At 29.3% G+C, this 230686-nt stretch carries 202 protein-coding genes and 8 pseudogenes (2 of these 210 running past the window's edge); 37 read left to right on the top strand and 173 right to left on the bottom strand.

Features of this window, described 5'->3' with window-relative positions; genetic code table 11:
- Positions 1-125 carry the 3' portion of a hypothetical protein gene (locus CNEONATNEC86_RS04370; protein ID WP_058294042.1) on the top strand. 424 nt of this gene lie to the left of the window's left edge, so 125 of the gene's 549 nt are visible here — the last part of the coding sequence; the start codon falls outside the window, past its left edge; the stop codon is at positions 123-125.
- Positions 126-173: 48 nt separating this feature from the next.
- Here the strand turns inward: CNEONATNEC86_RS04370 and CNEONATNEC86_RS04365 are convergent, their stop codons facing one another.
- Complete coding sequence (locus tag CNEONATNEC86_RS04365) at positions 174-824, bottom strand: hypothetical protein (RefSeq protein ID WP_058294041.1); 651 nt, start codon at positions 822-824, stop codon at positions 174-176.
- A gap of 51 nt (positions 825-875) precedes the next feature.
- Complete coding sequence (locus CNEONATNEC86_RS04360; RefSeq protein WP_058294040.1) at positions 876-1754, bottom strand: YegS/Rv2252/BmrU family lipid kinase; 879 nt, start codon at positions 1752-1754, stop codon at positions 876-878.
- 239 nt (positions 1755-1993) lie between these two features.
- Here CNEONATNEC86_RS04360 and pssA point away from each other — a divergent pair, with 239 nt between their 5' ends.
- Positions 1994-2515: a CDP-diacylglycerol--serine O-phosphatidyltransferase gene (pssA, locus tag CNEONATNEC86_RS04355; protein ID WP_058294039.1), complete on the top strand. Its 522-nt coding sequence runs from the start codon at positions 1994-1996 to the stop codon at positions 2513-2515.
- A gap of 58 nt (positions 2516-2573) precedes the next feature.
- On the opposite strand, the gene CNEONATNEC86_RS04350 is transcribed toward pssA, so the two are convergent.
- From CNEONATNEC86_RS04350 to CNEONATNEC86_RS04320, 7 genes are all read right to left on the bottom strand, one after another.
- Positions 2574-2927, bottom strand: coding sequence for a hypothetical protein (locus tag CNEONATNEC86_RS04350; protein WP_058294038.1), 354 nt, complete (start codon positions 2925-2927; stop codon positions 2574-2576).
- A 257-nt stretch (positions 2928-3184) separates the two neighbouring features.
- Entirely contained in the window at positions 3185-3445 is a 261-nt protein-coding gene (locus tag CNEONATNEC86_RS04345; protein ID WP_058294037.1) for a hypothetical protein, read from the bottom strand.
- A 12-nt stretch (positions 3446-3457) separates the two neighbouring features.
- Complete coding sequence (locus CNEONATNEC86_RS04340; protein ID WP_058294036.1) at positions 3458-4000, bottom strand: rubrerythrin family protein; 543 nt, start codon at positions 3998-4000, stop codon at positions 3458-3460.
- A gap of 97 nt (positions 4001-4097) precedes the next feature.
- Positions 4098-4697 (bottom strand): class D sortase, encoded by a 600-nt coding sequence (locus tag CNEONATNEC86_RS04335; protein ID WP_125149337.1) that lies wholly within the window; start codon positions 4695-4697, stop codon positions 4098-4100.
- Positions 4698-4783: 86 nt separating this feature from the next.
- The gene (locus CNEONATNEC86_RS04330; RefSeq protein ID WP_159135580.1) at positions 4784-9973 is read right to left on the bottom strand and encodes a SpaA isopeptide-forming pilin-related protein; all 5190 of its coding nucleotides are present in this window, start codon (positions 9971-9973) and stop codon (positions 4784-4786) included.
- Between the two features lie 146 nt (positions 9974-10119).
- Positions 10120-11037 (bottom strand): sensor histidine kinase, encoded by a 918-nt coding sequence (locus CNEONATNEC86_RS04325; protein WP_159115696.1) that lies wholly within the window; start codon positions 11035-11037, stop codon positions 10120-10122.
- A gap of 407 nt (positions 11038-11444) precedes the next feature.
- Positions 11445-12167, bottom strand: coding sequence for a LytR/AlgR family response regulator transcription factor (locus tag CNEONATNEC86_RS04320; protein WP_058294032.1), 723 nt, complete (start codon positions 12165-12167; stop codon positions 11445-11447).
- A 447-nt stretch (positions 12168-12614) separates the two neighbouring features.
- On the opposite strand from CNEONATNEC86_RS04320, the gene CNEONATNEC86_RS04315 reads away from it, so the two are divergent.
- Entirely contained in the window at positions 12615-14324 is a 1710-nt protein-coding gene (locus CNEONATNEC86_RS04315; RefSeq protein ID WP_058294031.1) for a methyl-accepting chemotaxis protein, read from the top strand.
- A gap of 815 nt (positions 14325-15139) precedes the next feature.
- Here the strand turns inward: CNEONATNEC86_RS04315 and CNEONATNEC86_RS04310 are convergent.
- From CNEONATNEC86_RS04310 to CNEONATNEC86_RS04240, 15 genes and pseudogenes are all read right to left on the bottom strand, one after another.
- Positions 15140-15799: a GntR family transcriptional regulator gene (locus tag CNEONATNEC86_RS04310; protein WP_058294030.1), complete on the bottom strand. Its 660-nt coding sequence runs from the start codon at positions 15797-15799 to the stop codon at positions 15140-15142.
- Positions 15800-16138: 339 nt separating this feature from the next.
- The gene (locus CNEONATNEC86_RS04305; RefSeq protein WP_058294029.1) at positions 16139-17509 is read right to left on the bottom strand and encodes a SpoVR family protein; all 1371 of its coding nucleotides are present in this window, start codon (positions 17507-17509) and stop codon (positions 16139-16141) included.
- A gap of 1 nt (position 17510) precedes the next feature.
- Positions 17511-18686: a sporulation protein YhbH gene (yhbH, locus tag CNEONATNEC86_RS04300; protein WP_058294028.1), complete on the bottom strand. Its 1176-nt coding sequence runs from the start codon at positions 18684-18686 to the stop codon at positions 17511-17513.
- Between the two features lie 8 nt (positions 18687-18694).
- A pseudogene (locus tag CNEONATNEC86_RS04295) lies at positions 18695-19960 on the bottom strand (serine protein kinase); the annotation flags it as partial.
- A gap of 126 nt (positions 19961-20086) precedes the next feature.
- Positions 20087-20800 carry a response regulator gene (locus CNEONATNEC86_RS04290; protein WP_058294027.1) on the bottom strand — a complete coding sequence of 238 codons (714 nt, stop codon included), beginning with the start codon at positions 20798-20800 and terminating at the stop codon, positions 20087-20089.
- Positions 20793-23495: a sensor histidine kinase gene (locus CNEONATNEC86_RS04285; protein WP_159135579.1), complete on the bottom strand. Its 2703-nt coding sequence runs from the start codon at positions 23493-23495 to the stop codon at positions 20793-20795. The genes CNEONATNEC86_RS04290 and CNEONATNEC86_RS04285 overlap by 8 nt, the downstream gene beginning before the upstream one ends.
- 135 nt (positions 23496-23630) lie before the next feature.
- On the bottom strand, positions 23631-24236 hold the full coding sequence (gene kdpC, locus CNEONATNEC86_RS04280) for a potassium-transporting ATPase subunit KdpC (RefSeq protein WP_159135578.1): 606 nt from the start codon (positions 24234-24236) through the stop codon (positions 23631-23633).
- Between the two features lie 15 nt (positions 24237-24251).
- The gene (kdpB, locus tag CNEONATNEC86_RS04275) at positions 24252-26318 is read right to left on the bottom strand and encodes a potassium-transporting ATPase subunit KdpB (RefSeq protein WP_058294024.1); all 2067 of its coding nucleotides are present in this window, start codon (positions 26316-26318) and stop codon (positions 24252-24254) included.
- A 14-nt stretch (positions 26319-26332) separates the two neighbouring features.
- Positions 26333-28072, bottom strand: a complete 1740-nt coding sequence (gene kdpA, locus CNEONATNEC86_RS04270; RefSeq protein WP_058294023.1) for a potassium-transporting ATPase subunit KdpA — start codon at positions 28070-28072, stop codon at positions 26333-26335.
- A 325-nt stretch (positions 28073-28397) separates the two neighbouring features.
- Positions 28398-30416 carry a methyl-accepting chemotaxis protein gene (locus CNEONATNEC86_RS04265; protein WP_058294022.1) on the bottom strand — a complete coding sequence of 673 codons (2019 nt, stop codon included), beginning with the start codon at positions 30414-30416 and terminating at the stop codon, positions 28398-28400.
- 321 nt (positions 30417-30737) lie between these two features.
- Complete coding sequence (locus CNEONATNEC86_RS04260) at positions 30738-32246, bottom strand: recombinase family protein (RefSeq protein ID WP_058294021.1); 1509 nt, start codon at positions 32244-32246, stop codon at positions 30738-30740.
- A gap of 55 nt (positions 32247-32301) precedes the next feature.
- Entirely contained in the window at positions 32302-32523 is a 222-nt protein-coding gene (locus tag CNEONATNEC86_RS04255; protein ID WP_098021068.1) for a hypothetical protein, read from the bottom strand.
- Positions 32524-32588: 65 nt separating this feature from the next.
- Positions 32589-33254 (bottom strand): annotated as a pseudogene (locus tag CNEONATNEC86_RS04250) (P-loop NTPase family protein); the annotation flags it as partial.
- 234 nt (positions 33255-33488) lie between these two features.
- Positions 33489-34169, bottom strand: a complete 681-nt coding sequence (locus tag CNEONATNEC86_RS04245) for a peptidylprolyl isomerase (protein WP_159135577.1) — start codon at positions 34167-34169, stop codon at positions 33489-33491.
- A gap of 112 nt (positions 34170-34281) precedes the next feature.
- Entirely contained in the window at positions 34282-35649 is a 1368-nt protein-coding gene (locus CNEONATNEC86_RS04240) for an MATE family efflux transporter (protein WP_097919322.1), read from the bottom strand.
- 201 nt (positions 35650-35850) lie between these two features.
- Between CNEONATNEC86_RS04240 and CNEONATNEC86_RS04235 the strand changes: the two genes are divergently transcribed.
- A complete protein-coding gene (locus CNEONATNEC86_RS04235) occupies positions 35851-36318 on the top strand; it encodes a glycosyltransferase family protein (RefSeq protein WP_058294017.1) in 468 nt (155 codons plus the stop codon).
- A 21-nt stretch (positions 36319-36339) separates the two neighbouring features.
- Entirely contained in the window at positions 36340-36645 is a 306-nt protein-coding gene (locus CNEONATNEC86_RS04230; RefSeq protein WP_058294016.1) for a hypothetical protein, read from the top strand.
- 333 nt (positions 36646-36978) lie between these two features.
- Here the strand turns inward: CNEONATNEC86_RS04230 and CNEONATNEC86_RS04225 are convergent, their stop codons facing one another.
- The 6 genes from CNEONATNEC86_RS04225 to CNEONATNEC86_RS04200 all read right to left on the bottom strand — a co-directional run bounded on the left by CNEONATNEC86_RS04225 (position 36979) and on the right by CNEONATNEC86_RS04200 (position 44526).
- Positions 36979-37890: an ROK family protein gene (locus tag CNEONATNEC86_RS04225; RefSeq protein ID WP_159135576.1), complete on the bottom strand. Its 912-nt coding sequence runs from the start codon at positions 37888-37890 to the stop codon at positions 36979-36981.
- Positions 37891-38102: 212 nt separating this feature from the next.
- The gene (locus CNEONATNEC86_RS04220; protein ID WP_058294014.1) at positions 38103-39497 is read right to left on the bottom strand and encodes a glycoside hydrolase family 1 protein; all 1395 of its coding nucleotides are present in this window, start codon (positions 39495-39497) and stop codon (positions 38103-38105) included.
- Positions 39498-39584: 87 nt separating this feature from the next.
- Positions 39585-40463: an ROK family protein gene (locus CNEONATNEC86_RS04215; RefSeq protein ID WP_159135575.1), complete on the bottom strand. Its 879-nt coding sequence runs from the start codon at positions 40461-40463 to the stop codon at positions 39585-39587.
- Positions 40464-40495: 32 nt separating this feature from the next.
- Positions 40496-41476, bottom strand: coding sequence for a mannose-6-phosphate isomerase, class I (gene manA / locus CNEONATNEC86_RS04210; RefSeq protein ID WP_125149346.1), 981 nt, complete (start codon positions 41474-41476; stop codon positions 40496-40498).
- A gap of 556 nt (positions 41477-42032) precedes the next feature.
- Complete coding sequence (locus CNEONATNEC86_RS04205; RefSeq protein WP_125149347.1) at positions 42033-42842, bottom strand: DUF368 domain-containing protein; 810 nt, start codon at positions 42840-42842, stop codon at positions 42033-42035.
- Positions 42843-43239: 397 nt separating this feature from the next.
- The gene (locus CNEONATNEC86_RS04200; RefSeq protein WP_159135574.1) at positions 43240-44526 is read right to left on the bottom strand and encodes an SGNH/GDSL hydrolase family protein; all 1287 of its coding nucleotides are present in this window, start codon (positions 44524-44526) and stop codon (positions 43240-43242) included.
- 212 nt (positions 44527-44738) lie between these two features.
- On the opposite strand from CNEONATNEC86_RS04200, the gene CNEONATNEC86_RS04195 reads away from it, so the two are divergent.
- Together CNEONATNEC86_RS04195 and CNEONATNEC86_RS04190 are read left to right on the top strand one after the other, a co-directional pair.
- Positions 44739-45905: an FIST signal transduction protein gene (locus tag CNEONATNEC86_RS04195; RefSeq protein ID WP_058293994.1), complete on the top strand. Its 1167-nt coding sequence runs from the start codon at positions 44739-44741 to the stop codon at positions 45903-45905.
- A 58-nt stretch (positions 45906-45963) separates the two neighbouring features.
- Entirely contained in the window at positions 45964-47397 is a 1434-nt protein-coding gene (locus CNEONATNEC86_RS04190) for an aldehyde dehydrogenase family protein (protein ID WP_058293993.1), read from the top strand.
- Between the two features lie 95 nt (positions 47398-47492).
- Here CNEONATNEC86_RS04190 and CNEONATNEC86_RS04185 read toward each other — a convergent pair whose 3' ends face one another.
- Positions 47493-48254 (bottom strand): IclR family transcriptional regulator, encoded by a 762-nt coding sequence (locus tag CNEONATNEC86_RS04185; protein WP_058293992.1) that lies wholly within the window; start codon positions 48252-48254, stop codon positions 47493-47495.
- Positions 48255-48478: 224 nt separating this feature from the next.
- Positions 48479-49912: an NCS2 family permease gene (locus CNEONATNEC86_RS04180; RefSeq protein ID WP_058293991.1), complete on the bottom strand. Its 1434-nt coding sequence runs from the start codon at positions 49910-49912 to the stop codon at positions 48479-48481.
- 396 nt (positions 49913-50308) lie between these two features.
- Between CNEONATNEC86_RS04180 and aguA the strand changes: the two genes are divergently transcribed.
- Entirely contained in the window at positions 50309-51409 is a 1101-nt protein-coding gene (gene aguA / locus CNEONATNEC86_RS04175) for an agmatine deiminase (protein ID WP_058293990.1), read from the top strand.
- A gap of 1 nt (position 51410) precedes the next feature.
- Positions 51411-52316, top strand: coding sequence for an N-carbamoylputrescine amidase (gene aguB, locus CNEONATNEC86_RS04170; protein ID WP_058293989.1), 906 nt, complete (start codon positions 51411-51413; stop codon positions 52314-52316).
- A 113-nt stretch (positions 52317-52429) separates the two neighbouring features.
- On the opposite strand, the gene CNEONATNEC86_RS04165 is transcribed toward aguB, so the two are convergent.
- The 4 genes from CNEONATNEC86_RS04165 to CNEONATNEC86_RS04150 all read right to left on the bottom strand — a co-directional run bounded on the left by CNEONATNEC86_RS04165 (position 52430) and on the right by CNEONATNEC86_RS04150 (position 57853).
- Positions 52430-54220 carry a heme NO-binding domain-containing protein gene (locus CNEONATNEC86_RS04165; RefSeq protein WP_058293988.1) on the bottom strand — a complete coding sequence of 597 codons (1791 nt, stop codon included), beginning with the start codon at positions 54218-54220 and terminating at the stop codon, positions 52430-52432.
- Between the two features lie 294 nt (positions 54221-54514).
- Complete coding sequence (locus tag CNEONATNEC86_RS04160) at positions 54515-55678, bottom strand: FprA family A-type flavoprotein (RefSeq protein ID WP_058293987.1); 1164 nt, start codon at positions 55676-55678, stop codon at positions 54515-54517.
- 379 nt (positions 55679-56057) lie between these two features.
- A complete protein-coding gene (locus CNEONATNEC86_RS04155; protein ID WP_058293986.1) occupies positions 56058-57479 on the bottom strand; it encodes an N-acetylmuramoyl-L-alanine amidase family protein in 1422 nt (473 codons plus the stop codon).
- Between the two features lie 212 nt (positions 57480-57691).
- Positions 57692-57853: a nitroreductase family protein gene (locus CNEONATNEC86_RS04150; protein ID WP_159135573.1), complete on the bottom strand. Its 162-nt coding sequence runs from the start codon at positions 57851-57853 to the stop codon at positions 57692-57694.
- A gap of 316 nt (positions 57854-58169) precedes the next feature.
- On the opposite strand from CNEONATNEC86_RS04150, the gene CNEONATNEC86_RS04145 reads away from it, so the two are divergent.
- The 3 genes from CNEONATNEC86_RS04145 to CNEONATNEC86_RS04135 all read left to right on the top strand — a co-directional run bounded on the left by CNEONATNEC86_RS04145 (position 58170) and on the right by CNEONATNEC86_RS04135 (position 60155).
- Positions 58170-59219 (top strand): IS30 family transposase, encoded by a 1050-nt coding sequence (locus CNEONATNEC86_RS04145; protein ID WP_058293985.1) that lies wholly within the window; start codon positions 58170-58172, stop codon positions 59217-59219.
- 216 nt (positions 59220-59435) lie between these two features.
- Positions 59436-59660: a hypothetical protein gene (locus CNEONATNEC86_RS04140; protein WP_058293984.1), complete on the top strand. Its 225-nt coding sequence runs from the start codon at positions 59436-59438 to the stop codon at positions 59658-59660.
- Positions 59661-59783: 123 nt separating this feature from the next.
- Positions 59784-60155 (top strand): HD-GYP domain-containing protein, encoded by a 372-nt coding sequence (locus tag CNEONATNEC86_RS04135; protein ID WP_058293983.1) that lies wholly within the window; start codon positions 59784-59786, stop codon positions 60153-60155.
- A gap of 174 nt (positions 60156-60329) precedes the next feature.
- On the opposite strand, the gene CNEONATNEC86_RS04130 is transcribed toward CNEONATNEC86_RS04135, so the two are convergent.
- From CNEONATNEC86_RS04130 to CNEONATNEC86_RS04105, 7 genes are all read right to left on the bottom strand, one after another.
- Entirely contained in the window at positions 60330-61286 is a 957-nt protein-coding gene (locus tag CNEONATNEC86_RS04130; RefSeq protein ID WP_058293982.1) for an aromatic acid exporter family protein, read from the bottom strand.
- A 271-nt stretch (positions 61287-61557) separates the two neighbouring features.
- Positions 61558-62955 (bottom strand): prolyl oligopeptidase family serine peptidase, encoded by a 1398-nt coding sequence (locus tag CNEONATNEC86_RS04125; RefSeq protein ID WP_083498714.1) that lies wholly within the window; start codon positions 62953-62955, stop codon positions 61558-61560.
- A gap of 289 nt (positions 62956-63244) precedes the next feature.
- Positions 63245-65107 (bottom strand): beta-glucoside-specific PTS transporter subunit IIABC, encoded by a 1863-nt coding sequence (locus CNEONATNEC86_RS04120; protein WP_159115681.1) that lies wholly within the window; start codon positions 65105-65107, stop codon positions 63245-63247.
- Between the two features lie 311 nt (positions 65108-65418).
- Positions 65419-66249 carry a BglG family transcription antiterminator LicT gene (gene licT / locus CNEONATNEC86_RS04115; protein WP_058293980.1) on the bottom strand — a complete coding sequence of 277 codons (831 nt, stop codon included), beginning with the start codon at positions 66247-66249 and terminating at the stop codon, positions 65419-65421.
- Positions 66250-66726: 477 nt separating this feature from the next.
- Positions 66727-68160 carry a glycoside hydrolase family 1 protein gene (locus tag CNEONATNEC86_RS04110; protein WP_159135572.1) on the bottom strand — a complete coding sequence of 478 codons (1434 nt, stop codon included), beginning with the start codon at positions 68158-68160 and terminating at the stop codon, positions 66727-66729.
- 239 nt (positions 68161-68399) lie between these two features.
- On the bottom strand, positions 68400-68528 hold the full coding sequence (locus CNEONATNEC86_RS21735; protein ID WP_268259050.1) for a hypothetical protein: 129 nt from the start codon (positions 68526-68528) through the stop codon (positions 68400-68402).
- Positions 68529-68864: 336 nt separating this feature from the next.
- Entirely contained in the window at positions 68865-69278 is a 414-nt protein-coding gene (locus tag CNEONATNEC86_RS04105; protein WP_058293978.1) for a MerR family transcriptional regulator, read from the bottom strand.
- A 111-nt stretch (positions 69279-69389) separates the two neighbouring features.
- On the opposite strand from CNEONATNEC86_RS04105, the gene CNEONATNEC86_RS04100 reads away from it, so the two are divergent.
- Both CNEONATNEC86_RS04100 and CNEONATNEC86_RS04095 read left to right on the top strand, forming a co-directional pair.
- Entirely contained in the window at positions 69390-70235 is an 846-nt protein-coding gene (locus CNEONATNEC86_RS04100; RefSeq protein WP_058293977.1) for an aldo/keto reductase, read from the top strand.
- A gap of 173 nt (positions 70236-70408) precedes the next feature.
- Positions 70409-70990 (top strand): histidine phosphatase family protein, encoded by a 582-nt coding sequence (locus tag CNEONATNEC86_RS04095; protein ID WP_159135571.1) that lies wholly within the window; start codon positions 70409-70411, stop codon positions 70988-70990.
- A gap of 296 nt (positions 70991-71286) precedes the next feature.
- Here the strand turns inward: CNEONATNEC86_RS04095 and CNEONATNEC86_RS04090 are convergent, their stop codons facing one another.
- From CNEONATNEC86_RS04090 to CNEONATNEC86_RS04030, 13 genes and pseudogenes are all read right to left on the bottom strand, one after another.
- Positions 71287-73269, bottom strand: coding sequence for a KUP/HAK/KT family potassium transporter (locus CNEONATNEC86_RS04090; protein WP_159135570.1), 1983 nt, complete (start codon positions 73267-73269; stop codon positions 71287-71289).
- 365 nt (positions 73270-73634) lie between these two features.
- A pseudogene (locus CNEONATNEC86_RS04085) lies at positions 73635-73997 on the bottom strand (aldo/keto reductase); the annotation flags it as partial.
- Between the two features lie 245 nt (positions 73998-74242).
- Positions 74243-74437 (bottom strand): TetR/AcrR family transcriptional regulator, encoded by a 195-nt coding sequence (locus CNEONATNEC86_RS04080; protein WP_058293974.1) that lies wholly within the window; start codon positions 74435-74437, stop codon positions 74243-74245.
- 888 nt (positions 74438-75325) lie between these two features.
- Entirely contained in the window at positions 75326-75826 is a 501-nt protein-coding gene (locus tag CNEONATNEC86_RS04075; RefSeq protein WP_058293973.1) for a hypothetical protein, read from the bottom strand.
- 209 nt (positions 75827-76035) lie between these two features.
- Positions 76036-78051 carry a methyl-accepting chemotaxis protein gene (locus CNEONATNEC86_RS04070; RefSeq protein WP_058293972.1) on the bottom strand — a complete coding sequence of 672 codons (2016 nt, stop codon included), beginning with the start codon at positions 78049-78051 and terminating at the stop codon, positions 76036-76038.
- Positions 78052-78272: 221 nt separating this feature from the next.
- Entirely contained in the window at positions 78273-78719 is a 447-nt protein-coding gene (locus CNEONATNEC86_RS04065; protein ID WP_125149354.1) for a hypothetical protein, read from the bottom strand.
- 113 nt (positions 78720-78832) lie between these two features.
- Positions 78833-79819, bottom strand: a complete 987-nt coding sequence (locus CNEONATNEC86_RS04060; RefSeq protein WP_159135569.1) for a methyl-accepting chemotaxis protein — start codon at positions 79817-79819, stop codon at positions 78833-78835.
- Complete coding sequence (locus CNEONATNEC86_RS04055) at positions 79806-80216, bottom strand: hypothetical protein (protein WP_159135568.1); 411 nt, start codon at positions 80214-80216, stop codon at positions 79806-79808. The genes CNEONATNEC86_RS04060 and CNEONATNEC86_RS04055 overlap by 14 nt, the downstream gene beginning before the upstream one ends.
- Before the next feature lie 768 nt (positions 80217-80984).
- Positions 80985-82694 carry a methyl-accepting chemotaxis protein gene (locus tag CNEONATNEC86_RS04050; RefSeq protein WP_125149356.1) on the bottom strand — a complete coding sequence of 570 codons (1710 nt, stop codon included), beginning with the start codon at positions 82692-82694 and terminating at the stop codon, positions 80985-80987.
- Between the two features lie 730 nt (positions 82695-83424).
- Entirely contained in the window at positions 83425-83697 is a 273-nt protein-coding gene (locus CNEONATNEC86_RS04045) for an MATE family efflux transporter (protein WP_230143048.1), read from the bottom strand.
- A gap of 87 nt (positions 83698-83784) precedes the next feature.
- Positions 83785-84771: an aldo/keto reductase gene (locus CNEONATNEC86_RS04040; protein WP_159135567.1), complete on the bottom strand. Its 987-nt coding sequence runs from the start codon at positions 84769-84771 to the stop codon at positions 83785-83787.
- 65 nt (positions 84772-84836) lie between these two features.
- On the bottom strand, positions 84837-84974 hold the full coding sequence (locus tag CNEONATNEC86_RS04035) for a hypothetical protein (RefSeq protein ID WP_159115669.1): 138 nt from the start codon (positions 84972-84974) through the stop codon (positions 84837-84839).
- 106 nt (positions 84975-85080) lie between these two features.
- On the bottom strand, positions 85081-85656 hold the full coding sequence (locus tag CNEONATNEC86_RS04030) for a TetR/AcrR family transcriptional regulator C-terminal domain-containing protein (RefSeq protein WP_159115668.1): 576 nt from the start codon (positions 85654-85656) through the stop codon (positions 85081-85083).
- Between the two features lie 262 nt (positions 85657-85918).
- Here CNEONATNEC86_RS04030 and CNEONATNEC86_RS04025 point away from each other — a divergent pair.
- Positions 85919-86688: pseudogene (locus CNEONATNEC86_RS04025) on the top strand (ABC transporter ATP-binding protein).
- Between the two features lie 60 nt (positions 86689-86748).
- Positions 86749-87354, top strand: a complete 606-nt coding sequence (locus tag CNEONATNEC86_RS04020; protein ID WP_058293964.1) for an ABC transporter substrate-binding protein — start codon at positions 86749-86751, stop codon at positions 87352-87354.
- Between the two features lie 762 nt (positions 87355-88116).
- Here the strand turns inward: CNEONATNEC86_RS04020 and CNEONATNEC86_RS04015 are convergent.
- The 10 genes from CNEONATNEC86_RS04015 to CNEONATNEC86_RS03970 form a co-directional block, all read right to left on the bottom strand.
- On the bottom strand, positions 88117-89058 hold the full coding sequence (locus tag CNEONATNEC86_RS04015) for a 2-keto-3-deoxygluconate permease (RefSeq protein ID WP_058293963.1): 942 nt from the start codon (positions 89056-89058) through the stop codon (positions 88117-88119).
- A gap of 5 nt (positions 89059-89063) precedes the next feature.
- Positions 89064-90518, bottom strand: a complete 1455-nt coding sequence (locus CNEONATNEC86_RS04010; protein ID WP_058293962.1) for a glycoside hydrolase family 1 protein — start codon at positions 90516-90518, stop codon at positions 89064-89066.
- Between the two features lie 58 nt (positions 90519-90576).
- Positions 90577-92433, bottom strand: coding sequence for a beta-glucoside-specific PTS transporter subunit IIABC (locus CNEONATNEC86_RS04005; RefSeq protein WP_058293961.1), 1857 nt, complete (start codon positions 92431-92433; stop codon positions 90577-90579).
- 173 nt (positions 92434-92606) lie between these two features.
- Entirely contained in the window at positions 92607-93437 is an 831-nt protein-coding gene (gene licT / locus CNEONATNEC86_RS04000; protein ID WP_058293960.1) for a BglG family transcription antiterminator LicT, read from the bottom strand.
- A 1180-nt stretch (positions 93438-94617) separates the two neighbouring features.
- Positions 94618-95007, bottom strand: coding sequence for an HD-GYP domain-containing protein (locus CNEONATNEC86_RS03995; protein WP_268259047.1), 390 nt, complete (start codon positions 95005-95007; stop codon positions 94618-94620).
- Between the two features lie 903 nt (positions 95008-95910).
- Positions 95911-96132, bottom strand: coding sequence for a DUF4318 domain-containing protein (locus CNEONATNEC86_RS03990; RefSeq protein ID WP_159135566.1), 222 nt, complete (start codon positions 96130-96132; stop codon positions 95911-95913).
- Between the two features lie 648 nt (positions 96133-96780).
- Positions 96781-97932, bottom strand: a complete 1152-nt coding sequence (gene fucO, locus CNEONATNEC86_RS03985) for a lactaldehyde reductase (protein ID WP_125149363.1) — start codon at positions 97930-97932, stop codon at positions 96781-96783.
- A gap of 36 nt (positions 97933-97968) precedes the next feature.
- Positions 97969-98412, bottom strand: a complete 444-nt coding sequence (locus tag CNEONATNEC86_RS03980) for an RbsD/FucU family protein (RefSeq protein WP_125149364.1) — start codon at positions 98410-98412, stop codon at positions 97969-97971.
- Positions 98406-99878 carry a rhamnulokinase gene (locus tag CNEONATNEC86_RS03975; RefSeq protein ID WP_125149365.1) on the bottom strand — a complete coding sequence of 491 codons (1473 nt, stop codon included), beginning with the start codon at positions 99876-99878 and terminating at the stop codon, positions 98406-98408. Before CNEONATNEC86_RS03975 ends, CNEONATNEC86_RS03980 begins: the two co-directional genes overlap by 7 nt.
- A gap of 258 nt (positions 99879-100136) precedes the next feature.
- A complete protein-coding gene (locus CNEONATNEC86_RS03970) occupies positions 100137-101930 on the bottom strand; it encodes an L-fucose isomerase (protein ID WP_159135565.1) in 1794 nt (597 codons plus the stop codon).
- 252 nt (positions 101931-102182) lie between these two features.
- Between CNEONATNEC86_RS03970 and CNEONATNEC86_RS03965 the strand changes: the two genes are divergently transcribed.
- Positions 102183-103076 (top strand): AraC family transcriptional regulator, encoded by an 894-nt coding sequence (locus tag CNEONATNEC86_RS03965; RefSeq protein WP_125149367.1) that lies wholly within the window; start codon positions 102183-102185, stop codon positions 103074-103076.
- A 646-nt stretch (positions 103077-103722) separates the two neighbouring features.
- On the opposite strand, the gene CNEONATNEC86_RS03960 is transcribed toward CNEONATNEC86_RS03965, so the two are convergent.
- The 4 genes from CNEONATNEC86_RS03960 to CNEONATNEC86_RS21890 form a co-directional block, all read right to left on the bottom strand.
- Positions 103723-109467: an S-layer homology domain-containing protein gene (locus CNEONATNEC86_RS03960; protein ID WP_159135564.1), complete on the bottom strand. Its 5745-nt coding sequence runs from the start codon at positions 109465-109467 to the stop codon at positions 103723-103725.
- Between the two features lie 199 nt (positions 109468-109666).
- Positions 109667-110887 (bottom strand): cation:proton antiporter, encoded by a 1221-nt coding sequence (locus CNEONATNEC86_RS03955; protein ID WP_058293952.1) that lies wholly within the window; start codon positions 110885-110887, stop codon positions 109667-109669.
- A 14-nt stretch (positions 110888-110901) separates the two neighbouring features.
- Positions 110902-111507, bottom strand: a complete 606-nt coding sequence (locus CNEONATNEC86_RS03950) for a TetR/AcrR family transcriptional regulator (protein ID WP_058293951.1) — start codon at positions 111505-111507, stop codon at positions 110902-110904.
- Positions 111508-112171: 664 nt separating this feature from the next.
- On the bottom strand, positions 112172-112312 hold the full coding sequence (locus CNEONATNEC86_RS21890) for a MerR family DNA-binding transcriptional regulator (RefSeq protein WP_307993310.1): 141 nt from the start codon (positions 112310-112312) through the stop codon (positions 112172-112174).
- An 89-nt stretch (positions 112313-112401) separates the two neighbouring features.
- Here CNEONATNEC86_RS21890 and CNEONATNEC86_RS03940 point away from each other — a divergent pair.
- Positions 112402-113549, top strand: a protein-coding gene (locus tag CNEONATNEC86_RS03940; RefSeq protein WP_159135563.1) for an IS3 family transposase whose coding sequence is annotated in 2 segments (ribosomal slippage) — positions 112402-112645 and positions 112645-113549 — 1149 coding nt in all. Because the reading frame shifts where the segments join, the coding sequence is not laid out codon by codon here.
- On the opposite strand, the gene CNEONATNEC86_RS03935 is transcribed toward CNEONATNEC86_RS03940, so the two are convergent.
- From CNEONATNEC86_RS03935 to CNEONATNEC86_RS03900, 9 genes are all read right to left on the bottom strand, one after another.
- Complete coding sequence (locus tag CNEONATNEC86_RS03935) at positions 113529-114071, bottom strand: hypothetical protein (protein ID WP_230132143.1); 543 nt, start codon at positions 114069-114071, stop codon at positions 113529-113531. The genes CNEONATNEC86_RS03940 and CNEONATNEC86_RS03935 overlap by 21 nt on opposite strands.
- Positions 114072-114216: 145 nt before the next feature.
- Positions 114217-114882 (bottom strand): YczE/YyaS/YitT family protein, encoded by a 666-nt coding sequence (locus CNEONATNEC86_RS03930; protein ID WP_159135562.1) that lies wholly within the window; start codon positions 114880-114882, stop codon positions 114217-114219.
- The gene (locus CNEONATNEC86_RS03925; protein ID WP_159115654.1) at positions 114879-115211 is read right to left on the bottom strand and encodes a hypothetical protein; all 333 of its coding nucleotides are present in this window, start codon (positions 115209-115211) and stop codon (positions 114879-114881) included. The genes CNEONATNEC86_RS03930 and CNEONATNEC86_RS03925 overlap by 4 nt, the downstream gene beginning before the upstream one ends.
- Positions 115159-115524: a hypothetical protein gene (locus tag CNEONATNEC86_RS03920; protein ID WP_058293946.1), complete on the bottom strand. Its 366-nt coding sequence runs from the start codon at positions 115522-115524 to the stop codon at positions 115159-115161. Before CNEONATNEC86_RS03920 ends, CNEONATNEC86_RS03925 begins: the two co-directional genes overlap by 53 nt.
- Before the next feature lie 12 nt (positions 115525-115536).
- The gene (locus CNEONATNEC86_RS21180; RefSeq protein ID WP_198157481.1) at positions 115537-115692 is read right to left on the bottom strand and encodes a PTS sugar transporter subunit IIB; all 156 of its coding nucleotides are present in this window, start codon (positions 115690-115692) and stop codon (positions 115537-115539) included.
- A gap of 691 nt (positions 115693-116383) precedes the next feature.
- Positions 116384-117106 (bottom strand): energy-coupling factor ABC transporter ATP-binding protein, encoded by a 723-nt coding sequence (locus CNEONATNEC86_RS03915; protein WP_058293945.1) that lies wholly within the window; start codon positions 117104-117106, stop codon positions 116384-116386.
- Positions 117103-117906, bottom strand: a complete 804-nt coding sequence (locus CNEONATNEC86_RS03910; protein ID WP_058293944.1) for an energy-coupling factor transporter transmembrane component T — start codon at positions 117904-117906, stop codon at positions 117103-117105. The genes CNEONATNEC86_RS03915 and CNEONATNEC86_RS03910 overlap by 4 nt, the downstream gene beginning before the upstream one ends.
- Positions 117893-118894 carry a cobalt transporter CbiM gene (gene cbiM / locus CNEONATNEC86_RS03905; RefSeq protein WP_159135561.1) on the bottom strand — a complete coding sequence of 334 codons (1002 nt, stop codon included), beginning with the start codon at positions 118892-118894 and terminating at the stop codon, positions 117893-117895. Before cbiM ends, CNEONATNEC86_RS03910 begins: the two co-directional genes overlap by 14 nt.
- A 93-nt stretch (positions 118895-118987) precedes the next feature.
- On the bottom strand, positions 118988-119641 hold the full coding sequence (locus tag CNEONATNEC86_RS03900; RefSeq protein WP_125149399.1) for a Crp/Fnr family transcriptional regulator: 654 nt from the start codon (positions 119639-119641) through the stop codon (positions 118988-118990).
- Between the two features lie 172 nt (positions 119642-119813).
- On the opposite strand from CNEONATNEC86_RS03900, the gene larA reads away from it, so the two are divergent.
- The 6 genes and pseudogenes from larA (at position 119814) to larD (ending at position 124542) form a co-directional block, all read left to right on the top strand.
- A complete protein-coding gene (gene larA, locus CNEONATNEC86_RS03895) occupies positions 119814-121097 on the top strand; it encodes a nickel-dependent lactate racemase (RefSeq protein WP_058293941.1) in 1284 nt (427 codons plus the stop codon).
- 1 nt (position 121098) lies between these two features.
- A complete protein-coding gene (gene larE, locus CNEONATNEC86_RS03890) occupies positions 121099-121929 on the top strand; it encodes an ATP-dependent sacrificial sulfur transferase LarE (protein ID WP_058293940.1) in 831 nt (276 codons plus the stop codon).
- Positions 121922-122590 (top strand): annotated as a pseudogene (larB, locus tag CNEONATNEC86_RS03885) (nickel pincer cofactor biosynthesis protein LarB); the annotation flags it as partial. The gene larE and the pseudogene larB, both read left to right, overlap by 8 nt.
- A 9-nt stretch (positions 122591-122599) precedes the next feature.
- Entirely contained in the window at positions 122600-123379 is a 780-nt protein-coding gene (larC, locus tag CNEONATNEC86_RS21730) for a nickel pincer cofactor biosynthesis protein LarC (RefSeq protein ID WP_058293939.1), read from the top strand.
- Between the two features lie 14 nt (positions 123380-123393).
- Positions 123394-123816: a nickel pincer cofactor biosynthesis protein LarC2 gene (larC2, locus tag CNEONATNEC86_RS21725; RefSeq protein ID WP_058293938.1), complete on the top strand. Its 423-nt coding sequence runs from the start codon at positions 123394-123396 to the stop codon at positions 123814-123816.
- A 15-nt stretch (positions 123817-123831) separates the two neighbouring features.
- A complete protein-coding gene (gene larD / locus CNEONATNEC86_RS03870) occupies positions 123832-124542 on the top strand; it encodes a D/L-lactic acid transporter LarD (RefSeq protein ID WP_159135560.1) in 711 nt (236 codons plus the stop codon).
- A gap of 94 nt (positions 124543-124636) precedes the next feature.
- Here the strand turns inward: larD and CNEONATNEC86_RS21175 are convergent.
- From CNEONATNEC86_RS21175 to CNEONATNEC86_RS03760, 23 genes and pseudogenes are all read right to left on the bottom strand, one after another.
- Positions 124637-124783: pseudogene (locus CNEONATNEC86_RS21175) on the bottom strand (IS3 family transposase); the annotation flags it as partial.
- A gap of 24 nt (positions 124784-124807) precedes the next feature.
- The gene (locus CNEONATNEC86_RS03865) at positions 124808-125035 is read right to left on the bottom strand and encodes a hypothetical protein (protein ID WP_058293936.1); all 228 of its coding nucleotides are present in this window, start codon (positions 125033-125035) and stop codon (positions 124808-124810) included.
- Positions 125036-125476: 441 nt separating this feature from the next.
- Positions 125477-127936, bottom strand: coding sequence for a virulence-associated E family protein (locus tag CNEONATNEC86_RS03860; protein ID WP_159135559.1), 2460 nt, complete (start codon positions 127934-127936; stop codon positions 125477-125479).
- 184 nt (positions 127937-128120) lie between these two features.
- Positions 128121-130061 (bottom strand): DNA polymerase, encoded by a 1941-nt coding sequence (locus tag CNEONATNEC86_RS03855; protein WP_125149402.1) that lies wholly within the window; start codon positions 130059-130061, stop codon positions 128121-128123.
- 137 nt (positions 130062-130198) lie between these two features.
- On the bottom strand, positions 130199-130738 hold the full coding sequence (locus tag CNEONATNEC86_RS03850) for a DUF2815 family protein (protein WP_159115642.1): 540 nt from the start codon (positions 130736-130738) through the stop codon (positions 130199-130201).
- Positions 130739-131015: 277 nt separating this feature from the next.
- The gene (locus tag CNEONATNEC86_RS03845) at positions 131016-131312 is read right to left on the bottom strand and encodes an rRNA biogenesis protein rrp5 (protein ID WP_159115641.1); all 297 of its coding nucleotides are present in this window, start codon (positions 131310-131312) and stop codon (positions 131016-131018) included.
- Entirely contained in the window at positions 131284-131445 is a 162-nt protein-coding gene (locus tag CNEONATNEC86_RS03840; RefSeq protein WP_159115640.1) for a hypothetical protein, read from the bottom strand. Before CNEONATNEC86_RS03840 ends, CNEONATNEC86_RS03845 begins: the two co-directional genes overlap by 29 nt.
- Before the next feature lie 427 nt (positions 131446-131872).
- A complete protein-coding gene (locus tag CNEONATNEC86_RS03835) occupies positions 131873-132268 on the bottom strand; it encodes an RNA polymerase sigma factor (protein ID WP_159115639.1) in 396 nt (131 codons plus the stop codon).
- A 1164-nt stretch (positions 132269-133432) separates the two neighbouring features.
- Entirely contained in the window at positions 133433-134266 is an 834-nt protein-coding gene (locus CNEONATNEC86_RS03830) for an SDR family oxidoreductase (protein ID WP_159115638.1), read from the bottom strand.
- A 163-nt stretch (positions 134267-134429) separates the two neighbouring features.
- Positions 134430-134951, bottom strand: a complete 522-nt coding sequence (locus CNEONATNEC86_RS03825; protein ID WP_159115637.1) for a flavodoxin — start codon at positions 134949-134951, stop codon at positions 134430-134432.
- 395 nt (positions 134952-135346) lie between these two features.
- A complete protein-coding gene (locus tag CNEONATNEC86_RS03820; protein ID WP_159115636.1) occupies positions 135347-136819 on the bottom strand; it encodes an MFS transporter in 1473 nt (490 codons plus the stop codon).
- Positions 136820-137235: 416 nt separating this feature from the next.
- Complete coding sequence (locus CNEONATNEC86_RS03815; protein WP_159115635.1) at positions 137236-137625, bottom strand: MerR family transcriptional regulator; 390 nt, start codon at positions 137623-137625, stop codon at positions 137236-137238.
- 17 nt (positions 137626-137642) lie between these two features.
- Positions 137643-137732, bottom strand: coding sequence for an NAD(P)H-dependent oxidoreductase (locus CNEONATNEC86_RS03810; protein ID WP_230132142.1), 90 nt, complete (start codon positions 137730-137732; stop codon positions 137643-137645).
- 27 nt (positions 137733-137759) lie between these two features.
- Complete coding sequence (locus tag CNEONATNEC86_RS03805) at positions 137760-138725, bottom strand: aldo/keto reductase (RefSeq protein WP_159115634.1); 966 nt, start codon at positions 138723-138725, stop codon at positions 137760-137762.
- Between the two features lie 374 nt (positions 138726-139099).
- Positions 139100-140104 (bottom strand): aldo/keto reductase, encoded by a 1005-nt coding sequence (locus tag CNEONATNEC86_RS03800; RefSeq protein ID WP_159115633.1) that lies wholly within the window; start codon positions 140102-140104, stop codon positions 139100-139102.
- Positions 140105-140209: 105 nt separating this feature from the next.
- Positions 140210-140536 (bottom strand): DUF6262 family protein, encoded by a 327-nt coding sequence (locus tag CNEONATNEC86_RS03795; RefSeq protein ID WP_159116348.1) that lies wholly within the window; start codon positions 140534-140536, stop codon positions 140210-140212.
- A gap of 77 nt (positions 140537-140613) precedes the next feature.
- On the bottom strand, positions 140614-141786 hold the full coding sequence (locus CNEONATNEC86_RS03790; protein WP_159135558.1) for an iron-containing alcohol dehydrogenase: 1173 nt from the start codon (positions 141784-141786) through the stop codon (positions 140614-140616).
- Positions 141787-141863: 77 nt separating this feature from the next.
- Complete coding sequence (locus CNEONATNEC86_RS03785) at positions 141864-142358, bottom strand: flavodoxin (RefSeq protein WP_159135557.1); 495 nt, start codon at positions 142356-142358, stop codon at positions 141864-141866.
- A 647-nt stretch (positions 142359-143005) separates the two neighbouring features.
- Positions 143006-143704 (bottom strand): hypothetical protein, encoded by a 699-nt coding sequence (locus tag CNEONATNEC86_RS03780; RefSeq protein ID WP_159135556.1) that lies wholly within the window; start codon positions 143702-143704, stop codon positions 143006-143008.
- Between the two features lie 260 nt (positions 143705-143964).
- Positions 143965-144330, bottom strand: coding sequence for a hypothetical protein (locus CNEONATNEC86_RS03775; protein WP_159135555.1), 366 nt, complete (start codon positions 144328-144330; stop codon positions 143965-143967).
- 143 nt (positions 144331-144473) lie between these two features.
- Positions 144474-145262, bottom strand: a complete 789-nt coding sequence (locus CNEONATNEC86_RS03770) for an SDR family NAD(P)-dependent oxidoreductase (RefSeq protein WP_159115627.1) — start codon at positions 145260-145262, stop codon at positions 144474-144476.
- A gap of 127 nt (positions 145263-145389) precedes the next feature.
- Positions 145390-145962, bottom strand: coding sequence for a hypothetical protein (locus CNEONATNEC86_RS03765; RefSeq protein ID WP_159135554.1), 573 nt, complete (start codon positions 145960-145962; stop codon positions 145390-145392).
- Positions 145963-146382: 420 nt separating this feature from the next.
- Positions 146383-146895 (bottom strand): nitroreductase family protein, encoded by a 513-nt coding sequence (locus CNEONATNEC86_RS03760; RefSeq protein ID WP_159135553.1) that lies wholly within the window; start codon positions 146893-146895, stop codon positions 146383-146385.
- A gap of 544 nt (positions 146896-147439) precedes the next feature.
- Between CNEONATNEC86_RS03760 and CNEONATNEC86_RS03755 the strand changes: the two genes are divergently transcribed.
- The 3 genes from CNEONATNEC86_RS03755 to CNEONATNEC86_RS03745 all read left to right on the top strand — a co-directional run bounded on the left by CNEONATNEC86_RS03755 (position 147440) and on the right by CNEONATNEC86_RS03745 (position 150002).
- The gene (locus CNEONATNEC86_RS03755) at positions 147440-148012 is read left to right on the top strand and encodes a sigma-70 family RNA polymerase sigma factor (protein WP_159135552.1); all 573 of its coding nucleotides are present in this window, start codon (positions 147440-147442) and stop codon (positions 148010-148012) included.
- 305 nt (positions 148013-148317) lie between these two features.
- Positions 148318-149364 (top strand): IS1595 family transposase, encoded by a 1047-nt coding sequence (locus CNEONATNEC86_RS03750; protein ID WP_159135551.1) that lies wholly within the window; start codon positions 148318-148320, stop codon positions 149362-149364.
- A 77-nt stretch (positions 149365-149441) separates the two neighbouring features.
- The gene (locus tag CNEONATNEC86_RS03745; RefSeq protein ID WP_159135550.1) at positions 149442-150002 is read left to right on the top strand and encodes a GNAT family N-acetyltransferase; all 561 of its coding nucleotides are present in this window, start codon (positions 149442-149444) and stop codon (positions 150000-150002) included.
- Positions 150003-150169: 167 nt separating this feature from the next.
- On the opposite strand, the gene CNEONATNEC86_RS03740 is transcribed toward CNEONATNEC86_RS03745, so the two are convergent.
- Together CNEONATNEC86_RS03740 and CNEONATNEC86_RS03735 are read right to left on the bottom strand one after the other, a co-directional pair.
- Positions 150170-151096, bottom strand: coding sequence for a lysozyme (locus CNEONATNEC86_RS03740; RefSeq protein WP_159135549.1), 927 nt, complete (start codon positions 151094-151096; stop codon positions 150170-150172).
- A 12-nt stretch (positions 151097-151108) separates the two neighbouring features.
- Positions 151109-151420, bottom strand: coding sequence for a hypothetical protein (locus CNEONATNEC86_RS03735; protein ID WP_159135548.1), 312 nt, complete (start codon positions 151418-151420; stop codon positions 151109-151111).
- A gap of 476 nt (positions 151421-151896) precedes the next feature.
- Between CNEONATNEC86_RS03735 and CNEONATNEC86_RS03730 the strand changes: the two genes are divergently transcribed.
- Positions 151897-152454: a hypothetical protein gene (locus CNEONATNEC86_RS03730; RefSeq protein ID WP_159135547.1), complete on the top strand. Its 558-nt coding sequence runs from the start codon at positions 151897-151899 to the stop codon at positions 152452-152454.
- Positions 152455-152734: 280 nt separating this feature from the next.
- Positions 152735-152923, top strand: a complete 189-nt coding sequence (locus CNEONATNEC86_RS03725) for a YvrJ family protein (RefSeq protein WP_125149414.1) — start codon at positions 152735-152737, stop codon at positions 152921-152923.
- Positions 152924-153029: 106 nt separating this feature from the next.
- Here the strand turns inward: CNEONATNEC86_RS03725 and CNEONATNEC86_RS03720 are convergent, their stop codons facing one another.
- From CNEONATNEC86_RS03720 to CNEONATNEC86_RS03690, 7 genes are all read right to left on the bottom strand, one after another.
- Positions 153030-154361 (bottom strand): glycoside hydrolase family 5 protein, encoded by a 1332-nt coding sequence (locus tag CNEONATNEC86_RS03720; RefSeq protein ID WP_230131917.1) that lies wholly within the window; start codon positions 154359-154361, stop codon positions 153030-153032.
- A 468-nt stretch (positions 154362-154829) separates the two neighbouring features.
- A complete protein-coding gene (locus CNEONATNEC86_RS21985) occupies positions 154830-154970 on the bottom strand; it encodes a beta-xylosidase family glycoside hydrolase (protein WP_353797245.1) in 141 nt (46 codons plus the stop codon).
- Between the two features lie 136 nt (positions 154971-155106).
- On the bottom strand, positions 155107-157311 hold the full coding sequence (gene bglX, locus CNEONATNEC86_RS03710; protein WP_159135546.1) for a beta-glucosidase BglX: 2205 nt from the start codon (positions 157309-157311) through the stop codon (positions 155107-155109).
- Positions 157312-157329: 18 nt separating this feature from the next.
- On the bottom strand, positions 157330-157638 hold the full coding sequence (locus tag CNEONATNEC86_RS03705) for a PTS sugar transporter subunit IIA (protein WP_159115617.1): 309 nt from the start codon (positions 157636-157638) through the stop codon (positions 157330-157332).
- Positions 157639-157670: 32 nt separating this feature from the next.
- Positions 157671-158987, bottom strand: coding sequence for a PTS sugar transporter subunit IIC (locus tag CNEONATNEC86_RS03700; RefSeq protein WP_159115616.1), 1317 nt, complete (start codon positions 158985-158987; stop codon positions 157671-157673).
- A 30-nt stretch (positions 158988-159017) separates the two neighbouring features.
- Complete coding sequence (locus CNEONATNEC86_RS03695) at positions 159018-159323, bottom strand: PTS sugar transporter subunit IIB (protein WP_125149418.1); 306 nt, start codon at positions 159321-159323, stop codon at positions 159018-159020.
- A 266-nt stretch (positions 159324-159589) separates the two neighbouring features.
- Positions 159590-162373: a sigma-54-dependent transcriptional regulator gene (locus CNEONATNEC86_RS03690; protein ID WP_125149419.1), complete on the bottom strand. Its 2784-nt coding sequence runs from the start codon at positions 162371-162373 to the stop codon at positions 159590-159592.
- Between the two features lie 343 nt (positions 162374-162716).
- Between CNEONATNEC86_RS03690 and CNEONATNEC86_RS03685 the strand changes: the two genes are divergently transcribed.
- Positions 162717-162941, top strand: coding sequence for a YvrJ family protein (locus CNEONATNEC86_RS03685; protein ID WP_125149420.1), 225 nt, complete (start codon positions 162717-162719; stop codon positions 162939-162941).
- Between the two features lie 750 nt (positions 162942-163691).
- Here the strand turns inward: CNEONATNEC86_RS03685 and CNEONATNEC86_RS03680 are convergent.
- Positions 163692-164039, bottom strand: coding sequence for a TIGR04076 family protein (locus CNEONATNEC86_RS03680; protein WP_125149421.1), 348 nt, complete (start codon positions 164037-164039; stop codon positions 163692-163694).
- A gap of 321 nt (positions 164040-164360) precedes the next feature.
- Between CNEONATNEC86_RS03680 and CNEONATNEC86_RS03675 the strand changes: the two genes are divergently transcribed.
- From CNEONATNEC86_RS03675 to CNEONATNEC86_RS03665, 3 genes are all read left to right on the top strand, one after another.
- The gene (locus tag CNEONATNEC86_RS03675; protein ID WP_125149422.1) at positions 164361-164585 is read left to right on the top strand and encodes a DUF1659 domain-containing protein; all 225 of its coding nucleotides are present in this window, start codon (positions 164361-164363) and stop codon (positions 164583-164585) included.
- Positions 164586-164627: 42 nt separating this feature from the next.
- Complete coding sequence (locus CNEONATNEC86_RS03670; protein WP_058293916.1) at positions 164628-164846, top strand: DUF2922 domain-containing protein; 219 nt, start codon at positions 164628-164630, stop codon at positions 164844-164846.
- Positions 164847-164960: 114 nt separating this feature from the next.
- Positions 164961-165362: a helix-turn-helix domain-containing protein gene (locus CNEONATNEC86_RS03665; RefSeq protein WP_159115610.1), complete on the top strand. Its 402-nt coding sequence runs from the start codon at positions 164961-164963 to the stop codon at positions 165360-165362.
- A gap of 288 nt (positions 165363-165650) precedes the next feature.
- Here CNEONATNEC86_RS03665 and CNEONATNEC86_RS21170 read toward each other — a convergent pair whose 3' ends face one another.
- The 8 genes from CNEONATNEC86_RS21170 to CNEONATNEC86_RS03630 form a co-directional block, all read right to left on the bottom strand.
- Positions 165651-165803, bottom strand: a complete 153-nt coding sequence (locus CNEONATNEC86_RS21170; RefSeq protein WP_185738765.1) for a hypothetical protein — start codon at positions 165801-165803, stop codon at positions 165651-165653.
- A 32-nt stretch (positions 165804-165835) separates the two neighbouring features.
- Entirely contained in the window at positions 165836-166006 is a 171-nt protein-coding gene (locus CNEONATNEC86_RS03660; RefSeq protein WP_159115609.1) for a hypothetical protein, read from the bottom strand.
- Between the two features lie 148 nt (positions 166007-166154).
- The gene (locus CNEONATNEC86_RS03655; RefSeq protein WP_125149424.1) at positions 166155-166337 is read right to left on the bottom strand and encodes a hypothetical protein; all 183 of its coding nucleotides are present in this window, start codon (positions 166335-166337) and stop codon (positions 166155-166157) included.
- A gap of 977 nt (positions 166338-167314) precedes the next feature.
- Complete coding sequence (locus CNEONATNEC86_RS03650; protein WP_125149425.1) at positions 167315-167953, bottom strand: flavodoxin; 639 nt, start codon at positions 167951-167953, stop codon at positions 167315-167317.
- Position 167954: 1 nt separating this feature from the next.
- On the bottom strand, positions 167955-169115 hold the full coding sequence (locus CNEONATNEC86_RS03645; RefSeq protein ID WP_125149426.1) for an iron-containing alcohol dehydrogenase: 1161 nt from the start codon (positions 169113-169115) through the stop codon (positions 167955-167957).
- A gap of 12 nt (positions 169116-169127) precedes the next feature.
- Positions 169128-169580: a flavodoxin family protein gene (locus tag CNEONATNEC86_RS03640; RefSeq protein WP_125149427.1), complete on the bottom strand. Its 453-nt coding sequence runs from the start codon at positions 169578-169580 to the stop codon at positions 169128-169130.
- A gap of 12 nt (positions 169581-169592) precedes the next feature.
- Entirely contained in the window at positions 169593-170345 is a 753-nt protein-coding gene (locus CNEONATNEC86_RS03635) for a carboxymuconolactone decarboxylase family protein (protein WP_125149428.1), read from the bottom strand.
- Between the two features lie 19 nt (positions 170346-170364).
- A complete protein-coding gene (locus CNEONATNEC86_RS03630; RefSeq protein WP_125149429.1) occupies positions 170365-171132 on the bottom strand; it encodes an EFR1 family ferrodoxin in 768 nt (255 codons plus the stop codon).
- Between the two features lie 129 nt (positions 171133-171261).
- Between CNEONATNEC86_RS03630 and CNEONATNEC86_RS03625 the strand changes: the two genes are divergently transcribed.
- The gene (locus CNEONATNEC86_RS03625) at positions 171262-171648 is read left to right on the top strand and encodes a MerR family transcriptional regulator (RefSeq protein ID WP_125149430.1); all 387 of its coding nucleotides are present in this window, start codon (positions 171262-171264) and stop codon (positions 171646-171648) included.
- A 10-nt stretch (positions 171649-171658) separates the two neighbouring features.
- Here CNEONATNEC86_RS03625 and CNEONATNEC86_RS21410 read toward each other — a convergent pair whose 3' ends face one another.
- From CNEONATNEC86_RS21410 to CNEONATNEC86_RS03470, 32 genes and pseudogenes are all read right to left on the bottom strand, one after another.
- Positions 171659-171829: a MerR family DNA-binding transcriptional regulator gene (locus CNEONATNEC86_RS21410; RefSeq protein WP_243145112.1), complete on the bottom strand. Its 171-nt coding sequence runs from the start codon at positions 171827-171829 to the stop codon at positions 171659-171661.
- A 329-nt stretch (positions 171830-172158) separates the two neighbouring features.
- Entirely contained in the window at positions 172159-173604 is a 1446-nt protein-coding gene (locus CNEONATNEC86_RS03615; protein WP_125149431.1) for a family 43 glycosylhydrolase, read from the bottom strand.
- A 414-nt stretch (positions 173605-174018) separates the two neighbouring features.
- The gene (locus tag CNEONATNEC86_RS03610; protein WP_159115604.1) at positions 174019-175311 is read right to left on the bottom strand and encodes a PTS sugar transporter subunit IIC; all 1293 of its coding nucleotides are present in this window, start codon (positions 175309-175311) and stop codon (positions 174019-174021) included.
- 39 nt (positions 175312-175350) lie between these two features.
- A pseudogene (locus CNEONATNEC86_RS03605) lies at positions 175351-175660 on the bottom strand (PTS sugar transporter subunit IIB).
- Between the two features lie 69 nt (positions 175661-175729).
- The gene (locus CNEONATNEC86_RS03600) at positions 175730-177139 is read right to left on the bottom strand and encodes a glycoside hydrolase family 1 protein (RefSeq protein ID WP_125149434.1); all 1410 of its coding nucleotides are present in this window, start codon (positions 177137-177139) and stop codon (positions 175730-175732) included.
- Positions 177140-177303: 164 nt separating this feature from the next.
- Entirely contained in the window at positions 177304-178101 is a 798-nt protein-coding gene (locus tag CNEONATNEC86_RS03595; protein ID WP_125149435.1) for a MurR/RpiR family transcriptional regulator, read from the bottom strand.
- A gap of 444 nt (positions 178102-178545) precedes the next feature.
- Positions 178546-178802 (bottom strand): annotated as a pseudogene (locus CNEONATNEC86_RS21980) (transposase); the annotation flags it as partial.
- A gap of 614 nt (positions 178803-179416) precedes the next feature.
- Positions 179417-179854: a MarR family winged helix-turn-helix transcriptional regulator gene (locus CNEONATNEC86_RS03585; RefSeq protein WP_058293906.1), complete on the bottom strand. Its 438-nt coding sequence runs from the start codon at positions 179852-179854 to the stop codon at positions 179417-179419.
- Between the two features lie 178 nt (positions 179855-180032).
- The gene (locus tag CNEONATNEC86_RS03580) at positions 180033-181358 is read right to left on the bottom strand and encodes an MATE family efflux transporter (protein ID WP_159135545.1); all 1326 of its coding nucleotides are present in this window, start codon (positions 181356-181358) and stop codon (positions 180033-180035) included.
- Positions 181359-181452: 94 nt separating this feature from the next.
- Complete coding sequence (locus tag CNEONATNEC86_RS03575) at positions 181453-181656, bottom strand: hypothetical protein (protein WP_159115603.1); 204 nt, start codon at positions 181654-181656, stop codon at positions 181453-181455.
- A 103-nt stretch (positions 181657-181759) separates the two neighbouring features.
- A complete protein-coding gene (arsB, locus tag CNEONATNEC86_RS03570) occupies positions 181760-182809 on the bottom strand; it encodes an ACR3 family arsenite efflux transporter (RefSeq protein ID WP_159135544.1) in 1050 nt (349 codons plus the stop codon).
- 80 nt (positions 182810-182889) lie between these two features.
- The gene (locus CNEONATNEC86_RS03565) at positions 182890-183294 is read right to left on the bottom strand and encodes an arsenate reductase ArsC (RefSeq protein ID WP_159135543.1); all 405 of its coding nucleotides are present in this window, start codon (positions 183292-183294) and stop codon (positions 182890-182892) included.
- Positions 183295-183349: 55 nt separating this feature from the next.
- Positions 183350-185098, bottom strand: coding sequence for an arsenical pump-driving ATPase (arsA, locus tag CNEONATNEC86_RS03560; protein ID WP_159135542.1), 1749 nt, complete (start codon positions 185096-185098; stop codon positions 183350-183352).
- Between the two features lie 75 nt (positions 185099-185173).
- Positions 185174-185575, bottom strand: coding sequence for an arsenite efflux transporter metallochaperone ArsD (arsD, locus tag CNEONATNEC86_RS03555; RefSeq protein ID WP_058293900.1), 402 nt, complete (start codon positions 185573-185575; stop codon positions 185174-185176).
- A 111-nt stretch (positions 185576-185686) separates the two neighbouring features.
- Positions 185687-186004 (bottom strand): ArsR/SmtB family transcription factor, encoded by a 318-nt coding sequence (locus tag CNEONATNEC86_RS03550; RefSeq protein ID WP_058293899.1) that lies wholly within the window; start codon positions 186002-186004, stop codon positions 185687-185689.
- Positions 186005-186124: 120 nt separating this feature from the next.
- Positions 186125-186286, bottom strand: coding sequence for a hypothetical protein (locus tag CNEONATNEC86_RS03545; protein ID WP_157065758.1), 162 nt, complete (start codon positions 186284-186286; stop codon positions 186125-186127).
- Entirely contained in the window at positions 186283-186411 is a 129-nt protein-coding gene (locus tag CNEONATNEC86_RS21720) for a hypothetical protein (protein WP_268259041.1), read from the bottom strand. Before CNEONATNEC86_RS21720 ends, CNEONATNEC86_RS03545 begins: the two co-directional genes overlap by 4 nt.
- A gap of 12 nt (positions 186412-186423) precedes the next feature.
- Positions 186424-186633: a phage holin family protein gene (locus CNEONATNEC86_RS03540; protein ID WP_317079238.1), complete on the bottom strand. Its 210-nt coding sequence runs from the start codon at positions 186631-186633 to the stop codon at positions 186424-186426.
- A 1280-nt stretch (positions 186634-187913) separates the two neighbouring features.
- Positions 187914-189008, bottom strand: coding sequence for a hypothetical protein (locus CNEONATNEC86_RS03535; RefSeq protein ID WP_159135541.1), 1095 nt, complete (start codon positions 189006-189008; stop codon positions 187914-187916).
- Positions 189009-189027: 19 nt separating this feature from the next.
- Complete coding sequence (locus CNEONATNEC86_RS03530) at positions 189028-189999, bottom strand: hypothetical protein (RefSeq protein WP_159135540.1); 972 nt, start codon at positions 189997-189999, stop codon at positions 189028-189030.
- Positions 189986-191647, bottom strand: a complete 1662-nt coding sequence (locus tag CNEONATNEC86_RS03525) for a hypothetical protein (protein WP_159135539.1) — start codon at positions 191645-191647, stop codon at positions 189986-189988. The genes CNEONATNEC86_RS03530 and CNEONATNEC86_RS03525 overlap by 14 nt, the downstream gene beginning before the upstream one ends.
- 324 nt (positions 191648-191971) lie before the next feature.
- Positions 191972-192823: a GIY-YIG nuclease family protein gene (locus CNEONATNEC86_RS03520; protein ID WP_159135538.1), complete on the bottom strand. Its 852-nt coding sequence runs from the start codon at positions 192821-192823 to the stop codon at positions 191972-191974.
- A gap of 165 nt (positions 192824-192988) precedes the next feature.
- Positions 192989-194578, bottom strand: a complete 1590-nt coding sequence (locus CNEONATNEC86_RS03515; protein WP_159135537.1) for a type I restriction-modification system subunit M — start codon at positions 194576-194578, stop codon at positions 192989-192991.
- Between the two features lie 31 nt (positions 194579-194609).
- Positions 194610-195824 (bottom strand): restriction endonuclease subunit S, encoded by a 1215-nt coding sequence (locus CNEONATNEC86_RS03510; protein WP_159135536.1) that lies wholly within the window; start codon positions 195822-195824, stop codon positions 194610-194612.
- A 104-nt stretch (positions 195825-195928) separates the two neighbouring features.
- Positions 195929-199138 carry a type I restriction endonuclease subunit R gene (locus CNEONATNEC86_RS03505; protein ID WP_159135535.1) on the bottom strand — a complete coding sequence of 1070 codons (3210 nt, stop codon included), beginning with the start codon at positions 199136-199138 and terminating at the stop codon, positions 195929-195931.
- Positions 199138-199710, bottom strand: coding sequence for a restriction endonuclease subunit S (locus CNEONATNEC86_RS03500; RefSeq protein WP_159135534.1), 573 nt, complete (start codon positions 199708-199710; stop codon positions 199138-199140). The genes CNEONATNEC86_RS03505 and CNEONATNEC86_RS03500 overlap by 1 nt, the downstream gene beginning before the upstream one ends.
- Before the next feature lie 287 nt (positions 199711-199997).
- A complete protein-coding gene (locus tag CNEONATNEC86_RS03495) occupies positions 199998-200516 on the bottom strand; it encodes a hypothetical protein (RefSeq protein ID WP_159135533.1) in 519 nt (172 codons plus the stop codon).
- A gap of 2 nt (positions 200517-200518) precedes the next feature.
- Complete coding sequence (locus tag CNEONATNEC86_RS03490; protein WP_159135532.1) at positions 200519-201691, bottom strand: AAA family ATPase; 1173 nt, start codon at positions 201689-201691, stop codon at positions 200519-200521.
- A 573-nt stretch (positions 201692-202264) separates the two neighbouring features.
- Positions 202265-203617, bottom strand: a complete 1353-nt coding sequence (gene rlmD, locus CNEONATNEC86_RS03485; protein WP_159135531.1) for a 23S rRNA (uracil(1939)-C(5))-methyltransferase RlmD — start codon at positions 203615-203617, stop codon at positions 202265-202267.
- Positions 203618-203894: 277 nt separating this feature from the next.
- Positions 203895-204299, bottom strand: coding sequence for a hypothetical protein (locus CNEONATNEC86_RS03480; protein WP_058293848.1), 405 nt, complete (start codon positions 204297-204299; stop codon positions 203895-203897).
- 19 nt (positions 204300-204318) lie between these two features.
- Positions 204319-205023: a hypothetical protein gene (locus CNEONATNEC86_RS03475; protein ID WP_058293847.1), complete on the bottom strand. Its 705-nt coding sequence runs from the start codon at positions 205021-205023 to the stop codon at positions 204319-204321.
- 429 nt (positions 205024-205452) lie between these two features.
- Positions 205453-206130, bottom strand: a complete 678-nt coding sequence (locus CNEONATNEC86_RS03470; RefSeq protein WP_159135530.1) for a ComEA family DNA-binding protein — start codon at positions 206128-206130, stop codon at positions 205453-205455.
- Positions 206131-206288: 158 nt separating this feature from the next.
- Between CNEONATNEC86_RS03470 and CNEONATNEC86_RS03465 the strand changes: the two genes are divergently transcribed.
- On the top strand, positions 206289-207524 hold the full coding sequence (locus CNEONATNEC86_RS03465) for a D-alanyl-D-alanine carboxypeptidase family protein (protein WP_159135529.1): 1236 nt from the start codon (positions 206289-206291) through the stop codon (positions 207522-207524).
- A 55-nt stretch (positions 207525-207579) separates the two neighbouring features.
- Here CNEONATNEC86_RS03465 and asd read toward each other — a convergent pair whose 3' ends face one another.
- A complete protein-coding gene (gene asd, locus CNEONATNEC86_RS03460) occupies positions 207580-208665 on the bottom strand; it encodes an aspartate-semialdehyde dehydrogenase (protein ID WP_159135528.1) in 1086 nt (361 codons plus the stop codon).
- Positions 208666-208873: 208 nt separating this feature from the next.
- On the opposite strand from asd, the gene CNEONATNEC86_RS03455 reads away from it, so the two are divergent.
- Together CNEONATNEC86_RS03455 and CNEONATNEC86_RS03450 are read left to right on the top strand one after the other, a co-directional pair.
- A complete protein-coding gene (locus tag CNEONATNEC86_RS03455; protein WP_058293843.1) occupies positions 208874-209761 on the top strand; it encodes a LysR family transcriptional regulator in 888 nt (295 codons plus the stop codon).
- A 36-nt stretch (positions 209762-209797) separates the two neighbouring features.
- Entirely contained in the window at positions 209798-210076 is a 279-nt protein-coding gene (locus CNEONATNEC86_RS03450; protein WP_230131918.1) for a GNAT family N-acetyltransferase, read from the top strand.
- A gap of 102 nt (positions 210077-210178) precedes the next feature.
- On the opposite strand, the gene CNEONATNEC86_RS03445 is transcribed toward CNEONATNEC86_RS03450, so the two are convergent.
- The 20 genes from CNEONATNEC86_RS03445 to CNEONATNEC86_RS03350 form a co-directional block, all read right to left on the bottom strand.
- Positions 210179-211081 (bottom strand): RluA family pseudouridine synthase, encoded by a 903-nt coding sequence (locus CNEONATNEC86_RS03445; RefSeq protein ID WP_159135526.1) that lies wholly within the window; start codon positions 211079-211081, stop codon positions 210179-210181.
- A 14-nt stretch (positions 211082-211095) separates the two neighbouring features.
- A complete protein-coding gene (locus CNEONATNEC86_RS03440; protein WP_058293836.1) occupies positions 211096-212346 on the bottom strand; it encodes an LCP family protein in 1251 nt (416 codons plus the stop codon).
- A 77-nt stretch (positions 212347-212423) separates the two neighbouring features.
- Positions 212424-212996 (bottom strand): bis(5'-nucleosyl)-tetraphosphatase (symmetrical) YqeK, encoded by a 573-nt coding sequence (gene yqeK, locus CNEONATNEC86_RS03435; protein ID WP_058293835.1) that lies wholly within the window; start codon positions 212994-212996, stop codon positions 212424-212426.
- 50 nt (positions 212997-213046) lie between these two features.
- A complete protein-coding gene (gene nadD, locus CNEONATNEC86_RS03430; RefSeq protein ID WP_159135525.1) occupies positions 213047-213655 on the bottom strand; it encodes a nicotinate-nucleotide adenylyltransferase in 609 nt (202 codons plus the stop codon).
- Between the two features lie 688 nt (positions 213656-214343).
- Positions 214344-214646: a ribosome assembly RNA-binding protein YhbY gene (yhbY, locus tag CNEONATNEC86_RS03425; protein ID WP_058293833.1), complete on the bottom strand. Its 303-nt coding sequence runs from the start codon at positions 214644-214646 to the stop codon at positions 214344-214346.
- Between the two features lie 120 nt (positions 214647-214766).
- On the bottom strand, positions 214767-216056 hold the full coding sequence (obgE, locus tag CNEONATNEC86_RS03420; protein WP_159135524.1) for a GTPase ObgE: 1290 nt from the start codon (positions 216054-216056) through the stop codon (positions 214767-214769).
- A 715-nt stretch (positions 216057-216771) separates the two neighbouring features.
- Positions 216772-217071 carry a 50S ribosomal protein L27 gene (gene rpmA / locus CNEONATNEC86_RS03415; RefSeq protein WP_058293832.1) on the bottom strand — a complete coding sequence of 100 codons (300 nt, stop codon included), beginning with the start codon at positions 217069-217071 and terminating at the stop codon, positions 216772-216774.
- Between the two features lie 4 nt (positions 217072-217075).
- Positions 217076-217462: a ribosomal-processing cysteine protease Prp gene (locus CNEONATNEC86_RS03410; protein WP_058293831.1), complete on the bottom strand. Its 387-nt coding sequence runs from the start codon at positions 217460-217462 to the stop codon at positions 217076-217078.
- 4 nt (positions 217463-217466) lie between these two features.
- Complete coding sequence (rplU, locus tag CNEONATNEC86_RS03405; RefSeq protein ID WP_058293830.1) at positions 217467-217778, bottom strand: 50S ribosomal protein L21; 312 nt, start codon at positions 217776-217778, stop codon at positions 217467-217469.
- Between the two features lie 133 nt (positions 217779-217911).
- Positions 217912-219360: an Rne/Rng family ribonuclease gene (locus CNEONATNEC86_RS03400; protein WP_159115591.1), complete on the bottom strand. Its 1449-nt coding sequence runs from the start codon at positions 219358-219360 to the stop codon at positions 217912-217914.
- A gap of 101 nt (positions 219361-219461) precedes the next feature.
- A complete protein-coding gene (locus CNEONATNEC86_RS03395; protein ID WP_058293828.1) occupies positions 219462-220169 on the bottom strand; it encodes a TIGR03936 family radical SAM-associated protein in 708 nt (235 codons plus the stop codon).
- Positions 220153-222009, bottom strand: coding sequence for a TIGR03960 family B12-binding radical SAM protein (locus CNEONATNEC86_RS03390; protein WP_159135523.1), 1857 nt, complete (start codon positions 222007-222009; stop codon positions 220153-220155). Before CNEONATNEC86_RS03390 ends, CNEONATNEC86_RS03395 begins: the two co-directional genes overlap by 17 nt.
- Positions 222010-222693: 684 nt before the next feature.
- Positions 222694-223542: a site-2 protease family protein gene (locus CNEONATNEC86_RS03385; RefSeq protein ID WP_058293826.1), complete on the bottom strand. Its 849-nt coding sequence runs from the start codon at positions 223540-223542 to the stop codon at positions 222694-222696.
- Between the two features lie 38 nt (positions 223543-223580).
- Positions 223581-224057, bottom strand: a complete 477-nt coding sequence (locus tag CNEONATNEC86_RS03380; RefSeq protein ID WP_058293825.1) for a hypothetical protein — start codon at positions 224055-224057, stop codon at positions 223581-223583.
- Between the two features lie 327 nt (positions 224058-224384).
- Complete coding sequence (rodA, locus tag CNEONATNEC86_RS03375) at positions 224385-225512, bottom strand: rod shape-determining protein RodA (RefSeq protein ID WP_083498705.1); 1128 nt, start codon at positions 225510-225512, stop codon at positions 224385-224387.
- Between the two features lie 233 nt (positions 225513-225745).
- A complete protein-coding gene (gene minE, locus CNEONATNEC86_RS03370; protein WP_058293824.1) occupies positions 225746-226015 on the bottom strand; it encodes a cell division topological specificity factor MinE in 270 nt (89 codons plus the stop codon).
- Between the two features lie 12 nt (positions 226016-226027).
- Positions 226028-226825 (bottom strand): septum site-determining protein MinD, encoded by a 798-nt coding sequence (minD, locus tag CNEONATNEC86_RS03365; protein WP_058293823.1) that lies wholly within the window; start codon positions 226823-226825, stop codon positions 226028-226030.
- A gap of 21 nt (positions 226826-226846) precedes the next feature.
- Entirely contained in the window at positions 226847-227503 is a 657-nt protein-coding gene (gene minC / locus CNEONATNEC86_RS03360; protein ID WP_159135522.1) for a septum site-determining protein MinC, read from the bottom strand.
- Between the two features lie 155 nt (positions 227504-227658).
- Positions 227659-228342, bottom strand: coding sequence for a DNA/RNA nuclease SfsA (gene sfsA, locus CNEONATNEC86_RS03355; RefSeq protein WP_058293821.1), 684 nt, complete (start codon positions 228340-228342; stop codon positions 227659-227661).
- A gap of 129 nt (positions 228343-228471) precedes the next feature.
- Positions 228472-230686 carry the 3' portion of a penicillin-binding transpeptidase domain-containing protein gene (locus CNEONATNEC86_RS03350; RefSeq protein ID WP_058293820.1) on the bottom strand. Its footprint extends 773 nt past the window's final position, so the window shows 2215 of its 2988 coding nt (coding positions 774-2988); its start codon lies beyond the right edge, outside the window — the gene reads right to left on this strand; it ends in the stop codon at positions 228472-228474.

Genomic DNA, 230686 nt, shown 5'->3' with positions numbered 1-230686 from the left:
CTGTAAAATTTAATAAACATTTTACTTTAATAAGACCATATGACTTTTGTGATTTAGCCGAATCATCAGATGTTGATTTAGTATATTCAGGGAAATTAGCTGATTATAATACTGCATTTGCATAAAAAGTCACCATACAGATTTATTTGTTATAAATCTGTATGGTGACTTTTTTACTTATTAATTTTTTTGAATCCGTTAATAACAAAATTCATAATTATTAAAAATATTAATTCTCCACTAACTGAATAAGGAAATACTTTAATTCCTCCAAGTATTGTTACTTCCTCAGCCATAACTAGCACTATGGCTAATATAACAAACCATATTCCTTTTTTATTAACAAATGGTTTATCAAGTATTACTACATTTATAATCATTAATACTCCAAGTAATATTAATGAAAGCATGGATATTGTAACCTCATTATCTAATCTTATTATAAAACCATAAATATAACTTACTTCCATTGTCACTTTTGATAAGTGCAATATAATTGCATATATTATCCCTACTATAACTGCTATAATATAGCTACCAGTAAATTTTAATTTTTCCGCTCTTAAATAAACATAAGATATAGGTATTATCATAAGTGGTATTGTTATATAATCTAAAAATACTAGTAGTTTTAAATAATATAAAAAGTTACTATTTTTAATTAAACATAAACATAATAAAGCTATATTTCTTAATAAAAATAATGTTATTACAATAGTTAAATAAATTTTTATTTTTTTAGGTGAATAATCTATATTCTTTTTTATCATTAAAAAGGATAAAAAAATTATAAGTAACAAAAATATATAATACGCAAGACTCACACTTTACACTCCCGTCTAATATTTCGTTACTTATATTTATTATTGTTTATATTAATTTATTCCTAAAACTTTAATTCCTTTTTCAATACATTGAATCCTTAAAGGAAAATCAGGGCCTCTCTCTCCATCTATATCAGTAACTATATCTTCGCTAGATTCTATATACAAATCATCAGTCTTAAAATATACAACCTTATCAGAGTCTAAATGTTCTCCTCTTAGTACCTTTATAAACAGAGGTATTAATTCTATTATTTGAATTGCCTTAAATATTATTACATCAAGTTTTCCATCTGTAACATCAGCCTCAGTTGCTAAATTAAAGTTGCCTGCAGTTTTTCCATTAAATACTAGCAGTAAATACATTTCTCCATCAAAAGTGCATTCCTTAGATGTAAGTTTTAGCTTTAATCTTCTGAAATTAGGAAGTTCCTCTAACCCTTTTAAATAGTATGCTAATTTCCCTATTGTATTTTTTAAATTAACATCAGTCTTTTGAGAAACATCTGTAAACAGTCCTGTGCTCGCAACATTAACGAAGTATTTTTCATTAATTTTACCAATATCTATAAGCTTTGGTTTTGAGCTTAAGATCTGCTTACACGCAGTTTCTACATCACTTGGTATTCCAAGAAAGCTACCAAAATCATTTGCCGTTCCAACAGGAAGAATTCCTATGGGAAGATTTATATTTCTCTGTTCCATAGCATTAACAACTGAATCTACAGTTCCATCTCCTCCAGCAATTAATATATATGCATAAGTGTCATCTACAATATCAAGAGCTTCACTTAAATCCTTTCCTTTTTTTATTCTGTATGGAACAATAATCATTCCTACGTCTTGATGTATTCTTATTACATTATCTATTTCGTCTATTATTCCATTTTCACCCGAATAAGGATTATAAATAAATCTAACCTTCTTCATAAAAGAATTTCTCCTCTCTAAAGTTATTAATTTACATCTTTTTCCTATCACATAAAGATTATTATACCATTTTAAAATTGTAGTGTCGAGAATAAAAAAGCATTACTTGCAATATATTATATATAATAATATGAGTATTACATTAATAATATCTTAAAGTTATTTAATGTCTTATATTATTTGCATTTATATGGTATAATATTTTTTTGTAAGTAGTTTTTAATTTCTAGGAGGATTTTATGAGGAAAAGTTGTATTCCAAACGTTTTTACCTTTCTCAATCTATCTTGCGGAGTTATATCTATCTTATCAACAATGAACTTTAATTACATTCTTGCATGTATTTTTATTTTATTAGCTGGTTTAGTAGATAGATACGATGGTAGGATTGCTCGTTTTTTAGATGTGTCTAGTGATTTAGGTAAAGAATTAGACTCCCTAGCTGATTTGGTTTCATTTGGTGTTGCACCATCAATATTAACATATATATTATTTGATTTTCAAAACTTTGGTCCAAAAGGACTATTAGGTCTTATTTTACTTTTATTATTCCCTATTTGTGGAGCGTACAGACTTGCAAGATTTAATGCTGTTCAGTTTGATGGGTGCTTTACTGGAGTACCAATAACAGTTGTAGGATGTTTTATGGCTTTATATAATTTGCTTACTTTAAATATATTTCTTCCTAAAATCATTCCTATGTTTTTAATGATTTTAGGTTCATATTTAATGATCAGTAAAATTCGTTTGAAAAAATTTTAATATTTAAAAAGAACTCTAATTTCATAAATGAAATAGAGTTCTTTTTAAATATATTCCTTCATTCTTCCTCTTCCCTGTTTGATGAATTTTCAAAATTCAATTCATTATCTATTTCTGTAAATATACCATCTTTTTCTGTATTTGCTGAAATATAGCTGTTTTTAACTTTACAATATTTTAAGTACCCTGTTCCACATCTGTCTAATGTATTTATTAATTTATCTATTAATTCCCCTAATTCATCTGCTCTTTCTATTGCTTTCCTTACTTCACTTTTCTTTGCTATGTTTATACTGTATAGATCAGCAGCTCCAGCTATTAATAATCTATAAGCATTCACATAATTCCCCAATAAGTTACTCAAATTTTGTATATCTACATATTGCTTATCCAACAGATCATTATAATTCATATTTCCTCTCCCAAAATTAATCTACTAATTATTTTATATTTTATTTGTTTTAATAAAATACCATTATTATATTATTTTATTTACTAGACTTGTGCAGTGATTTGGATATATATACCAAAAGGCCAATATTTTATTCTTTGATATTTAATCCCCCTTGCTTTTAAGCCATTTTGGAAAATTGCTCAATTTAGTGCGCAAGTCAAGTTATTTATATAAATAAATGAGAATCACTAATAAGTAATTCTCATTAAAATCATTTATATATCCAACTTTATTTCATTATTTATATATTCTTCATCTGATTCTTCAAAAATATTTTCTCTTCTTTTGCAATCTGATTTTTCTAGATTATTCTCTTTAGATTCCACCTTCTCTGAAAAGGGATCACATTCTCTTAATAAGCTTTTTTCCACCTCAATTTCTGTGTCAATTCCTTCCGATTCTTTATTATTTTTCTCAATTAAGTTATCAGAATAGCTCACTTGAACATTATACTCATCTGGATAATTAAAAAACATTTATATTCACTCCTATTTACAATCTATATTTTCTATTTTTTCAAAAAATGATTTTGGATATTTGCACAAAGGACATCTATCTGGTGCTTCTTTACCTTCATATATATATCCACAATTTAAACATTTAAAGTAACAAACTTCTTCACATTTAAATATAGTTTCACCTTTTACTTCTTTTGCTAATTTTGAGAATATTTCTTTATGGCTTTCCTCTACTTCCTGCAATTCTTTATAAAAATCTGCAATTTCTTTAAAACCTTCTTCTCTTGCAACTTTTTCAAATTCTTTATATATAAATTGACTTTCTTCAGCTTCTCCAAGGGCTGAATCTATTAAATTATTTTCTGTATCGCAGACTTTTTTTAAGTATCTTTTATATGCTTCTCTTGCATGAGCATATTCATTTCCTGCTATCATATTAAAAATTTCTGATATCCAAACATATCCGTCTGCTCTTGCTTTTTCAGAATAAAGGTTATATTTCGTTCTAGCTCTGCATTCTCCTGCATAAGTCTTATATAGATTCTTTTCTGTTCTGCTTCCTTCCAAGTCCATAAAAATCTCCAACTATTATTACATATAAATAAAATATTCACTTTATTTAATTCTGCTACTAAAGCTTTTATTTAATTTTCTATCCATTGCCTATAATCTATTGTTCTCTGATTCCTTTAATAATTAGTCTATGAGATCCTACTCTAATTGGAGTGCATGTTATTAGTGTTATTTCTTCTTCCTCACTTTGGTTTAATACAGATACTTCTTCTGGCTTTACTACTTTAATTTCTGTAACTTTGTATTTAAACTCTTTTCCGTTATATTCAACAATAATTTCATCATTTTCTTCAATTTCATCTAATCTATTAAAAAATTCTCCATAGGTATAACTTCTATGTCCAATTACGCAGAAATTACCCTTCTGACCTGGCATAGCCGTATCTGAGAAATGTCCAACAGAATATTTTAATGTTTCATTATCTACCCCTTCACCAATGCCAACATTCAAATCTAATTTGGGGATACTTAAGATCCCTATTATATTGCTTGATTGTTCTTGAGAAGTATATGTTTCAAACGCTTTCTTATTCTCGTTAAAAGATTTGTCTTCATTTTGCATATTTGAAATATAATTTCTATAATTATCTACTATCTTTTTTTGTTTATAATCAGTAATTATTTTTAATGAAATTGCTACAATAATAATGATGCAGCCCAAAGCTATAAGCATTTTGCCTAAATATTTCTTTATCATTTTATTGACTTCTCCCTTTATATAAATAGATATTTATTAAAAAACTGCCTTAAAAGTCTTAGTCTTTTAAGGCAGTCTTTTCTAAATTAGAATTTTACTGATTTCTTCCTTTTTAAATTATATGCAAAGCCTAATATAATTAATATTAAACCTGAAATAATTAATACTGTAGAATCAATGAATCTTCCTGCTTGTGGTAATTTTTCCTTTTTACTCTTAGCTTTTATTTTTTCTTCTCCACTGGTATAATTGGTACCATTAGTACCATTGGTATCTACACCAGCAGAAATTTCATTTCCATTCTTATCATACAAAGTATATTGAGAACCACTTGGTGAACCCTCAGTTGCATTTAAAAAATTATTTCCTGTGTTTTGATTATTTTCTTGTTCAACTTTTGTGTTATTATCTATTTCAGTTTTTTCCTCAGGATCCGTAGTTATGATTTCTTCCTCATCTTTATCATCCTTGTGCTTCTTTGAACTTGAAGATGAGCCACCACCTCCTCCTGATCCACCTCCATTTGTTGGAATTAATTTATTTATGAATTCATATGGTGATGTTCTTATAACATCATCTGTCCCATTAAATTCATCAATTGTTATATTAATTACTTCTTCTGATAATTTATATCCTTCTGGAGCCTTTGTTTCTTTAATCTTATAATTTCCGGCTTTAACATTTATAAATTTTACTATTCCATTATCATCACTTACTGCTGACGAAATAGGATTTTCAAAATTAACGTCTTCCAACTTATATAATGAGAAAATCGCATCTTTCAATGGATTACCATTTATATCTTGTTTATAAAGCTCTATTGTCTTAATTATCTCTTTATTAACAATCTTATATGGATTAGTCTTTATAACTTCTCCAGCCACTTCAAAGTCACTTTCTTTTATACTAATTACTGTATCAGAAAGTTCATATCCTTTTGGAGCTTTTGTTTCTTTAATTTTGTAATCCCCTGCTTTAATATTTGTAAAGCTAACTAAGCCAGTAGAATCACTTCCTGTAATAGATACAGGGCTTTTAAAATCAGTATCCGTTTCTTTATAAATAGAAAATATAGCATCTTTTAATGTTGTTCCACCATCAGATTCTTTATAAAATTCAATAATTTTCTGTGGTTTTGTCTTTGTATTAACTACTGTTCCCTTATCAAAGAAAGCATCTGCTGTCTCAAAGTCTGACTTGTTTACAACAATTGAATCTGCTGATGGATCAAAACCATTTGGTGCCTGAGTTTCTTTAATTACATAATCTCCATAGTCAACATCTTTAAATTCCACTATTCCATTTTCATCACTATACGCTGGGTCGCCTACTGGAATAGTTTCATCTCCATTTTTATATAACATAAAAGTTGCACCTTTTAGCTTAGCCCCATCTGCTGAAGTTTTTAATAACTTTATATTCTTTTGAATAAATTTATTTACAACTTCAGAAGGTGTAACATTCACTACATAGTCATTATTTCCATCTGGTGCAATTGTAGCAGTAATTTTATCTGCATAAGTAACATATCCAGTTGGAGTCTTTGTTTCTTTAATCTCATACTCAACACTCTTGCTTGGATCTACAGCTATATCTTTAAATAATACAAAACCATTTTCATCACTTACTGCTGTTCCCTTAGGATCTGAAAAGAATGTATCACTTGCTAAGTAAAGCTTAAATTCTGTTCCTTTAATTGGTTGTCCATCAGAATCTTCTTTTTTAAACTTAATATCTTTCTTTATTTTTTCATTAATAATATTGATTTTCTTAACATTATTTGCTGGTATCGTTGTGTCTTTTTTTATATTTACTAATGTATCTTTAGTGCCATCTAAAACATATCCTTTTGGAACTTTTATTTCTTTTATATGGTAGTCAACATCAAATTTCAGTCTAGTAAATTTAGTAACTCCATTTACAGTTGGTTCTGAGGTTTGAACTACTTTTTCATCTTTAATAAGCTCAAAGACAGCTCCATCAAGCTTTTTATTATTATCATCCTTATCTACTTTTGTTATTATAACAGAGCCTGAAGTTCCAGATGCACCACCACCATATATATCATCTGAGAAAGCTACAACAACACCATTTTTTTCTGAACTATATACTGTAGCAGTTCCATTTAATTCTACAGTATTAGAAAAAGTTCCTGATTCCTTTGCAATTGTATCAAATTCTAATAAAAATGAGTTACTAGTTGGATCTGTATAATTCACCTCTAAATTTCTAGTATCTGATGAATATTTAGTAGTATACTTAGAAGCAGAAACTTCAGCTTGATTTGTAACTCCAGTAAGATCATTCCTATCTAAGTCAACTGTATATAATTTTATAGAATCCATATCTACTTGTAAGCCATCTTTTATATTGTCTACTATTGTAAAACCATTTAAAGGAATATTATTTTTATTTATATATACATCCCAAGTAATAAAATCAGTTTGTGATGTATATTTTGCTTCCTTATGAATAAGGTAGTTTTTAATTGTAACACTGTCTGAAGATTTAATATCTATTCCTGTTTCTGAAGTTGTAAGCTTAGCTTCATTCTTAGCTACTATGTCCTCATTTTTTTGTGAAAATTCATCATCATAGGCTATTTTAGTATCAAAAGTTATTTGATAAGAGTCACTAATATCTCCAAAATCATAAGTAATATTACCACCTTTACCTGGCTCTGATGAGTCTTTAGGTGTATATGTCAACTTTGAGTCTTTAATAGTATCTGCTATATTATCAGCAGTACCAGCTGTACGTTTAACATTAAAAGTACCTGGAATGAATTCTTGTCCTTCTAATATATCATCTAATATTTTTACTCCCTTTATAGGTGTTTGAGAAGCATTAACATCTATTGTCCAAGTTAAATGACGAGTAGCATAATCGTAAGTTCCTGATTTTCTAATCAGAGTACTTTCAACATTTTGTGGAACATTATTTACTGTATAAGTTGCTATATTAGTTCCTGTTAAGTTACATGAATTGTAAACACTTGCGTTTCCATTTCCATATATGATATGTTCATTTGTAACCTTAGTCTTTAAAGTAATAATTTTGCTTCCAGTAATATTTGTTCCTAATGAAATTTTATATTCATTTTTCTTAATAGAATCTTGAATAGCTGTTAATTTATTTCCGTTTTCACCTTCTGCTGAACCATCAACATAAATTTGATCGGCTCCTATTATTTCAGTAACTATAGGGTCGTCTATACTAAGACCAATTGTATTAACAGTTATTTTCCAAGTGATCTCCTTGCTGCTTTTGTCATAGCCGCCAATGGCTTGTTTACTTATAGCTTCTCCTCCACTATTTGCTCCAATTCCAATTTCATCTGCGCTATTAAAATACTGTTTACCATTAACGTCTAACTTTATTGTATTATTAACTTTAGAATTAATTCCTTTATATGCATCCTGAAGTCTAGATTCATCTATTTTGGTCACAAATGTTAATGTGTGAGCACTATCATCTTCTGGTGAATTATTAAAAGTAAACAATCTGCTACTCGAATCATAAGTAAAGTCTGTATTAATAACACTATTTATATTATCTAGTTTTACACTAGCTGTATTTAGTGATAAGCCTTCTTGCAAAGTATCTGTAATTATAGGATTATTAAAATTAACTTTGCTATTATTAATATTAACGGTCCATAAGATGTCTTTTGTTTCTGGTCTATAAGTTCCAGATTTCTTAATGAAATCATTAATAACACCTACAGTCTTATTATTAGAATTTATAGTTTCTGGCGTTCCATCTTTCTTAATAAAATCTAAAGATGCCTCATTTGATATATTTGTTGTTTTACCTTGACTCTCAAGAATAGATTGAACAGGTATAGTTTGAAATTCAATTGTCCTTTCTGGTGATGGATTTCCTGCTGTAATATTATCTAAAGTATATTCTAAAGTTGAAGTATTAGCAGTTACATCTTCTGTGATTGTAGGATCACCTACTGAATTTCCATCCACCTTAAAGCTTCGACTCTTAAATGTATGTTTGGTTGTATCTAACACATCTTTAATTAAAACATCTGTTTTATCCAAATTTCCTGCTTTAACTGTTAATTTCCAATTTATAACTTGATCTTGTGCTGAGTAAGAACCATCCTTAGTAATCTCTGGGTTTGCCTCTACAAATGGTGGTTGTTTAAAATCAAGATTAAAATCTTTTTTTCCAAATGTAGGTATATCAAAGGTTATTTTTACTGGATTTTCATTTCCAATATTATCTTTATTAAAACTTCTCCCAAACGAGAAGTATCCGCCAACATCAGATTTACCAGTTGATGCTCCAGTAAAGGTAATTATAATCTGATTATCATTTTTATAGGTTATATTTGCTATTGTGTCACCATCATTATCCTTAAGAGAAAGTGTTTTTTCATCTAATAATTTAGAAAACTCGTTTGGTATGTTCATAACAAATTGATCGCCATTATTTATATTGGTACCATCAGGAATCTTAAATTTATAGCCTACATACATTTGCGAACTTTTTTCTAATTCTTTATTTTTTAATGTATCATTATAGTAAGTATTATAATTTGCTTCAAAGTCTGTTCCACTTAAGTCAAAATCTCCCCTAAAGTCTTTATCACTCAAATAAACTCCTGTAATAAATGGAAAATTTACAGTTGCATCTAATAATGCCTGCTGTTTCATAAGATTAGAATTTTCAAATTCTAGTCCATCTTCCGTTAATCTAACGATTTTAGAAGTTAGACCTTCTAATTTCTCTGCATTGAATCCCATTTCTAATTTTAATTTACCCTTTATTTTTTTATCTTCATTTACTGTAACCCCATCTGAAGTTGTCACTTCATCTGCAGTTGTATCATACTGTGAATTTTCCATTAAAGAAATGATAGTTTTGTTTTTTTCATTACTAGTTGTCCCAATATATCTATCACTCTCTACCTCAATATTACTTTTTTCTACTTCTAATTCTTCTGGTAATTCTAATATTAACTTTCCATTAGAAATATCCGAACTAGAAATAGTAAAATTATATTCTGCTTTAATTTTATCACTCGTGGAAATTGTACTGCCATCTGAAATTTCATTATTATCACCATCATAAAAGTTCATACTAGTAACATATTTACTAAAATCATTTTTATCTTCAGCAAATACATTTAAATCTAATGAAAATCCAATTATCAAAGATACAATTAAACAAATTGATATCATTCTCTTCATATATGCTTTTTTTATTGAGTCTTTCAATTGTAATCTTTTTGTTCTTAAAATCATTTTTTTATCTCCCATATTCTCTCCCCATTCTTTATTAATTAATCTTGAAACATTATTATTATTTCTAAAACATATATTATTTAATAATTATTATTCATAAAAAAATAAAAAACAACATATTTACCAAAATAGTTGTTTTTTTACTGAATTAAAATATATTATCAGTTAATCAATATTGAAACTTCAAATATGTTATTCTTATATTTAAAATTTGCAATGCCACAATGTTTTTTAGTAATGCTTTTTACAGATTCTATTCCTATTCCAGCCTCATTACGCTTTGAAGAAATAAATATGCCATTTCTACAATTAATTTTGCCTTCAAAACTATTTTCAATTAAAATGGCTATAATGTTCTCATCCTGCATTTTAATACTTAAATTAATGAATTTTTCTTCTTTTAATTGGCGTATACAAGCTTCAATGGCATTTTCTAATAAATTCCCTAGTATTATGCAAAGATCATTTTCTAATTTGTAGAGTTCTTTAGGAATATTTATAGCGATTTTTATTTTAATTAAGTTCTTTTTGGCAACCCTTAAGTAGTGTTGAATAATTGAATCAACCGCATAATTTTCGCATACAGGAATACCTTCATCCAATTCTGCATATCCACAATAACTAGACACACTATTCCTTATCCCTTCAATATCTCCATTATCAATAAATCCTTTTAGTGAAATCATGTACTGCTTTAGATCATGTCTCATCCTTTTTGATTCTTCAATATTGTTTTTAAGAATATCATATTGTTCTTTTTGTAATGAAACTTTAATTTTTGATATTTTCAACTCTTCTTCTATTTTTCTATTTTTAATAATATCTGGAAATGTATATAAGATAATAAAATATGATAAGAATAATCCTATTGGCCAAACATACACTAATAAAAAGCTTATCTGCATTAATTCGTTAATTTGGCTTTCATGGCTTGATGGCATAATAAAACGATATATAGCATAAAAAGAGGCTGGAATAATCCAAAAATATCTCCAAAATACTATTTGCTCTTCTTCATTAATTAATTTTCTTAATAGTTTTAATATAAACCTATTTAGAACTGGATATGATAAGATCAACAGAATTATCTTTAATAAGAAATAATATTTATAACTAAAGTCACCATAACTACAATTAAAAATGAGCACACTAAAATGTAGTGAAAATAAATTAACGCTATCCATATAACTTTTGGTTAAAAAGTAGACAAACAAAATTTGAAAAATTGATGCTTTTATCATTAACATTAAAGATACTAGTATTGGGAGAAAATATATAAGTGAACAAAATAAATTCTCCTTTGCATATAAATCATAATCATAAAATATAATTACAGATTTTATAATAAGAGCAGATACTGCAACTGTGATAATGGCAGTAGTCCAAATAGAAAACCGAAATTTTTTACTAAACACCATGAAAATTATGCAAAAACTTGGAAGCAATTTCAATATTATTTCAATTATCATGATTTTATTGCTCAATATTATAAGGCACCTCTCATCTTATCAAATATGTAATCTGCAAAATACTGTTTGATTTCTCCGCAATGTTTTTTAGATATTGGTATTATTTCTCCATTTTTCATTACAAAGTCTTTTTCCCTAATACCACTTACTTTGCTCATATTTATCATACAATTACGATAACAATATAAAAATTGCTTATATGGTTCAAGTAATTCCATGATCTCTTTAAACTTCATATAGCTTTTAATCATCCTATAGTTAGTATGTATTTGAATATAATGATTATAGTAGTCTATGTAAATAATGTCATCTAAGCATACTTTTATATTTATACGAGCTTCTTTAACTTCAATATATTTCACTTGATTTGGCAAGACTTTATGTGCTAAATTCATAACCTCCATAAACTGTTCATAGCTATATGGTTTCAGCAAATAATAAAAGGCTCTAACCTCATAACTTTCTATTGCAAATTCTTTACTTACAGTAGAAAATATTATTAAACATTTCTCATCTTTTTTACGTATATTTCTTGCTAATTCCATTCCATTTAAATTATCTATATAAATATCCAAAAATATTATGTCAAACTTATCTTTTTCAAATTCATCACAAAACTCTTTTTCGCATTTAAAACCATGTAAATTATATGATATATGCTTTTTTTTGTAATATTTATCTATAAAATTTGATATTATATCAAAATCATTTTTCATATCCTCAACTACTGCAATATTCAAAATATCCCCCCTATAATAATACTTATTCACTTGACTTGCAATTAATAAAATAATTTCTCTCAATAATTTTCATCTTATGTATCTTAATACAAAAAATATATTCTATAGCATTATTTACTATTATAGCATATAGCATAATGCTTGTAGATGTATTTTCTTTTCCATTTTTTAAAGTACTCTTAGAAATAAATTTTTTTCAGTCTAACTTCCTTCAATTCAATAATAGTCTTCAATAATTACTACACATAAACAAAACATTCATATCAATTAATTCTACTATATATTAAACTTAATTTATCTTAGTCAATCTTTTATTACATAATATGGTTTTATTTTAAATTTATCTAAATTCTTTTAATATTTCCTTTAATATATTTTTTATTCTGCTATAATAAAAAATGTAAATGTTTTAAATAGATTATTTTATTTTCTTAGGAGGTACTTATTATGCAATTAAAGCACAAAAATAATTTGATTAATGTAAAAAACAAAAAAATAAGTAAAAAAATAGATTTAATATTTATAAATATATTAAATCTAACTCTAATTACTATGATAATTTCTATAGGCGTACTATTATTTACATCTTCGAGAACTTCTGCTCTTTATGAAGGTCCATTTTTGCTTTCAAAAACTATATCAAATATTAGACTTAATTTACAAGAGAGTGATAAAAACATATATAGGGCAGTGGTCCAAACTGATACAATAAACAAAAATATATTCTTAAAAAATTCCGATAACTCTGCTAATGAACTAAAGGCAGATATTGAAATTCTCCGAAACATTTCTACAATAGACGGTAGTTTAATAAATGAGCTTACTACTAATATTGATTTAACAGAAAAACTAAGAGTTGAATTAATTGATTTAATAAAAAATAGTGATACTGAAAAAGAAATTGAAGAAAAACAAAATGAATATGGCTTTCAAATGGATATATGTGATAATTTCATAGACAAGCTATACGATTCATCACAAGAAAGTGCATTATCGTTTGTTAATAGCTCAGTATTTTATAGAAATATAGCTATATCTGCACTTATTATCTTAATGATTTTTCTTATTATCATTCCAAGATTAATGGGAAAAAGCCTAAAAAGCACATTAATTAGTGGAATTAATAATGTAACTACTATAGCTAATAATATTGTTAATGGAAATTTAGATGTAGAAAACAATTATATTTCTACCGATGAAATGGGACAAATGTCTGAGGCACTTATAAAATCTATTAATATGATTAAATCATATATAGCTGATATAACTGTTACTTTAGAAAACTTATCTTTAGGAAATTTAAATATATCTACTAATTCATCAGTTGAGTATATCGGTGATTTTATTCCAATACATACTGCTCTTAATAAAATAATCGAGCAATTAAATATAAGTTTTTCAGATATGCATAATTCAATTGACTTCACAGCTAATAGCGCTAAAGAAATTTCTTCAATAACAAAGGTTTTATCTGACGGTGCTTCTAATCAAGCTAGTGCAATCCAGCAGCTTCAGGCAAGCTTTAGTGAAATATCAGAAAAAGTCAATCTTAATTCTGGCAATTCAGAACAAGCTTATTGTTCTTATATTAGAACAAAAGAGATTATCGAAAATGGAAATAATCAAGTGAATATTTTATTACATTCAATTTTAGATATAAGTATTTCATCTAAGCAAATATCACAAATTATCAGCACAATAGAAGATATTGCTGAGCAAACAAATCTCCTTTCTTTAAATGCAGCTATAGAAGCAGCTAAAGCTGGAGAATCAGGAAAAAGCTTTGCTATAGTTGCTGATGAAATTAAAGGGTTATCCGAACAATCTTCAAATGCTGTAAACAAAATAACCAAAATTATAGAAAGTTCATTAAAATTAATTAATAATGTTGAAATTTTGGCTAAAGATACTAATATTACATTAAATGATGTTGTAAAAAATGTTGATTCAACTTCTGCTTTAATAAATGAAATAACTGCTGCATCTAAAGACCAGGCTGATGCAATATCACAAATGACTTCTGGAATAGATGTCATTTCTGATATAATTCAAAATAATTTAGCAACTGCTGAAGAAACTGCTGCCTCTACTGAAACACTATCTGAGCAATCGCAAATTATACGTGATAAAATTTCTTTATATAAGTTAAAATTTTAGATTCATTTTAAATAAATTTCAAAAACACACCATGTAAAATTTAACTTTTACATGGTGTGTTTTAATTTATATATTTTTATAATACTTTAGAAAGAAAATCTAGAGTTCTTGGATTTTTAGGATTGTCAAAAAATTCTTCTAAAAAAATCCCTTCTATACCGCATAAAATAAGCAAATTCTTAAGCAGAGAGCCCCAATCTTGTATTTGGTGCGAATCGCTTACACCTACAAATGCACATGAGTAGGTGTTTCCTTGGCATATAATGCTTGGTGAGATACGAGCCTGGCAGTATAGCCCATCTTCATCTGCTGATGAAGATGGTTCATTAAGTAATTCCTTCTAATTCCCATGAAATAAGCATATTCTTAAATTCTTAAATTCTTAAATTCTTAAATTCTTAAATTCTGGGTATTTTACCTTATTCTAAATATTTATACAATAGTTTTTTCTTCATTTTCCTAATATTTTTTTAATTATAAATTATAACATATAAGCTCTTTTTAATTATTAAGATACCTTTCTTGCTATTTCCAATTGAATTTCTTTTTTATCTACGTTATCTAATAGACGATTTTAAAAAGATGATTACAGCCATTCAATTATTCTTTTTAGCCTTACCCCCTTCATATTATATATACTTACTCCTTGGTTCTATATCTTTTATATTCTGTATACAACACATTGATATAAAAAAATAATAAAGTCAAAAATTTAAAATCTTTGACTTTATTGCCTTTAATTGTATATTAATCATTAATTATTTTACTTTCAGTATTTTATTGATAAGACACTAATAATTTAGATTATCAGACATTTATGCATTTTTTCTTAATATTTTTTCTTTTACATTCTTCAAATGTCTAAGCATTGATTCACTTGCTTCTTCAAATTGTCCTCGTTCTATATAATCAATTATTTCTTTATGTTCCTTATTAGCTATAATACTATATTGTGGTACAGTACCAGACAATATTAAAAAACGTTTTGTTACTAGAGTTGCCTTTTTTATTGTTTCATTCAAAAATGAATTTCCTGTATATTCTGAAATAGTATTATGAAAATCATAATCTAATTCTATAAAGCTATATCCATCAAATTGTTCTATGGTATGTAATTGTTCTATATACTTATTTTTTAAATCTTCTATCTGACTTTTTGTTATTTTATCTTTTAGCAAAGACACTGCCAATGGCTCTAGGGATTCACGTATAAAAAATATATCATCAATATCTTTTTGAGTAATATCAGACACTATTACATTTTTATTTTTGTTTATAAATGCAATTTCTTCAAACACAAGTTTAGATAATGCAGATCTTATTTGTGTTCTGCTAATATTTAATTCTTCTGCCAGCTTTTCTTCTGCTAATATTTCTCCTGGCTTTAATTTATTATAAATTATTGCTTCTTTTATTGTATCATATGCTTTATCAGCTAATGATTTACTTTTTTTTATTGAGCCAAGTTTTTCCACAGTTGACTTACCTCCCATTTATGAATACTGTATACATATTCTATTCAAATACATCCTAATTTTATATGAATAAATAAAATCTATATTCACATAAAATTATATAATCATTTTTATTTAATGCATATTATTATTTCTCTCTATGCTTAGAATACGTCTATCAACATAAACTGTCAATTATATGTTTATATGATTTTTATGCTTAATTATTCAATATTAAATTATCATTTTTCAATGCCCAATTATCAATTTAAGTTGAAATTCTTTTAGAATTTCTTAAAATATATTTAAAATTTTCCTTAACTGATTATTGAGCATTGATATTTGATAATTATATATGCCTTATAATATATTTATTTGTTTTTCTGAATTACATAACATAACTACGCTTTGCTTATCACTTCCTTTAGTAATTAATTTAACATCATATCCCCAAAGCTCTTGTATATATTGTAAGGTTGCTTTTGCATATGATAAATCCAAAGTTCGACCATCATATACATTTTCTAAAGTCAGAGTTCTATCATTTTTATTAAGATCAATGATTCTTACATATGGTATTCCTCCCATACCACATGTATAACTTAATGTATCACGTATAGTTTTCCAGCCATCTTCATCTGATATTTCTTCAATAATTGTATCGAATGTTCTTTGATTGTACTCAAAAAGATTTAACTCTTCACACAATTCTTGTGTTAAATATCTACGTAAAAATGAAGAATCTCTTTCGATAGCTCTAACTTCAAAAATTTTTTCTTTTCCATATTTTTTTTCTATATCTTCAAACATTTTAAATCCTATATAGTATGGATTTAAGCCACCTATAGCTGGTGCTATTACATCATTGTGCCTCTTAATAAACTCTAAATATAGCTCTTGTGGTAAATCTAGCTGCTTTAATATATTATAATGAGTATAACTTGCCCATCCTTCATTCATTATCTTAGTCTCTATTTGAGGAAGAAAATATTCAGCTTCTCTTTTTACAATACTTAAAATTGTTTTTTCCCATTCCTTAAGAGAACCATACTCTATTATAAATCCCATAATATCATCTACTGGCTCTAATGGTATTTTATCTAAATTAGGCAATTTAATTTCTTCATAAGAATCTAAAAAACTTCGATTTTCTTTTTTACTCTCATAATCCTTTATTATGCTTTCTTTTATTTCATTATCTGATAACTCTTTAACTCCAATTGTTCTTCCAACTTGATATTTTATAGCATGAGCTGCATCTAATATTCTTTCAACTTTTTCATATCCAATACTTGGATCATCTATATATTCTCTTATAATCTTTGAATTCAAATTGAACATTTCTAAAGTATATTTAGCTTTAGTTCCTTGTTTAAATAATCTATTATTCTTAAAAAAATCATTATGACCATATACATGAGCCATTGTTAATATTTGAAGCAACACTGTATTGTCTTTCATCAAATATGCTAAACAAGGATCAGAGTTAATAACCATTTCGTAAGGAAGCCCTGTAAGATTTAAAGAATATAACATTTTATTTTTCTCATATGATTTTCCAAAGCTCCAGTGGGGATATCTTGATGGCATACCCACATAAGACTCATATCCAATCATATCATTAAATCCTATCATTTCAAATTCCTGTGGATAAAAATCTAATCCATATTCTTCAACCTTTTTTTCTATCTTTTCATTCCATATTTTTAAATCCTCTACTGTATAATCCAAACTAACCTTCCTCCTTTAGCTCCTTCCTAAGCATAACTTTTAGTGCTTCCCATAAATCTTTCTTTTCCTTTATTATTACAGGAACAAATTTTTCATTTGTTATTTCTTTCTTGAATTTATGATACATGGTTGTTGTATATGTTGACGGTAAAAGTTCTGCATACCCAAACATATTACTTATTTCACAAATTTTCTTAACAGCTTTAACAGCTCTCTCATTGTCTTCAGACCAATTATCGCCATCACTAGCATATATAGGATAAATATTCCATGCAGCAATTGGATATTTTTCTTCTATTAATGCTAATGCTTCATTAATTCCACTTGATATATAAGTTCCTCCTGATTCAGATCTATGAAAAAATTCATATTCATCTACTCTTTTAGCCACTGTTGTATGGTATATAAATTCAAAAGCAATGTTGTTATATTTTCTTTTTAAAAAAGTAGCCAATACGAAAAAGTAAGAACGTGCCAAATATTTCTTTGTAACATCCATAGAACCTGATGCATCCATTATGAAAATCATAACAGCATTACTAACCTTTTTAGGCTTTACTTTTACCCTGTAATATCTTAAATCATCATCAATAAATGGAAATCTTTCAAGCTCTTCTTCATTGCCTAATTCACTTAAAGCTCTCTTTTTACATTGCTTTCTAGCAATCTTGGTTGCTACTGTTTTTTTCTTAGCCAAACGTGGTCTTATTCCATGTGTTTGATAACCTTTTTTCTTACCACTAGTTTCATTTATTATTTCTGAATACTTCTTTTCATCTAAATTAGGTAAGTTCAAATCTTCAGCAATATAGTCAAGTAGCTCTTCCAAGGTTATTTCAGTTTCATATACATCATCTCCCTCAGAATTTCCCGCTCCTTTGTTTCCTTGACCTGGAGCATTTTCACCACTTCCTATCTTTTGTCCACGTTTTTCATTTCCAACTCCAGTAGCTACCCCTTTAGAATTTTTTCCATAAACAAACTGATATTCTTTTATCCCCTTTATAGGTATTTTAAATTTTTTATTCTTACTCTCTCCAACTATACTTTCTTCTGATAATATATCACCTAGATTTTCTTTTATTGATTTTTCTACAAGCTGCCTATGCCTTCTTCTATCTTCTATGGATCTGTCATGATCAATTGGATTGTTAGTATAATCCCTAAAAATAGCCATATACTACTTTAATCCCTCCATAAGTTATTAGCTGCATATTTTAATATTACATCGCAGCAGTGAAGGCAATATCCATTTCTTTTCATCTCTTCAACCATAGAATCATATTTTTCCGCTTGTTCTTTATCTCTAACTTTTGATTTTGTTATTATTCTTGATAAATCCTTAACTGAAGCTGTTAATTTCTTTTCTATAGCTTCTTTTAATGGCTCATAAGATGTATAATCAAGCTTTCCGCCATTTCTAACAATATAAAACATATAAGAAGTTACATCAGATCTAAATCCTTTGCTTGATGCTGCATATACACCTATTTGTTCTTCTATGCTTCTCATGAAATCTTCATCTGGATTTAATTCTTCTCCTGTAGAATCATCTTTAATTTTTGTTTTGTTTACATATGCTTCAGCATTATCTATATAGTTATTAAATAGACTTTCTGCCTGTTCTCTAAATGAATGTATAAATGCCTTAGTAATTTCTTTTTCAAGAACTTTATTATATTCTTTTCTAATACTATCTTGAATAAATGCAAGATATTTCTTCTTATCATCAGCACCAATGTCCATTTCTTTAACAGACTTGATCATGCTTTCCATTATACTAAGAGGATTTATGCAGTCATATTCAGATTCTGAGAGTGCATTATCAATAGCTTTTATTATAAATCTTGTACTTATTCCTTTCATTCCTTCATATTGCCCTGCTTCTTCTCTAAGTTCACCTATATCAATCTTCTTTGTAGTTCCTTTTTCAACTATTTCTTCACCATTATAAATCTTAAGCTTTGTCATAGTATCTACCTTGGATGAAGGTATAAGCCTTGAAAGTATTGCAAACATAGCAGCAATTTCAATTGTATGTGGTGCTATATGTGCTTTAAAAGTACTCTTCTTTAATATTTTTTCATATATTTTCACTTCTTCATCAAGCTCTAAACAGTAAGGAACTTCAACTTTTACTATTCTATCTAAAATAGCTTCATTAGTATGATCTGATTTAAACTTATTCCATTCAGCTTCATTTGAATGAGCTACGATAACACCATCAAAATAAATCATTGATCCTTTTCCAGGTGATGGAACAGATTTTTCTTGTGTTGCTGTAATTATTGTATGAAGATACTCAACATCATTTTTGAATACTTCAATAAATTCAACTAAACCTCTATTACCAACGTTAAATGCACCATTTAATGAGAATATTCTTGGGTCATCTTCTGAATATAAATCCATTTTTGATATATCTATAGATCCTGTTAATATTGAAGTATCTTAATTTACTGTTTAGGGACAAGCCTGAAGATACTATACACCTACAAAGTTTAATTTGAATTTATAATGCATAAAAAAGAGGTATCGCAGATTTTTTATGCGATACCCCTTATATATACAGTAATTTCATTCTATATTATCATTAATTCTTATCATTCTATATCCAACACCTATATGAGTTTGAATATATTTGGGAGCTGATGGCTTTTCTTCGATTTTCTTTCTAAGAGTTGCCATAAAAACTCTTAATGAAGGTGTATCATTAGGTAAAACATTGCCCCATATTTCTTTTAAAATAAAGTTATGAGTTAGAACTTTACCAACATTTTTTGCTAATAGACATAATAATTTATATTCTATAGGTGTTAGGTGAATTTCGTTATCTTTCATAAAAACGCACCTTGCTGCATAATCTATTTTTAGTTCTCCATTAATAAATAAACTGCTATTTTTATCTTTTATATCATTACTATAATTAATCCTTCTTAATGTAACTCTTAATCTGGCTAATAATTCATCTACACTAAATGGCTTTGTTAAATAGTCATCAGCGCCAGAATCAAGCGCCTCAATTTTATCTTTATCTTCACTTCTAGCACTAACTACTATAATTGGTACATTAGACCACGTTCTTATCTTTCTTATAATATCTATACCCTCAATATCTGGAAGTCCTAAGTCTAGAATTATTATATCAGGTTTTGATGTTACAGCTTCCATAATAGCTGATTCACCATTCTCTGCAATATGATATCTATAATTTTGAGTCTCTAATGTAGTTATAATTAAATTTCTAATAGCTTTATCATCTTCTACTACTAAAATATGTGGTTTATTCATCTAGTTTAACCTCCTCTTCCTGTAAAGTAAATCCAAAAGTACTTCCCTTAGGTATATTATCTTTTACGTAAATTTCTCCGCCATGAGCATTTATTATTGACTTACATAGTGACAATCCCAATCCAAGGCCTCTTCTGCCATCTCCATGCTTATCATTTATTGTAAAAAACATATCAAATATCTTGTCTTTAACCGAATCACTAATTCCATATCCATTATCAGAAATTTCAACTACAATCATTTTTTCTTTTCTAGCTGCAGAAATTCTTATATTTGAACCTTTTGGCGTATATTTTATAGCATTATTCACAATATTTATTATTACTTGAATTATTAGTCTGGAATCCATTTTAGCCATCATCAAATCATCTTCTACCAATACTTCTATATTGTATTCTGATTTCTTTCTATTAACATGAAGTAAAGCTTCCTGTATAACTTCATCAATTAACTCAGGTTCTATTTTTATATTCATTGAACCATTTTCAATACGTGTTATAGATAATATATTTTCAACCAAGTTTATTAGCCACATTGAATCATCATAAATATCTGAATACAGCTCCTGCTTTTTTTCATCATTCAATATATTAGAGTTTTTCATCAAAATTCCTGCATTTCCTGATATACTAGTAAGTGGAGTACGTAAATCATGTGAAATAGCTCTTAACAAATTTGCCCTTAGTTTTTCCTGATCTGCTTTCATCTTTATCTTATTTTTACTTATATTAATCTCCTCTTTTTCTAAGGATATTGCACTTTCACCTAAAACTGCAATTAATAAATTCTTTTCAAATGGATCTAAAATTTCATTTTTATCTATAGGAATTGCAATTACTGCAAATGATTTTTCATAATTTCTTATTGCTAAATAAAGACACTTAGCCCCTGGTAATGTATCAGTTGTTGCTCCTGCATGTTTTTTATTTTTAAACACCCATTCTGCAACTGCATGCTCTTCTTCTGTTATATATTGTTTAATATCCGTATCATTATCTTTTTTAAATATAATTGGTTCTAAATTTCCTTTATCATTTTGTATATATAATATTATGGGTTTATCCAATAATTTCTTTGTTTGATATGCTGTTTCATTAAATATCTCTTCTTTACTCTTTGCAAGTTGCAATTTCTGACTGGTTTCTAACAACACTTCGGTTCTATAAGCTTTTTTTGCTGAATTTTGAGCTTCTATCTTTACTCTTGTTGCTAATTTGCTAGATAAAACAGAAGATACAAGCATAACTAAAAATGTAACTGGATAGCTAGCATCATATGCCTTTAATGTAAGCCTAGGTTCAGTAAACATAAAATCGTATGTTAAAACTCCCAGTATTGATATTAATATTCCATAAGTCTTACCACTTGTGATAATAGAAGTAATTAAAACTCCCAAAAGATACATAATAATAATATTCGATTCCCCATATCCTAAATTATAAAATATTAATCCAGTTATTGTAGTAATTAATAATACTCCTAATGTTTTTGCAATATCTATTACTGTAAATTTAGGTATTTCTATTCTTTTAATATTTATTTTATTATACTTTTTTGAATTATCTGGAATAATGTAGATATCTATATTAGGTGCAAGCTCAGTCAGCTTATCTACTAGAGTTTTCTTATTTATAAGTAATCCTTTCCTCGTATTTGATCTACCAAGTACAATTTTAGATACTCCACTTATTTTTGCATATTCTGATATTTGGCTCGCAATATCTTCTCCATATACAGTCGCAATTCTTGCTCCAAGCTGTTCAGCTAATTTTAGATTCTTCTCCAGGCTGATTCTATTATCTTTTTCGAATTCTTTAGTATTTGGAGTTTCAACAAATAATGCTGTAAATAGTCCATCAAATGCCGATGCCATTCTAGCTGCAGTTCTAATCACTTTAGCATTGCTTGGTGCACTTGAAAGACATATTAAAATATGTTCTTCAGTATAATAGCCACTCTTGTTATTTTCTCTTTCCTTATCTATTTTCTTATTTACAGCATCAGCCGTACGTCTTAATGCAATTTCCCTCAATGCAACTAATTTTTCCTTTGTAAAAAAGTTTACTAGCGCTCTTTTTACTTGATTTTCTTTATATATTTTTCCTTGATTTAATCGTGCAATTAAATCTTCTGGTTCAATATCTACTAATTCAACTTGGTCAGCATCATCAAAAACACTATCTGGAACCCTTTCACGTACAATTACACCTGTTATTGATGCTACAATATCATTTAAACTTTCAATATGCTGAACATTTACTGTTGTATAAACATCTATTCCATTTTCCAGCAATTCTTTTATATCTTGATATCTCTTTATATGCCTGCATTGTTCTGCATTACTGTGAGCTAACTCATCTACTAAAATTAGTTGTGGCTTTCTTTTGATTGCTCCATCAAGATCAAATTCATTTAATGTAATTCCTTTATACTGTATTTTTAAATTAGGAAGCATCTCAAGACCTTCTAAAAGTGCAAGTGTTTCAACTCTTGTATGCGGTTCTATATATCCTGCTACTATATCAATTCCACTCTTCTTTGCTTCATGTGCAGCTTCAAGCATAGCAAATGTTTTTCCAACTCCTGCTGCATATCCAAAAAATATTTTTAGTCTTCCTTTCCTCTTCACATTTTCTTCTTTTTCATCTAAGATTTGTTTTAAGACTGCATCTGGATTAGGTCGCTCCTCTATCATATATTCCACCTCCAAAATCAATTTTAATTTTATAAAATCTTCTTGTAAATAAATTATACTATAGCCAAAATAATTATTTTATAAATATTTTAGCTATAGTATAAAGATTGTGTTAATATTATTATTTTCTTTATATTATTTCAAAATTCCATCAAGTGCAAGATTTACCTCTAATACATTAACTGTTTTTTCTCCAAGCACTCCTAGCAATTTATTATCTGTATATTTATCAATTATTGATTGTACTTCTTCTTTTGACATATTATTATTTTTTGCAATCCGATCCACTTGATACTCAGCTGCTGCTACTGAAATATGTGGATCTAATCCACTTCCTGAACATGTTACTAAATCAACTGGAATAGGAGTGTCCCCTTTTTCTGGATGTGCTTCTTTAATTTTTTTAATGCGTTCATTAATTACTGACTGTAACTGATCACTTGTTGGAGTTAAATTTGATGCCCACGCATATGCGACCTTATTCCCTTTATCATCTGTAAAAGTGTCTGTATCAATATTCATTATTCTTCCCCATAAATGTTTTTCATCAGTATATTGCTGTGCTAATAATGCACTTCCATATTTCTTACCATCAATCTCTATAATACTTCCATTAGCCTGTTTGGGAAATAATATTTGAGAGATACCTGTTATGACCAATGTATATACTGCTCCACATAAAACTGTAAATATTAAAAATATTATTAAAGCTTTTGGAAATACTGCTTTAAAATCTTTCATTAAAATCATCCTTTCTTAAATAATACCTATTGAAGTAATAATCACATCAATTATTTTTATAGCTATAAATGGTACCACTATACCACCTAAACCATATACAAGAAGATTTCTTGATAATAATTTTCCTGCTGAAACTTCACGATATTTTACACCTCTAAGGGCTAATGGAATTAATGCTATTATTATTAATGCATTATATATTATTGCTGAAAAAATTGCACTTTCTGCACTATGCAAATTCATGATATTTAATGCTGATAGTCCTGGATACAGCCCAATGAATAAAGCTGGTATTATTGCAAAATATTTAGCAAGGTCATTAGCAATACTGAATGTTGTTAAACTACCACGAGTCATTAATAATTGTTTTCCTATTCTAACTATATCTATTAATTTTGTTGGTGATGAATCTAAATCAACCATGTTTCCTGCCTCTTTTGCAGCTTGTGTACCAGTATTCATTGCTACTGCAACATCAGCTTGTGCAAGTGCTGGTGCATCATTGGTTCCATCACCTGTCATAGCAACTAAATGTCCTTTAGCTTGAAAATCACGAATCATAGTTAATTTTCCTTCTGGAGTAGCTTCTGCTAAGAAATCATCAACACCAGCTTCTGCCGCAATTGCTGCTGCTGTTAATGGGTTATCTCCAGTTATCATAATAGTTTTAATACCCATTTTTCTTAAATCAGCAAATTTCTCTTGCACACCTTGTTTAATAATATCTTTTAAATAAACTACTCCAAGTATTTTATCATTTTTAGCAACAACTAAAGGAGTTCCACCCTTATTTGCTATTTGAGTAACAGCATCATCACACTCTTTACTGTATTTTCCACCTTTTGATATTACATACGCTCTTACTGAATCTGCCGCACCTTTACGAATTTCATTTCCATTAAAATTAACACCACTCATACGAGTCTTTGCTGTGAATGGTACAAATTCCATATTAAGCTCACTTATATTTCTTTCTCTAATTCCAAACCTTTCCTTAGCAAGAACTACTATGCTACGTCCTTCTGGTGTTTCATCTACTAATGATGAAAGCTGAGCTGCATCTGCTAATTCTTTTTCTGATGCACCATCTACTGGTATAAATTCACAAGCTTGACGATTACCAAGAGTAATAGTTCCTGTTTTATCTAACATTAATATATCTACATCACCCGCTGCTTCAATGGCACGTCCACTCATTGCCAAAACATTAGCTTGATTTAAACGACTCATACCAGCAATACCAATAGCTGAAAGTAATGCACCTATTGTTGTTGGTGCTAAACATACAAGTAACGCAACTAAAGAAGTTACTGAGATTGGATTTACTTTTCCTGCTTGATTAGCTGAAAAAATTGAATATGAATATAATGAAACTGTAACTAATAAGAATATAATTGTTAATGCAACCAATAAAATTTGTAATGCTATTTCATTAGGAGTCTTTTTACGAGAAGCTCCTTCAACCATTGCAATCATTTTGTCAAGAAAGCTTTCTCCAGCTTCACTTGTAATCTCAATAACCAACCAATCTGAAGTAACTGTAGTACCACCAGTAACAGCACTTCTATCTCCGCCGCTTTCTCTTATAACAGGTGCTGATTCTCCTGTTATTGCACTTTCATCAACTGATGCTGCACCATCAATTACTTCACCATCTGCTGGTATTTGTTCGCCAGCTTTTACAATCACTATATCACCTTTTTTAAGTAATGCTGATGAAACTTTTATTATTTCATCTTTTTTATCTACTGAAGGTATTTTATGAGCTTCTACATCCTTTTTACTAGCTCTTAGCGCATCTGCTTGTGCTTTACCACGCCCTTGTGCTATTGCTTCTGCAAAGTTTGCAAATAATACTGTAAGCCATAGAATTATTGTAATTCCCAGTATAAAACCTGGCTTTGCATCTCTAATACCAACTAGTGAAACTACATATAAAATAGTTGTTAATATAGATGAAATGTATACAAGAAACATAACTGGATTTTCCATTTGAGTTTTAGGTGATAATTTTATAAAAGAATCCTTAATGGCTCTTATTATCATTTTTTTATCAGCAAAACTACTCTTATTTTCATTCATATTCGTCACCTCATTTAACCTAACATTTGAAAGAATTCAGCAATAGGTCCAAGTGCTAATGCTGGAAAGAAGCTTAATGCTCCAATAAGTAATACTACAAATATTAAAAGACATACAAACATAGCATTATGTGTTGGTAATGTTCCTTCACTTTCTGCAACCTTTTTCTTTTTAACTAAGCTTCCTGCTATTGCAAGAGTACATACCATAGGAACAAAACGTGCAAATAACATAACAAAACCTAAACTTACATTTAAAAATGGTGTATTTGCATTTAATCCAGCAAATGCAGAACCATTGTTACCACCTGCTGAAGAGTACGCATAAAGTATTTCTGAAAATCCATGAGCTCCACTATTTTTTAAACTATCAACCATTGAAGGTAATAATGTAGCTATTCCACTACCTATTAATATTGCTATAGGTGTTGCCAAACATACTAATACGGCCATTTTCATTTCAAATGGTTCTATTTTCTTTCCTAAATATTCAGGCGTTCTGCCAACCATAAGCCCTGCCATAAATACTGTTAATATTGCAAAACTTAACATTCCATAAAGTCCGCAGCCGACTCCTCCAAATATAACTTCACCTAACTGCATTTGAATCATTGTAATCATACCACCAATTGGTGTATAACTATCATGCATTGCATTTACTGAACCATTAGATGCAGCTGTAGTAAATGCTGACCATGTAGTGGATGTTGCTATACCGAATCTTGATTCTTTCCCTTCCATATTTCCACCTGCCTGGTCAACTGCTGATAGGTCAACTTGTCCATTCATTGCTAATTGTGGGGTTGCATTTTGTTCATTTACTCCTATTATTCCAAGTGTTGCAACTAGCATAATACCCATTGCTAAAAATAATGCTATTCCTTGTTTCTTATCTTTTACATTTCTACCAAATGTAAAGCATAATGCTGCTGGTATTAATAATATTGATATCATTTCAAATAAATTAGATAATGCATTTGGATTTTCAAGGGGGTGGGCTGAGTTAGCTCCAAAGAATCCTCCACCATTTGTTCCTAATTGTTTTATAGCCACTTGGCTTGCTGCTGGTCCAAGTGGAACCACTTCTTCTGTAACTACAGTTCCATCGTCAAGTGTTATAGGTTCCAGTAAAGAAACTGTTTCATATGGCTTAAAGTTTTGAACAACTCCTTGTGATACTAGAACTACTGATACTACTATTGAAAGTGGAATTAATATATAAAGAAGTGTTCTAGTAATATCAGCCCAAAAATTTCCTATTCCATTTTCTTTAGCTCTTATAAATCCTCTAATTAATGCAAATAATACCGATATACCAACTGCAGCTGAAACAAAATTTTGTACTGTTAATCCCATCATCTGTGTGAAATAACTTAATGAACTTTCACCTGAATATGATTGCCAGTTAGTATTTGTTACAAAACTTACTGCATTGTTAAATGCTAAATCCCAAGTTGTTCCTGGCAACTTTTCTGGATTTAATGGTAAAAACCCTTGACACATGTGTAGTAAAAATAATACTACAAAGCTAATAATAGAAAACGCTAAAGCTGAAATTGAATATTTTTTCCATCCCATGTCTTCTTCTTTATCTATACGTAAAGCTTTATATATAGCATTTTCGCATGGAACTAATAGTTTAGATAAAAATACTTTTTCTCCATTCATTACTTTACCTATATAATTTCCAAGCGGTATTGCTAGTACTATTAGAATTAAAAGATACAGTCCATACTGTAATAATACATTTGTCATTACTTATCACCTCTTAATAAAATATTTGTTAAATAAATGAAATATATAAATGCAACTAATCCTATAATACTTACTAATATATTCATTTAAATTCCCCCTTCCTTTTGATAGCATTAGTTTAGCACCAAAGAAATTAGTATGGTGTTAGGGTTTTTATTTTTGAATTAAGATTGTGTTAAGATAGTATTTGAATATTTATATAAAAAATAAAAGATAACTATCCAGTATAAAAATGGCCTTATATAGTAGATAGACTCTTTTTATGAGTATCTGCTATAATAAGGCCATTTTAGTATTCTATAGCTCTCTTTTATTAAAAATATATTTATAATTTAAATTTATTTACTAATTTAGATAATTTTAAAGACTTGTTTTTATTATCAGCTGAATTAGATATTATGGATTCCTTCTTTGTATTAATATTGTTCATATTTTCTGCAATTGTTACAGACGATTCAGATACTACTGAAATTGCTTCTGTAAGTTCTTTAATGCTCATTGTTATAGTATTTATTGAATCTGAAATTTCATCTGATATACTCGAGAACTCTGATGCCATACCTTTAACATTAGTTCCAGCCTGTTGATATGATAATGCTACTTCAATTAATTTCTTATAATCATTCAGTATATCTTTTTCAACTACAGATAATAATTCTGATGAAGTATTAGATAAATCTTTAACCGCATTTAATGCCTTATCAACATTAGATTGTATATTACTAACTGTTGATGCTGACTGTTCTGCTAATTTTCTTACTTCTTCTGCAACTACAGCAAACCCATTACCATGTTCACCAGCTCTTGCAGCTTCTATTGAAGCATTGAGAGAAAGTAAATTAGTTTGCTCTGAAATATCTAATATACTATTTGACATTTGTGAAATAGTTTCAACAACAGATATTTTTTCTAATGCTTCCTTCAATTTCACACTACATTTTTTATAAATTTCTTCAATATTTTCTTTTGATTCGATAGTTGCAATATGAACAGCACTTGCATCTTTCTCAATCTTATCTGCCAATTCTAAACTTTCACGTGCTTTATTCACAGACGCTTGCGTATTATTATTTATAGATTGTGAAATCGAATTAACTTCCTGCAAAGATGCATTACATTCTTCCATGCTAGCTGAAATTTCCTCCGTTGTTGCTGCCGCCTGTTCTAATTCAAATGACATTTCTGATAACATAGAATCTATTTGTTCACTGCTTGCACTTATTTCACTACTATTTAATTTTACTTCCTTCATTGTTGAATCAAGAGTATCTACACCTGAGTTTAATGCTTCTATAACTTGTCCGAACTCATCCTGCCTTTTTGCTTTTCCTCTATATCCTAAATTATATGCAGATAATTCAGATGAATATTTCTTTATATAATTTATTTCTACTGATAAATATTTTCTAATTAATAATGATATTACTCCCCCTATTATTATAGCTACTATAGTTAAAATAACTTGTTTAACTGCAATCTGATTAATTCCACTTAACACATCCTCTGAAGCAACAACTGTACAAATAGACCAAGGTGTATTTTTCACTTCAGTATATGACATAAAAATATCTGTACTTTTACTCTTAATTTCATCTATAGATGTTTCTTTTGATTTTATTTTATTAAGAACTTCTTCTAATTTTTCATTAACTTGTTCATCGGAATCGTTATTAAAAGCATCTATAAAATTAGTTTCATTAAATACTAAATCCATATTTTTATGTGCCACAAAATTTCCTGAATCATTTAATAAAAATGCATAACCAGTATTTCCGATCTTAACAGATTGAACAATATTATTTACATCATCTAATTTAATTGTACCACATAAATAGCCTACTATTGTTCCATTTTCACTATTTATTGGTGTTACAATAGTCGTTATTGATTCTTTTTCTTCCTGTCTTATGTATGGTTCAGTAATAAAAGAGCCTTTTTCTTGCATTGTTTTAAAAAATTCATCATTCGATTGATCTTTAATTTCTTCTTCTGAATCCAATGCGTAATACCCATATCCATTAGTATCCATAATAAACATTCCATCATAATTCCATTTTTCTATTTCTTCTAAAAGAACTGGCTTTTGTATCTTCCAATCCATTGATTGTATTTCTGGTAATGATGAAATATAGTTAAGTTGTTCTTGCCTATAATAAAACTCTCTTTCAATTGATGTAGCACTGTCTTTTGTTCTTTCTGCTAAAGTATTATATGTAGTTTCTAAAATATTACTCTTTGTTTTATAATACGATAAGAACGATAAGGAACAACATATTCCTATAACCAATACTATTATTTGAAACATTATTTTGTTTCCAATACTATAAAACGTATTTTTCTTCATGTTTTTACCTCCTAAGAATAAAGCTTCGCAATCGTTTGTAAAAGTGCGCATATTAAATTTTTAATACATTGTTATTTATAATATATATGCTTTTATCGTTTTCATGTATCTTATAAAATAATTATTTATATTAATATATTATTTTTATTTAATCATATTATCGACATTTTTTGCTTAAACATTATATATTTTTTCAAAATATTATTCATTTCAACATTTACTTTATTTTAAAACACCATAGAAAATTGTTTTCTATGGTGTTTTAGATTTAAAAACTCTACTATATTAAAGCTGTATTAATTCTCATATTAAAATATTATTTCATTTATCATTTAAATACTTGAAATATATCTCAATAGTTCCATCGATATAAACTACAATATTATCTATTATTGATTTTATCATTGCATTATTCCAGTCTTCTGTTTTAGTTTCAAGCAAATCATTTATTCCACCTATCAATAATTTTTCTTCTTGCTTTATTTTTCTTCCGCTATTTGCGAAAGAATTTAATTCTTCTTTTCTATTGACTAAATGCTTGAGTATCTTTTCTATCTTCTCATTTTGTAATTTATAATTCATTTCACCAACATTTCCTTTAGTATATTCGCATAATAATCTAGTCGAAATATTTATCTGATCTTTTATTTTATTTTCTATACACTTCAATTCTTTTTCATATTTTATATTACATGTATTTTTTTGTTTTATCTTATTTTTTAATTCCTTATAATTATTTTTCACTATACTATCCAGCTTTTCTTTTATATAATTTATTAATATATCTTCCCAAATAAAATTAGATCTATGTCCACATACCTTTATTCCTCTTAACTCATAATTTATACAATTATAAAAAGGTTTATAATTATTTAACTTTTTCTTTCTTTTAATAGATAATCTAGAGTTACATTCTCCACATATAAGTAAATTACTGAATAATGAAGAATTGCTTTGTTTTATACTTGTCTCATTATAAAATTCCTTAATTCTTTTTGACCTTTTCTTAATATTATATTGAACACTTTCAAAACATTCTTTAGAAATTATTGCTTCATGATTATTAATATGCTTAATCCATTCTTCTTTAGGAATTTTCTTTTTAGTATCCATTGTAACATCAATAGTTTTTGTTTTGCCCTGTGTAAGCACACCTAAATAAAAATCATTTTTCAGCATATTACCAACTGTAGTTCCGGCCCATTTTCCATTTCTCTTAGTAGGTATATTATTTTCTGTTAATAATTTTGCTATCTTATTGTATCCATTTCCTTTTATATATAATGAAAATATTTTTCTAACTATATCAGCTTCAATATCATTTACTACAAAATTCTTTATTTCTTTATTATAATCATAACCATAAGGAGCCAGAGTTACATGAACCTTTCCCTCTGAATTGTAATTTTCCCATACTATCTTAATTCTTTCACTTGTTTTTTGAGCTTCCTGCTCTGCAAGCCATGCAAATAATCCAAATTTATTAGAATCCTGCTCACTATCCAAATTATCTTCTAGGAATATAATTCGTATTCCATTATTTCTTAGCATTGCAATGGCATCTAATGTTTCTCTTTGATTTCTCCCAAATCTAGAATAAGATTTAGATATTAGTATATCAAATTTTTTCTTTTTTCCATCCTCCAGCATATTAAGCCATTGCTTTCTTTTATATCCTTTTGCACCGCTTATCCCTTCATCTGTATAGATCTTATATAAAATACATCCGCTATTTCTTTTTAACCAATTTTTAAATACTTCTTCTTGATTATCTATTGATGAATGCTGATCTAATGTTGATACTCTTGATAAGAATGCTACTTTCCGCATAAGATTTTTCCCCTTTTAAAGTTATATAATTGTTGATTTAAAATTATAATAATCTTTATATTATAATTTTATCTTTTTTTAAATACATATCTTCTAGGCATTCATTCAAACTACATTCACCATAGTCAGCTATAAATTTATATATTTTTTTTCCACTTCTCTTAATGTCTATTTCTATATTTTTACTCTTATATATATTAATGGTTTGTCCATCATCTATTTCTTCACAAACCCTATAATATTCTTCTTCTGATATATACATAAATATATCCCTCATATTCTCACACCCCAAAATAATATTATATTGATAACAGTTCAAATTACATCCTAAATAATAAATTATGAAGTATCTTGATTGTTAGGATCCACTGGAGGCACAACACCAATACCTTTCCTTGAGCGAATAGAAAAACCTACTCTTTCTACTGGAAAATCTTCATATTTACCATCTAATTCATGTAGCAATTTATATTTACATACTGGACATAAATCACCTTCTATTTTTATACTTAGCATATCCTCAAATTTGCTTCTTAAATGTTTAGGAATAAGATGAAGAGGTTCTTCATGCATTGGGCATCCCTTGAGTGCATATATTTCTTCACACTCCTCTAATGCCTTTTTTAAACTTTCTACTATAGAAGATTTACCTGCACCTACAGGACCAACTAAATATAATACCTGTCTTGCTTCTTCACCTTTCATTGCCGCAGATTTTAAATAACTTGCAATCTTCATTATTACTTTATCAATACCATAAAAATCATTCTTAAAGAAACCATATTTTCTTATTACTTGGTTACCATAGATTTTTCTTATTCTTGGATTTTCATCAGGTTTTAAATCTTCAACTCCTTTGCTTAAAATCATTTCATATAGTCTTTGATGTCCTAATTTAGGTATATCCGGATTATTCTTTAATATCTGTAGATAATCCAAAAAATTTCCTTCAAATTTTTCTGTGCTTCTTTTTTCACGGTCTATTTCTATAAATTCTTTGAAATCCATAAATCCTACCCCCTTCTTATTAAAATATATTCAACCAAAAGGTGACAGTATTCCTAAAAATCAAATCTTTTATATCTATAATTAATATAATAACTTTTATACTTATATATCATTTATCTTATTTCTCATAATTAAATTTTAATATAAAAATACCTATGATTTTTAACTAAATTAAGTAGTTATAAAATCATAGGTACTTTTATAAAATATTACTTCTAAATTTATATAAATCTTCTATTGAATCTTTTCAGGTTCCTTATACTCAACACCTTTTGTGTCAACTGTAATTGATTCAATAACAACATCTTGTTCTGGTTTATCATTAGAATCTGTCTTTACATTTTCTATCTTTTCAACAACTTCAATTCCTGAGATGACTTTTCCAAATGCAGCATAATCTCCATCTAAATGTGACGCATCTGCTGACGTAATAAAGAACTGACTTCCAGCACTATTAGGATTATCTGGATATCTTGCCATAGATATTACACCTTTTGTATGTTTTAAGCTATTTGCAAACCCATTTGATGTAAATTCTCCAACAATTGAGTATCCTGGACCTCCAGTTCCTACTCCATCTGGATCTCCACCTTGTATCATGAATCCTTTAATAACTCTATGAAATGTTAATCCATCATAAAATCCACTATTAGCTAATGAAATAAAATTATTTACTGTATTAGGAGCGACCTCTGGATATAATTCTAATTCAATTGTCCCATAATCTTTTATTTTCATTGTTACTATTGGTAAATTTTCATTTGTTTCTTTTGTTTCTTGTTCTGATTTTTCCTGAGTTTTTTCTGTATTTTCTTTTCCTTGTTCAGTAGTACTGCTATTTCCACAGCCAATCAAAGCAAATAAACCTATAATAAATATAGAACAAATTAATAATATATTTTTCTTTCTCTTCATCTTTCTCATCTCTTTCTACCTTTTATTTTACTTATATTATACATTAGTAGTATATCATAATATTTATTATTTATATTGTAGTTTTACAGTATGGTTATTAGTTACCATCTTTTTAGTTCCCAACTATATTTTTGAGCCATTTCTTTTGTCTATATCTTCTTATTCCTAAAATAAATTTGTATACTTCTTCAAACATTACCATAGCATAAACTATGTATATAGGTAACCCTAAGAATATACCACCTAAGAATGCCAATGGTATTCCAATAATCCAAACTCCTGTAACATCTAAAAATAGTGCCGCTTTTGTATCTCCACCACTTCTTAATACTCCCACTATATTAACTAAATTAAACATCTTAAATGGTAAATATATTATAAATACTATTAAACATTTACTTATATCTAATGCAACAAATTCGCTTACAGAGAATAGCCTTATAAGAGGCATTTTTATTAGAAAACATACAACTCCCATAACTAAACTTAAAACTAATTGCATTACTATCAAATACTTAGCATGAATATCTGCTTTCTCTAATTTATTAGCACCAAGTTCATTTCCTAATATAACAGCTGTAGCCGATCCAATTCCTTGGAACATTACAGTAATAATCTGTTCAACATTTTGAGTAATTGTGATAGCAGCCACAGCACCATCTCCCATTCTTCCATACACTAATGAATACATTGTAACTCCTAGTCCCCACATAAATTCATTAATAATAACTGGAGTAACTGTAATAAAGAACTTCTTAGTAAATTCTTTATTAAAATCTATAAGTTCTTTTATCTTTGCTGCTGCCGGACCATTTTTTATGTATATAATAGTTAAAATACTTAAACATTCTATTATTCGAGCTATTAGTGTTCCTAATGCTGCACCTTGAACCCCTAAAGCCGGAGCGCCAAAATGTCCAAAAATTAATGTGTAATTTAAAACTATGTTTATAAAAATAGATACTAAACTTATTACAACAGGTAATCTAACTTCATTAATAGAGCGCAATACTGCAGTATAAACATTAGTTATAGCTGTTAATGGATAACTTATTGCAACAATCGCTAAATATGATGCTCCTATGGCAATTGTATTTGTACTTGGAGTAAAAATATTCATTACTAATTTAGGACATAATATTCCTGGTATTACAAAAAAAATAGAACCTATTAATCCTATTACTAATGAGATTCCTAACACCCTTCTTATACTTTTTATATCTTTTTTACCGAAATACTGTGATGTAAGTATTGAAGATCCACTACATATTCCGAATAATAGTAAACTAAAGACAAAGAATACTTTATTAGCTAGTCCAACTGCTGCAATGGTAGTTTCCCCTAAACTTCCAATCATCAATATATCTATAAAATTTAAAGTTGTATTTAACAATAGTTGAAAAGTTATTGGTATAGCTATTGCTATTGCTTTTTTGATGAATTTTTTATCATCTAGCATGTTTCTATAAAGTTGTTTCATATTCATCTCTTCCCCTCCTAAATTCATATTATCATAGAATTATTTATTTAAGAAGATATATTTTACATAATATATCAAATTTCAAAGACCATATATTATTACTTTATAATATATAGTAATCAACTAAAATCTATAATTTGAATAATATTCTATTTTTTGGTATACTTATTATGGTTAATACTTTATTTTGGAGGGGATTTAATGAAAAAGAAATGGGAAGTTGAAGTTGATGGAATAACGCATGAAATCGAATATAAGGCTGGCTTTGGGAAAAAGCTTATAATTGATGGAGAACTTAATAAATTAAAATCATCAAACTGGTTTATTAATGTAATTGATTATGAAATCACATTTAATAATACAGTTTGCCAATTAGTTGTTTTAGGTGCCAAGGCTGATTTAGCAGTTAATGGTACATTTTTAGGGTCTAATAAGCCTTATGAGCCAATTTCAAATGTACCTTCATGGATATGGGTACTTGTCGGTATAAGCACTTTAGGTGGAATGTTCTTTGCAGGACTTCTTGCATTACTAATTGGATTAGCAATGAGTATGTTGTATGTTCAATTTGCACTTCAAAAGAAAAATGGTGTTGTTATTGGTAGTTTTATTGGTTGTTGTTTACTTCAAGTAATACTGGCATTTGGAATAGCTTCACTTCTATATTAATAATTTAATAGGCTTTATATTATGAATAATGATAATAGTAAAACAAAATTATCCAATACGCCAAAACCAGTTATAGTAAATAAACTATCCCAAAAAAATGATTCTATATCTATCTCATCATTAGTTTTCGGAATAATGTCTTGTATACTTTTCTTTTCTATTATGTACTCAATTATTGTTGGAATAATTGGTTTAATTCTAGGAATTATCAGTATTGCTCAGAAAAGAGATGGATTTAAATTAGCTATTGCAGGAATAATTTCCTCTGTAATAGGTTTACTCATAGGTACTCTTTTCTTTATTGTATATATTTTATTTACCATATGATATTTCAATAAAAGCTTAATAATATGAATAAAAAAGTGGCTTCGCCACGCTTTATACGTAAAATATAAACCTTAACGCTATAAAATAAGCAATTGCTAAAACACTTTTTTAAATAAGAAGGCACTTTTTTTACCCATGCAAAAGGTCCCAAAACTTGCTTTTGGGTTCTTTTGCGGGACTATAATTTATTTTTTAACGTATTGTACTATCTAAATTACAGAAACGCTCTATTCTTAAGGCTTTTGCTATTATAAAAATTTTATACTTTCCTATACGTTAAAAAAGAGAAACTACATAAGACTATTCTTTGTAGTTTCTCTTTTCACATTATAATTATTTTGCTACTGATTGAAAATAATTATATAGTGCACCTAATTTATTTGCGTCATTACCATATTTACATTTCTTTATAGATGGTACTATGGTACCTTCTAGCGAAGTATTTTTCATTAAATATTCCATATGTTTATTTATTTGATTTACATAATCTTCTCTTTCACTTATTGCCCCACCAAGTATTATAACTTCTGGATCATAAGTGTATTGAATATTATATATTCCTACCGCCATAGTATAGTAGTATTTGTCCACTTCTTTAAGTGCTATTTCATCACCTTTTTCACATAGCTCAAATACATCTAAACCAGTTAAGCTGCCTTCTTCCATTCCTTTTAATTTTGCTACATTATTTGCTAATTGAATAGTTGATCCTGCTTTGCTCCAGCTAAGACATTTAACTCCTTCTTCATCAAAAGTACAGCTTACAGAGCAATAACCAAATTCTCCTCCATGTTTGTGAACACCTACATGTAATTTTCTATCTTTTACTATGGCTCCTCCAATTCCTGTTCCACATACAATAAAAGCCATATCATTATTTTCTTTACCTGCTCCAAGCCAGCATTCGCCCAATGCTGCACAATTTGCATCATTTTCAATTGCAACATTCAATCCTGTTGATTCTTTTAATATTTCTTTAAAATTTGGACCATGTATATATGGAATAGCACTTAATCCTCCAATAATTCCTGTTGTAGAATCAACAGCCCCTGGAGCACTTATTGCAATACCTTCAACATTAAATTTTTCTTTCATTTCATTAGTTATATTTTCTAAACTTTGAAAGAAACCATCTTTATTATCTGGAGTTTTTATGCTACCATTTTCTTTAAAATCACCATTTTCTGTGATAACAGACCATTTTATAGAACTTCCTCCAATATCAAAAACCATATAATTTTTCATCGTTTAAATCCGCCTCTCTTTACTGCATATAATAAAAATATACTTTTCTATCTTATAATATTATATTTCATAATCATATTTATGAAAACATTTTCCCTAAAAAATTATACAAATTTATTAACCTTTGTAAAACTCATAATAACAAATTAGGACTTCTCACTAAAAATATTATAAATTTTTAATCAAAGTCCTAATTTTATTATAAAAATTTCTTAGAAACCGTTGTTTTTAGCAACTTCTTTAATCCATCTTCCCGATTTCTTTATTGTCTTTATTTGAGTAGCTAGATCTACTGCAATAAATCCATATCTATTTTTATAGGCATTAGCCCATGACCAACAATCAATTGGAGTCCATGTATGATATCCGAAGCAATTTGATCCTTCTTCTATTCCTTTGTGAAGATATTCTAAATGTTCCTTATAGAAATCTATTCTATAGTCATCTTCAATAACTCCATCAGCATTTATATATTTTTCTTCGCCTTCAACACCCATACCATTTTCTGAAATGTACCATGGGATGTTGTTGTAGTTATCTCTAATATTAATTGCTATATCGTACATACATTGTGGGTAAATTTCCCATCCTCTGTATGGGTTCATTCTTCTTCCTGGCATCTCATAATTATCAAAATATTTATCTGGCATCCATCCATTCGATTCATCAAATGGTGTTTCTTTAGCTTTAACTCTTCTTGGTTGATAATAGTTTACTCCTAAGAAGTCAATTGTGTTATTTTTGATTATTTCTAATTCTTCTGGAGTTGATTCCCATATAACATTATCTTTTTCAAGAACTTTTACTAATCTTTCAGTAAAGTGTCCTTTTATAGCTGGATCTAAGAATGAATTGTTAAAGAAATCTTCTGTAAATTCTGATGCCTTAACATCTGCTTCATCTTGAGATCTTGGATATGCAGGAGTTAAGTTAAGAATAATACCTATTTTTCCATCCTTAGCAACTTCACATTTTCTAAATTCTTCGATAGCTTTTGCAGAAGCTAGATTTATATTATATAAAACTTGAACTGCTTTCTTTCCATCAACTATCTTTGGATAATGGAATTGATATAAATATTCACCTTCAACAACAACCATTGGTTCATTAAATGTAGTCCAATACTTAACCCTATCTCCAAATAACTCAAAACATTTCTTAGCAAATACAACAAATAAATCTACCACTTTTTTAGATTCCCATCCGCCGTATTTATCATATAATTCAACTGGTAAATCAAAGTGATGTAAGTTCATAATTGGAATTATATCATTTGCAATAAACTCATCAATTACTGCATTATAAAATCTTACTGCATCTTCATCTACTTCTCCAGTTTCAAAATCCTTTATTAATCTAGTCCATTGAATAGATGTTCTTAAACTATTTAACCCAATTTCCTTAATTAACTTTATATCTTCCTTATAGCTATTATAGAAATTTGATGCTACGTTTGGCCCTATGCCATTAAAGAATTCTTGTGGAGCTATATCAAACCAGTGATCAAATACACTTGCATGTTTCTTATTAAATCTTCCTTCAGATTGTGGTCCTGATGTTGCTGATCCCCACCAAAAGTTTTCTGGGAACTTAAATTTTATACTCATTTTATTCCTCCAAATCTTAACGTTATTTAAATCTATATAATTTATTTATATTATTTATTTAATTATTAATTAAATCCATTATTTATACTAAAGCATAGCTGCTCCTATAAGTCCTGCATTATCACCTATTTTTGCAACTCTTATATCTACCATATTAGGATCCGCTACTTTACTTTTTACAAATTCAGTAACTAAAGGTATTAAGTTTTCATTGTTAATTGGCACTGCACCACCTAAAACAATAACTTCGGGATCTACTATAGTAATTATATTAGCTATACCAGTTGAAATATTATCTATCCATTTTTCTATTATTTTAACTATCTTTTCATCTTTTTTATTATATAAATCAAAGACTTCCTTAGTTGAAAGTTCTTTTGAACATTCTGCGCTAGCTATTCTTGCTATATTCACACCACTACATTGTCCTTCTAAAGAACTCTTATTTAATCCTGGCTGAATATAACTATCTTCATTAATAATCATGTTATAAATCTCAGCAGCCTGACTATGTGCTCCATTAACTAATTTTTTATCTAAAATTAATCCTCCACCTACGCCAGTAGAAATTGTAATATAAAATACTGACTCAGCTTCTTTTGCCGCACCTACAATTGCCTCTGCAAGACCAGCAACGTTTGCATCATTATTAACTTTAACTGGAAGATTTAATTGTTCACTTAAGTATTCTTTAATATTGAAGTTTTCCCATCCTTTTAAATTAGGGGGATTAAGAATCTTTCCTACTTTTAAATCTAATGGACCAGGTGCTCCAACACCTACTTTTTCAACTTCATATTCTTTCCATTGATTTTTTATATGATCTACAAGCTTATTTAAATTGTGTTCAGCTCCATTAACAACTTCATTAGACGTTTTGAATGTCTCTATTACTTCTCCTTCTTTAGAAATAATAGCTGCTCTAAGGTTAGTACCGCCAATATCTATTCCTATAAAATATGACATTATAAACACCTCATCAATTTTTGATTTAATTTCTATTTTTCTACTACGCTTAATATTTCTTTTTCTTCATTTTTTATATTTGGAACATAACTTTTTAATAATGTGAAGTTTCCTACTAATTCATATTCTCCAAGAGTAGCTGGAATAAATATGCTGTCTCCCATTAATATCTTTTCTTCGCCACCATTGTACTTAATTGCGCCTTCACCATCTACACAAGTAAATAAATAAAATCTTTCTTCGTCGCTTTCTTCTTTTACACTAGTTTTAACTTCATATTTTTGCACTGTGAAAAACTCACTTAAACATAAAACAGTCTTATCATAGTTATCATGTTTCATTGTGATTCCTTGAGTGTTTTTTCCTTCGAGAGAAAAATCTATTACATCTAAAGCTTTTTCAACATGTATTTCTCTACCTCGATTGTAATCGTAAACCCTATAAGTTGTATCACTGCTTTGTTGAATTTCTGCTATTAATACACCTTCACATATTGCATGTACTAATCCACTTTGAACAAAGAAGAAATCGCCCTTCTTTACTTTTATCTTATTTAGACATCCTTCTAATTCACCATTCTCTAATGCATTTTTAAAAGTTTCCTTATCACAGTCTTTTGTTCCAACAATAAGATATGCATCTTCCTCTGCATCAATAACATACCAAGATTCTGTTTTTCCAGAATCCTTTTCAACTCTGTTTGCATATTCATCATCAGGATGTACTTGAACTGATAATTTATCGTTTGCAGTTATTAATTTTATTAATAATGGAAAATCTGATGTATCAATAGTTGTTCCAACTAATTTTTCTTTATATAAATCAATTATTTCATCAAATCTCTTACCTTTAAGTTCACCATTTATTACAGTTCCTGTCCCATTTTTGTGACAAGCAATATCCCAGCTTTCACCTATAACTTTATCCGATGGAACATTATTTCTAAATTTATTTAAGCCATCCCCACCCCAGATTCTTTCATAATATAAATTTTCAAATTTTATTGGATACATAATAGCATTCCTCCTAAATTATCTTCTTACTTATATAGTATAACGTTTGAATAAAAGTTGCAATATGTTATGTCTTTTAAATTAAAAATAATATTTTTAGTTTAATGCTTATATGTATATTTATGTAATATAAGTTAAATTAATAAAGACCATCATAATTTTAAAATTATTTTTGGTTCATCACAGAATCTTGTGAAAAGGTGCTTTTTCAACATCAATTCTTTATTCAAAACCAAGTAAATAGGTCATATAAGTGATATAGATTATTATTTATCACAAAATTTCAGGATAAACCTTAAAAATTTTACACTTTAAACATTAAAGGAGCATATCGTATTTGATATGCTCCTTATAACACTTAACCTAAAAATTCTTCAAATCTTGAAACACTATTCTTTTTGCCGATTACTACAATTAAATCATTTTCGGATAAAATACAATCTGAGCTTATCTCAAAAAACTAAAAACAATAAGTCTACTTGGACTTATGTTTTTTAATAATTTCATGTTTAATCTCCTCGTTTCGCTCATAATTGAATTCTATTTTTATAAACACTTAATTATCAAAAGCTGATAATTTTCTTATTGCAAAATATCCAATTAAAAATGTTCCTATACTTATTATTATATTTATTCCTGATGGTATTCCTGGAAATACTTCTATAACTGATGCAATAACAAAACCAAGAATTATCAAGTATGTTGGTGCAGTATATGTATTCATTGCTTTCTCTAAAATTCTAGTTGTCAATATTATTCCCAAAAGTACTCCTACACCTAATGGAATTAGATATGGTAAATAGAATTGATCAATTGCCTTCATAGTTTCTTCGTACATTCCTAATACTAAAAGCATATAGGATACACTTATTCCTGGCAAAACTAATGCTACAGCTGCAACAATTCCTGCAATTACTAAAAGCAATATATCAGTTACTCCAATATCTAAATTTACTGAAAATAATTCTTCTGGAATAAGTGAAATCATAAATATAATAGCCATTCCTAATATTGTATATAATATTACTGATAATGATATTTTTTTTATGTCTGCTTTCTTATAAATCATAGGAATTGATCCAACTACTGCCCCCATAAATAAATACATCATTGGAAAAGTAAATGTATCAGTTAAATAAAGCAATGGTTTTGCAAATAATAAAATTCCTATACCTGCCCCTAAAACAAATGTTCCTAAAATTATCATACTTTGTTTTTTATGTTTAAAAAACGAACTTACAGATGTTATTAATTTATCATATATTCCAAGAATCATTGCCATTGATCCTCCGCTAACACCTGGTATAAGCATAGAGCCTCCTACAAATAATCCTTTAAGCATATTTAATAAAATATTACTATCCACAATGTTCTCCTTTCTCTTTCTAAATTTATCTATAATATAAAAAGAGGTATAAGCTACCATTTAATAAAGTGTAGATTATACCTCTTTATATTCATTTTCATTAAAAATATTACTCTGCCTTATATTAATAACCGATTTAATGTCTTTCATATTCATATCTTTACTTTCCTCTTAATTAATAGCACTAATAATATTAATTCATTATATCCTATTAAGTCTACTATATCAACAATTAGATTAATGTAATTGTTGATATGTTAATTTTTATAATATTTATAGACTCTCTATTTTATTTTTAAATATTATATAAGTTGTTATAATCATTTAAAATATCTTTCTCAACTACCTCTAATAACTCTGATAGATATAATTTTCATCTTTATAATTTTATGTATATTTATTTAAAGAATTCTATTCCATAGTATCTTAATACCTCACTTGCAAGCCTTTCTCCTGCAACTTTAGATCCTTCTAGATTAGGATGAATACCATCTATACATTGAACATTCCATTCAGATGTATCAATGAATACTGTATTTTCTGTCATTGAGACTACTTTCTTTATTTCTTCTTTCCGCACATTAATAAATGGTAACATCAAAAATATAGTTACTCCACTATATTTATCTTGTATTCTTACTACACATTTTAATAATTCATCTTGAAACTCTTCCATTGATGCATCATTATCATTAGTTCCCATATTTATAACTATGAAATCTGGAAATTGTGATTTTTCTTTTGTTATAGAATCCATATTATCAATAAAGTCTATGAATTTAGGAACTCCTCCAGTTCCACCTTTAGTTACACCTGCTGCTGAAAAAGCTACTCTTACATTCAAGCAGCCCAATGTCTCACAGCATTTAGCTACATAATTTGCTTCCGCCGCATAACCTTTGCTTGGTGTATTTCTATCTAGTAACCAACATCCTGCAGTTATGCTATCTCCATAAAATAATCCTATTTTTTTATTTTGTGTAAAAGGTTCGATCTTTCCATCTACATCAATATCTATTCCTGTAAAAGCTATTCCTTGTTCTTTATTCCATACTTCATCTTCATCTTTATTTCCAGAAACTACAATCTTTAGTATATATTCTTTATCTTTATCTAAGTTATCTATTATAAATGGTGAATTTGATACATTATCTCTAATATAAGCATCATCATTAACCTTATAAGCAATTTCAACTGGATTTCCAATTGGATTAGTATTTAAGAAATTTATTTTTATTGTTTTAGTACCTTTAATTTTTGCATGTATTTCTGATCCCAAATTTATCGTATATATGCATTCTGCATTATCTATTATTTTTTCTGTCCATCTTCCTAAGAAATAATATTTTGAAAAATCATTTCTTCCTATAATATCTTCTTTATTTATTGAATTTAGATTTTTAAATTTTCCCTTAAAATATATTATAAAAATAGTTGTAAATATAAAAAGCGGAAGATACCTAAGATAAAATTTATTACTAAAATTTATAAAATAAGATATTAATTGATATTTAATATCTCCTGAAGGATATATTTCAATTATATCTTTTAATGTTGATGATAATACCATAGGTATTTCAATAAGAATTATTATCCATGCGTTTTTTCTAAATATATATGTAGAAAAAAGTGCTATAAATAGTGATAAAATAATTATTGCTATAAAACAAATTAATATATTCATAAATTTACTCCTGTTAATATTTTGATAATAATCCTTAGTATACACTATTTATTGTTTATTTGCTATTTGTTCCGCTCAGTGGAACAACAATTTTACAGAATGGGATATGTCAATTGTATGATAACGTAAACATTGTATAATTAAATTATAAGAAAAACAAATCATTGAATAAATATATATTATTAACCATATTAATTGGGAGGTTGAGATTTATGTTAAAAGTAAATGTAGGATCAAGTATATCATCTTGTGCAAAAACTGCAGGTAAAGAAGCTGCATCTAAGGCAAAGCTTGGTCTAGATTCAATAAAAATGGCATTTGTTTATGGTAGTTGTGATTACAATATTGATGAAATGTTATCTGGGGTAGCTGAAGAGCTTCCTGATATACCTCTAATCGGAAATACTTCATTCACAGGAATCATAACACCTGAAGGTTTTATTGGTTCTGACGATGGATTTGTTGGTGTAATGGCACTCTCTGACCCTGATATGATAATTGGTATAGCGTCTAAAGAACGTGGAGCTTCTCCTGTTGAAGATGGTAAATTAATTGCTGCTGAAGCTATGAAAGCTGCTAATCAAAACTCTTCTCCAAATTTCTTTTATATGGCTGCATCACCAGCAGAAGAAGAATTTTATTTAAAAGGCATAAGCTCTATTATTGGAAGAATTCCTTTCTTTGGTGGAAGTGCCGCTGATAATAGTATCTCAGGAAATTGGAAATTATACACTGATAATTCTCAATTTTCAGATGGTGTTGTTATTGCATTTTTCTATGGAGATATAAAAATGACCAACCTCTTCACTGGAACTTATAGAGAAACTGATGATTTTGGAGTAATAACAAAAATAGATGGTAATCGTACATTAGTTGAAATTGATGGTGTTCCTGCTACCAAAAAATATGCTGAATGGAGAGGAATTGACATGGAAGCCGTTACTGGCGGAAACTTACTTTCAACTACTATAACATCTCCTCTTGGTGTAAAAGACCGTTTAGGTGATTTAATCGCAATACGTCATCCTATGAATGGAAATGATGATCTTTCTATGGCTATTGGTAACAATTTATCTGAGAAAACATGTGTAATTCGTATGGAAGCAACTGTTGATGAACTAATTTCATCTACTGGTGAAACATTAAAAGCTTTAATAGAAAAAATGGATAAGCCTCCAATAGCATTTCATTTAGTTCATTGTGGTGGCCGTCGAGCTGGTATAGATAGTAGAATAGATGAAGTTGCAAAGCTTATTAAAGAAGCTGCTGGTGATATCCCTTTCATTGTAGAGTTTACATTTGGTGAATATGGATTTGAAAGTGACAATAATAATACTTGTGGTGGTTTAATGCTTTCTTTCACTGGATTTTTAGAGTAAACGGTAACAAATATAGATTATTTCTAGAATTATATATATATGAATGGAGGATTTTATTATGAAAATGATTATTGATGGTAAGGCTGTTGATTCTTCAGATGGCAAAGTATTAAATGTTTTAAATCCTGCTACTGGAGAAGTTATTGATACTGTTCCATTAGCTACTGAAGATGATGTTAATAAAGCTGTATCTTGTGCAAAAGAAGCACAAAAGATCTGGGCTAAAGTTCCAGTATATGAGAAAGTAGAAATACTAAAAAAATTTATAAATCTTGTTTTAGAAAATAAGGAAGATTTAGCAAGAACATTATCTAATGAAACTGGCAAGCCAATTAAAGAAGCTAGAGCTGAAATTGCAAATATTCCAATTGCTTTTGATGCTTTCTCTGAAAAAGCTAAACATTTATATGGCACAGTGGTTCCAGCAGGATTAGAAGCTGGACAAGATAAAAATATATTATTTACTCAAATGGAACCAATTGGTGTAGTTGCTTGCGTAATACCATTCAATTTCCCTTGTGACCTATATGATCAAAAAGTTGCTCCAGCTTTACTTGCTGGTAATGCTGCAATTGTAAAGCCATCAACTGATAATCCTTTAACTTTATGCAAGTTAACAGAGTTAATGGTAAAGGCAGGTGTAACTCCTGGTGCAATACAAATAATTACTGGACGTGGTTCTTCTGTTGGAAGCTGGCTTTGTTCTAATCCCGATGTACATTTAGTTACTTTAACAGGATCAACAGAAGTTGGAATAGAAACTGCAAAAGCTTGTGCAGATAATTTAACTCATGTTGCTTTAGAATTAGGTGGAAATGACGCATTCATTGTTTTAGAAGATGCTGATATAGATTTAGCTACAGATGAATTATTATGGGGGCGTATGTATAATACAGGGCAAGTTTGTTGTGCTTCAAAGAGATTTTTAGTTCATAAAAATGTTGCTTCTGAATTTTCTAAGAAGGCTGTAGAAAAGATAAGTGCAATTAAAGCTGGAATGCCATCAGATGAAGATTCTGAACTTGGATGTTTAATTAGTGAAAGAGCTGCAATTAAAGTTGAAGATCAAGTAAATCTCACTGTATCTCAAGGTGGAAAAGTAATCTTAGGTGGAAACAGAAACGGTGCTTTTTATGATCCTACTGTAATTATAGATGTTCCTAAAACTGCTGATGTTGCTATTGATATGGAGATTTTCGGACCTGTTGTTCCTATAATTACATTTGATACAATTGAGGAAGCAATAGAAATTGCTAATAGTTCTAAATTTGGTTTATGCGGCTGTGTATTTAGCCAAAATATGAAAAATGCATTTTATGTAGCTAACGCATTAGAATGTGGTGGTTCAGTCATTAATGGTGCCAGCTTCTTTAGAAGTTTTGAAATGCCTTTTGGAGGATATAAATTCTCAGGTATTGGTACAGAAGGTGTAATGAGTACATTTAATGAAATGACAAGAACAAAATCAATAGTGCTCAAAAATATCCTATAATATATTATCTCATATTAATTAACAAGGGGAGCTGAAATTTTCAGCTCCCCTTCCACTTAAATTCAAATATTTTAAACTATTATATATTTTATAAATTAATTTTCCAAGTACCCCATTCTTCTAGAAATCTGACTTGCAGCTTCTTTTACATGCTCTATAATAATTGGTAATTTTTCATCAGACATTTGTGCTACATGTCCACTTGCACTAATTGAAGCAATTGCATCTCCTCTATAGTCAAAAATAGTTGCTCCAACGCATCTATGTCCCATAATATATTCTTCATCATCAATTGCCCAACCTTGTTGTCTTACTTTTTTTAGGTGCTTTTTTAAATCTTTCATATTAGTTATAGTATTTGGGGTAAATTCTTCAAATGTGCAATTATACAGTGCCTCATCTAATTCATCCCCAGAAAGACTTGCTAAAAGACATTTTCCCATAGATGAACAAAATGCTGGTGATCTATACCCTACTTGAGAATAAAGCCTTGTAGTTGGATACAAATCTAGCTTTTCAATATATATTACTTCATGTGCTTCTAATATACCTAAATGTACTGTTAAATTTAGCTCAGATCGAAGTTCAGATAAAAACGGCTTTGACTCTGTCTGTAATTCTAATCCATTTATATGATAACTAACGATTTCTATAAGTTTTATACCTATATAATAGCATCCATTATTATCTTTTTCTACATAGTGACGTATATTCATTGCTTTTAGTAACCTATACGCTGTAGATTTACTTATTCCTGTTGCTTTTGAAATTTCAGTTAAATTCATTGGATGATTCTCTTTAGATAATAATTCAATAATATCAAATGCACGATCCATAACCCTTACACTAGATTCCATAAACTTCTCACCCTCTATTTAAATATAATCATGATGTATAATATTTTTCTTTTTGGTAAACCATTACAAATATTATACATCATCTACTTATTTATTTCATTAATAATGCATAACAAAATTAGAATTTGACTGCTATTTTAATGAACCATTTTCATTAAAATAAAAAATAGGATTTTAAAATAAAATTAACTATTCTAAAATCCTATCTTTATTTTAATTATGTCTTATAATATTGCTAAAATTATAAAGTTTAATATAAATAATCCTGTTGATACCCATAAAATTGGATGAATTTCTTTTGTTTTTCCCTTACATACTTTCACTATACAATAGAATATAAATCCACTTGCTATTCCATATGAAATACTATAACATAATGCCATAAATATTGCTGCGAAGAATGCTGGAATTGCTTCCTCTAAGTCATCCCATTTTATTTCTTTAAATGAAGCTAGCATCATAATTCCTACAACAATTAATGCTGGTGCAGTTGCTTGTGCTGGAACTATTCCTATTACTGGAGCTAAAAACATACTAAGCAAGAATAATATTGCTGTAACTACTGCTGTTAATCCAGTACGTCCACCTGCTCCAATACCAGCTGCACTTTCAACATATGTTGTTGTATTAGATGTACCTAAAATTGCTCCTATTGAAGTGGCAATAGAATCAGCAAATAAAGCTTTATCCATTTTTGATTTGAATCCTGATCCATTTTCTAATGCTTTTTGGTCTTCTGCACTAAAGATTCCTGTACGACGTCCTGTACCAATAAAAGTACCAAGCGTATCAAATGTATCTGATAAACTAAATGCAAAAATAGTCATTAATACTAATGGAATTTTCGAACTATCTGAGAATAGTGAAAGCATTCCCTTTGAACCAAATGCTACTCCAAATGTTTGTCCTAATTGTCCAAATGATTCTCCTAATCCTGCGCTTGTACCTATTGCTGATAAATCCACAACTCCCATTGGAATTCCTATAATTGTTGTAGCTGCAATCCCTATAATAATAGCGCCTTTAACATTTAATATTAATAAAACTGTCATAATAGCTAGTCCTATAACTGCAAGTAAAACCCCTGGAGTATTAAAGTTAACTAAAGCTGGAACTGCACTACTATTTGCAACTACTGTTCCACTGTCAAGTGCTGTATATGTACCTGGATCAGATGTGAAATTAATTAATCCTGCATTCTTAACACCGATATATGCTATGAATATACCAATTCCACCTCCAATAGCATTTTGAATACTTTCTGGAATTGCCTTAATAATTAATTTACGAACCTTTGTTATTGTTATTAAAATATTAATCATACCGCAAATAAATACCATTGCTAAAGCTTGTTGCCATGTGAAACCTAATGCTCCACAAACAGTAAAAGTAAAAAATGCATTAAGTCCCATTCCTGGAGCCTGCGCATAAGGAACATTTGCAAATAGTCCCATAACTAAAGTACCTACTGCTGATGCAATAATTGTAGCTAAAAATATAGCACCTGTTGGCATTGGATTATCAGCTGTTCCTGCCAAGCTTAGCATTGAAGGATTAACAAAAATTATGTATGCCATAGCAAAAAATGTTGTTATACCAGCCATAAGTTCTGTAGAAAGATCTGTTTTATTTTCTTTTAATTTAAAAAATTTTTCCATTTTTAGTCCCCTTCTAATCACAAATTTTATTCTATTAAATTTTATTTAAATAAATAAAGCAAAATATACTGAAGCCGCTGATTAACTTCATCATTTTATTTTACTAACGTTCATAAACATTTTACACTATAATGTTCGTATATAATGTTAAAATTAAGTTAAATTTTGACGAAATATCTTTTTACTTCCTTTAAATTAGCTTAGAAATATAAAAATATCCATAAACTATTTACTTTTCAAAAGTTATCTCAAGGTAAAGGCAAATAATAATCAATTTACTATTGTTTAATATACATAAGTTTTATTGTTGATATATTCAGATTATGATAAAATAATCATGATATTTTTGAAAATCACACATTTTGCATAATTTTACTATAGAGGAGAGGTTCTTTAATGAAAATATTAAAATCAACCCCAAAACAAGACGGTTTTTACATGCCTGCTGAATTTGAAATTCATGAAGGATGTATAATGATTTGGCCAGAACGTACTGATTCTTGGCAATATGGAGCAGTTGCCGCTAGAAAAGCTTTTACAGAAGTCGCTACCGCTATTTCAAAATCTGAAAACGTAACTGTCTGTGCTAGTGAAATCCAATATGATACTGCAAGAGAAATGCTTCCTGACCATATACGTGTTGTAGAAATGTCTAGTAATGACTCATGGGCTAGAGATTATGCACCTACTTTCGTAAAAAACCATAATGGTGATATTCGCGGTGTTGATTGGTACTTCAATGCATGGGGAGGTTTAGTTGATGGTCTATATTTTCCATGGGATAAAGACAATAAAATGGCAAGAAAATTATGTGATTTATATAATGTAGACACATACAATGCAAGACATTTTGTATGCGAAGGTGGATCTATTCATGTAGATGGACAAGGTACTGCTTTAGTTACCGAAGCTTGTCTTCTAAGTCAAGGACGTAATCCTAAAATGACAAAAGATGAAATAGAAGAAACTCTTAAAAATTATTTAGGTGTAGAAAAAGTAATTTGGTTAAAGTATGGAATATATAATGATGAAACAAATGAACACGTAGATAATATTTGTGCTTTTACAGCACCTGGAGAAGTTGTTCTTGCATGGACAGATAATAAAAACGATCCTCAATATAAAATGTCAAAAAGTTGTTTAGATATACTTGAAAATGAAATTGATGCTAAAGGACGTAAAATAATTGTTCATAAGCTTCCACTACCTTCTCCTGTATACATAAGTAAAGAAGAATGTGAAGGTCTTGAAAATATGGATGGTGAGCCAACGAGGGTTGATGGTGAACGTTTGGCTGCCTCATATGTTAATTTCTATATTGCAAATGATGCAATAGTAATGCCTGGATTTAATGATCCTATGGATATGGTTGCAAAAGAAAAGCTTCAAAAATTATTTCCTACAAGAGAAGTAATTCAAATTTACGCAAGAGATATATTAATCGGTGGTGGAAATATACACTGTATAACTCAACAGATTCCAAAGGGAGGTAAATAATATGACTAGAAAAATTAAGGTTGCTGCTATTCAAATGTCTTGTGGTACTGATAGAAATGGTAATTTAGATAAAGCCGAAAAATTTGTTCGTGATGCCGCAAAACAAGGTGCTCAAATAATCCTTCTTCCTGAGTTATTTGAAACACAATATTTTTGTCAGGAAAAAAACTACAATTATTATAATCTAGCTACATCAGTTGATGAAAATCCTGCAATTCAAAGATTATCAAAAGTTGCAAAAGAGTTAAAAATAGTTCTACCAATCAGCTTTTATGAAAGTGCTGGAAATACAACTTTTAATTCAATTGCAGTTATTGATGCAGATGGAACAAATTTAGGTATATATAGAAAGACTCATATTCCAGATGATCACTTTTATCAAGAAAAATTCTATTTTACTCCAGGAGATACTGGCTTTAAAGTATTTAAAACTGCTTATGCAAATATTGGAGTTGGAATCTGTTGGGATCAATGGTTCCCTGAAGCTGCAAGATGTATGGCTCTTTTAGGTGCAGAGATATTATTTTATCCTACTGCAATTGGCTCAGAACCAATATTAGACTGTGATAGTATGCCTCATTGGAGGCGCTGTATGCAAGGGCACGCTGCTTCAAATATTATGCCAGTTATAGCAGCTAATAGAATTGGCTTAGAAAAAGTGACTCCAAGTGAAGATAACTCTAATCAAGAATCTTCTTTAAATTTCTATGGTTCATCATTTATTACTAATGAAACTGGTGAAATCATAGAAAGTTCCGACCGCACAACTGAAACAGTGTTAATTTCTGAATTTGATTTAGATCATATTCGAAACATGAGATTGAGCTGGGGTGTATTTAGAGATAGACGACCTGAATGCTATTTTCCTATTACTAGACCAATTACAAATAACACCACTTTACAATAAAATATAAGAATATAGGAATATGTATTCCTATATTCTTATATTCTTAAAACATCTTCTTAATTAACATACTTTATAGTTTTCAATAAAGTTAATACAATCTAAAGCTTTATTCGTTATATGTTGTATTTATTTAAATCATTCTTAAAGTTCTCAGTTATATCTTTGAAATCAGATATATTATCCATTAATTTTTTAATTTCATTAGTATAAGTTGTTACATTAGCACTTACTTCTTCTGATGATGCTGAGTTTTCTTCTGCAATTGCTGCTAAGGATTCTATACTCTCATAAACACTATTTATAGAATCAGCTTCAGTATTTAGTTTATTTATAGTTTCTATCATAGAAGTTGCTACTATTTGTATTGATTTATTTGCTTCAAAACTTATATTTCTTACATTTTCTAAGTTAGTAGTTTCATTTTCCAATACGCCATATTGGTCATCTATATTATCTACTAATGATTTTATCTCATGTACAAACTGCTTTAGGTTAGAGTTTATCTCTTCAACAGCGTCTTTAGATTGTTCAGCTAACTTTCTTATTGAATCAGCAACAACAGCAAAACCTTTGCCTTGTTCTCCAGCTCTTGCTGCTTCTATAGAAGCATTTAATGCTAAAAGATTTGTCTGTTCTGCTATTCCTGATACTATTGATACAATGTTATTTATATCATTTGCTTTTTCTTCAAGATTACCACCTTTAACCCTAACTTCATTAAACTTTTGTAATGAATTAGTAATATTATTACTTGCATTATTTACATTTTCATAACTATTATTTATTTTTCCAATAGCATCTTCAAGTTGTGATTTGTTGTCATTTTCCTTTTTAACTATCTGTCTTAAATCTTGAATATTTTCATGTAATGACTGTACTGCATTATCTGTATTTTGAGCTTGAGTAACAGCACCTTCTGCAACTTGTTCAACTACACCACTTATTTCATTTGATGTGTGATTCATAGAATCTGATATTACATTTATTTTATTTATAAATGTATTCATCTCATCTGTAACGCCTTTAAAACCTACAAAATCAGTTTGTATATTATTCCTATGTTTTTTTATATACATATATATATCTTCAAAGAAATCATTAGTTTTAATTGTTCCATCAACACTATATTGATTATTTATTAATCTTTCAATTTCTTCTTTCAATGCATTTATAGGTCTAATCATTAATGAAACCCCAATAATACTTGAAATTCCACCTATAGCGCTTGCGATTATTCCATTTTTTAAGCCTATGATAGGTAACATGATTAAAAATGATATTATAAAATTAAATATTCCAACTTTAACTCCAAAACTTTTTATAAATCCAAACGAAAATAATCTATTAAAAATATAATTTCTATTGTAATATATATCTTTATCAAAAGTTAACTTTAAAGTAAGTTCGTTACTAGCTTTAGATAATTCTTCTGTCTTAATCTTTTCATTAAAATAAATACATGCCCCTTCAAGCATTCCGATAAAATAATCAAACATTCCTCTATCAGATCTATAAGTAAAAATAGCTTCTCTTGCTGAAATTGGCTCAATTTCAACTATTGGTGGTTTTGATCCTGCAAATCTCTTTGTCATTACAACATGTATATCAAATAATGACTTTAGAAATGAATATAAATTATCGTGTATAAAAAAAGCAGGATAGTCCTGACTGAAAGATACTATATTATCATGTCCAATTTTCTTCCAAAGCTCTCCAACTTTCATATTTTCTTTTTCTGCTAGATACTGTATTATTTTTTTGATTTCTTGATCATCAACATTTTCAAGTGGAGAAAATATTCTTTTACTTCCCCAGCCCACGTATTCCATTGCTTCATCAACTATTGAATCATCAAATAATTTCCTGTTGGTTTTCATCCATGTTGCTACAACAGTTCCCTTCATTTTGATACCTCCTATTATAATAATTTTATATTTTTTACTTATTTTAAGTTTATATCTTTACATTGGTATTGTCACTAAAATTCTTCGTTATATTATATACAATATAACATGATATTTTAATATGAATATAATGAAAAAGATGACTTATCCTCAGCAGAAAAGTCATCTTTTAAGCTCAATTAATTAATTTTTAATATCTATATATCTTTTCTAGATTTAATTATTGTTAAAAATTAAACTATCAATGGTAAAAATTATATTGATATTGTTATTTTATATTAATAATATCAATCTTTATTTTAATATTTCATCTGCTAATTTTCTCATATTTTCAAAATCTTTTTCTTTGGCTACAGATTTTATAGTAACAACTGAGTCACAAATTGTTAAATCTCTCATTTTTTCTAATATGCCTTCCATGGTCTTTGCTGCCATTGGTGCCCATGAACCATTTTCAATTATACCAACAGTTCTCTTCTGGTAATTTTTGCTCTTTAAGTGTAATAAAAATTCTTCCATACATGGGAATACGCCACCATCATAAGTAGCTCCAGCTAAAATTAATTTATCATAAATAAAAGCATTTGTTACTGCTTCTGACATATCTTGTCTTGATAAATCAAATAAAACTACCTTCTTAGCTCCTTTTTCCTCTAGTATTGAAGCCATTTTTTTAGCAGCATTCGCAGTGTTTCCATGAATTGATGCATAAGCTACTAATACGCCATCTTCCTCTGGTTCATATTTACTCCAAGTATTATATTTATCTATATAGTAAGAAAGATTTTCTTTTAAAATAGGGCCATGTAATGGACAAATAGTCTTTATATCTAATGTAGCCGCTTTTTTTAATAACACCTGAACAGGAGAACCATATTTCCCTACTATATTTAAATAGTATCTTCTAGCCTCATCAATCCATTCATCTTCTACATCAAGTGCGCCAAATTTACCAAATCCATCTGCTGAAAATAGTATCTTTTCTGTTTTTTCATATTCAACCATAACTTCTGGCCAGTGAACCATAGGCGCCATAAAAAATTGTAATGTATGATCTCCTAAATTTAGTTCATCTCCTTCTGCAACCAAAAGTGTTTTTCCTGTAATATCCACGTCAAAAAATTGAGGAAGCATATCGAATGTTTTTTTATTTCCAACTAACTTCATATCAGGATATCTTTCTATAAGATTTTGAATGTTTGCTGAGTGATCTGGCTCTAAGTGCGAAATTACAAGATAGTCTACAGTTCGTCCATCAAGTGTCTTTTCAAGATTTGCAATCCACTCATCTGTTGCTCTAGAATCGACTGTATCCATAATTGCAACTTTTTTATCAAGGATTACATACGAATTGTAAGAAACACCATTAGGTATTTTATATTGGCTTTCAAATAAATCAAGTGTCTTATCATTTACCCCTATATACTTAATGGAATCTGAAATATTAATATCTGTCATACTTTATAGTACCTCCCTTTAGTAAATCATTACTTAAAATAATATTAATTAATAAATAATATATAATATTATTTATTATATTTTCCTTTAATAATTCTATAATCTAAAATAATTCCCTTGTAATTTTTTATCATTATAAATATATAAAATATCTTTTTTGTTATTAATTATATAATACTACAATATAATGAAAATTACTAGATTAAATATTAATCAATATTAATTCTTTATATTAACTAATATTGCAAAAAAAGCGCAAATTATGTATATAACTTTTTATATTAAGAAATTATATTTTACTTTCATAAAATAAAAACTCAAAGTTCAACTAAGTCTTTGAGCTTTTATTTTATATTCTACATTATTAATTTTTTATAATTTATTTAACCCATGCTCCGTTACTTCCAACATAGTATCCATCAACATAAGTGTTTGCTGCCATTGAACCATCAGCATTTAAGTAATACCATGTTCCATTGTCATTTAACCAGCCTGTTTTCATTGCCCCACTCGATTGTAAGAAATACCACTTTCCTCCTACTTTCTGCCATCCTTTTGTCATAGCACCACTAGTACTCATAAAGTACCATGTTCCTCCAACATTTTGCCATCCTGTTGTCATGGCACCATTAGCATTCATTAAATACCATTTTCCTTCTATTTGTTGCCATCCTTTTAATGCTTGTCCGTTAACATCTCCAAGATACCATGTTCCATCTACTTGTTGCCACCCTGTTGCTGGCACACCTTCTGCATTTACAAGTTTTATGCTTCCATCTGCATTTTGCTGCATTGCTGCTGTACTACCTTGAGATACGGTAACATTTGAATATGTATTATTGTTATTACTTGATGTTGAGCTATTAGAAGAATTACTTGATGATGATCCCCCTGATGAACTACTACTTCCACCACTTGACGATTTTTTACTTATCTTTCCTGTAATAGTTTCCACAGAATTTTCACTATTAGATACTACTAATTTTATGTATTTATATGCATCATCATTCTGTAATTTATATGCTGAATTCGTACTAACTAATGTTTCAGAAACTGAACCTACTCTATCTACTCTATACCATTTATATGCTAAATCTGAATTCACCTCATTCCCATTAATATCTTTAACATTTGCACTTAAAGTATTTCCAACTTTTTCATTCCCTTTAATTTCCACAGATGATAATTCAACTGCTGAAGGTGTTGTTACTGTTCCTCCATCTGGTGGATTTGGTATTCCTGGATTATTTGGTACAATTAAAGAAATTTTTGTTGTATACTCAAGCGAGCCAATCTTATATTCTTTACCATCCTTATTAAATGAAAAATCCTTTGTTCTAACTGTAAGTGTAACAAAATCATCATTATCATTATCATGTTCTATAAGCCATCCACATTCATAAAGATTTTGACCATCTTTTAATGGTACATCTGTATCTATGTCTAACCCCTGTCCACTAATTTTAACATTTAATATTGTATGTTTGGATAATTCATCTCGTATACTTAATACTTGAAAATCTAGAGATGTATTACTTGGTATTTCTACCTCTATAGGTGCATTCAAGCTTACATCTGCAGTTTTTGTTATTCCTACCGCAGATGGTGTTGTTTCTATTATAGAAACATCAGATGCTAATTTTGTTCCTTGCTTTAAGATTTCCACCTTGTCATTTGTTTGATTACGTTCTACCGCAAATGCATTAACATCCAATAAATTTGTAGCCATTGCTCCTGATTGGAAAATAGTAGCTGCCGCTAAAGCAATTGCTGTTGTTTTAGTGTATTTTTTTCTAGCCATTCTTATTTTCTCCTCTCTAAACAATATATTTCGACATATATTTTACCATTTTACATATATAATTTAAATATTTTTTGTTAAAGAACTAGACTTTTCTTCATTATATATGTTTCAATAATAAAATTTCATTTAAGATGTTCACAAGCTAAGTAAATACCGCATAGAAAATATAGAAAAGTAATTTCAACATATATAAATTAAAATATTGTATTTTACTCTATCCATTCCCATACATCTGTGCCAGTGCCTAATTCCAAATGGCATTTAATAATTCCTAAATCTAATTTGGTATAAAGTGCAGTTAATGCCTTTGATCTTACCTTATTACCTTCTAAATTAATCAAAAACTTTTGCTTGTTCATTGACGTTGGCAATAGCATTGCTACTTACACGCTTTTTTCAAAACAAATCTGATATTTTCAATTAGCTTTATAACTCCTAAGCTCTATCTTTAAATTCTTTTTTATTATAGTGAATTCTTCTAAAATAAGTAGAAAATTTAAAAGTCAATCTTTTTATTATATAAACCTCTTGCTTAAATAACAATCTATGAATTAAATTTATTATTGAAAATATTAATTAAAAATTTTAGACTAGTTGTAAAATGAAATTGAACTAATAAAAAAATCCATAGTGATTATCTGTGTTATGATTTAATCGCCAAACAAAATCACACGGGGGATAATCACTATGAATCATCAAAATCATAACACAGAATCACGTAAAAATAAACATTTGAATTTCAAAGAACGTATGACTATTGAACTACGTCTTAAAGATGGATTTTCAGCATATAAGATAGCTAAAGAGCTTAACCGTCCAATTAATACTATTTTAAATGAGATACGTCGTGGCACAACTACACAGATAAAACAAGGAAACTACGTTGAAATGTATCTTGCAGATACTGGCGAATCTATTTATCAAAATAATCGCCAAAATTCCTGCCGTACATTTAAACGGCTAGAATGCAATGACTTCATTTACTATGCTGTTGATAAGATGAAGAATCACTCATGGTCGCCAGATGCATGTGTAGGTAACGCCCTTGCTAAAGGCAAGTTTCAACGCTCTCAAATAGTTTGCACTAAAACTTTATACAATTATATTGATCTTGGTCTGTTATCTGTTATTAATGCAGACTTACCAATGAAACTACGCAGAAATACCAAGCCAGCAAAAGTAAAGAAGCATAAGAAAAAACTAGGTACAAGTATTTCTGAACGTCCAAGTAATATCGATAATCGTGAAGAATTTGGACATTGGGAAATAGATACTGTTATTGGTGAAAAATCCAATAATGACTGTGTTCTTTTAACTATTCTTGAGCGCAAAACTAGGAATGCATTCATTCAAAAAATTGAATCTAAGACTGCTGAAGCAGTTACGGAAGCTCTTAATAATATCCGTAGCATATATGGTGAAAAGTTTAGTAAGGTTTTTAAAACTATAACAGGTGATAATGGCTCTGAGTTTGCTGATTTATCTAAATTAGAGATAGGCACAGATACAAAGGTATATTTTACTCATCCATATTCTTCATTTGAAAAAGGTACTAATGAACGTCATAATGGTTTAATACATCGATTTATCCCAAAGGGAAAACGCATATCAGATTATAGTTTAGAAGCCATTGCATTTATAGAAGATTGGATGAATACTCTTCCTAGGAAAATACTTAATTATAAAACTCCAGAAGAGTTATTTGAAATACACCTAGATCAAATATATGCAATTTAAGTAAATTCAAACATTTAAGTCATAAATGCAAATTAGTTCAATTTGTTATTGCAATTTATAATTAAAAATTTTATAATAAAAAAATAATAAATTTTGAAAAGCGTTCTATGAGTAAAGTAAAAACAATTTTAATAAAAAAGATGTAATTAGTCCTAGAGGTGTTGTTATACTCCAAAAGGAAAATTATTAAAATTAGATTTAGCTACTATAGATAGATTGAAAACACATAGGGTTTATTACGAAATTCTAAGGTCAGAAAATAACTTACCACAACTTGAACAAACTAAAAATACTTTTTCTAATGAAATTTCAATAAAAGAATATATGTTATCTGATAATGATATCTCACTTAATGTTCTAAAACATAATAATTCAACAAAATATGGTATTATTTTAGATATAATGAATGAATTTATTTTTGATGGTAAAAATGAGCAATAGTATTTATACTTCAAAACATTATTTAATGGTTATAATTGGTACTATTCACATTCTATAAATGTTGCTAGTATTGTTGCAGCGATTGGATTAGCCTTAGAATATACAACAGAATAGCTACATTCTTTGATATTAGGTTCTCTACTTCATGATATTGGTGTTATTCTTCTTCCTAAGAATATACTTCTAAAAGATAAAAATTTATTTACATCTGAAGAAAAAGCTATATTTGAAAAACACAATTCACTTGGATATGACATGGTAAAAGATTTATCTATACCAGAAGTATGTAAAAGAATTATATTAGACCATCATAAATTATTAAATGGAAATGGATATCCTAGTTCAGAAGATGATGAATTAAGCATAGAAAGTAAAATAGTAATAGTTTCTGACTATTTTGATTCTGAAGCAACAAGTGAAAAATCCCTAGAAGATATAATAATTTATCTTGTTAATAATCCAGATAAATTTCCTATTGAAATCGTATCAATTTAAAAAAATGAATTTAACCTTTAATATTTTTATTAGATACATTGCAATAGCAAATAAACTAATTTATATTTATGATTTATTCTATAAATATTTTCCGTATTCTGATTTTCTTCTTAGAAATAATAGATAACAAGAATGTACGAATATCTGTGAAAGTAAAAAATCCTTTAATTTCCCCTAAAATCTTTCCTTAAATTCTTTTTTTATTATAAGAAAATCTTCTAAATCATTTAAAAATTGAAAAAGCAATGCTCTATTTTCAAATTCTTCTCTATTTTTAGGTAATTCCATTCTTCTATATTCTTCCTTTAATAAAGTTAAATTCCTGATAAGCTCAATACAATCATTATCTGCATGTATATTAACAGCTACTTTGCGTGTAAACTCTGATAATATGCTAGTTTGCTCATATGTCATATAAAATCTAGAAAAATGTTTTTTCATTTTTTTTAATGTATCTAATTGTGCTATTCTCATCTCTATATAACATAAGTAATAATCCTGATTTCTAAAAAAGTAATTATTACTTATTCTTTGTGCCATAACCTTAGTTTCATAAATTAGTTTTTCAACAGCCCCAAATATTTTTTCTTCATTTCTCGATACAGCTTGAGTAATCAAGCTCGTGGATAAGTTTAACAATATTAATTTATACTGTTCCTCAATCTCATGCTTATTTTTTTCAAAATCCTCTTCCAAAGAAACATTATACAAATTAAACATCATTGCAACACTTATTCCTACTATTGTTAAGCCCACTTCATTTATGATCCACTGAATATTTATATTAGTACTTGTTAAAAGATGAGTAGATAAAACCGCACCTACAACCATCCCATCTTCGATTTTAAATCGTATTGTAATAGGAATAAATATTAATAAAAATAACCCAAATATGATTGGATTGTTTCCTAATAAAACATACAAAAGAAAAGATAAAAGTATAGCTATGATTGATGCTAAAAATCTTTTTACACTTACTATAACTGCTTCTTTTTTTGTATCTTGAATACTTAAAATTGAAATTATACCCGATGTCACTCCAAACTGGAATCCAATATAGCTTGATATTAATACTGATATAGTTGCCGACAATGCTATTTTAAAAGTTTTTGATTGTAAATATTTTATCATTAATATATCTCCTGATTCTTCTTGTTAATCTTATAATATATTAAGTTTAACATTATATTCTATAGTAAAGCTAAAAAAGCACTAAACATTTTTGTTTAGTGCTTTTTTAGAATAGCCTATGAGTGATTGTTAAAATAAACATCTAATGCATTGTTATAAAAGACCATTTTCATTTCCTCTTCATCAAATATATTGTATCGGATACACAAAAGATTTAATAATATCACTCTTATATTTAATTTAAATTAAAACAAGTTGTTCATTAAATAAATTATTTCGCAACATTGCCATATGAAGCTGCCCAGTTCATAATGCTAACTCCATTTTTATCTTTTGGATTATTATTTAATGTATAAATCCAAGACCAGTGATCATTATATTGAACTAATGAATTAATTCCATCTTGATTATAATCTTCTGCAAATTCCAACTTATTTGATTTTTCCCCTGTTTCACTTTGAACCTCTACTGTTTCATATAAAGATAATTTATATTTTCCATCCTTTGTTTCAGATGTAGTAAAGTCAGAATTTAGATCTTGTTTATATTCAGTTTTTGTTAATTCTTGTCCTTCAGTTAAAATATTAAATAAACGAACGGAACAATCTTCTGTTTTAACAGAGCTGTCTGTTTCACCTTGCACTAACCAAATAGCTGTATCAGAATTCTTCAATGATGATAATTCAGCATCAGTTGGAGTTTCTCCACCACGCTCAGTAGCAACATCTAATGCTGGACAACTTATCATTGCAGCTTTAAATAAATCTGGATAAGCAATTAACATTCTTGTTGTCATATATCCACCTGCTGAACATCCTGAAATATATACTTTTTCTGGATCGATATTTTTGGCTTTAATAACTTCATTTATTTCATTATATGCTTTTTTCAATAATTCATCCTTTTGAGCATTGTACCAAGTATCTGGTGCTTGGAATGCCATAACATGTGCTCCACCAAAAATTGCTTGTGTTTCATCTGTAGCCCAAGCAACTGTACCACGGTTACCTAACATTTGAGCAACATTATTGCCAGAAGATAGATAATCACCTTCACCATTTCCATGGAACCAAACTATTAATGAATCACTAGCTCCTGCATCATAGTATTGATAATTAATTCCGTTTTCAACTTTAACTGACTGAAATTTAGCTGTTTCAGCATTTATAACACTATTATTAGTAGTATAATTAGCTGTATATGATTCATCAATTACTACACCATTCTCATCAGTTAATATAATTGGCTTATTTTGTTTAATTGTATAAGTTAAATCTGCAGGGTAGTTTCTTGCTGAACTTAAGTAAGCTAATGTAGCTCCTTCTGATTCATCAAAATAAATAGTTACATATTGGCCATCAGTTTCTACTTTTACAATCTTACGATCAATATCATAATCACCATAACTAGTAACTGTAGTGCCTTTACGAATTCTATCTGTAGAAGCTTTAGCATGTACTGTAAATGTATCTTTATCTACTCCAGTAACCTTTCTTGCATCACCAAAATTAATTACAACCTTCGAAACACTCTCACCAGCATCAGTAACTTCTGAGTATACTTTACCAACATACGTAACATTAGTTGCTGCAAGTGTTGGCGTGTAATAACTTGTTACACACACAGCCAAAGTCAAGGCCATTGTTAATAATTTTTTAATTTTTTTCATATGTTCATTCCTCCAACTTTAATATTATTTTATGTACTCTTTTATCTTCAGCTAATACTATGGTAAAAGAGTCTACTATATTTCCAGTAATAACTGAAAATTTATTAGGCTAATTATATCTTATTATCTAAACTTACTTCTCCACTTACATGAAGAACTAAGATTAGTAGTACTCCCTATAAAATCGTTTAAAAAAATAATTTAACTGTAGATTTATTTCATTCCAGATATTATGAGTAATATCTAAACTACTCATAATATCTACAATCAATAATTTTCATAAACTAAATTATATTACCACTGTTAGTAGGTCTTCTTTGAAATCTATTTCTTTTTTATCACTTTCTATAACATCTAAATAATTGTCTGAATTTGTTATTATTACTGGTGTAATTAAAGAATATCCTTCTTTTTCAATTGCATTAATATCAAACTCTAATAAAACTTGTCCTTTTTTAATTACATCACCTTGTTTAGCTTTCAATGTGAAGTGTTTTCCTTCTAGTTTTACAGTATCCATACCAACATGTATTAATATTTCTGCTCCATTATTAGTTGTAATTCCCATAGCGTGTCCTGTTGGGAAGAATGTTGTAAGCACTCCATCTGCTGGTGCTACAACCTTACCCTCTGTTGGCATTATTGCTATACCTTTACCTAATGCACCACAAGCAAACGCTTCATCTTCAACATTTTTTAGTTCTGTTAATTTTCCTTTTAATGGGCTTGAAATAACTTCTTGTTTAACTAATGTATTTTCACTATTTTGTGAATTACCTTTATTAGAACTATCATCTTTCATATCACTTGGATCTAATTTTACAAATAGCATTGCTAAGAATCCTAAAACTAATCCTACTACTGATGCTATTAATATTCCATAGAATTCCATATTGAATCCATCTGGTCCCATAAATGTTGGTATAACAAAAACCCCCATACCACCTATTGAATATGCTTTTGAACCACAAAGTCCTAAGATTCCACCTGTTACAGCACCTATTATACAACTAACTACAAATGGTTTCTTTCTTGGTAATGTAATACCATAAATTGCTGGTTCAGTAACACCAAAAAATCCTGAAATAATTGATGGTATGCATAATGATTTTAACTTTTTATTCTTTGCTTTTAATGCTATTGCAATAACAACACCTGTTTGAGCAAAACATACTGCAAAAGAAGTCGCAACTACTGTATCATATCCAATAACAGATACGTTATTAATTGCTATTGGAACTAAGCCCCAATGTAAACCAAACATAACAAATATTTGCCAAAAACCACCTATAAATAAACCTGCTACAACTGGACTTAAGTTATAAATTGCCATTGTAATACTTCCAAGTCCATTACTTGCATAAGATGCTATAGGTCCTATTACTAAGAATGTTAATGGAACTACTATCAATAATGTAAATAAAGGAACTATGAAAGTTTTAATAACGTCTGGAATAATTTTCTTACATAACTTTTCAACATAAGATGCAAAATAAATTGAAAGTATTATTGGAATAACAGTTGAAGTATATCCACTTGATGGCATTACAACTGGAATACCAAAGAAATCAATTGTCTGACCTGCAAAGCCTACTATTGTAGGATAAACAAGAGTTGCACCTATTGCCATAGCTGTAAATTGATTTACATTGAACTTTTTAGATGCTGTAAATCCTAAGAATATTGGGAAGAAATAAAATAAGCAATCTCCAATTGACTGTAATATTGTGTAAGTTCCACTTTGATCGCTTAAGAAACCTAAAGCAACAAACATTGATAAAAGACCTTTAATCATACCAGTTGCACATAACACGCCAAGTGTTGGCTGGAAAACTCCTGATACAACATCTATGAATTTATCAAATACATTCATTTTTTCTGAAGAATCATCTCCAGCTCCTTCACTAAATCCTCCAACTGCAACTACATCTGCATAAACATCTGGGACATGATTTCCTATAACTACTTGATACTGTCCACCACTTTGAACAACTGTAACTACACCATCCATATTTTTCAATACATCTGTATTAGCCTTTTTTTCATCTTTTAACTTAAAACGCAATCTAGTTACACAGTGAGTTAAGGAGTTAACGTTTTCCTTGCCTCCAACATTTTTAATTATTTCTTTTGCAAGATTTTCATATTTCATAAGCAATCGCTCCTTTTCAATTAATCATAATCTTAGGCATTATCAAAAACATAACAAGTCATCTGCCTATCTATTTTCCATCATACTTCTTCAGTAAATTGCCATAATAGACCCAGCTATGATGGCAATCTACTTCATTGTCTGATGAAAAATATTCTCGGCATATTTGGACTTGTTATTTTCTTTCATATGCCTTATATACAAAAAGGCAAGACCTAAAATTTAACAATACTCAAATTACTTTTGTATTCTTAAGCTTCTGGTCTTGCCTGATTTAACAGTAACAATCCTAAATATTTAATTATTTCTATTTACCTATTTACAACACGCTTAATATGAAGTGTCAAATAAAGCTGTTCTTCATGACTTAACTCTATATTTAAATATTTTTCTATCTTAAGCATGCACTTATAAGCATCTTTATATTTTTCCTTTACTTGTGGTAAAAGAAAGTCTTCATTTTCATCTCTATACATCTCTTTATTATTAACTCTTTTAAAGAAGAATCTTAAATGAGTAATAAATCTTTCATAACTTAAAGATTTTTCATCTAATTCAATATCATAGGTATATTTTACAATATTCAGTATATCTTGAATCTTTTTAGTCATATCATAAGCAGTGTCAATTTTATTATTTTTTTCATTAAGCTGAGCTGTTATTAAGTGAAGTGCAATATTTCCAGCTTCTTCTTCATTAATCTTTTTACCAGTCTCACTTTCAATAAACTCCAAAGCTTTTAATCCAATATTGTATTCCTTAGGATAAAACTTTTTTATTTCCCAAATTAATATATTGGGTCTTTCTATTCCTTCATCAAATAACTTTAATGTATAGCTTATATGATCAGTTAATGTTACATAGATATAATCGTTAAGTTCACAGTTTAACATGTTCTTTGCATATTCTACAATGTCATAGCATAATGATATTTGTTCTGTAGGAATGTCTTCTAAAAGCATTTTAAACTTTTCCAAAGTATCCTTTTCTTTTAAAATAAAAGTTTTTTCTATTAGTGATTCATCTATTTCATCGCCAACTTTTTTTTTAAATGCAAGTCCACATCCAATAATAACAGCATCCCTTCCATTGTCTTCTTTAGCCATAACTGCATTATTGTTAAAAATCTTATCTATCTTCAATACACATCACCTCACATTCCATTCTATACTTGACTATATATTTTAAAATAAAAAACCTTAATTAATCAAAAGAAATAAATAGTATATTTCTTCTCATTAATTAAGGTATAGCCTGATCGAATCAGTAACAATCCCGACTTAATGTAATCGTTTATCTTGGTTTTATTATAATTTTTTTACAATGGCTTGTCAATACTTTTTTTATAAATTTATATGATTTTATACAAAAATCTTTTTTACTTTTGAATCAAATTCTAAATTTTAATGCTTTACTTTAGGCACATAAAAGAAAGAGCTGCGACATAAAGAATACAAAATATAATATATTATATTCAATGCTTAAATCTAAAAATAAAATATTGTGGTAATTGTCTTAATGCCACAGTCTCTTCTTTTTAACTAAACTTAATTGTCTCAAATAGTAAATATACTTAATAGTTAACTAAGAATATCTACTAGAATTTAATATGAAGCAAGTTATAGTTCTTCCCCATTAGTTTTTATTACATTTTTGTACCATTCAAATGATTTTTTCTTCTTTCTGTCTAATGTACCTTCTCCAGCATTATCTTTATCTACATAAATAAAACCATATCTCTTTTCCATTTCACCAGTACTTGCACTTACAAGGTCAATACATCCCCAAGGAGTATATCCAATTAAGTCTACCCCATCTTTAACAGCTTCCTTCATTTGAATTATATGATCTTTTAAATATTCAATACGATAATCATCATTAATTGAACCATCTTCTTCAACTTTATCAAAAGCCCCAAGACCATTTTCAACTACCATAAGAGGAATATTGTATCTTCCATATAATTCATTTAAAGTATATCTTAAGCCTTTAGGATCAATCTGCCATCCCCAGTCACTTGCTTCAAGATATGGATTTTTAATTCCACCAAGTAAATTTCCTGAAGTTTTGTCTTCATCTCCTGATGCTGATTCACAATTACTCATATAATAACTGAATGTATAATAATCTACTGTTCCTTCTTTTAAAATCTTCTTATCCTCTTCAGTTATATCTAAAACAATATTGTTTTCTTCAAAATATCTCTTAGCAAAGAAAGGGTATTCACCTCTGACTTGTACATCTCCACAAAGATCATTTGCTAATTGATTTTTTTTCTGTGCAAGTAATATATCATCTGGATTACATGTATAAGGATATGTTGTCATATGAGCAATCATACAACCTATTTTAAAGTCTTTATTAATACTATGACCAAGCTTTACTGCTTTTGCACTTGCTACAAATTGATGGTGAAGTGCTTGAAAACGGATTTGCTTATTATCATTTTGATGTAAAAAGTCTTCTGTGCCTTCATTTAAAATTCCAAGCCCAAGATATCCTCCCATTGGCATTGTGCCACAGTTAATTTCATTAAATGTAAGCCAGTATTTAACTTTGTCCTTATATCTGTTAAATATTACACTACAATAGTTAACAAAAAAATCTATTAGATTTCTTGAAGCCCAGCCATTATATTTTTTAGTTAAATTAAAAGGCATTTCATAATGTGAAATAGTGACTAATGGCTCTATATTATATTTTTTTAATTCATCAAAAACATCATCATAAAACTTTAATCCTGCTTCATTAGGTTCTTTATCATCACCATTAGGGAATATACGTGTCCATGCTATAGACATCCTAAATACCTTAAATCCCATTTCTGCAAATAGCTTAATATCTTCTTTATATCTGTGATAAAAATCAATAGCGTCATGGCTTGGATAATTTAATCCATCAATAGTTTCCTTAGTAATTTTACGTGGAATTGTGTGAGTTCCTGCTGTCAGCATATCACTTGTACTTGCACCTTTACCATCTACATTCCATCCACCTTCAAATTGGTTAGCAGCTGTAGCACCGCCCCATAAAAAATCTTTACTTAATATCATATAATGCTCCTCCTTATTAAATGATTTAATTAGATTTAATTTATAAATTAAAATTGTTTGTTTAAAAATAAAAGACCCATTTGTAGAGATATAAGAAATTGCACATAATGTAATGCTTATAAACTCATACAAATAGGTCTAGCTTGTCTTTTTAACAATAACCATCCACTTGTTATACTTATAATATAAAATATTCTAAATATTTTGTCAACGGTTTCATTTATTTATATTTTATAATTTTATCTTCTTTGCAAAAAAACTAAATATTTATTATAAGCATTTTTATAGTCTGTGTACTCTTCCAGTTCAATCAATCTTGTTAATTGCTTAGCAATTGCTGAATTAAAAATTTCATTTAAAGACTTCATTTTATTCTCCTCCAATTTTTATAAGTTTCTATCATAGTAAATTATCTTTGTTCTTTCATGACGCTCAAAGATTTACTTTATGATAAAGTTTACTCCCTGAAGTTAACTTTAGGTCAAGAGTAATTATAAAAATATTAGGTATCTTAATAAAAATTTATATATTTCTATTCAATTTAAAAATTTAAATTGCCAAATAAATATGAAAAATATTCAACGTATGCATTCAGATTATCTCTACAGGAAAAACTCAAGTTAAATTAAGGACAGCTGCAATTAGTTTTAAAATATTGATACTGTCCTTTTACTTATATATTCACATTTCCCTTATTACATTATTTATTGAATATCTTGTTTATTTTCTATATCAATTAAATTACTTATATATTTTATTTTTCCGTCCAATACATCGTCATAGAAAGATTGTTTGTTGTCAATGAAATCAATACATTCATTAAGTTCATTGATTTTCTCTAGCAAAGATTCTTTTAATTTATTAAGCATCTCTTTTCTTTGATTAATTGTAGAAGGGCCTTCTAAGCAATAATTCATATATAATTTCATATCTTTAATGCTCATTCCACACTTTCTCAAGCACTGCAATCCCTTTAACCATGCAACATTTTTTTCATCAAACACTCTATAGTTATTTTTATCTCTTTTGACGTTTGGTACTAATCCTTCCTTACAATAAAATTTTAATGTTTCATAGGATATTCCTACTTGTTCACATACCTCTTTTGTTGTAGACATGAAATTACCTCCTAAATTATTAAAAATTAAAATACCACTTGCTAGGTAGTTACTACCTACTGGTAAGATTATTATAAAATATAAAATAATAAAAATAAAGGAGAGATTAAAGTGGAATATGTAACTTTAAATAATGGAATAAATATGCCTGCAGTTGGATTTGGAGTTTTTCAAATCACAAATAAAGAAGAATGTATAAAGGTTGTAATAGATGCTATTGATGCTGGATACCGCTTAATTGATACAGCGCAATCATATGGAAATGAAGACGCTGTTGGAGAAGCTATAGCTAAATCATCTGTACCTAGAGAAGAACTATTTATTACAACTAAAGTATGGATTAGTAATGGAGGATATGAGAAAGCAAAAGTTTCTATCGAAGATTCGTTGAAAAAAATGAAGTTAGATTATTTGGATTTAGTATTAATCCACCAGCCACTAAATGATTACTATGGGACTTATAGAGCTATGGAACAATTATATAAAGAGGGAAAAATTAAGGCAATAGGGGTATCAAATTTCTATCCAGATCGTTTGGTTGACTTATCTTTATTTAATGAAGTAATACCTGCAGTAAATCAAATTGAGATTAATCCATTCCATCAACAATTAGTAGCACAAGATTTTAATAGTAAGTACGGGGTACAACTAGAAGCATGGGCTCCTTTTGCTGAAGGAAGAAATGGGATGTTCAATAATCCTGTTTTAAAAACAATTGGAGAAAAATATGGCAAATCAGTTGCACAAATTATTTTAAGGTGGTTGGTTCAAAGAGGGATTGTTCCACTAGCTAAAACAGTTAGCAAAGAAAGAATGTTACAGAATATTGATATCTTCAATTTTAAATTAAATGAAGATGATATGAAGAAAATAGCTGCTTTAGATAAAAAAGAAAGTTCTTTCTTTAATCATCAAGAAGCATCATCAATAGAAATGTTAGCAAATCTTATTAGATAGAACTTTAATTAACATATATAAGTTCTAATTAAAAATCTCAAATGCACAATTTATGCCCCTTGTGGATACAAATAGTGTGATGAAAGTTTAAAATTTTTCAAGATTTCTTAAATTACATTCAGATTATTTATTAGAATATATATATACTAAAATTAATATTAGGAGTGATACTTATGAAAAAGATATTGTATTTAATGAGACATGGACAAACATTATTCAATGTTAGAAAAAAAATTCAAGGATGGTGTGATGCCCCCTTAACTGATCTAGGAGCTAGACAAGCGATTGTTGCTGGAGAATATTTCAAAAACAATAATATAACTTTTGACCACGCTTATTCATCTACATCTGAAAGAGCTTGTGATACATTAGAATATGTTTCTAATATTCCTTATAAGAGAGTAAAAGCTCTTAAAGAGTGGAACTTTGGTACTTTTGAAGGTGAAAGTGAAGATTTGAATCCACCATTGCCTTATGGAGATTTTTTTGTTAAGTATGGTGGTGAAGATGAAATTGAATTAAGAAACAGAATTGCAGAAACACTGTATTCTATTATGAAAAACGATAATCATCAATCGGTGTTAGCTGTCTCTCATGGAGCTGCTTGCCGTCAATTTATGAGATACTGGGCTCATACTAGTGATGTTGACCAAAAAGAAAGACTAGGTAATTGCTGTATACTAAAATTTGAATTCGAAAATGATGAATTTAAATTGATAGAAATAATAAATCATGACTTTAGTCAGTTATCTTAAATATATATGTTGCAATTACTTTTCTACATTTTGTATGCTGGTATTTACTTAGCCTGTAAACATATTAAATGAAATTTTATTATTGCAACATATATACTATAATTACTTGTTGTGCTAGTTAAAAACAGTCAAAACAAAAATAGAATAAAAAATTGTTTTATCAATTTTTTAACTAACACAATGAGTAAATAATGTTTAAGGATAGAATTACAAAGCGCTAGCAATTTAGCCTATTTGGCTCAACACTAAAAACTGTGCTTGACAATATGAAGCAGTAACACCTATATGTATAATAGCTAACATTTTCTACACTTCTTTCCCCTCCAAGTTTGCATATCCTTTGGAAATACTCTTATTAAATTTGGAGCTTCTTTATATCCTATTATAATTGGTGCTTTTTCTATAACTACATTACTAGTGTCTATTCCAAACCATCTTGCTGGAGATACTGTTAATCTTTTAATTAATAATTTTGTACTTGTTATAAAATTATCCCATTTTGAAAGTTCACTTTCATTTGAAAGAACTTCTTCTAATAATACAAATTTAAAGTCTCCAAATACAAATTCATTATTTTGATTCAGCATATACTTTTTGGGAGTATACTTAATTTCTCCACTTTTAGCTAAGTCTTGAATTACTTTATATAAGAAAATATTTATTCTTTGATCTATTCTAAATCCAAGATTAAACTGAACACTATATGCCATATTGGGAACAAGTGTCTTGACTACATATTCTTCTGTATGTGGTTCGTCTGTCACTTTTATATTTATGAACCAATAAAATTTTGCTCGTTTTGGCTCTTTATTGAATATAGAGTAAACTATTTTCTTCTCAAGCATCCTATAATTTAAAGATTCTGTTAAATAAACTACATTTGTAGCATAAAGAGGTAATTCTTTATCTTCTTGAAGATCCTTAAAATGCTCCTGAAAATCTGATAAATTAACATACTGTCTAAATCTTTTTCTAATAATAGTACCATATATCCATATATACATAAGAAAAATAAGAAGTCCTGCAATAATTACAGTTACATATCCTCCATGTAAAAATTTAAATAAGTTTGCATATAAGAATCCACACTCAATGATTACAAAAGTTGTAAACACTATCCAAGATAAAACTTTTTTCTTCTTATTAATTCTTAAATACTCATTTAATAAAATTGTTGTCATTAACATTGTTATTGTAATAGCTAGTCCATATGCAGCTTCCATGTTTTCTGACTTCTTAAATTTTAAAACTAATAATATACATCCAATATAAAGTATAACATTTACTGTTGGTATGTAAATTTTCCCTTTATCATTATTAGGATAATTAACTTGAAGCTTTGGAAATAAATTCAACTTTATTGCTTCTGCTACTAAGGTAAAGGATCCTGTTATAAGGGCTTGGCTAGCTATAATAGCTGCTATTGTTGCTATTATTGTTCCAGGTACTATAAACCATTCTGGCATAATTAAAAAGAATGGGTTATCTTTTATTATGCTTCCTTCTCTTGATAAAAGCCATGCACCTTGACCTAAATAATTTATAACTAAACAAGTCTTAACAAAAACCCATGTATAGTGTATATTTTTTTTACCGCAATGCCCCATATCAGAATATAATGCTTCTGCACCCGTTGTACAAAGGAATACTGCACCTAAAATATATATACTTTTAGGACTTGTAAAAATTAAATGTATACCATAATAAGGATTTAAGGCTTTCATTATTTCTGGATAATTAAATATTTGAATAAAACCTATTATAAAAAGCATTGAAAACCACAAAACCATCATTGGACCAAATAATTTTCCTATTACATCTGTTCCAAATCTTTGAATAAAAAATACAACAGTTAAGATTGCAACTACTATTAATATTATTTCCTCTGTATTAATAGGTAAAACCAAAGTTAAACCTTCTATTGCAGATGTTACTGTTACAGGTGGAGTAATCATTCCATCTGCAAGTAATGAAGCTCCTCCTACTACTGCTGGAATAATAAGCCACTTCGCATTTTTTCTAACTAATGTATATAGAGAAAATATTCCTCCCTCACCTTTATTATCTGCTTCTAATGTTATCATTACATATTTTATGGTTGTTTGAAGAGTTAATGTCCAAATTACTAAAGAAATTCCTCCTAAAATAAGTTCACTTGAAATTTGTCCATTATTTACCATAACCATTGATTTCATAACATATAAAGGGGATGTACCTATATCTCCATACACTATTCCTAAGGCTATAAGCAATGATGCTATACTAATTTCTTTTTTCATTTTTAGTTTATTTCCTCCATAAATTGTATTATTAAGTATAAGTAACTCACTAGATTATAGTACTCTAAATTTAAAGTGTCTATATCTGTAAACTTCCTTTGCAAAATTTATTACTTTGATAATTTTTTTACCACTTTTTTTATTTCCTTACTATTCATTATCAAATTATTCACATTTTAAAAAATGAAAACCTTATTTATTAAAAAAGTGCCCAATTAATCGGACACTTTTTTAATGGCACATACTATGGTTCTCGCATTATCAAATTCATAGCTACAGGTATAAAATTACAGATATATGCAAACTAAAGCATTTATAATATTCACTTTTTAATAATCCATAAAATAATGAACAAATGAAACTTACTATTTATTTTCTGCCATAACTCCAACTAAGCGATGAGGTTTATAAAGTTCTTCTAAATAAATAATTTCTTCATCAGTCAATTTAACTGCTACTGCCTTAACAGCTCCATCAATATTATGTGGTTTTGTTGCACCAATAATAGGTGAAGTGACTTTTGTAAGTAACCAAGCCAATGATATTTCAGTCATAGAAACACCTTTTTTCTCAGCTAATTCTTCAACTCTATGAATAATTGCTAAATCTTCATCATGTGTTATATCATATTTTCCTTTCGCATAAATATCTTCACTTAAGCGTTTAGACTCTTCACCAGGATGTTTAGCTAATCTTCCAGATGCTAACGCGCTATATGGTGTCATAGCACTTGATGCTCTAGCATGATAAATTGTAGCAAATTTCAGAGTTTCAGGCATTACTTTAGAGCCATATAATTCCTGATGCCACTTAATATCAAATTCTTTGCAATGCTCAAAGATATAGTCTTTTAAGCAATTCTGTCATTCTACCATAGATGCTTGTTTCATAAAACAATGATATTTTTCATATTTTCAAAAGCAATAAGAAGTGAATCATAAAAGTTCATACTAATATTCTTATCATTAAAATCTCAAACTATCCTTGTATCATAAACATATTGAATTAAATCATTTTTATCAATGAAATGATTATAGAATGTTTGCCTACTAATTCCTGTTTTATCTAATAACTGCTTAATTGTCATTGACTCTAAAGACTGTGTCTCACAAAGTTCTAATAGTGCAGTAGCTAATAAATTCTTAACATTTATAGCTATTACTATCACCTACCTCAATTCAATTTTACCCAAAAACCAATTGAATATCAAATGTTATAAACGTAAACGTCAAAGAAACAACGCCTACAAAGGAAATATAGCCTTTTGTTAAAATTGAAATAAAATATTTTAACAGGAGGCATTTTTTATGAGTGAAGTTAAAAAAATAGATTAGAAAGTAACAGAAAATAGAGATATGCATTTATTAAAAGATTTCATGCCTTGGTCTTCTAAGCTTCCAGATACCTTGTATTCTACATCTAAAAAGAATTAATATTAAATTTTTTTCCCAACATCAATTTCAACTGTTGGGCTTATTTTAACATTACCAAGATTTCATTTCTATACGTGAATTCTTTTACGCTTACAGTGATATCATTGCAAAAAATGCATAACAAAAGGACTCTAGAGTTAAGATACACTTAACTAATAAAGTCCTCTAATAAATATTTGCCCTATTGCATATTATTGCCATACTTTGGTTATAATATACAATATGAGCAATAGAAGAAGTATTGCATATTACTATAATTACTGACGAAATTGTTTAATAAATTTAAAACTGAAAATTTTGATTATTTCTAAGAAAAAGTTAGGAATACACAAAATTATTTCCCCCTTCAAAAATTAACACCTATAAAATAAATATTATGTGCTAATGCTTTTAATATCATTCTAAGCATTAGCACCATTTAGAGAATTATCTATTATCGTATTGATATTAAATTAGCTGGTTATTATTCCCTTTGACAAAATGTTTCCAATCCGTTTTTCTAATTAATGAATCATTAATTCTATCTGATACTAACTTATTTCTTCTCCCATTTATTGGGTGAAATTTCTCATACTCATTCATATTTTATACCTATAGCTGAAAGATATTAAAGTTCGTTCTTCTTACAATGAGACTATATTCTCTATTACTTTAATATGATTATCTGTATGATTTATTAAATTGGTTAAAACCTCATATGTACTACTTTTATTATCATTAGTATTATTATACAATCTTCCTTGTATATCAATGAGTAATGCGTATTTATCTTTAGTTAAATCTAATGTAATATCCACATATTCTTTAGGTGATATTTCATCTAAATCCATATACTTTATTTTATTATCATATTCATTCATTAAAAATGCTATTTTATCATAAGTTCTAAAATCAATTTCTTCAATACTCGATATATTTATTCTATTTTTTAATTCTTCATAATAATCTATTACCCTATCTATATCTTTTAGAAATGTTTTTACTAACACAATTAACCTTAATCTAATTAATTCGCTCTTAATAAGATTAAGCGAATCCTCATTAATGATTTTTTTAAAAATCTTTCTTTTATTTTCTTCTATAATAATGCACTTATTTACTATATCAATTATGTTATATCCCATATCCTAATATTTCTTCCTTCCAAATTTTAAATATTGATTATAACAAGCACACAACTTAATTATTCTTTTATCTTTAAATAATCTTTTTATACATTTATCTTCATTTTTTAATTAGATATGCATTTTTAACATTTTATTTATATACCAACTTTATAATAATTCATTTTTGTTCATATCATCTAATATTTGTTTTTTTATATTCATAAACTTTACTCTTGCTTTAATTTAAAATATTCGATAAGTTGTTTTAAGCTAATTGCTTGAGATAATAATTCTTCACTAACAGATGAACTTTCTTGTGAAGTATATAAATTGTTTTCTACAATATTAGATATTTGCTTTGTACCAAGCATCAATTCTTCAAGAGCTACTTTTTGACTTTTACTATTGTCAAGAAGATTTTCTGTTATTTCTACACTACATTCAATTGAATTAACAATATTATCAAAAGATTTAGCTGTATTATTTGCAACCTCTTGACCATGTTCAACTTTTTTAAGAGTATCTATAATTATATTTTCTATCTGTCTTACAGTTTCTATGCTTCTGTTAGCTAATTCTCGTACCTCTTCAGCAACTACCGCAAATCCTTTTCCAGCCTCACCAGCTCTTGCTGATTCTATAGCTGCATTTAATGCTAATAAATTAGTTTGACTTGCTATTTCATCTATAATTTTTATAATATTTGATATGCTTTTACTTGCTACACTTATTTCATTCATTGATTCAAGCATTTCATTTATAGTTTCTGTACCATGTATAGCATATTCTTTAGCTGATTGTGATATTTTACTACTTTCCTCTATTTGCTCCATACTCTTTATAATATTACCCGATATTTCTTCTGTAGAAGCTATAAATTCTTCTATTATACTTGATTGATCAGTCGCAGCATTTGCTATATTGTTAGATACTTTTTCTATATTATTTGCTCTACCTTTTAATTCATCTGCTGAATTACTAATACTACTTAATGTGTCATTTAATTTGTTAGATATAGACAACATAGATTCTTTAATTGTGTAAAAATCTCCTATATAATCTAATTGTGGTATTACAGTAAAATTACCTTTAGAAAATTCACCTAAAACATTAGAAATTTCAATTACATATCCAGATAATGTATTAGCAACATTATCAACCATTTCAGTCATTTCTATAACTTCTTTACTATTTTTATCAATATTGCTTGAATCAAGTTTTAAGTTTCCTTTGCTAAATTCATTTAATAAATTACTTGTTTCTTCTATTGGTGTAATATACTTTTTCGAAAATTTAGAAATAAGAACTCCACTAATTATAATAGATATTACTAATACTGATGTATTTAAACCTATTTCTTTAACTAGTTCTTTTTGAATAATTTTCTTTGGATAGTTGAATATTATCCTCCAATTTCCATAATCCAAAGTTTCAACAACGCTATAACATTTATTTCCTTGAATATCTACACTATTATTTATATTTCCATCTTCCGAATTTAAAATCCCATTATAATCAACTGGAAAATCGGAAATTTTTAATATCTTTCCATCCTTTGGCATAATATCTTCATTGGGATGAACTATAATTTGCTCTTTATCATCTATAATGAATGCATAACTTCCATCTTCATATGTTAAGTTATTTATAAATTCTTTTAATTTATCTATAGGTACATCTAATGCAATTACACCTACTAGATTATTATTGATTTTTATATTTTTTGATATAGTAATTACTAGGCCTCCACTCTCAGCATCTGAATATGGGGCACTTATATAGTATCCATCTGAATCTACAGCATCTTTATACCAATCTCTATCCTTAGCATTATAACCTGCCTCTGGTATCCATCCACTTGAATCTACATAATTTCCATCCACATTTGCAAAATATATAGCTAATATTTCATTATTATTTTTTGCTTCTTTAGCCATATATTCTTGTAAAACAGCTGCATTCTCTTCTGTATCCCAATTCAATAATTCAATATTATTTTCTACCAATTTTAATATACCAATTTTATTATCAAACCATGAGTTAAAATTTTCCTTACTAGTTAAAGCAGTATTTTTTAAATACTCCTGAGCCTGCTTTTTTGTATTATTATAAACCTTAGAAATATTTATAATCGTAATAGTACCCATTAATAAAATACAAATAGTTGTAACATATATCAATATTAATGAACTTAAACTTTTCTTCTTACTAAAAATATCTTTATATCTTTCAATTTTCTTCATATTTATTAATCACCTCAATTTATGATATTCTCAATATAATTAAATTTTCCTTACATTAAAATTTCTAGCTCAACACACAAATGTGTTCTTGACAGAATTAAGATGTTAATGCAAATTTATTACATTCTAAAAAAATTCTTGCTTAATATTGTCACACAAAGTTTTTAGTGTTGAGCCAAATTTCTTAACACAGTAAATTCTTCAAATTATATATCTACTTTTTAATTAACATGATTGTTTATAATATTAGTTTCTTTTCTGTATAAATCATTCTTAACTTCTCTATCAAATATTTCTAATGAATATTTAAAATTACATTGTTCTAAGAGTAGCACTTTCATACAATTTAAAATTTCACCAAGCTCTTTACCAAATAAATCTACTCTTTTATTAAGCTTATTTTTACCATCTATACTCTTAATTTCTTCTCCCAATTTATCAACAGCCGAAATTCTATCATATAATTCTTCATATTTATTTATTATTTTAGTAAGATTCTTATGTAACATTTCTGCCTTATTTCTCATTTTGTGATTAAATAAATTATTCGAGTTGATTATTTTCCAATACAATATTTTTGATGTTTCATTCAACTCCAATAAATCTTTTTCTATAATATTTTTAACACTAAATATCGTATCATTAATATCACATAATACTTCCACCATTTTATTAATTTCTACCTCCAAATCTGCTTAAATCATAAAATTTACACTAAATTATTTCTTCATATTATTTATTATTCACTATAGAAAATTATTCTCATTATACATGTACACTTTTAAATATTTGTTTTAAAAGTGTCTAATAAATCAATTATATCTGATGATATACAATCCATTTCTTCTAGTTTTTTTTCTGATAAATCCACATTACCATTTCTATATAAGTAAATAGCTTCTTTTGCTTTTTTATGTAAATTTATATGTGGATTTTCAATAGACTTAAATATAGGATTATCTAATATTTCCTTATTCTCTTCTCTGTAATACCATTTTCCTAATCTACATTCTTTATAGTCAGATGCGCACTCAGCATCTATATCATCTATTCCTAATAACATATTATATATTTTCCATTTCCATAATAAATGGTCTACTTTATAAATATCTATTTTTTCTTTAATGGACAAATCATCTATCTCTTTTTTTAATATTTGCGATCTTATATTCTCCACATTTTTACTTAATGAATATACTTTATTTCCAACGCTTCTACATATATTTTCTATCTTAGCAGCTTCAGATGACACCTCTGTCAATTCTTCTGCAAACATAGATGTTGCAGCATTTTGTTCTTCAGTTGTAGCAACTATGCTAGATATTTCTTCATCTATTTTTTTGATAAATTCTACACTATCATTAATTAAACTGGCAATATTATCTATTTCTAATTTTCCAATCTTCAATTTTTTTATTATACCTTTTGTGGCTAAACTAGATTCATCTGTCTCATTTTGTAATTCTATCATGCTTTTATTAATTGTTCTCACAGATTCCTTTGTATATTCTGATAATTTTTTAATTTCATTTGCAACAACCATAAAACCTTTTCCATGTTCCCCTACTCTCGCAGCTTCAATAGAAGCATTTAAAGATAACAATGTTGTCTGATCAGAAATCTCCTGAATTATATTTAAGACATTCCTTATTTCATCAACCTTCTTTTCAATATTCTCCATTTTCGTTATTGCAGTTTCTATATCTTCAAAAGATGTATCTATAAATTCTACTGATTTATTAACTTTATCAATACTATTTAATGGCAACTACTTTACCATTATTAGAATTATCCGCTATAACTTGAATACTTGAAGACATATTATCAATTGTAGCTGATAATTCTTGGCTGGTTGCAACCATAGAATTTATAAATTCTGTTTGAGAATTTATGTTTATTATCATGTCTCTAATTAAATCTAATCCTATTATTTCATTTAATATGTCATTTATTTTTACTATATTTTTATTATTATTATTATAGGCTTCAAGTAATTTATTTATATTACTAACCAGCTTATCATTCTGAACATTGTCTGACTTCAAAAGGCACTTATTCTTAATACAATTTTCTAAATTATTATTCAAATCTTCTATAATTTTATTATTTTCTTTACTTCGGAAATTAAAAATTCTATAAATACTTTTTTTTAAATTCTGTATCATTTTTCATCTCCCATTATATTTTTCAAAAATTCGCAGTATAGTGTCACACAGATTTTTTCTTTTTAAGGATATCAGCAAAATATTCTTTTCATTTATAGTTGTTATTTTAAATATTCATCAACTTAACCTTTATCAGCAATTATTTTTATTAATGTTTTATTTTCTATTAATTCAAAAACTGCTGATCTATCATCAATTCTTGCAGATGCTAAGAACAAAACAAAATAAAGCTATCTGTGGTAACCAATGCATGAAGTTTTAAGCCAAAATATGTTTATTTTTTAAAGCTCAATATCCATATGAAGCAATATCTTTGAAACATTTACTGAAATAATCTCTTAAAAATTTACAAACTTGTATTGGCATGCTATCAATAATTCGGATAGAGTCATTCATCAATTTTTTTAGCATTATAATAAGTGAACTCTAACATTGTAGTCATCTCCTTATTATATTATTGTAGTTAATTATATTTTTGTTGAGATGATTGCTTATTGTTAGAGTTTTTTATTACCACAACACGTTAGTTTATATTTTTACATAAAAGTTCTTTTTAATTGTCATTTACTATAAAAGTACTTTCTCTTCTATATCTTTTTTTATAAGCCCTAGTAATTATATTGCTGTTAACTCAAGACCTATTTGAGCATATCACTTATCTCTATTATTGTATTTTTATACAATGTGAAACCTATTTCTTCACACTTCTCTTACATAAACTTTACTTTCATCAAGAATAAATTTAAAACATTAGCCTATTTACTCATACTATTTTTTTACTTTATATCTAGCCAATTCTCCATCAACTCTAGTTGCTTGTCTAGATAATTCATTAGTTGAATTTGTAATCTCTTCTAATGTAGATGAGTTCTTTTCAACTACATCTGCTATCTGATTCACGCCTTCAACCATTTGTGCAATAGCAATACTTTGACTATTAGATACTTCAGATACTTTTTTTGATAATTCTGTAGTTCTAACCACATTTTTAACAATTATATGTAAAGATTCCGCTGTTTCATTAGCTAACATACTTCCTTCACCAGCTTTTGAAATAGCATGTTCAATTATTTCTCTTGTATCTCCTGCTGCAATTTTAACTTCTTCTGCGAGTTTTCTAACTTCTTCTGCTACAACAGCAAATCCCTTTCCTGATTCTCCAGCTCTTGCTGCTTCTATAGCTGCATTTAAGGCAAGCAAATTTACTTGTGATGCTATATCATCTATTGTTTCTGTTACTTGTGATACTTGTTGTGCAGCCTCATTAATATCATTCATCGAGTTTCTAAGAGTATCCATTTTTGAATTTCCTTCATCAACTATCATTTTGGTTGACTCTAGATATTCCTCTGTCTTTTCTATATCTTTTGCATTCTCTTTTACTTGATCTGATATTTCTGTAAAACTTGCAAGTAACTCTTCTACTGCTCCCGCCTGTTCCATAGATCCTTCTGAAATTATTTCTGTTGTTGTATGTATATCTTCTGACCCCTCTGCTATTGACTTAGATGATTCCGCCATGTTCTTAAAAATATCATTTAATGTATCTATTATAATTCCAAATGATGTTTGTATTTCTTTAAATTGTCCTCTATAATCGATATCTTTATTTAATTCTATATCTAGATTTCCGCTTACTAAAGTATTTAATGTAGTAACTTCATCATCAACATAAGATTTTAACAAAGTTATTGACTCATTCATTTCACTTATTACTTGTCCAATTTCATCATTTGAAATATATGTATTATCAGTTTCTAGTTTTCCTTCATTTAGATTTAAAGAAATTTTTCTTAAACTTTGTATTCCTTCAATTAAAATAGAGTTAATTACCTTCATAATCCAAATTGAAAAAACTATAATTACAGCACCAACAGCAACAGTAAATATAAAGTTATATAATGTAATCCTGTCACTTTTCTTTAAAAACTCCTCTGCACTAGCAGTCGTATTATCACCTATCTTTTCTAATACTTCTCTAGCACTATCAATTGTATCTGCATATGTTGTTGTAAGCATATTTGCTGCTTCTTCATTATGACCATTTCTTATTAATTCCACTACTTTTTGTCTTTCAATTGCTGATTCATCCATATATTTGTTAAACTCATTTATCAAATTTGTATCAATAGAATCGTCTTCTTCAAGTCTTCCTTTAATACTGTTCATATTCTTTTTCAAGCTTTCTGCATGTTCATCTGCAATCTTTATATATTCATTTTTTTTAGTTATATCTTTCTCAATAATTGCCCTAGATGTATATTTATCTAATGCCTGAAGATTCACTCTCATCTGCCATACAGTATCATTAGTCACATATGAGCCATTATATATCTTTTCACTTAAACTTCCTACATTTGACAATGTGGATAATGATAATATCATAAATAAAATCATCATTACAATAATAGCTCCGAAGGAAACTGTATTTCTTTTTTTTATTGAATAATTTTTATACTTTTCTTTTATCCATTTCATAAATATAGAATCCACCTTTCAAGTTTTTATTATAATTCAATGACTAAGCACTCATAATTTAGTGCTCAAATTTTATTCATAATTTAAAATTTTTTATTTATTTTCTCCTCCTCCTTATAAATTTAGAATAATTTATTAATTTTAAATATTATGCAGTGTTTCTTGTAATTATTTTCACAATTTTTACATTTATAGACTTTTGTTTCAATAATAAAACAAGATAAATATTTTGTCTAGTCATTTTTTTATAAATATACAAAAATATAAAATTATTATAAAAAAACCTTTTAAATTAACAATTTATTTTTTATTTTTATAAAAAATTATATATATCAATATTGTATGTGCATAAAAATAATTGTGCTTTCTAATTTATGTAGGTATACCTCTTTAAATTTTTCTTTACAAAGGATTCTATTATATTTTCGCTTTGCAAATTTTGTCGTTATATAGTAAAATATAATCAGAGGTATTCACTGTAACTATCAAAATCTAACAAAAAATCCTAGTCACTATTTTATTTAGTAATTAGGATTTTTTTACTTTAATTATTCAATTCTTGTTTATGGATTTCCTTAAATTCAGTTGAGAATACTTTTTGAAGAAATAGTTAAACTGCCTTTTATCGCAAGTCAATTGGGGGTAGAATTGCCGAATTAAGTGTTCACAATATTATTCTGATTACTTCTTGAACTTCAATAGGTAATGATTGTACCTTTTCCATTTCTTATTAAAGCCATTGCATTATTAGTATAATTGAAAATACTGTAGAAAACATGAGTAATTGACTTGATGATTTAACACTATTTTCTTCATCTTTATTGCCAATATATTGACTAATGATAGCTGCACCACCTGAAGCAATTGCTGTAAATAGATAGATAAAAACAGTATTAAACATATTCACGAGTGAGACTCCTGATACTGATGATTCCCCTACAAAACTTACAACAAAAGTATCTACAATACCTACCATCATCACCAATAATTGTTCTAAAAACAACAGGAACAATCATGTTTTTTAAATCCTTATTACTAAATAATATTTTATCCTCCCCATCTTTTTATCCAAAAAACTGTTTCATTCATTCTACTTATTTTCTGCCATAACTCCAACTAAGCGATGAGGTTTATAAAGTTCTTCTAAATAAATAATTTCTTCATCAGTCAATTTAACTGCTACTGCCTTAACAGCTCCATCAATATGATGTGGTTTTGTTGCACCAATAATAGGTGAAGTGACTTTTGTAAGTAACCAAGCCAATGATATTTCAGTCATAGAAACACCTTTTTTCTCAGCTAATTCTTCAACTCTATGAATAATTGCTAAATCTTCATCATGTGTTATATCATATTTTCCTTTCGCATAAATATCTTCACTTAAACGTTTAGACTCTTCACCAGGATGTTTAGCTAATCTTCCAGATGCTAACGCGCTATATGGTGTCATAGCAATGTTATGAGCAACACAATATTGTTTCATTTCTCTTTCTTCTTCTCTAAAGATTAAATTATAGTGACCTTGAATAGATACAAATTGTTCATAACCTTTTGCTTTAGCTATCTCATTAGCCTTGGCAATCTGCCATGCATAACAGTTAGATATTCCAATATATCTGACTTTTCCTTGCCTTATAACATCATGTAAAGCTGCCATAATATCTTCAATAGGTGTATTATAATCCCACATATGAAGAATATATAAATCAACATAATCCATATCTAATCTTTTTAGACTCCCATTTAAGCAATTCTCAATGTGCTGTTTAGCATCAATCCCTTGTTCAATCTCTTCTTGAGTTCGAGGAATAAACTTTGTAGCAATGATAACATCCTCTCTTTTGGCATATTCTTTGATAGCTTTTCCTAAGAACGCTTCACTTGTTCCCCCTTGATAACCCATTGCAGTATCAAAGAAATTAATACCATTATCTAATGCATATTTAATAATCTTTTTAGACTCTTCATAAGGCAAAGTCCATGAATGCATTCCTTTTTGTGCTTCACCAAAACCCATACATCCTAAACATACCTTAGATACCATTAAATCTGAATCACCTAATTTTACATATTCCATAAAATGACCTCCTATTGTCTTATAACTTCTTTTAAACTAAACTTATGATTATATTTGTTCCCCTACTATTTATCATCATACTTGCATTTTCCATCTAATATATAGAATATAGATGTCGCATTTGTTTTTTCAAAAGCCTTATAATCTATCCTGATTGTTTTTGGAGCAACAGCTTGCTCTTTCTCATTTATCTTTATATCCATCAAAAAAGTCTCCCCTCTTTTCAAATATAATATTATCGAAAAGAGTAAGAGACTTCAATTTACATAAAATATGAAATGTCAAGAAATTGACATTCTTATAAAATTGTCAACTTTTACTATAGGGATTTCCCGTATTTTCACCGTCTTTAAAAAGTTCCTTCATACCAATTCCTCTCATTTCTACAATCATTCTTACGATTTCTTCACATGAAACTGTCATATCAGATAAAATCCATGATAAAGTCATAGCACTTGATGCACTAGCATGATAAATTGTAGCAAATTTTAGAGTTTCAGGCATTAGTTTAGAACCATATAATTCCTGATGCCACTTAAGATCAAATTCTTTGCAATGCTCAAAGATATAGTCTTTTAAGCAATTCTGACCTTCCATCATGGATGCTTGTTTCATAAAGCAATGATATTTTTTCATATTTTCAAAGGCAAGAAGAAGTGAATCATAAAAATTCATACTCATATTTTTATCATTAAAATCTGGAACAATCCTTGTATCATAAACATATTGAATTAAATCATTTTTATCAATAAAATGATTATAGAATGTTTGCCTACTAATTCCTGTTTTATCTAATAACTGCTTAATTGTCATTGACTCTAAAGACTGCGTCTCACATAATTCTAATAGTGCAGTAGCTAATAAATCCTTAATATTTATAGCCATTACTATCACCTACCTCAATTCAATTTTACCCAAAACCCAATTGAATATCAAATGTTATAAACTGAATAATGAAAGGGGCAGTCGCACAAAGAATAAAAACTACAATATATTGTAGTTGAACTTTGAATTCTACAACAAAATGTTATGGCTACATTTCTTAATGCAACAGCTCCTTAAATTGATAAGGAAATCCAATAAGAAAAATAGTTATATTCTACCGTTCTTACTATCTATTATCTTAAGAGAAAGGAAAATGTACTAGATGGATTTAAAAATAGAAGATTTAAGTATAGGTTACGGTAATAAAACTATATTATCAGATGTTAATTTAGTTTTTAAGCCTAAGATTATAGCAGTTATAGGGCCAAATGGTGCAGGAAAATCAACACTTATAAAGGCAATAGCTGGTATTAACAAAGTAAAAAAGGGACTATTAGTTTTAATGAAAGAAAAATTGATAAGAATTATAAAGAATTTTATTCAAAATATCTTGGATATTTCCCTCAGTTTTTACCTACAAATTCAGTCCTAACAGTATTTGAAGTTATATTGCTTGGTATGATTGATTCATTATCACTTAGAATTAGTGATGAAGAACTGATAAAGGTAATGTCCATAATGAAGAAACTTAATATAGATGGGTTAGCAAAAAAACGCATGACTGAGTTAAGTGGTGGTCAACAGCAGATGGTATCCTTAGCTCAAGCAATTATTAAAGATCCTAAGGTTTTACTTTTAGATGAACCACTTAATAATTTTGATATATATAGACAATTTGAAATATTAGATATTATCAAAAAAATAACTTATAAAAATGATATTATTACAGTAATTGCAATTCACGATTTAAACTTAGCAGCTAGATATGCAGATGAAATTGTAGTTATTCATGATGGAAAGGTATATAGCAAAGGAAATCCTAAAGAAGTTCTGACTAAAGAACTCCTTAGAGAAGTATACAAAGTAGATGCTGAAATAACTATAGACAGTAATAATATACCATCAGTTAATCCAATAGGAATGGTAAAATAGACCTATTTTATTAGAATAAGCTTTAAATATAAATTTAAACATGAATAAGGAGAAAATCAAATGATAAAAAGAAAAAAAGGTATTTTAAAAATATGTACTATGCTACTAACAGGTGCATTGCTATTAAGTGGATGCTCAAGTAATAGTAATGGTAATAATAGTGCAAAAACTAAAAGTGATACAATCACAATTACTGATTCAGTTGGAAGAGAAGTTACTTTAGAAAAAGATATTGATAGAATTGTACTTGTTAGAAGCAGAGATATTTTTGAAATAGAAGTTCTACTTGGCGATGAAATGCCAGATAAAATTGTAGGCTGGAGTGATGATTTACAAACAAATGATTCAGATACATACAAAAAGGTAATTGAAACATTCCCAGAAATGGCCTCTATACCTAGTATAGGTAATAATGCTAATGATACTATAAGCACCGAAGCTGTTTTAGCATTAGAACCAGACTTAGTATTAATGAACGCTTCTATGGCACAAGGAAATTTTGATTATGTAGAAAAGCTAGAAGAAGCTAATTTACCGATTGTATATTTAGATTCAGTAAGTAATCCATTATCATCACCACAAGAAAGCTTAGCAATTTTAGGTGAAATTTTAGGTAAGCAAGATAAAGCAAATCAAGTAATAGAATATATGAATAAACAAGCTTAATATCCTCCTTAATTATATATTTTCTCTTAAAAGTTAGATGTGTACTTAATTAAATTCTTCTATAAGATTTACTTCTACATACACTCTTTCACTTTTTGCTTTAATACATACAAGGTTAATTAATTATACTTAACTTGTCCATTAATTTAGTTTAAATAACTTGTTAACGTATCCTTAAGATCAACTCTCATCTGCCATACAGTGCCATTAGTCACATATGAGCGCCATTATATATCTTTTTTACTTAACCCTCCTACATTTTCCAATTTAGATAATGATAAAATCATCATTACAATAGTAGCTCTGAAAGAAACTGTATTTCTTTTTTTATTGAATAATTTTTATATTTTTCTTTTATCCATTTCATAAATATAGGATCCACCTTTCAAGTTTTTATTATAATTCAATGACTAAGCACTCATAATTTAGCGCTCAAATTTTATTCATAATTTAAAATTTTTTATTTCTTTTATCTTCCTCCTTATAAATAAAAATAATCTATACATCAAACTATTATATCATGTATCTATATCAACGCAAATAGGCTATTCTTATAGGTTTCTATCATATCATTATAAGATAATCAACACTATTTTATAGTATAAAATAATACTCTTTTTTCTATTTAAAATACCATATTTTTATATTCATTCTTGTATTTGGGTAGATAATATTTTTAAAATTATATTAATCATTTTTCTTCTAATAAAACATGAAAAAAGGTTGTAGCTTAAACTACAACCTATAATATAAAATTATCTTCTATTTTCTTCTTTCTTGCCTCTTTACTATATATTTAATTATAATTGGAGTTATTATACTTGTTATTATTGATGCTAAGGCTATTTGAGACATTGCAACATTCACAAACGGAGCATATGCATCACTAATTTCAGCTGCTAATGAGGGTACTGAAATAGATAATCCTGCTACAGATGACATTGCAATAGCTGCATAACCAGGCCTTTTTACAACTTTTCTATCTAACAATAATAAAGGCAAAAGACTCACTAAATAGAATATTAATGTGAGAATTACTCCTGATACTCCTGACTTTAAAGCTACTATAATATCTATACTACTACCAAAGCATATTCCCATGAAAGGCAAAAGCATTCCTGTAGCTGATGCATATAGCTTCTTAAAATCACCATCTAAATTTCCTAAAATCATACCTAATATAAATGGAAGCAGATTAGCTATTATTGTATTTAAATCTATTCCTTGTCCATTTGCTGAGCTTAAAATCATAAGTGGAATTGCAGGTACCACTATTAGATTTAAAAAGCCAAAAGCTGCTCCATCTATTTCATCTCCATAATCATTAACTAAGGCTAGATATAATCCTGGATTACAACTTGTAATTGTAGCAATAATGGCAACTGCAGATATTCCAAATACTCCTTCTATTCCAAAGAATTTAATCACTAATAATCCAATAATATATGATATAAATAGCTTTCCAATGCATAGTAATCCTGCTCTTTTAAGAACACTAACTATGTTTTTTATATTAAATTGTGTACCAGAGGCAAATAGCATTAATCCTACTAATACCATAGTACTCTTATTAGTAAAAAGTGCTGTTGTTGGATTCCCTATTTGAAAAATCTCAGGAAAAAAAGTGTTTATTATTGCAGAAAGTATCATGGGAACTATAAGTAGTCCCCCTGGTACTTTCCTAATACTATTTAATATTTTCATAAATCTTAAAGTTCTTTTCCATTGGTAGCTATAACATTCTTATACCAATAGAATGAATCTTTCTTGTAACGTTTCATTGTTCCATTACCATAGTCATCTTGATCTACATATATAAATCCATAACGCTTTGACATTTCTGATGTCCCTGATGAAATCATATCAATTGGTCCCCACATTGTGTAACCAATAACTTCTACTCCATCTTCAATAGCAAGCTTTAATTGTTCAATATGTTTACGTAAGAAATCTACTCTATATGGGTCATGTACTTTATTATCTTCTGTTAATTCATCAAAAAATCCCGAACTATTTTCAAGTATAAAAACAGGTAATCCAAATCTATCATATACATGATTTAATGTATATCTTAATCCTATTGGGTCAATTTGCCATCCCCATTCATTTGCATCAAGATGCGGATTTTTATAAACACTATGAACATTACCAGCAGTAAGCTCTAGCTGATCTCCATCATCACTTGATATCATAGAATTATAGTATGACATTCCTACAAAATCAGCTGTATTTTCCTTTATAACTTCCAAATCTCCATCTTTTATATTTAACTTAATGTTATGTTCTTCAAAATATTTCTTTGAATAATATGGATACTTACCACCATTTAAAATATCTAAATAGAATAGATTTTTCATTTGATCATCCTTTTGCATTGCTAGGGCATCTGCTGGCTTGCATGTATAAGGATAAGTAGTAAAGTATGCTACCATGCTGCCAATTTTATTTTCTTTATTTATTTCATGAGCAAGTTTTGTAGCTTTTGCAGCTGCAACAAATTGATGGTGAAGAGCTTGGAATAACATTTCTTCATAGTTTTCTTGCCCTTCATCTATTACTCCCATAGTTTTAGGACCAGCTTTAATACTCATGTTTATTTCATTAAATGTTACCCAATACTTTACTTTTCCTTTATATCTATTGAATATTACCTCACAATATCTTAAATATAAGTCAATTAACTTTCTGTTATACCATCCACCAAACTTTTCAATTAAAACTATTGGAAAATCAAAATGTGATATTGTTATTAGCGGTTCCATACCATTTTTTAAACATTCGTCTATAACACTATCATAGAACTTTAATCCTAATTCATTTGGCTCTTTATCATCACCATTTGGAAATAAACGTGCCCAAGAGATTGAATATCTAAACACTTTAAATCCCATTTCTTTAAATAAAGCCATATCTTCCTTATATGTATGATAAAAATCTATTCCTCTTCTTTTTGGATACTTTATTGTATCAGGATCATTTTTAGCTTCCGCTATCATTTCCTTTGTAATTTTAAGCTGCTTAGTCACTTTTCTATCATTTTTAGGATTAAATGGCATTACTTCTGGAACAGTAAGTGTCTTACCATCTACATTGTAAGCACCTTCAGCTTGACAAGCTGATAAGGCACCTCCCCATAAAAAGTTTTTTGGAAATCCTTTATTCATATAAATCTACCTCTCCTTCTATATTTTGTGTACAAATCTTATGCACTTATTTAATTATTTATATTAATTTCAATAAATTATCATTATTTGTTACTTCACCATTTTTTACAACTAAGACATCCTCATATTCATCAGAATTTGTAATTATAAATGGAGTTATAACATCATATCCTTCTTTCTTAATTTCATCTAAATCAAACTCAACTAATAAATCTCCTGCTTTTATAGTCTGCCCATTAGTTATATGACTCTTAAAGTGTTTACCTTCTAAGTTTACAGTATCCAATCCAATGTGAATTAATACTTCTACACCATCATTAGATTTTAAACCAATAGCATGCTTTGTACTAAAAATTGCTTCCACTATTCCATCAAATGGAGCCATAACTTTACCTATCTTAGGTTCAATTGCAACTCCTTTTCCCATTAATCCTTCAGAAAATACACTATCATTAACTTCAGCTAGATCTTTAACACTTCCCTCTACTGGACTTTTTATCATAACCCCTTCATGAGAGACTACATTTTCTTTTTTAGCTTCTGTTTTATTATCCTCACCAATTACAGAATCATCTACTCCAGCAATAATAGTAAACACACATCCTAAAACAAATGCTGCTACAACACCAATTATAATGTAAATATATTTATCTGCATTAAATGTTGTAAGAGATAAAATTCCTGGAATAGCAATAGCATTTGCATGAGCATTAACCATACCATAGAATCCACTTACTAACCCTGCTGCTAAACATCCAGCAAAGAATGGCTTCTTAAATCTTAAAGTAACTCCATAAATAGCTGGTTCTGTAATCCCAAAAAGAGCTGTTAATGAACTTGATCCTGCTGCTGCTTTCATAGTTTTATTTCTAGTCTTTAAGAATACAGCAAATGCTGCACCTGCTTGTGCCATATTAGCAGCTAAAGCACTTGCTGTTAATACAGTACTTCCTGTATCTGCAACTTGTTGAATTTGCATTGGCATAATTGAATAGTGCATACCAAACATAACAAGTATAGGTCTAAAGAATCCTAGTAAAGCACCTGCAATAATTCCACTTGTTGCAAATAACATATTTAATCCTTCAGCAATCCATGTACCTACATATGATCCAAATGGTCCTATTGCAATTAATTGAACTGGAACCATAATTAATAATGTAATCATTGGAACAAGTAATACCTTAAGTAAATCTGGGACTATCTTTTCAACAAACTTATAAACATAACTTAATAACCATACTGATAATATTATTGGAATTACCGTAGAAGTATACTTAACTAATAAAATAGGTAATCCTAAAAAACTTATTTTATCAACACCAGTTTGAGCAATTTTACTTGCTGCATCTAAAATTGTCGGATGTAATAGACATGCTGCTAAAGCAACTGCTAAATATTCATTAGTTTTAAACTTTCTTGCTGCACTAACAGCTAAGAAGAATGGCATAAAATAAAACACACAGTCAGATATCATATTAAATATTGTAATAAATCCTGTTGAAGGATCCACCATACCTGTTGAAGTCATTAGGGAAGATAAACATTTCATCATACCACATCCAACAAGTGCTGGAAGTATAGGCGTAAATACTCCTGATATAGTTTCTATAAATGCATTAAAAGGATTTTTCTTAGCCTTAGGCATCTCTGTACCATCATTATTTGAGAAATCACCAAGTTTCACAAATTCTTCATATACTTTGTTTACCTTAGCTCCAATTACAACTTGTAATTGTCCACCACTATGTTGTGCTTTCAAAACACCTTCTAATGTATCTATTGCTTTTAAATTTACTTCTGCTTCTGATTTAACAACAAGTCTTAATCTTGTAGCACAATGAGTAGCAAGGGTAATATTTTTTTCTCCACCACTTAATTCAAGAATTTTTTGAGCTAATTCCTTATTATTCATCTATCTCTCCACCTTTTGTTTTATAATATATATTTAAAACTTTTAAATCTTAGCCAGCATTTGATTTATAAGTTATAAAATCAAAATAAAAATGACCAAAGACTAATGTAATTATAGATATAGTAAATAATCACATTAATTTTTGGTCATGCCTGATCGAATCAGTTACAGTCCTAATTATTTTGTTTTCTTATTCTTTGGATATGAAGCATTAAATATAATTTTTCATCATTTGTACACTTCCATCCATATTTATTATTTAAATGTTTCTCTATTATTTCAACACACTCTAACTCTTCTGTTAGCTTATCCTTCATAATAGTAAACATATCGCTATTTTCATTATCCAATGGTTTATTGTTTACCTGTCTAAGAATAAAATATCTTATATGAGCTACAAATCTAGTAAATTCAAATGAGTCTTCATTAAACTCTATTTTAAATTTATATTTTATTAAATTAAGAATTTCTCCCATAATAGTTGTTATCTTAGTTGTTTCAGTCATATCATGTTTGCCAAGCTGAGCATTTATAAAATGTAGTGCTATAAATGCTGCTTCATTTTTATCTAATTTAACTCCAAGTTCATTTTCAATAATATCTAATGAATGAAATCCTATCTCATACTCTTTAGGGTACATATGTTTAATTTCCCATTGAAGTGGATTTCTAACTTGTATTCCTTCTTTATTTCTTTGAATAGCAAAATTAATGTGATCAGATAAAGTTAATAAAATATCTGCATTAAATTCCATATTAAGTTCTTTATAACCACTTCGTATAATTTTTTCTGTTACTTTGATCACTTCATTAGGGATGGATTCTAAAATTTCAGAAGCTTTTGTACTTTGAGGAATTACATACTTTTTCTCTATCAGAGATAAGTCTTCTAAAATATATGGTGTTTTTCGGAATCCTAATCCCTTTCCAACAACTATAATTTCTTCCTCTTTATCGTTCAAAGCTAATACAACATTATTATTTAACTTTTTTACTATCTTCATCTTTAGTACCTCCCTCCCTTATTTATTTTTAAAGCAAAAATGACCAAACATTAATATAATTATCCATAAATAATCACATTAATTTTTGGTCATGCCTGATCGAATCAGTTACAGTCCTTACAATGTATACGATAACAGACTTTCGAATTCTTGTCAATACTTTTTATAAAAATTATTTTTAAATTGATACAATTCCTTTGAAAGCAAATTTTTGAACCTATTGCGAACTAAATTTTTGTCTAACATTATATCAACTTCTTTTATTAAAACTGATGATGTCACACTAAATAATTAGTGCATAGTTCCTTTTTTGTGCAAAAATAAATCTCAAACCCAATAAGTTTGAGATTTATGATAAAAGGAGCTATTGCTAATTGATTTTAATCCGCTAATACAACAGACCCATCTACATTCCATACAAACGTCTAATTATTACTTATCCAATAGATTTCCTATTATTAGCAACCTTAATTGTTGTATCAACAACATTATCAACGGTGAATCTAAATTACTTAAATGACTCATTCGCACACTCTAGCATCTATAAAATAAGAAAAGTTACTTATTGCAGCATAGCTGCTCTTTTTATAAGTGCATATTCTTAAGCAGAGAGCCCAAATCTTGTATTTGGTGCGAATCACTTACACCTACGAATGCACATGAGTAGGTGTTTCCTTGGCATATAATGCTTGGTGAGGTACGAGCCTGGCAGTATAGCCCATCTTCATCTGCTGATGAAGATATTTCATTAAGTAATTCCTTCTAATTCCCATGAGATAAGCATATTCTTATATTCTTATATTCTTATATTCTTATATTCTTATATTCTTATATTCTTATATTCTTATATTCTTATATTCTGGACATTTTTTCATTATTAAAATAATTACACAATAATTTTTTATTTAAACTATGTATATCTAAAATTAATATTTTTAGCACTAATCAACATAATATGTTATGTAACTTATAAATATATTTTTATTATTATAAAGATCTATAATCTCTCCTTCTAATTTATGATTACTTTTAATAATCTTGACAAGAGGTTTAAATGAATTTTTTGTATTATTTTTAATTACGATCCCTATATCTCCATCGTTAAGAGTCACCCTCGTATCTAATGTAAACACTTCTACACGTTTTAAAAACTATCCTAATATTTCCATATCAAACCCTTTTAAATTTTTTTCAAATTCTCTTCAAATAATATTTGATTTTTATCTAACATTATATGATTTATTTTTATTTCATAAAAGCTATAAACTATACTTATTATTCTAGCAAAACTACTAATTTCTTCACCTTCTAGTTTATTAGGATACCCTAAGCCATCAAATTGTTCATGATCATGTAAAATTGCAAGTAATATTTCTTCGTCTAATGAATAATTTTTCTTTAAATATTCATAGCCTAATATAGGATGTTGTTTATATGCATATTTTATATTTTTTTCAACCTTCGATGACACTAATACTATATCTTTTAATAATGCAGCTATACAAAGTTTTATTAATTTCTCCCTTCTCAGATTCATTTTTGCCCCTAATATTACAGACATAATTGCCACATATATTGTTTGCTCAATAATAGAACTTACAACAATCTTATTGGGCTCATATAATATTTTAAGATTATCAGCTTCTAAAGAATATCATTCACAAACTGTGTCGCTATAACCATCGCATCATCTAATTCTTTACTTCCGCTTCCCCTCTAATAACCTTATTGGCAATATCTTCTAACCCCCTAATGCTTTTGTATAAATAATCTATTTTCATGGTGTATTTACTCTGTTTGTTATTAAAACAATACTCATCATTAATATATACATATGATATACCCAAGTTGTCTAAAATTTCTACCCCTTTTGGAGTAATTTTTGTCCTTCTTTTAACATTAATCTCCAATTGTTATCAATTACATTGATAGCAATCTCAGAATTTTTCTTTCAATTTTTTTACTGGTACTAATCTCATCTTTCATAACTCCTCTTGCTAGTTAATTATGCGGCTAAACTTTATCTTAAATTATACAATAGCTTTAATCTTCTCTTACTCTCCTACTACAGATAATTTTGTAGCAATTAATGCAATCAAGTCACTTTGTTACTTAAATATTATTATTTAGTTTTTCTTCAACCTCTTTAGCTACAATATCATAATCTTTATCAAACATAGATATTGTTTTTACACTATATTCATTTATTCCTGTTTATAATACTACCTTTGTCTTTTGAATTTCATTAGAATATACAACGTATGTTACTACATATTTGCCTGTTTGAAAGCTTACTAATGGTTCATAGGCTCTGAGTCTTATGAAATCGGCTTCATTTTATCTGTTGTTTATAATTCTAGGTGAATAATATGTATAATCTTCCATTAGAAAGATGCCATACACATGAAGACTTTTTACTCAACAAATTAGAATTTATCTATATTGATAATTATTTTTATAATAATTTTGATGTTTATTTTTCTCTACACTTTATTCCATAATTTCCTCTACTACAATTCTCATATCCTCTGTATATTTCATACTTCTTACCATTTATTTCAACTTCATCATCTCCTGTAAATATACAAGAATCCCCATTTTCTTTACAATATTTAGAAATTGCTTCAATAGCTTTTGTAAGTGTAGGATAACTCCCACTATCCTCATATGGAACCCAAAATGCTTTCTTAAACATAAAAACTCCTTTCTTCTATCAAACAAATTATAATGTAATAATAAAATTATTCTTTAATTTCATTAATATTATTTAGTTTAATTCTGAACACCTCTTTTGTATTAATCTATTTACATTCTCTTTAAATATATTCTCGAAATATATCATCATTTATCTTATGATGATATACTTCTGTTGATATTCAAACTTTTGAAAATTTAATTATATTATCTCTTGTCTATTAATTAAAAAGTTTTGCTAATCTTATAAATAATTCGTAAATTTTATTTTGCTTTCTATCTGTCACCTTAATTAATATTACTTCAATAATATACTAACTAAATTTTCACATTATCCTTCATATTAATTTAATTATATCATGCTTTATATACAAATTTCTATATTCACAGGTTTTATTATCAACTCACTTCTTGATACAAAAAAAGAGAAGAACCTCACCAATTTGGACTTATTTCTTCTCCATACATTTAGATAAATTATCAAGTTATCATTTATACTTACTTCTATTGATTCAATTTCCTTTAGTTCATTTATAAAAACTTTTCAAACTTTTTTATAAAATTAGAATAAGAGACAACGCACTTATTAAATAATAGCATTACCTCTCATTTTAATTTTAGACTTGTTATTTTATTTCATATACCTAATCTAATAAATTGATTTATATATTTCTAAAATTTCTTCAATACTTGTATCTCTTGGATTACCTGGAGTACATGCATCTGCCATAGCTGATTCTGCAAGTACTTTTAAGTCTTCTTCTTTTACTCCAATTTCTCTTAAAGTCTTTGGAATTCCAACGTCTTCTGAAAGTTTTTTGACTGCATCAATAGCAGCTTTTCTATATTCTTCTTGAGACATATTATCTACACCAGTAACTCCCATTGCCCTTGCAATTTCTCTATATTTTTCACCTGTAGCTTCTGCATTATATTCCATAACATATGGCAGAATTACTGCATTTGCTATTCCATGTGGAGTATCATAAAATGCCCCAAGTGGATGAGCCATACCATGTACTATTCCTAAACCTACATTACTGAAGCCCATACCAGCAACGTATTGTCCAAGTGCCATATCTTCTCTTCCTTTTGATTCATTATTTACTGCACTTCTAAGAGAACGCGATATTATTTCTATAGCCTTTAAATGAAGAGCATCTGTTAATTCCCATGCCCCTTTAGTTATATATCCCTCAATTGCATGAGTTAAAGCATCCATTCCAGTTGCTGCTGTTAATCCCTTTGGCATTGATGACATCATTTCTGAATCAACTACTGCAATTATTGGAATATCATGTGGATCAACACACACGAATTTACGTTTCTTTTCTTCATCAGTTATTACATAATTAATAGTAACTTCTGCTGCTGTTCCTGCTGTTGTTGGTACTGCTATAATATCAACACATTTATTTTTAGTTTCTACTGCACCTTCAAGACTTCTTACATCTGAATATTCAGGATTATTTATTATTATTCCAATAGCCTTTGCTGTATCAATTGATGATCCACCACCAATAGCTATAATATAATCAGCTTTAGCTTCTTTAAATTTTTCTATACCCTTTAAAACAACATTTATAGTTGGATTAGCTTTTACTTCATCAAAAATTTCAAATTCTAAATTATTATTTTTTAAAAGTTCCGTTACTCTTGTTGCAACATTAAATTTAATTAAATCTTTATCTGTTACTACTAAAGCTTTTTTATATCCTCTTATTTTTGCTTCTGTAACAATATTTTCAATTGCTCCTGCCCCTATATAGCTGGTTTCATTTAATATCATTCTATTTACCATTTAAATTCATCTCCTTAATATTTAATTTTTGTATATCTAATCTCCAACTACTACTCCCTTTTGAAGCATAATATTAGCGTAAAGTGCCTTTTCACTTGTTGCAATAATAGCATATCCCTTCTTTGCTTCTTCATAAAACGCAAAACGTTCAATATTACCTATACAATTTTTTCCTCTATCATCATATTTATTTATAATTTTCTCATATTCTTGCCAAATAGGAGTCTCTACATCATCTCCCGGCATAACTTCCATTAAGTTTACTGGATTTTTAACATAGGTATCTAAAGGAAAGACTTTTAAAATGGCATCTAAAATTTCTGGCACACCATGACCATCACATCTAATAACAATTGCATTCTTTCCCATGCTTTCAGCTGGAAAGTTTCCATCAGAAATAACCAGCCTATCACTATGTCCCATTTCACATAATACTTTCAATAACTCTGGCGATAAAATTTGTGGTATTCCTTTTAGCACTTTATTACCTCCTTAAATCTCTTATAAGCTTTATTCCAAAGTGATATATCCTCCGGATTATATTCCTTAATATCAGATGATTTTTCAATAATTCTCTTAGCTTCATCTAATCCTTTAATTAATCCTAAAGCAATTAATTGTAATGCAATATTTCCAAACACTGTTGCTTCTATAGGCCCCGCTGTTACTTTACAGTTACATGAACTTGAAGTCATTTGACAAAGTAATTTACTTTGAGTACCTCCACCTACCATGTATATATTTTCATATGTTTTATTAGTGCACTCTTTTATTTTTTCAAGTTCATATCTATATTTCAAAGCAAGACTTTCATCTATACATCTAACAATTTCTGCTTTTGTTTCTGGTACTTCTTGATTTGTGCGCTTACAATATTCACGAATACGTTCTGGAATATTGCCTGCCGGTACAAATTCTGGAGCATCTGGATCAATAAAGCACTTAAATGGCTTTGCTAAGGCTGCCATACTCTCTAGCTGGCCAAATCCATATTCTTCTCCTTCTTTAATCCATTGTCTGCGACTTTCTTGTATAAGCCATAAACCAATTATATTTTTTAAAAATGAAGCTTTTCCACCATACCCCCCTTCATTAGTTATGTTGTATTTACTTGATATATCATTAATTAATGGCCTTTCTAGTTCTGTTCCAAACAATGACCATGTGCCACAACTAATAAATATAAAATCTTTTTCTTTGTTAGGTACAGATACAAGAGCACTCTGAGTATCATGACCTGCTACTGAAACCACATCACATTTTTCTATACCCAGCTCTCTGCAAATATCATCTGAAACCTTTCCAATACTTGTACCTGTAGGAATGATTTCTGTAAATAGTCTCTTAGGAATGTTAAGAGCATCTATTACTCTATCAGACCAAGTTTGCTTTCTTGCATCTAATAACTGTGTAGTTGATGCAATGGAATATTCAGTTATTTTTAACCCTGTAAGCATATAATTGAATAAATCTGGCATTAATAAAATTTTATCTGCTCTCTCTAAAATATATGGCCTCTTTTCAACTAATGATAGTAATTGAAATGCTGTATTAATCTCCATGAATTGGTTACCTGTAATATTGTAGAATTCCTCTTTAGAAATCTTTTCTAAACTTTTTTCTAACATTCCATTTGTTCTGCTATCTCTATAATGAATAGGATTTTCTATTAAATTTCCATACTCATCAATAATTCCAAAATCAACTCCCCAAGTATCCACACCAATACTACAAAAGCTGCCATAATGTTTTGCTTTTATGATCCCTTGCTTTATTTCATAAAATAATCTCAATACATCCCAGTACATAGTGCCATTTACAACAACTGGATCATTAGAGAATCTATGAATTTCTTCTATTTCAATTGTATTTCCATCATATGTTCCAAGCATTGCTCTTCCACTAGATGCACCAAAATCAAATGCTAGTACCTTTTTTTGTTTCATATTTTCACCTGCTAACTCTTTTGATTGTGCGTTCTTTTATAATTATGAATATAAATTTACTTTTTCAAACTTTATTTAATGCATTATCAAAAAATAACAAGTCAAATCTGCCTTCCTATCTTACATCATAATTCTTCAGCAGGCTTACTTAATTAATCAAGTTATTAGACTAATCTACTTTAATTATCTGATGAAAAATATCCTTGGCATATTGGAACTTGTTATTTTCTTTAATATAATATGCCTAATTTAAAATTACTATTTATATAGTGGTCCATAAGTAGCACAAGCTCTAAAATCTTGTCCTTCTTTATCTTGTCCAAAAGCATTCCAAGCTGCTGGTCTGAATATTTTTTCATCTGGAACATTATGCATGCATACTGGAATTCTCAAAATAGAAGCTAAAGTTATTAAATCTGCACCTATATGTCCATAGCTTATTGCTCCGTGATTAGCTCCCCAATTATTCATAACATCATATGCTGATTTGCATGGACCTTCTTTTGTTGTTCTTGGAGCAAACCAAGTACAAGGCCAAGTATAATCTGTTCTCTTCCATAAAACTTCATTAACCTCGTTTGGAAGTTCAACTGTCCATCCTTCTACTAATTGAAGTACAGGACCTAATCCTTTAACAATATTAATTCTAGCCATAGTACAAGGCATAACATCCTTTGTTAAGAATCTTGATGAGAATCCGCCACCTCTAAAATATCCTTGATCTGCTGGATTCCATGTTGTAGCTTCAATAATATTCTTTTTATCCTCTTCTGTGATTTCCCAGAAAGGTTTAATAACAGCATTTCCATTTGCATCCTTTGCTCCACCATTAGCATCTAAGCATGCTGCACCTGAATTAATTAAATGTATAAATCCGCCAGCCTCTTTAGCAGCTCCTTCAATTTTATAACCTGTTGCTTTTTCAACTGCCTCTTCACTCCAATAAGTACGAACATCAGCAAATATTTGAGCTGTATTTGTTAAAAGCTTATTAAATAACATTGTTGCAGCATTTAATGTATCATTTTCAGTTGCTAATATATAAGGCTCTCTAGGTCCATTCCAATCAAATGATGTATTTAATAAAGATTCTGAGAAGTCACAATTTGGATAAAAATCAGTCCATTGTCTTTGACCTTGGAAACCTGCTGCAATAGCATTATGTCCAACTTTTTCTTCTTCACAACCTTGTGGAAGATTTTCATTTCCATTCATTAAGTCCTTAATAATACACATCATTTTAACAGTAAATTCCCAATCTTTATCTTTTTCTTCTCTAGTTTTTTGAGCTTCTACTGGATTTTTATCAAAGCCTTCTTTACAATGCTCCTTTGTCCATGCAAGAGCTTTTTGGAATTCAGCTTCATCATAGATGCCTTCTGTCATTCTTCTTATGATTTCCACTTCATCCACTGATTCAATTCTCATTCCTAGATATTCTTCAAAGAATTCTGGACTTATTATTGATCCGCCAATTCCCATACAGATAGAACCAATTTGTAAATAAGATTTTCCTCTCATAGTAGCTGCTGCAACAGCTGCTCTACCAAATCTTAATAATTTTTCTTTTACATCCTCTGGGATTTCTGTATCATTTGCATCTTGAACATCACGTCCATATATTCCGAATGCTGGTAACCCCTTTTGTGCATGTGTTGCAAGTACAGATGCTAAATATACTGCTCCTGGTCTTTCAGTTCCATTAACCCCCCATACACCTTTTATTGTCATTGGATCCATGTCCATTGTTTCTGCACCATAACACCAACAAGGAGTAACTGTAAGAGTAATATCTACACCTTCTTTTTTAAACTTTGATGCACAAGCTGCTGATTCAGCAACTCTTCCTATTGTTGTGTCTGCTATGACAACCTTTACTGGCTCACCATTAGAATATTTAAGATTTGATCTAAATAATTCTGCTGCTGCTTTTGCCATTCCCATAGTTTGTTCTTCAAGAGAACCTCTTACATCTAACATGCCTCTTCTTCCATCAATAGTTGGTCTTATTCCAATTACAGGATAATCTCCTATTAGTCTGTTTTTTGCCATATTAGCCATCCTCCTCAAATTATTAACTATTTTAATATAAATCTTTACTATATATGTTGAAAACTGAAATCTACACTATAACAACATGATATATATCTAACTTATGAATAAATCATTTTGCAACATATATATTACTTATTTCTAATTTCCTCTTGATTACGATTTCATTATACGATTATAATTTAATTAATACTTGTGTTATAGTAGCAAAAAATATAACAATATTCATATTTATTTAAAGGAGAAATTGTAATGAGATATTCAGAATATAATGAAGTTAAACAAAGAGGTACTTTTGACTTTCCCATAGAATTTTATTATGTAGATAAATTACATCCTAGGTATAAAATGTCATATCATTGGCATTTAGAATATGAAATAATAAAAGTTTTAAAAGGCACACTTAATATTTATCTGAATCAAAAAGAAATCTTGGTAAAAGAAGGCGATATAGTTATTATAAGAGATGGTATTTTACACTCTGCCGAACCTGAAGATTGTACATATGAATGTGTTGTTTTTAATATGAATATGCTATTCAAAGACAATTTTTCTGGAATGAAATATATTCAAAATCTAATAAATCATAATATAATTATTAATGATTATTTTCCAAAATCCAATTCTAATCTTAATAAAATCATATCTAATTTATTTAAAACAATAAAACTTAGAGAAGATGGCTTTGAATTAATGACATTAGGCTTGTTATATCAAATATTTAGTTATATATACAAAAATAAAATGTATTCTCAAGATTATAAACATACTCAAAATGATAGCAAAAAAATCAAACAGCTAAAAAAAGTTTTAGAATTTATTGAGGAATCCTATTCTTCCCCTTTAACTTTAGAAGATTTATCTAAAATTGTTTGTATGTCTCCAAAATATTTTTGTAAATTTTTTTATGAAATGATTCATCGAACTCCCATAGATTATTTAAATTATTATAGGATAGAATGTGCAAGCTATCAACTTGTAACCACTGATCTTTCCATAACAGATATTGCTTATAATTGCGGATTTAATGACTTAAGCTATTTTATTAAAACGTTTAAAAAATATAAGGGAATTACACCTAGTAAATATTCAAAATTAAATGATAATAAAAATTATAAATTGCAATCTATAATTGCTGATATATAATCATAAAAACAAACTATTATACTAAGTGTAATTATAACAATATTCATATCAAATAAAAAAATCGCCAAGGCAACTATGATATAGTCTTCCATAAAATACAAATCCAATAGAATACAATAGCTTTTATAAAACGTAATCCTTTAAGCCGTCGATTTTTTTCAGCGCACTCTGGATTTTCTGAGCTTACCGAAGAAAAGTCCAGGCGCATATAATCTATTTTTTATTCTTTAGGAACTATGCATTAGTCTATTGTAATATTTTTTTAAATAACTTATCTACAGATTGTTCGTGAATATAATTTCCTAAAGAATAAAAAAAATCAACCTTTATATAAATTAACACCAATCTTTTCAGTGAATATCTTCACCAAATATGTTTTTTTATAATTTTTATAATGTTTATTAGAAAAATTCAGATATTTTTGTATTAGATGTTAGTATAAAATAGTAGATACTCTTTGATGCTAGTATAAAGCAGTGGACACATTAAGTAGAACTAAGCAGAATAATATTTAGTTAAGAGAGGATATGTCCATTATAAGAAATAGCATAATATAGAGATCTGATAGTAGATTTCTCCTTATAATAAAAAAGAAAAAAGGAGGCAAAGATTATATGCGTCCTTGCCTCCCAAAATTTTTCTGATGTTATCCATTAATCATTGCGCCATCTGCGCCTATTTTATATCCATCAATGATAGTATTTGCTGCCATTAATCCATCTGAATAGAAATAGTACCACTTGCTGTCTATTTCCTTCCAACCACCAGCAAACATCTTTCCATCTAAATTGTTTAACCAATACCATTTCTGATTATCAAATATCCAGCCTTTTGACTGCTCTCCATCTTTGTAGTAATACCATTCTCCACTGTCATTCTTTCTCCATCCATTTGCACTCTGTGGGTCTATGACCACTTCCACAAAACGGTGGATAACTGTGGCAGCTTCTGCACGAGTAGATAAGCCTTTAGGGTCAACTTTGTTGCCTGCCTTACCTGAGAAAATACCCGCCTGATGCATCGCCTTTACTGAGTCTTTCGCCAATGAAGAAATCTGTGCATCGTCTGTGAATGGCATAGCCACTAGCGTTTTCGGAATGGTATAGCCCATCTTTTCCATATAATTATTCATAATGACTGCCATCTGCTCACGTGTAATATTACTATCAGGTGCAAAAGTTGTCTCGCTTGTTCCGCTGACAATTCCACTCTGTGCTGCCCAGTTCACATATGGTGCATAGTAGGCATCCATTGCAACGTCAGTAAACTTGCCTTTTTTGTAACTATCAGGGTTGATGCCTGCCAACTTTCCTAATGCTGTGACAAACATCGCACGAGATAAGCTCATATCCGGGCTGAAAGTAGTATCACTAGTGCCAGAGAACAATCCGCGGCTTGCTGCAAATACAATATCTTCTCTAGCCCAGTGATTTTCAATATCCGTAAATGCTGGAAGATCGGTCTTGTATCCAATTCCATAAACACTGAAATGCTCTGTTTCAAAAATAACGGCTTTTTGGTCTGCATTATAGCTAGATTTAGTCAGCCAATTTACTTTACCACTGCCGTCCACATAGACTGCATGCAAGTTACCTATAACTTCGCCATTTGAAGGCGTATATGGTATTGCAATACTTACAGTCTTTCCGTTCAAGGTTGTTATTGGATTTTCCTTTCCTTCCTTGACAGCATGTATGTTAATGTCATACACTGGACGGCTTCCAATAGCTGCTTTTCCTTCATTTGATGAAACGTCTGCCTGCTTAATCTGTATCGCAATATCACTTGAACTCTGAGTATTCAACTCCTTTAGCGTGTCCAGTGTAAAACTAATCTCAGCCATACGGTTCACATCAATTGTAAAGCGTTTTACATTGGAGGAAATTAGTGTGTCCAACGTGCTGGCGTTTAGAGGAATCTGAACATTGTTCAAATTTGTATCTATTTCCACTGGGACTGAAACAGCTATGCCGTTTTCTATATTACCATTCTTCATTGCGTCTGCCTGTGCTATAGAGACAGCTTCAGACACTATTTCTTTTGTAAGTGAAACTTTTCCATATATATCCGATTTTATCGGTTTTGTTTTCCCTATGGTTGGAGTATTTGGCTTGTTATTGTTCGGGCGATCAATACTTGTGGAATCACTGCTTCCACCTCCGCCAGAACTTCCGCCGCCTCCGGAACCTCCGCTGCCTCCGGAACTGCTGCCACCTCCAGAACTGCTACCGCCTCCAGAACTACTGCCATCACCTGTACCGTCGCTAGAATCATCCTCAAAGACAGCTATCACATCTACATCTTCAGCTGGCATGATAAACGTAGTTACTGAGCTGTTAACATCAGACAACTGTACATTGTTGCTATTCACAATCCAATGTACAAATTTCCTGCCTTTCAATTCTTCTGCAGTAATTGTTACTTTATCACCAGACTGTGCTTTTACTTTATCTGCACGACCACCGTTTACTCTAACTTCATATTGCGTTTCTGTTCCATTTAGGATATTCAGCCACGCGCTTTCAGTTTTAACAGAGTAGTTTGGGTTACTATCACCTGTAACGCCTATTAATATCTCATATCTGCCAACATTCCCCGCGTCTGGTGTTTTATCATAGGCCATTCTTATAACACCGATTTCTTCCTTCGGTCTGTCAGACACAAACTCATAATCCACGCCTTCAACTGGATTATCCAAACTAGGAATAATATCGTCTACTTTGATATTTTTTTCAATTGCCTTTATTTCCACTTGCTTTGGTTTTATTTCAAACTCACCACTTACCTCGCCAAATTCATTTGCTGTTTCAATCCTGAGGGTTACGCCGTACTTTCCTGCGTTTATAGGTGCGCTGTCAAGATTTTTTTGTTCTGTCATATCATAATATGATGCTTTAATATCTTCCCTCTTATATTCTTCAACATGCCAAGCATCATACGCAACTCCGCTGTATATCACATCTGGTATGCTGTACTTAGGAGTAACCTGTGTTTTTCCTGTCTTAACAACATTAAGCACAATATGAATATCTTCATGATTTAAGAATTTAATTGCTGCATGTATGGACCCGCTTCCCTCATTTTCTAAAACTTCAAAATCTATTCCATTTTGTGATACTCTTACATTACTTAAAATGCTTCCATAATTGCTTAACCCGTGCAATTCTTCAACGCTTACAATCGTGTATCCGTCTGGTATTATGCTCTTATCAAAAGCAAAATTCTTTGGACCGCCACTGGAAAATGTTAGGTTTTTAATCACAGTTCCTTTACTTTCTGCCTTTCTTATAACAGCATTAGGGCTTATCTTAACATTTGAAATTTTTGTGTTTAACTGACTTGCGTCATACCAATTTCCACATTCTTCCTTAAGTGCAATGCTAGTTATATCAGCTTCAGAATAGGTTCCAGCATTTGATGAAGGCAACTCAGCATTTCCAGTAAAAGTGATTCCAGTAATTGATGCATCTTTCCAATTTATACCTGTTATCTCAGTCTGCTTTTTAGCGCCATCATAAACAAGATCCTTTAAAGAAATACTTGCAATATCCATTGGCTGAAGTATTTTTTTATTTAATGTAAATACGCCTCTTTCTGTAAAATTAGCTGACTCAAGTGTACTGCTGCCACCAAAATCAACTGTAATATCGGCATTTCCAATAGGAATGCTGCGCTTTGCAGTATTGTAGAAAATCACCGCCTTGCCATCTACCACGTCAGCCGAACCCAAAAGTGTATTTCCAAAATAGAAATCCGCTTTATTTTCTGACGGGCTCATTAACATAATTGCAGAATTTACATCCTTTTTAGGCTCTGCTGTAAATGTAAGTTTCACAGTTTCACCATATTCATACGATTTTTTTTCTGCAGAAACAGCTCCGCTGGTTTGAGTTTCACCTCTAACAATATCAAATCTGACTTCTACACTTCCACTGTAACTGCCTATACCTTCTACAATAGCTTTTGCCTTATTTTCTCCAGTTGTGACATTAATATTCTTCTCATACTTTACAATATAGTCATTACCTTCGGACAATTCGTTTCCATCAACAACAACTTTAACCTTAGGCTTTATCTCTTTTCCTGTAAATTTTTGATTTGGTATAATATCTATATTTTCAGCTTTGATTTCTTTTGTTGCTTGTCCTTCATTTTTGTAAATTGTGATTTTCTCACTGCCAATAGATGCTTTAAGAAGTTCACCAACAGTGACATTATTAGGATCAGCAGGTTCCTCAGCTAGAAATAGTACTATATATTTTCCCGGCTTGATCTTGCTGCTTATATTGGAATTTTCGGTGCCAAATTGAAGAAAATACTCGCCGTTCCAATCATCAGATTCCATAAGAAATATGTCTGTACCCCATTGGGTTTCATCCAAATTATTAATATCTTCTTCTCTAAGTACATATCCATAAAGCTCTGGTACATAAACCTCATCATTTATATCTTTTGATTCTGTTACAAATACATATGACTTTTCAATCTTACTATCCAAAGCTTCTTTTTCAAGAACTTCAAAATCAGCAAAACTTGGAGCTGATATAATTTTAAAGCTTCCTAACTCCCTGTCATGAGATGGCGTATTGTTTTTTGCCATCCATCTGTTCTGAGCAAATTCCAAAGAATAGTTGCTGTTATATCCTGCATCAAGCTTTATAGTTCCTGATATATTTCCAGAAACACTTGTTATGTACGACTTGCCATCAATAAGATTGCCCACAAGCCCTAGCGAGCCACCCCACGTTTTAAACGTTGTATTCCCGCTGATTTCGCCTTTTATAACTAAAGAGTCGTCCTTATCAAGTATTAATGTACCCCCGCCTTTAAAGTTACCTGCAATAGTAGTTCCCGGCATAGAAATAAGGTTAAGTACAGTTCCTGTCGGCACTTCAATATTATTAATTGATGCTTCAGATTTAGAAATCGGCTCAAAAGTCGAACCATTTACAAGCTTTATATTATTTATGCCATTAACTTCAACTTTTTGTGCAGAAATACCATCAAATAAAATATCTGTATTTGCATTGCCTTCAAAATATTTTATTCTGGATGAAGCAAGATTTTTTCCATTTATATTTATAGTGACCTTTCCTGTATTTTCCTTAGAAAATATACCTTCACGTACAGATGTTTTTCCATCTATATTTAACTTAATATCTCCGTAATATGGTACCATATTGAACTTGCCTTCATCATGTCCAGCATAGATTGCCTTTATATTTGTTTTATCATTTGAATTTATAATATTAAGCTCAGCACCATTTTCGTTAATGGTTGTTCCATGATACCCTCCAGCATAAACAGTTGGAAGCAATTCATCTTCTGAGCTTCCAAAACCACCTAATGATCCGCTGGCACCATCAGTATAGCAGTTAACATTATCAAGGGTTAAAGTATGCCCTGCTAAAAATATTTCACGATGAGGTATGCCGCCAAGAGCATCACTCGATATGAAATTCATTTCTATATCCTTAAATGTAACATCATCTCCATCAATTTGTATAGGAGAACGTATCACCAAATTTCCAGAGCCTTTTCCATCTATTGTTATACCTGCTGGAAACTTTATAGGATTTAAATCCATATCAGACCCTGTTCCACTTGTAATCGTAATTACTCCATTTACAATGATTTCATCAACACCTTTGGCCAAAGCTTTTTCAAACTCTGCTGAAGTTGAAACTGTTACAGAATCACCATCAGCTAATTCTTCAAGAAATAACTTATTTAATTCCTCGCTGTTATCGATCTCATCATCATTGCTAATACCAGTATCATCCTCAGTATCAGTATTAGTATCGAGCTCAGCCTCATTGCCAGTGCATTGACTCAGGTCAGCGTCCTTCACACCACACAACGGGCAGTCCTCATTGATGGCTTCATCGCTGCATAGAGTGGTACATGTACATTCGATTTCTTCCTGCTTGTCGTCCTGACCCTTGCAGATTGCACACACATAGGTGCAAGGGCTTCCCGGAGTACCTTGGGTATAGCCACAATCTCCGTCATGCTGATGCTGACAGTTTAATTCTCTTTTGATACAGCCACTTTCATCGCTACACTCATGTGTACATGCAGTTGGCTCTTTCTCCTCTGCATCAGATTGAGTATCATCATTGCCAGATACGCTATCTTGAGGATAGCACTCTGTCGTATGCTCATGAGTACAGTCCGTCTTAACTGTGTAGCATTCTTCAGTATGCTCATGATTACATGGTGTTCCCAGCACATCATTCACATATTCGCATGTTGACGTATGCTCTGGGTGATGTTCGCATAACCCTCCAGCGTTCTGTATCTCTACCGCCAGTGCGTTCACAGGAAGTGCAGAGAACAGCACAGAGGCTGCCAACAGGCCGCTGAACCACTGTTTTCTGTATTTCTTCATTGTATCTTCCTTTCTATATATATTTTTTGACTGACAACATAAAAACTATTTTGTTGTAACCAGTCGGCATATTAAATGATATACATCCTTATTTTACTATATCTTTTATATATTTTTCAATATTTTTGGGCATCATAGCCCGCATTATGCAGGAAAAGGCACAAAAAAACCACCAATATTAATCAATTCTTCTCTACATTTATACCAAGCTAATCTCTTCTTGAACTTTAAGTTCACCTGCCATCTTAAATGCTTGCTTAGCTAAAAATACAGCTATAATTTCATTTATAACAGCTGCTGCTGCAATAGTACCTTGTATCATCGTTGCATACTCTGGTACAAATGGCATTAAAGTTTCTACTGCTATCCCAGTAAATATAAGCGATACTCCAGAATGAGGTAAAAGAGAAAGACCTAAGTATTTACATACATTATCTTCAGCTTTTGATAACTTACCACCTGCATAAGCACCTAATATTTTTCCTATTCCACGAGCTATTATATATATAGCAGTAAGAAGGCCTGCGCCAAATATTAAGCTATAATCTAATGGTGCTCCTAAATCTATTACCATTATAACTAATGCTATACTTATTATAGGATTAATTCCATCCATTATTTCATGTAATCTCTCTTTTTCAACTGTATTGGCAATAATAGCAGAGAATGATATACCTGATAATAATAAATTTATTGATAATATATTTTCATTTACATATCTGCCAATAATAACAGTAACTAATACAAATAATGCAACTTTTAATATCGTTTCTCCTTTAGAGCTCTTCTTTCGTAAAATTTTACTTGCTACAACACCTGTAGCTGTTCCTATAGCAAGTGGTAATATTATCATCATTAAAATAGAAATAATATTTATTGATTCACCAGTCATACTTCCTGAAACCAATCCAATAACTATGAAAAATACTAGTAACGCTAGCACATCATCTAATGCAGCAAGTGGTATTAAAGTCTTTGCAACCGGCCCTTTAGCATTGTACTCTTTCACAATTGATAAAGATGGTGCTGGCGCTGTTGCTAATGCAATTGCTCCAAAAACTAAAGCTATAGAAAATGGTATATCTGCAAATATAAAAAATGCAACTGCAACTACTATAAATGCTACCATACCTTCAAATAGGCATATAATAACTATTTGCTTTCCTGACTTCTTAAGTTCTTCTAGTACAAGTTCAGTACCTATTAGCATTCCAACTAACACTTCTCCTATATTACTTAAAACATGAAACCACTGAGCATCCATAATACTACTATTCATAAAATTTAGTGCGTGTGGACCTATTATCATACCTGTTATCAGCCACCCAAGTATAGATGGTAACTTAATTTTTGAAACTAGTTTACCAATTATTAACGCAAAAATTGTAAATAAAGCTAATAATACAATTCCTTTTATCACCTAGATTCCTCCTTTTATTTATCAATACCTTCAAAGACCATTTCTAACATTATCTTGTGGTCTTTTCTAAACTCTTCTATAACAATATGTTTATCCTTAGATTCTATATCTTTCATATGTTTTTCTTCTAACTTTGAACCTATCATAACTATTAATTCAAATGCTTTATTTCTATTAAATTTAGGATTAAAATCTATGTTCTTTATAATCTCATATAAAAGAACATTATTATACTCTTCAAACTCATTAGCTAATATTTCTGCACCTTCTATATTGTTGTTTAATAATAAATTTAAAACAAGTTTAGAGTACTGTGGGTTTTCTCCAAAAAATTTAAATTTAGCATTAAAGTATTCACTTATATAATCAATTCCCTTTTTATTACTATCTTCAATATATATAGTTATATTTTCTTTAAATTCATCAATAAAGTATCTAAGCACAGATAAATATAGATTTTCCTTAGATCCATAATAATGATAAAGTAATCCTTTTGATACTTTAGCCTTTTTACAAATAACATTTGTAGATGCTGATTGATATCCATTTTGTGCAAATTCTTCAAGTGCTATATTGATTATTCTTTCTTTCACACTTGTGTGACACTCTCTTTCACTCATATTATCCTCCTTTTATTGACCAGGTGGTCTACTATTATAAATCATATCATCTATAGACCACCTGGTCAATATTCTATTTATAAATCTAAAAAGGTATTGACCTTGAACCGACTCCCAAAAGTTAGACCAAAAAATCTAACGATTAGGAGGTCGTTTTTGGGGTCTAACTTTTTGGGGTCACCTCAATATCCTCTTTAGTCCTCTAATTATTTTGAGCTCTCTAAGCATATTTATTTCCTTTTCTGTAAGTCATGTGAGATTACTTATTGATTCATTATCTAATCCCATTTTGATTGCTTTTATTGTTGTATCTGTTGCTTGCTCTTCACTCCCTTTTATCTCCTAAAATATAAAAAGACTTATAGCTATCGTAAATTTACTCATAATAGATAAGTAACAATCACAAACGGCTATGAGCCTTTTATTTAACAATCAAATTGCTTTTATACTCTATCTTGCCATCTAAAATATCGTCATAAAATTGCTGTTTAGTATCAATATATTCTTGTATGATTTTCATTTGCTCAATAAGTGCTTCCCTCTTTTGAGATAAAATTACTTTTCTTTCAGAAATTATTGATTACCCTTGTAAGCAATAATCCAAATATTCTTTTATTTCTTCGATACTCATACCACATTTTTTTAAACAAGATAGACTTTTTAACTAACCAATATTGTTATCATCAAAAATTCGATAATTATTTTTCTCTCTTTTAACATTAGGTACTAATCCTTTATTACAATAAAATTTCAAAGTATCATATGTCATGTTACAAAGCTGACAAACTTCTTTCAATGAATACATAATAAGGAATTTGATGTTAGTATAAAGTAGTGGACACATTAAGTCGAACTAAGTAAAATAATATTTAGTTAGAAAGGATGTGTCCATATATGGGAAAGGGCAGAAGATATGATCAAGAATATAAAGATATGATAGTAGACTTATTTAAATCAGGAATTAGCTTAGCAGAGCTAAGTAGCGAATATGGCATTGCAAGATCAACAATCAATGGCTGGATTAAAGATGTAAAAGAAATTAAAGTAGATGAAAATGAAGTTATGACATTAAAAGAAGTTAAAGAACTAAAAAAAGAAATGGTAAGAATTAAAGAGGAAAATGAAATCTTAAAAAAAGCTATGGCCATATTTGCAACAAAAAATTAGATGAAGTAATAGAATTTATAGACAGCAATAAAACCAACTATGATATTAAGACTATGTGTTCCGTTCTGGGCGTAGCCAGAAGCACATATTATAAATCTCTTGACAAAACTAAATCTATAAGAAAACTAGAAAATGAGGCATTAAAAGCAGCTATTATAAGGATATATAAAGCTAATAAAGGTATATATGGTGCTCCTAGGATTTATCATATACTTGGTACAGAAGGCTTTAACGTCTCTTTGAAAAGAGTTCAAAGAAGAATGAAGGACCTTGATCTTTGCGCAATAACTGTCAAAAAATACAAACCTCATTCAAATAAAAAAGTAGTAGAAGGTCTAGAAAACGTTTTGAAAAGAGATTTTACGACCACTTCTATTAATGAAAAATGGGTAGGAGACATTACATATATTCATACTATCAAAGATGGTTGGTGCTATTTGGCTTCTGTTCTTGACTTACATTCTAAAAAAATAATTTGCTACGCTTTCGGTAAAAGAATGACTAATGATTTAGTTGTTAAGGCTTTAAAAAACGCCCATTACAACCAAAGCCCGGATAAAAATAAGCAGTTAATATTCCATACTGACTTAGGCTCTCAATACACTAGTAATGATTTAAAGGAAATATGTAAAAAGCTTAATATTACACAATCATTTAGTAAGAAAGGTTGTCCATATGACAATGCTTGTATAGAATCTTTTCATTCATCTATAAAGAAGGAAGAAATATATAGAAATACATACCGTACCTTCGAAGAAGCTAATATAGCTATTTTTAAATATATTGAAGCATGGTATAACAAAAAAAGACTACACTCTTCTATTAATTATATGACTCCTGATCAATGTGAATTATTAGCTAGAAGTGCAGCATAAAAAAAGTTTGACTCTTTGTGTCCAAGATATTGACATAAGACCAAATTTATATAATTTTCTCATCGCCATTTCAGAATCTAATTCATCTTTTCCTGCAATTATGTAAGAAATCCCCAAACGTCTTAAAAACGCTTTATATGAATTTGAAGCTTTTTCTGTTAAAATTTCAAGAACATGTGCAGTTGTATCTACATAAGTTAATGTATTTTTCTTCCACCCCAATTTTCCAGATGGGTCAACAGATACATAATACATATTTGCATCTACTTCAGAAATAAAATCTCCTTCAGGAACTTTTGGATCATTTTCATTTAAATCTGGCTTCTCATAAAATGTAAAGTTATCATCCGTTGTCACTCTACCTGATAACCATCCTTGATGCTTATAGTATGCATTCTTTCCAAATGCAATATCATAAAATACATTTCCAGCTAAATTTCCTTCTGGTGTATTCATGTAAGATCCTGTAATCTTACCATCTAAAGAAGTCATCATATGACAGAATATATATGGTCGTTTCATTTAACATTTCCTCCTATTTATTTTCTTTCAATTTCTAATCTGCTAAAGCAATCGTCATTTCCTCTGGATTACTTAATTTTTCAATATGAATAATAAACAATTACCGTATTCATTTTAAAAACCTCCTTTAGTCAATTTACAGAAGTTATCTTATACAAGATGTATCTGTTTGATCATAAAATGCAATTTTCTTTAACATTGAACCTGCTTTCTTAGAAAATACTCCAATTATTTTTCCTGTTAATAGCGCTGACAAAATCGTGCCTTCACGAATTGCTGTATTTCCTTCCAGGAAAAGAAAGGTAATCATAAAACCAATAAAAACAAATATACAATCTGAAGCAATTTTCACTTTAGAAAAGGGAAGATTGAACCTTTCGCATACAGATAATTGTAATCCCTCATGAGCATTAGGAACAATATCCATCACAATATACAAAGTGGCTCCAACCGCACAAATAATAATACTGAAAATCAAAACAAGAAATTGAGCTCCATAACTATTCAACTCAATATTATTCATAAAAGATCCAGTAAAATCAACGAAAAAGCCAAAGGCAATGCTGAAAGGTATCTGCAATATATTTCTTTTTTTAAATTTTTCTTTTAATAATAGATACTGCATGAATACAAAAAGGACGTAAGCACAAGTTGTTACTGCTCCTAAACTCATATTTAGACTTTTACTGATTGGTAAAGTAAATGCTGATACTGGTGAAATTCCTAGTCCTGATACAATAGAAAGATTAATGCCTATCGTAATGATGAAGAGTCCAAAAAAGTAGATCATGATTCTTAGAATATATTTCATTTTTGCAATTTCCTTAAATTAAAAATTAAGTAATCCAATTCACTTAAGTATTGCTCTTCATCATGCACTTTATCTAATACAATTTGTCTTTTACTTTGCAACATAAGTAGCATTCTTTCGTAATTATCCTGTTCATTCTTATCCAAAATAAGATCTTTACGTATATTGGGCAAAGTAAAACCCTTTTTTTCAAGTGATATAGCTAAAGAATTTTCTCTTATATAATCATCATTAAAATCAGTTTCATTTTCTATAATTTCTGAACTAAAATATCTATTAAATATATCTTTGGATATACAGCAGCATGCCATAATTTCTTCTTTGTTCATATAACCTCCTCAAATAAAATACCGCATCAGAAAAGAAATTTAATACGTAATATGTCTGTGAATCTGTTGATATGATATTAAAGACAGTTAATAATGCTAGTACTGCTTTAATCATACCAGCCCCAGACATTGCTGGAATAACAGGCATAAATGTTCCCGATATAAAATCAATAAATACACTTACTGGATTTTTCTTTTTACTAGATGTAATATCTTCCTTTAATTTTTGAGGTTGTACTATTTTTTCTACCTCTTCATAAACCTCTTTTACATGAGTTCCAATTACAACTTGAAACACTGCATTACTAATCATTACTTTTGCGATTCAATCCATAGATTCTAACGCTTTTTGATCTGCTTTATCATCATTTTTTAAATTAAAACGTAGTCGAGTTTGACAATGATATACATTACTAATATTCTCAATGCCACCAACTTTTTCAACAATACTTTGAGCTAAAGTTTCATACTTTTTACTCATAAACTACCTCATCATATAAAATTGTTTTCTTGTTAACATTTACACTCTATTTAATACACTATTATTTTATAGAACAAACATAAATATGTAAAATACTTATATTTCATGTTTTATCATGCGTTTTTTCTATGATAAAATATTTCAATTAATTTTTAATCACATAAATGATATAAATATAATCCTACCTCCTTCACTAAACATTTTATCTATTATAGAATTCCATAAAATAAGGCTTTAGATAATACTACAACAAATAGTAAAATCTAAAGCCTAGAACAACAGGTTCAAGTGAATTGTTATATATTTCCCTTAAGCTTACGACATTGATCCTGTGTCTTGTTAATAAGAACCTCTACAAAACAAGATATATTCCGGCTTTAAATTCTATTTTAAAAACTGCTTAAAAAACTAAAAAATGTGTCTACTATATTGACATAAGTCCCCAAAAAAGTAGATAGTTTTGTTTTTACACAAAGCTATCTACTGTCCTGGGTTGGCTGCATAACCAGTCCTAGAAAATGTCTGAACCACCTTCCCTCATTCGTGTTTTTGAATGGTTTATTTGCTATCCTCTTTTTTTAAATTAATATTTTTTAGAAATTTACTTGACTATTATTAGCTGGTCTTATTTTAATATCTTGAATTTATTTTTCACAAAATCTATACTTCACTCTTTATCTGATAAAAATAATTACAACAGCCTGCAATATTCTTCTATATCTCTATGTTTTTTTAATTGCTCACTTGATAAATCGTATTTAATACTTTTTTCTTTAAATATCAAAAAATGATTAGCTACCTCCTTTACTTGATCATATCTATGGGTAGTTAATATAATAGTTTTCCCTAAATTATTTAACTGCTTCAGCAAAAATAATATCTCATCTTGAAAATGCATTGATAATCCGTTAAATGGTTCGTCCAAAATTATTATTTTAGGATTCATAGCTAAAACTGCTGCTATTACAACCTTCTTTTTTTCACCGCCAGATAAATTATACGGAACTCTATTCTTTAATTTTTCTATATCTAAAAGCTTAAGGCAATCCATTACCCTTTTATTTACTTCTTTTTCTTCTAATCCCATGGTTCTTATTCCAAAAGCAATTTCATCATATACTGTAGCATTAAAAAGTTGTACCTCATAATTTTGAAATATGAATCCTATATTTTGATGAAATAATGACAGATTATAATTATTCTTTAAATATCTACTGTTAATATCTCTTCCTTCAACTATATATCTTCCTCTGCTAGGAAAGATAATACCATTCAATATCTTCAATAAAGTAGATTTTCCACATCCATTGTCTCCCATTATAACAACAAATTCACCTTTATTAATTGTAAAATTAATATTTTCAAGAATTGAGCTATTATCATAATCAAAATATACTTCATCACATGTAATCATTGCATATAACTCCTTACATAAAAATAAATAACTATAAATAAAATATGACACAAAATAAATAAAACATCTTTCTTACTCATATGCTTTACAGATGGCTTTGCATAGGTGTCTGTAAATCCCCTGCATTCCATAGCATTATATAATTCTTCACCACATCTTTTCACTTTAATAAATATCTTAGAAAATAATCCTCCAATTGTATTATATTTATGAATATCCTTTCCAACATTACGTATATTTATAGCCTGCAATACATCACGTATCAAATATGCAGTACAATTTAAATACTTAATTACTATGTCCATTACAAAAATAATAACATCTGGACAACGTATTTGCTTCAATGATTGTCCAACATCATATATCGTAGTGCCAGATATAAATATTTGTACTTCAATCATCATAGTAAATATCTTTAAATAATAAATCAATGCAATGCTTATTGGCGCACATATTGCATATGGAATAAATATTATCAAAGGGAAAATAAACATGAGCAATGATTTTTTTAATATGTTTAGTATTATCTTCCCTGAATTTAAGGACATTTGAATCATAACAAATAAGATACAAATCCATAACTGATACGTATCACGGCTTGCACTAATTAAGACCATCAATAAAATTAATGATAAGATCTTTAAAGATGAGTTAATTTCATTATTGCAATTATAAACATTTTCTCTTTGCACAAGCTTGATCAAACTATTAAATCTTATAATATTTTTTCTTACATAATCATCTTTTTTAGTATTTAATTTATAATTTTCATCATTTTCTAACCAATCAGGCATTTTCATGATTTTTTCTTTCCTTCTTAAATATAATACGGTAAACGAGTATGAAAATTATTATAGCTGTTACTGCACATAAAATGTAGGAAATGCTAGATGGCATATTTGAAATAGTATAATCTGAAAATAACGCACTAAAACTAAATCCATTTTCCATCCCCTGCGGAACATACTGTGATATATTATAAGATTTTAAATTCTCCATTAGTTCTGTTATATCCCATTCGCCCCAAGCAGTACCACTTGCAATAAGCCCTATAGGACATAAAATTATTAATAATATTATTAATTTATAAAGCCTTTTCACTCTTATACTTTTCTTATTTTCATAATCTCCTGTATTAAAATTTTCTCTCTTTATAATCCTGTAAACTGAAACCGTAAAAATACTTTCCACTATTCCAATAAGCATATGTGAACCAACCATTGCTGGCACAGATATTGATAAAGGGTATGGATTATATAATGGATTATTAAATGCATCATGAGCAATTATAGGCTGTAAACCAAGCTCTACCGCAGCACAAAAGGCTGCTAAATTTATGCTAAGATACGAGCCTAAAGCTGCACCTATAATTTCCCCTCTCTTTTTCATTAGTTTCGTACATAATTTGTATATGTAATATCCACTAAACGGCATTATAAAAGCCATATTAAAAACATTAGCACCTAAAGCAAGAATTCCTCCATCCCCAAAAAGAAGTGCCTGTAATGCCAAACAAATCGTTATTGCTATACATGCCGCATAAGGACCAATCAAAATTGCCAAAAGACAGCCTCCTACAGCATGGGCACTGGTTCCTCCTGGTAGAGGAATATTAAACATCATTATTAAAAATGACAAACTTGATGCAATCGCCATCAAAGGAATAGTTTCTTTCTTTTTTTCAACCTCCTGCTTAAGTTTATTGGCCGAATACATTACAACAGGCAACATAGCTACTGCAAAAGCTGCGCACGTTTTCGGACTTAAATAATTATCTGGAATATGCATAATAAAACCTCACTTTCTAAATAGCATAACTAATTTTAGCATGTGGCTGATTTATCAAAAATAATAGATGATGTTATCAAATGATAACATCATCTATAAAGTAAATGTCTTAATATATTCCCTATCTAATATATGTATTTTCTTGTCAACAATATTGATTACTTTTTCTTGTTTTAATTCATGAAGAATTCTATTTACACTGTTACGTGTTGAGATTCCACAAAACCCAGCAATCTCTTCATTCGTAATAGGAAATTCAATAACTATCTCTCCATTTTCTTCTTTTCCAAACTTGTCAATAAGGCTATATAAAAATGCACATATAGCACCCTTTTTACTGTTCATTATCATTATTTGTTCGTTAAAAATGGTCTCCATCAATTTATTTCTATAATACTCTTTTATGTATTCCTGAAGCTTATTATTATTATTAACGTACTTCCAGAATGTTACTCTTGGAATCTTATAAAAAACCGCTTCCTTTGATTCTATCCTCACATTAAATGGGGATGATGTATTTGCACTCACCTCATCTCTTAATAAGGAAATTATATCTGGAGCACATATATACGATATATTAAATTCTCTTCCATCTTTTAATATAACACTTGTTTTTACTACTCCTTCTTTTAAAACATATGTATACTGCTCATCTAAACCACAAAAAGTTAAATATGAATGATGCTTCTTCGTTATTGTAGCCGTGTTGTTTTTTTCTAAAAAGTCGAGTAAAAATTCTGAATTCATAGATCTCCCCCTTATATCTATCACTATTATTTTTATGCATATTAACTTTTATTCACATTATTTATTGTTAACAAATGATAACATCTCATGGTATATTATAATACATTTTTTTAATTTAAAATAATTGATGTCGAAAATAATATTAATTTTACAAGATGGAGGATGATATTTTATGAAAAAATTTATATTACCTTATGATTCAAAAACAGTGACTCTAAAATTAAATGATAATAATTTTGCTGGTCTTTTAGAATCAAAACAAAGCACATACAATTGTAAAGAAAGTGAAAATGACATTGTTGAAAAATCTTTAGACAATCCAATTGGAAGCTTATCATTAGAAGAACTTGCAAAGGGTAAAAAAGATATTGTAATAATAAGCAGCGATCATACAAGACCGGTTCCTTCTAAAATTATTACTCCTATTTTACTTAGAAGAATAAGAAGTGTATCTCCTAATGCACGTATAAGAATACTCGTAGCAACAGGATTTCACAGACCAAGCACTAGAGAAGAACTTATTGCAAAATATGGAGAGGATATTGTAAATAATGAAGAAATAGTAATGCACAAATCTAAAGATGATTCATCAATGAAAAAGATAGGTACACTACCAAGCGGCGGAGAATGCATAATAAATAAAATTGCAGCTGAAGCTGATCTTTTATTAGCTGAAGGTTTTATTGAATCTCACTTCTTTGCTGGATTTTCTGGTGGAAGAAAATCAGTACTCCCTGGTATAGCTTCATATAAAACAATAATGGCAAACCACTGTGGAGAATTTATTAATGATAAAAATTCACATACTGGTAACCTTTCTCATAACTTAATTCATGAAGATATGTTATATGCAGCCAAAACTGCAAAATTAGCTTTCATCGTAAATGTTGTACTTAATGGTGAACATAAAATCATAGGTTCATTTGCCGGTGATGTAGAAAAAGCTCATTTAGAGGGCTGTAATTTCGTAAATAACTTAGCTAAAGTAAATAAAATCAACTGTGATATAGCTATAGCAACTAATGGTGGTTATCCTCTTGATCAAAATATTTATCAAGCTGTAAAAGGCATGACTGCTGCAGAAGCAACATTAAACAAAGATGGTGTAATCATAATGGTTGCTGGCTGTCGTGACGGACACGGTGGACAAGCATTTTACGATAATATTGCCAACGTTAAAGATCCAAAAGAATTCTTAGATTCTGCTATCAATACACCAAGATTAAAAACTGTTCCAGAGCAATGGACTTCGCAAATTTTAGCTAGAATTTTAGTTAACCATAAGGTAATACTAGTCTCTGATTTAGTCGATCCTACATTAGTAACTGCTTTACACATGGAAAGTGCTAAAACAATAGATGAAGCTTTAAATAAGGCATTTAAGTTAAAGGGTAAAGATGCTAAGGTTTCAGTTATTCCTGATGGATTAAGTGTTATAGTACGAGGTAATAACTAATATGTTATCTATTGATGAAAAGCTAAAAAAATTAAAAAATCTTATTGCTTCATATGGTTCATGTGCTGTTGCTTTTTCAAGCGGAGTAGATAGTACATTTTTATCATATGTAGCAAAAGATGTACTTAGAAACAATGCTATTTTAATATCTGTTGAAGCGCAAACCCTCACTTCAAGAGATAAAGCTGATATGAATTCATATTCCAAAAACATAGGTCTTAAATTAATAAAAGTACCTTGCAATCAGCTTAAAATAGATAATTTTATTAAAAATCCACCTAAAAGATGTTACTATTGCAAGTATGCTTTATTTACTAAAATAAAGGAAATTGCAAAACAGAATGGGAAAGATATCGTAATTGATGGTACAAATGCAAGTGACTGCAGAGATTATCGTCCAGGTATGAAAGCTTTAGAGGAACTTGACATAAAGTCTCCTTTAAAAATATGCGGTCTTACTAAAGATGAAATAAGACAATGCTTAAAAAAATGGAACATAAAAGCTTCAGAAAAACCAAGTTCAGGATGTCTTGCCACTCGCATACCATATGGTGAAACCATTACTCAAGAAAAACTAGATATTATCCGCAAATGTGAGGATTATCTTTTAAATCTTGGTATAAAAAATATACGTGTAAGACTTGAAAATAAAAATGCCAGAATTGAAGTAATGCCAAATGAAAGATCATTTTTCTTTAATGAATCAATAATGGATAATATTTATGACACATTTAGGAGTTTTGGCTGTACTTATATATCACTTGATTTAAGAGGATATAGAACTGGCAGCTTAAATGAAATTTTAGATAAAGGAATGAATCAAAATGAGTGATGACGAATTTATAGATATAAACGTTGCTAAAGTTGATATTCAAAGAGATAAGCGGAATGGTTACCCGGAAGTTATATATGGCCAAGGTAAAACTGCTGATCAGATAATAAAAATATCCAAAGCTTTATTATCTAAAAATAAAACTGTACTTGCAACACGTGTTTCCAAAGAAAAAATGTCTAAAATATACAAAGAATTTCCAGATGCAGTTTATGATGGATGTGCCCGCTGCATGTCAATTAATAAAAAAAACATAAAAAAACCAGATGGCTATATAGCAATTGTAACCGCTGGTACTAGTGATATACCCGTTGCAAAAGAAGCAGAATTTTGTGCTGATGTATTAGGAAATAACGTAAAATCCATTTACGATGTTGGTGTTGCAGGAATCCATAGGCTATTCTCTTACTTAGATGTAATACGTAATGCAAAAGTAATAATAGTTATTGCAGGTATGGAGGGTGCTCTAGCAAGTGTAATCTGTGGCCTAGTTGATAAACCAGTAATTGCAGTTCCAACTAGTGTAGGCTATGGTACAAGCTTTAAAGGAATCACTGCCCTGCTTTCTATGCTAAACAGCTGTGCAAGCGGGCTCAGCGTTGTAAATATTGATAATGGCTTTGGTGCTGCTTATAACGCAAGTATGATTAATCATTTATAGGAGGAATTTATGTATACATTATATTTAGATACTTTCTCAGGAATAAGTGGCGATATGTTTATTGGCGCTTTGTTAGATTTAGGATTAGACTTTGATGTATTACAAACAGAATTAAAAAAATTAAACTTATCAGGTTATAAACTTTATTATGAAAAAAAAGCTAAGAATTCTGTTTTCGGCAGTGACTTCGATGTAATTTTGGAGGATGGTAAAAAAGACTGTGGCATTGAAGAATGCCACCCCCATCATAATGGAAGAAGTTTTTCAGATATTAAACAAATAATTGAAAATAGTAACTTGAGTGCTTTTGTAAAAGCTCATTCAATTGATGTATTTCATGAAATAGCAGAAGCTGAATCCATAGTTCACAATAAAAATATCGATGAAATTCATTTTCATGAAGTTGGTGCTATCGATTCAATTATTGATATAGTAGGCTCTTTCGTAGGTTTGGAGAAGCTCAATATTACTGAAATAATCTCTTCTCCTCTCACTGATGGATGCGGACATATAAATATAGCTCATGGCGAAATGCCAGTTCCAGTACCTGCTGTAATGCAGATGCGAGTAAATTCTTCTATTCCAATTCATCAGCGCTTAGATATAAATACAGAGCTCATTACTCCAACTGGTCTTGGAATTATAAAAAATATAGTTTCAAATTTTTCTTCAATACCAGATGATATGAATATTTTAAAAATTGGCTATGGTTTTGGCAAAAGAGATACTGGATGTTTTAATGCCTTAAGAATGCTTCTGCTAAAAAAAAACTCAATAAAAATAAAGTAAACGAAGATGAGATAATGGAACTTGAAGCCAATATTGATGACCAAAGTAGCGAACAAATAAGCTATGCTATGAATTTACTCATCAATATGGGTGCAAAAGACGTATTTCTTACTCCAATAATGATGAAAAAAAGCAGAATGGCCTCTAAACTCACCGTATTGATTGATCCAAAGCAAAAAGATAAATTCATTGAAGCTATTTTCAGCCATACTGCAACATTAGGAATACGCTATTCAATTAAACAAAGGACTATTATGAGTCGTAAAACGTTAAAAATAAAAACAATCTATGGGACTGTGAGGGTAAAAGCCGCCTCTTACAAAGATATAAATCATTATGATATCGAATATGAAGATTGTGCCAAGCTCGCCCAATCACTTAATATTCCCATAGAAAATATATACTTTGAAACAGAAAAAATATGTAAAGACAATTAAAGGAGGCCTAAAAGTATGTTTCAACATTTAACTGCTGAATTTCTAAGCACCGCATTAATGATAATTTTTGGTGTTGGAGTTCATTGTGATGAAGTATTAAAAAATACAAAATATAGAGGAAGTGGACATATATTTGCAATAACAACATGGGGATTTGGTATAACAATAGCATTATTTATGTTTGATGGTGTATGCATGAATCCAGCAATGGTTCTTGCCCAATGTATTTTAGGAATGATACCTTGGTCATGCTTTGTACCATATAGTCTAGCAGAGCTTTTAGGTGCATTTGTGGCCTCATTAATTATTTATATTATGTATGCTGATCAATTTAAAGCAAGTGAAAATGAAGTTGATCCTATAGCAGTAAGAAATATTTTCTCCACAAACCCAATAATCCGTAATTTACCAAGAAACTTTTTCGTCGAATTGTTTGCTACATTCATTTTTATAAGTGCAACTCTTATGATCGCTACAAAATATAAAAGCATGCTTCCAATAGGAGTAGGTCTTTTAGTATGGGCAATAGGTATGGGCCTTGGCGGACCTACAGGATTTGCTATGAACCAAGCAAGAGACTTAGGACCAAGACTTGCCTTTCAAGTACTTCCTATAAAAAATAAAGCCAACAATGACTGGCAATATGGTTTACTAATACCAGGTCTTGCTCCATTTGTAGGTGCTGCTGTTTCTGCTATGTTTGTACATTTATATTTCGGAATTTAACCTAAGGGGGTACGGACAAAGTCTTGGACTGGTTATACAACCAACCCAAGACTTTGTCGTGCCCCTAGGATTCATATTTTCTAATGATACTTTAGAACATTTCATTCTTCAGGCGCCCAAATAATCCTTCACACGCAGAATTATCTGGGAAACCTCCCTTTTTTGACATAGATCTCGTTAAGCTTGACTTATTTATTCTTTTAATCCAACTAGACCAACAATAATGACAGCCCCCGTCAGATTTGCAGCTATTTCTACACTTACATTATCTGCAATTTAACCACGGCATCTTCCCCCCATAATATTTATTTGAAATATAAATCTGAACTACATTATCAAGAGCTGCTAATCTTTTAAAAGCTTTTTTACTTGAAGCTTCTGCTTCCTCTCTAGTCACTGCAAAAGAACAAGATTCTCCCATACACTTTTCCACATTAAGTTTGCTGCATCTATTACCTCTAGCGTTTGCTATACAAAAATTATTTCTTTCCATAATATTAATCCCTCTCCATCCTCGCCTTCACGGCTTTTATTAACCATGATCTTTGTTAAAATTGTTGTTATAGCTGCAAAACATTGATTTTACTAGCTTTGCACAATCTTTCTCTTACAAAAGTCTTTTTTCCCTATATAGTATAAATATAGTTTATATACACGTATGCTCAATATTATTTACATTATATATTGACTACTATGATATATTTAGTTAGTTAGAAAGAATCTCTGCAAACTCACATAAATTCAGGATTTAAATTTTATTTTTAAACGAACCATGCTTCTAACTAAATTTCAATGCTTATAACTAAATATTAACTAAATCCATAACCAAATTTCACCAAAATAACTAAATCGCTAACTAAAATCCGAACTAAGTCAATAAGTAAAATGTAGAGTTTATTCATAATAAAAATTAAAACTATATTAACAACTAAAATTATATTCTCTTAAATATCCTCACATTTCCATATAATTTATTCCACTTTGTCTTTGGTTCTTGAATCCATCCTGGAATTCTTTTAAGCATTTTCGTTATTTCAAATGATTTAAACCTTTCTAAATCCGCCTTATTTTTGCCGAATACTTCACACCATATTTCTATTACTGATACAGTTTCTCTTTTAACTCTGCCTTTTGGAATTAGTGAATTTTCATTACAATAATCATTAATATATTCTCTTCGTTTATAAGTATCAAAGTTATCCCAGCCTTCTGGAAGCAGCATTTCAAGGTAAGCTTCAATAACTCCCTGCCTCTCATCAAATTCCATAGCTTCATTTTGAAGATCATTTGCCCGTGCTTCAAGTTCACGTGACAGTTGTAAATCTTCTTTTGATTCATAGTACGCCTTTGCTTCAGCCCATATCTGCATTACTTCATTACTACTCATATCCCATGCTTTTTTATTAGCACCATATACTTTTAGAGGCCAAAATCTACGATTTCCTGTTGTGTCCCTTAAGTATCCTCTATCTTCATTTGTAGTTCCTATAAAAATACATTGCCGAGGATGAGGCGTTGCTCTTCTTCCAAAGCTTGCCCTATATATGTCATTTTGACTTGATAAAAAATTCTTTAAAATATTTTCTTCAACTTTACTCATTCCAGCAAGTTCACCTATCTCAAGTATCCAATATCCCTGAAGCTTTTCTGCTGCTGTTTTATCCTTTGTATCTGAAAGTCTTAAAGAATCATTAAACCATTCTCCTCCAAGTTTTCTTATTATTGTGCTCTTTCCTATTCCAGGAGGACCATTTAAAACTAACATCCAGTCAAATTTAATTCCTGGGTTCATAACTCTTGCAACGGCTGCAATAAATACTTTTCTTGTAACTGCTCTTGTATATTCTTCATCATCTGCATTAAAGTAATCTATAAATAAAGTTTCAAGCCTTTTTACACCATCCCATTTTGGAAGATCACTTAAAAACTCCCTTATTGGATGATATGAACGATCATCCGTGACTTTCTTTACTGCAATATCATAATTTCTTGCTGAAAAACTTCCATAAGTAGAGTCAATATATGAAATAAGCTGTGCATCATCTGCATCTCTCCAAAACCTGGATGGATGTTTCCAAGGAACAGTTTCCTTAATCTCCATCCCATCACTTAACTGGTTGAAAGCTATTGATTTTAAGGACGAATCATTTTCTAAAATAGTAATTAGATTTCTTAATGTATTTGTTACATCTCCTCTTTTATTTAATATAAGCTGCGTTTTCCATTCTTCATTATCCGTCTCTGAATCTGCTTCATTATTAGATCCTAAATATCCTTTATTATGAAGCTCTAAATTTTCTTTATCAAACTTAGAACTCTTTTCTTTATTAACTTCTAAATATTCTTCATTCTTAAACTCTGAGGCTGCTTCCTTTTTCTTCTGCTCCAAAAGTTGTAATTTTACCTTATCATCATTTAAAACATATTCCTGCATTGCTTTAAATGATGGCTTCTTTGAATCTTCCACATCATCACTTTTTTTCTCATCAAGGTGTCCAAATTTATGAATTCTAACTAAATCAAATGCATTACACAGTTTATTACATGCTAGATCTGTAGCATGATGTGAATATGCAAACTTATCTTCATATATAAGCACACCTGCTGCTGAATCTGCTGGAATGTAATCATATCTTCCATTAATAGTGCTTTCCTTATACATGTCATTTAGAAACTTTTCTATTGCCTGGGTAATAGAATATTGCCTACAAAATGCTCCTATAAGTCCTTCTTTTTCTAAAGGGTCTGCTTGTCTTGAAATATTATGTCTTACAATACTTTTCTGCCTTGAAGATACAGGCCATTCACTACTGTTTTTCCAATCCTTATATCTTGAAAGTATCTTATCTGGATCTAAAAGCTTCCCTTCTTGATTTTCAAAAATGAACTCTCCATCCTTTGAGGTTGAAGGCCAGTACATTAACCTTGTTGGCTCATATGTGGTATCATCAAACTGCTCTATTCCAATATCAAATGCCACCATTCTTGAAACTGCACAATATTCATCAGCACTAATCTTTCTTGCTAATGGTATTATTAATCTAAGACGTGTTTTTTCTTTTGTATGTTTATGTGTTGAATATATGCAGCATGTAAAATCATAAAATAAAGTTATCTGCTCCCATAGCCCAGCATCTGCATAATCCATATCGAGGGTTAACATGGTTCTATACTCAACATATCCGTTCTTTCGTTTACCTTCTTTAAGCTTTCCAGAAACAAAGCCACCAACATCTTTGATTTCATCCTGCTTTGCTTTTGAAAGATTTTTAAATTCTTTTACAGTTTCACCTGTCCTTTTTGTGTTTTTAACTTTATCTAAAAACTCATTCCAGGAAATATCTATGGCTTTCCATTTCTTAGCTGTTCTACTATTAGCAATGCTTATTATCATTTATTTATCACACTCCATGTTTTCTTAATTACTACGCACTCAATAATTTCTACTATTTCATCATCTGCAAATTTCAGTTTCCTATTATCTTAATTACTAGCAAATGTGCTGACACTTATCATAAGTCTTAAACCTATTATTCCCAAATAATTCTTCATTGCTAACTATAACCTGCACCATTCCTTTAATCTTTTTTATAATAACTACACTCATAACCATCTGCCTTTAAAAATAACCCTTCTGCCCACTCTGGAGCAATAGACATGATTTCACACACTTCCTCCAATGAATTTCTATTTATATGTGCTTCAATTACCACTTCATCATGAATATGCATGACAATTTCATATCCAGCTTCATGCAGTCTTAACATTGCTTCTGCAAGTAAATCTCTTGAAGCAGCCTGAACAATATTTTCAACTAATTTAGGTCCATAAGTTTCAATTCTTATCCATTTCTTACTTTCACCTATTCCTTCATAAGTTAGCCCTTCCCTGTCAAATTTATTAATTTGTAATCTTGGCTTCATATAAGATAGTTTTCTCCCTGATGGAAGTGTTATAAATAATATTCCACCACAATATGTGAACTCAATTTTTCCTACTTTTACTGTAGTTCTTTCTTTTACTGCCGTAATTGCTGCTTTATCTATATTCCACCAAAACTTTGTTATATTTTGATTTGCATTTCTCCATGCTGTAACTAATGGTTGTAGTTCTTCCTCTTTAAGTCCCATTTCAAGTGCCCCCATAGCTGTTAAAGCACCGATGCTCCCCCCATAACCTAATGCAAGTTCTGCTATTTTCCCCTTTTGTCTTAGGTCTGAAGATTTTTTTATGCCTTCTATTGGCACATTAAACATAGCACTTGCTGAAGCTTCATATATTTTTCCATGAGTTTTGAACACATCTACTCTCCACTTTTCACCTGCAAGATATGCTAAAACTCTTGCTTCAATAGCAGAAAAATCTGCTGCTATGAATTTAAAGCCAGTTTTAGGTATAAAAGCAGTCCTTATAAGCTCTGATAAAACATTTGGTGTGCTTTCATAAAACATTTCTAATTCTTCAAAGGCCCCATTCTTCACAATATTTCTTGCCACTTCCAAATCTTTAATATGGTTTTGAGGAAGATTCTGAACCTGCACTAATCTGCCTGCCCATCTTCCAGTACGATTTGCTCCATAAAACTTAAGCAGTCCATGAACTCTTCCATCAGAGCATACTGACCTTTCTATTGCTTCATATTTTTTTACTGAAGTTTTAGACATAAGAAGCCTTAATTTTAAAACCGCCTCTATCTCTCCATCACATTTTTCTGCCAGTTTTGATACTGATTTTTTTGAAAGGCTTTTAATATTTATACCTCTATGTGCAAGCCATTCTTTAAGCTGTGGTACTGAATTTGGATTTTCAAGTCCTGTAATTTCATAAGCTCTTTTGGTAGCTGCACCTATAAAATCTTTATCACATTTTATAGCTCTTTTTACCAAATTCATATCTACTAAAATTCCTCTATCATTTATGATTTGATCCAGCCTATATATTTCCACTTCCTTTTCACTTATTGGATAATTTTTAAGTTTATTTCTTATTTCAGTTTCTGCTTCAACATCCCTAACGCAATAGTTCTTAAATATATTCCATTTTTCTAAATCATGTACTGGCAGGTTTCTTATTCTGTTCCCATTAACATTTGTTGGCTTGCATGGACAGCAGAAATACTTTATAAGCTCTTTTCCTTCTTTCATTTTCTTATTATTAAGTCCAAGAACTTCTGAAACGCCTTCAAGACTAGGTGGAAGTGCTAACATTGAAGCTTGAGCTGCAGTGCAGCACCATGAATCTGACTTTAAATTGCTATTAAAATATTTGCTTAAGCATATTCTTTCAAAATTAGCATTAAAAGCTGTCTTTATAACATCATCACTTAATACAGCTTCTTTAACTTCTTCTGGCATGACTTCACCTGATGCTAAATCAATGATTTTTACTTCATCTTCATCAAAACAGTATGCCACAAGTAATATTTCAAAATTAGGACTATCTACATATGCATAAACTCCACATTTAACTAAGTCTATGTCAGAGTAAGTTTCTAAATCTAAGGATAATGTCTTTTCCATATGATTCCTCCAAAACTTTAAAACAATGAACAAATGCAATAATATATTTAAAAGCTGTAAGCTTTTTTTACTTCATTGCACTCTTTGTACCCACAAGGGGCATCAATTGTTCATTGTTCATTATCCATTGATTTTCTTTAACCAAAAAAATAATCTTCTTCTTCATTTATAAAATCATCAGCTGCACTTGAACGACTACTTAAAGGCTCTCCATCTCTTATTTTTTGAATATTTCCAAGGCCACAGGCTATCCCTTTATTTCCATCGCTGTTAAATGCATAAAAATTGATTGATACCTTTCCATAACACCCTGAATATACTTCACTTTGATCCAAAATAGGATTAACACTCTTGTCCACAATCTGTGGTCTTTCATTGCTGTTTGCATTTACAAAATAGCTGTCTTTATATGCCTCCTCGTCAGGTTTTTCTATATCTCCATCTTTTAATGGATGTTTTAAATTAGCTGGTATTTTCCCATCAAACTTTGACTTACCTTCCTGTTTTGCAGATTTAACTGCATCCTTAATTTCTTGAATTGTTTTTTTATCACTCTTTGGTATTATCAAAGAAACACTGTACTTTTCATCACTCCCATTTATTGATTTTGGTTCCCATACATTTGCATAGCTTAGCCTGACTACTCCTGTAATCACCTTTGTTTTATTAGTTGCCATTTATAATTCCTCCTTAAATTCTACCTTGGCGGTATTTGATATATAATTATCAATTGACAATTTACAATGTACAATTAAGGAAAAAAATCTCCAACTTTTAATTGTATTATTGCATTGTTATGGCATTAGCCATAACATTCGCCTTAAGCGAATTATATTTTCCCTAGCAAATGTAGATGCAATACTATAATCTTAGAAAAACTGAAAGTTTTTCATCCTTCATTGTCAATTGCACTCTGTGTACCCATAAAGGGCATCAATTATTCATTGATAATTGTTAAAGATCCTCTGCATCTTTAAGCAAATCTTTGTAGCATGATGCCTCTAAATCTGTAAGTTTATGTGCACCATACTTTTCTATTAAAGCTTTAACTTCTTTTTTCATTCCATCTTGTGATTTTGATACAAGAACTGCTCTCACATCTTCTATTGATATAGATTTTTCTTTTGTTTTCTTTTGCTCATATTTTGTTTTTGAATCTGCGCTTTCTTCCTTAGCAGACTCTGCAAATGATTCTAAATCATCGGCTAAGCATCTTAAATCCTTAACAATTTTGAGTACTGCATCTTTCATTACCCGATTTGCTCCCTCCAATATTTAATAAACCTGATATTTTATCCACCACATCATTTGGGTTATCTTTAGTTTCTTTTATATCAGTTGATACTGCTTTTTCTGTACTTATGGTAATTTTTATTGTTGCCATTATTCTCACCCCACTTACAATTCTCAATTTTCATTTCTCAATGATCAATGAAGGAAAAAAGCTTACAGCTTTTTAATTGTATTATTGCATTGTTATGGCATTAGCCATAACATTCGCTGGCATATAGTGCTTAGTGAAGGATGAACTTAGCAATATAGCCAAAGACAGTGAATTATATTTGCATACAGAGGAGCTTAGAGTTATAGCCCATATTCCGTAGTAATATGTTCCCTGGCAAATATAAAATCTGGGCTCTTGCTTAAATTCTAGTTTTTGCGACATCTCCTTCCTTACAAATATAGATGCAGTACTATATTTTAGAAAAACTGAAAGTTTTTCATCCTCCATTGAAAATTGATCATTGATAATTTAAAATTGATAAATTTCCATACACTATAAGGTCACTAGAGCCCCCAAACCGAACCCCCTAACTTAAAACTTTTTTTAATTTCTTATAAATCTTATTTAATCTATTTCTAATTGCAGCTTCAGTAACACCTTCCTGTGCTGCTATATCAACAAGCTTCATATTTTTATAAAATACCTTTTCTATTAAATCCTGCTGACTTGGAAGCAAATTTTTAATTGCATTTTTCACTTCGTCTGTTGTTTCTGCTTCTTCCACTTTAACTTCTATATCATCATTAATATCTTTAAATTGAAATCCTGCCTCTTCCATACTATTTATTGAATTATGTCTTCTGCTTTCTTTCTGATTGTTGTTATATATGGTTCTTTCAATTTCTATAGATATATTAGCAATATCTTCATTTACCTCTATTTCTAGTTTTTCTCCTGTTATAAATTCATACATAATATTCATTTTTATATTGGCCCCTTTCTTTCGGGCCGTAAGTAAAACTAGAAATAAGGTATTTTTAGGCATAACAAATAAACTCCAAACAAAAATGGCCTAGAGTAAAAACTATTTCTAGCTTTACTCCGGCCATTTGGTATCTCATTTTTATTTATGGATCACTTGCTCGGTAGTTATTATTTTATTATTATCTAGTTATTATTTGATTTTAACATTTCTTAAAAATTTATTAATCATCAAACTCATCTTTAAATGTGAATAATTAGCTTATCTACAGTAATTTATTTTTACTATTTTACGACAATGAGGACACTTCAGCTCTATTATCACCTTACCTTTAGTTGCTTTGATTACATCCATAGCTCTTTTGCTACAGTTTGGACATTTTAATTGTATACCAATTTTCTCATCCTCCCCCTCTTTGCAAATGCATTATATATTATGACTTTTTTATTCTTTAGGAAATTATATTGCTGTACAATCTGTGGATAGTTTGTACTAGATAATATTGTAATAACTTAGTGTATCGTGCCTAAAGAATAAAAAATAAATTATATGCACCTGGCCTTTTCCTCGGCAAGCTTGGAAAATCCAGAATGCGCTGAAAAAATCGACGGCTTAAAAGATTACCTTTAATAAAAGGTATTGCATTCCATTGGATTTGTATTTTATAGAAGACGAGATCATAGTCGCCTTGGAGATTTTTTTATTGTCTTCAAATATAATCATTCCAAGATATATGCTATAATGCTGTCTTTTTCATTCTTTCTCAATACAGCGCCACCATTTTATTTTATTTAAAAATTTGAAATACACATATAAAACGCTGCTACTTCATCTAATTTCGCTCTTTTTTGAAATTATCAATGATTTTATTGCCGTTTTAACTTAGTTTATATCAAATTTTGTTTACTTATAAGTTAAGCTGTTTATTACATAATATCCCATATATTGCAAAAAGTACAGGATATTTGTTCGACTAAATTCTGTACTTTTCATAGCTAATTGTCGTATCTTAGATTCTTAACAAGACATATAGGATTTGAGCAATATTCTGATAATCACTTCCTGTGGGATAGTTTTTATGCTTTTAAAGAAAATAACGCCTTGAAATAACAGTCCACAGACTGTCACTCTTAGCGTTGTGATTACTCATTATCTCTGTTATTTTTAATTATTAGGCTTAAGAGGACCATAAAAATACGATGCTGTTGCTCCACCATCAATCAGAAAATCCGAACCTGTGATAAATGCTCCCTGGGGACTCATTAGAAGCTCCGCAACGTTTGCAACTTCATCCGCCGTACCTGGACGTCCAGCTGGACATTTTGCAAACATATTTTTGTAGAAATCTCCTCTAGGGCCGTTAAATTCGTCAATGGCAAGGGGCGTAACAATAATTCCAGGCGAGATTGCATTAATTCTCGCTCCCCTTGCTCCCCACTTGACCGATTCAGCCATAACACGTTTTTCATTGCAGCGTTTCGCCATTTGATAAGCGTGAAGCGTATCCTTGATGTTTTCTGGCTGCAAAATTTCAAGAGAAAGAAGCTCTTCTGTTGGTGTAGTTGCAAGCCTCTCATCTGCTTCTGGGCTAAGTGCAGCCATTCTGTGACCAGATTGACTAGAAATAGTTACACCAACTCCTCCATGGGCTATAACTTTTCCGACTTCTTCAAGCAGAACCGCTGTACCATACAAATCAACCTTTAAAATTGCTTCAATCGGTGCCTGACTTGGGGAAACTCCTGCCGCATTTACAAGCATGGAAATCTCACCATATTCCTGTGCTTTTGCAATCAAATTCAAAATAGATTCTCTTGAGGATAAGTCCATTTCAAAAGCTTCAGTATCAAAGCCTGCATCATTCATAATTTTTGATATATCCTGTGCGTTCTCAATCCTTTTATCGCCAATTACAATTTTCTTTCCAAAGCCAATTCTTCTAGCAATAGCCATTCCAATTTGTCCAGCTCCGGTCAAAATCATTACATCTTTGTTCATAATTGTTTACTCCTCGTATAATAATTTTAAGTTAAACATTAAGTTTTAACTTCTCTTATATTATTTTGTCTGTTTCCACAGCTATTTAGTATCTTTCAATTTTGTAGTTAAGTTTGTTAAGAGTTTCATATATCTGCCTGCGTTGTTTAAGGGAAGGTCCTTCTTATACATTTTCAAGCCAATGATTAATTGTTGATTTTGCCTTTGAAACTGAAGATCCATGAATTGCAAGACCTTTTCTTATATCAGCATTAGGTATAAGCTTTTTCAAATCCCTTTCGCTGTTTCCCATTCCACTGCCCTCGTGGGTACAGAAAGGCATTACTATTTTTCCTCTGAAATCATGACTTTCAAGGAAAGTCCACACTACCATTGGCATTGTTCCCCACCAGTTTGGATAGCCAAGAAACACTATGTCATAATCAGAAATGTCCATATTTTCCGCAAGTTTCGGACGTGAGTTATCTCTAAGCTCTGCTTTTGCTTCTTCAGTGCAGGCGTTGTACTCAAACGGGTACTCATTTACCGCTTTGATTTCAAAGGTATCTGCATTTAGTGAATCTGCAATCATTTGAGCAGCAATAGCGGTATTTCCCATTTTTAATTCCACAATCCTGCCGTTTGAATAATTTTCTCCCTTGTGTGAAAAGTATGCAACAATGATTTTTTTATTTTCAAAATTCATAATTAACCCCCCTGCTATTTTTGATATTTTTATTATAGATCTTTGAGTTAACTCCAAGTCAATAGAGTATAATAAAATTTTTCCTAAACTGAATTCTAAGAGCACAATAAATTCCTTTATTATACTTATCTTTTTAATAGCTATTTTAGATAAATCCCATGTTTCTTATAATAGGTTCATCACAGAATTTTGTGAAAAAGTGATTTTTCAACATCAATTCTTTATTCAAAACCAAGTAAATAGGCATATAAGTGATATATATTATTATTTATCACAAAATTTCAGAATGAACTTTATAATATATATGTTGCAATAATAAAATTTCACTTAAGATGTTTACAGGCTAAGTAAATACCAGCATAGAAAATGTAGAAAAGTAATTACAACATATATATTTAAATGCTTTTACTATTTTTCACTTTTAATTGCATTACAATATTAAAAAACAAAGCAATACTTAACAAAACTAGTGCAATTAACATAATATTGTGTAAACCGCCATACATAATCTGTTTCATAATTGGTAATAACTCTTTAGGTAAGTCACCTACACTTTGGGAATCACTTAATTTATTCATCATAGTAATAGTGATTTTTCCATTAGTTTCATTAACACCTTTAATTAAAGCATTACTTAAAATCACCCCATATATTGATGACATAAATGTTTGACTTAAAATACGTAAAAGATATGCAAATGACGTTGCAATTGGAATATCTCTCTTTTCTGCATCTTCTTGTACACTAATTTGTAGAACATTAAAACTTAAACCTAAACCAAAACCTTCAAATGCTCCAGCTACTAATAAAAGCCACACTGGTATTGTTATCTTAGCTAGAGCCATAATTCCAAAAGAAATTATAAAAGCTAATGTTCCTAAAGCAACCATCTTATATTTTCCCAATTGTGATTGCATATGTGATCCAACTACTGAACCAGCAAAGTTTGTAATAGATCCTGGAATCTGAGTTGCACCTCCAATTAAAGCACTTAATCCTAACAATCCTTGTGCCCACATTGGTATGTATATATTAAAAGCAATAAATGCGCCCCATAAAAGAGCAAATAACATGAAATCAACCAATAAAGGGCTATTTTTAAAAAGTCTATTAGGAATTATAGGATCAGCAGCTTTTTCTTCTACTTTAAATAGTAGTATAAGTAAAAGTAAGCCAACAATAATTAAAATGCTAACTAGAGTTAGTGATGCTGTACCTATCATTTGAATTCCTGTCAAAAGTATTACTAAACTAATTATCATAGTGCTAGCACCTAAATAATCAACTTTTTCACTTGTAGAAGTTCTTTTAGGTTCTTTAAAGAAAAATTTAACACTTAATATTGATATTAATGCTATTGGAACATTTATATAGAATACCCAATGCCAGCTAAAAGTATCAACTATCCATCCTCCAATTAGAGGACCTATAATTGAAGCTGCACTAAAACTTGCTGTAGCATATCCTATAACCTTAGCTCTCTTAACTAAATCTGTATACAAGTCTGCATAAATGATAAATGGAATAGTATTCATTCCACCTGCCCCTATTCCCATAACAGTTCTGGCAATTAAGAAAAATATAATATTACTTGATAATGCCTGAAAAATTGAACCAATAGCAAACAATAATGTAGCTATTTCATATGCTCTTCTATTTCCAACACGTTCTCCTAATTTACTCCAAAGTGGAGTTGCTACTGCCATTCCCAATAGAAAAACAGCTACTATCCACCCCATGTATTGAATTCCATGTAAATCACTTATAATTGCTGGCAATGCAGTATTTACAATTGTTCCATCTAAACCTGCCATTGCATTTGATAATAATAGTGCCAGCGTTACAATCAAAGTCCCAGTCTTATTCATAAAAAAATCCCTTCCTAACTAAATTTCAATTCGTAATAACAATTTATACACAAAAAAATCACTTTTTGAATGAATATATCATTGGTAAATGACTTACCTCACCATCATACTGTTAAATAATTTCAAGCATTACATTACCAAAAAGCTTTTCCTCAAATTAAATATTTAAAATCAATATTGATCTAGTTTATATATAAATAGCAGTTATTTATTGCCTTTAATATTTATTAAAAAGCAAAAGCTGTAGCGTATAAAGTAATAATACGCCACAGCTAAAGCTAAATATTATCTAGCACAGTATTTTCTTTTATTTGCCTAATAATTACTTAATTCCATTTCTAATCTTTAGCTAAATCAATAGCTTATTAAATTGTTTAAAAAACACAATTTGCGGAATACGAAAATATTTTTATTGTTTATTTTATACATCTATTTTTTAACTTTTCTTCATATTTGAGAATTCTTTCTTCATATCCATCAATCTTGCGATCCAAACGTTCTAAAACTTTTTGCATATCTCCAATTCTTTCAGCTAATAACTCTCTTTGTTCAAGAAGAATTTTCTTTCTAGCATCAATAGTATTTATTCCTTTTTGAAATAAATCTACATATTCTATTAATGCTTCTACAGATATACCTGCACTTCTCATGGCAACTGCGAAATATACCCATTCACAATCTTCTTCAGTATAGTCTCTATATCCACTTTCATTTCTATTAACCGGTGGAATTAGTCCAATACGTTCATAATAACGTAATGTATCTACAGATATTCCATATTTTTTACTTACGTCTGTAATCATCATAGTACATCACCTCTTAATCATAAATTTAATATATTTTCAACTTCTTTAAGTGCTATGTAAGTGCATCTCTTTTGATGTGGACTTCCATTTACCAATAATACTTTCATATACATCTATCCCTATACTTATTAATTTTAAAAATGAGTTTCATCTATCTCAAGTTTAGATAATGCTTCATTTAAGCTATCTAATTCTTCTCTTGTTAATTCAACATCTGCTCCACCTAAATTTTCTTCTAATCTGTGTAATTTTCTTGTTCCTGGAATTGGAATAATAAATGGTTTTTGAGCTAATTCCCAAGCCAATACAATTTGAGCACATGTTGCATTTTTCTTTTCCGCCACTTCTGAAATTAAATCTAATAAAGCCTTATTACGATCCATGACTTCAGGTTTAAATCTTCCCATGAAGCTTCTAAAGTCTCCTTCTTCATATTTTGTATCCTTTGTATACTTTCCACTTAAGAAACCATTTCCTAGTGGGCTATATGCTACAAATGAAATTCCTAATTCTTCACATAAATTAAATAATTCTTTTTCTGGTTCTCTCCATACCATTGAATATTGGTTTTCAATTGCAGATAGTGGACATACGCTATGAGCACGCTTCATATAATTAATTGGTGCATTTGATAATCCCCATGTTTTAATTTTCCCTTCAGCAATTAATTCTTTCATAACACCTGCTACAACTTCTGGTTCAACATTTGGATCAACCCTATGTTGGTAATATAAATCTATACAATCAACTTTTAATCTTTTCAATGATCCTTCCAATTGTTCTTTAATAGATTCAGGACTACTATTTAATATATTTTGAGGCTTTCCATCAATAATTTCTTGTCCTATAATTCCAAACTTTGTTGCAATTACCATCTTATCTCTAATAGGTGCTAAAGCTTCACCCAATAATTCCTCATTAGATTCTCCATAAACAACAGCTGTATCGAAAAAATTACATCCAAGTTCTACTGACTTACGAATTAATTTAATCATCTCATCACGATCAGCAGGCTTACCATATGCATGATCCATTCCCATACATCCAAGTCCAATTGCTGAAACTTCAATACCACTTTTTCCAAGCATTCTTTTTTTCATTTTTATTCTTCCTCTCTATAAATAATTTAGTAATCTTACCTTTACAAGATTAATCATATAACCTGGAGTTAACTTCATAGCAATACATTTATATATATTTTTCTTCAGTCAGCAAACGTAACATAAATATTCCTAATAAGTACAACAAACTTCCAGCTAAACTATACATTTGCAACAGACCATAAATTCTCTAATTCATAAATTTTATTTTCTGCTTTTCTTTATTGAATAATTTCGAATCATTTTTATAGTATAGTAAGATAAAAAAAAGAAAAATCCTATACTCATTCCCCAGTGTAGACCAAGAGTTGCATCATGTATTTACCCCTCTGTTCTATAATTGCTTTTGAACTATAAAATAATGCCTTTAGTAATTATCTTCCTACACGTTTAGCATTATCTGAATTAGGGTCCCATCGTTCTGCCTTTAGTTCCATATTATCTAATGCTTCATTTATTTTGGTTAACTCTTCTTTTGTTAATTCAATTTCTGTCGCTTTAATATTTTCTTCAATTCTACTTAGCTTTCTACTTCCTGGAATTGGTACTATCCAATCTTTTTGTGCCATTACCCAAGCTAAAGCAAATTGTGCAGATGTAGCACCTTTTTCTTTAGCCATAGTTTTAATTAAGTTTAACAAAACTTGATTTGCTTCCATACTCTCTTTTTTAAAACGTGGCTGACGACTTCTTGTATCATTTTTAGCAAATTTCTCATTAGTATCAATTGTTCCTGTTAGAAATCCTTTTCCAAGTGGAGCAAAAGGTACAAATCCAATGCCTAATTCTTCTAATGTATCTAATAATCCATTTTTTTCTGGCTCCCTATAAATCATTGAATATTCACTTTCAACTACAGATAATGGACAAATATCATTGGCTTTTTTTATTGTTTCAGTTCCAGCTTCAGATAATCCCCAATGTTTAATCTTTCCTTCTTCCATCAATTCTTTCATAGTTTGCGCTACAATTTCAATTGGTGTATTAGGGTCAACACGATGTAAATAATATAAATCTATATAATCAGTTTGTAATCTTTTCAAAGATCCTTCTAATGAATCTCTAATAACTTCTGGTCGTGCATTTAAAACTTGTTTTCCATTTATAACTTTAATCCCACATTTAGTTGCAATTATTACTTTATCTCTATACGGTTTTAATGCCTTTCCTACTAATGTTTCATTATAAATAGTCCCATCATCATTTTGATAACATTCTGCAGTATCAAACATTGTAATACCTGATTCTACTGCACCTCTTATCACTTCTATCATTTCAATCTCATCTGATGGTTCTCCAAATCCATGTGTCATTCCCATGCATCCAAGACCAATAGTAGATACTTCTAGTCCTCTTTTTCCTAATATACGCTTATCCATTAAATTTTCCTTCTTTCTATAATATCTAGTGCACTTGCTTGTACACTACTTGATTTTATTTATTTTATACATAGACTACCTATAAACAATGTAGTCTATAATTATCTAATTCATTAAGTATAATTTTCCTCTAATAGCCTCTAATTGCTCTTTGAGTTTTCTATTTTCATTTTGAAGTTCTTTAATCTTTTTATCCTTAGCCATTATAATAATGTCTTTTGATTTATCTGTTTTATCATATTTAAGTCTTTGTTTTATAACTCTTTCAATTTTCTTATCTCTAAGTTCTTCAATTCTTTTCTTGATTTCAACATTATTATATAAAAAAGTCTTAGAAACTCCACTTAGATTAGATACACTGTTGAAGTTAATTTTCTCTTCGCCAAGCGACAATTCTCGGATAGCTTTATCTACTTTCTTTATATCGCAAATTAATTTCTTCTATTTATTAGCGAGTGCAGTCATCATATGACATACAATATAAGGTCTGTTCATCTCACTCCTAATTACTAACGATATGATTTTTCAAATATTCCAGCGCAATCTTCATTGTTAAGTTCACATGGATCTGCAAAGAATAGGCCTCCCATAGTTGCTCTTGCATTTTCTGCTAGTGTCATGAATTCAGTATCTTCTATACCAAAGTCAGACATTTTAAGATCAGCAACACCACACTCTTCTTGTAATTTCACTAACATTTCAATAAAGTCCATAGGATCTTTTGCATCTGCTTTTCCCATTGCCTTTGCCATTTCAATGAATCTTTCATCACAAGCATGTCTTTGAGCAAAATAAGTAAAGTATTCTTTACTAATCAAAATTAGTCCAGCTCCATGTGGTAAGTTATGATGGTATGCAGACATTGCATGTTCCATAGAATGTTCACTTGTACAACAGCTAAGTCCCATAACAACTCCAGATAATGTATTGGCAAATGCTACTTTGCCTCTTGCTTCTATATCATTTCCATCCTTAACAGCTTTAGGTAAATATTCTGTAACATTTTTAATTGCAGTTAATGCATACATATCGCTCATTTCATTGGCAAACTTAGAAATATAGCATTCTACACTGTGTAATAATGCATCAAATCCTTGAAATGCAGTAAATTTTGCAGGAACTGAAACCATTAATTCAGGATCAACAATAGCTAATACTGGGAATAAATCATCGATTCCTCCGAATCCAATCTTTTCATTTGTTTTTTTATTAGATACAACTCCCCATTCATCAACTTCTGATCCAGTACCAGCAGTAGTTGTAATAGCTACAATAGGAAGTGGTTTGTTTTCAATTGCTTTTCCCTTACCAGTACCACCATTAATATAATCCCAAACATCACCATCATTAGTTGCCATAGTTGCAATAGCTTTAGTTGCATCCATAACACTTCCACCACCTAAAGCAACAATGAAATCACAACCATGTTCCTTGGCAAAAGCGGCTCCATCCATAACTGTTGTATCCAGTGGATTTGCTTCAATCTTATCAAAAACAAAAGATTCAACACCTGCTTTAGTTAATTCTGCAATGGTTCTATCCAAAGAACCATTTTCCTTTGTAGATTTACCATTAGATATTGCAAGCATTGCTTTTTTTCCTGGTAATAATTGTTCATGTAAATTATTTAATTGTCCTGCACCAAATAAAATTCTTGTTGGCATATACATTTTAAAACTCATTTTAAATTCCTCCTAAAATACTTTAATTTTTGTTACATAATTTATCTTTTTCTTGATATCTTACAACTTAGAGTTAACTATAAGTCAATAACTTTCATCAACTTTTTTAAATGCTCATCAACACTACTTATTGGAATCCGTATTATATCTTCTTCAAAAGGGACTTCTAAACATTCTAATATTTTTGCTTTTGGACAAATTTTCTTCAAATCTTCCAAGCTATGCCCTAATCCATATCCTCCATTTGTAATGAAAGGTATAATAGTTTTACCTTCAGTATCAATTTCGCCAAGAAACGATTTTATTACTGGTGCAAATGTATACCACCAAATAGGTGAACATAATATAATATTTTGAAATTCTGTAAGCTTTGTTAAATCTGTTTTCAGTGGTGGACGAAAATCTCTATTTACTTCCTGATGTCCTTGATTCACTACCTGATCATAACTTCCAGTATACGGTTTTTGAGGATTTAATTTAAGAAGCTCAAATCCAGTTTTTTCGTGAATCATCTTTGCTACTTTCTCTGTATTTCCTCCATAAGAATAATAAACAATCAACGTATTAGACATAAAATCTCACTCTCCTTTTATGATGTATAATCTAGCATAGGCTCCAAATATAGTATAATTATTAGAGTTAACTCTAAGTCAATACTTTTTATAACATAAAACATTTTTACTTCACTTTCAGTAGCTCTAAACTTCCTAACAAACATAAAAATCCACGACATTTCTCTTGTTGGTTTGTTAATAGGAATTAAATATTATGTTTACAAAATCATGGAAAATCTTATTAAAGTAAGTGTAAATCAAATGAGTTATCTAACAAGTTTATTTATATTATTAATTGAATAAGTATGATGATATGGGAAAAATAGAAAATACAACACAATGGATGATTAACACTTAGCAACTGATAATAGCCACGGATATGATCAAACTTATAGGCGGGGAGAGCCTGGAGATTATGATTGATTAGTGAATGACAAACTGCTGGGATAACGGCCCTCATGAATCATTTTTGACACATCTAAAAGATGAAGCTTATATAAGCTAGTTAAAGAAATAGATGACTATATAGATTATCATAATAATTTTAGATGGCAATAGAATCTAAAAAAGATGACTCCTGTTCAATACAGAAATCATCTTTTAACTTAATCTACTCTTTTAAACTGTCCTTGACAAAGGGGACGGTTTAATATATTGAAGTAGTTTTATTTTACATGTACCATTTTTGCTTTCTTTTCGCTTCTTTTATACATCCACGTCATAATTAATCCAGGTATAACAAATCCAATGAATACAACAAAACCGTGCATTAGATGTGCTGCTGGCTCAGGTAATGTAGCTATAGCTTTCATTGGTGAGAACCATGGTGACAATTGTATAATGAGAAGACATATAAGCACAATCTGCATCCAAATGTTTTCACCTCTATCTTTATGTTTTTTCCATGCATATGTAAGTAATATAGCCGTGAATAATATCTCAATTACCCATGACCAAACGCCAAGAGTTCCCCAAAGTCCAAAGCCCATTTTTGTGGCAGAATGAGGATAGATAGCCATGTCCGCGTTGTGCATTGGAAGATCTGCTACGAAATGCAAGAATGCAACCATAGCTGATATAATGCCAATTTTCGTATTTTTCTTATAAAGTAGCCAACATGCCAGTCCATACAGGGCTGTCCAAAATATTGCCATCAAAAGTGAATGGTCCCAGTCAATAAAGGTCAAATCAAAAAATAAGTATGGTGATGCGTTCAGATTTGGTGTTACCTTATCCAACCCACCCATAATAAAAGCACCATTAAGTATATCCAAAAGTCCTGTTCCAATTAAAAGCGGAGCTACTGGAACATCTGGTTCCTTCGCTTTTACTGCTACTGCTACTGCATAGTGTCCAAAGTACATTTCTTTTCACTCCTTACATTATTTTATGATTTCATTTTACTAGAGAAAATTTTACCTGTACACGACACAAAAGACTAAAGTGTACAAAGGTAATAGTTTAAGTTTATATACCTAATGACATGATGAAAACCACGAGAGAAATGTCGTGGTTTTCATATATTTTTAAATTTCAAATATTGCTGTTAGCTCTCCTAATGAATTGATAATTTGATCATATAAATATTAATGATTTTCTTATAATATTATTAGGCATAAATCTATTAAATCATTTTTGCCACAAATACATGGCCAACAATACAAAACACAATTATTATCGGAATAATTTTATGAACTCTCTTTAATCCAGAATTATAGTTTTTTCTTAAAAATAATCCATTAATTATTTGTATGTATAGCAATAAAAGTGCTATTCCTCCTGTTAGTATCATACCTAATTGAGCGACTTTAAATTTGCCTATAGCATGTATAGTTGCAATAAAAGTAATAACTACTCCACTAATTATATGTAAGTAATATAATGAGTTAGAGTTAGATTTACCTTTTTTATTGTTCACTTTTTCAGTTTTATTTTTGTACAAAATAAAACATACCAATACTGCTATTAAAATTACTAATAATTTTACCATCTTATCCTCCTGTTATATAGTTAAATAATCTTAAATCTATGTTTTAAATTTATACCAAATACATTAGATGTAATCTTCTATACACTTTATTGAAAAATTATTACTACATCCATTAATTAAAAATACATTTGATTTCCTGTATATTAATATTTTCCTTCACTGCTATCCATTTTTTTTGCAAGATTTCGTCCTACTCTTCTTGGAAAGCATCTAGTAATAATATTAAATACATAAGTCATACTTCCATAATATTTAATGCTTTTTCCTTTCATAGCAGCATTAAATCCTGCCCTTGCTACATCCTCAGCATTTGATGTTTTAAATTTTGAGAACATTGCAGAATTATCCATATTAGCATTTTTTTCAAAATCTGTTGAAGTTGGACCAGGGCACAATGCAGTGACTGATACACCTGTACCTTTTAATTCTTCTGATAATGCTTCTGAAAATGATAATACAAAACTTTTAGATGCATAATATAACGACATATATGGCCCTGCTGAGAAAGCAGCTATAGAAGATAAGTTAATAATCTTTCCATATTTCCGTTTTTTCATATCTTGTCCAAATAAATATGTCATCTCGACAAGTGCAGTAATATTTAAATCAATTAAATTTTTTTGTCTATGCCATTCTGAATCCAAGAAAGCATTAAATTCTCCGAATCCAGCATTATTAACAAGAATATCTACCACTAAAGACTTTCTTTTAATGTAATCATAAACTTCTTGAACAGCCATACTAGAAGTAAGATCAATATCGTAAATATTAACAATAACAGAATAATTTGCTTCCAATTCCTTCTTTATAGAATCTAGTTTATCTTTACTTCGAGCAACCAAAATAAGATTATAGCCTTTTTCAGCAAATACTTTTGCAAAGCAAAATCCTATTCCGCCAGAAGCACCAGTTATTAAAACATAGTTCTTCATAAGCACACCCCCTAAATAATATTTTAGTGTTACTATTATCTTAAGAACACTACATAAATTAAGAAAATGTACAAAAAAATAAGATTGATTTAAATAAGGATTTTTCCTCATCTTTTCAATCTTATTTTTATTTTAAAATATTTAATGTTTGAATAATAATTTCATTAACGTCCTTCATATTTACATCATAAGGATTTTTTAGCCAAAACGCGAAGGCTGTAACTGCTTGTGTTGAGATAAGCTCTAATACAAATTTATCATTTCTACTATTCCCGTTACAAAAAAGACGCTCCCAAAAATGATATTTAATTGCTTCTTTCCATTTCTCAATAAATCTTACATTAGGGTTGGTAATCAAAAAGGTATAAAATATTTGTTTATTTTCCAATATATAATTATATGTATTTTTGAAAAACTCTAAATCTTCTTCACTTTTAATAGCACTATTCCTAAAATCATCATTCAATTTTAACAAGTTGTATACTAAATCATTTTCTATATCTTCTTGCAACTCAATTACATTATTATAATAGGCATAAAAGGTACTCCTAGCAACATGAGCACTTTTGCAAAGATCCTTTATTGAAATATCGTGAATTTCGTAATGTTGATTTAATTCAATAAGTCCTTTCTGTAATGCCTTTTGTGCATCTGTATAACTTTTTTCTTTTATATTCGTAATATATTTATATGGATTCACTATCATATCCTCCAATAATTTATAATTGATAGTTCTATTTTAATCAAATACTAAAAAACTACAAGTTATATACAAAATAAATTTATTCATAATTTATAGATTTTGTAAAGATATATAGCTAATTTCAAAGAAATCATGAGCTTAAAATGTTATGTGAAAAAACTTAATACTATACATTAATTCACTAAAAAGGCTGCAATTCTAGCTATTAATTACATGACTCTTCATGAATCTTAATTGCTAGAAATACAGCCTTTTATTTCTTTAAGCTTTTTTGCCATTTCCTAATAATATTTGCAGTTACTTTAGCTGGTAGAATATTAATGCAGTTTTCATAATATCCCTCCTACACTGTTATTCTTAAATTCATAATTTAGATAATAGCGCACTTATTTAAATTTACCTGCTTAATTTTCTTCTTTATTTCCATATAACACGCGGTTTTTCACGCATTGGGATACTGCGATATTCTACGTCAGGATAACCTATCATCAATGCACCTACAATCTCATTATTCTTTGGTATTCCTAGTTCCTTTGCAAAAGAAGGAGTTAAATTTGAATAAACCCCTAGTACTCCACTCCAGCAAGTTCCAATACCGTAACTATGTGCAGCCAATTCTAGATGCGTCAATGCAGTTATACATGCATCATGTGCCACCATATTTCTTGTATCAGCATACGCAATCACTAAATGAGGTGCATTGAAAAATATAGTATCTCGTCTTTCTTTACCTGCTGCCACATAACCTGCAAATTCCTTCTGCATTCCTTTACAAATTTCTGTATATACCGATAACATTTTCCTAACATTCTTATTTATAAATCTACCAACAGAAAACATTACTGGACCTATCTTTTCAAGTTTTAAAGCTACCTTTTCAGATATCCTTTGAACTTCCTCAGTATTTTCAATAACGATCCAGTTAACCAATGGCCAGTTTTTCCCTAATTTTAATCTGGTTCTTGCTTCTTTTTCTTCTGCTGGATATCCAATATATACAATACCAAGTTTAGTGACATTATCAGGAATATTTAATATTTTTTTACTGGCTTTATATTGCTTTCAATTGGATATACACCTATCCAAACTGAGCCAAGCCAATACTTGTTGCAGAAATTAAAATATTCTCTATTGCTGCACTACAATCTTGAACCCACCTTTCTTGACCTGGCCCCTAAAATGCTAGGTTCATATTCCCACACACAACAATACCCACTGGTGAATTGTATCTTGCAAACTTTAATTTATCTTTCATTTCTGAAAGTTTTTCATCCCTCATTGCACTCTGTGTACCCACAAGTGGCAATCATTGAACATTGATAGCTGATCATTAATGAATAACTTCTAATTATTCAATAGTCAATTCCAAGTTTCATATACCAAAACACCCTCCCATACTGTAATATTCATTATATAGTCATATATATTATTTATGTTAAATAATTCTATATGTATTATATAAAGGAGGTCTCCCATGAATTACACCCAAATCGAATCTCTAGTAAAATCCTCAAAGCAAGGAAACACAAATTCAAAAGAACTCTTAGCAGAGGCATTTAAGCCTTTTATCTTAAACATTTCAAAGCGTACATTTATTAATGGATATGATTTTTATGATATCCAAAATGAGTGCTTTAAGATTTTATTTCACTGCTTATCCTTATATAATCCTGAAACCTCCAAATTTGTTGCCTATGCCACAAATGGGATTAGGAAAAGCCTTAATGATCTTATTAAGAAAAGTAAAAACAGAAGTCATGCAGAAGGGCATGAAGCATTGATACTATGTGGCTGTTTAGAGCACGTTCTTCCTTCTGAAATTCCTACTACTGAAGAAATTCTTTGTGAAAAAGCTGATTATGAGATAGCCACATCTGCTCTCAATAAGCTCCCATCAAAAGAAAAAGACCTTATAACTTATGTATTCATAAAGCAGAATACTGTAAGAGAATATGCACAACTTTATAATATCAATTATACAACTGCTATTTATATTAAGAATAATGCTCTTAAACTTTTATTAGAGGAAATAAGGCATATGAGATAAAATAACAAGTCCAGAGCTGACATGAATATTTTTCATCAGGCAAGGAGGTAAAATACCATCATAGTGGGGCTATTATGGTATTTTGCCGACGTAGGATGATGGAAAATATGCTGTCAGATGGACTTGTCATTTTTTTGATTATGCCTAAAGCTGCAAAATAAATAGAACCTTCAAGATATTCTGGTCCAATATCTTAAAGGTTCTATTTTTATTTTAGGCTGTGTTAGATAATTATGTTGATTTACTGTTTAAATTGATGGGATATAGGTTATAATATAACTATAGATATAATTTGAGGTGGATTTATGGCAAGTGTTTCAAGTATTAAAATAGATATTACTACCCTTGGTGATTATGAATTACAAGAATTATTTAATTATATAGGAGAAATGCTTACGCTTGGTTCTTTAAAAGGCTCCCTTAATAATGATTTTAAAGAGTCGAGATTTAGTAAGGGGGAGGTCTGCCCTCACTGTCAGTCAACCTCAATTGTTAAAAATGGTAAATTGAAAGATAAACAAAGGTATTTATGCAAGACTTGTAATAAGTCATTCAACGATTTAACTAAATCTGCTTTGTCTTGCACTAAACTACCTTTAGAAAAATGGATTGAGTATGTAAAAGGTATGATACTTGGACTTTCCATAAGAAAAAATGCTAAAAATATTGATGTATGTGTTAAAACATCTTTTTATATGAGGCATAAAATACTTGATTGTATAAGAGAGTTTATGGGAATTGGTGATGTAGACGGTGTAGTTGAAATGGACGAAGCTTTTATTCCGTTATATTATAAAGGCAACCATAAGAAAAGTGGCTTTGTAATGCCAAGACCTTCTCGTAAAAGAGGTAAGCAAATTAAAAAGCGTGGTATTAGTAATGAGCAAGTTTGCATAGCAACTGCTATAGATAGAAATGGTAATATTATATTAGAACCAATATGTACAGGGAGAATAAGTCATTACGACCTTGAAAGTCTATACAAAGGTCGTATAGACGATAATTCAATCATCTGTACAGATAGCCATAAGTCGTATATTCAATTTGCTACGAACCTTTCATTAGACCATAAAAGAATAATGAGAGGACATTATAAGAATGGTATATATCATATAAATCACATCAACTCTTTGCATAGCAAACTAAAGATTTGGATGTATAGATTTAAAGGTGTATCAAGTAAGTTTTTATCAAATTATATGGCTTGGTATAAATGGCTTGAAAGTTTTAATGATGATAAAGAAATAATAAGAACAAAAAACATGCTTATACATAGTGTAATACCATTTGTAGATACTCGAATCCAAGCGTATAAAAACAGAACTCTTGTTTACGCAACAAAAAGTTGTTAATATGCCTAAATTTGTATATAATATTATATATTTATGCTGGTGTTATAGTTATAATAATTTTCAAAGGGGTTGAGTTTATGAGCATAAAACATATTGACAATATTATTGATAAAGTTGAATTGAAGAATGGAGCACAATTAATCTTGAGAAAGGCAGCAGTAGACGATGCTAACGATATTATTGAATATTTGAATACTGTTGGTGGAGAAAGTAATAATTTACTTTTTGGAGAAGGTGAGTTTAAACTTACAATTGAACAAGAGAGAGCATATATCGAAAATATTAATAAAGATAAAAACTCTCTTATGTTGTTAGGTGTAATTGATAATAGAATTGTGAGTGTTTCTCAAATAAGTAGTCAGAACAGACAAAGAATAGGTCATAATAGTGAACTCGCAATTTCAGTAATAAAAGAATATTGGGGAAACAGAGTTGGTAGTTTTGCTATAGAGCAGTTAATAAAATTTGCAAAAGATAATAAATCTATAAAGAATATTAGTCTTGGTGTTAAAGAGGATAATCATAATGCCATTAAACTGTATAAAAGGCATGGATTTGTAGAAGTAGGCGTTCATAAAAATTTCTTTAATATTAATGGTGATTATTATGATGAAATATTAATGGATTTATATATCTAAAGTTATTAAATAGACAAGCAATAGGTAGTTTAAATTTAACTACCTATTATTATTACTATAAATCAACAATTATATCTAATAGAGCCTTATTTTAATATATAATATATCTTACTATTTGATTATTTAAAATTACACTTTGCAGTTATAATTATTGATACTTTCTTATCCTAAATATTCAGGTATCTGCAAAGCAAAAATAACTCAGCCTCTGCCCTTCTTCTTCTAACCAATCCTTGAAGCACTTCTCCAGAAGAAGATTTAACAAACCTCAAGAAGTTTTCATAAATAATATTCTTATCTCGTATTCCTTTTGTTATATTATACCATAAAGTTGATTTTTCTAAAGCTGATATGCCACAATTAAATGCAAATGAAATTAAAGCATCACGTTCATAACTTTTTAAATCCACATTACTTTTATTACATAAATCATCAATACTACAAGCAAATTTAGATACATCTTTTTTAAGCTCCACATAAGCCCTTTCTTTTGTTATAGTGCCTAAACTTGTAACTTCTTTTCTTGTGCATCCAATTCCAATAGTTAGCACACCACTAGAACAGTAGTAAGCTTTTAATCTGAATCCTTCAAAATATGCAATAAAATCACATAATCCATCTGAGATGATTTCATTTCTTTCATTTTGATTTTCTTTTACTTCTTCAAGCCACACACCTTCTTTATCAAATTTATGATATTTGTCTTTTATTTTGAATATTCCATCAGAATACATAACTCCAAGAGTATTCTCATTAATATCCTCAAAGAAATGCCACTTACCATTTAATTTTAGCCAGCCAGTACATATTTCCCCTTCATAAAAGGTTTTGCCATTATTAATAGTTTCATTTTGGAATGCATAATACCAGTCATTATTCTTTGTAGTCTGAAACCAGTCTTTAACCATATGTCCATCTTTTTCTAAGTAATACCACCTATCATTACTTTTGACCCATTCAGTAGTTAATTTTTTATTATCTTCATAGTAATACCACTTATCATTTTCTAACACCCATCCATTTTTTATATTTTCTGAGCTTTGTGCTTCACTCAATATATTTTCAGTATTAGATGAACTTATAACATCACTCATATTACGCCTGCCCTATATATCAAATATTTTAACTGTAATTTCAGTATCTTCAGCATACTTTTCTTCCATCTCATCAATGCCATCACAGATAAGTAAGAGCTCAAATTTTACATTTGGCTTGCTCGCACTTACTCCTACGAATGAATATGAGTTGGAGTTTCCTTTAAATAATAAATGGCATTTATGGCATACCTTAAGCTCATCCTGAAGTAATGAATAATATGATGATTCCTTTTTTGCAGAATTATTTACTGCCAAACATAAAGCCTTTCTATCAATTACCTCTTCATTTTCCAGTCTCATTGTAAATTTCTCTTTAATCATATAAATACACCTCTCAAAATTAAATTTACTCAGATAATATATATGATTTAAGAGTTATAATTACAAGAATTGAGTAGCTATTTTTATAAGCAGAGAACCCAAATCTGTGATTTGGTGTGAATCGCTTCCACCGGCATATAATGTTTGGTGAGGCACGAGCCTAACATTATAGCCCATCTTCATCTCATGATGAAGATGTTTCTTTAAAATGCATATGAGTAGGTGTTTCCTTAAAATAATTCCTTCTACCCCGCATAAAATAAGCATATTCTTATATGGTAATATTCTAATATTCTCCTATGTATATATTCTAATATTCCTTTATTCTAAAATTCCTAAGAATATTAGAATAAAAGAATATTAGAATACTGTAATTTATGTTTTCGAATCATATTTATTGTAGAGGCATATAGTGCTTGGTGATGCAAGCGCTAAGCATTTTATAATGTACAATTGACAATTAAGGAGGTTTAAAAGTGGTGAGAAAGAAAAATGATGAGATACCTAAAAGTGATTTTGAAGTTAATGAATCACAGGACCTTTTATGTTTTGATAGTACTGAAAATCTTGGAGAATGTATTGCTGCTTTTAGCTTTGGCAACAGCTCTGATTCTGATTTAGATATTACACCTAATAATTTATATATAAATAATAATGACACAAATAATATAAGAGAAGACAAAACAATGGTTTTAAATGATAATTTCCATTCTAATAATAAAGAAGAAAAAACAATAGTTTCACATAATAAGGCTTCTTCTACTCATATAAATGATGTTAATAACTTAAACGACCATAAAGACAAAACATTATTTGATAACAGAACTACACCTATAGCAAATGGTGCAGCCCCTCTTATTAAAGGTCAAGTCCCTGATATAAAAAGAACATATATGCTTCGTTCATCTACTGTCAGAAAATTAAATGAACTTAAGAGCATTCATCCAGACATTAATGTATGTGTAAGCACTATTGTTGATATAGCTCTTGATCATTATTATAAATACATTACTGAAGAAGGTGGATCACAATAATTATCTTTATTTCTGTAATTCACCTTAAAAGGTCATATATATAATATAGCGAAATAAATTTATTGCACCATTTTTATTTGTGAAAAGATTTATATTATGACATAACTGCTCTATTTATAGGTGGGGAGTTCCGTATTGTGGCATAGCTGCTCTATTTATAGGTGGAAAGTTCCGTATTGTGGCATAGCTGCTCTATTTATAGGTGCATATATATTATAAAATAAATAAATTGCATTTGTGTACAATCAAGTACATGTGCTATTAAAGGAGGTGATACAATATGGAAGTTAATGATTTAATAGGACTTATAGGCAATGTTGGATTTCCCGTTGCAATTAGTGCTTACTTACTAATAAGATTGGAAAAACAGATGAAAGACCTTTCAAGTTCAATTAATAAATTAAACACCATTATTTCTACTAAGCTTGGCATAGTTATTGATAATGGTGATTCTGATCATGCTGCATAATGAAAAGCACTAAACATTTTTATAATTGTTTAGTGCTCTTTTTATTCTTTATGAGATTATATAATAGTCACCTTTGCAATTTTTTAATAATCATAATTATTTCTTATTATTGTACCAATGCTCCATCAAAGCCTAACTTATATCCATCAATGTTACTATTTAATGCCATAGAGCCATCAGTATTTAAGTAGTACCATTTTCCATTAGTATCTTTTAACCATCCAGTTTTCATTGAGCCATCTGCATTTAAATAATACCATTTATAATTAATGTGTTTCCAGCCTGTCACCATATATCCACTACTATCGAACCAATACCAATTTCCATCAACAAGTTCCCATTGCGATTTTGGATATGTATTATCAGATCTTTTCAGCCACCATCCTATATTATCTTTAATCCACTGTTTTTTTATCACTACCGTTGGGCTATTATTATTGGTAGAGTTCTCAGAATTTTTTGAAAATCCTATTGCATTTAATACTGGTATCATTTCAGCATACCACTTATTATTTTTTCTGTCATAAAATTTCGTATCAGAATTAACTGCAAATGGTATTTTAGCTTTATCTAATTCATTTGATACAAATTTTGCAAATACCACTTGTTCTTCTACTGAATAATTGTTTCCATCATTATAATCTCCTGGCATCCATGCACCAACCCATGTAGGAATACCAGTTTTTTTCTGCCAATTTAGTGCTAAGTTTATCTTATCAATTATTATTTGTTTTTCCTCATCAGTACCAGTTGTCCACAATTTTTCTTTATTTGTCTTACTTGGACCAGAGGCATAGAAATGCCATTCTGCCATTAGGTATCCATTATGATCTGTTGGTATTTTTAAATCATTTAAATACTCTGGGTTAGAACGCACTCTAGGTGATATCATTAATATTCTATTTGGATTTGTCTTTCTGATTTCACTTACAATATCTTCATATATCTCATTTAATCGCTCTGGCTCTTTTTTTAACGCATCTGTTACTTCTATTATTAAATCAAATGATAAAAGATATGAATAATCTTTATAATGCTCTGCAACTTTTCCCCACCATTTAACTACTTTCTTTAAATTCTTATCTGATGGGTCATTTTTCAATTCATCTGCCTGATAAGCAATAACTGGTACTATATTGTTCTCAAGGCAGTCATTAATCTGCTTGTCTAACAATTTAAAAGCATCATCAGTCATATCATCCTTAATTCTTATTCTTACATGATTTATTCCCATATCGCTAAAATCTTTAGCAGTTTGTGAATTATAAGCTTCTTTACCTTCCTTTGTCTTTGACCAGTCAACATCTAATCCTTTTCCAAGTTTTTGTGTATACTCCCATGGACCAATTGGTGTTTGAGCTGCAAAACTCTTTACTGGAAGTATAGAAAACAGCACAAAAAATAAAATTATCATTGATATTTTTCTATTCATCTTCATGTTTCCCCCCTTTATATTTGCTTTAAAATATCATTTGTACTTGTTTTCTTTATATCACATATTTTAAATTAGCTCAATGTAATTATTTTAATATGTATGTTGTAATTGCTTTTCTACATTTTGTATGATGATATTTACTTAACCTGTAAACACCTTCAGTGAAATTTTATTATTGCAATATATTATTTACGAAATATATATTGAACAATATTTAGTAAATACCATACTATTCAATTTTTAAAGAAAATTTTCTTATTTAATTACGGCTCAAAACTAAAAATTGTACTTGACAATATGAAGCACGTTTTTTAGTGTTGAGCCTTAATTTTTATAATTAAAATATGTATTCTATTTTAGTACTTACATAGTATTATTAATAGAAAAATACGCAAATTAATTTTTTCATAGAAACTATATTGGTTACACAAAAGATTAGACTTATTACTATTCTTTTATTTATATAATATTCTATGTTATTTTTAAATAGTCAAAATATGCATTAGAATTCATATCATCACCATTTCCACTTGCATATACCCCTAAGAACACTCCAGTAAATGCTGAGTTTACACACTCTGTAGCTAAATGTTTTACCTTTGTTGTACCAATTTGATGATTATTGCATATAAATCTATATTCACCTTTATATCCCTTTAATCATAACCACATTCTCTAGTTATTATCTTAATAACTCCAATGATTTCTGCTATTTCTATATTGATTTCAAATTATTCATCATCCTCTATTATATTAACTCAAATTCAGCTTCTTGAAGTTCATCAGAATTACTACCAATATATAATTTAAAACGTCCTTCTTCTGACTTAAATTCCATACTACTAGTATAAAATCTTAACATTTCTTCATTTATTACAAATTCTATATCTTGTTCTTCACCTGATTCAAGTTTAACTTTTTTAAATCCTTTAAGTTCTTTTACTGGTCTAACTACACTTCCTTTTATATCTTGTATATATAATTGAACTGTTTCATATCCAGCTATATCTCCTACATTTTTTACCTTTATACTTGCAGTTATTGTACTATTGTTAGTTAATTTATCTGAACTTATTTTAATATCTCCATACTCAAATTTAGTATAAGATAATCCATATCCAAATGGGTATAAAGGAGTATTTTCTACATCAATATATCTTGAAGTAAATCTCGAATTATGAATGGAAGTTTTTACCGGCCTACCTGTATTAAATTCATTATAATGTAGTGGAACTTGACCTACTCTTCTTGGAAAGCTCATAGTTAAACGTCCTGATGGATTATAATCTCCAAACAATACATCTGAAACTGCAAGTCCTCCTTCTGTTCCTGGGAACCATGCTTCTATAATGGCATCTACTTTATCAACTACATTTGTTAATACTAATGGTCTTCCATTAAATAAAACTAATACTATAGGTTTTCCTAATTCTTTTACCTTTTCAATTAAATTTACTTGAGCCTGTTCCAAAGATATTTCTGTTCTACTTCCACCTTCTCCACTTTGCAAGTAATGTTCTCCTAATGCCATAACAACAACTTCAGACTTACTAGCAGCTTTTAAAGCTTCTTCAAGGTCTTTTTCCTTATCGACTTCTATTTTTTCTTCTTCAATTGCTCTACCAAAACCACCTAGAATTGAGTTATCTTCTGTCATTTCACAACCTTTTGCATACATTAAGTTTTCTTCTGATATCTTTTCTTTAACTGCCTCTACTAATGATGTCACATCATCAGGATTACTATTAATTGCCCATGAACCTGAAAGTACTTTGCTTTCTCCATGTGGTCCTATAATGGCAATTTTTTTATCTTTTGAGATTGGTAAAACACCATTATTCTCAAGTAAAACTATGGATTCTCTAGAAATTTCTCTTGCTAATTTAAGTTTTTCTGGAGATAATATTACACTCTTTTCTTTACTTACATCTGCTCCTCTATATGGATTTTCAAATAATCCTAATTTATTTTTTAAATTCAAAATTCTCCATACAGCCTCATCTATTAATTTTTCACTAATAACTCCATCATTAACTAAACCTTCAAGTTGATTAGAGTAAACTGGAGTCTTCATGTCTATATCAACACCTGCTTCAATTCCAAGTTTAGCAGCATCTCTATCATCTTCTGCAACGCCATGAGCTATAAGTTCTTGAATTGCTGCATAGTCTGAAATTATAATTCCATTAAATCCCCATTCTTCTCTTAACACATTTCTCATAAGCCATTTATTTCCTGATGCTGGAATTCCATCAACAGTGTTAAATGATGTCATAACAAGTTCACAACCGCTATCAACAGCCGCTTTATATGCTGGAAGATAATCTTCTCTTAATCTTCTTTCGGACATATCAACTGTATTATATTCTCTTCCACCTTCTGGAGCTCCATATGCTGCAAAATGTTTCACACAAGAAGCTATATTTTTATTTGGATCCAAATCTCCTTGATATCCTTCAACAAATGCTTTAGCAAATTCACAATTTAAGTAAGTATCTTCTCCTGTTGATTCCATTACTCTTCCCCATCTTGCATCTCTAACTAAATCAACCATTGGAGAAAATGTTACATGAATACCTGAAACAGCTGCTTCTTCAGCTGTATTTTGCATTCCTTTTTTTATAAGATCTGGATTCCAAGTACAACCTAATGCAAGTGGAATTGGATATGTTGTTTTATATCCATTTATAATATCAGCCATAAATAATAATGGAATCTTATGTCTACTTTTTTCTAAATATTCTTTTTGTATTCTTATTAATTGCTCTGCTCCAAATATATTAAATACTGATCCTACATTATCAACAACCTCTTGACTTATCCCCAATTTTTGTTGTGGTCCTACTGCTAATGTATCTGATTTAAAAAATTCACCTGATAATTGCACTAATTGATATATTTTCTCTTTTAATGTTAAGTTTTCAAATATTTTTTGTAATTCTAATTTTTCCATAACCACACCACCAAACTATTATTTCCTAAACTCTTCATACATTTTTACCATCTCTTCTATCAGCTCCTTAGCTAACATTGATGTCATCAGATGATCTTGTGCATGAACCATTATAATACTATAATCTAACTTCTCACCATTTGCTTCTGCTTGCAATAATTCTGTTTGTGCCTTATGAGCAAGTAATGAACTTTCTTCAGCCTCTTTTAGTAAAGACTTTGCTTCATTAAATTCTCCTTTTCTAGCTTTTGATAAAGCTTCAAAAGCCTTTGTTCTTGCTACTCCAGAATTTGATATTAAATTTAGTGCTATTAATTCTTGCTCCATATATTTTCTCCTTAAAATAACTATTATTGTTCTTAAGCATTCTCTTCTAATTGCTTTTCATTTTCCAAGTATTGCTTATCTAATAATTTAATAAATGGCACCCATAAGACAAATCCTAATGCAAATGTTGCTATTGTTATTACTACTGACCATGGATTAAAATTAGTTGCAATTAATTGTTGTATTATTGGAGGACATGTCCAAGGTGCTTGGAATATTGGAACTGCTCCAGTTAAAACAACTAAAAAGTATGCTAATCCTGCTTGAAGTGATTCAACAATCATCCAAGGAATCACTAATGTAGTATTCATTATTACAGGTAAACCAAATACAAATGGCTCATGTATATTAAATAATGCTGGTACTAATGACAATTTACTAATAGCCTTTGCTTGTTTTGATTTTCCTAGAACACTTAATGCAACAATTTCTGATAATTTAGCTTGTCCTGTAAAACATGTGAAAGCTGCTGTTAAAACATATGGTAATGGTTGTCCTGCACTAAATGCTTCTAAATTAGCTGCCATTGCTACCAATGCTATTGGCTGCCAAACTGTATTTAGAACTAAATTAGTTCCATGAATTCCAAAGAACCATAATACTTGGCATACAAAAATAATAAATAAAAATACCCATATATTATTTCCTAAGCTTAAGAATGGTTTTGTTATAACAGTATCAATGCAATTTTGTAATGTTCCAAATGGAGTAATTTCAAATACTAATCTAATTGCTAATGCTACAAGAATAGCTCCTCCGATTGGTATAATAGCTAAAAATGGCTTTGCAATATTGTCTGGAACTGAATCTGGCATTTTTATTGTAAATTTTTTATGTTCTAAATATGCTAATACACTTATTGAAATAAATGTAATTATTAATGCTGGGAATACACCTGAAGCCCCTAAAACATTTGTTGGGATTATATTACTTACAGTAGCATTTTTAATTACTTCTCCATCAACAATTACATCTGTTACTGTTGAGAATGGTGTTACTAATAAAAAAGAAGCTAATGCACACATAATACCATACATTGGATCTATATTTTTATTTTTTGAGTAACTTCTTGCTGTACCTATAATTATATAAATCGCTAAAAGCCCTAATGTAACTGGGTTAATAGATGAAAATATCTTTTTTAATACTGCATCTATACCTGGTGCATAATTACTTAAGAATGGAAAGTTACTTAATATAAGTGCGACTGATGCTATTAAAGTTACAGGAAGCGAACACATCATCCCATCTTTAATGGCTGTCATAATTTTATTTTTATTTAAATTATCTGCTACAGGCATTAAATACTTATTTAATATACCTTCTAATTTTTCCATAAAGCTATTCATAATCTAAAACCTCCTAGTTAATAAATCAATTTATTTATTAATCATTTTCTTAATTTGTTTTAATATATTAATTCCATTTCCCATTCCATAATCCATTGAATTTATAACATCAAGCGGCTTGTTTTTTTCTTTTGCTATCTCTAATAGCTGATTCTTTTTATAACCAATTTGCGGCCCTAAAAGTACAACATCATAATCATCTATTATTTGTTCTAAATTTTCTACTGAATCTGCATTTACTGACCAATCAGCCTCATCTTCTCCAAAAGCTGCACGTATTTTTTTCATTACTAGACTTGTTGACATTCCACCTGCACAAACCAATAAAATTTTCATTTATTATTCCTCCTAATAAATTTTATATTCAATAATATCATTTACATAAATATATATAGCAATATCTATGCCATACACATTTAAACTAAATAATTAATGAATTATAAAAGAGTAAGAATGCTGTAATATATGTGCACTACAGCATTCTTACTCTTTTATATTTCAAATTTTCTTTTCTTTCTAAATTATTTTATATTATACACATGACAATCTAAAATATACACATATTAATAAAGAATATACACATATAATATACACATTGCTAACTATATTTTAGTTATTAATGTATATAAATAATATATCTCATCATCATAAAATTTCATGCAGCATTTTTTCTCTATAGGTTCGAGTATTTTTTTTACTTTTTTTAAATCTTCTTCTCTTTCCTTTAAAATTTCTTTCGTATCTATATTTTTTTCTATATATTGTCCTAACTTAATCCTATCAATACTAGATATTAAATGCATTAATATACCAACACTACTATCTAAATTTATCACTAAATTGAATTGCGATTTTATATCATAAACAAATTTAATAAGGCATCCTTTTATATCTTCTAAATCATAACTTTTTATTTCTTCTTTAAATGCTTTTATAATTTTGTCACAAATATCTTCTACTTGATTTTCATCTACATCAGATATTAGAGTTACATCTTCCATATTAATAAAGTTTTCTAACTTTCTAAATCCTGATTCATTAAATAACTCACTAAATGGAAGAAAAGGTATACCATATATTTCTGGATTTATGCTTCCTACAATAGCAAGTATATTTTTTTCATTTGAAAGCCTATTTATCTTTATTAACATATCTTCTTTATCCAATATGGACATAGCATAAACATCTATGTTTCTATTTTTAACCATAATATTATTTTCTATCATATTCTTAAACTTTACAGCTGCACCTTCTCCTGTTATACATAGTGTAACTATTACATTGTCTTTTTTTGAGTCATATCTATGATAATTTGTATCATCATAATGAAATGTATATTTTATATTCTCTAAAGTTTCCTTATATATTTCTTCTATATCATTATTAATTAAAGATTTTCTAGCAACTTCAATAGCAATAAGTGTACTAACCATATTTATTACTTTTACCTTTATTCCTGTTTCACTATATATCAATTCTCCAAATTTATATAATGAACCCATATCAACTAAAAGAAGTACTCCTGAACCTTCATCTATCTCTTTTACTATATTTTTTATCTCTTCATAGGCCTCTCGCGTTGATTTATCTAAATTCATATCATACGAATATGTATTATTGCTTCCTAAAAATCTATTTACCACGTTTTTCATAGATGTAGCAGTACTTTCTCCATGCATTGCAATAAGAACTCTTGGCTTGTTGTCAATATATTCATTACTGCTTGTATATTCATCTGTTATAAACATTGTGATAAATCCAACTTCATCTTCTGGAATAGTTATGTTATAAAAATGCTCAATCTCTTTTGTGAATTTTGAACATATTTTAAACTCCTTATTATACTTAGTTTTTATTTCATCTAATTTATGATTAATCATAACTCTTCCTTGCTTTATTCTTTCAAGAGAAAAAATTATATGTAAGCAAAGACTATATACTATTTGTTGTGTAAATATTCTATTTAGAGTAATTGTTGCACATTCTATAAAATCCTCTACAAGTTTTATAATAGCATTGTCAACAAATTTTGATAGTTCTTCTCTATTAACGCCAGTAGAAATTTTATATATATAATTTTTAAAATATTTATCTATATCCATACTCATAACCATATAAATATCATCTTTATTTAATCCTCTTTTCTTAAGCTGTTCTATACGGCCTTCAAGATTACTATATAAAGTTCCAAGATTATTTTCAGATTCATTAATAGATTCTATTGGACTTTCCATATTTCCTGTAAATTTAAACAAACTATTTTCGATTACGATTTTATCAATTTCTTTTTTATTGCTTTTATAATTAAGTATTCCCATTTTAACTTGATTTTGAAATTGATTTATATCTACTATTACATCCTTTTTTCCATTAATCATACAATCTAAAAATGCATTTGCACATCCAAGCTGAATATCATTCATGAGTTGTCCAACATTTCCTGTGCAATTATATAATAAAAGACTTTTTATAGCTTCTGGTGTAACTACTATTTCCTTACTTATTCTTTGGGATTCCATATGAAATGATTTGCTTATTAACTTAAATCGTTCATTATATGTTCTTTCTTGAAGAGATGGTATAGATATTATCATTGGTATTCTTCTAATAAATGTGGTAAGCAAAGCATTCTCTTTCTTCTCTGTTGTGGCACATATAATTAACACATTTACTTTTTTATACTTTTCCACTTCTCCTAGTGGTCTATATTCACCCTTATCAATTAAATAAAATAATATTTCTTGTCCCTCTGGAGGTAATCTATGAATTTCATCTAAAAATAAAATTCCGCCATTTGCTTTTTCCACAATTCCATCTCTATCATCATTAGCACCTGTATAAGTTCCTTTTTTTACTCCAAATAAATACGACAACAGTAATTGTGGATTATTAGCGTAATCTGCACAATTAAACGCTACAAAAGGGGCATCTTCATTTAATATGTTACTTGTTTTTGCAAATTTATATATAGTTTCTGCAAATAATGTTTTTCCAACACCAGTTTCTCCTAACAATAATATATGTAAGCCTTTTGGAGGATACATAATTGCTGCTTTAGCTTGTAATATACATCCCTTTAAGCTATCTTCACTACCAACTAATTTATCAAGATCGGACAGTTCATTAGGATTTATGTTTTCTGCCATATCATAAAACAATGATTCTTCATTTATTTTATAAATAACTGGTTTACCTTTTATCTTTATCAATTTTTCTTCCCTACAAAGCTTATTTAATACAGCACTTACATTAGATCTTTTTAAATTCATAGATTCTGCAATATAATTTGTATCACATCCAACTATAATTCCATTTTCCATTTCTTGATTTCTACATACATCACTAATAAAACTATATATATTATCTTCACTATTTTTTTCTTTCATTATTATTATCCTCCGTATATTAGTAATATAAATGTTTATCGTTTTCACTTGTTATATTATAGCTATTTTATAATTTATTATCAATATACTTGTAGTTTCTTATTATATATTAGGTTCATCCTGAAATTTTCTGATAAATAATACTCTACATCTATTATATGACCTATTTACTTGTTTTTGAATAAAGGATTGATGTTGAGAAAAAGCACCTTTTCAGAAAATCCTGTGATGAACCATATACTATTTAAAATTAGTATATTTATTGATTTAAAACATTAATTGCAAGGTGAGGCTTAATTAAGATTCACCTTCTTTTTCAATATCTAGCAATCCACTTAATTCTATGCTAATTTTCAATCATAATATATATGTTCTAATTAAGAATGTTAATGATTTAATAGGACTTATAGGCAATGTTGGATTTCCCGTTGCAATTAGTGCTTACTTACTAATAAGATTGGAAAAACAGATGAGAAGCCTTTCAAGTTCAATTAATAAACTAAACACAATTATTTCTACTAAGCTTGGCATAGTTATTGATACTGGTGATTCTGATCATGTTGCATGAGAAAAAGCACTAAACAGTTTTATAATTGTTTAGTGCTTTTTTTATTTTAATTTTTATAATTAAAATATATATACTATTTTAGAATTGCGTACCCCAAATACCGCATATTCATTTTGAATAATACGGTATTTTAATAAATTTAAAGTTGTTATTACTAAAAATATATGTTTTAAATATAAATTAGATATATAAATATTAATAAAGTTATGCTAAGAATAACAAAATCAATAATGATTAATTTATACTCTTTCTTTATAAATGCTATTATAAATGCAACAATACTTAATATAATATTAATACAAGCTAAAATAACATTACTAAATAGTCCTCTAATAAATATAGATTCTAGTATATACATTCCTGTAATAATAAATAGAATGACATGTATTATCTTAATCCAATTACTTTTATTAAAAAAAATTTTATTAATCATTTATATTTTCTCTCCTTCCATTACTTTTTTAATATAATAGTTGTTTAAAACTGTTCATAACTTAATTCTATTTATTTTTTTATTTGATGCAACTATGATTAAATTAATTATAAAAATGATAAAACTAGTCGTTGAAATAAACCAAAGCCACTTATCCCAATAAGACCAGTTAAGAGCATTGTTATCAGCTAAAACTCCATAAACATTATTCCACACAACATGGTGTTATTTATTTTTTAAGTAGTAATAAGCTCATATCTAGACTGAAATTTATACATTTTGGTCTATCTTCAAACTAAACACAATAAAAATTAAAGCTAATCGAAAAACTTCCCCTTATAAAAATTCTCATTTCCAAGTTTCTTGGCCGTCATCCTAAACATAACGCAGCCATCTGGACATACAATATCTTTGCTACATTTGCTATTTCCACCAATATTCTCTAAATCTCCGCCACTTCTGACAGCCTCCATGATTGGGAACATAATCATCATTACTTTGGAGCAAATACCCTGTCCATCCGTATTTACAGGACAGCCATAGGTGCAGGTATACTTATCTCCAACTTCCTCGCCGTTTCGGCAATACCGCTCTGTGTGGTCACTCCGAAGAAACCCTATCACCTCAATTTCCCATTCGTACTCCTCATCATACCATTTTTTCATGATTAACCTCCAAATTCTAATTTATCTGTTTATTATGAGCTAATTATATCATACTTTCCAATATCGAATTATTCAGTTTTCAAAGATCAATTTTATTAATTACTACATACTTTCTGACTATTACACATTATTGAAATTATAAAAAAGTAGCTAAATTAAACTCGCCTACGTGGCCCAATTTTTATGTCTTATGGCAATGCTACAAGCTTTTTATAATTTAAATTTACTAATAATATTTATATAAAAACATAAGTAAATTCTGTAATCTTCATTTTAAGATCATATATATTATGTGATCAAAAATGAAAGGGGGAATTTAAGATGGCAGTAAATAAAGCTGTAGAATCAACTTCTATAAGCATAGAAGTACAAAACGGACAAGATAAAGTCGGCGACCCAACATTTGCTAAAAAGACTTTTTCAAATGTTAAAGAAGATTCAGATCTTCAATCTGTATATGATGTTGCTGATGCAATCAAAAACATCATGGATGGTGAAACACGTGACACTTTAATAAATGTTACTTCAAGCTTAACTCAGGCTTAATAGCATCATTTATTAAAAATCTACGAAAGGAGGATATTTTCTATGGAATACATCTTATCAATGACTTTCAATACTGAAGGTGGTAAGACTACAAATATGAGCATCACTGGTGTTAAAAATGACATCAAAGAAGCTCAAGTTTTAGCCCTTATGAACCTTATAATTGAAAAAAACATCTTCTTAGTTGACTCTGGAAGCTTAATAAGCAAAAATTCTGCTAAGCTTACTCAAAGAGTTGTTACTAAGTATGAAGTTGCTTAAGTTTAAACATTAAAAAAGCTGTCATTTTTATGGCAGCTTTTTTAAATCCATATATTTACTTATGTATTTTTATATTTTATAATATGACTAATGCGGTATAGGAGGGAATTTCATATGTTTTCAATTCGTTTAAAGAATTATAGAATTAAGAATAGTCTAAAAAGTAAAGAAATGGCCATAAAATTGGATATAAGCGAGAGCTACTATTCCTTACTTGAAAAAGGAATTCGCACTCCATCTAAAACTATACTTAAAAATATTACTCAGTTAACCGAACTACCAGAGGAATATTGGCTTTATGGAATTAATTCCAATGAATCTAAAAACAGATCTTCTTTTCAGTCTTTAAATAAAGCTGTCACTCTTATTAAAGATCTTAATCTACCAATTAGTTCCTGTGATCTTTTTAATGAAGAAAATGAACCTATAGATACACTTGCTCAGCTTTTAATAAATGCTCTTCGAAGTGATATAGATTATATTCTTAGTTCAAAGAAAACTAATTCTGACACTTAAAATTCCTATTGGTGTTAGTATAGAAGTGTAGACACAGACAGATAGTTTTTATAATGATATAATATAAAGAAATCACCAAAGTAGAAATGGCTAAATTATTAGGAGTTAGACGTGCTACTCTTTGCAGATGGATAAAATTATATACGGATAACCAAAACATTTAATGTTTATTTTTATAAAGATTATAATATAAATATAAAAAAGTGCCATGCTGGTAACATGACACTTTCCTAGAACGTTTTTGATTTTAGGGCTATTAGATTAAATTAATTGTTGTTGAAAAGAATGCTAATTGATGGGAGTATTCTTTTCTTTTGTTTTAAAAGAAAATTTAAAACCTTTTATGTTAATTTCAAGATTAAATCCACAATTTTTAGAATTATGTTTTAATGCTCGTAATATCAGTATTAACATTATCGGTGATACTGATATTATTAACATTCCAATAATCATCCCTATGGTGGCATCACTACTTAATTAAAGAAATTTTCTAGTTCTTCTGCATCAACATCAATATCATCACTTTCTATTATCAAATCAAGATTTCCCTCTTCTAATGGAATAGATTTACCACTTAATTTACCACCACTTGAAATTCTTTTTGCTAAATGTAGTAGTCTACATCCTTCTGCTCTCTTTTCCATTAATCATTCCTACTTTCTAATTTTATCTTTAGTTTAATTGGCATATTAAAAAAGCCATCATTACAATCAAGTGCGACTGTATGACGACTTTCTTAAATCCATATTCATTTAATTTCTTTATTACTTTTTCACTTGTTTCTGTTATATTTTATCTATCATATAAATTCAAAAGAATATCATATGATGTTGTATCTTCTTCATTATCTGCAAATGATGATGGTGTTTCTGTATAGTTAAATACTACACATGATTCTTTAAAATTGCCTTTTGATATATAAAAGGCAGGTAATTTTAGTTCATCAAATACTTCTATTATTCTTTTGCTAATCATAAATAACCTACCGTATACAATTATACTTATAATTGTATGAGCCATAATCCCTAACATCGCATTTACCAATATACAAATACTCAGTATCTGAAAATTTTCTTGCTTCATTAACTATTGAAATTTCAACATCTTTTGATACATCTTCAATAACTATTTTTTTAAATAATCAGAAAGCTTATTTACAATAAATATTGTAAATTCTAACTCTTTTTTATTGCAGCTTCTCAAAAAAACTATATCTACCAATATTTTAAGCCTTGATATCGCAGTATTTTAATCTAGCGCCTTTGTTCATCTGCCATATCAAATCAACTCATAAAGAAATAATAGTCTAGCAATTGTTCTAATTTATAACTTGTCAATCCTTGTTCCCCGCAACCGAATGATGCTATTCTATACATAAGTACTTCATAAGCTCATAAAGATTTGATTAGCTTATGAAGTACTAAAATGTAAAAGGAGCATTTGACTATAATACAATGCTCCTTCCTCTAAAGATCAACATGTTGACCTTTATAACGTTAATTATATTTTAAAATTGTATCTGCTGCGCTACCTTCTCCGTAGTTCACGTATGAGAAAAATAGGCGATAAGTATTTTCCTATTGTGGCTGGTGCTGCCTGTAGATGTGTCATGTTTGGATTTGGTTTGAGAATCTTTATCCACCGTTGTGGCTCCGTTGTTGACGCAAGCGGTAAATACAAAAGCTAAAAGCAACACAAACTACAGTACTAAAATGTTTCGTTTTGATTTCATAATGTATATTACTTTCCTCATCAATCTAAATGTTTTCTCAGATAATCATAGATATACTGGATTGTCTGTTCACCATCAGCTCCATTAAAACCATGTCCATACCCGGAATGATTTTCAAATCAGCAGGAGAATAGACCTGGATAGCTTTTTCGGAATATGAAACATCAACAAGATCGTCTACATCATCATGTAAAATCAGTAGATCTTTATCATACGAGTCTTATTGGGCTGTTGCACTCTGAAGTTCTAGTTCTTCTAACCAGCCAGTAATTTCGCCCGTTCCAGTAATACGTTTTTCGCCGAAAACTGCCAATCCGTCACATGAATCCAAAAATGTAGGCATTGGCTCATCAATATCGCTTCCACCACTTGTACAAAACGGAATAATCAGTTTTCCACTCAAATCGTGGCTTTCAAGAAATGTATTGATTACCGCTGGCGTTGCATGCCACCATACTGGAAAGCCAACAAAAACCACATCATATTCATCCATATTATCTACGGTTTCTGCAAGCTCTGGTCTAGCACTATTTCGTATCTCATTATTTCCCTGCGTATATATATTACTGTATGCTTCCTTTGGTTTTATCTCAAATAAATCAGCATTCAGTTCAGTACTGATTTCTGATGCCATCCTTTCTGTAGTTCCAGAATTCGAAAAATATGCTACTAATATCTTAACATCTTCTTTCTTCAATATTTCACTTCTTACTTCCTTAACCTCTTCTTCCTTTAAGGAATTATCTGAAAGATTTCTGAATTTTGCTGGATATCGATATATGCTATATCCTAAAAATACAATTACTATAAATACAACAAGTACTACTAAAACTATTATAAAGGATTTACCTGCTTTCATATCACTTAGACTCCTTTAAAATTTCAAAAATCTCGTCTCTTTCAAACTTTTTACAACATCCGGCTGTTAGATTACAGGTGTCTGCTACAGAACGCAAGATTCCTTCATCTGTGATGCCCATTTCTGAAAGTGTGGTTGGCAATCCAATTTCTTTTATAAATGCTTCCAGTGCATCCACACCTGCCAGTGCAATTTCTTCTTCGCTCTTATCTGTCTCGTCCACATTCCACACTTCCCTTGCAAGTCGGGCAAACTGCTTTGCTCCTTCTGGTGCCATGTGACGATATAATACTGGATGAATGGCTGCCAGTCCTTGACCGTGATTACAATCTGTGTATGCTGCTAACTGGTGCTCAATCTGGTGTGCCTGGAAATCCGTAACTTTACCAATCTTTAAGATTCCGTTTTCTGCCATAGCCGATGTCCACATTAGTTCACTTCTTGCATCCATATCTTTCTCATCGACAAGTAACTTGCGGATATTTCGTATAGTACTTCTCATAACTGCCTCGTTGATTTCATCGGATGTATTGAAATCTCTCGGTGAACCAAGATAAGTTTCCATGCAGTGACTTAACGTATCAAAAGCACCAGAAATCACCTGTTTCATTGGCAGTGATAATGTATATGTTGGATCAAGAACTGCAAAACTTGCATAGGTTCCAACTATTGGACCTTTCCACATCTTGTCTTCATAAGTAATGACTGCCCCTGGATTCATCTCAGCTCCTGTTCCAGATGCTGTGACTACTGCCCCCATCGCTATTCCAGTTGTTGGAAACTTACCAGACTTATATTCCATATCCCAGATATCTTCCTCTAAAGTTGCCTGCGCAGATACCACTTTACAGCAGTCGATGACAGAGCCACCTCCAACTGCCAGGATAAAGTCCACATTCCTTTCCTTTACAAGTTTTGCACCTTCCTGTACCTTTGCATAGGTAGGATTTGGCATGATACCAGAAAAATCAACTACCTCTTTTCCAGCCTCCGTAAGAAGCTGTAGCAATTCATCATACACTCCATTTTTCTTAACAGAGCCTCCACCATATGCAAGCATAACTATTTTCCCTACTTTTCCAAGTTCCGCTCTTAACGCTCTCTTAGCAGCACCTTCTCCAAAATATACCTTTGTTGGGTATGAAAATGTGAATTCCTTCATTATTAATTCCTCCTATTCTGGTTTTTCCATATGATTAAGTTCTGATGCTCCGACAGCAAATCCTTTTAATTCCATTTCAGTTACTCTACATACATTTTTAATCAGATATTCAATTGTATCTACTGCTTCCTGACTCGGAGCTTCTCCTTGTGCAAAGAAATAAAGTTTTTTACCTCGAAGTGTTTTAGCTTCTGGCAGCATATAAAGTCTGTCAAAGAAAGTTTTTAGCAGTCCACCGACTGAGTACCAATATACCGGACTTCCAATCACCAATGTATCTGCTGTTTTAATTGGAATGAACATCTCCTTTATCTGATCATCCTCAAATACCTGTCCATACTGATAGATTTTGTAGTCAGCCATTTGCAAAGTATCATACTTTATTCCTTTTAAATAATCTGTTCCCATTTGAAACGTATTTCCATTCTTATCTGGACTTGTGTTCATAAATAATATTTTACTCATTCTTATCCTTTCTTATTCTGCCTTTGCAGTAACTTCATCAATAATATTCATCGCATTCAACGTACGTGGATAACCGATGTATGGCATACATTGTTCAACAACCTGATACAGCTTTTCCTTACCATTCCCAGTGCCAATGTTTCCCATTGTATGACCATGCAGCTGATTTTCACAGCCGCCCTGTGCGAGAATACAACAGAAGGTAATCATCTCCCTCTCTTGATTATCAAGTCCGGTTCGGGTGTAATAATCGCCAAAACAGCTATCTGCAAGCCAGCGATTTACATTTTTTCTTAAAACCGGACCGTTGGTCTGTCTTTCAGCCATTCCTATACCAAACAATTCCACCTGCTTAGCCAGACCTGCATCCAATCGACTTTCTGCATTTGTGGTACTTTGCTCTTTCAATGGAAGTTTGATACCGTGCTGTTCCATGATTTCACTTGTAACAACTACATAATCATAGATACGGCCAATTCCCAAATAAGCCGTTGCCTGATAAACAACCTCACGGATAGCTACTGGGTCAATTCCTGCATTTAATGCAGCATGTAGCATATTACGATATTCTCCCATCCCCTGACATCCAAGCAATACAGAAAGGATACATAGCATTCGCTCTTTTTCTGTTAGGCTTCCAGTATTGACTACTTCATTCTGAGAAAAGTTCGCAGTAATTTCTATCCATTCCGGATCACTTACTGCCAAAGTACATTCTGCTCCTTTAAACAGTTCTTCCATTCTTTTCTTTGCTGCTTCATTCATATTAATTAAAGCCTCCATTTTACTTCTTCTGGTTATTAGCTTCTATAATTTCACTCAGTTCAATATGCTCGTTTCGGTATCTTGCATCAGGATTTTTTTCTGGTATGGCAAGTCCGATTGCCTTCTGCGGACAGGCATGTGCACAAGCTAGACATGTCTGACAGTTACCTGGTATATGAAAGGCTTTTCCATTCTCTATTTTGATTGAGCTAGATGGGCAAACTTTTTCACAAATACCGCATCCTATACATTTTTCTCCTACCTTTAAAAGATGCTGCCATGCATCTGCAGGCATCTTGCTCATATTTCCAAGAAATTGCTTATGTGCTTGTCTATCAGTATCTGTTACTAAAGAAATCATTTTCTTTTTATTTTTAATATCTTCCACGATTTCAGCAATATGTTCATCTACCTTCTTATCAAGCAAAATCTGCTCATTCATATCAAAACTTGGAAGCCAGTTATCTACCATAATAATAATATTGATATAGCTTGCTATTATCCCACATTCTTTACAAAGATTATCAGCCAGTTTTGCTGCGCCACCATGACGATTCCCATAGGTCAGAATCATATAGAAATATTCTGTATCAAATGTGCTTTTTTTCAAAAACTCCTTTACCATAGGTGGAACTTCATGTCCATAGACAGGAGATACAATACCTATGCTCTCATCTCTAAAGCTTAATTTCTCCCTATTTATAATCTGTGGGATGCTAATTGGTTTATCATAGATATTTTTTGCTACATAAAGGCTATTACCTGTACCTGTAAAATAAAATAACATTTGAGACCTCCTTGCATAATTTTTTCTTTTTGATATGATTAGATTGTATCAATCGGTTGTAACAACCGGTCAAGTGTTTTTTAAAAAATTTTTGAAATCTTAATTTCAAAGCCAAAAGGAGAATGAAATATGTATACGATGAAACAAGTTTGCGAAGCTACCGGATTGACCTATGAAACATTAAAGTTCTATTGTAATGAAGGTCTCGTGCCAAACGTAAAACGTGATAAAAATAATCGTCGCATTTTTGATGAGAGAGATTTAGCATGGATCAAAGATCTGAGCTGTTTAAAAAAGTGTTCTATGAGCATTGCAGATATGAAAGAATATCTTTCACTTTGTCTTGAAGGGAAATCATCCATTCCATCTCGTCAGGAAATGTTGAAAATAAAAAAAGAATCATTACTCTCCCAAATTGAAGAGATAACTGCTTCTGTTAATTATATTGACTGGAAACAAAACTTTTACAAGGATGTACTTAGTGGAAAAACAGAATACATCAGCAATCTGATATAATATTTGTGTCTCATATCTTTAACGTGCTACTGATATAAAACACAGATTGACATTTCATCACAATTTCAGATACCGGACTCTGTCCTGGAAGTGATGGAATAAGGGCTATTCTTTCATAGTAACGTAGATTCTCTATTGATATGCCTGTTTTTTCTGATACTTCTTTAAGTATTATTTGCAATACCTCCTAAATTAAATAATACTATTGTTGATGTATATTTTACAGATCTATATAGTTCATGGCAAAGAGGAACCAACAAAAATACTACTGGGCTAATTAAAGAATTCTTTCCTAAGAAATTTTATTTTCTACTATAACACAAGAAGATGTTGATATTGTTGAAAATATTCTAAATAATAGACAAAGAAAATGTCTAGTTTTAAGGCGCCATTAGAATCTTTTAAAGAAAGCAAGCTAAGTGTTGCACTTAGCTTGACAATTCGTCATATTAACATCTACGCTTCTTTTATAATTTATAATAAAGCCATGAGTAAATCTATCTTTACAAATTACTCCAGTATAAACGACTTGAAGTCTAAATATCCTTCCCCTTTGAACTGAAAAATCAAAGCCGTAACACCATTATGTACTTTAAGTTCAGCATCAAACAATTTATATGAATTACTTGCTTCAATGGGAATATATGCCAATATATTTCCTCCAATCTCTGATAAAACCATCATTTCTCCCTTTGCATTTCCTCGAATCTGCACCGAAATTTTAGTAATATCCTGCAAATTGAAGTATTTAAATCCCGCAACTGATCCATCCTGCATGTTAGCAATATATTGATCACTGTTTTCTTCACGGTCAGTACCGCTTTGCGTAAAAAATGGGTGATTCTCGTATTTTTCTTTATTATTACTATTATAAAAACATGCTCCTTGTTTCGAGAATAAATTACATGCAATATACGCATCATATTTTCCTTTTCCTATAAGCGGACCATTATTTAATCCACAGCTTGTCATCTCAACTTGCTTAATATATCCATTTTTATCTATAACAATTTTATCAGCACAAGCTTGACGTGAAAATGAATGCCTATTGGTTTGCCTATGGTAGAAAATATACCACTGACCACTAATTTCTACTATGCTGCCATGGTTGTTGCCTGTATAGTTTAATCCTTCAGCTTCAGACCTATCATTATAGTAGATATCTCCGTTACTAATAATAGTTCCACCATAAACAAAACCATCATCAGGACGATCACTTGTTGCGTAACACAATTCATGGCTATTGATAGAGGAGTAAATAAAGTAATAAGTATTGCCTACTTTTCGCATTGAGCTAGCTTCAAAAAACTCATGTCCAGTGAAGCTTGTATCATCTGCATGACCTGCCTTAGGAATAATCAACTTAGGACCTGCCTTAACTGTCAACATATCCTTTTCCAATTCAATGCAGTAAGCACCTTCATACTTACGACCTTTAATCATTTTATCCCAGAACTCGTTGCCTCTTGGAGCAAATCCAGTGTAAAGATAGATTCTTCCATCGTCATCCATAAATACACCTGGATCAAATTGGAATATGTCTTCGCTGCTTTCTCCAACTATTTTTCCATCTTGATACCTAACTGAACCATAGTATTCGAATGAGCCTACTGGCGTATCACAAACTGCCACAGACATTATTCCAATCGTATCAAGTGCATAGTAAAGGTAATAGCGACCATCTGGCCCTTGTTGGATGTCTGGGGCATACAAACACTTGGTACCATCAATGTTAAATGGATCTTGATTTTTACGATATATAATTCCTTCATAACGCCAGTCGTACAATCTTTCTACTGGAGCAGACCAGCAAACATAGTCATTTTCGCAAAATTTCTCTCCATTAAACTTATCATGAGAACCATAAATATATACTCTATCTCCAAAAACATAGGGTTCACCATCTGGCAAATACTCGTAGCTTGGAAGGAAAGGATTAAATACTTGATTATTCATAATAGCCTCCTTATATAATCTAGGATTTTGTTAAGTTAATATTGTTATACAATTACTCCTGTCTGAGTTATATTATAATTTAAGAAAGAAAAATATATTTCCTGAAAGGAGTGATTGATATGTGTGAATCGCTCCAAAATTTCTAAAACCACTTTATCTATATCATTTGCATACTTAAATACTACTTGTCCATCCACTTGACTTATTAGCATACCCTTGATTTCTGCAACTTTTTCCGTTAATGCGCTTATAGCATTTTTAAATCCCCACAAATCACTTAACTAATAACTATTGGAAAAACCTCTGTATCTATCCTTGTTAAAAATTTAAATTAACAGTTTATAACAAGTCTATATCTTTCATAATAATTTTTCTTATCTTTAATGTAAATTACCACTATATTTCCACATAGAACTACTCAGATATATTTTTTTCACTTATTAACTCTTTCTTATCAAGTATCATAAAAAACGGTAAATAGATAAGAGTTCCTACTATAAAACATGTTAAAAGAATTATGAAGAATGGTAATCCTCCAATTAATAAACCCTGAACTATTGTCGGCGTTGTCCATGGAAGACCTAATTGTACTGCAGAATTCATTGTAGTAATGAAGCCAGCTTTTACAAATAACCAAGCAATCACTCCACTTACAGCAGGGTTAGCAACCATAGGAACAAACATTAATGGATTCATCATAATAGGCATTCCGAATATTAAAGGTTCATTTATATTAAAAATATTAGGTACCAAACCTACTTTTGCCATCATTTTATATCTTTCAGACTTAGCAAATATGAACATTACAACAGCTAAGCCTAAAGTTCCTCCAGTTCCTCCTATACCTAAAGATGTATATACAACAATAGCATCTAAATATGGAAGTGGTTGACCATTCTGAAAAGCTGTAACATTTGCTGTAATCATTGCAATTAATATTGGATAAATAAGATTTGTAATTGGACTTGGATGAATACCAAAGAACCATAGAAAATTTACAATAGTAAATATAAAAATCAATGCTGGAATTGATGTTCCAATAGCCATTATTGGTTTTGCAACAACAACCGTAATAAAATTAAATATACTACCAAAGCTAGTGATTGCAAATCCATACCTAATAGCAAAAGCTACAACTGCTATAATAATTCCTATAATTACAGGTGTAAGAGATTTTGAAACCATGGATGGTACACTCTCAGGCATTTTAATTACAATACCTTTTTTTACACAAGTACAATAAATTTTTGCAATTAATAATGATAATATCATGGCAACAAATATGCCGGCCCCACCTAAATAATCTAATGGTAAAGCTGAAATAATCTTGTCCTGTTCCTTTACGCTTTGAGGAATAACAATAAAGAAAGTAGCTAAAGAAAAAATACCGGCTGGTAATGGATCTATTCCTTCATTTTCAGCAAAACGATATGCAATTAAAAATGCTACATAAACAGCTAGTAAACTTAGTGTTCCAGTTGAAACTGCATTTAATTGTTCACTTAAACCTATAGATTTAATAAAATCTATATATGGCTCATAAGGAAAGCTACCTAATAAGGAAAATATAGCAGCCCCTACAGTTATCGGTAACGAACTCATCATACCACCAGAAATAGCTTTAAGATATTTATTTTTTCCAAGTGCCCCCATTACAGGGATTATTACATCATTCATTTTTGTTTGAACATTTTTAATGAAACTCATTTATATCCTCTCCTTAAAATCTATGAAAATTAGACCTTATTATTTTCCCGAAAGTTTTAAAGCTTCCTCTAGAACTTTGGCTCCATTCATCATTCCATAATTCACAATATCTATTACCTCTACTGGAATTCATTTTGCTGAACAAAGTTTTTTAGCTGCTCCCATTTCAAATCTTATTTGTGGACCTAATAATGCAACATCTATCCCTTCATCTAATCTCTTTGATAATGTTGACTCAGGGTATGCTTGAATATGGCAATCGATACCTTTTTTCAGCGGCCTCCTGCATTTTTTTAACTAGTAAGCTCGTTGATATTCCTGCAGCACAAAATAGTGCAATTTTTTTCATAGCATATTCCTCCTCTTATTATAAAAATCTTTAATTATATAAATGTCAGATATTTTTACCTACAATTTTTTATTTGCTAAACTCTTCAATTAAAGTACTGCCATTTGTTTTTATTACATCTTGATAATAATAGTAACTATCTTTTTTATAGCGTTTCATTGACTTTTCATCAAAATCATCTCTATCTACATAAACTAATCCATATCTTTTTTCCATTCCATCACTTGAACTTAATATATCAATAAATGACCACGGATTAAAGGCAATAACGTTTACTCCATCCTCAATAGCTAAATACATTTGATAAATGTGTTCTTTTAAATACTTAATTCTTAATTCATCATGAACTTTCCCATCTTCTAATTGTTCTTTTTGTGACCATCCACATTCTGTAATCATAACAGGTACATTGGGATAGCGATCATTTAATCTTTGTAGTGCATAACGTAAACCTACTGGATCTAGATTCCATCCCCAATCAGTATAAAGTAAATCTTTATCTTTAATCATTTCAATTTGATCATAAATCCAAGATCTTTCCTCATAATGCTCTTTCTTTTTAACTATTGTTGTACAATACCAATTGACCCCTAAAAAGTCAGCAGTTCCTTCTTTTAATGTTTTAATATCTTCTTCGCTCTGCTCAATAAAAATACCCGCATTTTCGAGCATTACCTTATAATATTTTGGAATTTCCCCTCTAACCGCAATATCCATCAATGTAAATGAATGAACATCATCTAGTTGTTTAGCTGCAAACAAGTCACTTGACTTCATAGTTGCAGGGAGCGCTGTAAGATAAGAAATTGCTGGACCTATTTTTGAGTTAGGTAATTTATCATGACAAAGTTTAAACACCTTAGCTTGTGCAATAGACATATGATAATTCGCTATTTGAGCTTTCTTTAAAACCTCTTGTTTAGAATTATTCTCTATATCTATTCCAATCATATCTGGCATCGAAACAATCACACTTTGCTCATTAATAGTTAGCCAATATTTTACCTTATCACCATACTCCGTAAATAAAAAGTCTGCATAGTATACAAAATCATCGATTGATTTTCTTGAAACCCATCCACCATACTGATTAACAAGCCCCATTGGCAAATCAAAATGAAACATAGTTACAATAGGTTCAATATCGTTTTCTTTAAGCAGATCCAAAAGTGAATGATAGAATTCAATCCCTTTTTGATTAGGCTCTTTATCATTTCCATTTGGAAATATTCTTGCCCAACTAATTGAAAATCTATAGGACTTCATTCCTAGTTCCTTCATAAGAAGTACATCTTCTTCTAAATTATGATAATGATCGACTGATACTGTTGTATCCATTTGAAGATCCTTTTTTTTAGCTGAACGAACATCTGCTACCGTTAATCCTTTACCATCTTCAAAGGCAGCACCTTCTACTTGAAATGCACTAGTTGATGCTCCCCATAAAAAACCCTGCGGAAATTCTTTTTTTTCTATCATAAATATTTATCAATCCTTTCTTGTTAGAAAATCGTTTACGTTTAGTACATTTTTAGTTTATCAGATGTTGCTTATAAATTGTTTTCATTATAGGACGAGTAACTTTCAGAATAAAGTGCCTATTTTCGCAATTACGAAAATAGGCACTTTATTTTGAAAATAATTTAGTTTTTTAAATTCATATACATAAAACGACGTAGGATATATTCTGAAAAAATACGTAGTGGATAATTTCCTATTCTTGAATATCTCTTTGATAGCAGATAAATTATTTCTTCGAAATTAAATTCCTTCATAGATGAATAATTTTGAGTGATAAGAATCATAGGTATTTTTTTTAAAACAAGTTGATCATATATATCATTATAATAATCAAAATAATTTCCATAACTCGAAATTATCACCACCAAACAAGATTCATCATAATTATTAACAATTTCAATCTGTTTCTCAAAATTTTCTGCAACTTCAATTACTTTTTTCCGTGCTAAAAAACCTGTTTGTAATTCTTTTGCAATATTTATAGAATCATCATATCCAAAAAAAGCAATCTTTTTAGTTTCATATAATCTCACTAAAAAACGGTCAATTTGTTTTATATCTAAAGTAGAAGAAATATCTGAAATAGAGTTAGAAACTTCTTGTGCATAACTCTCTATAAACAATTTAGGATTATCTTTAAGGTTGTTAATATCACTTTCTCTAAGCTTGAATTTTGATTTTAAATTTGGATTATTTCGTTCTTTAATTTCTTTACGGAATGAGGCATACTTATCGTAACCAAAATGATGAATAAACCGAGTAATTGTAGCCGGTGATGTGAACGTTTTTTCTGCAAGCTCGTTTATAGAGAGTTCTTCCATTTTATCTAGGTTATGTAAGATATAATCAATAATTCTATAGTAAGTTTGGTTATTATCTTGATTATTATAGTAAGAAAGTAATTTTAAAAATAAATCCATAATAATTTTCTCCTTTCATTTATTATATATTTACTAGGCGTTTGCGAAATCGCACACCCCGCATAAATGCAGCATATTTTTTGTTAGAAAATAAGTTAAAAAATTCAAATTAGTCTTGACTTTATTTCGTGCGCCATTTTTTTAGCTAATCAAACATCTCGATTGTATAAAAGCAACTTTATAAATCAATTAGCAATATTTTTGCAAGCTCTAATCAATCTTTATTCAGTTTTACCAGTGAGTTTTGCAATTGCCTAATTATATATTTACATTATATAATAAATGAATAGGTAGTGCCGCAAAATGATTAAATTTTAATAAGGAGCGATGCAACCTTTCGGCTTAAAGATATAAATCTCCAAATAATTGAAATATCACATCAATTATTTGGAGATTTCTGAATTTTAAGCACCCTCAAATAAGCCTGCTTATTTTATTCCATAATTAGTCAATAAATTTTAATTCATGCAGATGATTTTTAGTTCTTTCATTTTGTATTTTGCAATGCAATTTGTTAATATTGTACCAAATCAAAGCAAAATAAATTCAGTTTTAACACTATTTTTCCCTCGTGTTAAAAATCTATTGAATTCGTAGTCACTTTTTAAAACCCCAAATCCTCCTTCGACCTGAATAAATCTGTTCATTCTTAATTTAGTTCCAAATTCAGTTATGATATTTCTATAAGATATTACATGTTTTAGGAGTGTAGATAGATTTGCGTAAAACAAATCTATCTACATTCCCATATCTTATTAAAAATATAATGATCACTTATCAACAAGCTAAAAATTTCGTCGGCAAATGGGCGCAGGCGGCAATTTGTCGCCTAAAAAAATCCTTATAAATGACTCTATTTCTTAATCAGCTTAACAACTGTCTCAGCATGAGGTGTTTGTAGATATAATCTCTTCTGATATATTACACTAAATTAATTTATATCATTGTAACCCTCTAAAATGCGAGCTTTAAGAGAAATACAATCTTCTCTTAAAATTATATGTATTACTTTATAATTTCATAAAACTTGTGCATGGGTGGCAAAAGGGTGGCAGATTTATATTTGCCACCATTTTAATTTATACTTCTTATATATTTCTAAACTCATTATAATTTCTACATGAGGAGTATTCGTACAGTATAACCTCCAAATATATTACATTAAATCATTATACATCATCTCAACCCTTGAAAATAGGGGATTTGAATGATATGTGATAATACTACATATTAAAGTATATTTGTATTATATTTTAATCTAACTTCTGCATTGTCGGCAAATTGTCAGCAAATTTGTGTCTGCCTACATAATAATTTACTCAATAAAATTATTATTAAATACCTCTATTAATATTCTCAATGAATTTAAAATATCATCCCTATCATCAATGTTTATTTTTTCATAAACTTTCTCAAACTTATCATTCATTTTATTTTCAACTGAATTGAATAGTCGCTTCCCCTCATCTGTAAGTTTAACTATGAATATACGTTTATCTTTATCTGATTTCATCTTAATAGCATAATTCTTTGCAATTAAATTATCTACAGTTCTGCTCATTGTGCTTATATCTAAATTTAACAATTGTGATAAAGATTTTATTGATATACTATTAGCTCGTCCTATTTCTACCAAAGCATGACATTGTGCTAAAGATACATTATAATAGCATCCTCCACCTTCTTTATTAAGTAATCCTAGCTTTCTTTCTAAATTCCGTATTAATTCTCTAAATTCATTACTTCTATTCATAATAATGTTACCCTATAGTTAGCCAATACCAACTGTTTTACTTCTAAATTCCATTTATTTATTTATTTATTTATTTATTTATTTATTTATTTATAATTGAAATGATTTATTTTCAATTACAAAACTACTTTAACCAGCCTTATCATTTTGTTATGCCTCTTCATTAATTTCACTATATTTATTTTACAATGTCTACATACTTTCTTCTTACTTTAATTTCATGTAGTAAATAAGAAAAAATACCTTTAAGAATACTTGAAAGTGAAATACTTAACCATATTCCATTTATACCAAAAGGTTTAATTAATAATAATGCAAATGGAATTCTAAGTGCTGTAAATATAATGCTTATACTTGCCGAAATATTAGGTTTCCCTATTCCAGTAAATAAACCATTTGATATCATTTCTACTGCACTAAATATTTGTGAAAAAGCTACTACTTTTAAATATGATGCTGCAATTACAATGGTTGCTTCATCTCTTATAAATAAGTTAATCAATGGCCTGTTAAACAGTAAAAATACACATGCCATAACCATTGAGTAAATTATTCCTATGATTAATGTACTTTTATATCCTTCTTTTATTCTTTTAAACTTCTCTGCTCCAAAGTTCTGGCCTGTAAAGCTTGCAACTGCTCCATTAAGTCCTCCAATTATCATATAGGCAATAGATTCTATCTGAACTCCTACTTTTTGTGCTGCTATTGCATCTGATCCAAAAACTGCAATTATTTTTGCTAATAGAATATTTATAATTGTAAATAGAATTCTTTGAAACGCCATTGGAAATCCCAATTTCACAATTTCTTTTATCTTTCTATAATCTATCGATCTTTTAAAATCATATGTAAGTATTCCATTAGAATTTATTTTAAATAAAATGAACATTATTATATTGGCAATCAGAGTAGCAAGTCCAGCTCCTATAACTCCAAGTTTAAAAAAATAGATGAATATAGGGTCAATTATTATATTTATAACTACTCCAACTGCATTAATCTTAAATGCCAGCTTATTATTCCCAAAACTCCCTAATATCCTTGTATACATCATATTAAAGAATGCAAAGAATAAAATAGGTGCATTTAATGCCAAATAGTGATATGCATTTCTTTCAACTTCATAATTATTAAGATTTAAAAATCCTATGAAGCCTTTTCCTAACAATATCAATATAATTCCAAAAATAATTCCAATAATCGCATTAATGAGTATCCCAGAATTTATATATTCTTTTACTTCTGTATCATCTTTTCTGCCAATTGCATGTGCTACAGTTATTCCAGTTCCAATAACAACTAAAGCATTTATAGAGTATCCTATATTTATATATAAACTTGATGATCCAATGCTTGCAACTGCACCACTACCAAGTCCACCTACCCACATCATATCAATTAAATTATAAGTAAATTGCAAAAAAGAGCTTCCCATTATTGGTAATGCTAATGCGGTTATAACTGAGATAACTCTTCCTTTTGTGAAATCTGTTTCTTTCATTTTTTCTCTATTCATTCAGCAAATATTTATCTGGAGCTTATATAATTGAATTTTTTACAAAGCACTCAAATAACATAAATATCATTTTCTATAGTTAGCGTTTATCTAATAACTTTAAATATTGATCTTTATTTATTTCACAAAAAAAATTAAGCACAAATTCTGTATAAGAGCTTGTTTCTTCGTCTTTTATTTTAATAAAACAATCAATTGGATCAATATCTATTACTTTGCTAAAATAAACTCTCTCCCCACTAAATCTAACTTGTGCACTATAAGTTATAATATGATACTTCATAATTTACACTCCTTTTAATTATTAAAGAACTACAAATCTGTAAAATGTTTTTCTTTAGTACATCAATTTTTATCTATCATAGTAAGTTTGATATTTTTAATTACTAATTATTCTTAAACCACCCTATAGTATTATTGGCTATTTTAACAAGTGCTAACATTACTGGCACTTCTACCAGAACACCTACAACAGTAGCTGTTGCAGCTCCACTTTGTAATCCAAACAATGATATTGCTACTGCAACAGATAATTCAAAAAAGTTACTTGCTCCAATCATTCCAGCTGGCGCTGCTATATTATGAGGTAATTTTAATAACTTAGCACCAAAATAAGCAATTGCAAATATAAAGAAGGTTTGAATTGTAAGTGGTACTGCTATTAATAAAATATGAATTGGATTCTTCAATATAATATCTCCTTGAAAAGAGAATAGTATTATTAATGTTAATAGCAATCCCACTATTGTTACATTGTCAAACTTTTTTAAGAAAACATTATTAAAATAATTCTCTCCTTTATTCTTAATTATTACTGTTCTTGTTACACATCCAAGTACTAACGGAATTACAACAAACAATATTGTTGCTAATACTAGTGTACCAATATGTACTTTGACATCTCCAATTCCAAGTAAAAATGCTACTATTGGTGCAAATGCAATTAAAATAATTAAATCATTAACAGCCACTTGAACTAGTGTATATGCTGGATCTCCTTTAGTTAAATGGCTCCATACAAATACCATTGCAGTACATGGTGCTGCTCCAAGTAATACAGCTCCTGCTAGATATTCCTTTGCGAGTTCTGCAGGGATAAGACTTTTAAATACTACATATAAAAAGAACCATGCAATTGCATACATAGTAAAAGGTTTAATAAGCCAGTTTGTTACACATGTTAATATAAGTCCCTTCGGCTTTTTACTTGCATTTATTATACTTGTAAAATCAATCTTAAGCATCATTGGATATATCATAAGCCATATTAATATTGCAGTTGGAATTGATACATTATAATATTCAAATTTACTTAGAGTCCCAGGAATTATTGGCAAAAACTTTCCTATAGCAATTCCTATAATAATACATGCCGCCACCCAAACTGTTAAGTACTTTTCAAAAATACCTAGTCCACTATTATTTTTGTTTGACATAAAAATCACTCCTTTTTTTAAATTCATGGTCATAGCTTTCTATAACCATGAATTTGATTATGAATTAGAATAACAATTCTTTAGATTTCATTATTCTGTATTCTTACAAATAAATCTTTGATCTTTTCTTCTATTAATTTAGCTGTCTTTATAAATTCTTCATCACTTTTCCCAGTTGGATCATCTAGGCCCCAATCTTCTGTATGCTGTGCCGGCAAAAATGGGCATACTACATTACATCCCATTTTCACTACTATATCAACCTTTGGTATATCACTTAATAACTTAGATTTTTGTGTTTTGTTCATGTCTATACCATATAAATCTTTTATTATTCTAACTGCATCTTGATTTATTTGTGGTTTTGTTTCAGTTCCAGCTGAATAACTTTCAAAAACATTTTCTCCATAAAGTTTTCCTAATGCTTCTGCCATTTGTGACCTACATGAGTTATGAACACAAATAAATGCTACCTTTTTCTTCATGTTTCTTCTTCCTTCCATCATTTATAATCTATACTTAAATAATTTTCATTAAAAATTATCTTAATAAATCAATAAGATTTTTATCCTTTACTTCTTCTGCTTTCCATTCAACAACTGCAAAGTTTCCTTCTGAAATTTCATTAACTTTATTTATCCATTGAATTTCATTGCTAGCTTTTGCTTTTAAAACATTATTTTCAGTATTTGTTGCATAAAGACTTGAATTTATTATCCACCACTTACTATAAATATTAGCTCTATCTAAATCAATTTTAAGCCTCATTGCTTCATATACTGGTGTTGTTTCTGCTAATGTAACTACTATTACTTCTGTATCATTCTCATTTTTCAAAGTAGGTAATAATTTTATTACAGATTGTGGTATTTCTCCTTCTGACCTTGAAATTTCTTTATTATAACTTTCTGTTGATTCTAAAAGTAATAATGTATGTCCTGTTGGTGCTGTATCTATTACTACAACTTCATTTTCAGATTTATTAACTATTTCTGCAAAAGCTCTAAATACTGCAATTTCTTGAGTACATGGAGATCTTAAATCTTCTTCTATATAAGCAATATCTTCTTCACTAGCATTGCTTTCTCTTACTTTACTCAATACTTCTTCCTGATATTTTTTAAGTTCTTCCTTTTCATCAATATTGCTTAATGAAATTCCATAGCTTTCATCCAATACAAACTTTAAATGACCTGCTGGATCAGTAGTTGTTAAATGAACTTTTTTGCCTTTTTTAGATAGACCTAATGCTATTGTAGCTGCTATAGTTGTCTTACCAACTCCACCTTTTCCCATTGTAAATATGACTTTTTTATTATTGTTATATAAATCCTCAATAACATTTTTTAATTTAGGTATTGAAGTCATATTTAGAGTATCACTACTGACTTTAATATGATCTTCTTTTAGCAATGATCTTACATTTTCAAGTCCTGTTATATTGTAAGGTCTTAATGGAATTTGAAAAGTTTCAATATTCTTAAGTTTAGCTGGCATATCTTTTAAAGCTTTTTGTTGTTTTTCATAAATAGCAGTTGATAAATAATCATCATGATTTTGTAGCACACCATTTACAATCAATACTTGGTTATTAACTCCTATTTCTTGAAGTTCATGTGAAGCTCTTTCTGCTTCTTTTAATGGTGTATTTTCAGGGCGAGATACAAGTACAAGTGTTGTTTTATTTTTATCTGCTAAAGTCTCTACTGAATTTTTATAAATTTCTTTCTTATCTTCAAGACCAGAAAGCTGTCCTAAACATGATGCACCATGAGTGCTTTCGTTAATAAAATTGTTCCAAGCAGAAGGTAATTGTAACATTCTTAAAGTATGACCTGTTGGTGCTGTATCAAATATGATATAGTCAAACTCTTTAGACGCTTTTTCATCTGTTATCATTGATGAAAATTCATTAAATGCTGCAATTTCCACAGTACATGAACCTGATAATTGTTCCTCCATATTATCTATCACAGCTTGTGGTAGCTTTCCTCTATATGGTGAAATAACACTTTCTCTATATTCAGCAGCAGCCACTTCTGGTTCAAAATTTGCAACCACTAAATTAGGAACATCTTTTATTTGAACTCCTTTATTGTTTAATTCAGTACCAAACACATCTTGAAGATTTGAAGCCGGATCAGTACTTACAAGCATAATTTTCTTTCCATCATCAGCTAAATTTACTGCTACTGCACATGCTGTTGATGTTTTGCCAACGCCTCCCTTACCCGTAAAAAATAGATACTTAGTTAGATTTAATTCTTTTATATCAAATGATTTAAACATAGCTCCCCTTCCTTTCTACTATATTTTCTACTAAAAAATACTCAGTTTTTTTCGTATCCCCTCCAAAATTATATTCTAGCAACATCTACCTTTGCATTTGCAACCACCATTAGATTTTTTTACGCTAGCTTTATTTATATTAGGTTTCTTTATATTAGTTGCTAAAAAGTCTGCCGGTATTTCTAATAAATTGCAAAATTCTTCATTCGTAGGATAACTCCCTATCTTAACTACATCTTCATCTACCATAGTTACAGGTAATACTTGTATACCTTTGCTGTCTAGCAATTGATTGATTTTTTTATTGTCTATAAATGCTTGAGGATTACTTGTGAGGTTGTATCTTTCAATTACAATCCCTTTGTTTTTAAGTGAATTTAGAATAGTTGCAACTCTCAAAAGTTCTGGATTTACAGATGGACCACAAACTCCTGTAGAGCAACACATTGCTGGATCAAAAATTATCATTTTTTTCATAATTAATACCTCCAAAGTAAAATATTTTTGATTCATATCTAAAATTTTCGATATGTATTATATTTTTTAAACCATCAATAAAGATGGTCTTATTAAGTATGTCTTATTATTTTATGTACAGCATTTTGTGTTATCAATGTCAATTTGATTGTTTACTTCTGTTAGTTGTTTTAATAATTCACCTGCATACTTACTACCTTCAGAACTAATTGAATAATAGGTCCATTTTCCTTCTTTACGACCAACTACAATTCCAGATTCACATAGTATTTTCATATGATGTGATAATGTTGATTGACCTATGTTCATCTGTTCTAATAAGTGGCAAGCACATTTTTCACCAGTTTGTAGCATTTCAAGAATCATTAAACGCTTTTTATCACAGAAAGCTTTAAATATGCGAGCATTAAGTACATATTTATTTTCCATGCTATCACCTCATATCTATTTTTTTCGATATGTATATTGTATTCCTAATATCGAAATTTATCAATATATATTTTCACTTACTTTTATACTATTAATTATCCTAGAAAATGTTACTAAGCTTTATTTTTTTATTTCATATAGTAATTCTCCTACCTTATTCTTTATTTCTTCAGATCTTTCAATAGGCATACACTCAGTTTCAATCCACACTCCATTTCCATCCCCTCTAACATAGCATTTAACTCCATCAAAATATTTATCAAGAATTGCTCTTATATTCACCCCATCATATCCTTTAATAATTTACTTACATGAGTATAAAATTTCTGCATTTGCTCATATGCATTTATCATACCTACTGCTCCTTGTGCTTTCCTTGAATGTCCACCTCTTAATCCTATTTTCATCTCTGGTTCCTACTATAACTCTTTCTTATTTCCTTCTTTTAATTGAATTAATGTATCCTGTAATGTTTGTGGAATTGGCAAACCCAATCCCACACAATTTTCTAATAAACTAGTTCCTTCATTTGTCATATAAAAATAGGCTATTAAAGTACGAAATATCCATGTTTCCGCATTTAATAACCTATCTAATAATACTCCAACTATTAAAACTACTAATATCAATGACTTTCTTGCTATTCCAATAAGCTAAATATAACAGTCCACACAAGGCTTGCTTTTACTTCTCTTCTGCTTGCACTCAGTTTTCTTACATCCCTTTCCCATGTACTATCTCCACACATTAGATAATGATTCCCCACCTTGCTAACATCTTATAAAAAATGAAATGCCCACTTGTCGACAAAATAAAAATTCCGTCGGCAAATGGGCGGCAGGCGGCAATTTGTCGCCTTAAAAAATCCTTATAAATGACTCTATTTCTTAACTAACTTAACCACAGTCTCAGCATGCGTGTAGACAATCTATTAATAAATTTTCGCAAATATTTCTTAGCGACCCCCTAGGTCTTTTTATAACAAGCGGAGGATAAAACTAAAACTGAGGCAAGTACTCAATTTGCCATCCCCATCTTGCTATCTTTTTTAGTCTAGTATATCGCAAAATATTCCAACTATACCCTCCTATATTCCTATTCTTCTTCATATCTAAGCAGTAATTATTTAAGCCACTTAAGTAATTTGTTAACCTTTTAAACTCTATAATTTTACTAGCAACTTCTTGAGCATCTTCATTTCTCCAAAACCTATCTTTAATATAGAAGTCTCTGCTACAATATTTAAGATGCTTAATACCTAAAGACTTAAATTCTTTTCCGCAGTATTAACACTTTAACTCAAATGCTTTGCGATGTGTTTTGTCTCACAATCTCTTATATTCCATGGAGCAGTATTTTCTTTTTCTTTCTGTAGCATTCTGCTTAATTTATTTGCCACATTGGAGACAAAGTATATACATGAATCCTTCCTGCATTAACATCTTATGCTGCCTTGCTATCTCTTCACTAAATCTATCTAGTCCGTGCTTTCTGCAATATCCTCTTGCTGAATCTCTTGATAATCTAATTTCATTTGCTATCTGTTTATATCCTCTCCCTTGCTGGCGCATCTAGATAATTTAATTACAGTTCACCCAAATTTTATATAAACTACTAATTTCATTTCTAAATAGCGCTCTCTTATTGTGATCATCTAATCCCGACTCATCAATATAATACAAACAAGCATCTGGAACTACTTCCATGAATTTTTCATTAAAATTAGGATAATACTTTTCTAATAAATTTATGCTCTACATAACCTCTTTCTGATAGTTCATAATATTCATCTTGAGTAATTATGTAATTTAGAAAATCTTTCATATATTGAATTAGATTATTTTTACATAACAATGCTTTCTCTTTGCTCATCCTTTAAATTACCTTATCTCAACTTAGCAATTCTTCTTTATGCTTCTCTAGCTTTCTTTAAAATATTCTTTATATCCATATATCCTAATACATTATGAATCAAATCCTTTTCAAGTACATAGCTAAATCTCTGACAAATTTCATCAACTCTATTCACAAGTTCTTCTATTATGTTAAGTAACTTTTTATTATTAGATTCAGATGTAACATTAACAATGCACTCTTTAAAAATTTCATCAGGAATTGCATATGATTTACTATGTGGTTGAAACTTAGCACTAATCATTTTTCCATTTGTTAACAACCTAATATAGCCAATACTTTTATTTGTCCCATTAATTTTTTTAGTAATTTTATAAACAGGTATTTCAAATATTAATACTGTTTTTAATTCAAGCGGTTTTAAAATATTTTCTTTTAATATACCATCACAAATAATTCCTGCTTTAATTTCTATTGTCTTTATAAACTTCTCTTTCAACTCTGATTTATACTCTCTTGAATACATCCACCTATCGCCATATTCTTTTTTAAAATCAGTTAATACCTTATATAACTCATCTTTGCCAACAAGAGATTTATATTTAGCATACTCTTTTTTATCATCAAATGCATTCTCTAATTCAGTTTCTCTGCCCTGTTCAATATACGCCAAAGCATTCTTTAGATTTTCAATATATGCCGAAAAACTTGGCATTATCATATTACATGTGAATTTATTTTCTTTTTTTCGTTTACTCCCCTTATCTAACTCCGTATCTTCTTCCTCCTCAAGTCTTAAGTCTATTGTATTTAATTTAATGAATGGTGTTCCATTAATATTACAACTTCCTAGGTTTATTCCATATTCCTTAAATATATTTTTAGCAGAATCAACCCGATAGGTTAATAATTCATACATTTTTTCTTTACCTTTTAACACTTTTTCTCTTTGGTATGGGCGCAATGCTTCTTCTGGTATTTTATATGAATCTATTTCAAATTCACACAAAATCAAATCCTCACAAAATGACAAATCCATTCTATATCTTTTGCTTTTATCAAGTTCGTGGACAATATCTTTTAATTTTTCACGAATTTTATTATTTAACTCTTTATCAAACAAACTTGTATTTTCAATAATTATTTTCATTTCTATCCCTTACCTTACCTTACATTTCTAATTTTTGTGAAAACTCTAAAATTTCTTTGAAAAAATCTGATTTACTATAGAGTTTTTCAACATATTCACAATAATTTAAAATAAGCTTTTTTTCATTGTCACTTACTCCTGACACAGTACGCAAATCATTGATGTACATGGAAATCTCATTAATATATTCCCAATTATCCATATGATTCTTTATTTCTTCTTGCATTTTTTGTTTCTTTATCAATTCTTCTTTTTCCATACGTATTCGTTTTTCACGAATCTCATCTTCTTCCCATTGTTTACTTTGTTTTTTCCTGGCTTCTTCTTGCTTTTCTCTTTCTTGATCTATAATGATCTTTTTTGATATTGCATCATGCCTTAATCTCCAAAATAAATCTGATAATTCATTTTCCACAACATCTGAGTTATGAATCTCTATAGCCTGTAATAATTCCCATTTATTATTTTTATCTTTATGTTCAGCAAAAACTTCAAAACACAAATGACCATTATACTCTAACTCGTATAAAGGACTCATTTTTCTATTATCTGTTTTTATCCTATTTCTTAACTTAACTTGCTTTTCATATAATTTACATCTATATCTGCTATTTAATAATGTAACCATAGTATTATCATCATCTTCCATTTTATCAACATATACATTGCCACCAATTTTAGAGATGCAATTTATAAAAGCATTCATAAAGTTATACGCTTTAGTTATTATCTTTTCTGAGGTATCTATACTCATTACAATTGTTTTTCTTCCATCTATGTAAGGTGTACTTTTCCCTTCCATCCTCCATCTTACTCCAAAAGGCAGATTTTTCAAATACTCTTTCTTAGTGATATCCTTTCTGTTATTCATTTCACGATTATGTGCTTCAATCATACTGCAAAAATTCGTTTCAGTTAAAGTGGTATTAATCTTTTTAACCCATGAGCTAAATTCTGTTTCATCATATATATCTATTTCACTGCTTTTCATCAAAATCACCACCTTTTTCGAAACAAAAACCTGCACGGTATAGTCCATCTATTAATCCTTCAATTTTCTCTTCATTATCAATTTTCTCTGGAATTAAATATCTTGGTTTGCTGTCCTGTACAATAGTCGCTAACCCTTGCATAAAAACTCCAACTGTTGGATAATCATAAATACTCATATATTCATGTCTACGATCTTCATCAAATATTCTTCTATAATTTTTCCAAGAATCAATATTATTAAGATGAATTCCCACAATAAAACTTCTTATTGAAGATAAAGCATTAATTGTCTCTTCCATTTTTTCCTTCAAAATATTTTTTCTATTACTATCGTTAAAATCCACTGATAATTTTAATCTTAAATTTAATTCTTTACAGCTATTGTGTAACTTAAGAATGTCATCTATAGATGAAAATAAAAATTCTTTTCCTTTGCTTCCTTTTATATTTCCATTTATTATAGCTATTTTAGTCTTAGTAAATCTAAATAAACCTTTCTCAAACGCTTGGTAATTATCGAAAAAATCTTCCTTACTATACTCTACTGTTTTATATGGAGATTGAAATTCTACAAGACTAGGTGCTCCATATCGCTTAAAGCTGCTTTGTAAATTTTCTATTAAAGATTTTAAGGACTTTTTCTCTTTCCATATTTCATCATTGTTTTTTGCATAAGATATCCTTACTATATAGTTTTCTCCTGGGTCTTCCGTAATTAATCCATTGACAGTTTCAATATATTTACCAGCAGCTACTATTTCAGATGGATAGTTAATATTAGAAATCTGAACTGGTATAAACACACGCTTTCTTTTTGATAACTTTACTCTATTTGAGTCAAGAGAAAGTTGAACATATTCTGGCCAATAATCCAGATCTTTTATTTCATCTTTTAACCAGCAATACATTATCAGCATTTCAAGTTCACCCTTATGATCCTTTATAAACTCTCTATGCTCATTTCTATGGTAAATATCATTAATATCAAATGGGTTTTCTTGATATCTATAGTCATACTTATTTATATGATAAAAAGTCTCCATTTCTCTATCATATTCCGTAACCACATAAGTTTCGTAGTAATGGTATGCAACCTCACTTGCATAATTCAATAAATTCACATGATACTTTCTATATACACTCTTTACCAAATCCACTATTGCATTATCAAGTTCCTTCATTTCTGAAATTGATGGACATTCATTTTGAACTTGTTTATATTCTTGAGCCATTAAAGATAACTTTAAAAATAACATTTCATTCATTGGAATATTTAACTTTTTTTCAATAACATATTCAGCAACCTTGTTATAATCTTCTTCCTTATAAAATAATTCACTGTCTTTCATTTCTTCATAAGCTTTAGTAACATATTTATCCAATCTTATTTTTTTGTCAAAATAATATGAAATTATATAGTCATATGTTTCCGGATAATTTTTTTGAATACCATTCTTAAACTTGTTTACTGTTTGCTGAGTTTTTGCCATTTCATAATCGTAATCATCTAAGTTCAAATAATTATTAAAATAATCAGTTACATACTTAATAATACTCGCCATGTTCTCTGAATGTTTCTTAAAGTCAAATTCATCAATTTTATCTTCCTTTTTTCTCTTTGCAATATACTCTTCCACTTTAAACATTTTCAGTCCCCATTTCTTTTATACAATCAAAATACATATAATATTTTAATTATATCATTATCTTCTCCTTTGTATTCAAAACAGAAAAAAAGACTGACCATGATAAAATTTACTACAACCAGTTTCTTAATATATTATTCAATAATAACACCAGTGCCAAGTTCTTTAAGTGTTCTTACATAATTCAAGGTATCAATTAAACTTAGCTTATATAAAATATTATTTACTTGTAAGCTAAATTGTTAATTCTATAAATATCCCATTCAATGCAAAAAGTACAGACTATTCGTTCAACGAATTTCTGTACTTTTTCATAGTTAGCTGTTATATCTCAGATTCTATTTCTTTTAATGTTTTATTATCTTTGTTCTTCCATGTCTTTGGACCACTAACACTGTTTCCAAGAATAAATTCTGCTGCGGTAGATGAACTGCTAAATAAAATGTCTTCAACCAAAATATATTCTTTTACCTTTCCATCAGTCATATGTTTATTTCTTAAATTTATTACTCCATCTCTTAATGAATTTTTTGATACTCTATCACTAATTTTAGAACCTTTTAATACCACAAATCCATCAGACGTCACCATTCCAATTGCAGATACTCCTTTGTTATTATTGATGTATAAATAATCTTTTTCATTATTATCTGCTTTTCCTTCAGATACTGAATCAAATACTTTATGTCCTAAAATAGGCACTAATATTTTTGCATTATAAATAAATTCTTCTAATTCTGCTTGCTCTGCCTCAGAAACATTAGATCTTGTAGGTACTTTATCATTCATAACTTTATACCTATTTACACTTTTAGCTATTTCATAAAACCTGTTTTCTAAATATTTAATGTGTGCTTTATTTAAGTAATCATCTTTACTTATAAATACTACTGCTTCATTCCAATATTCTTTAGAAGAATCATTAATATGCTGTTTTAATCTTTCTAATATGTTTTCTGTTTCTCCAATATAAATAAGATTAGTTGATTCCTCTTCATTATATCCAAAAAGAAAATATACTCCTGATGTAATTAATTCTTTTCTTTCCTGACACTCTTTATAATAATTTCTTGGAATCTTATATGCTTTACCTGTCCAATTAGATAATTCACATATCCATCTTCCATTTGCATCACCATCTAGTAAATATAATTTTATATTTTTTCCAAACTTCATAACCATAACCCTTATTAATTAATATATTTCAATTACTATATCGTAATTATTGGCATATTAATAATTACTGATACATAAAATACTACAAAAAAGTATCGTTTATTCTTTATGTTTGAGAACAACGTAAGTAAATAAGGAAAAGTTGACTTTTCCTTATTGTAAGTGCTAAATTTTCACACCTAAAATCTTCAATTGTTCATTAATCTCAGCTTCAAGCTCAGCAATTTCCTTATTATCTTGTTCTAACAACTTATTTACTTCTTCTAAATCAATAGGTTCTTCTTCCTCAAAAGTATCAACATAGCGTGGTATGTTTAAATTAAAATCATTTTCTCTAATTTCTTCAATTGATGCTAAATGAGCATACTTTTCAACATCTTTACGTTCTTTATATGTTTTTATGATTTTATCAATATCTTCATCTCTTAAATTATTTTGATTTTTATTTTTTTCAAAATCATTACTTGCATCAATAAATAATATATCTTTATTTTCACGATTCTTCTTTAACACTAAAATTACTGTTGGAATACTTGTTCCATAAAATAAATTCGCTGGTAATCCAATTATTGTATCAAGATAATTCTTCCCAATTAGAGTTTCTCTTATTTTACCTTCTGCTGCACCTCTAAATAAAACTCCATGAGGCAGTACAATAGCCATTGTTCCATTCTTATTTAAATGATATATACTATGCAATATAAAAGCGTAATCTGCTTTTGAAGCTGGTGCTAACTTCCCATACTCACTAAAGCGTGGGTCTTTTAATTTAGTTTCATCATTATCCCATTTTGCTGAATATGGTGGATTTGCAACTACTGCATCAAAGCTACGTGGATGATCAATACCCTTTCCATCTGGTCCATCTGGCCAATCACTTTCCAAAGTATCAGCATTATTTAATATCATATTGTTATAAGATATACCATGCATCATTAAATTCATACGCGCCAAGTTATATGTTGTTGTATTCAATTCTTGACCAAAGTACTTCATGGGAGTACCTTTTGGTAATTCTTGACCTACAGTAAGTAATAAAGAACCTGATCCCATTGTTGGATCATATACACTAAATAATTCATCACATTTTTCCACACCTTCTGTTACTACTTTAGCTAAAATCTTACTTACTTGATGTGGTGTATAAAATTCTCCACCCTTCTTACCAGCGCTTGCTGCAAATTGACCAATTAAATATTCATATATTTCCCCTAAAATGTCTTTTCCATCCTTACCTTTGTATTCAATACTGTCAACTAATTTTACTATGTTGTTAAGTGATTTAGCACGTTCATTTGTGGAATTTCCTAAACGAGAATCTCCTAAATTAATATCATTAAATACTCCACGGAAATCTTTTACTGCCTCTTTATTTAATTCTGCATTTTTATTAAAGTTATCAAAAATAGTTTGATAATCGCTAGGAATAACTTGAGAATCATTAATTTTATTAATCAATGATTGCCATGTATCCTTTGGAGCAATCGCATATCCAAGACTTGCTGAAATATCTTGTAAATAATCTTCAAGCTCTGATTCATCTACTTGCGAATTATATGCTTCATTAATAGACTCTCCATCTATAACATCAATAACATTATTCTTTAACAAATACTCTTCTTGGTGTTCTGATAAATACCTATAAAACATAAATGCCAATATATAATTCTTATACTCTGATGCATCCATAGTACCGCGTAATTCATTTGCCATTGCCCATAATTTATTGGTAATTGATTGTATATTATTACTCATTATTTTATTTCCCCTCTTTTATTAATCTATTTTATACAAACATTTGTTGTAAAAGTCCTTTCTTTTGTTGCTGTAAATGCTCTAACTTACGCTGATGAAAGGTGATAAGTTTATCTATATTTTTTAAAAATTTTCCTATTTGTTGTTGTTCCTCAATACTAGGCAAGCTGAATTTTATTTCTGACAGCGTTGGAAATTGGACACGTTGTTTTTCTGTCAATGAACCAGTGGCATGCATTTTATACAATTGAATAGCTTGAGGTGTTTGTAACCAAACTTTCATATAAAAATCATCAATCAAATTATTATTGGACTTCATGGTTACATAATATCCTGATACTGCAACAGATTTATCCATTTCATTATATCCAATTGCCCCAAGAGTCATATTCATAGGGTTGTAAACAAAGTCCTTTGGGTTAACGACTTTAAACTTATCCTCTTTTTTTACCAAAAACTCTCTATCATATCTATCGGTTTTAGGAGTCAATCCTTTTTCAATAGTCAAACTCCATAATTCAATATTTGATAGTTGAGGATTGATGAACTCTACAGTCTGATGAAATATTTCACCAAGCTTACGCTGTTCCCAAGGCTCAGTAAATCCTGGAAAGCGAAGTTCCGGAAATTTTTCTCCCTCTTTGGGAAACATTTTTTGTAATAATCCCTTCTTCTTATCTTTTAAGTGTTCTAACTTATGCTGATGAAGGGTTATAAGGTTATCAAAACTAAAAATAAATTCTGATATCTTTTTTTGCTCCTCAATTTTAGGGAAAAATGAATCTAGTTTATAAAAAGATTTATGACTCAAGTCCGGAATTGTAGAACTTCCAGCACTATTTAGAATTCGTCGATTCATTATTTCAGTTGAAAGTAATTGAGCTATAAAATGCTTATCAAATAATTGTTTATCATATTGAATTTTAAAAAAATTATTATGAAAACATCCCTCTACATCAGTAACAACAATACCCGTATTACCTGTTCTAGTCATCAGAATATCCTCTTTATTACATATTACACTTTTAGGTGGATTTTCAATATAATACTTTTCATCACAAGTTGATTTTAAAAATTCATTAGTTATATAAAAATACTTATTTTCTCCTTCTGTTAAAAATCGCTGACTTATTGGTATTTGGAGCCCTTGCGACAATTTGAATATATCTTCAAATTGTCGCTTTTCCCAAGGCCCCTCAAATCCTGGGAATCTTATTTTAGGTACATTTTTTTTATTTTTATCCATTTTATCTCCTATCCGAACTGTATATTAAACATTTAGTTCAATAATTAATTTTACCATCATAAAATATTTTCTCGAATAATCTACTTAAGAAAATATAGAATTTATTAATTGTTTATTTGTTCATCTGCCAATTTATATATAGCTTCACGTAAACTATTACGATATTTAATCTTTGATAGGCTTTGAACTTCTTCATCATGTGCTAATGTTGTATAATTCAAAGTTGCCTTTGCAATTATATCTGTTATTTTTCCATTATCATCTAAATCTTGTAATCCATAACGATGCTTGCTGAATAATTCTCTCATTTCAGCACTTGTTATAATATCTGTAATTCCCCACTTAACTCTAAAATCTAAAAATGTTCTATCTAAACTTACATTATTAGCTTGCTCTATTATAACATCACTACTTTGTAATTTCATTGGATATTTTACAATAGCACCTGCTGGTGGATAATGTCCTTTAATAATAGCATTTGCAGCATTCATAATTTTATTAGCATAACTTCTATCATCTAATCCATTAGCAAATTGATCTATCCTATCCTTTGTTTCCTTAGCTTCTTCCTTTTTACCTTCATGAACTTCATTTAATAGTCGCTCCACCAATTCAGTTAAATAGTCATAATCTATCTTAACATATTTTACATGTGTCATCTTTAATTCAATTTGCTGCAAAGGTATATTCTTTTGTTTTGCTATATGTTGCTTTAATTCATTTGTTAAAACTGTTGTAAGCATAACTTCTTGTTCACTTGTCATTCCTAACATTTCAACTAACTCATCAGGTTTATCATAGTTGAATCCTACTGTATTACCATCAACCTCTTCAGAGTTATATTGTTTTAATTTAGCCATACCAGCGTTGTAATTACGTATTAATTCAAGCATCTCTTCTTTTTTCTTCTCAGAAGGTGGTAATTGTTGAAATTCATTAGTTAAATCACTTAATTTTTCAACTATCTCTTTTACTTCATTAAATACATCTTCAAAAGGTTTCGCTACAATTCCATCTTTTTCATTAGATTTACGTTGTTCCTCATCTGATAAAATTGCAGAATCCTTATTTGCATAAATTGCCAAAGCCTTATTCATAAGTTTCTCATTATGTGCAGGCCAACGATAATTAACAATACGTCCCCAAGGTTTATCCTGCATATCTGCAATACGATTTGTTCTTGAATATGCTTGGATAAGACCAGCTCCTTTTAATGTTCTATCAACATAAAGAGTATTAAGCTCTGGAGCATCAAATCCAGTTAGAAGTTGATCTACAACAATTACAATATCTAAGTAATTCTTATCTAATGCACTTTTATTTAAACGACTTGTAACATCTTGTGTATACCCTGCAACATCATCCATTCCAAAACTTGTCTTAAATTCTTTGTTATAGACATCTATTGCTTCAAATAAACCTTTATTAGTTTCTAGCATACTATCATTATTAGAAGTATTTAAACTAAATGTAACTGCAACCTTTAATACTTGTCCATCATTTTTCCTATTCTCATTATTTACTCTTTGAAATTCCCTAAAATACATCATTGCCATCGGTGTACTAGCCTTACCCCCACCTACATGTGTTGTAAGTAATGCATTATATTTCCCCTCATTTGAACGATTTCTCCAATTAGTAAAGATATCTTCCACTACAAGTTTTACATGATCAAGATTTTCATCATAAAAGCTAGGTTCAATTGCATCATCCATATCTTCTTGATTTAAATTATTTATTTTTTCTTGTATCTGTTTTTCAGTCCATTTTGGATAACGCTCTCTATAGAAAGCTGGCAAGTATTCTCTTTTCATTTGTTCTTCATCAATTGTTGTTTCAAAATCCACCTTAAATCCTAAAACATTTCTATCTGCAATAGCTTCACGAATTGTGTAAGCATGTAAAAGCGGCCCAAAAATATCTTCTGTTCTTAATCCACTTGTAGTTTCATCAAACATCGGAGTACCTGTATATCCAACCCAAGCTGATTTCTTAAAAGCTTTCTGCATCTTTTCAAAATTTTCACTACCAGTTGAACGATGTGCTTCATCCACAATAAATACTATATTTTTATCAGGTGCTTTAAAAGATTTACGTTTCACTAAGGTATCAAGCTTTTGAATAGATGTAACAATTATATTATTATCCTTACTTTTTAATTTTCGACTTAAATCTGTTGTATTATTAGTATTTTGAACACTACCTATCATATCTTCACTAGAATCTGGATCATAAGCTCTATAATTTTCATTTGTTTGCTTAGTTAATGCTATTCTATCTACTACAAAAACTACTTTATCAACCTTTGGCATACGACTTGCAAGCCATGCTGTTTTAAAGCTAGTGATTGTTTTACCTGACCCAGTAGTGTGCCAAATATATCCCACTTTATTTGTTCCTAGTTCAAAATCAACTTTTTTTAATTTTTCAATAACATTTTGTGTGGCATATACTTGATATGGTCGCATTACCTTTAAGGTTTGTTTATTTTTTGTACCATCCAAAATCATATAATTAGTAGCCATTTGATGTGCCATTGGGATACTTAACATTGAATCAGCAAACTCTTTCCAATTTCGCACAATTGAATTATCACTTTTTCTCTGCCAATTAAAAGCAAAATCCTTATTGAATTTATCAGCTGTAGTATTTGCCATATACTTCACATTATTTGGGGTAATAGCAACCAAAATTTGTAATGTAGAAAAAATGTCCCCATACTGGTTTTCATCAGAATACTGATGCATTTGATTTAATGCCTCATTAATATCATGTGTATTACGTTTTTCTTCAATTTGTATAATAGGTAAACCATTAATAAGAAGTGTAGTATCAAAGCGGCGATTTTGTTTTCCTGTAATAATTGCAGGACGTTCAATTTGATTAACTACTTGATATACTGTGTCTCCAGCACCAATTTGTTTTTGATCAAAAACAGTTAAAAACACATGACGACCATCATCTAAGTCAATTTCTATTTGAGATACACCATTTAGTCCATATAAAAATTGTCCTGCTTCATAAGGTGTTTTGATATCAGAGATAATCTTTTTAACTTGATTAAATTCTACAACACTTAATGGATGATCAAGAGTATTTTGATTATGGTTCTCAAGAATTTCTTTAAAGTTATTCCAGAGTTGTTCCGTAGTCTTAATATTCGGTTCATACTTCCATAACTTGGTTTTTATTACATAATCACTAGGTTTCTCACTAACCATAAAATCACCAATGCCATCTAAATGTTCCGGTTTAGTGATCGTTCCACTAGTAATATATTGTATTAATTCAGTTTCAAATTGATTTTCAGTCATTATTTGCTCGCCTCCATCAACTTAGCTAATATAATCTTTGATTTAAGTTTTGCTGCCCTATGTTTAAGAGCTTCAAGTCTTAAGTGATTAAAATAAATTTGTCCAATTTTTCTTTGTTTATCAATAGAAGGTATGTTAGGCATTTCAAGTTCTTTGAGTTGCTTTAAAGTATATTTTAAAACTTGAGACCCTTGAAGCCCGATCATGAATTGTTTCCTTATTAGTATATTTTCATTAATAAGATACACTAAAAACTTTGAATCAATATGATTCCCAGGTAATAATTTGACATAGTTTTGTGTATAAAGATATCCTTCATGCTCTTTACTTACAATTGTTGCAATCCCATTAATTAAACTAAATATAACGTCACCCTCACACAATGTACTAACTTTATCTTTAGTTCTAACTTGTTTATTCTCTACATCATCTGATATAATACCTACCAAATCATCTGTTAAATCTGTTTGGCTATAATAAGTAAATACCGATGCATTTTCATCAACAACTTCTGCAATTCTAAATTGAGGTGAACCACTTATAAATTCAACTAATTCATCTAACTTTTTCATATTTATTGTGCCTTTCTAATATTAAAACATCTATTTTTATATAATAATAACATAAAAGGAAATTTATTTCAAACTATAAAAATGTAATTTTTTGAAATTACATTTTCAATGATGTAATTTATCATATTTTTTAATTTCTAACCTCCATCTGTATAAATTTATTTTATGTATTTATTAGTCACCTAAACAAAAAAATTCCCCAAAATAAATTTAGGGAACCACATATAAAACATATTATAAAATTTTCTAAACCTCTTTGAACCTATGCCCTGTTTTGTTTAATTAATTTATTTCAATAAATCAAAAAGAGTTTTCTCTCCCTTGGGTATTTTTGCAATACTTTTATGTTCATAAATTGCTTTAATTAATTCATTAATATCCTTAAAATAGTTTTTTACAAATTCATAACTCTTAACATCACTATATTTTAGATTCTCTTTGCAATATTCACTAGGCTTTTTGCTGGACTTCTTATATTCTTTATATTTTCCTTCTTTATATATTATAAGCATTTCAATTTCAGGTGCTGTAATAATATTGATCACCTTTACCTTATCTTTATAAGCAGCACTTAATTTAAAATTCTCTCTTCTTGAATCTAAAATTCTTAGTACAGTAATTTCTTTGCCAAAAACTTTTCGTAAGTGTTTATTTTCAAAGTTTTTAGCACCACGACATCTAATTACCTCTTCTTCAAGCATCTGCTCTTTGCCAAATTTTAATTTATTATTATCAAGAAGTAAGTCCATTATTGCTTGTTCTGCTGCTCCTTCACAAATACATGCTACATATCCTTCTAATTCCATAATCATACCTCATCAATTCTGCCAGAAATAATAGCATTTTTAAAATTAATATATGATTCATAAACTGGTGCAGTGCCTTGTAAATAACCACTTTGGTAAGCTTCACTTTTTTTAATATCATTTCTCTTCAATATTTTAGAAAGTTTTTCAACGTTTATACCATTTTTATTTCTGACAATATAAATATCATCACTTCTTTCAAATTCATCTAATAATTGTGAATAGTGTGTTGAGAATACTATAGTTGCACCTTTATTATTAACTTTCTCATTCATAAAGAATCGAATTAATGTAGAGACAATTTCTCTATTAAAATGATTTTCCAATTCATCAACAATTAGATATCCCCCATTATTAAAAGTTAGCATGGCATTTAAAAATACATTTATTCCCTTTATAGTACCAGAAGACAAGTAATTATTTAGTTCTAGTGGATCATATAAAATAATTTCTTCTTTTTCTTTAAATTTTAATCTTATTTCTAATTTTTTATCATCATTTTTTAAATTTAAATACTCAATACTAGGATCTAAAAAAGTTATTAACTCTGGAGGAAATTCTCCAGTAAAAGTAATTTGATTTGTATTGGTCAAGTTTATCATATCTCTAATGTAGAAGCGTGAATTATATCTCTTATTTAAGGAAATAATAATACTTACATCTTCCATCAAAAATTCCTCATCTGAATTTCTTATTTGAACTGGATTCAATTTTTCAAATTCAAAAAGGCTTTTTTTAGTTTTTACTGTGCTAAAGCTTTTTCTCCAAAGTTTTTCTTCTTTAATTATATATTTATTTTCACTATCTTGGGATTTATTTTCTTTTTTTACAACGGTTCGTAATTTGTTTATATAATTTTCTTCTGAATAAAAATATGTCTCAAATATCACTTCATCATCATAATTTATTCCATTTAAAATATCGTTGTAAACAATTTTATTGATAGGTTCATTATTTAACATATTAATTACAAAAGATATAGCCTTTAGAATTGATGTTTTCCCTGATGCATTAATTCCTATTAATGCAATAACATTATTAATATAAATATTAGAAAATAATTTATATAGCATTTCATTTTTTTCAGGGCCAACACGTTGTTCAGCAAAAAAGTCTATTTCCAGTTCGTCTTTAAAAAGTTTTAGACCTTTAATTTTGATTTTTAGTAATTTCATCTTTGCCTCCTAAAATCACTATTTTTGTTTTTATACTATATATATTATATTATATTCCCCCTTTATTCAATGTTTATTCAAAATAAACACGTGATTTTCGTTTTTATTTTACATCCTCCCACATATCAGTATATTAGCTCTTGTTCCTTTATTAACATTTGAATATCATATTACTCCTGATTTTTTTGGTAGTTTATCATACCTACATACCGATTCATATTTAGTTTCTGTTATAATTGTAATTTCTCGTTGCTTCAATCTAATCTCTCTTTCTTTTTGTTAAGTTGGGTACATACATATTCCCCTTGAATTGAATATAATCAAGTTATAAACATTGTATCATTAATGATAAAAAGATTTAATATTAAAGTAAATAATATTAAAGCAAAACTAAAAAGTACCTACTCATCTTAAACAAATACGCAAAATATTTACTTTTACGTAAATCTATATAATTTTTTGCATTTTATTAGCCCCCCTAAAATAAAGCATTCCCCAAGACCGTAGTCTTAGGGAACATTAAACACACTTCAATATTAACTTAAAAACTTCTAAACCTTTCATACCGCGCCATTACTTAACTAGCTTAACCACAGTCTCAGCATGAGGCGTATTAGGGAACATATCCTTAACCTTAGTCTGCACAACTTCATATCCTCTTTCAATAAGAACTTTAAGATCATTAACTAAAGTCTTAGGATTACATGAAACATAAATTATTTCTGGTGCATTAAACTTAATTACATAATCAAGTGCTTTTGGATGCACCCCGCTTCTTGGTGGATCTAAAATAATTATATCTGGTTTATCTTTAACTGTTTTAATTATTTCTGCAACATCTCCAGCAAGGAAAGTACAGTTATCTAATCCATTTAGCTTAGAATTTTCCTTAGCTGCTTCAACAGCTTCTTCTATAAGTTCAATACCTATAACTTTCTTAGCTTTTGGTGCAACTATTTGACCAATTGTTCCAGTTCCACAATAAAGGTCAAATACAACTTTATTTTCACTATCTCCCATGAACTCCCTAACCATTGAGTAAAGTTGTTCTGCTCCCTTTGTATTAGTTTGGAAGAATGAAAATGGTGATATGTTAAATTCAAGGCCTAAAAGTTCTTCTCTTATATAGTCTTTACCATAAAGTACATTAACCTTTTCTGGTATTACTGCATCTGATCTTGAATCATTTTCTGTATGTATAATTGAAACTAATCTTCCTGAATATTTTTGATCCCTTAATAACTTTACATATTCACTTAAATCAAAATCTACTTGAGTAGTAGTTACTAAGTTTACTAACAATTCTCCTGTATTTTTAGCTTTTCTTATTACTAAGTGTCTTAAATATCCTTCTGCTTTCATTATTCTATAATAATGTAGATTTTGTTCTCTAAAATACTCTACTGTTAGCTTTATTATCTTTCTGTAATCTTCATCTACAAGCTTACATTCATCTACAGTTATTATTCCAAAAGATTTTCCTATCATATGCATTCCAACACCAAGCGGTGCACCCTTTTCTGCATCTCCGAAAGTAAACTCCATTTTATTTCTGTATTCAAACTGTTCTGGACTGCCTTGAATTCCTAAGTAATTTCCCATTGGAACATCTGCATTTTTAAATAAATCTTTTATTTCTTCACTTAAAAACTCTAATTGCTTTTCATATGATAAATTTTGTGATGAACATCCTCCACATACTCCAAAATGAGGACATACTGCATCAATTTCATATTCTGCTTTATCAATCACTTCAATAAGTTTTGCTTCTGCATAAGTATCTCTTTTCTTTTTAACTCTCGCTTTAACCGTCTGGCCTGGAAAAGCATTCTTTACATATATTTTTTTATCTTCTGCATAACCTATTCCTGTTGACGGAAATTCTGAATTCTCTATTTTAACAATAATATCGCTTCCTCTTCTCATTGCACGCTCCTAAATTTACATTAATATTTTTAATCTATATTCTTAAGCTGATAATCCAAATTTTATGTTTGCTGAATCACTTATACCTATAAATATACATATGAATAGGTATTTTCCTTATTACTTATGTACCTATCCTATTATAATTTAAAAGTTATCTTTACGCCAATAAATTTTATTGGTTAAAATTGAAATTTTACAATAAAAAAGCACAAACTATTTAAATATATTTTTTAATAAGTTTGTACTCAAATTTTTATTTTATATAATTAATATTCTATATATTAAATATTTTTTCGCCTAGAGTCTTTTTAAATTTGCTATTCTTAAGTATTGGCGAATAAAGTGAATTAACTATGAAGTATATTATTAATAGCACTCCTAAAGGCATAACAACCATATATCCTGCAAATTTTATTAAAAAGTCAAAGATGATTAACAAAATACTTGATAATGCTATCATAAGTGATTGATCTAATACATTGCTAAAAATCTTCTTTAATAATGAAGTTTCTTTTATTTCTTCGTTTGCACCATCTTCATTTTCACATTTCTCAGATTCTTCTACTGAAGTTTCACTTTCTACTGATTCTATATTAGTCTCATCAGTTTTATTTTCCACACTTGAAGTATTTTCTTCGCTTTCATTATTGATATCCTTCTTTATTTCTTCGTTTTCCAAAACATATCCTCCTAAACTTTTATTCCATGCTCATTTCTGCATTTGCAAATACATATTTTTTAGTTGATAATTTATAAACAATATAATCCTTATCAGCAAGATATTCTTCTTTTAACCCATCTTTTGTTGTATTACTAACTATTACTTCTTCTTGACCACTTTTCATTTGTTCAATTATAGTATTATTTATGTTAGAATAATCTTTATTCTCTTCTCCTGTAAAGGCTTCTATGTATTTAGCAAAAGCTGTTTCTCCTAAATCAAACTTTCCGCTTTCTATTGCATCCTTACTATCAAATTTCAAGCTTAATTTTAATTGAATTTCTCCACTTGATAAATCTTCTCCATATATTTTTAATCCAAAATACATGCTTTCCATTTTGTTCATTTCTGGATTTTCATTATCAAAATAAATTGCTTTTTCTGTCACTTGTTGGCCATCGATCTTCTTAATCTTCTCATCTAATGAATACTTCAATCCTGTATCTTTTGTTATTTTCTCTACGTTAGCAAGCTTTTCATCAAATACAGTTTTAAGTTCATCTAATGTACGATCTTCTGCCCATTCTCCTGTAAGGTATGCATCTGTCGCATCTGTCTTTTGCTGCTCTTGAGCTGTATTATTTTCTTTTGCTGCTTCATCTTCTGTTTTTCCATTTCCACAGCTAATTAAAGATACACATAATACTAAGCTCATCAATATGCTTGCTATCTTCTTTGACATATATTTTCCCCCTAAATTTTTGTTAATTTTATTATATATGTTTATTAATATATGTTGTTATAAAGGGATTTAATTAAATTGAATAGGCATATAATGCTTAGTGATGTGCAAGCCTGACAGTGTAGCCCATCTTCATCGATAGATAAAGATGTTTCCTTTAACTACTATCAATAAAAATCCACAACATATACTTTATGTTATCATTACAGTATTACAGTTATGTGTCATAATCATATAATGCTTGGCGAAATACGAGCCTAGCAGTATAGCTTATCTTCAGCGGCATATAATGCTTAATGAGGTACTAACTTAGCAGTATAGCCCATCTTCATCTACTAATGAAGATGTTTCCTCTTTGAAGATGTTTCTTTGTTTATTATATAATCTTTCTCTTAATCTTGCAATTATCATAACATATAATCAAATATTTTAAACTTCTATCTTATCTTTAATTTTCTCAAACATTTTTTCACCAATTCCATCCACTTCTTTTATTTGATCAGTAGAAGTAAACCCACCACTTTTCTCTCTATACTCTATTATTCCATTGGCCTTAGCATCACCTATACCATTTAAAGTTTTTAATTCCTCTAATGTAGCAGAATTTATATTGACCATATTACTTGCATTAGTTGTAGTTTCTATATTATTTACAACTGTATTATCTTCAACCTTATTATTTATTTCATTCTTGTTTCTAATATATATTAACTCATGATTTTGTAATTTCTTTGCTCTATTTATATTACTTAGATCAGCTTCTTCTGTTACACCACCTGCAAGATCTATTACATCTTTTACTATAGACTCATCTTCTAATGTATAAACATCAGGCTTTTTTACTTCCCCTTTAATTTCCACAACTATGTTTTTATCTTTTAAAGGAATGCTTTTCTCAGAAAATTCACTTTTAGAATTGCTCTCATTCTCAAAATAAGCTGAATTATCAGACTCATTATTTTGTTCAACAAATATATCTTCATCATTATTTTTTCTTAATTCCTTATACCCATTCCTGTAATAATTAAAACCAAGAATAGTTAATAATATTAATATGACAATATATATGCCAAGCTTCTTTTTATCCTTAAAAAGTTCTTCTAACATATGTGTCCCCTCTCCATATTTATTATATTAAAATTATTGACATATATTATATAAAATACACTATAATTACAAGTGCATAGAAATTTTTATGGAATTAATTATAATTATTTGGTAAAATGTACTGAGTAAGCAAAATAATTTTTATGGAGAATAGAATAATGAAAAAGTATGTAAAGATATTGGTTTTACTGTTTTTAGTTTGCTTTTCATTCTCTAATGCAAAAGCAAATGCAGTGGAAGAACCTAATATTAATGCTGAAGGATCTATACTTATTGATGCTTCAACCGGCCAGGTTCTTTTCGGGAAAAATGAAAATAAATCTTTTGAACCAGCCTCTACAACAAAAGTAATGACAGCATTAATAGCACTAGAAAGTTGTAAATTAGATGAAACCGTTAAAGTCACACAAGACTTTACTTCTATTGATGGTACTGCCATTGGATTATTAACTGGTGATGAGCTAACAATGAAGGATTTACTTCTAGGTTTACTTATGGAGTCTGGAAATGATTGCGCTAATGCAATAGCAATCCATATTTCTGGTAGCATAGAAGATTTTTCAGTACTTATGAATAAAAGAGCCAAAGAAATAGGAGCTGTAAATACTACATTTAAAAATCCAAGTGGGCTTCCAGATAAAGGCCATGTCACCACACCTCATGATTTAGCTCTAATACTAAGAGAAGCAATAAAAAATAAGGATTTTATGGAGATTTCAGAAGTTCCTTACTATGAGATTGTAATGAAAAATAATCCTGAAAGAAAAATTATAGTAAACAATAAAAATCATATGATAAATAAAAATTCCAAATATTATTATCAATATGCTACATGCGGAAAAAATGGATATACAACTGTTGCTAATCATACATATGTAGCTGCTGCTGAGAAAGATGGACATGTTCTAGTTGCATCTTTTCTAAATGCATTAGATAAAAATCAAAATTTCCATGATATGCAGACTGTTTTTGATTATGGTTTCAATAACTATTCTTTAGTAAATTTATATAAAAAAAATCAAGAAGTATCAACATATAAGATAAAGGATAATTTAGAAATTCCCCTTCTTGCACCTGAAGATATAAATTATTATGTAAAAAAAGGTGAAGAAAACAATGTAAGTTCTGATATAACCGTTGAGAATAAAGATTTGAGTAAGAGTTCTTTTAATAAAAATGATCCTATTTTAAAAGGAACTATTTCGGTAAATGGAAAAGAGTTTATTACAACTGATTTACTTGCTGGTGAATCAGTTGATTATGTTCCACTAATGTCAAAAAAGAATTTTCCTGTATTAAGCATTGCAGCTGGTGCTATTGTTGGTTTAGGATTAATCTTTGTAGGCGTTAATTTTTCTAAGAAGAAGTTTAAAATAAGAAAAAGAAAACATTAAAAATGTGCCTTTGGCTAATTATTAAGCCAAAGGCACATTTCTATATATTAAACATCTATTTAGCAGTCAAATATCCTGTAGCTTTTAAATATTCAGCAGACAATACTGCTCCACCTGCAGCACCTCTTAAAGTATTATGAGAAAGTCCTACAAATTTGTAATCAAAAATCACATCTTCTCTAAGTCTACCCATTGAAATTCCCATTCCGCCTTCATAATCTCTATCCAAATTAGTTTGAGGTCTGTCTGGTTCTTCCATATATCTTATAAATTGCTTTGGCGCGCTTGGAAGACTTAATACTACATCATCAGCTTTATAACTATTCCATTTCTCTATTATTTGTTCTTTAGCTGGTTTGTTTTTAAACTTAACTGAAATTGTTGCCAAGTGTCCATTTGCAACTGCAACTCTTACACATTGTGCACTTATAACTGGTGATTTTGCATCAACAATCTTGTCTCCTTCAATTTTACCCCAGATTTTAAGTGGTTCAATTTCGCTCTTTTCTTCTTCTCCACCAATGTATGGAATAACATTATCAATCATTTCTGGCCAGTCATTAAATGTTTTACCAGCACCTGATATTGCTTGATAAGTGCTTACTACAACTTTTTCAAGTCCAAATTCTTTTAGTGCATTTAATGCTGGAACATAGCTTTGAATTGAACAGTTTGGCTTAACTGCAATAAATCCTCTCTTTGTTCCAAGTCTCTTTCTTTGAGCTTCTATTATTTTAACATGCTCTCCATTTATTTCTGGAATAATCATTGGAACATCGTCTGTATGCCTATGTGCTGAGTTGTTTGAAACAACTGGTATTTCATTCTTTGCATATTTTTCTTCTAATTTTTTTGTATCTTCTTTATTTAATGATACTGCACAGAATACAAAATCTACTTTTCCACCAATTGCATCAATATCATCTGAATCCATTACTACCATTTCCTCATATTTTTTAGGCATTGGTTCATCCATCTTCCACTTATCTCCTACAGCTTCTTTATAAGATTTTCCTGCTGATCTTTTACTTGCTGCAAGTACAGTTACTTCAAACCATGGATGATTTTCCAAAAGACATGCAAATCTTTGTCCAACCATACCAGTTGCCCCTACTATCCCTGCTCTTAACTTATTTGACATAAACTCACCTCTAGATAATTTTAATATAAAGTCTCTGTTATAACTTATGATGCTTATATTAAGCATTTACCTACAGTTAGAATTATTTATCTAACCTAAATCTTCAAGACCTTACTTATTTGTTAAATATATGATATCATGTATTTATCTATTAGTAAAATTGATAATTTCTATTATCATAATCAATTATTTTGATGGAGGTGAATTTATGGATTTTAAACAACTTAATGCCTTCTTAACTATAGGACGACTTCAAAGCTTTACAAAAGCAGCTCAGGAATTAGGATATGCTCAGTCAAGCATTACTACTCAGATTAAATCACTTGAAAATGAACTTGAAGTTAAACTTTTCGAACGAATAGGAAAAAATGTAACTTTAACTCACGAAGGAAGAAAATTAATTCCTTATGCAAAACAAATGCTTAAATTATCCGATGATATAAAATCAAGTATAACAACCGCAGACAAACCAACTGGAACGTTAACTATTGGTGCAGCAGAATCACTATGTGTTTTAAGACTTCCTGAAATTTTAAAAAAATATCGAGAACTCTATCCGGATGTTGATGTTTCAATTAAATTTGGAAGTTGTGCTGATTTTAGGCACTTCTTAAGCAACAATATTGTAGATGTAGCTTTTTCTCTTGGCGTAAAAATAGATTCAACTGAGTTTATTTCAGAAATAGAACTTCCAGAAAAAATGCTTATTCTTGCATATCCTGGACATCCTCTATTAAAAAAAGAGAAGGTTTTTCCTAAAGATATTTCAAATGAATCTCTAATATTAACTGATACTGGATGCAGTTATCGTGCTGCTTTTGAAAATATTTTAAGAGATTCACATATAACTCCAAATGTAGCTTTAGAGACAGGCAGTGTGCAGGCTATTAAGCAATTCACAATGAGTGGTCTTGGCATTTCTCTTTTACCTAAGGTTGCTGTAACAGACGAAATTGAATCTGGAAGGTTAATTCCTATAAATTGGGCTGGACCAGATTTTAATATAATTTCACAAGTTATATATCATAAAGATAAATGGATTTCACCTGCTTTGAGGGAATTTCTAAATTTAGCTAAACAGTATTTAAGCAATTAATTATTTATTAGAAACAAATAAATGTATTGTCTGCTATTGGATACGTCCTATTTCATAGATAGTAATATCTATGAAATAGGAATACATTTAAAAGAAGAATTCTGGGGACAAGGTTTTGCAAAAGAAATATGCTCAGAAGTAATCAAATATGCATTTGATGAACTTAAAGTTTCTGCCTTATTTGCTGGGCATAATCCAAATAACCTTAAATCTCCAAAACTTTTAGACTCACTTGGATTTATATATACTCACGATGAATATTATGAACCTACAGGATTAAATCATCCATCATATATTTTAAAAAATAAACAATAAAAAATGTAGATAGATTTTGAATAAAGAAAGTGTATATACATATCATATTGATAATGCATATCTATACTTCTTTATCTAAACAAATCTATCTACATTTTATTCCTACTTTAACTTCTTCATAAGCTCCTTCATATCATCAGGAAGATCAGCTCTTAACGAAAGTTCTTTTTCTGTTCTTGGTGATTTAAAATCAAGTCCATAAGCATGAAGTGCCTGTCTTTCAATCAAATCTCCCTCATTATCTCCATCTCCATATAAAACATCACCATATATAGGATGCCCTAAATAACTTAAATGAACTCTTATCTGATGTGTTCTTCCTGTTTCAAGTTTACATTCAACTAAACTTGAATCACTAAATTCTTCAACAACTTTATAATGTGTTATGCTTCTTTGACCTCTTTCATCCACTACTCTTCTAGTACCATTTTCAATTCCTTCTGGTCTATATATTGGCTTATCTATAGTTCCTTGTTTTTCTTTGAAAATCCCATGTACTATAGCCAAATATCTCTTTTCAACTTTATTTTCGCTCATAGCTTTTGAGAGCATTCCATGAGAAAATTGATTTTTAGCTATTATAATAAGTCCAGATGTATTCATATCTAATCTTGAAACCAATCTTACAATGCAATTTTGATTGCTTTCCATAAAATAATTTATAACACCATTTGCTAAAGTTCCGCTTTGATATGTTTTAGTTGGGTGAACAACCATAAATGGTTTCTTATTTACTACTAAAATATCTTCATCTTCATAGACTATGTCAATGTCTATTTTTTCTGGTGCAATATTCTGACTTTCTTCCTTTTCTAAATCTATTTTAATGATTTCACCATTTTTTATTACACGGTTCATTTTAACTACTTCATTATTAATAAATATCCTTTTTTGTATTGAAGCGCTTCTTATTAATCTTGTTGAAATACCCATTTCACGTTTTAAGTATTCTCTAAGCTTAGTACCTTCAACCACATCTTCAACTTTTTTTTCTAAAATACTCATCCTAAAGTACTCCTTTAAAATTTATCATCATAATTATTACCTATAATTATAATAACATCATAATCACTATATTCAACCTTATCTTCTTTTTCATCAATCTTACTTACATCTACTACTTTTTTTATTTTCTTTGCAATTGAACTATCATTACTTAATATTACACTTTTTTCTGTTTCTATAGTGTTATCAACATCAATATTAGTATAACCATTAGCTACTAATTTCTCTTTTACTTTCCCTGCCAATCCATTAATATTTGTTCCATTTAAAACTTTTATTCTTGCATCATAATTTACTTCTGACTTTTCAGAGGGGCTAGCATTTTCACCCAATGAATTTATTATATCTGAATTATAAGATTTATTAAAGACAACATAGGATTGACCACCAATCATTTTTAAATCACCGGTTATAGTTGACATATTCATATTTGAGCTATGAATTAAGAATTTCAATCCATATCCAACAACCTTGTATGCTGGTATATTAGTTTCAATATTATCTGCAAATGCATTTAATATGCTAGGTATCCTAAATATTATAAATGGATTTTTGCATTTTTTAACTACCTTTGCAATAAACTTTTGTTGATTTTCTATTCTTCCTAAATCACCAGTAGCAAGTCCTGTCCCATCATTATTTTTTCTCCATCTAAAAAATTCCTCAGCCTTTTTACCATCTAATTTTACAGTTTCACCAGCCTTGAAATTAATATGTAAATTTTGACCTTCATCGTCATAGTACATGTTATTTTCAATTGTCATTTCAACTCCGCCAATGGCATCTATAAATTCTCTAAATGCATTATAATCTATTCTTACTAGGTAATTTATATTTATATCTAGTAAGTTTTCTACTTCAGTCTCTAATCTTGAATATCCACCTAAGGCATAAGCTGCATTAATTTTATAATTAGATCCATTAATATTTATAAGAGTATCTCTTGGTATAGATACTAAATTAACATTTTTAGTTGTAGGATTATAATTTAAAATCATAAGAGTATCAGTTCTTTTTATTGATTCATTTTCAACCTGATTAACATCACCTATATCAACGCCCATTAACAATATATTTAATGATTCTCCAAAGCCTGGGCTCTCTCCATCTGGCATTGAGTTATTTGATATTTTAAACAATGCAATTACTGCTGATAATAGTGAAAATACAACTAATGCTAAAATTAAAGATATACATCTTAAACAAATCTTTTCTAATCTTGAAAAAGTGCTATCTTCTTTTTTTTGATTTTTCTTTCTCCCCATAACCAGAATTCACCTCTATCTAAGAAAGATCTATCTTAAATATTTTTCCCTTTCTTTTACTATTCAATAACTATCTCTTATTTACCATTATGAATTAACAAATAATTTCGTGCCTTAACTGTATTTTCATCCATCAATGAATTTTTACTTAAAAGAAATTTCATTGTGTGAGTAAGACCTGCTAAAACTCCATCATCTAAATTATTAAATGTTATATTTCTTAGTTCCTCTAATCCATCAAAATCTCTTGTTGGTTCAATCATATCTGCTATATATATTATTTTTTCTAGTGTTGTCATATCTTCTTTTCCTGTTGTATGCCATCTTAAAGAAGAAAGTATCTCCTCATCTTCAATACCTAGTTTTTCTTTAGCTACAATTGGTGCAATTATACTATGCCATAGGCTCTTATTTATCTCTTCAACTTCTGAAAGAATAATATTATTTTCATCCATTATCTTCTTCATTTCATCTATTTGCATATTTTTAGCAACATCATGTGCAAAACCTGCAAGCTCTGCTATATCTTCATCTACATTATTTAATCCTGCTAATTTCTTAGCAGTTTCTGCAACTCCTAGAACATGATTATATCTCTCTTCTTGTAAATTATTTTTTAAATACTCTTTTATTTCATCTCTTGATAACATAAAATATCCCTCCATCCTTTCTAACAATCAAAAAATTCACTATTACTTTTTTATTTTTTATATAATCCTTTTGCATATATATAATTTTTTACGCTCTCAGGCACAAAAAAATCTATTTTCTTTCCTTCATTAACCCTATTCCTTATATCTGTTGATGATATTTCTAGCTCTTTAAGTGCTAAAAATATTATAGAAGCATTATATTTCTCTTCAATATATTTCTTTTGAGCTAATAGCCTCTCCACATCTGTTCCGCCACGCATAAAAACGACCATATTGCTTAATGATAATATTTTTTCTACCTCTCTCCATTTTTCTATATTCATTAAACAGTCAGCACCTGTTATAAAAAATAATTCCTCATCCTTACTCTCTTTTAAATTATTATAATGTTCTAATGTTTCATAAGTAAAACTCAATCCCCCTTTATTTATTTCATAATCTGAAACTTCAAAGCTATCATAATTTCTTATAGCTTCTTTAACCATTTCATATCTATCTTTTGATTCCGTTATTTTTTTATCTGTTTTTAATGGTTGAATTCCTGCTGGCATAAAAATAACCTTATCTAAATTTAATTGTTCTTTTGCTTCATAAGCTATATATAAATGTGCATTATGAATTGGATCAAAAGTTCCGCCTATTATTCCTATCTTCATAGTTTCACTCCTAAGCGCCATAAGCTTTTTATAATTTCATACTATAATTATAGCTTCTCTAATTAGCTCAAATAATATAATAAAATTATTTCTATATTATTATATCATTAGTAAATAGATTCTTAATAACGTTAATCTTAATTTTTTATAAACTCATTTATAAATTAATAAAATAAATTGAGTAGAATCAAAGTTTAGTTGGAAATAACCGAAATTCAATATATGATAGGCTCGATTGTAGAAAAATTCGAACTAAAAATTCTAATGGCAGAGGATGCACCAAAAAATGTTTGCTCCCAAAAAACAAGTTTTGGACAAACAATTTTTGAACATCCTCTGCCAAAGAATTTAAAAGTTCAAATTTTAATACAATACTAAGCCTATTCATATATTGAATTTCTTTGTTTTCTCTAAAATCATAGTTACTCAACTTTGTTAATTATATTTTATGCTTTTTAGAATATTCTATATATCAATATATTGTTGCTTTCTTAAAAATTATAAAATATTAGCTTGCTTAAACAACTATTCCTTAATTTAAAAATGTATTTATGTGCAACACCAATAATACTGAAACTTTGAGTTTAGATCAAACAAAGAAATAAAGCTCTCATATTGGTCGTAGACTGCATTCCAATTTGAGAGCTTTATTTCGGTTGTTATTCACTAAACTTTAGTTCTACATCCATTATTTCTTAGGTAATTCAATCTTTCTCTTTTTCACGTCACTAGATTGTTTATATAAAACCATTTTTCTTCCTGTCGCTTGAATTCCTTCGCAATTAACTAATCTGCAAATTTCATCTGAAGCTTCTCTTGTATCTAGTCCGCTATTTTCTAAAACTTTAATTTTTATTAATTCTCTTGCTTCTAAAGCCTCTTTAACTTGTTTTATAAAGTTTTCTTCTATACCATTTTTCCCAACTTGGAATATTGGCTGTATATCATTAGCTAAACTTCTTAAATAAGCTCTTTGCTTGCTTGTTATCATGTTTTCATCTCCTCATTTTACACTTCATGATTCAAAATTCATACCATTTATGACATCAATGCAAACAATTCACAATTAAAAGCTATAATTGTGAACTGTGCATTGTGAATTCTGAATTGCCTAAAGTATATATTCAAATTCAAAGTCATTTAATCTTACAAAGTCACCATCTTTAATGCCCATTTCTCTTAATTCATCAAAGATACCTTTATTTCTAAGAACTTTATGGAAGTATCTTAATGAATCTGCATCATGTACATTAACAGCATGTAATAATCTATCCACAAATGTTCCTTCAACAACATATGTGTTAGTACCTTCATCATTTGGTTCAATAGATATTTCATATGTGAATTTCTTTTCTTCTGGAATATACATTTCATCTTCTGAAATTTCTAATTCCTTAATTGGAATATCCTTAAGCATTCTTGCTGCTTCCTTCATTACAGCATCAACACCGTCATTTGTAGCTGCTGACATTTTAAGCACTTTAGTATATCCTAATTCTTCAACCTTCTTTTTAAAATCTTCATACACAGAGTCATCATATAACATATCAGTCTTATTAGCTACTACTATTTGTGGTCTATCCCATAGCTTAACTGAATATTTCTTTAACTCTTCATTAATCTTTACGAAATCTTCAAAAGCATCTCTGCCTTCAACACCTGATATATCAACTATGTGTATTAGAAGTCTAGTTCTTTCAATATGTCTTAAGAATTGTATTCCAAGACCGACACCTTCTGCAGCACCTTCAATAATTCCTGGAATATCAGCCATAACAAACGGTTCAATTCCTTCTACTGCAACAACACCTAGGTTTGGTTTTAATGTTGTAAAATGATAGTTAGCTATCTTTGGTTTAGCTTTAGTTGTCATTGATAACAATGTTGATTTACCTACATTAGGAAACCCTAACAATCCAACATCAGCAAGTAATTTCAATTCTAAAACTAAGTTTAATTCTGCCCCAGGCATTCCTGGCTCTGCATAATGTGGTGCTTGTTTAGTAGCTGTAGCAAATTTAGTATTTCCTTTACCACCTTTACCACCTTTAAGTAATACTAACTCTTCATCTTTATGTGAAAGGTCAGCTATTACTTTATTACTTTCAGCTTCTCTTATGATTGTTCCCATCGGAACATTTATCACAAGATCAGCCCCATCTTTACCATAGCACTTTGATCCGCTACCGTTACCACCGCATTCAGCAATAAATTTCTTTTTATACTTGAAATCTAATAATGTAGTAATTCCAGTATCTACTTTAAATATGATGCTTCCGCCTTTTCCGCCATCTCCACCATCAGGTCCTCCTAATGGAACATACTTTTCTCTTCTGAATGTAATAGCACCGTCTCCACCATTACCTGACTTTACGAAAATTTTCGCCTTATCTATAAACATATGTTTACCACCTTTCTTTTCTAATTGATTTTTTAATGAATACTCACAATTCATTAATATCCGAACGCCTATAAAATTAAAAGCTATTTAAAATAATAATCCAAATTCTTATTTCTTATTAAAATATGTATATTTGCTAAAACATAACTATATTTATTTCTTAGTCATAAAAAATATATTATAATAAATTATGTAACTTTTTTATATAATATTTTATCATAATATATAATAATTCTTTTATTTTATTATTTATAAAACTACCTTATAGTTTAAGTATTCCCTTAAAAACCTACTTTATTATATCATATCTGCTTTAAGTATCAACATAAGTATGAATATTTTCTTGCACTTCCTTATTATGTTATATTTCCATTTCTTTAAATATCTGCAATTTAAGAAATCTTAACTTTTTTAACTTAGAAAAAACACACTGGAATTTTATTAAGATAATCATATAAAGAAATGATTAATATATCCAATTACTGAAAAATATAAATAAGCATAGCAGTAATATAGTAATTTATAATAGCCTTATGCACTATAAATATAGGTATATATTATTATTTAGAAATGAACCTACTATTTTTAATATAGAATACATAGATAAAATATACTTTTCAAAATATACCACTCTAATAAGTATATATAAATCTTACATTTACCTAGCCAATATTAAAAAAAGCACCCTTAAAACTAAGAGTGCTTAAAGTAAAAACTATTCAGCTTTTGCTTCTATTTGTACTGGGTAAACGCTAGCTTTTTTCTTATCTCTACCAAATCTTTCGAATTTAACAACTCCATCGATTTTAGCGAATAAAGTATCGTCTTTACCTCTTCCAACATTTTCACCTGGGTGAATCTTTGTTCCTCTTTGTCTAACAAGTATGTTACCAGCAAGAACAAATTCTCCATCAGCAGATTTAACTCCTAATCTCTTTGATTCAGAGTCTCTACCATTCTTTGTACTACCTACCCCTTTTTTGTGGGCAAATAATTGAAGGTTCATGATTAGCATGTGACTACACCTCCTCTATTTCTAAAATTATATATTCCCTACGTTTTTCTTTTCCAAACATTTCTTCCAAACTCAAAATTACACTTTCTAAACTTTTTTCAAATGTTTTGAGCAATACCTGAGCTTGATTTAACTCTTCTTTAGTAAAATCTGAAATATCTAGTTTTAGATATCCATCCATGATTTCGTATGTACAATTAAGTTTTAAAACTTCATCTAAACCAATTAAAACACTTTGAGATAAAACAGATACTGAGTTACAAATCATATCAAATGCTTCACCTACAAGTGCTGCATCATTCTGAAAATCTCTTTCATCTGATATGGCATGGTTATTTATTACGAAACCAACAATATTACATTCTTTTTGATTAATTGTTATCTTAACCATAACATTAAGCTTCGATCTTCTCGATAACTAATTTAGTATAAGGTTGTCTGTGACCATTCTTTCTTCTATAGTCCTTCTTAGCCTTATATTTGAAAACTACAACTTTTTTAGCTTTACCTTGAGCTACAACTTTAGCTGTAACCTTAGCGCCTTCAACTACTGGAGTACCAACTTTGATACCATCTTCAGTTTCAACTGCTAAAACTTCATTTAATTCAACTGTAGTGTCAACTTCAGCGTTTAATTTTTCAACGAATAATACGTCTCCTTCTTTAACTCTGTATTGCTTTCCACCTGTTGCTAATACTGCGTACATTAAAACACCTCCTCATAACGGTCTCGCCACTTTCGGTACAAAGATTTAACTTTGTTTATAAATTAAAACCTTATGTGAGCGGTCTACAAAAGCCATTTTATCATAATCATAATTTTTTGTAAAGCAAAATCTTTTAATATTCCTCAATATTATTCACTTTATAATCTTTTAAATTATCTTTTTGATTTTGAAATAAAAGTGGCTCTATTTTATATCCGTCAATTCCATCAACATAGTTTAAATATATGTCATTTCCTAAAGCATCTATTTCTTTCAGAAAACTAAATACATCTTCTTTTACTCTCTCTTTATATACACTGTCTACTTCAATATAAAAAGACTCTATTGAATTTTCTTCCTTCATTCTTATAATTTCATTTTTGATAAGACCTTCAATATAAGATAGCTTTAGTACTATTCCACGTCCTTTGCATAATGAGCATTCTTCTTCCATGTACTCATATATACTCTTTCCATTCCTTCTTCTTGCAATTTGAACTAAATCAAGTTCTGTAAATGGAAATATCTTAACATTACCTTTATCATTTCTTAAACTCTCTTGAAGAGCAGACATAACTAATGATCTTTGATTTTTATCTCTCATATCGATAAAATCTATAACAATAATTCCGCTTAAATTTCTAAGTCTTATTTGTTTTCCTACTTCTTTAGCAGCTTCTAGATTAGTTTCTAAAATTGTTTTATTAAAGCTTCTTTCTTTTATATTTTTCCCACTATTAACATCAATAACATACATTGCTTCTGTCTTCTCTATGACAATATATCCTCCACAAGGTAAATTAACCTTATGATGTCTAAGCTTTAACAATTCTTTTTCTATTCCATAATAGTCAAATATTCCTCTGTATCCTGTATATTTTTCTATTTTAAAATTGCTTTCTCCATCAACAAAACTATTTATAATATTAAAATCTTTTTCATCATTAACAAAAACTTTTACTGTTTCATTACCTATATTATTTGTTAAAATCTTTGTTAGTATAGCATCATCACCATAAAGTTTTTGTGTTCCTAATGAATACTTCATTTTGCTATCTAGGTTTTTAAAAATTTCATAAAACTTATCTATTTCTGCTTTCAATTTTTCTAAGGCTATATTAGCACCTTCTGTTCTAATAGTTATACATACATCTTCCAATGGTGCAATATTATTTAATATTTCTTCTTTTTTTAAATCATCATTTATTCTTTTAGAAAATTTAATCCCACTACTATAACAATCTAATACGACATATTTCCCGGGAATTGAAACTTTATGAGTTATTTTTGCGCCTTTATTTCCAATAGGTTCTTTTATAACCTCTACTAATATTTCATCGCCTTTTTTTAAATCTTTAGATTTAAGTTCGTCACTATAATACATGTAACCTTCTTTATCTAAACCTAAATCAACGAATATTGAGTTAGTTCCTTGAATTATATTTTTAATTTTTCCTTTGTATATTTCTCCAATTATAGGTCCACTTTTCTTTTCCTCTACTATGCTTTCAACTAACTCATTATTCTCCTTAATTGCAATTCTTAAAAGACTCTCACTTCTCTCAATAAAAATCTCCTTCATAAAATCACCACCCTTTTTCAATTCACAATTCACAATTCAAAATTCACAATTACTTTGACAGTTGACCTCTTAACTGTCAACTGTGCACTGTCAACTCTTAACTATTCTAAACATTTATATAATGGTACTAGCTTATCTTCTTTTTTATAAAAATACATTTCTTCTCTTTTCGTATCAACAAAAGCATCTAAATCTGCGTTTGTTGTATTCTCTTGAATATATCTAACTAATAACTCTGCACTTAAATGTTCTCTACTTCCAGTACTTATTAATGTATTTATAACTAAATATTCATCTTTAATCCAAAAACTAAATTCTTTAATAAAAGTTTTTATATCAACTTCTTTTGAACCTTTTTTACTTTTCTTTATTGTATTCCATTGGTTTTTTTCCAAAAGTTTATTCATTTCAGTTTCTACATTATCTATCTGTGTATATTTTATTTTTATTATATATCTTGCTGCATCTATCATTGCCATAGCTTGAGGCACTTTCTTTTGTCCCTCAACATATGGAATAGCCAATGCACTTATATATTTAATTCCACTTGGAGCTGTCTCATTCAATCTTTTTATTATTTCTTCCTCATTCATTTCTCTAGTCAAAACCATATCCATATATTCACCACTAGAATAAACTCCTACTGACAATGGCTGCGCAATTGATGTTGCCATATGTGGATTAAATCCTTGTGAATATTCTATTGGAAGATCTGCTCTTCTTATATTTCTTTGAATTGTTCTCAGTACATCTAAATGAGAAATAAATTTTATATTTGGTTCCTTAGTAAATTTAATTAAGTATCGCACCTTCAAAACACTTCCCATCTTTAAAGTTTACATTTACTCCACATCCTGTACATCCTTTTCTACAGTTTTGAGTAAGCTCTGCTTTTTTAGCTTTTTCATTTTCTCTTTCAAGATATTTTCTTGTAACTCCAATATCTATGAAATCCCATGGTAATATTTCATCATATGTTCTTTCTCTATATGCATAGAAGTCTCCATCAACATTACATTCGTTTAATGCTTCTGTCCAATAGTCGAAATTGAAATACTGAGTCCATCCATCAAATCTTGCACCTTTTTCAAAAGCTTTTATAAGAACATCACAAAGTCTTCTATCTCCTCTTGCAAACACTGATTCCATGTATGATGTCTTTTGTTCATGATAGTTATAAACTATACATTTAGATTTAATTGATCCTTTAACAGCTTCAATCTTCTTATTAACATCTTCAATTCTTGCCATAGGTGCCCATTGGAATGGTGTAAATGGCTTTGGTACAAGTATAGATGTACTTACTGTTATTCTAAGTCCTTTATTATTTTTTCCTTTTGGAATCTCTGCATATTCCTTAACCATTTTTTCTGCAAGCTCGCCTATTCCTCTACAATCATCTAATTCTTCATAAGGAAGACCAACCATAAAGTAAAGTTTAAGAGTTCTCCAGCCTGCTTCAAAGGCACTTCTTGCAGCTTCAAGGATTCTATCTTCTGTTAACCCCTTATTTATAATGTCTCTCATTCTTTGAGATCCTGCTTCTGGTGCAAAAGTTAAACCTGTCTTTCTTACCTTTTGAATTTCCTTAATTAAGTCAACAGAAAAGGCATCAACTCTAATTGATGGAAGTGCTATCCCAACTTTATCTGGTTCATGTTCCTCCATTAAATCATGTATTAATTCTTTTATATCTGAATAGTCGCAAGTACTTAATGAAGAAAGTGATATTTCATCATAACCTGTATTTTCAACTAACTTTCTCGCTTGCTTAACTAAATCTTCTCTAGTCTTTTCTCTAACCGGTCTGTATATCATTCCTGCCTGACAGAATCTGCATCCATTAGTACATCCTCTAAATGTTTCTAAAACTATTCTATCATGAACTATATCAGTATAAGGAACTATTATATCTTCTGGAAATTCTACTGCTGTATAGTTATTTATTATTCTCTTTTTAACCTTTGCAGGTACATCCTCATACTTAGGTTTAAATTCTTTTATTGTATTATCTTCGTTATAAGTAACTTCATATAATGATGGAACATATACTCCTTCTATTTTAGCTATTTCCCTTAAAAACTCTGCTTTACTTTTGTTTTCTTTTTTAAATTGTTTGTAAACGTCTAAAACATCGTTCATGATTTCTTCACCTTCACCTATTTCAAAGAAATCAACAACATCATATAAAGGTTCCGGATTATATGCACAAGGTCCACCAGCCATAATTATAGGATAATCTTCTCCTCTTTCAGATGTTCTTAATGGTATATTACACATATCAAGCATATTAAGCATGTTTGTATAACTCATTTCATATTGAAGAGTAAATCCTAAGATATCAAAATCATTTAATGAATCTTTAGTTTCTAATGTAAATAAAGGAATATTCTTATCCCTCATTAAGGCTTCCATATCTGGCCATGGTGCGAAAGTTCTTTCACAATATGTATCTTCTCTTAAATTGATAGTATGGTAAAGTATTCTGCTTCCTAAATGAGACATTCCAACCTCATAAACATCTGGGAAACAAAATGCAAATCTTATGTCAACTGATTTCGGATCTTTAACAATTTCATTTAATTCTCCACCAATATACCTACTTGGCTTTTCAACCTTAAATAGAATATCATCTGAAATTTTATTCATTAACTATTTCCTCCTTAAAAGTACTCTATTTTATAATCTGAAACTTTATCCACAAATTAGATTTATTTTCTTAAGTTATCCACATTTTATATGAATAATCCTTTATTTCTGTATATAACTATACTATCATAAGTATATCCATATTTATAATATGTCTAATTTGAATAATTCCTTAAATAGAAAAAAGAAGTACTATTTATACTTCCCTCCTCTAAATTACTATACCTATTCTAACATAATTATATTATTATTGGAATAATGATATTTTTGACAACTATTAATACTTTTTACTATATTAAATATATAATTATTTGAATCTTTTAATTTCTTATGATGCATATGAACTGTTCCTATGAAATATGATTTCATTTACTAAATTTAATAAAAAAGTGGCTTCGCCACGCTTTATACGTAAAATATAAACCTTAACACTATAAATAGGCAACTACTCAAACACATTTTTAAATAAGAAGCCACTTTTTTTACCCATGCAAAAGGTTCCAAAACTTGCTTTTGGGTTCTTTTGCGGGACTATAATTTTTTTAACGTATTGGACTATCTAAGTTACAGAATAGCTCTATTCTTAAGTTTTTTGCTATGATAAAAATTTTATACTTTCCTATGCGTTAAAAAAAATTAAATATCTTTTATAATAAGCCCCTGTTCTTAAAACAATATATATTACTATCTTAGCTTCATATACTCCTCTAGACTTATATTCCCATATTCCTTTAATGCTTCTATGAGTTCATCTTCACATACAGTTCCAACAACCTTCATATTATCATCTAACACATAAAAAATATTAAACTTATTTTTATCTACTAAAGTTAATACATTAACCAATCCTTTTTTATAATAAATAGATATACTTTTATTTTCTATATAGCCATATTTTTTTAATTTTTTTAATTTCTTAAAGATATCTCCCATTATTATATACATTGTTTTTTGTTTTTCTAAAATTGAGGTATAAATCATCAATACAGAAGCCATGAAAAAACTTATATTTACTTTATGTAAAAATATCATAATACTAGTTCCGAAAAGAAACAGCATTATTGAAATAATAATACTTAAAATAACAACAATACTTTTTGTCTTTCTATATAAATATCTTCTAGTTAGCAATATTTCACATATTCTTGATCCATCTAATGGATATGCAGGCAATAAATTAAATAATCCCAAACTCAAATTTATTTTCACGCTATTTTCAAAAATTACCAAGTTATATTTATAATTTAAAATATACATCATCATCGCAATAATAAAATTAAAGCATGGGCCTGCTAAATAAACATTTAATTTCCTTTTTTCAGACAATTCCTCTATTTCACATATTTCAGCTTTAGCACCAAGAACATTAATTTTGAAATTATTAAACTTACATCCATAACTACTTGCAATAACGATATGAGAAAGTTCATGTAGCGTAATCCAAAATACACCTATTAAAAAATTCCCATTTATACTTATAATAAATATAAGAATAAGGATTTGTAGTATGATTACTCTATATTTTTTCTTCATTAAAATACAACCTCTACAAATTGCTTGCCAAACGTTCTTTAAATTTCTTTTTCTTCAACCTTAAATGAATTATCTTTAATATAATTCATACAGTCAATAAATTCTTTCTTCACATTTTCTTTTTTTAAATTATCAAAAGTAAATCCATTTATATTAAAATTCTGTCCTTTAAATGTTCCTATTTCAATACCTTTTAGTATATCTACTGATTGATCATATGTTAAATTTGTATTCAATATATTCTTACATTTAATATATAGAGATGTTGTGCCTTCTGATGGAAAACATTTGAGCCCAAAAAGAATCACTATAATAACAGCTGATCCTGCCACTTCTCTCTCAACACGCTTAATCCAATATTCTTTAGATACTAAACCTTCAATTTTATTATTGCTTCTATAATTTTTCACTTTATTTTTAGACCAAAATGAACTTTTATCTTCTTGGATATTTACATTAGTTTTTTTATTTATATTTCTATAATAATTTTCATAAGCTTCTCTATAATCGTTCATCACCCTCGCCCCTTCTTCTTTAATATATTTAATTATATTTTTCTAAAGAGGATAATATGAAAGATATATTTCATAAGTATTATATATAATTATTCTCTATTTAATTATTGCACATTGCTGTTCTAAAAATAATTTACATTACCCCAAAATAGAACTATCGTATTTGCAAAATATAGTTTATAAATAGATAATAACTAAAAGTGAATATTTAGAATTAACTTAAGTTAAAAGTATAAAACACTAAATTTTACCTTAGCAAAATCAATGTATAATATAACAAAAAAGGGGTGCCGCAGATTATTTAATGCGACATCCCAATTAAACTCATTAAAAATATATTTTCTTTCTTCTCATACCTACATTTAATACTAATCCAACTGAAATAATAGTAGTTAAAAGTGAACTTCCACCATAACTTATAAGAGGCAGAGTTATTCCTGTTATAGGCAGCAATCCTATAGTCATACCAATATTCTGCAGTATAGCGTGTAAGAAGTATGAAATTATTCCTACACATATTATTGATCCAAATAGATCTTTTGAAGTTCTAGCTATTGCTATCATCTTATATATTAAAAATCCATATAATACTATTAATAGCATAGCTCCCAAAAATCCATATTGTTCTGCTATTGCAGCAAATATAAAGTCTGTTTGTATTTCTGGTACATTTTGAGCTGCATAACCTGTACTGCTATCATTTTTTATAGACGGTCTACTTCCAAGAATGCCACCTGATCCTATGCTTATAAGTGACTGTGTTAAGTGATATCCTGTATCACTATCATCAGCAGCTGGATTTAAGAATCCTGTAAATCTAGCTTTCTGATAAGAAGGAAGTAAACCTGAATTCCAAACTATAACTATTGCTAATACAATACTTAAAAGTCCTCCACCAATTATTCTCATATCTAGTCCAGCAATAAAAAATATTCCAAGAACTATGAAGAAACAAACCATGGTCATTCCCATATCAGGTTGAATAATTATAAATAATACTGGAATGGCTGCATAGAATACCAGTGTGAAAAAATTCTTTACATCATTTATCTGACCATCCATTTCTTCCAGCTTTTTAGCCAGCATAAATATTATTCCTAGCTTTGCTAACTCAGCTGGCTGCAATGATATTGGTCCAAACCTTAGCCATCCTCTTGCCCCATTAACTACAACACCTGCAAACCTAGTTATAATAAGCAGAACTACAGTTCCCCAATAAATTATAGGAGCATAATTCATTATAAATGTATAATCAAATGTTATAACTAAATACAAAGCTACCATGGAAATTAAGAACCACATAAATTGTCTTTTAGCAAAAAAGAATCCATAATCTCCTTTAGTACATAAGTATATATTAAATATTCCATACAGAGTAAGTAAAATCATACAAATTAAAAGAGTTTTGTCTATTTCTTTTATCAACTTTGTATCTAATTTTAATTTTTTAAACACATTTCCACCTCTTTGCTTTAAATACACGGATATAAACATAAATAAAATAATCATATTTATTTTTATTGATAAGTGCATATTTAATTATACATTATTATGATTATATTCTCTATATTAATTCATGTAAGATAATAAATTCGTAATAAATTATTTACTTTTACATAATATCTTCACAAAAAAAAGTAGAAATTAACAACTATATCATCGTTAATTTCCACCAAAAAACTTCATTTTTATCTACCACGTATATTTCTTATTGGAATATTGGCAACAAGTGCTGATGAATTATCTCCTTCATCATCATCATTTTTATTTACTGATATCTCAACATCATCAACCTGAATATCTATATATTTAGAGATTACTTCCAATATTTCTTCTTTTATTTTTTTTATTGTTTCTGGAGGAATTTCTCCCCTGTCATGTATAAGAATCAATTTTAATCTATCTTTTGCAACTTCCTTAGGAGTTGGTTTATTACTTAAACTCTTAAAAAATCCCATATAACTCTCCCCCTATTTACGCTTAAATAGTTTTTTTAGAGACGTAAAGAAGCCTTCTTGTTCATTATTCAAATCCAAAAATGCAACTTCTTCTCCCATAATTCTATGTGCTATATTCTTAAACGCTTTTCCTGCAAATGCACCATCATCTAAGACTATCGGTTCACCCTTATTAGTTGAAACAGTAATATTTCTGTCATCTGGAACAACACCTATTAGTTCTATTGATAAAGTTTCTATTATATCAGAAACATCTAGCATATCTCCATTTTTCGTCATTTGATAGTTTAATCTATTTACTATTACGGCATGATCATCAAGACCCTTAGCATCAAGCTTTCCTATAACTCTATCTGCATCTCTTACTGATGTTATTTCTGGATTTACTACTACTATTGCTCTATCAGCTCCAATTACAGCATTTTCAAATCCTTGCTCTATTCCTGCTGGAGAATCTATAATCACATAATCAAATTCTTCTTTTAATTCCTTTACTATTTTTAGCATCTCTTGAGGACTTATATCATCCTTATCTCTAGTTTGTGCTGTTGGAAGTAAACATAAATTTTGGAATCTCTTATCTTTTATAAGAGCTTGTTTTAATCTACATCTGCCTTCTATAACATCCATTATTGTATATACAATTCTATTTTCTAATCCCAATAATACATCTAAATTTCTTAATCCTGTATCCCCATCAACAACTACTACTTTTTTGCCTAGTGAAGCTAACGCTGTCCCTATATTTGCAGTTGTTGTTGTCTTTCCTACTCCACCTTTTCCTGAAGTAATTACAATAGATACTCCCATACAAAAATCCCTCCGACATCATTAATATATATATTTATTTGGTAAATACGGCTCAACAATTATTACTCCCTCTTTAATCTTTGCTAATTCTGGATATTTAGGTTTTCCAGTATCATCTGGAGACATGGCCATACATTTTGCTATTTTTAAAAGCTCTGGTTGAAGTGAAAATGCTGCAATAAAAGCTTTTGTATTTCCATTTGTTCCCGCGCTTACTTTTCCTTTTAATGTTCCTAAAACAATTACATTACCCGCTGCAGAAACTTCAGCACCACTATTAACATCACCAATAATAACTATATTGCCTGGGTAATTAATACATTGACCACCTCTTACAGCTTTCCTTATAAATCTAGTTTTTCCTTCATATACCCCTGAAAATACTTTTTTATCTTTTTCTTCATCTTTTTCTATATTTTTTTCAATATCTTCTAATACAATATCTTTTAATTCAATTTGATTTAATAACACTTCTTTAAGTGTTTGGACATTTTTCTGAGTAATTGCTTTTAAATCAATTTTTAGAATTAATGTTGTTCCCTTATAAAAGTGTTTTCCCTTAGAAAGTTTCTTTATAAGGTTCATGAGCATATCTTCAAAATCAGCAAATTTACTTATGTCAATCTGTGTGTTTATGCCTTCCTTGTTGCCCTTAATTACAATTCCATCATTATACATTTACTGCCTCCAATAAATCTGCAGGTTAAACCAATCACAAATCATATTTTTAACTCAATATCCAATATGTACCTTTAAATATTTTTTATATATCCATTTAAAATTATATCATTATTTCAATATTTTTGTATATATATTTAGATACTTTTAGACTTTTATATCTTAACTTTCACATAATCTCTTATATCGATGGAATTTTCAGTAACATCACAGTCTACAGCTAATATATTAACACCATGTTTTTTTGCTTCTCTTAATACTTCTCCAAATTCCTTATGTGTCCTTACATTAGGTTCAAAATATAAAACATCTTTCATTTGAATAACAAAAATTATATATGCTTCATATCCTTCATCTATGCAATTACAAAGTTCTTTTAAATGTTTTACTCCTCTTTCCGTTGGTGCATCTGGAAATCTTACAACGCCATCTTCTTCCAGAGTAACTCCTTTAACTTCAATAAATGCTTTTCTACTTCCTTCTTCAACATATAAATCAAATCTAGACTTATCATATTTCTTTTCTGGTTTTATTAATGATGGGCTATTGAATAGATTTCCTTTTTTAATCCATTCATATACAACTTTGTTTGGTACTTGTGAATCCATATTAATTAATCTATCACCTTTTTTCACTGTAATTAGAGAATATTTTGTTTTACGATTAGGATTATCATTTTCTTGTACAAACACAGTAGTTTCCTCTGGTATCAATAGCTCTTTGCATCTGCCTGTATTTTTGACATGGCAGACTTCTATTTTATTATTTATCTCAACATTAGCTATAAATCTATTAGGACGAGAGATAAATCTCCCTTGTAATATATTATCATATTTCATATCTTTACCTCCAACTTATAAAATACGTTATTCTTATTTAGAATATAATAACTATCTGTATTTTTAAATAGTTTATATATTATATAAAAAAATTATCCCAATACATTTTATTGGGATAATTTTTTTATTTTATTCTGGTTCATTATTGGATTCTGTATTATTTTGACCATCACCTGATTCAGAAGTAACTTCACTTCCGGAAGTTTCATTACTTGTTGCTTCTGTATCAGTTTTTGTTCTATATGGATTATTCAAAACATACTTCTGGAAAGATTGAGATTTATATGCATAATTAGGATCCATCTCTAATAATCTATCTTTAAAATATGCTTCATAAACAGCTCTAACAGCTGGTGCTATTGAACCTCCATGACCTCCATCAAAAACTACTGCAACCACTGCTATTTCTGGGTCTTCTTTAGGCGCAAAACTCACATATGTAGCATATGGTGCTCTTCCAACTTCATTTTGAGTCTCTGAGAAATCAGCTGTACCTGTTTTACCTGCTGTACTTATCGGAAATCCCATGAATGCAGTACTCGCTGTACCTCCATCATCTTCATTAACCTTTGCCATTCCCTCTTTTACAGCATCAATAGTACTTTGTTTCATTTCTACTTTATTTAATACTTCTGGCTCAAATTGCTGCACTACATTACCATCGTTGTCTGTAATCTTATCGACTAAATGTAACTTATATCTTGTTCCTCCATTAGCTATTGTTGAAACATAACCTGCTAATTGAAGTGGCGTAAATGTATGCATACCTTGACCTATAGATGCGAATACGAGCTGAGCTGGTGATTTAATTTCGGCAGCTTTATCATTTACTGTAAATCTCGCTATTATATTTGACACTATATTAGCTTGATTATCAAGACTTACAGTTTTACCTGTCTTTGCTTCGTAATCTGCCACTCTTTTCTTATATATATCAGAATGCTCGATTATTGTTTTTACATCTTTTTTAACATCTTTCGTGAATTCTTCTTCTGATGGATTTTTATTATCATCAGTACCAACATTACCTAAGTAATTTGCAACTTTATCCTTTATTGATTGCTTTGCATTTTTAACTTCTTCAATGTCATCATCTGAAACTTGTATATCAAAAGGAACGAAATTAGTGATTATTCCCTTATAATCACCTTTTTCTAAGTAATCTACTAATTCATACTTAGCATAATACACTGAATTTCTTCTAAAAGAAGTAAAGTTATATGTCTGACCAAAGTTTTCTTGAATTTCAATACCTGTCGATGGATTAGCTTTACTATTTGGGTCTATTCCAAGTCCAAATTGATATGCATACTTTGCTATAGCATCTAGCGAATCAATATTTCCACCATTATATTTATACAATCTATAAGCTGTTTCATAGAAAAAATAGTTGCAAGAAACTTCAAGAGCTTTTTTTACATCGATTGAACCATGTCCATATCCATAATTACTATATACTAGACATTGAGGAGCAAATCCAACTCCGAAAGTTTCTGGATGTTCATCAAATTTACCTTTATCATAAATCGTAGTAGTCGGATCTATAACTCCTGTTTCTAACCCTGCAATGGCTGTAAGTGGCTTGAATGTTGATCCTGGTGGAATTAATGCCATTGTAGCATAATTATAAAATGGTCTTGGATATAAATCGTACTTATCTACTCTTGCTCCATTTTCTTTTGGAAATATATAATCTAAGTCCTTAGTCAATCCCATTCTTTGTATAAGTTCTGTCCCAAATGAATCTAAATCTGGATTAAAGTAATTTCTAGTTTCTTCAGAAGTAAGCTTACCGGAGGTAGTAAATAAATTTGGATCAAATCCCGGATAGCTTACTAAAGATAATATTCTACCTGTTTTAACCTCTACAGCAACTAAAGCACCTCTTGTAGCATTTGCAAATCTATATCCCCTATCAGATCCATTTTCTTGGATATTTTTAATTCCATCAGCAAGAGCCTGTTCTGCTACATACTGAATATCTCTATCTATTGTTAAATGAACATCATTTCCTGGATAAGATTCTAATTTAAACAATTCTTCAGTTTTTCTACCTTGAGAATTTACCTTTACAGTTGCTCCACCCTTAACACCTTTTAATTGTTCTTCAAAAGCTGATTCAATACCTGCTTTACCAATTAAATCTGTAGAAGCATCATATCCTCTTAGCTCATATTTTTCTTCTTCCGAGCTATTTATTGATGATACATATCCAAGCACTGATGATCCAAGTGTTCCATACGGATAATATCTTATAGGCGATAAATTAACAGATATTCCTGGTAAATTAATTAGCTTTTGTTGAATTATAAGTGCAGTATTTTTTTGAATATTATCAGCTATA

The organism is Clostridium neonatale (assembly GCF_900465025.1).
GTDB classification, from domain to species: domain Bacteria; phylum Bacillota; class Clostridia; order Clostridiales; family Clostridiaceae; genus Clostridium; species Clostridium neonatale.
This window is presented reverse-complemented; position numbering and strand designations above follow the sequence as displayed.

What these genes read in the sequence shown, in the direction of transcription:
- CNEONATNEC86_RS04360 (WP_058294040.1), bottom strand. Translation starts at nt 1,754, where the DNA reads ATGAAGAAGGTTAGATTTATTTATAATCCTTATTCGGGTGAAAATGGA.
- pssA (WP_058294039.1), top strand. Translation starts at nt 1,994, where the DNA reads ATGAGGAAAAGTTGTATTCCAAACGTTTTTACCTTTCTCAATCTATCT.
- CNEONATNEC86_RS04350 (WP_058294038.1), bottom strand. Translation starts at nt 2,927, where the DNA reads ATGAATTATAATGATCTGTTGGATAAGCAATATGTAGATATACAAAAT.
- CNEONATNEC86_RS04345 (WP_058294037.1), bottom strand. Translation starts at nt 3,445, where the DNA reads ATGTTTTTTAATTATCCAGATGAGTATAATGTTCAAGTGAGCTATTCT.
- CNEONATNEC86_RS04340 (WP_058294036.1), bottom strand. Translation starts at nt 4,000, where the DNA reads ATGGACTTGGAAGGAAGCAGAACAGAAAAGAATCTATATAAGACTTAT.
- CNEONATNEC86_RS04335 (WP_125149337.1), bottom strand. Translation starts at nt 4,697, where the DNA reads ATGATAAAGAAATATTTAGGCAAAATGCTTATAGCTTTGGGCTGCATC.
- CNEONATNEC86_RS04330 (WP_159135580.1), bottom strand. Translation starts at nt 9,973, where the DNA reads ATGGGAGATAAAAAAATGATTTTAAGAACAAAAAGATTACAATTGAAA.
- CNEONATNEC86_RS04315 (WP_058294031.1), top strand. Translation starts at nt 12,615, where the DNA reads ATGCAATTAAAGCACAAAAATAATTTGATTAATGTAAAAAACAAAAAA.
- yhbH (WP_058294028.1), bottom strand. Translation starts at nt 18,686, where the DNA reads ATGGCTATTTTTAGGGATTATACTAACAATCCAATTGATCATGACAGA.
- CNEONATNEC86_RS04290 (WP_058294027.1), bottom strand. Translation starts at nt 20,800, where the DNA reads ATGAATAAACCACATATTTTAGTAGTAGAAGATGATAAAGCTATTAGA.
- CNEONATNEC86_RS04285 (WP_159135579.1), bottom strand. Translation starts at nt 23,495, where the DNA reads ATGATAGAGGAGCGACCTAATCCAGATGCAGTCTTAAAACAAATCTTA.
- kdpC (WP_159135578.1), bottom strand. Translation starts at nt 24,236, where the DNA reads ATGAAAGATTTTAAAGCAGTATTTCCAAAAGCTTTAATAATATTTTTA.
- kdpB (WP_058294024.1), bottom strand. Translation starts at nt 26,318, where the DNA reads ATGAATGAAAATAAGAGTAGTTTTGCTGATAAAAAAATGATAATAAGA.
- kdpA (WP_058294023.1), bottom strand. Translation starts at nt 28,072, where the DNA reads ATGACAAATGTATTATTACAGTATGGACTGTATCTTTTAATTCTAATA.
- CNEONATNEC86_RS04265 (WP_058294022.1), bottom strand. Translation starts at nt 30,416, where the DNA reads ATGAAGAAAAATACGTTTTATAGTATTGGAAACAAAATAATGTTTCAA.
- CNEONATNEC86_RS04260 (WP_058294021.1), bottom strand. Translation starts at nt 32,246, where the DNA reads ATGCGGAAAGTAGCATTCTTATCAAGAGTATCAACATTAGATCAGCAT.
- CNEONATNEC86_RS04255 (WP_098021068.1), bottom strand. Translation starts at nt 32,523, where the DNA reads ATGAGGGATATATTTATGTATATATCAGAAGAAGAATATTATAGGGTT.
- CNEONATNEC86_RS04245 (WP_159135577.1), bottom strand. Translation starts at nt 34,169, where the DNA reads ATGAAGAGAAAGAAAAATATATTATTAATTTGTTCTATATTTATTATA.
- CNEONATNEC86_RS04240 (WP_097919322.1), bottom strand. Translation starts at nt 35,649, where the DNA reads ATGAAACAACTTTATAGAAACATGCTAGATGATAAAAAATTCATCAAA.
- CNEONATNEC86_RS04235 (WP_058294017.1), top strand. Translation starts at nt 35,851, where the DNA reads ATGAAAAAGAAATGGGAAGTTGAAGTTGATGGAATAACGCATGAAATC.
- CNEONATNEC86_RS04230 (WP_058294016.1), top strand. Translation starts at nt 36,340, where the DNA reads ATGAATAATGATAATAGTAAAACAAAATTATCCAATACGCCAAAACCA.
- CNEONATNEC86_RS04225 (WP_159135576.1), bottom strand. Translation starts at nt 37,890, where the DNA reads ATGAAAAATTATATGGTTTTTGATATTGGAGGAAGTTCTATAAAATGG.
- CNEONATNEC86_RS04220 (WP_058294014.1), bottom strand. Translation starts at nt 39,497, where the DNA reads ATGAGTATAAAATTTAAGTTCCCAGAAAACTTTTGGTGGGGATCAGCA.
- CNEONATNEC86_RS04215 (WP_159135575.1), bottom strand. Translation starts at nt 40,463, where the DNA reads ATGTCATATTTTATAGGAATAGATATTGGCGGTACTAACCTTAGAGCA.
- manA (WP_125149346.1), bottom strand. Translation starts at nt 41,476, where the DNA reads ATGTATCCAATAAAATTTGAAAATTTATATTATGAAAGAATCTGGGGT.
- CNEONATNEC86_RS04200 (WP_159135574.1), bottom strand. Translation starts at nt 44,526, where the DNA reads ATGAATATATTAATTTGTTTTATAGCAATAATTATTTTATCACTATTT.
- CNEONATNEC86_RS04195 (WP_058293994.1), top strand. Translation starts at nt 44,739, where the DNA reads ATGTTAAAAGTAAATGTAGGATCAAGTATATCATCTTGTGCAAAAACT.
- CNEONATNEC86_RS04190 (WP_058293993.1), top strand. Translation starts at nt 45,964, where the DNA reads ATGAAAATGATTATTGATGGTAAGGCTGTTGATTCTTCAGATGGCAAA.
- CNEONATNEC86_RS04185 (WP_058293992.1), bottom strand. Translation starts at nt 48,254, where the DNA reads ATGGAATCTAGTGTAAGGGTTATGGATCGTGCATTTGATATTATTGAA.
- CNEONATNEC86_RS04180 (WP_058293991.1), bottom strand. Translation starts at nt 49,912, where the DNA reads ATGGAAAAATTTTTTAAATTAAAAGAAAATAAAACAGATCTTTCTACA.
- aguA (WP_058293990.1), top strand. Translation starts at nt 50,309, where the DNA reads ATGAAAATATTAAAATCAACCCCAAAACAAGACGGTTTTTACATGCCT.
- aguB (WP_058293989.1), top strand. Translation starts at nt 51,411, where the DNA reads ATGACTAGAAAAATTAAGGTTGCTGCTATTCAAATGTCTTGTGGTACT.
- CNEONATNEC86_RS04165 (WP_058293988.1), bottom strand. Translation starts at nt 54,220, where the DNA reads ATGAAGGGAACTGTTGTAGCAACATGGATGAAAACCAACAGGAAATTA.
- CNEONATNEC86_RS04160 (WP_058293987.1), bottom strand. Translation starts at nt 55,678, where the DNA reads ATGACAGATATTAATATTTCAGATTCCATTAAGTATATAGGGGTAAAT.
- CNEONATNEC86_RS04155 (WP_058293986.1), bottom strand. Translation starts at nt 57,479, where the DNA reads ATGGCTAGAAAAAAATACACTAAAACAACAGCAATTGCTTTAGCGGCA.
- CNEONATNEC86_RS04145 (WP_058293985.1), top strand. Translation starts at nt 58,170, where the DNA reads ATGAATCATCAAAATCATAACACAGAATCACGTAAAAATAAACATTTG.
- CNEONATNEC86_RS04130 (WP_058293982.1), bottom strand. Translation starts at nt 61,286, where the DNA reads ATGATAAAATATTTACAATCAAAAACTTTTAAAATAGCATTGTCGGCA.
- CNEONATNEC86_RS04125 (WP_083498714.1), bottom strand. Translation starts at nt 62,955, where the DNA reads ATGAAAAAAATTAAAAAATTATTAACAATGGCCTTGACTTTGGCTGTG.
- CNEONATNEC86_RS04120 (WP_159115681.1), bottom strand. Translation starts at nt 65,107, where the DNA reads ATGAAATATGAAAATCTTGCAAAAGAAATAATTAAAAATGTTGGAGGC.
- CNEONATNEC86_RS04110 (WP_159135572.1), bottom strand. Translation starts at nt 68,160, where the DNA reads ATGATATTAAGTAAAGATTTTTTATGGGGCGGTGCTACAGCTGCTAAC.
- CNEONATNEC86_RS21735 (WP_268259050.1), bottom strand. Translation starts at nt 68,528, where the DNA reads ATGAAGTCTTTAAATGAAATTTTTAATTCAGCAATTGCTAAGCAATTA.
- CNEONATNEC86_RS04105 (WP_058293978.1), bottom strand. Translation starts at nt 69,278, where the DNA reads ATGTCTACAACAAAAGAGGTATGTGAACAAGTAGGAATATCCTATGAA.
- CNEONATNEC86_RS04095 (WP_159135571.1), top strand. Translation starts at nt 70,409, where the DNA reads ATGAAAAAGATATTGTATTTAATGAGACATGGACAAACATTATTCAAT.
- CNEONATNEC86_RS04090 (WP_159135570.1), bottom strand. Translation starts at nt 73,269, where the DNA reads ATGAAAAAAGAAATTAGTATAGCATCATTGCTTATAGCCTTAGGAATA.
- CNEONATNEC86_RS04075 (WP_058293973.1), bottom strand. Translation starts at nt 75,826, where the DNA reads ATGGGATATAACATAATTGATATAGTAAATAAGTGCATTATTATAGAA.
- CNEONATNEC86_RS04070 (WP_058293972.1), bottom strand. Translation starts at nt 78,051, where the DNA reads ATGAAGAAAATTGAAAGATATAAAGATATTTTTAGTAAGAAGAAAAGT.
- CNEONATNEC86_RS04065 (WP_125149354.1), bottom strand. Translation starts at nt 78,719, where the DNA reads ATGGTGGAAGTATTATGTGATATTAATGATACGATATTTAGTGTTAAA.
- CNEONATNEC86_RS04055 (WP_159135568.1), bottom strand. Translation starts at nt 80,216, where the DNA reads ATGATACAGAATTTAAAAAAAAGTATTTATAGAATTTTTAATTTCCGA.
- CNEONATNEC86_RS04050 (WP_125149356.1), bottom strand. Translation starts at nt 82,694, where the DNA reads ATGAAATGGATAAAAGAAAAGTATAAAAATTATTCAATAAAAAAAAGA.
- CNEONATNEC86_RS04040 (WP_159135567.1), bottom strand. Translation starts at nt 84,771, where the DNA reads ATGGAATATGTAAAATTAGGTGATTCAGATTTAATGGTATCTAAGGTA.
- CNEONATNEC86_RS04035 (WP_159115669.1), bottom strand. Translation starts at nt 84,974, where the DNA reads ATGGATATAAAGATAAATGAGAAAGAGCAAGCTGTTGCTCCAAAAACA.
- CNEONATNEC86_RS04030 (WP_159115668.1), bottom strand. Translation starts at nt 85,656, where the DNA reads ATGGCTATAAATATTAAGGATTTATTAGCTACTGCACTATTAGAATTA.
- CNEONATNEC86_RS04020 (WP_058293964.1), top strand. Translation starts at nt 86,749, where the DNA reads ATGATAAAAAGAAAAAAAGGTATTTTAAAAATATGTACTATGCTACTA.
- CNEONATNEC86_RS04015 (WP_058293963.1), bottom strand. Translation starts at nt 89,058, where the DNA reads ATGAAAATATTAAATAGTATTAGGAAAGTACCAGGGGGACTACTTATA.
- CNEONATNEC86_RS04010 (WP_058293962.1), bottom strand. Translation starts at nt 90,518, where the DNA reads ATGAATAAAGGATTTCCAAAAAACTTTTTATGGGGAGGTGCCTTATCA.
- CNEONATNEC86_RS04005 (WP_058293961.1), bottom strand. Translation starts at nt 92,433, where the DNA reads ATGAATAATAAGGAATTAGCTCAAAAAATTCTTGAATTAAGTGGTGGA.
- licT (WP_058293960.1), bottom strand. Translation starts at nt 93,437, where the DNA reads ATGAAGATAGTAAAAAAGTTAAATAATAATGTTGTATTAGCTTTGAAC.
- CNEONATNEC86_RS03990 (WP_159135566.1), bottom strand. Translation starts at nt 96,132, where the DNA reads ATGTTTAAGAAAGCATTTTGGGTTCCATATGAGGATAGTGGGAGTTAT.
- fucO (WP_125149363.1), bottom strand. Translation starts at nt 97,932, where the DNA reads ATGGTAAATAGAATGATATTAAATGAAACCAGCTATATAGGGGCAGGA.
- CNEONATNEC86_RS03975 (WP_125149365.1), bottom strand. Translation starts at nt 99,878, where the DNA reads ATGAAACAAAAAAAGGTACTAGCATTTGATTTTGGTGCATCTAGTGGA.
- CNEONATNEC86_RS03970 (WP_159135565.1), bottom strand. Translation starts at nt 101,930, where the DNA reads ATGGCAAAAAACAGACTAATAGGAGATTATCCTGTAATTGGAATAAGA.
- CNEONATNEC86_RS03965 (WP_125149367.1), top strand. Translation starts at nt 102,183, where the DNA reads ATGAGATATTCAGAATATAATGAAGTTAAACAAAGAGGTACTTTTGAC.
- CNEONATNEC86_RS03960 (WP_159135564.1), bottom strand. Translation starts at nt 109,467, where the DNA reads ATGAAGAAATACAGAAAACAGTGGTTCAGCGGCCTGTTGGCAGCCTCT.
- CNEONATNEC86_RS03950 (WP_058293951.1), bottom strand. Translation starts at nt 111,507, where the DNA reads ATGAGTGAAAGAGAGTGTCACACAAGTGTGAAAGAAAGAATAATCAAT.
- CNEONATNEC86_RS21890 (WP_307993310.1), bottom strand. Translation starts at nt 112,312, where the DNA reads ATGTATTCATTGAAAGAAGTTTGTCAGCTTTGTAACATGACATATGAT.
- CNEONATNEC86_RS03935 (WP_230132143.1), bottom strand. Translation starts at nt 114,071, where the DNA reads ATGAAACGACCATATATATTCTGTCATATGATGACTTCTTTAGATGGT.
- CNEONATNEC86_RS03930 (WP_159135562.1), bottom strand. Translation starts at nt 114,882, where the DNA reads ATGAAATATATTCTAAGAATCATGATCTACTTTTTTGGACTCTTCATC.
- CNEONATNEC86_RS03925 (WP_159115654.1), bottom strand. Translation starts at nt 115,211, where the DNA reads ATGAACAAAGAAGAAATTATGGCATGCTGCTGTATATCCAAAGATATA.
- CNEONATNEC86_RS03920 (WP_058293946.1), bottom strand. Translation starts at nt 115,524, where the DNA reads ATGATTAGTAATGCAGTGTTTCAAGTTGTAATTGGAACTCATGTAAAA.
- CNEONATNEC86_RS21180 (WP_198157481.1), bottom strand. Translation starts at nt 115,692, where the DNA reads ATGAGTAAAAAGTATGAAACTTTAGCTCAAAGTATTGTTGAAAAAGTT.
- CNEONATNEC86_RS03915 (WP_058293945.1), bottom strand. Translation starts at nt 117,106, where the DNA reads ATGATTACATGTGATGAAGTATATTTTGATTATGATAATAGCTCAATT.
- CNEONATNEC86_RS03910 (WP_058293944.1), bottom strand. Translation starts at nt 117,906, where the DNA reads ATGAAAATGCCTGATTGGTTAGAAAATGATGAAAATTATAAATTAAAT.
- cbiM (WP_159135561.1), bottom strand. Translation starts at nt 118,894, where the DNA reads ATGCATATTCCAGATAATTATTTAAGTCCGAAAACGTGCGCAGCTTTT.
- CNEONATNEC86_RS03900 (WP_125149399.1), bottom strand. Translation starts at nt 119,641, where the DNA reads ATGAATTCAGAATTTTTACTCGACTTTTTAGAAAAAAACAACACGGCT.
- larA (WP_058293941.1), top strand. Translation starts at nt 119,814, where the DNA reads ATGAAAAAATTTATATTACCTTATGATTCAAAAACAGTGACTCTAAAA.
- larE (WP_058293940.1), top strand. Translation starts at nt 121,099, where the DNA reads ATGTTATCTATTGATGAAAAGCTAAAAAAATTAAAAAATCTTATTGCT.
- larC (WP_058293939.1), top strand. Translation starts at nt 122,600, where the DNA reads ATGTATACATTATATTTAGATACTTTCTCAGGAATAAGTGGCGATATG.
- larC2 (WP_058293938.1), top strand. Translation starts at nt 123,394, where the DNA reads ATGGAACTTGAAGCCAATATTGATGACCAAAGTAGCGAACAAATAAGC.
- larD (WP_159135560.1), top strand. Translation starts at nt 123,832, where the DNA reads ATGTTTCAACATTTAACTGCTGAATTTCTAAGCACCGCATTAATGATA.
- CNEONATNEC86_RS03865 (WP_058293936.1), bottom strand. Translation starts at nt 125,035, where the DNA reads ATGGAAAGAAATAATTTTTGTATAGCAAACGCTAGAGGTAATAGATGC.
- CNEONATNEC86_RS03860 (WP_159135559.1), bottom strand. Translation starts at nt 127,936, where the DNA reads ATGATAATAAGCATTGCTAATAGTAGAACAGCTAAGAAATGGAAAGCC.
- CNEONATNEC86_RS03855 (WP_125149402.1), bottom strand. Translation starts at nt 130,061, where the DNA reads ATGGAAAAGACATTATCCTTAGATTTAGAAACTTACTCTGACATAGAC.
- CNEONATNEC86_RS03850 (WP_159115642.1), bottom strand. Translation starts at nt 130,738, where the DNA reads ATGGCAACTAATAAAACAAAGGTGATTACAGGAGTAGTCAGGCTAAGC.
- CNEONATNEC86_RS03845 (WP_159115641.1), bottom strand. Translation starts at nt 131,312, where the DNA reads ATGAAAGATGCAGTACTCAAAATTGTTAAGGATTTAAGATGCTTAGCC.
- CNEONATNEC86_RS03840 (WP_159115640.1), bottom strand. Translation starts at nt 131,445, where the DNA reads ATGGCAACAATAAAAATTACCATAAGTACAGAAAAAGCAGTATCAACT.
- CNEONATNEC86_RS03835 (WP_159115639.1), bottom strand. Translation starts at nt 132,268, where the DNA reads ATGAATATTATGTATGAATTTATAACAGGAGAAAAACTAGAAATAGAG.
- CNEONATNEC86_RS03830 (WP_159115638.1), bottom strand. Translation starts at nt 134,266, where the DNA reads ATGAACAAAGATGTAATGATTTTGACCGGAGCTGGACAAATTGGAATG.
- CNEONATNEC86_RS03825 (WP_159115637.1), bottom strand. Translation starts at nt 134,951, where the DNA reads ATGAATTTTGAAAATAAAAAAATCATTGTTGCATACTTTTCACACAAG.
- CNEONATNEC86_RS03820 (WP_159115636.1), bottom strand. Translation starts at nt 136,819, where the DNA reads ATGAATAAGACTGGGACTTTGATTGTAACGCTGGCACTATTATTATCA.
- CNEONATNEC86_RS03815 (WP_159115635.1), bottom strand. Translation starts at nt 137,625, where the DNA reads ATGATGATTACAGACGTAAGTAAAAAATATGGAATATCTGTAGATACA.
- CNEONATNEC86_RS03810 (WP_230132142.1), bottom strand. Translation starts at nt 137,732, where the DNA reads ATGAAAGTATTATTGGTAAATGGAAGTCCACATCAAAAGAGATGCACT.
- CNEONATNEC86_RS03805 (WP_159115634.1), bottom strand. Translation starts at nt 138,725, where the DNA reads ATGAAAAAAAGAATGCTTGGAAAAAGTGGTATTGAAGTTTCAGCAATT.
- CNEONATNEC86_RS03800 (WP_159115633.1), bottom strand. Translation starts at nt 140,104, where the DNA reads ATGGATAAGCGTATATTAGGAAAAAGAGGACTAGAAGTATCTACTATT.
- CNEONATNEC86_RS03790 (WP_159135558.1), bottom strand. Translation starts at nt 141,786, where the DNA reads ATGAGTTTTAAAATGTATATGCCAACAAGAATTTTATTTGGTGCAGGA.
- CNEONATNEC86_RS03785 (WP_159135557.1), bottom strand. Translation starts at nt 142,358, where the DNA reads ATGTCTAATACGTTGATTGTTTATTATTCTTATGGAGGAAATACAGAG.
- CNEONATNEC86_RS03780 (WP_159135556.1), bottom strand. Translation starts at nt 143,704, where the DNA reads ATGTACTTTGGACACTATGCAGTAGCAGTAGCAGTAAAAGCGAAGGAA.
- CNEONATNEC86_RS03775 (WP_159135555.1), bottom strand. Translation starts at nt 144,330, where the DNA reads ATGGTAAAATTATTAGTAATTTTAATAGCAGTATTGGTATGTTTTATT.
- CNEONATNEC86_RS03770 (WP_159115627.1), bottom strand. Translation starts at nt 145,262, where the DNA reads ATGAAGAACTATGTTTTAATAACTGGTGCTTCTGGCGGAATAGGATTT.
- CNEONATNEC86_RS03755 (WP_159135552.1), top strand. Translation starts at nt 147,440, where the DNA reads ATGAATTACACCCAAATCGAATCTCTAGTAAAATCCTCAAAGCAAGGA.
- CNEONATNEC86_RS03750 (WP_159135551.1), top strand. Translation starts at nt 148,318, where the DNA reads ATGGCAAGTGTTTCAAGTATTAAAATAGATATTACTACCCTTGGTGAT.
- CNEONATNEC86_RS03745 (WP_159135550.1), top strand. Translation starts at nt 149,442, where the DNA reads ATGAGCATAAAACATATTGACAATATTATTGATAAAGTTGAATTGAAG.
- CNEONATNEC86_RS03740 (WP_159135549.1), bottom strand. Translation starts at nt 151,096, where the DNA reads ATGAGTGATGTTATAAGTTCATCTAATACTGAAAATATATTGAGTGAA.
- CNEONATNEC86_RS03735 (WP_159135548.1), bottom strand. Translation starts at nt 151,420, where the DNA reads ATGATTAAAGAGAAATTTACAATGAGACTGGAAAATGAAGAGGTAATT.
- CNEONATNEC86_RS03725 (WP_125149414.1), top strand. Translation starts at nt 152,735, where the DNA reads ATGGAAGTTAATGATTTAATAGGACTTATAGGCAATGTTGGATTTCCC.
- CNEONATNEC86_RS03720 (WP_230131917.1), bottom strand. Translation starts at nt 154,361, where the DNA reads ATGAAGATGAATAGAAAAATATCAATGATAATTTTATTTTTTGTGCTG.
- bglX (WP_159135546.1), bottom strand. Translation starts at nt 157,311, where the DNA reads ATGGAAAAATTAGAATTACAAAAAATATTTGAAAACTTAACATTAAAA.
- CNEONATNEC86_RS03705 (WP_159115617.1), bottom strand. Translation starts at nt 157,638, where the DNA reads ATGGAGCAAGAATTAATAGCACTAAATTTAATATCAAATTCTGGAGTA.
- CNEONATNEC86_RS03700 (WP_159115616.1), bottom strand. Translation starts at nt 158,987, where the DNA reads ATGAATAGCTTTATGGAAAAATTAGAAGGTATATTAAATAAGTATTTA.
- CNEONATNEC86_RS03695 (WP_125149418.1), bottom strand. Translation starts at nt 159,323, where the DNA reads ATGAAAATTTTATTGGTTTGTGCAGGTGGAATGTCAACAAGTCTAGTA.
- CNEONATNEC86_RS03690 (WP_125149419.1), bottom strand. Translation starts at nt 162,373, where the DNA reads ATGAAAGAAAAAAATAGTGAAGATAATATATATAGTTTTATTAGTGAT.
- CNEONATNEC86_RS03685 (WP_125149420.1), top strand. Translation starts at nt 162,717, where the DNA reads ATGCTAATTTTCAATCATAATATATATGTTCTAATTAAGAATGTTAAT.
- CNEONATNEC86_RS03680 (WP_125149421.1), bottom strand. Translation starts at nt 164,039, where the DNA reads ATGAAAAAATGGTATGATGAGGAGTACGAATGGGAAATTGAGGTGATA.
- CNEONATNEC86_RS03675 (WP_125149422.1), top strand. Translation starts at nt 164,361, where the DNA reads ATGGCAGTAAATAAAGCTGTAGAATCAACTTCTATAAGCATAGAAGTA.
- CNEONATNEC86_RS03670 (WP_058293916.1), top strand. Translation starts at nt 164,628, where the DNA reads ATGGAATACATCTTATCAATGACTTTCAATACTGAAGGTGGTAAGACT.
- CNEONATNEC86_RS03665 (WP_159115610.1), top strand. Translation starts at nt 164,961, where the DNA reads ATGTTTTCAATTCGTTTAAAGAATTATAGAATTAAGAATAGTCTAAAA.
- CNEONATNEC86_RS21170 (WP_185738765.1), bottom strand. Translation starts at nt 165,803, where the DNA reads ATGTTAATAATATCAGTATCACCGATAATGTTAATACTGATATTACGA.
- CNEONATNEC86_RS03660 (WP_159115609.1), bottom strand. Translation starts at nt 166,006, where the DNA reads ATGGAAAAGAGAGCAGAAGGATGTAGACTACTACATTTAGCAAAAAGA.
- CNEONATNEC86_RS03655 (WP_125149424.1), bottom strand. Translation starts at nt 166,337, where the DNA reads ATGATTAGCAAAAGAATAATAGAAGTATTTGATGAACTAAAATTACCT.
- CNEONATNEC86_RS03650 (WP_125149425.1), bottom strand. Translation starts at nt 167,953, where the DNA reads ATGAAAGCAGGTAAATCCTTTATAATAGTTTTAGTAGTACTTGTTGTA.
- CNEONATNEC86_RS03645 (WP_125149426.1), bottom strand. Translation starts at nt 169,115, where the DNA reads ATGAAGGAATTCACATTTTCATACCCAACAAAGGTATATTTTGGAGAA.
- CNEONATNEC86_RS03640 (WP_125149427.1), bottom strand. Translation starts at nt 169,580, where the DNA reads ATGAGTAAAATATTATTTATGAACACAAGTCCAGATAAGAATGGAAAT.
- CNEONATNEC86_RS03635 (WP_125149428.1), bottom strand. Translation starts at nt 170,345, where the DNA reads ATGAATGAAGCAGCAAAGAAAAGAATGGAAGAACTGTTTAAAGGAGCA.
- CNEONATNEC86_RS03630 (WP_125149429.1), bottom strand. Translation starts at nt 171,132, where the DNA reads ATGTTATTTTATTTTACAGGTACAGGTAATAGCCTTTATGTAGCAAAA.
- CNEONATNEC86_RS03625 (WP_125149430.1), top strand. Translation starts at nt 171,262, where the DNA reads ATGTATACGATGAAACAAGTTTGCGAAGCTACCGGATTGACCTATGAA.
- CNEONATNEC86_RS03615 (WP_125149431.1), bottom strand. Translation starts at nt 173,604, where the DNA reads ATGAATAATCAAGTATTTAATCCTTTCCTTCCAAGCTACGAGTATTTG.
- CNEONATNEC86_RS03610 (WP_159115604.1), bottom strand. Translation starts at nt 175,311, where the DNA reads ATGAGTTTCATTAAAAATGTTCAAACAAAAATGAATGATGTAATAATC.
- CNEONATNEC86_RS03600 (WP_125149434.1), bottom strand. Translation starts at nt 177,139, where the DNA reads ATGATAGAAAAAAAAGAATTTCCGCAGGGTTTTTTATGGGGAGCATCA.
- CNEONATNEC86_RS03595 (WP_125149435.1), bottom strand. Translation starts at nt 178,101, where the DNA reads ATGGATTTATTTTTAAAATTACTTTCTTACTATAATAATCAAGATAAT.
- CNEONATNEC86_RS03585 (WP_058293906.1), bottom strand. Translation starts at nt 179,854, where the DNA reads ATGAATAGAAGTAATGAATTTAGAGAATTAATACGGAATTTAGAAAGA.
- CNEONATNEC86_RS03580 (WP_159135545.1), bottom strand. Translation starts at nt 181,358, where the DNA reads ATGAAAGAAACAGATTTCACAAAAGGAAGAGTTATCTCAGTTATAACC.
- CNEONATNEC86_RS03575 (WP_159115603.1), bottom strand. Translation starts at nt 181,656, where the DNA reads ATGAAGTATCATATTATAACTTATAGTGCACAAGTTAGATTTAGTGGG.
- arsB (WP_159135544.1), bottom strand. Translation starts at nt 182,809, where the DNA reads ATGTCAAACAAAAATAATAGTGGACTAGGTATTTTTGAAAAGTACTTA.
- CNEONATNEC86_RS03565 (WP_159135543.1), bottom strand. Translation starts at nt 183,294, where the DNA reads ATGAAGAAAAAGGTAGCATTTATTTGTGTTCATAACTCATGTAGGTCA.
- arsA (WP_159135542.1), bottom strand. Translation starts at nt 185,098, where the DNA reads ATGTTTAAATCATTTGATATAAAAGAATTAAATCTAACTAAGTATCTA.
- arsD (WP_058293900.1), bottom strand. Translation starts at nt 185,575, where the DNA reads ATGAAAAAAATGATAATTTTTGATCCAGCAATGTGTTGCTCTACAGGA.
- CNEONATNEC86_RS03550 (WP_058293899.1), bottom strand. Translation starts at nt 186,004, where the DNA reads ATGGAAAATAAATATGTACTTAATGCTCGCATATTTAAAGCTTTCTGT.
- CNEONATNEC86_RS21720 (WP_268259041.1), bottom strand. Translation starts at nt 186,411, where the DNA reads ATGAAAATAGGATTAAGAGGTGGACATTCAAGGAAAGCACAAGGAGCA.
- CNEONATNEC86_RS03535 (WP_159135541.1), bottom strand. Translation starts at nt 189,008, where the DNA reads ATGAAAATAATTATTGAAAATACAAGTTTGTTTGATAAAGAGTTAAAT.
- CNEONATNEC86_RS03530 (WP_159135540.1), bottom strand. Translation starts at nt 189,999, where the DNA reads ATGAAAAGCAGTGAAATAGATATATATGATGAAACAGAATTTAGCTCA.
- CNEONATNEC86_RS03525 (WP_159135539.1), bottom strand. Translation starts at nt 191,647, where the DNA reads ATGTTTAAAGTGGAAGAGTATATTGCAAAGAGAAAAAAGGAAGATAAA.
- CNEONATNEC86_RS03520 (WP_159135538.1), bottom strand. Translation starts at nt 192,823, where the DNA reads ATGAAGTTTGGAAAAAATATAAAATTATATTTACTAGATGGTGATGCA.
- CNEONATNEC86_RS03515 (WP_159135537.1), bottom strand. Translation starts at nt 194,578, where the DNA reads ATGAGTAATAATATACAATCAATTACCAATAAATTATGGGCAATGGCA.
- CNEONATNEC86_RS03510 (WP_159135536.1), bottom strand. Translation starts at nt 195,824, where the DNA reads ATGGATAAAAATAAAAAAAATGTACCTAAAATAAGATTCCCAGGATTT.
- CNEONATNEC86_RS03505 (WP_159135535.1), bottom strand. Translation starts at nt 199,138, where the DNA reads ATGACTGAAAATCAATTTGAAACTGAATTAATACAATATATTACTAGT.
- CNEONATNEC86_RS03500 (WP_159135534.1), bottom strand. Translation starts at nt 199,710, where the DNA reads ATGAAAAAGTTAGATGAATTAGTTGAATTTATAAGTGGTTCACCTCAA.
- CNEONATNEC86_RS03495 (WP_159135533.1), bottom strand. Translation starts at nt 200,516, where the DNA reads ATGGAATTAGAAGGATATGTAGCATGTATTTGTGAAGGAGCAGCAGAA.
- CNEONATNEC86_RS03490 (WP_159135532.1), bottom strand. Translation starts at nt 201,691, where the DNA reads ATGAAATTACTAAAAATCAAAATTAAAGGTCTAAAACTTTTTAAAGAC.
- rlmD (WP_159135531.1), bottom strand. Translation starts at nt 203,617, where the DNA reads ATGAGAAGAGGAAGCGATATTATTGTTAAAATAGAGAATTCAGAATTT.
- CNEONATNEC86_RS03475 (WP_058293847.1), bottom strand. Translation starts at nt 205,023, where the DNA reads ATGTCAAAGAAGATAGCAAGCATATTGATGAGCTTAGTATTATGTGTA.
- CNEONATNEC86_RS03470 (WP_159135530.1), bottom strand. Translation starts at nt 206,130, where the DNA reads ATGTTAGAAGAACTTTTTAAGGATAAAAAGAAGCTTGGCATATATATT.
- CNEONATNEC86_RS03465 (WP_159135529.1), top strand. Translation starts at nt 206,289, where the DNA reads ATGAAAAAGTATGTAAAGATATTGGTTTTACTGTTTTTAGTTTGCTTT.
- asd (WP_159135528.1), bottom strand. Translation starts at nt 208,665, where the DNA reads ATGTCAAATAAGTTAAGAGCAGGGATAGTAGGGGCAACTGGTATGGTT.
- CNEONATNEC86_RS03455 (WP_058293843.1), top strand. Translation starts at nt 208,874, where the DNA reads ATGGATTTTAAACAACTTAATGCCTTCTTAACTATAGGACGACTTCAA.
- CNEONATNEC86_RS03445 (WP_159135526.1), bottom strand. Translation starts at nt 211,081, where the DNA reads ATGAGTATTTTAGAAAAAAAAGTTGAAGATGTGGTTGAAGGTACTAAG.
- CNEONATNEC86_RS03440 (WP_058293836.1), bottom strand. Translation starts at nt 212,346, where the DNA reads ATGGGGAGAAAGAAAAATCAAAAAAAAGAAGATAGCACTTTTTCAAGA.
- yqeK (WP_058293835.1), bottom strand. Translation starts at nt 212,996, where the DNA reads ATGTTATCAAGAGATGAAATAAAAGAGTATTTAAAAAATAATTTACAA.
- nadD (WP_159135525.1), bottom strand. Translation starts at nt 213,655, where the DNA reads ATGAAGATAGGAATAATAGGCGGAACTTTTGATCCAATTCATAATGCA.
- yhbY (WP_058293833.1), bottom strand. Translation starts at nt 214,646, where the DNA reads ATGATAACAAGCAAGCAAAGAGCTTATTTAAGAAGTTTAGCTAATGAT.
- obgE (WP_159135524.1), bottom strand. Translation starts at nt 216,056, where the DNA reads ATGTTTATAGATAAGGCGAAAATTTTCGTAAAGTCAGGTAATGGTGGA.
- rpmA (WP_058293832.1), bottom strand. Translation starts at nt 217,071, where the DNA reads ATGCTAATCATGAACCTTCAATTATTTGCCCACAAAAAAGGGGTAGGT.
- CNEONATNEC86_RS03410 (WP_058293831.1), bottom strand. Translation starts at nt 217,462, where the DNA reads ATGGTTAAGATAACAATTAATCAAAAAGAATGTAATATTGTTGGTTTC.
- rplU (WP_058293830.1), bottom strand. Translation starts at nt 217,778, where the DNA reads ATGTACGCAGTATTAGCAACAGGTGGAAAGCAATACAGAGTTAAAGAA.
- CNEONATNEC86_RS03400 (WP_159115591.1), bottom strand. Translation starts at nt 219,360, where the DNA reads ATGAAGGAGATTTTTATTGAGAGAAGTGAGAGTCTTTTAAGAATTGCA.
- CNEONATNEC86_RS03390 (WP_159135523.1), bottom strand. Translation starts at nt 222,009, where the DNA reads ATGAATAAAATTTCAGATGATATTCTATTTAAGGTTGAAAAGCCAAGT.
- CNEONATNEC86_RS03385 (WP_058293826.1), bottom strand. Translation starts at nt 223,542, where the DNA reads ATGAAGAAAAAATATAGAGTAATCATACTACAAATCCTTATTCTTATA.
- CNEONATNEC86_RS03380 (WP_058293825.1), bottom strand. Translation starts at nt 224,057, where the DNA reads ATGAACGATTATAGAGAAGCTTATGAAAATTATTATAGAAATATAAAT.
- minE (WP_058293824.1), bottom strand. Translation starts at nt 226,015, where the DNA reads ATGGGATTTTTTAAGAGTTTAAGTAATAAACCAACTCCTAAGGAAGTT.
- minD (WP_058293823.1), bottom strand. Translation starts at nt 226,825, where the DNA reads ATGGGAGTATCTATTGTAATTACTTCAGGAAAAGGTGGAGTAGGAAAG.
- minC (WP_159135522.1), bottom strand. Translation starts at nt 227,503, where the DNA reads ATGTATAATGATGGAATTGTAATTAAGGGCAACAAGGAAGGCATAAAC.
- sfsA (WP_058293821.1), bottom strand. Translation starts at nt 228,342, where the DNA reads ATGAAATATGATAATATATTACAAGGGAGATTTATCTCTCGTCCTAAT.